This window comes from Haloferax sp. DFSO60, from assembly GCF_046557615.1.
GTDB lineage: Archaea > Halobacteriota > Halobacteria > Halobacteriales > Haloferacaceae > Haloferax.
The window spans coordinates 777,884-1,002,350 of the sequence record NZ_JBKIII010000001.1 but is presented as its reverse complement, the minus strand read 5'-3'; the positions used below and the strand labels follow the sequence as shown (position 1 = coordinate 1,002,350).

General features: G+C 60.6%; 231 protein-coding genes and 2 tRNA genes (2 of these 233 cut by a window edge). 127 read left to right on the top strand and 106 right to left on the bottom strand.

The window, feature by feature from the left end; genetic code table 11:
- The 3 genes in view from ACK509_RS05255 to ACK509_RS05245 are tightly spaced (at most 2 nt apart) and all read right to left on the bottom strand, a layout consistent with a single transcriptional unit that may run on beyond the window.
- On the bottom strand, positions 1-262 hold the 5' end (the start) of the coding sequence (locus tag ACK509_RS05255) for a GrpB family protein (protein WP_410765443.1). It extends 311 nt beyond the left edge of the window; the window shows 262 of its 573 coding nt (coding positions 1-262); the start codon lies at positions 260-262; the stop codon falls past the left edge of the window.
- A complete protein-coding gene (locus ACK509_RS05250; protein ID WP_410765442.1) occupies positions 259-930 on the bottom strand; it encodes a CPBP family intramembrane glutamic endopeptidase in 672 nt (223 codons plus the stop codon). The genes ACK509_RS05255 and ACK509_RS05250 overlap by 4 nt, the downstream gene beginning before the upstream one ends.
- A gap of 2 nt (positions 931-932) precedes the next feature.
- On the bottom strand, positions 933-1,214 hold the full coding sequence (locus ACK509_RS05245; protein WP_410765441.1) for a DUF5789 family protein: 282 nt from the start codon (positions 1,212-1,214) through the stop codon (positions 933-935).
- Positions 1,215-1,360: 146 nt separating this feature from the next.
- On the opposite strand from ACK509_RS05245, the gene ACK509_RS05240 reads away from it, so the two are divergent.
- Positions 1,361-2,308, top strand: a complete 948-nt coding sequence (locus tag ACK509_RS05240) for a ribonuclease BN (RefSeq protein WP_410765440.1) — start codon at positions 1,361-1,363, stop codon at positions 2,306-2,308.
- A gap of 3 nt (positions 2,309-2,311) precedes the next feature.
- On the opposite strand, the gene ACK509_RS05235 is transcribed toward ACK509_RS05240, so the two are convergent.
- Genes ACK509_RS05235 through ACK509_RS05225 form a run of 3 tightly spaced genes read right to left on the bottom strand, consistent with a single transcriptional unit; the run spans position 2,312 to position 5,042 of the window.
- Entirely contained in the window at positions 2,312-2,860 is a 549-nt protein-coding gene (locus ACK509_RS05235) for a Mut7-C RNAse domain-containing protein (RefSeq protein ID WP_410765439.1), read from the bottom strand.
- Positions 2,857-4,605, bottom strand: coding sequence for a DNA polymerase/3'-5' exonuclease PolX (gene polX, locus ACK509_RS05230; RefSeq protein WP_410765438.1), 1,749 nt, complete (start codon positions 4,603-4,605; stop codon positions 2,857-2,859). Before polX ends, ACK509_RS05235 begins: the two co-directional genes overlap by 4 nt.
- Positions 4,602-5,042 (bottom strand): DUF5788 family protein, encoded by a 441-nt coding sequence (locus ACK509_RS05225; RefSeq protein WP_410765437.1) that lies wholly within the window; start codon positions 5,040-5,042, stop codon positions 4,602-4,604. Before ACK509_RS05225 ends, polX begins: the two co-directional genes overlap by 4 nt.
- A gap of 151 nt (positions 5,043-5,193) precedes the next feature.
- Between ACK509_RS05225 and ACK509_RS05220 the strand changes: the two genes are divergently transcribed.
- Together ACK509_RS05220 and ACK509_RS05215 are read left to right on the top strand one after the other, a co-directional pair.
- A complete protein-coding gene (locus ACK509_RS05220; RefSeq protein ID WP_410765436.1) occupies positions 5,194-6,036 on the top strand; it encodes a hypothetical protein in 843 nt (280 codons plus the stop codon).
- Positions 6,037-6,190: 154 nt separating this feature from the next.
- Positions 6,191-7,540 (top strand): alkaline phosphatase family protein, encoded by a 1,350-nt coding sequence (locus ACK509_RS05215; RefSeq protein ID WP_410765435.1) that lies wholly within the window; start codon positions 6,191-6,193, stop codon positions 7,538-7,540.
- Between the two features lie 63 nt (positions 7,541-7,603).
- Here ACK509_RS05215 and ACK509_RS05210 read toward each other — a convergent pair whose 3' ends face one another.
- Positions 7,604-8,692, bottom strand: coding sequence for a tubulin/FtsZ family protein (locus ACK509_RS05210; RefSeq protein WP_410765434.1), 1,089 nt, complete (start codon positions 8,690-8,692; stop codon positions 7,604-7,606).
- Between the two features lie 120 nt (positions 8,693-8,812).
- Here ACK509_RS05210 and ACK509_RS05205 point away from each other — a divergent pair, with 120 nt between their 5' ends.
- The 12 genes from ACK509_RS05205 to ACK509_RS05150 all read left to right on the top strand — a co-directional run bounded on the left by ACK509_RS05205 (position 8,813) and on the right by ACK509_RS05150 (position 22,021).
- On the top strand, positions 8,813-9,292 hold the full coding sequence (locus ACK509_RS05205) for a hypothetical protein (RefSeq protein WP_410765433.1): 480 nt from the start codon (positions 8,813-8,815) through the stop codon (positions 9,290-9,292).
- Positions 9,289-9,729 carry a hypothetical protein gene (locus ACK509_RS05200; protein ID WP_410765432.1) on the top strand — a complete coding sequence of 147 codons (441 nt, stop codon included), beginning with the start codon at positions 9,289-9,291 and terminating at the stop codon, positions 9,727-9,729. Before ACK509_RS05205 ends, ACK509_RS05200 begins: the two co-directional genes overlap by 4 nt.
- A 32-nt stretch (positions 9,730-9,761) precedes the next feature.
- The gene (locus ACK509_RS05195) at positions 9,762-11,708 is read left to right on the top strand and encodes an ATPase, T2SS/T4P/T4SS family (RefSeq protein WP_410765431.1); all 1,947 of its coding nucleotides are present in this window, start codon (positions 9,762-9,764) and stop codon (positions 11,706-11,708) included.
- Entirely contained in the window at positions 11,705-13,423 is a 1,719-nt protein-coding gene (locus ACK509_RS05190; protein ID WP_410765430.1) for a pilus assembly protein, read from the top strand. Before ACK509_RS05195 ends, ACK509_RS05190 begins: the two co-directional genes overlap by 4 nt.
- A gap of 38 nt (positions 13,424-13,461) precedes the next feature.
- Positions 13,462-13,932 carry a hypothetical protein gene (locus tag ACK509_RS05185; RefSeq protein WP_410765429.1) on the top strand — a complete coding sequence of 157 codons (471 nt, stop codon included), beginning with the start codon at positions 13,462-13,464 and terminating at the stop codon, positions 13,930-13,932.
- The gene (locus ACK509_RS05180; protein WP_410765428.1) at positions 13,910-14,308 is read left to right on the top strand and encodes a hypothetical protein; all 399 of its coding nucleotides are present in this window, start codon (positions 13,910-13,912) and stop codon (positions 14,306-14,308) included. Before ACK509_RS05185 ends, ACK509_RS05180 begins: the two co-directional genes overlap by 23 nt.
- Complete coding sequence (locus ACK509_RS05175; protein WP_410765426.1) at positions 14,305-15,177, top strand: hypothetical protein; 873 nt, start codon at positions 14,305-14,307, stop codon at positions 15,175-15,177. Before ACK509_RS05180 ends, ACK509_RS05175 begins: the two co-directional genes overlap by 4 nt.
- Positions 15,165-18,212, top strand: coding sequence for a hypothetical protein (locus ACK509_RS05170; protein ID WP_410765425.1), 3,048 nt, complete (start codon positions 15,165-15,167; stop codon positions 18,210-18,212). The genes ACK509_RS05175 and ACK509_RS05170 overlap by 13 nt, the downstream gene beginning before the upstream one ends.
- Before the next feature lie 54 nt (positions 18,213-18,266).
- Positions 18,267-18,686: a DUF5791 family protein gene (locus tag ACK509_RS05165; protein WP_410765424.1), complete on the top strand. Its 420-nt coding sequence runs from the start codon at positions 18,267-18,269 to the stop codon at positions 18,684-18,686.
- Positions 18,683-19,579: an SDR family oxidoreductase gene (locus ACK509_RS05160; RefSeq protein ID WP_410765422.1), complete on the top strand. Its 897-nt coding sequence runs from the start codon at positions 18,683-18,685 to the stop codon at positions 19,577-19,579. The genes ACK509_RS05165 and ACK509_RS05160 overlap by 4 nt, the downstream gene beginning before the upstream one ends.
- A gap of 100 nt (positions 19,580-19,679) precedes the next feature.
- Positions 19,680-20,864, top strand: a complete 1,185-nt coding sequence (locus tag ACK509_RS05155) for a DHH family phosphoesterase (RefSeq protein WP_410765421.1) — start codon at positions 19,680-19,682, stop codon at positions 20,862-20,864.
- Positions 20,865-20,929: 65 nt separating this feature from the next.
- On the top strand, positions 20,930-22,021 hold the full coding sequence (locus ACK509_RS05150) for an aldo/keto reductase (protein ID WP_410765419.1): 1,092 nt from the start codon (positions 20,930-20,932) through the stop codon (positions 22,019-22,021).
- Here the strand turns inward: ACK509_RS05150 and ACK509_RS05145 are convergent, their stop codons facing one another.
- The gene (locus tag ACK509_RS05145; protein ID WP_410765418.1) at positions 22,022-22,192 is read right to left on the bottom strand and encodes an HVO_0758 family zinc finger protein; all 171 of its coding nucleotides are present in this window, start codon (positions 22,190-22,192) and stop codon (positions 22,022-22,024) included. It lies immediately after the preceding gene.
- A 136-nt stretch (positions 22,193-22,328) separates the two neighbouring features.
- On the opposite strand from ACK509_RS05145, the gene ACK509_RS05140 reads away from it, so the two are divergent.
- The 6 genes from ACK509_RS05140 (at position 22,329) to ACK509_RS05115 (ending at position 27,918) form a co-directional block, all read left to right on the top strand.
- The gene (locus ACK509_RS05140; RefSeq protein ID WP_410766254.1) at positions 22,329-23,486 is read left to right on the top strand and encodes an MFS transporter; all 1,158 of its coding nucleotides are present in this window, start codon (positions 22,329-22,331) and stop codon (positions 23,484-23,486) included.
- A 79-nt stretch (positions 23,487-23,565) separates the two neighbouring features.
- On the top strand, positions 23,566-24,666 hold the full coding sequence (locus ACK509_RS05135; protein ID WP_410765417.1) for a glycosyl transferase family 2: 1,101 nt from the start codon (positions 23,566-23,568) through the stop codon (positions 24,664-24,666).
- A 31-nt stretch (positions 24,667-24,697) separates the two neighbouring features.
- Positions 24,698-25,183, top strand: a complete 486-nt coding sequence (locus tag ACK509_RS05130; protein WP_410765416.1) for a hypothetical protein — start codon at positions 24,698-24,700, stop codon at positions 25,181-25,183.
- 36 nt (positions 25,184-25,219) lie between these two features.
- Positions 25,220-25,816, top strand: a complete 597-nt coding sequence (locus tag ACK509_RS05125; protein ID WP_410765415.1) for an NUDIX hydrolase — start codon at positions 25,220-25,222, stop codon at positions 25,814-25,816.
- Positions 25,817-25,959: 143 nt separating this feature from the next.
- Positions 25,960-26,742 carry a luciferase gene (locus ACK509_RS05120; RefSeq protein ID WP_410765414.1) on the top strand — a complete coding sequence of 261 codons (783 nt, stop codon included), beginning with the start codon at positions 25,960-25,962 and terminating at the stop codon, positions 26,740-26,742.
- A gap of 60 nt (positions 26,743-26,802) precedes the next feature.
- On the top strand, positions 26,803-27,918 hold the full coding sequence (locus ACK509_RS05115; RefSeq protein ID WP_410765413.1) for an NAD(P)/FAD-dependent oxidoreductase: 1,116 nt from the start codon (positions 26,803-26,805) through the stop codon (positions 27,916-27,918).
- Here the strand turns inward: ACK509_RS05115 and ACK509_RS05110 are convergent, their stop codons facing one another.
- Entirely contained in the window at positions 27,919-28,374 is a 456-nt protein-coding gene (locus ACK509_RS05110; protein WP_410765412.1) for an Hsp20/alpha crystallin family protein, read from the bottom strand.
- Positions 28,371-28,529 (bottom strand): hypothetical protein, encoded by a 159-nt coding sequence (locus tag ACK509_RS05105; protein ID WP_410765411.1) that lies wholly within the window; start codon positions 28,527-28,529, stop codon positions 28,371-28,373. Before ACK509_RS05105 ends, ACK509_RS05110 begins: the two co-directional genes overlap by 4 nt.
- A 157-nt stretch (positions 28,530-28,686) precedes the next feature.
- Between ACK509_RS05105 and ACK509_RS05100 the strand changes: the two genes are divergently transcribed.
- Positions 28,687-30,390, top strand: coding sequence for a radical SAM protein (locus ACK509_RS05100; protein ID WP_410765410.1), 1,704 nt, complete (start codon positions 28,687-28,689; stop codon positions 30,388-30,390).
- A gap of 147 nt (positions 30,391-30,537) precedes the next feature.
- On the opposite strand, the gene ACK509_RS05095 is transcribed toward ACK509_RS05100, so the two are convergent.
- From ACK509_RS05095 to ACK509_RS05080, 4 genes are all read right to left on the bottom strand, one after another.
- Complete coding sequence (locus ACK509_RS05095) at positions 30,538-30,942, bottom strand: TRAM domain-containing protein (RefSeq protein ID WP_410765409.1); 405 nt, start codon at positions 30,940-30,942, stop codon at positions 30,538-30,540.
- A gap of 65 nt (positions 30,943-31,007) precedes the next feature.
- Positions 31,008-31,724 carry a YkgJ family cysteine cluster protein gene (locus ACK509_RS05090; RefSeq protein ID WP_410765408.1) on the bottom strand — a complete coding sequence of 239 codons (717 nt, stop codon included), beginning with the start codon at positions 31,722-31,724 and terminating at the stop codon, positions 31,008-31,010.
- An 80-nt stretch (positions 31,725-31,804) separates the two neighbouring features.
- Positions 31,805-32,593, bottom strand: a complete 789-nt coding sequence (locus ACK509_RS05085; protein WP_410765407.1) for an MBL fold metallo-hydrolase — start codon at positions 32,591-32,593, stop codon at positions 31,805-31,807.
- A 77-nt stretch (positions 32,594-32,670) separates the two neighbouring features.
- A complete protein-coding gene (locus ACK509_RS05080; protein WP_390223976.1) occupies positions 32,671-32,943 on the bottom strand; it encodes a winged helix-turn-helix domain-containing protein in 273 nt (90 codons plus the stop codon).
- Between the two features lie 392 nt (positions 32,944-33,335).
- Between ACK509_RS05080 and ACK509_RS05075 the strand changes: the two genes are divergently transcribed.
- Positions 33,336-34,094 (top strand): class I SAM-dependent methyltransferase, encoded by a 759-nt coding sequence (locus tag ACK509_RS05075; RefSeq protein WP_410765406.1) that lies wholly within the window; start codon positions 33,336-33,338, stop codon positions 34,092-34,094.
- Between the two features lie 97 nt (positions 34,095-34,191).
- Positions 34,192-35,094 (top strand): glycosyltransferase family 2 protein, encoded by a 903-nt coding sequence (locus tag ACK509_RS05070; RefSeq protein ID WP_410765405.1) that lies wholly within the window; start codon positions 34,192-34,194, stop codon positions 35,092-35,094.
- A gap of 220 nt (positions 35,095-35,314) precedes the next feature.
- Here ACK509_RS05070 and ACK509_RS05065 read toward each other — a convergent pair whose 3' ends face one another.
- Positions 35,315-36,139 (bottom strand): amidohydrolase family protein, encoded by an 825-nt coding sequence (locus ACK509_RS05065; protein ID WP_410765404.1) that lies wholly within the window; start codon positions 36,137-36,139, stop codon positions 35,315-35,317.
- 173 nt (positions 36,140-36,312) lie between these two features.
- On the opposite strand from ACK509_RS05065, the gene ACK509_RS05060 reads away from it, so the two are divergent.
- From ACK509_RS05060 to ACK509_RS05045, 4 genes are all read left to right on the top strand, one after another.
- A complete protein-coding gene (locus ACK509_RS05060) occupies positions 36,313-36,975 on the top strand; it encodes a helix-turn-helix domain-containing protein (RefSeq protein WP_410765403.1) in 663 nt (220 codons plus the stop codon).
- A gap of 42 nt (positions 36,976-37,017) precedes the next feature.
- Complete coding sequence (locus ACK509_RS05055) at positions 37,018-37,299, top strand: HalOD1 output domain-containing protein (RefSeq protein WP_410765402.1); 282 nt, start codon at positions 37,018-37,020, stop codon at positions 37,297-37,299.
- Between the two features lie 154 nt (positions 37,300-37,453).
- Positions 37,454-39,013, top strand: coding sequence for a thermosome subunit alpha (gene thsA, locus ACK509_RS05050; RefSeq protein WP_410766253.1), 1,560 nt, complete (start codon positions 37,454-37,456; stop codon positions 39,011-39,013).
- Between the two features lie 123 nt (positions 39,014-39,136).
- Positions 39,137-40,459, top strand: coding sequence for an APC family permease (locus tag ACK509_RS05045; RefSeq protein WP_410765401.1), 1,323 nt, complete (start codon positions 39,137-39,139; stop codon positions 40,457-40,459).
- On the opposite strand, the gene ACK509_RS05040 is transcribed toward ACK509_RS05045, so the two are convergent.
- From ACK509_RS05040 to ACK509_RS05030, 3 genes are read right to left on the bottom strand one after another with little or no spacing between them, the layout of a single operon-like run.
- Positions 40,456-41,082, bottom strand: coding sequence for a trimeric intracellular cation channel family protein (locus tag ACK509_RS05040; protein ID WP_410765400.1), 627 nt, complete (start codon positions 41,080-41,082; stop codon positions 40,456-40,458). The genes ACK509_RS05045 and ACK509_RS05040 overlap by 4 nt on opposite strands.
- Positions 41,082-41,858: an S-adenosyl-l-methionine hydroxide adenosyltransferase family protein gene (locus ACK509_RS05035; protein WP_410765399.1), complete on the bottom strand. Its 777-nt coding sequence runs from the start codon at positions 41,856-41,858 to the stop codon at positions 41,082-41,084. Before ACK509_RS05035 ends, ACK509_RS05040 begins: the two co-directional genes overlap by 1 nt.
- 1 nt (position 41,859) lies before the next feature.
- The gene (locus tag ACK509_RS05030; protein WP_410765398.1) at positions 41,860-42,402 is read right to left on the bottom strand and encodes a nicotinamide-nucleotide adenylyltransferase; all 543 of its coding nucleotides are present in this window, start codon (positions 42,400-42,402) and stop codon (positions 41,860-41,862) included.
- 168 nt (positions 42,403-42,570) lie between these two features.
- Here ACK509_RS05030 and lonB point away from each other — a divergent pair, with 168 nt between their 5' ends.
- Genes lonB through ACK509_RS05015 form a run of 3 tightly spaced genes read left to right on the top strand, consistent with a single transcriptional unit; the run spans position 42,571 to position 45,948 of the window.
- Positions 42,571-44,649 carry an ATP-dependent protease LonB gene (gene lonB, locus ACK509_RS05025; protein ID WP_410765397.1) on the top strand — a complete coding sequence of 693 codons (2,079 nt, stop codon included), beginning with the start codon at positions 42,571-42,573 and terminating at the stop codon, positions 44,647-44,649.
- Positions 44,650-44,655: 6 nt separating this feature from the next.
- Complete coding sequence (locus tag ACK509_RS05020; protein ID WP_410765396.1) at positions 44,656-45,558, top strand: CPBP family intramembrane glutamic endopeptidase; 903 nt, start codon at positions 44,656-44,658, stop codon at positions 45,556-45,558.
- Between the two features lie 51 nt (positions 45,559-45,609).
- Entirely contained in the window at positions 45,610-45,948 is a 339-nt protein-coding gene (locus ACK509_RS05015; RefSeq protein ID WP_410765395.1) for a hypothetical protein, read from the top strand.
- An 8-nt stretch (positions 45,949-45,956) separates the two neighbouring features.
- Here ACK509_RS05015 and ACK509_RS05010 read toward each other — a convergent pair whose 3' ends face one another.
- On the bottom strand, positions 45,957-46,412 hold the full coding sequence (locus ACK509_RS05010; protein ID WP_410765394.1) for an MGMT family protein: 456 nt from the start codon (positions 46,410-46,412) through the stop codon (positions 45,957-45,959).
- A 111-nt stretch (positions 46,413-46,523) separates the two neighbouring features.
- On the opposite strand from ACK509_RS05010, the gene trpC reads away from it, so the two are divergent.
- The 6 genes from trpC (at position 46,524) to ACK509_RS04980 (ending at position 51,681) form a co-directional block, all read left to right on the top strand.
- Entirely contained in the window at positions 46,524-47,282 is a 759-nt protein-coding gene (gene trpC / locus ACK509_RS05005) for an indole-3-glycerol phosphate synthase (protein ID WP_410765393.1), read from the top strand.
- Positions 47,279-48,550, top strand: a complete 1,272-nt coding sequence (trpB, locus tag ACK509_RS05000; RefSeq protein WP_410765392.1) for a tryptophan synthase subunit beta — start codon at positions 47,279-47,281, stop codon at positions 48,548-48,550. Before trpC ends, trpB begins: the two co-directional genes overlap by 4 nt.
- Positions 48,550-49,383: a tryptophan synthase subunit alpha gene (gene trpA, locus ACK509_RS04995; RefSeq protein WP_410765391.1), complete on the top strand. Its 834-nt coding sequence runs from the start codon at positions 48,550-48,552 to the stop codon at positions 49,381-49,383. The genes trpB and trpA overlap by 1 nt, the downstream gene beginning before the upstream one ends.
- Before the next feature lie 24 nt (positions 49,384-49,407).
- Positions 49,408-50,208, top strand: a complete 801-nt coding sequence (locus tag ACK509_RS04990; RefSeq protein WP_410765390.1) for a 2-amino-3,7-dideoxy-D-threo-hept-6-ulosonate synthase — start codon at positions 49,408-49,410, stop codon at positions 50,206-50,208.
- Between the two features lie 133 nt (positions 50,209-50,341).
- Entirely contained in the window at positions 50,342-51,181 is an 840-nt protein-coding gene (locus tag ACK509_RS04985) for an ABC transporter permease subunit (RefSeq protein ID WP_410765389.1), read from the top strand.
- A 152-nt stretch (positions 51,182-51,333) separates the two neighbouring features.
- Positions 51,334-51,681, top strand: coding sequence for a hypothetical protein (locus ACK509_RS04980; RefSeq protein WP_410765388.1), 348 nt, complete (start codon positions 51,334-51,336; stop codon positions 51,679-51,681).
- A gap of 140 nt (positions 51,682-51,821) precedes the next feature.
- On the opposite strand, the gene ACK509_RS04975 is transcribed toward ACK509_RS04980, so the two are convergent.
- Positions 51,822-52,328: a hypothetical protein gene (locus tag ACK509_RS04975; protein ID WP_410765387.1), complete on the bottom strand. Its 507-nt coding sequence runs from the start codon at positions 52,326-52,328 to the stop codon at positions 51,822-51,824.
- A gap of 531 nt (positions 52,329-52,859) precedes the next feature.
- Here ACK509_RS04975 and ACK509_RS04970 point away from each other — a divergent pair.
- Positions 52,860-54,035, top strand: a complete 1,176-nt coding sequence (locus tag ACK509_RS04970; protein WP_410765386.1) for a 3-dehydroquinate synthase II — start codon at positions 52,860-52,862, stop codon at positions 54,033-54,035.
- Here ACK509_RS04970 and ACK509_RS04965 read toward each other — a convergent pair whose 3' ends face one another.
- The 4 genes from ACK509_RS04965 to ACK509_RS04950 form a co-directional block, all read right to left on the bottom strand.
- Positions 54,036-54,431, bottom strand: coding sequence for a zinc ribbon domain-containing protein (locus tag ACK509_RS04965; protein WP_410765385.1), 396 nt, complete (start codon positions 54,429-54,431; stop codon positions 54,036-54,038).
- Between the two features lie 27 nt (positions 54,432-54,458).
- Positions 54,459-55,154 (bottom strand): type I 3-dehydroquinate dehydratase, encoded by a 696-nt coding sequence (locus tag ACK509_RS04960; RefSeq protein WP_410765384.1) that lies wholly within the window; start codon positions 55,152-55,154, stop codon positions 54,459-54,461.
- A 77-nt stretch (positions 55,155-55,231) separates the two neighbouring features.
- Positions 55,232-56,329 (bottom strand): DNA-methyltransferase, encoded by a 1,098-nt coding sequence (locus ACK509_RS04955; protein ID WP_410765383.1) that lies wholly within the window; start codon positions 56,327-56,329, stop codon positions 55,232-55,234.
- Positions 56,330-56,470: 141 nt separating this feature from the next.
- Positions 56,471-57,472: a transcription initiation factor IIB gene (locus ACK509_RS04950; RefSeq protein WP_410765382.1), complete on the bottom strand. Its 1,002-nt coding sequence runs from the start codon at positions 57,470-57,472 to the stop codon at positions 56,471-56,473.
- A gap of 227 nt (positions 57,473-57,699) precedes the next feature.
- Between ACK509_RS04950 and ACK509_RS04945 the strand changes: the two genes are divergently transcribed.
- Positions 57,700-58,485 carry a cobalamin-binding protein gene (locus ACK509_RS04945; RefSeq protein WP_410765381.1) on the top strand — a complete coding sequence of 262 codons (786 nt, stop codon included), beginning with the start codon at positions 57,700-57,702 and terminating at the stop codon, positions 58,483-58,485.
- 20 nt (positions 58,486-58,505) lie between these two features.
- Entirely contained in the window at positions 58,506-59,024 is a 519-nt protein-coding gene (gene yjjX, locus ACK509_RS04940; RefSeq protein WP_410766252.1) for an inosine/xanthosine triphosphatase, read from the top strand.
- On the opposite strand, the gene aglD is transcribed toward yjjX, so the two are convergent.
- Entirely contained in the window at positions 59,021-60,898 is a 1,878-nt protein-coding gene (gene aglD / locus ACK509_RS04935; protein ID WP_410765380.1) for a flippase domain-containing glycosyltransferase AglD, read from the bottom strand. The genes yjjX and aglD overlap by 4 nt on opposite strands.
- 236 nt (positions 60,899-61,134) lie before the next feature.
- Between aglD and ACK509_RS04930 the strand changes: the two genes are divergently transcribed.
- A complete protein-coding gene (locus tag ACK509_RS04930; RefSeq protein ID WP_410765379.1) occupies positions 61,135-61,401 on the top strand; it encodes a hypothetical protein in 267 nt (88 codons plus the stop codon).
- 103 nt (positions 61,402-61,504) lie between these two features.
- On the opposite strand, the gene ACK509_RS04925 is transcribed toward ACK509_RS04930, so the two are convergent.
- The 9 genes from ACK509_RS04925 to pyk all read right to left on the bottom strand — a co-directional run bounded on the left by ACK509_RS04925 (position 61,505) and on the right by pyk (position 71,243).
- A complete protein-coding gene (locus ACK509_RS04925) occupies positions 61,505-62,443 on the bottom strand; it encodes a hypothetical protein (RefSeq protein ID WP_410765378.1) in 939 nt (312 codons plus the stop codon).
- 72 nt (positions 62,444-62,515) lie between these two features.
- Positions 62,516-63,058 (bottom strand): hypothetical protein, encoded by a 543-nt coding sequence (locus ACK509_RS04920; RefSeq protein ID WP_410765377.1) that lies wholly within the window; start codon positions 63,056-63,058, stop codon positions 62,516-62,518.
- Positions 63,059-63,385: 327 nt separating this feature from the next.
- A complete protein-coding gene (locus tag ACK509_RS04915) occupies positions 63,386-63,997 on the bottom strand; it encodes a winged helix-turn-helix transcriptional regulator (RefSeq protein WP_410765376.1) in 612 nt (203 codons plus the stop codon).
- A gap of 83 nt (positions 63,998-64,080) precedes the next feature.
- Positions 64,081-65,331: an SPFH domain-containing protein gene (locus ACK509_RS04910; RefSeq protein WP_410765375.1), complete on the bottom strand. Its 1,251-nt coding sequence runs from the start codon at positions 65,329-65,331 to the stop codon at positions 64,081-64,083.
- A gap of 73 nt (positions 65,332-65,404) precedes the next feature.
- Positions 65,405-65,992: an NfeD family protein gene (locus ACK509_RS04905; RefSeq protein ID WP_410765374.1), complete on the bottom strand. Its 588-nt coding sequence runs from the start codon at positions 65,990-65,992 to the stop codon at positions 65,405-65,407.
- 76 nt (positions 65,993-66,068) lie between these two features.
- Complete coding sequence (locus ACK509_RS04900; protein ID WP_410765373.1) at positions 66,069-67,166, bottom strand: restriction endonuclease; 1,098 nt, start codon at positions 67,164-67,166, stop codon at positions 66,069-66,071.
- Positions 67,167-67,278: 112 nt separating this feature from the next.
- Positions 67,279-69,021, bottom strand: a complete 1,743-nt coding sequence (locus ACK509_RS04895) for a BGTF surface domain-containing protein (protein ID WP_410765372.1) — start codon at positions 69,019-69,021, stop codon at positions 67,279-67,281.
- 207 nt (positions 69,022-69,228) lie between these two features.
- Entirely contained in the window at positions 69,229-69,438 is a 210-nt protein-coding gene (locus ACK509_RS04890) for a hypothetical protein (protein ID WP_410765371.1), read from the bottom strand.
- A gap of 44 nt (positions 69,439-69,482) precedes the next feature.
- Entirely contained in the window at positions 69,483-71,243 is a 1,761-nt protein-coding gene (pyk, locus tag ACK509_RS04885; protein WP_410765370.1) for a pyruvate kinase, read from the bottom strand.
- Between the two features lie 186 nt (positions 71,244-71,429).
- Between pyk and ACK509_RS04880 the strand changes: the two genes are divergently transcribed.
- Positions 71,430-72,242, top strand: coding sequence for a cytochrome bc complex cytochrome b subunit (locus ACK509_RS04880; protein ID WP_410765369.1), 813 nt, complete (start codon positions 71,430-71,432; stop codon positions 72,240-72,242).
- 50 nt (positions 72,243-72,292) lie between these two features.
- Complete coding sequence (locus ACK509_RS04875; protein ID WP_410765368.1) at positions 72,293-72,592, top strand: hypothetical protein; 300 nt, start codon at positions 72,293-72,295, stop codon at positions 72,590-72,592.
- A gap of 45 nt (positions 72,593-72,637) precedes the next feature.
- Here the strand turns inward: ACK509_RS04875 and metG are convergent, their stop codons facing one another.
- From metG to ACK509_RS04845, 6 genes are all read right to left on the bottom strand, one after another.
- Entirely contained in the window at positions 72,638-74,725 is a 2,088-nt protein-coding gene (gene metG, locus ACK509_RS04870) for a methionine--tRNA ligase (protein WP_410765367.1), read from the bottom strand.
- A gap of 262 nt (positions 74,726-74,987) precedes the next feature.
- A complete protein-coding gene (locus tag ACK509_RS04865) occupies positions 74,988-75,665 on the bottom strand; it encodes a LiaF transmembrane domain-containing protein (RefSeq protein ID WP_410765366.1) in 678 nt (225 codons plus the stop codon).
- 99 nt (positions 75,666-75,764) lie between these two features.
- Complete coding sequence (locus ACK509_RS04860; RefSeq protein WP_410765365.1) at positions 75,765-76,331, bottom strand: YqaA family protein; 567 nt, start codon at positions 76,329-76,331, stop codon at positions 75,765-75,767.
- Positions 76,332-76,375: 44 nt separating this feature from the next.
- Positions 76,376-77,443, bottom strand: a complete 1,068-nt coding sequence (gene mfnA, locus ACK509_RS04855) for a tyrosine decarboxylase MfnA (RefSeq protein ID WP_410765364.1) — start codon at positions 77,441-77,443, stop codon at positions 76,376-76,378.
- Between the two features lie 129 nt (positions 77,444-77,572).
- On the bottom strand, positions 77,573-79,834 hold the full coding sequence (gene ppsA, locus ACK509_RS04850; protein WP_410765363.1) for a phosphoenolpyruvate synthase: 2,262 nt from the start codon (positions 79,832-79,834) through the stop codon (positions 77,573-77,575).
- A gap of 118 nt (positions 79,835-79,952) precedes the next feature.
- The gene (locus tag ACK509_RS04845) at positions 79,953-80,201 is read right to left on the bottom strand and encodes a hypothetical protein (protein ID WP_410765362.1); all 249 of its coding nucleotides are present in this window, start codon (positions 80,199-80,201) and stop codon (positions 79,953-79,955) included.
- A 136-nt stretch (positions 80,202-80,337) separates the two neighbouring features.
- Between ACK509_RS04845 and ACK509_RS04840 the strand changes: the two genes are divergently transcribed.
- Entirely contained in the window at positions 80,338-80,943 is a 606-nt protein-coding gene (locus ACK509_RS04840; RefSeq protein ID WP_410765361.1) for a J domain-containing protein, read from the top strand.
- 29 nt (positions 80,944-80,972) lie between these two features.
- Here the strand turns inward: ACK509_RS04840 and ACK509_RS04835 are convergent, their stop codons facing one another.
- Positions 80,973-81,752: a winged helix-turn-helix transcriptional regulator gene (locus tag ACK509_RS04835; protein WP_410765360.1), complete on the bottom strand. Its 780-nt coding sequence runs from the start codon at positions 81,750-81,752 to the stop codon at positions 80,973-80,975.
- 89 nt (positions 81,753-81,841) lie between these two features.
- On the opposite strand from ACK509_RS04835, the gene ACK509_RS04830 reads away from it, so the two are divergent.
- The gene (locus ACK509_RS04830; protein ID WP_410765359.1) at positions 81,842-82,534 is read left to right on the top strand and encodes a metallophosphoesterase; all 693 of its coding nucleotides are present in this window, start codon (positions 81,842-81,844) and stop codon (positions 82,532-82,534) included.
- A gap of 212 nt (positions 82,535-82,746) precedes the next feature.
- On the opposite strand, the gene ACK509_RS04825 is transcribed toward ACK509_RS04830, so the two are convergent.
- Positions 82,747-84,024 (bottom strand): NAD(P)/FAD-dependent oxidoreductase, encoded by a 1,278-nt coding sequence (locus ACK509_RS04825; protein WP_410765358.1) that lies wholly within the window; start codon positions 84,022-84,024, stop codon positions 82,747-82,749.
- A 93-nt stretch (positions 84,025-84,117) separates the two neighbouring features.
- On the opposite strand from ACK509_RS04825, the gene ACK509_RS04820 reads away from it, so the two are divergent.
- From ACK509_RS04820 to ACK509_RS04790, 7 genes are all read left to right on the top strand, one after another.
- Positions 84,118-85,284 carry a threonine synthase gene (locus ACK509_RS04820; protein WP_410765357.1) on the top strand — a complete coding sequence of 389 codons (1,167 nt, stop codon included), beginning with the start codon at positions 84,118-84,120 and terminating at the stop codon, positions 85,282-85,284.
- Positions 85,285-85,377: 93 nt separating this feature from the next.
- The gene (locus ACK509_RS04815; RefSeq protein ID WP_410765356.1) at positions 85,378-86,079 is read left to right on the top strand and encodes a metal-dependent transcriptional regulator; all 702 of its coding nucleotides are present in this window, start codon (positions 85,378-85,380) and stop codon (positions 86,077-86,079) included.
- Complete coding sequence (locus ACK509_RS04810; protein WP_410765355.1) at positions 86,079-86,765, top strand: TMEM165/GDT1 family protein; 687 nt, start codon at positions 86,079-86,081, stop codon at positions 86,763-86,765. Before ACK509_RS04815 ends, ACK509_RS04810 begins: the two co-directional genes overlap by 1 nt.
- An 84-nt stretch (positions 86,766-86,849) precedes the next feature.
- Positions 86,850-87,500 (top strand): LysE family translocator, encoded by a 651-nt coding sequence (locus ACK509_RS04805; protein ID WP_410766251.1) that lies wholly within the window; start codon positions 86,850-86,852, stop codon positions 87,498-87,500.
- A 108-nt stretch (positions 87,501-87,608) separates the two neighbouring features.
- On the top strand, positions 87,609-88,655 hold the full coding sequence (locus ACK509_RS04800; protein WP_410766250.1) for an NAD(P)-dependent glycerol-1-phosphate dehydrogenase: 1,047 nt from the start codon (positions 87,609-87,611) through the stop codon (positions 88,653-88,655).
- 126 nt (positions 88,656-88,781) lie between these two features.
- On the top strand, positions 88,782-89,426 hold the full coding sequence (locus tag ACK509_RS04795; RefSeq protein ID WP_410765354.1) for a DUF420 domain-containing protein: 645 nt from the start codon (positions 88,782-88,784) through the stop codon (positions 89,424-89,426).
- A gap of 105 nt (positions 89,427-89,531) precedes the next feature.
- Positions 89,532-90,590, top strand: coding sequence for a glycosyltransferase (locus ACK509_RS04790; RefSeq protein ID WP_410765353.1), 1,059 nt, complete (start codon positions 89,532-89,534; stop codon positions 90,588-90,590).
- Positions 90,591-90,665: 75 nt separating this feature from the next.
- On the opposite strand, the gene ACK509_RS04785 is transcribed toward ACK509_RS04790, so the two are convergent.
- Both ACK509_RS04785 and ACK509_RS04780 read right to left on the bottom strand, forming a co-directional pair.
- On the bottom strand, positions 90,666-91,292 hold the full coding sequence (locus ACK509_RS04785) for a halocyanin domain-containing protein (protein WP_410765352.1): 627 nt from the start codon (positions 91,290-91,292) through the stop codon (positions 90,666-90,668).
- Positions 91,293-91,406: 114 nt separating this feature from the next.
- On the bottom strand, positions 91,407-92,453 hold the full coding sequence (locus ACK509_RS04780) for a M42 family metallopeptidase (protein WP_410765351.1): 1,047 nt from the start codon (positions 92,451-92,453) through the stop codon (positions 91,407-91,409).
- A 172-nt stretch (positions 92,454-92,625) separates the two neighbouring features.
- On the opposite strand from ACK509_RS04780, the gene ACK509_RS04775 reads away from it, so the two are divergent.
- From ACK509_RS04775 to ACK509_RS04745, 7 genes are all read left to right on the top strand, one after another.
- On the top strand, positions 92,626-92,883 hold the full coding sequence (locus ACK509_RS04775) for an MTH865 family protein (protein ID WP_410765350.1): 258 nt from the start codon (positions 92,626-92,628) through the stop codon (positions 92,881-92,883).
- 25 nt (positions 92,884-92,908) lie between these two features.
- Positions 92,909-93,631 carry a hypothetical protein gene (locus ACK509_RS04770; protein ID WP_410765349.1) on the top strand — a complete coding sequence of 241 codons (723 nt, stop codon included), beginning with the start codon at positions 92,909-92,911 and terminating at the stop codon, positions 93,629-93,631.
- Positions 93,632-93,671: 40 nt separating this feature from the next.
- On the top strand, positions 93,672-95,495 hold the full coding sequence (locus ACK509_RS04765) for a S9 family peptidase (protein WP_410765348.1): 1,824 nt from the start codon (positions 93,672-93,674) through the stop codon (positions 95,493-95,495).
- Between the two features lie 57 nt (positions 95,496-95,552).
- Positions 95,553-95,972 (top strand): cobalamin B12-binding domain-containing protein, encoded by a 420-nt coding sequence (locus tag ACK509_RS04760; RefSeq protein WP_410765347.1) that lies wholly within the window; start codon positions 95,553-95,555, stop codon positions 95,970-95,972.
- Positions 95,973-95,974: 2 nt separating this feature from the next.
- Positions 95,975-97,045, top strand: a complete 1,071-nt coding sequence (gene meaB, locus ACK509_RS04755) for a methylmalonyl Co-A mutase-associated GTPase MeaB (RefSeq protein ID WP_410765346.1) — start codon at positions 95,975-95,977, stop codon at positions 97,043-97,045.
- A gap of 63 nt (positions 97,046-97,108) precedes the next feature.
- Positions 97,109-98,035: an alpha/beta fold hydrolase gene (locus ACK509_RS04750; protein WP_410765345.1), complete on the top strand. Its 927-nt coding sequence runs from the start codon at positions 97,109-97,111 to the stop codon at positions 98,033-98,035.
- A 2-nt stretch (positions 98,036-98,037) separates the two neighbouring features.
- Positions 98,038-98,190 (top strand): hypothetical protein, encoded by a 153-nt coding sequence (locus ACK509_RS04745; RefSeq protein ID WP_410765344.1) that lies wholly within the window; start codon positions 98,038-98,040, stop codon positions 98,188-98,190.
- A gap of 22 nt (positions 98,191-98,212) precedes the next feature.
- On the opposite strand, the gene ACK509_RS04740 is transcribed toward ACK509_RS04745, so the two are convergent.
- Both ACK509_RS04740 and ACK509_RS04735 read right to left on the bottom strand, forming a co-directional pair.
- A complete protein-coding gene (locus ACK509_RS04740; RefSeq protein ID WP_410765343.1) occupies positions 98,213-98,593 on the bottom strand; it encodes a Zn-ribbon domain-containing OB-fold protein in 381 nt (126 codons plus the stop codon).
- Positions 98,593-99,759, bottom strand: coding sequence for a thiolase domain-containing protein (locus tag ACK509_RS04735; protein WP_410765342.1), 1,167 nt, complete (start codon positions 99,757-99,759; stop codon positions 98,593-98,595). Before ACK509_RS04735 ends, ACK509_RS04740 begins: the two co-directional genes overlap by 1 nt.
- Positions 99,760-99,897: 138 nt before the next feature.
- On the opposite strand from ACK509_RS04735, the gene ACK509_RS04730 reads away from it, so the two are divergent.
- Both ACK509_RS04730 and ACK509_RS04725 read left to right on the top strand, forming a co-directional pair.
- The gene (locus ACK509_RS04730; protein ID WP_410765341.1) at positions 99,898-101,205 is read left to right on the top strand and encodes a M28 family peptidase; all 1,308 of its coding nucleotides are present in this window, start codon (positions 99,898-99,900) and stop codon (positions 101,203-101,205) included.
- Positions 101,206-101,466: 261 nt separating this feature from the next.
- The gene (locus ACK509_RS04725) at positions 101,467-102,162 is read left to right on the top strand and encodes an ATP-NAD kinase (RefSeq protein WP_410765340.1); all 696 of its coding nucleotides are present in this window, start codon (positions 101,467-101,469) and stop codon (positions 102,160-102,162) included.
- A gap of 101 nt (positions 102,163-102,263) precedes the next feature.
- On the opposite strand, the gene ACK509_RS04720 is transcribed toward ACK509_RS04725, so the two are convergent.
- From ACK509_RS04720 to ACK509_RS04685, 8 genes are all read right to left on the bottom strand, one after another.
- Positions 102,264-102,704, bottom strand: coding sequence for a hypothetical protein (locus ACK509_RS04720; RefSeq protein ID WP_410765339.1), 441 nt, complete (start codon positions 102,702-102,704; stop codon positions 102,264-102,266).
- 110 nt (positions 102,705-102,814) lie between these two features.
- Complete coding sequence (locus ACK509_RS04715; protein WP_410765338.1) at positions 102,815-103,093, bottom strand: hypothetical protein; 279 nt, start codon at positions 103,091-103,093, stop codon at positions 102,815-102,817.
- The gene (locus ACK509_RS04710; RefSeq protein ID WP_410765337.1) at positions 103,086-103,472 is read right to left on the bottom strand and encodes a hypothetical protein; all 387 of its coding nucleotides are present in this window, start codon (positions 103,470-103,472) and stop codon (positions 103,086-103,088) included. Before ACK509_RS04710 ends, ACK509_RS04715 begins: the two co-directional genes overlap by 8 nt.
- Positions 103,473-103,512: 40 nt before the next feature.
- Positions 103,513-104,274: a cytochrome bc complex cytochrome b subunit gene (locus ACK509_RS04705; protein WP_410765336.1), complete on the bottom strand. Its 762-nt coding sequence runs from the start codon at positions 104,272-104,274 to the stop codon at positions 103,513-103,515.
- A 10-nt stretch (positions 104,275-104,284) separates the two neighbouring features.
- Complete coding sequence (locus ACK509_RS04700; protein WP_410765335.1) at positions 104,285-105,079, bottom strand: cytochrome b; 795 nt, start codon at positions 105,077-105,079, stop codon at positions 104,285-104,287.
- A 2-nt stretch (positions 105,080-105,081) separates the two neighbouring features.
- Positions 105,082-105,468, bottom strand: coding sequence for a hypothetical protein (locus ACK509_RS04695; protein ID WP_410765334.1), 387 nt, complete (start codon positions 105,466-105,468; stop codon positions 105,082-105,084).
- Positions 105,468-106,121 (bottom strand): halocyanin domain-containing protein, encoded by a 654-nt coding sequence (locus tag ACK509_RS04690; protein WP_410765332.1) that lies wholly within the window; start codon positions 106,119-106,121, stop codon positions 105,468-105,470. Before ACK509_RS04690 ends, ACK509_RS04695 begins: the two co-directional genes overlap by 1 nt.
- Positions 106,122-106,190: 69 nt before the next feature.
- On the bottom strand, positions 106,191-107,036 hold the full coding sequence (locus ACK509_RS04685) for a hypothetical protein (protein WP_410765331.1): 846 nt from the start codon (positions 107,034-107,036) through the stop codon (positions 106,191-106,193).
- Positions 107,037-107,217: 181 nt separating this feature from the next.
- On the opposite strand from ACK509_RS04685, the gene ACK509_RS04680 reads away from it, so the two are divergent.
- Complete coding sequence (locus tag ACK509_RS04680; protein WP_410765330.1) at positions 107,218-107,700, top strand: hypothetical protein; 483 nt, start codon at positions 107,218-107,220, stop codon at positions 107,698-107,700.
- A gap of 47 nt (positions 107,701-107,747) precedes the next feature.
- Here the strand turns inward: ACK509_RS04680 and nth are convergent, their stop codons facing one another.
- Positions 107,748-108,431 carry an endonuclease III gene (gene nth / locus ACK509_RS04675; protein WP_410765329.1) on the bottom strand — a complete coding sequence of 228 codons (684 nt, stop codon included), beginning with the start codon at positions 108,429-108,431 and terminating at the stop codon, positions 107,748-107,750.
- 134 nt (positions 108,432-108,565) lie between these two features.
- On the opposite strand from nth, the gene ACK509_RS04670 reads away from it, so the two are divergent.
- The gene (locus tag ACK509_RS04670) at positions 108,566-109,255 is read left to right on the top strand and encodes a DUF998 domain-containing protein (protein ID WP_410765328.1); all 690 of its coding nucleotides are present in this window, start codon (positions 108,566-108,568) and stop codon (positions 109,253-109,255) included.
- 41 nt (positions 109,256-109,296) lie between these two features.
- Positions 109,297-109,431, top strand: coding sequence for a hypothetical protein (locus ACK509_RS04665; RefSeq protein ID WP_410765327.1), 135 nt, complete (start codon positions 109,297-109,299; stop codon positions 109,429-109,431).
- Positions 109,432-109,526: 95 nt separating this feature from the next.
- Here ACK509_RS04665 and pan1 read toward each other — a convergent pair whose 3' ends face one another.
- A complete protein-coding gene (gene pan1, locus ACK509_RS04660; protein ID WP_410765326.1) occupies positions 109,527-110,744 on the bottom strand; it encodes a proteasome-activating nucleotidase Pan1 in 1,218 nt (405 codons plus the stop codon).
- A gap of 173 nt (positions 110,745-110,917) precedes the next feature.
- On the opposite strand from pan1, the gene ACK509_RS04655 reads away from it, so the two are divergent.
- From ACK509_RS04655 to rad50, 4 genes are read left to right on the top strand one after another with little or no spacing between them, the layout of a single operon-like run.
- Positions 110,918-111,187, top strand: coding sequence for a MarR family transcriptional regulator (locus ACK509_RS04655; protein ID WP_410765325.1), 270 nt, complete (start codon positions 110,918-110,920; stop codon positions 111,185-111,187).
- Between the two features lie 26 nt (positions 111,188-111,213).
- Positions 111,214-111,546: a hypothetical protein gene (locus ACK509_RS04650; RefSeq protein ID WP_410765324.1), complete on the top strand. Its 333-nt coding sequence runs from the start codon at positions 111,214-111,216 to the stop codon at positions 111,544-111,546.
- Positions 111,547-112,926, top strand: coding sequence for a DNA double-strand break repair protein Mre11 (gene mre11 / locus ACK509_RS04645; RefSeq protein WP_410765323.1), 1,380 nt, complete (start codon positions 111,547-111,549; stop codon positions 112,924-112,926). It begins immediately after the preceding gene.
- Complete coding sequence (gene rad50, locus ACK509_RS04640) at positions 112,923-115,601, top strand: DNA double-strand break repair ATPase Rad50 (RefSeq protein ID WP_410765322.1); 2,679 nt, start codon at positions 112,923-112,925, stop codon at positions 115,599-115,601. Before mre11 ends, rad50 begins: the two co-directional genes overlap by 4 nt.
- Positions 115,602-115,623: 22 nt before the next feature.
- On the opposite strand, the gene ACK509_RS04635 is transcribed toward rad50, so the two are convergent.
- The 3 genes from ACK509_RS04635 to ACK509_RS04625 are packed head-to-tail and all read right to left on the bottom strand — an operon-like array spanning position 115,624 to position 116,810.
- Positions 115,624-116,052, bottom strand: coding sequence for a hypothetical protein (locus ACK509_RS04635; protein ID WP_410765321.1), 429 nt, complete (start codon positions 116,050-116,052; stop codon positions 115,624-115,626).
- A 25-nt stretch (positions 116,053-116,077) separates the two neighbouring features.
- Positions 116,078-116,566, bottom strand: coding sequence for a hypothetical protein (locus ACK509_RS04630; RefSeq protein WP_410765320.1), 489 nt, complete (start codon positions 116,564-116,566; stop codon positions 116,078-116,080).
- 58 nt (positions 116,567-116,624) lie between these two features.
- Positions 116,625-116,810 carry a hypothetical protein gene (locus ACK509_RS04625; protein ID WP_410765319.1) on the bottom strand — a complete coding sequence of 62 codons (186 nt, stop codon included), beginning with the start codon at positions 116,808-116,810 and terminating at the stop codon, positions 116,625-116,627.
- A gap of 104 nt (positions 116,811-116,914) precedes the next feature.
- Here ACK509_RS04625 and ACK509_RS04620 point away from each other — a divergent pair, with 104 nt between their 5' ends.
- From ACK509_RS04620 to ACK509_RS04575, 10 genes are all read left to right on the top strand, one after another.
- The gene (locus ACK509_RS04620) at positions 116,915-119,614 is read left to right on the top strand and encodes a DNA-directed DNA polymerase (protein WP_410765318.1); all 2,700 of its coding nucleotides are present in this window, start codon (positions 116,915-116,917) and stop codon (positions 119,612-119,614) included.
- Positions 119,615-119,823: 209 nt separating this feature from the next.
- On the top strand, positions 119,824-120,729 hold the full coding sequence (locus ACK509_RS04615) for an ABC transporter ATP-binding protein (protein ID WP_410765317.1): 906 nt from the start codon (positions 119,824-119,826) through the stop codon (positions 120,727-120,729).
- 12 nt (positions 120,730-120,741) lie between these two features.
- On the top strand, positions 120,742-122,172 hold the full coding sequence (sufB, locus tag ACK509_RS04610; protein WP_410765316.1) for a Fe-S cluster assembly protein SufB: 1,431 nt from the start codon (positions 120,742-120,744) through the stop codon (positions 122,170-122,172).
- A gap of 3 nt (positions 122,173-122,175) precedes the next feature.
- Positions 122,176-123,384, top strand: a complete 1,209-nt coding sequence (gene sufD / locus ACK509_RS04605) for a Fe-S cluster assembly protein SufD (RefSeq protein ID WP_410765315.1) — start codon at positions 122,176-122,178, stop codon at positions 123,382-123,384.
- A gap of 176 nt (positions 123,385-123,560) precedes the next feature.
- Entirely contained in the window at positions 123,561-124,715 is a 1,155-nt protein-coding gene (locus ACK509_RS04600; RefSeq protein WP_410765314.1) for a succinylglutamate desuccinylase/aspartoacylase family protein, read from the top strand.
- A gap of 66 nt (positions 124,716-124,781) precedes the next feature.
- Positions 124,782-125,300 carry a ferritin-like domain-containing protein gene (locus ACK509_RS04595; protein WP_410765313.1) on the top strand — a complete coding sequence of 173 codons (519 nt, stop codon included), beginning with the start codon at positions 124,782-124,784 and terminating at the stop codon, positions 125,298-125,300.
- A 4-nt stretch (positions 125,301-125,304) separates the two neighbouring features.
- Positions 125,305-125,760 carry a metal-dependent transcriptional regulator gene (locus ACK509_RS04590; RefSeq protein ID WP_410765312.1) on the top strand — a complete coding sequence of 152 codons (456 nt, stop codon included), beginning with the start codon at positions 125,305-125,307 and terminating at the stop codon, positions 125,758-125,760.
- Between the two features lie 202 nt (positions 125,761-125,962).
- A complete protein-coding gene (locus tag ACK509_RS04585) occupies positions 125,963-126,565 on the top strand; it encodes an HNH endonuclease (protein WP_410765311.1) in 603 nt (200 codons plus the stop codon).
- Between the two features lie 96 nt (positions 126,566-126,661).
- A tRNA-Gln gene (locus ACK509_RS04580) sits at positions 126,662-126,764 on the top strand.
- A gap of 195 nt (positions 126,765-126,959) precedes the next feature.
- A complete protein-coding gene (locus ACK509_RS04575) occupies positions 126,960-127,715 on the top strand; it encodes an FkbM family methyltransferase (RefSeq protein WP_410765310.1) in 756 nt (251 codons plus the stop codon).
- 9 nt (positions 127,716-127,724) lie between these two features.
- On the opposite strand, the gene ACK509_RS04570 is transcribed toward ACK509_RS04575, so the two are convergent.
- On the bottom strand, positions 127,725-128,444 hold the full coding sequence (locus ACK509_RS04570; RefSeq protein WP_410765309.1) for an alanyl-tRNA editing protein: 720 nt from the start codon (positions 128,442-128,444) through the stop codon (positions 127,725-127,727).
- Between the two features lie 179 nt (positions 128,445-128,623).
- On the opposite strand from ACK509_RS04570, the gene ACK509_RS04565 reads away from it, so the two are divergent.
- Positions 128,624-129,316 carry an HD domain-containing protein gene (locus tag ACK509_RS04565; RefSeq protein WP_410765308.1) on the top strand — a complete coding sequence of 231 codons (693 nt, stop codon included), beginning with the start codon at positions 128,624-128,626 and terminating at the stop codon, positions 129,314-129,316.
- Positions 129,317-129,382: 66 nt separating this feature from the next.
- Here the strand turns inward: ACK509_RS04565 and ACK509_RS04560 are convergent, their stop codons facing one another.
- The 4 genes from ACK509_RS04560 to proS form a co-directional block, all read right to left on the bottom strand.
- Positions 129,383-130,372, bottom strand: a complete 990-nt coding sequence (locus ACK509_RS04560; protein WP_410765307.1) for an NAD-dependent epimerase/dehydratase family protein — start codon at positions 130,370-130,372, stop codon at positions 129,383-129,385.
- A 77-nt stretch (positions 130,373-130,449) separates the two neighbouring features.
- Positions 130,450-130,761: a hypothetical protein gene (locus tag ACK509_RS04555; RefSeq protein WP_410765306.1), complete on the bottom strand. Its 312-nt coding sequence runs from the start codon at positions 130,759-130,761 to the stop codon at positions 130,450-130,452.
- 40 nt (positions 130,762-130,801) lie between these two features.
- Complete coding sequence (gltB, locus tag ACK509_RS04550; protein ID WP_410765305.1) at positions 130,802-135,334, bottom strand: glutamate synthase large subunit; 4,533 nt, start codon at positions 135,332-135,334, stop codon at positions 130,802-130,804.
- Positions 135,335-135,506: 172 nt separating this feature from the next.
- Complete coding sequence (gene proS / locus ACK509_RS04545; protein ID WP_410765304.1) at positions 135,507-136,973, bottom strand: proline--tRNA ligase; 1,467 nt, start codon at positions 136,971-136,973, stop codon at positions 135,507-135,509.
- 193 nt (positions 136,974-137,166) lie between these two features.
- On the opposite strand from proS, the gene ACK509_RS04540 reads away from it, so the two are divergent.
- A complete protein-coding gene (locus ACK509_RS04540) occupies positions 137,167-137,646 on the top strand; it encodes an HTH domain-containing protein (RefSeq protein ID WP_410765303.1) in 480 nt (159 codons plus the stop codon).
- Here the strand turns inward: ACK509_RS04540 and ACK509_RS04535 are convergent.
- Positions 137,643-138,128 (bottom strand): hypothetical protein, encoded by a 486-nt coding sequence (locus tag ACK509_RS04535; protein ID WP_410765302.1) that lies wholly within the window; start codon positions 138,126-138,128, stop codon positions 137,643-137,645. The two genes, ACK509_RS04540 and ACK509_RS04535, sit on opposite strands and share 4 nt — an antisense overlap.
- Before the next feature lie 248 nt (positions 138,129-138,376).
- On the opposite strand from ACK509_RS04535, the gene ACK509_RS04530 reads away from it, so the two are divergent.
- The 4 genes from ACK509_RS04530 to ACK509_RS04515 all read left to right on the top strand — a co-directional run bounded on the left by ACK509_RS04530 (position 138,377) and on the right by ACK509_RS04515 (position 141,732).
- A complete protein-coding gene (locus ACK509_RS04530; RefSeq protein ID WP_410765301.1) occupies positions 138,377-140,299 on the top strand; it encodes a beta-CASP ribonuclease aCPSF1 in 1,923 nt (640 codons plus the stop codon).
- A 67-nt stretch (positions 140,300-140,366) separates the two neighbouring features.
- Positions 140,367-140,798, top strand: a complete 432-nt coding sequence (locus ACK509_RS04525) for a type IV pilin (RefSeq protein WP_410765300.1) — start codon at positions 140,367-140,369, stop codon at positions 140,796-140,798.
- A 61-nt stretch (positions 140,799-140,859) separates the two neighbouring features.
- A complete protein-coding gene (locus tag ACK509_RS04520; protein ID WP_410765299.1) occupies positions 140,860-141,243 on the top strand; it encodes a methylglyoxal synthase in 384 nt (127 codons plus the stop codon).
- Between the two features lie 63 nt (positions 141,244-141,306).
- Positions 141,307-141,732: a hypothetical protein gene (locus ACK509_RS04515; RefSeq protein ID WP_410765298.1), complete on the top strand. Its 426-nt coding sequence runs from the start codon at positions 141,307-141,309 to the stop codon at positions 141,730-141,732.
- Between the two features lies 1 nt (position 141,733).
- Here the strand turns inward: ACK509_RS04515 and ACK509_RS04510 are convergent, their stop codons facing one another.
- On the bottom strand, positions 141,734-142,588 hold the full coding sequence (locus ACK509_RS04510; RefSeq protein ID WP_410765297.1) for an endonuclease III domain-containing protein: 855 nt from the start codon (positions 142,586-142,588) through the stop codon (positions 141,734-141,736).
- Between the two features lie 42 nt (positions 142,589-142,630).
- On the bottom strand, positions 142,631-143,065 hold the full coding sequence (locus ACK509_RS04505) for a DUF371 domain-containing protein (RefSeq protein ID WP_410765296.1): 435 nt from the start codon (positions 143,063-143,065) through the stop codon (positions 142,631-142,633).
- Between the two features lie 299 nt (positions 143,066-143,364).
- Here ACK509_RS04505 and ACK509_RS04500 point away from each other — a divergent pair, with 299 nt between their 5' ends.
- From ACK509_RS04500 to ACK509_RS04490, 3 genes are all read left to right on the top strand, one after another.
- Positions 143,365-144,288 (top strand): coiled-coil protein, encoded by a 924-nt coding sequence (locus ACK509_RS04500; protein ID WP_410765295.1) that lies wholly within the window; start codon positions 143,365-143,367, stop codon positions 144,286-144,288.
- Between the two features lie 90 nt (positions 144,289-144,378).
- A complete protein-coding gene (gene sppA / locus ACK509_RS04495; protein WP_410765294.1) occupies positions 144,379-145,380 on the top strand; it encodes a signal peptide peptidase SppA in 1,002 nt (333 codons plus the stop codon).
- A gap of 56 nt (positions 145,381-145,436) precedes the next feature.
- The gene (locus ACK509_RS04490) at positions 145,437-146,561 is read left to right on the top strand and encodes a DUF373 family protein (RefSeq protein WP_410765293.1); all 1,125 of its coding nucleotides are present in this window, start codon (positions 145,437-145,439) and stop codon (positions 146,559-146,561) included.
- 7 nt (positions 146,562-146,568) lie between these two features.
- On the opposite strand, the gene ACK509_RS04485 is transcribed toward ACK509_RS04490, so the two are convergent.
- Together ACK509_RS04485 and ACK509_RS04480 are read right to left on the bottom strand one after the other, a co-directional pair.
- On the bottom strand, positions 146,569-146,760 hold the full coding sequence (locus ACK509_RS04485; protein WP_410765292.1) for a hypothetical protein: 192 nt from the start codon (positions 146,758-146,760) through the stop codon (positions 146,569-146,571).
- 104 nt (positions 146,761-146,864) lie between these two features.
- Positions 146,865-147,647, bottom strand: a complete 783-nt coding sequence (locus ACK509_RS04480; RefSeq protein ID WP_410766249.1) for an aldo/keto reductase — start codon at positions 147,645-147,647, stop codon at positions 146,865-146,867.
- A gap of 181 nt (positions 147,648-147,828) precedes the next feature.
- Between ACK509_RS04480 and ACK509_RS04475 the strand changes: the two genes are divergently transcribed.
- Entirely contained in the window at positions 147,829-148,515 is a 687-nt protein-coding gene (locus ACK509_RS04475) for a DUF6517 family protein (RefSeq protein WP_410765291.1), read from the top strand.
- A gap of 17 nt (positions 148,516-148,532) precedes the next feature.
- Here ACK509_RS04475 and ACK509_RS04470 read toward each other — a convergent pair whose 3' ends face one another.
- Both ACK509_RS04470 and ACK509_RS04465 read right to left on the bottom strand, forming a co-directional pair.
- Positions 148,533-149,396, bottom strand: a complete 864-nt coding sequence (locus tag ACK509_RS04470; protein WP_410765290.1) for a 2-oxoacid:ferredoxin oxidoreductase subunit beta — start codon at positions 149,394-149,396, stop codon at positions 148,533-148,535.
- Positions 149,393-151,150 carry a 2-oxoacid:acceptor oxidoreductase subunit alpha gene (locus tag ACK509_RS04465; RefSeq protein WP_410765289.1) on the bottom strand — a complete coding sequence of 586 codons (1,758 nt, stop codon included), beginning with the start codon at positions 151,148-151,150 and terminating at the stop codon, positions 149,393-149,395. Before ACK509_RS04465 ends, ACK509_RS04470 begins: the two co-directional genes overlap by 4 nt.
- A gap of 284 nt (positions 151,151-151,434) precedes the next feature.
- Here ACK509_RS04465 and ACK509_RS04460 point away from each other — a divergent pair, with 284 nt between their 5' ends.
- Complete coding sequence (locus tag ACK509_RS04460; RefSeq protein WP_410765288.1) at positions 151,435-152,079, top strand: ferredoxin--NADP reductase; 645 nt, start codon at positions 151,435-151,437, stop codon at positions 152,077-152,079.
- Between the two features lie 31 nt (positions 152,080-152,110).
- On the opposite strand, the gene ACK509_RS04455 is transcribed toward ACK509_RS04460, so the two are convergent.
- Genes ACK509_RS04455 through ACK509_RS04445 form a run of 3 tightly spaced genes read right to left on the bottom strand, consistent with a single transcriptional unit; the run spans position 152,111 to position 155,671 of the window.
- On the bottom strand, positions 152,111-152,911 hold the full coding sequence (locus tag ACK509_RS04455; protein WP_410765287.1) for an ABC transporter permease subunit: 801 nt from the start codon (positions 152,909-152,911) through the stop codon (positions 152,111-152,113).
- Complete coding sequence (locus tag ACK509_RS04450) at positions 152,908-153,732, bottom strand: ABC transporter ATP-binding protein (RefSeq protein ID WP_410765286.1); 825 nt, start codon at positions 153,730-153,732, stop codon at positions 152,908-152,910. Before ACK509_RS04450 ends, ACK509_RS04455 begins: the two co-directional genes overlap by 4 nt.
- Positions 153,725-155,671: a NosD domain-containing protein gene (locus tag ACK509_RS04445; RefSeq protein ID WP_410765285.1), complete on the bottom strand. Its 1,947-nt coding sequence runs from the start codon at positions 155,669-155,671 to the stop codon at positions 153,725-153,727. The genes ACK509_RS04450 and ACK509_RS04445 overlap by 8 nt, the downstream gene beginning before the upstream one ends.
- Positions 155,672-155,815: 144 nt before the next feature.
- Between ACK509_RS04445 and ACK509_RS04440 the strand changes: the two genes are divergently transcribed.
- Positions 155,816-157,516 (top strand): methylmalonyl-CoA mutase family protein, encoded by a 1,701-nt coding sequence (locus tag ACK509_RS04440; protein ID WP_410765284.1) that lies wholly within the window; start codon positions 155,816-155,818, stop codon positions 157,514-157,516.
- A gap of 141 nt (positions 157,517-157,657) precedes the next feature.
- Positions 157,658-159,646: an acetate--CoA ligase gene (acs, locus tag ACK509_RS04435; RefSeq protein ID WP_410765283.1), complete on the top strand. Its 1,989-nt coding sequence runs from the start codon at positions 157,658-157,660 to the stop codon at positions 159,644-159,646.
- 15 nt (positions 159,647-159,661) lie between these two features.
- Here acs and ACK509_RS04430 read toward each other — a convergent pair whose 3' ends face one another.
- The gene (locus tag ACK509_RS04430) at positions 159,662-159,916 is read right to left on the bottom strand and encodes a hypothetical protein (RefSeq protein ID WP_410765282.1); all 255 of its coding nucleotides are present in this window, start codon (positions 159,914-159,916) and stop codon (positions 159,662-159,664) included.
- Positions 159,917-160,093: 177 nt separating this feature from the next.
- Between ACK509_RS04430 and ACK509_RS04425 the strand changes: the two genes are divergently transcribed.
- The 7 genes from ACK509_RS04425 to ACK509_RS04395 all read left to right on the top strand — a co-directional run bounded on the left by ACK509_RS04425 (position 160,094) and on the right by ACK509_RS04395 (position 167,730).
- On the top strand, positions 160,094-161,704 hold the full coding sequence (locus tag ACK509_RS04425) for a long-chain-fatty-acid--CoA ligase (RefSeq protein WP_410765281.1): 1,611 nt from the start codon (positions 160,094-160,096) through the stop codon (positions 161,702-161,704).
- A gap of 233 nt (positions 161,705-161,937) precedes the next feature.
- Positions 161,938-163,326 (top strand): substrate-binding protein, encoded by a 1,389-nt coding sequence (locus tag ACK509_RS04420; RefSeq protein WP_410765280.1) that lies wholly within the window; start codon positions 161,938-161,940, stop codon positions 163,324-163,326.
- A 117-nt stretch (positions 163,327-163,443) separates the two neighbouring features.
- Complete coding sequence (locus tag ACK509_RS04415) at positions 163,444-164,412, top strand: branched-chain amino acid ABC transporter permease (protein WP_410765279.1); 969 nt, start codon at positions 163,444-163,446, stop codon at positions 164,410-164,412.
- The gene (locus tag ACK509_RS04410; protein WP_410765278.1) at positions 164,409-165,554 is read left to right on the top strand and encodes a branched-chain amino acid ABC transporter permease; all 1,146 of its coding nucleotides are present in this window, start codon (positions 164,409-164,411) and stop codon (positions 165,552-165,554) included. Before ACK509_RS04415 ends, ACK509_RS04410 begins: the two co-directional genes overlap by 4 nt.
- Positions 165,554-166,312: an ABC transporter ATP-binding protein gene (locus ACK509_RS04405; protein ID WP_410765277.1), complete on the top strand. Its 759-nt coding sequence runs from the start codon at positions 165,554-165,556 to the stop codon at positions 166,310-166,312. Before ACK509_RS04410 ends, ACK509_RS04405 begins: the two co-directional genes overlap by 1 nt.
- On the top strand, positions 166,309-167,052 hold the full coding sequence (locus tag ACK509_RS04400) for an ABC transporter ATP-binding protein (RefSeq protein WP_410765276.1): 744 nt from the start codon (positions 166,309-166,311) through the stop codon (positions 167,050-167,052). Before ACK509_RS04405 ends, ACK509_RS04400 begins: the two co-directional genes overlap by 4 nt.
- 3 nt (positions 167,053-167,055) lie before the next feature.
- Complete coding sequence (locus tag ACK509_RS04395; protein ID WP_410765275.1) at positions 167,056-167,730, top strand: thioredoxin family protein; 675 nt, start codon at positions 167,056-167,058, stop codon at positions 167,728-167,730.
- Between the two features lie 2 nt (positions 167,731-167,732).
- Here the strand turns inward: ACK509_RS04395 and ACK509_RS04390 are convergent, their stop codons facing one another.
- The 6 genes from ACK509_RS04390 to ACK509_RS04365 form a co-directional block, all read right to left on the bottom strand.
- Positions 167,733-168,134 (bottom strand): universal stress protein, encoded by a 402-nt coding sequence (locus ACK509_RS04390; protein ID WP_410765274.1) that lies wholly within the window; start codon positions 168,132-168,134, stop codon positions 167,733-167,735.
- Between the two features lie 81 nt (positions 168,135-168,215).
- Complete coding sequence (locus ACK509_RS04385) at positions 168,216-168,473, bottom strand: cox cluster protein (protein WP_410765273.1); 258 nt, start codon at positions 168,471-168,473, stop codon at positions 168,216-168,218.
- Between the two features lie 352 nt (positions 168,474-168,825).
- Positions 168,826-170,661: a cytochrome c oxidase subunit I gene (locus tag ACK509_RS04380; protein ID WP_410766248.1), complete on the bottom strand. Its 1,836-nt coding sequence runs from the start codon at positions 170,659-170,661 to the stop codon at positions 168,826-168,828.
- 99 nt (positions 170,662-170,760) lie between these two features.
- A complete protein-coding gene (locus tag ACK509_RS04375; protein ID WP_410765272.1) occupies positions 170,761-171,108 on the bottom strand; it encodes a DUF6684 family protein in 348 nt (115 codons plus the stop codon).
- Positions 171,109-171,228: 120 nt separating this feature from the next.
- On the bottom strand, positions 171,229-171,594 hold the full coding sequence (locus ACK509_RS04370; RefSeq protein WP_410765271.1) for a cox cluster protein: 366 nt from the start codon (positions 171,592-171,594) through the stop codon (positions 171,229-171,231).
- A 49-nt stretch (positions 171,595-171,643) separates the two neighbouring features.
- Entirely contained in the window at positions 171,644-171,847 is a 204-nt protein-coding gene (locus tag ACK509_RS04365) for a hypothetical protein (protein WP_410765270.1), read from the bottom strand.
- Between the two features lie 253 nt (positions 171,848-172,100).
- On the opposite strand from ACK509_RS04365, the gene ACK509_RS04360 reads away from it, so the two are divergent.
- Positions 172,101-173,210, top strand: coding sequence for an OBG GTPase family GTP-binding protein (locus ACK509_RS04360; protein WP_410765269.1), 1,110 nt, complete (start codon positions 172,101-172,103; stop codon positions 173,208-173,210).
- Between the two features lie 34 nt (positions 173,211-173,244).
- Positions 173,245-173,685: a TIGR04206 family protein gene (locus ACK509_RS04355; RefSeq protein WP_410765268.1), complete on the top strand. Its 441-nt coding sequence runs from the start codon at positions 173,245-173,247 to the stop codon at positions 173,683-173,685.
- A gap of 39 nt (positions 173,686-173,724) precedes the next feature.
- Here the strand turns inward: ACK509_RS04355 and ACK509_RS04350 are convergent, their stop codons facing one another.
- Positions 173,725-175,170: an MATE family efflux transporter gene (locus tag ACK509_RS04350; protein ID WP_410765267.1), complete on the bottom strand. Its 1,446-nt coding sequence runs from the start codon at positions 175,168-175,170 to the stop codon at positions 173,725-173,727.
- 146 nt (positions 175,171-175,316) lie between these two features.
- On the opposite strand from ACK509_RS04350, the gene ACK509_RS04345 reads away from it, so the two are divergent.
- The 3 genes from ACK509_RS04345 to artA all read left to right on the top strand — a co-directional run bounded on the left by ACK509_RS04345 (position 175,317) and on the right by artA (position 179,947).
- A complete protein-coding gene (locus tag ACK509_RS04345; protein ID WP_410765266.1) occupies positions 175,317-176,096 on the top strand; it encodes a VOC family protein in 780 nt (259 codons plus the stop codon).
- A gap of 220 nt (positions 176,097-176,316) precedes the next feature.
- Entirely contained in the window at positions 176,317-178,851 is a 2,535-nt protein-coding gene (locus ACK509_RS04340) for an ArtA-dependent S-layer glycoprotein (RefSeq protein WP_410765265.1), read from the top strand.
- 163 nt (positions 178,852-179,014) lie between these two features.
- Positions 179,015-179,947 carry an archaeosortase A gene (artA, locus tag ACK509_RS04335; RefSeq protein WP_410765264.1) on the top strand — a complete coding sequence of 311 codons (933 nt, stop codon included), beginning with the start codon at positions 179,015-179,017 and terminating at the stop codon, positions 179,945-179,947.
- 38 nt (positions 179,948-179,985) lie between these two features.
- Here artA and dph5 read toward each other — a convergent pair whose 3' ends face one another.
- Complete coding sequence (gene dph5, locus ACK509_RS04330; protein ID WP_410765263.1) at positions 179,986-180,792, bottom strand: diphthine synthase; 807 nt, start codon at positions 180,790-180,792, stop codon at positions 179,986-179,988.
- A gap of 157 nt (positions 180,793-180,949) precedes the next feature.
- Between dph5 and ACK509_RS04325 the strand changes: the two genes are divergently transcribed.
- Together ACK509_RS04325 and ACK509_RS04320 are read left to right on the top strand one after the other, a co-directional pair.
- Complete coding sequence (locus ACK509_RS04325) at positions 180,950-181,477, top strand: DoxX family protein (RefSeq protein ID WP_410766247.1); 528 nt, start codon at positions 180,950-180,952, stop codon at positions 181,475-181,477.
- A gap of 125 nt (positions 181,478-181,602) precedes the next feature.
- Entirely contained in the window at positions 181,603-181,809 is a 207-nt protein-coding gene (locus ACK509_RS04320; RefSeq protein WP_410765262.1) for a hypothetical protein, read from the top strand.
- 22 nt (positions 181,810-181,831) lie between these two features.
- On the opposite strand, the gene ACK509_RS04315 is transcribed toward ACK509_RS04320, so the two are convergent.
- The 5 genes from ACK509_RS04315 to ACK509_RS04295 form a co-directional block, all read right to left on the bottom strand.
- Positions 181,832-182,431 (bottom strand): hypothetical protein, encoded by a 600-nt coding sequence (locus ACK509_RS04315; RefSeq protein WP_410765261.1) that lies wholly within the window; start codon positions 182,429-182,431, stop codon positions 181,832-181,834.
- 1,172 nt (positions 182,432-183,603) lie between these two features.
- On the bottom strand, positions 183,604-184,083 hold the full coding sequence (locus ACK509_RS04310) for a hypothetical protein (RefSeq protein ID WP_410765260.1): 480 nt from the start codon (positions 184,081-184,083) through the stop codon (positions 183,604-183,606).
- A 57-nt stretch (positions 184,084-184,140) separates the two neighbouring features.
- Complete coding sequence (locus tag ACK509_RS04305; protein ID WP_410765259.1) at positions 184,141-184,515, bottom strand: hypothetical protein; 375 nt, start codon at positions 184,513-184,515, stop codon at positions 184,141-184,143.
- Positions 184,516-184,809: 294 nt separating this feature from the next.
- Positions 184,810-184,882, bottom strand: a tRNA-Thr gene (locus ACK509_RS04300).
- Positions 184,883-184,983: 101 nt separating this feature from the next.
- Positions 184,984-185,970 carry a class I SAM-dependent methyltransferase gene (locus tag ACK509_RS04295; RefSeq protein ID WP_410765258.1) on the bottom strand — a complete coding sequence of 329 codons (987 nt, stop codon included), beginning with the start codon at positions 185,968-185,970 and terminating at the stop codon, positions 184,984-184,986.
- 324 nt (positions 185,971-186,294) lie between these two features.
- Between ACK509_RS04295 and ACK509_RS04290 the strand changes: the two genes are divergently transcribed.
- Together ACK509_RS04290 and yqeC are read left to right on the top strand one after the other, a co-directional pair.
- Complete coding sequence (locus tag ACK509_RS04290) at positions 186,295-187,002, top strand: TVP38/TMEM64 family protein (protein WP_410765257.1); 708 nt, start codon at positions 186,295-186,297, stop codon at positions 187,000-187,002.
- Positions 187,003-187,169: 167 nt separating this feature from the next.
- On the top strand, positions 187,170-187,925 hold the full coding sequence (gene yqeC, locus ACK509_RS04285; protein ID WP_410765256.1) for a selenium cofactor biosynthesis protein YqeC: 756 nt from the start codon (positions 187,170-187,172) through the stop codon (positions 187,923-187,925).
- Positions 187,926-187,961: 36 nt separating this feature from the next.
- On the opposite strand, the gene ACK509_RS04280 is transcribed toward yqeC, so the two are convergent.
- Together ACK509_RS04280 and ACK509_RS04275 are read right to left on the bottom strand one after the other, a co-directional pair.
- Positions 187,962-188,402, bottom strand: a complete 441-nt coding sequence (locus ACK509_RS04280) for a pyridoxamine 5'-phosphate oxidase family protein (protein ID WP_410765255.1) — start codon at positions 188,400-188,402, stop codon at positions 187,962-187,964.
- A 56-nt stretch (positions 188,403-188,458) separates the two neighbouring features.
- Positions 188,459-189,490 (bottom strand): S1C family serine protease, encoded by a 1,032-nt coding sequence (locus tag ACK509_RS04275; RefSeq protein WP_410766246.1) that lies wholly within the window; start codon positions 189,488-189,490, stop codon positions 188,459-188,461.
- Positions 189,491-189,701: 211 nt separating this feature from the next.
- On the opposite strand from ACK509_RS04275, the gene ACK509_RS04270 reads away from it, so the two are divergent.
- Positions 189,702-190,358 carry a bifunctional 4-hydroxy-2-oxoglutarate aldolase/2-dehydro-3-deoxy-phosphogluconate aldolase gene (locus tag ACK509_RS04270; protein ID WP_410765254.1) on the top strand — a complete coding sequence of 219 codons (657 nt, stop codon included), beginning with the start codon at positions 189,702-189,704 and terminating at the stop codon, positions 190,356-190,358.
- Between the two features lie 18 nt (positions 190,359-190,376).
- Here ACK509_RS04270 and ACK509_RS04265 read toward each other — a convergent pair whose 3' ends face one another.
- The gene (locus ACK509_RS04265) at positions 190,377-190,850 is read right to left on the bottom strand and encodes an Lrp/AsnC family transcriptional regulator (RefSeq protein ID WP_410765253.1); all 474 of its coding nucleotides are present in this window, start codon (positions 190,848-190,850) and stop codon (positions 190,377-190,379) included.
- 162 nt (positions 190,851-191,012) lie between these two features.
- Here ACK509_RS04265 and ACK509_RS04260 point away from each other — a divergent pair, with 162 nt between their 5' ends.
- Entirely contained in the window at positions 191,013-192,101 is a 1,089-nt protein-coding gene (locus ACK509_RS04260) for a CNNM domain-containing protein (protein ID WP_410765252.1), read from the top strand.
- A 9-nt stretch (positions 192,102-192,110) separates the two neighbouring features.
- Here the strand turns inward: ACK509_RS04260 and ACK509_RS04255 are convergent, their stop codons facing one another.
- The 10 genes from ACK509_RS04255 to ACK509_RS04210 all read right to left on the bottom strand — a co-directional run bounded on the left by ACK509_RS04255 (position 192,111) and on the right by ACK509_RS04210 (position 202,274).
- Entirely contained in the window at positions 192,111-192,806 is a 696-nt protein-coding gene (locus ACK509_RS04255; RefSeq protein ID WP_410765251.1) for a carbonic anhydrase, read from the bottom strand.
- Between the two features lie 93 nt (positions 192,807-192,899).
- Positions 192,900-195,350, bottom strand: a complete 2,451-nt coding sequence (locus tag ACK509_RS04250) for a DUF2309 domain-containing protein (protein ID WP_410765250.1) — start codon at positions 195,348-195,350, stop codon at positions 192,900-192,902.
- Entirely contained in the window at positions 195,340-196,827 is a 1,488-nt protein-coding gene (locus ACK509_RS04245; RefSeq protein ID WP_410765249.1) for a proton-conducting transporter membrane subunit, read from the bottom strand. The genes ACK509_RS04250 and ACK509_RS04245 overlap by 11 nt, the downstream gene beginning before the upstream one ends.
- 292 nt (positions 196,828-197,119) lie before the next feature.
- Positions 197,120-197,602, bottom strand: coding sequence for an Lrp/AsnC family transcriptional regulator (locus tag ACK509_RS04240; RefSeq protein WP_410765248.1), 483 nt, complete (start codon positions 197,600-197,602; stop codon positions 197,120-197,122).
- A gap of 50 nt (positions 197,603-197,652) precedes the next feature.
- Entirely contained in the window at positions 197,653-199,542 is a 1,890-nt protein-coding gene (locus ACK509_RS04235; RefSeq protein WP_410765247.1) for a PH domain-containing protein, read from the bottom strand.
- Positions 199,539-200,012 carry a PH domain-containing protein gene (locus ACK509_RS04230; RefSeq protein WP_410765246.1) on the bottom strand — a complete coding sequence of 158 codons (474 nt, stop codon included), beginning with the start codon at positions 200,010-200,012 and terminating at the stop codon, positions 199,539-199,541. The genes ACK509_RS04235 and ACK509_RS04230 overlap by 4 nt, the downstream gene beginning before the upstream one ends.
- An 84-nt stretch (positions 200,013-200,096) precedes the next feature.
- Entirely contained in the window at positions 200,097-200,873 is a 777-nt protein-coding gene (locus tag ACK509_RS04225; RefSeq protein WP_410765245.1) for a hypothetical protein, read from the bottom strand.
- The gene (locus ACK509_RS04220; protein ID WP_410765244.1) at positions 200,870-200,998 is read right to left on the bottom strand and encodes a hypothetical protein; all 129 of its coding nucleotides are present in this window, start codon (positions 200,996-200,998) and stop codon (positions 200,870-200,872) included. The genes ACK509_RS04225 and ACK509_RS04220 overlap by 4 nt, the downstream gene beginning before the upstream one ends.
- A gap of 95 nt (positions 200,999-201,093) precedes the next feature.
- Positions 201,094-201,540 (bottom strand): transporter, encoded by a 447-nt coding sequence (locus ACK509_RS04215; RefSeq protein WP_410765243.1) that lies wholly within the window; start codon positions 201,538-201,540, stop codon positions 201,094-201,096.
- 47 nt (positions 201,541-201,587) lie between these two features.
- The gene (locus ACK509_RS04210) at positions 201,588-202,274 is read right to left on the bottom strand and encodes a YqjF family protein (RefSeq protein WP_410765242.1); all 687 of its coding nucleotides are present in this window, start codon (positions 202,272-202,274) and stop codon (positions 201,588-201,590) included.
- 161 nt (positions 202,275-202,435) lie between these two features.
- Between ACK509_RS04210 and ACK509_RS04205 the strand changes: the two genes are divergently transcribed.
- The 3 genes from ACK509_RS04205 to ACK509_RS04195 are packed head-to-tail and all read left to right on the top strand — an operon-like array spanning position 202,436 to position 203,803.
- Complete coding sequence (locus ACK509_RS04205) at positions 202,436-202,675, top strand: hypothetical protein (protein ID WP_410765241.1); 240 nt, start codon at positions 202,436-202,438, stop codon at positions 202,673-202,675.
- 59 nt (positions 202,676-202,734) lie between these two features.
- The gene (locus ACK509_RS04200; protein WP_410765240.1) at positions 202,735-203,583 is read left to right on the top strand and encodes an aldo/keto reductase; all 849 of its coding nucleotides are present in this window, start codon (positions 202,735-202,737) and stop codon (positions 203,581-203,583) included.
- Positions 203,576-203,803 (top strand): hypothetical protein, encoded by a 228-nt coding sequence (locus ACK509_RS04195; RefSeq protein WP_410765239.1) that lies wholly within the window; start codon positions 203,576-203,578, stop codon positions 203,801-203,803. Before ACK509_RS04200 ends, ACK509_RS04195 begins: the two co-directional genes overlap by 8 nt.
- A 1-nt stretch (position 203,804) precedes the next feature.
- Here the strand turns inward: ACK509_RS04195 and ACK509_RS04190 are convergent, their stop codons facing one another.
- Positions 203,805-204,833, bottom strand: a complete 1,029-nt coding sequence (locus ACK509_RS04190; RefSeq protein ID WP_410765238.1) for a succinylglutamate desuccinylase/aspartoacylase family protein — start codon at positions 204,831-204,833, stop codon at positions 203,805-203,807.
- A gap of 82 nt (positions 204,834-204,915) precedes the next feature.
- On the opposite strand from ACK509_RS04190, the gene ACK509_RS04185 reads away from it, so the two are divergent.
- The 6 genes from ACK509_RS04185 to ACK509_RS04160 all read left to right on the top strand — a co-directional run bounded on the left by ACK509_RS04185 (position 204,916) and on the right by ACK509_RS04160 (position 210,130).
- Positions 204,916-206,262, top strand: coding sequence for an NADH:flavin oxidoreductase (locus ACK509_RS04185; protein ID WP_410765237.1), 1,347 nt, complete (start codon positions 204,916-204,918; stop codon positions 206,260-206,262).
- Positions 206,263-206,289: 27 nt separating this feature from the next.
- Complete coding sequence (locus ACK509_RS04180) at positions 206,290-206,664, top strand: helix-turn-helix domain-containing protein (protein ID WP_410765236.1); 375 nt, start codon at positions 206,290-206,292, stop codon at positions 206,662-206,664.
- Entirely contained in the window at positions 206,665-206,958 is a 294-nt protein-coding gene (locus tag ACK509_RS04175; RefSeq protein WP_410765235.1) for a hypothetical protein, read from the top strand. It abuts the gene before it with no gap.
- Positions 206,959-207,143: 185 nt separating this feature from the next.
- Positions 207,144-207,566 carry a thioredoxin gene (gene trxA, locus ACK509_RS04170; protein WP_410765234.1) on the top strand — a complete coding sequence of 141 codons (423 nt, stop codon included), beginning with the start codon at positions 207,144-207,146 and terminating at the stop codon, positions 207,564-207,566.
- 71 nt (positions 207,567-207,637) lie between these two features.
- Positions 207,638-209,116: an AMP phosphorylase gene (locus ACK509_RS04165; protein WP_410765233.1), complete on the top strand. Its 1,479-nt coding sequence runs from the start codon at positions 207,638-207,640 to the stop codon at positions 209,114-209,116.
- Between the two features lie 60 nt (positions 209,117-209,176).
- Positions 209,177-210,130 (top strand): ribose 1,5-bisphosphate isomerase, encoded by a 954-nt coding sequence (locus ACK509_RS04160; RefSeq protein WP_410765232.1) that lies wholly within the window; start codon positions 209,177-209,179, stop codon positions 210,128-210,130.
- A 12-nt stretch (positions 210,131-210,142) separates the two neighbouring features.
- Here the strand turns inward: ACK509_RS04160 and rbcL are convergent, their stop codons facing one another.
- Both rbcL and ACK509_RS04150 read right to left on the bottom strand, forming a co-directional pair.
- A complete protein-coding gene (rbcL, locus tag ACK509_RS04155; RefSeq protein ID WP_410765231.1) occupies positions 210,143-211,387 on the bottom strand; it encodes a type III ribulose-bisphosphate carboxylase in 1,245 nt (414 codons plus the stop codon).
- An 84-nt stretch (positions 211,388-211,471) separates the two neighbouring features.
- Positions 211,472-213,397, bottom strand: coding sequence for a DEAD/DEAH box helicase (locus ACK509_RS04150; RefSeq protein WP_410765230.1), 1,926 nt, complete (start codon positions 213,395-213,397; stop codon positions 211,472-211,474).
- A gap of 140 nt (positions 213,398-213,537) precedes the next feature.
- Between ACK509_RS04150 and ACK509_RS04145 the strand changes: the two genes are divergently transcribed.
- Genes ACK509_RS04145 through ACK509_RS04130 form a run of 4 tightly spaced genes read left to right on the top strand, consistent with a single transcriptional unit; the run spans position 213,538 to position 218,146 of the window.
- A complete protein-coding gene (locus tag ACK509_RS04145; RefSeq protein WP_410765229.1) occupies positions 213,538-214,989 on the top strand; it encodes a hypothetical protein in 1,452 nt (483 codons plus the stop codon).
- A gap of 6 nt (positions 214,990-214,995) precedes the next feature.
- Positions 214,996-215,661, top strand: coding sequence for an ABC transporter ATP-binding protein (locus tag ACK509_RS04140; protein WP_410765228.1), 666 nt, complete (start codon positions 214,996-214,998; stop codon positions 215,659-215,661).
- Entirely contained in the window at positions 215,658-216,803 is a 1,146-nt protein-coding gene (locus ACK509_RS04135; protein WP_410765227.1) for an ABC transporter permease, read from the top strand. The genes ACK509_RS04140 and ACK509_RS04135 overlap by 4 nt, the downstream gene beginning before the upstream one ends.
- Positions 216,804-216,826: 23 nt before the next feature.
- Positions 216,827-218,146: a hypothetical protein gene (locus tag ACK509_RS04130; protein WP_410765226.1), complete on the top strand. Its 1,320-nt coding sequence runs from the start codon at positions 216,827-216,829 to the stop codon at positions 218,144-218,146.
- Positions 218,147-218,194: 48 nt separating this feature from the next.
- Here the strand turns inward: ACK509_RS04130 and ACK509_RS04125 are convergent, their stop codons facing one another.
- Positions 218,195-219,349 carry a pyridoxal phosphate-dependent aminotransferase gene (locus ACK509_RS04125; protein ID WP_410765225.1) on the bottom strand — a complete coding sequence of 385 codons (1,155 nt, stop codon included), beginning with the start codon at positions 219,347-219,349 and terminating at the stop codon, positions 218,195-218,197.
- A complete protein-coding gene (gene ribH / locus ACK509_RS04120) occupies positions 219,346-219,750 on the bottom strand; it encodes a 6,7-dimethyl-8-ribityllumazine synthase (RefSeq protein ID WP_410765224.1) in 405 nt (134 codons plus the stop codon). The genes ACK509_RS04125 and ribH overlap by 4 nt, the downstream gene beginning before the upstream one ends.
- Positions 219,751-219,879: 129 nt before the next feature.
- Here ribH and ACK509_RS04115 point away from each other — a divergent pair, with 129 nt between their 5' ends.
- From ACK509_RS04115 to ACK509_RS04095, 5 genes are all read left to right on the top strand, one after another.
- Positions 219,880-221,628 carry a flippase activity-associated protein Agl23 gene (locus ACK509_RS04115; RefSeq protein WP_410765223.1) on the top strand — a complete coding sequence of 583 codons (1,749 nt, stop codon included), beginning with the start codon at positions 219,880-219,882 and terminating at the stop codon, positions 221,626-221,628.
- A 104-nt stretch (positions 221,629-221,732) separates the two neighbouring features.
- Positions 221,733-222,881 (top strand): 5-(carboxyamino)imidazole ribonucleotide synthase, encoded by a 1,149-nt coding sequence (locus ACK509_RS04110; protein WP_410765222.1) that lies wholly within the window; start codon positions 221,733-221,735, stop codon positions 222,879-222,881.
- A complete protein-coding gene (gene purE / locus ACK509_RS04105) occupies positions 222,878-223,492 on the top strand; it encodes a 5-(carboxyamino)imidazole ribonucleotide mutase (protein WP_410765221.1) in 615 nt (204 codons plus the stop codon). Before ACK509_RS04110 ends, purE begins: the two co-directional genes overlap by 4 nt.
- Positions 223,493-223,644: 152 nt before the next feature.
- A complete protein-coding gene (locus tag ACK509_RS04100) occupies positions 223,645-224,061 on the top strand; it encodes an NADH-quinone oxidoreductase subunit A (RefSeq protein ID WP_410765220.1) in 417 nt (138 codons plus the stop codon).
- Positions 224,058-224,467 carry the 5' portion of an NADH-quinone oxidoreductase subunit B gene (locus ACK509_RS04095; protein WP_410765219.1) on the top strand. It continues 292 nt past the right edge of the window, so 410 of the gene's 702 nt are visible here — the first part of the coding sequence; it begins with the start codon at positions 224,058-224,060; its stop codon lies off the right edge, out of view. Before ACK509_RS04100 ends, ACK509_RS04095 begins: the two co-directional genes overlap by 4 nt.

Sequence of the window (224,467 nt, the reverse complement as noted above, 5' to 3'; positions counted from 1 at the left end):
CATGGGCAAGAGCGTCGGTCTCGTCGAGGTCGGAGACGAGAACGAGCATATCGAGAACCGGCTTGGCGGCGAGCCCCGGAATCGACGTACTGCCGACGTGTTCGAAGACGAGGGCGTACTCGCCAATGTGTGGTTCCAGACGAGCGACTTCTCGGTCGTAGGTGTCTCTCCATCGGGGGTCGTATGGAACGAGTTCGACGGTGCCGCGTGCGAGTCCGAGCGAGGGGTCGTCTCTACTCTCCTCACGATTCTCGTCGCTCATATCGGAATCGGGAGCCACTGAAGCGCCGCAATCACGTCTTCCGGTGGGAACAGCGGCGGGTGGAGTACCAACCAATCGAGGAGAATCAGGCCGAAGCCGTGGGCGACGATTGAGGGGAGAATCGAGTCACTCTCGTAATCGACCAGGCCGAATAGCACGTCCGTCGGGGCCGAGAGAACGATTTCAATCGGTGGCTTGCCGAAGTGGTGGAACGCGTAGAGAATCGGACTGATGAGCGCGCTTTTTCGCCCGATTTCGCGGACGCCAACGCACAGGAGTCCTCGATAGTACGTCTCGGCCGCGACGACGACCAGCAATTGCTGGGCGGCGTGGGGGAGAAAGTCCACGAGATTCGTCGAAGTGTGCCACATCGGATAGTACGCCCGAATCGTCGGGAGCGACGACCCGACGAGATAGAACGGGAGTACGAACAGTGCGAGAAGAACGGTGTTTCGGAGCGCGGCACGGTTGACGTTCCAGCCGAGGTTTCGGCCGTGAGAGACCGCAAGCGCTCCGGGGATGAGGATAAACAGCAGTGCGTCGTGGACCGCACGGTAGGTGAGACTGCCGCCGGGAATCGGCCAGAGACTCCACGCGGCCCCGACGACACCCCCGACGAGAAGGGCGCGATAGAGCCACGGAAGGTCAGAAATCCGACGGCGCAACACCGTTATTCCGTCTGGACTGGCTCGCGTCCGATGACGTCCAAGCAGTCGTTCATGAACGTCTGTCGGGTGTCGAAGTAGGTCTCGTCAACCGATTCGAGTACCGCTTCGAGCGTCTGCGGGCCAGCGGGCGTCCGAACGACTGCGTCGCCTTCCTTGTTCAGGATGCTGCTCTTTTCTTGGGGCCAGGTCAGTCGGGAGGCCACGCGTGCGAGAGGTGCGCCCTCGACGGACTCGCCCTCTCCGAGTTCAACTGCGGGTGCCTCGTCTGCTTCCTCGTCAGCCATGGGCGGGGGTTGGCTACCGCGGATGATAATCCCTTCGAGATTATCATCGGATACAGACACAACACGCTGGTTTATTGGCAAAATGTGTATACTTTCGGACAAATGTCTGACGCATCGTTTTAGGGACCCGTTTCGTAGGCAGGTCTATGACTAGTCTATCGGAGGCATATCACGGTGGCCGCGGCGGGCCAAGTCTCCGACGGCTGTCCCTGGGACTTGGTGTGTTCCTCGCCGGGGTACTGCTCGTCATCGCGGGCATTGTGGTCGCAACGACGGACCTCTACACGTCTGGTGGTGCGACACTCGGTGAGGCACGAGAACTCGGGGGCATCCTCGGAGGAATTGGTGTACCTGCGGTGTTCCTCGGTGTGTTCACTGTACTTCCCGCGAGCGCGCGAACCCGCGCCGCGGCAGTTATCGGTGCGAGTGTTGCGATTCTCGGTGTCGCGCTCTTCTCGCACGCCTACCCGTGCCAGTGGTCGGGGGCAACCTGCGGCGCAGGTCTGGCGGACCTGACGTTAGAGACGGTTGCCGTCTACTTCTTCGGCACACTCACCACCTTCTGGTGTCTGTTTGTCGGCGTTGCGAACTTCAAGACGCGCAACGACCCCGGCGGCACGGCCACGGTGCAGGTCACGAAGAAAGGCGAGACGCGTATCGTCGAAGTCGAAAAGACGGTTCGCGGCGGACTCGGCGGCATCGGTTTCCTCGGCGGCACGCCCGATGGGGAGGTCGAAACGCAGACCAACACACCCGCGGCGAACGCTACCGACGGCGGGACCGAAGCCGAACAAATCACCTCACCACTTGACGACCAACAGACGGCATCGGCACAGCCACAGTCTGTCGACCAAATCGGGTCGTCGCCTTCGGCCAGCCCAACCCAGCAAAACGGGACACGGCAGGCACAGTCCCAGACACAGCAGCAGTCCCGAGCACAACCCGAGGGAGTCGGTGACCGATACTGCGGCAACTGCACGTACTTCGAGTACGTCCGAACTTCCAGTGGTCTCCAGCCGTACTGTTCGGCCCACGACGAGATGATGCAGGACATGGAAGCCTGCGACTCGTGGATTCCTCGCGGTCGGCAGTAGGCCCTACTCGTCCGTTTCGCATCCGCTCGTTTCCAATTCGTCTATCGTCCGTTCGACGCTTTTCCAGTGACTCCCGCGCCAAAACACCTGTCCGCAGTCTCGACACCGCCACAATCGAACGTCGTCGGGGTCGGGTGCGTATTCGGGAATCGACTCGCCCGATTCGACTGGTCTGAGGTGACCATTACACGACCCGCATCGTGCAAGCTCTGTGGTCAGCGAGAGGTCAAAGCCGACTGAGTTCAGTTCCGAGAGTTGCGCAGTCGGTGTTCGCCCTGCGAGGAGAACGCTCTGTGGTGCGCGCGCTGCGAGCGTCACATCACGGGTGAGTAGCACACGAGTCTCTTCGGTTGCTCGCGCGAGGAGTGCGTCGTCGCCGGGGTCGCTCCCGTCTCCATCGAGTGCGTAGGCGGTGTCGTAGCCACACATTCGAAGGTAGATGGCGAGTTTGCCGAGCATCACGTCGAGGAGGAGTGCAGTGTTCGTCGGGGTGGCCGATTCGACGCCAGTGGCGACAGTCCCTGGGTGCCCGTCACCGATATCGTCGGTCACTGGATGAAGTCTTCGAGTTCGCCCACGGGACGCGTGTTCAACACGTCCGCAGTTTCGACCCATCCCCGTCGGGCGGTGTGAATCCCGTACCGAACGTCGTCGAGTTCTCCCGGGCGGTGGGCGTCGGTGTTGATGACGATGGTCGCCCCCGCCTCGATTGCGATTCGGAGGGCATCCGAATTGAGGTCGAGGCGGTACGGACTCGCGTTGAGTTCGAGCGCAACGTCGTTCTCGACGGCAGCCTCCGCCAGTCGCTCGTAATCGAGGGTGAGACCGGGTCGGCGGTTGATGAGGCGACCGGTCGGGTGACCGAGAATATCGACTGCTGGGTGTTCCATCGCGCGAACGAGTCGAGTCATCGCGGCCTCACCGTCTTGGTCCAGCGCGCTGTGGGGCGAGGCGATAACCACGTCGAGCTGGTCGAGTACGTCGTCTGCGACAGAGAGGTTTCCTTCTGCGTCGATGTTGGCCTCGACACCGTGGAAGACGGCGATTTCGGCGCTTTCGGCGACTTTCTGGACTTCCTCGGCCTGTTCGAGCAGTTCGTCGTCGTCGAGGCCGACGCCGCCGACCATTCCGGGGCCAGTCGCGTGGTCGGAGACGACGTGGTAGTCGTAGCCGCGTTCGGTGGCCGCTTCGACCATCTCTGCAATGGTGTTGTCGCCGTCGGACCACTCGGTGTGCGTGTGCAGGTCGCCGCGGATGTCGCCTTCCTCGATGAGGTCTGGAAGTGTTCCCTCGCTGGCGGCCTCGACTTCACCCGTGTCCTCGCGGAGTTCGGGAGTCATGAGCGGGAGGTCCAAGGCGGCGTACATCGACGCCTCAGTCTCGCCACCGACGCGAGTTCCCGCGCGCGGGTCGCTATCGGGTTCGTCCACGTCCGAGATGTCGAACATGCCGTACTCGTTCATCTTGAGGCCGCGGTCGATAGCGAGGTTCCGGAGGTGGACGTTGTGGTCTTTGCTCCCCGTGAAATATTGCAGGGCCGCGCCATACTCGTCGGGGGTGATGATGCGGAGGTCCACCCGCATGTCGTTCACGCGAACGCTCGCTTTCTGCGTGCCCGCTTCGATGGTGTCGCCGACCGGATCCCAGTTGACAAAGCGGTCGATGACTGCTTCGGCGTCGTCGCTCTCGACCAGTACGTCGATGTCGCCGACCGTCTCTCGCCAGCGACGGAGTGAGCCTGCGGGTTCGGCACGCGAGACCGACTCGCTCACTTCGAGGTAGGCAATCAGGTCGTCCGCAATCGGTCGCGCTTTGCCGAGTGTCTCGCGCTGGTGAGATTCGCGGGCGAAGTCGATACCGTCGAGGATGTTCTGTTCCGTCTTGGTTCCGAAGCCCTTCACTTCTTGAATTTCTCCGTCACGGGCGGCGGCTTCCAACTCGTCGAGCGTCGTAATCCCGAGTGCTTCGTACAGGGTTCCGACCGTCTTCGGGCCGACGCCTTCGACGCTCGTGAGTGCGGCCATATCGACGGGCAACTCCTCGCGGAGTTCGACTAACTCCTCGATTTGCCCGGTCTCGAAATATTCGACGACTTTGGAGGCGATTGCGTCGCCGACGCGGTCGATTTCCATCACGCTGTCTCTCCCCTCGTCGGCGAGCCGCTCGATTGCGTGGGGATGCTCGCGGATGTTCTCTGCGGCACGGCGATAGCTCGATGGCTTGTAGGCGACACCCTTCGCATCGAGCAAGTCTGCGAACTCGTCGAAGAGGGCGGCGACTTCGGCGTTTCGGCTCATCGTCCACCTCGCTTGCTCATACCGCTATCTCGCCCTAAGGCTTGCTTCAGGAAGTTCATCCAGCGTTTCTGGTCGGCCGCGTGCTGGAGTTTCGCCTCCTGTTCGAGGTCCACGGGACGGAGTTGTTCGAGCGCGTTGAGGGCTCGGTCGATGCCGATGATATCCTGTACGAGTTGTTTGCCCTCCTCGTAACTCACTTCGTTGTCCTCGATTGGTTGGAGGCGCTCGATTCGCTCTCGTCGGAGGTTGCGCTTTGCTTGGTTGACACGCTCTTTTTCGCCCGACGGAATTGTGTCGCGTCGCTTTATCTCGAAGACGAACTGCTGGAGGTCTACCTGCTCTCCTTGGACTTCGATGGTCTCTGGAATCTGTGCGCCCACCGTCGCCCCCTCGCGGTTGACGCGTTCCAAGAGTTGCTTTCGCTGGAACTCTTTCACACCGTGGTGTTATCCCGCGCGACACTTTGCTCCATCGCCCCGCCGCCAATGTGTGACAAAACCGTACACGTATCGGCCGATTTCGGTCGAATTGTCCAGTTTCGCTGAAAAACGATTATCGTCAAATCCTGCGTATTGTTAGCTTGTTCCTATGGCTCTTTCGGACCAACCAGATGTCGGAGAAACGTCTACAGAAAATCCAACCCTGTTCAAGCGCGCTCGGTTGTACGCGTTTTACCTCCTCGCACTGGTGACGCTCGCGATGGCCGCGGCGTTCGTCGCTGAGTTGTTGCTGTTCTCGATTACCGGGTGGGGTGAAGGCGGCGCACTACTCGCCGAGCATCGTCTCCATGTGATGGTCATCGCCTCGCTCATCTGGGTCATGGTTCTCGGCGTCGCCGCGCAACTCTACCGGCCACTCAAGCGGGCGGCGTTGCTTCAAGTCTCGTTCGGCGTCGTCACGCTCGTCCTCCTCGGGACGGTTCTCGGCGGCGGCCCAATCGAAGAGGTCATTCCCTTCTTCGTCTTGATCGGGCTGATGACGCTGTTGCACCCCGCTGGACTGAACGTCCTTTCGTCGGGCGACGATTACAGTCCGGTGTTACTCGGACTCGTCGGCGTCGCGGCGGTTCCCGTACTCGCATTTGCAGTCAATCAAGCACTCTTGCAGGGGTCTGGTGACGTACACGCTCTCGCAGGACACTACTCGGAGATGGTCGTCATGTCCATCTCGCTGTTGATGATGGGCCTTATCGCCTCTGCGGGTGCATCTGGCCACCGCCTCGTCGCGTGGTTAACCGGTGGACTTGCGGTGTACTTCGGGTCGCTCTCGATTGCCTTCCCGGCGCAGACGTCGGCCGTTGGTCTCGTCTGGGCGTCGTTGCTCATCATCTGGGGCGTCTCGTTCGTCACTGTGAGCGAACTCCGGACCGCTGGTCGGACGACGCTCGGACAGGAGCGCTCGCTCGACGTCGATAGGACGTTGCGCGTGTAGGCCGCGCGCAAGCTCTGAGTTCTCTTTTCCTCTGTTTGAAGAATGCCGGAATATATTGTCAGCGTCTCGGACGCCACCAAATTGGCGTCGTACATTGGTGCAAAGAGCCGTCAAGAGACGAACTTTCTTATGGCTATCTGGGATATCGTGGTGTATGGGTTTGTTCGACCGACTCCGCGGCAAAGACCACCCGCGTGTCGCCTTCATCGGCATCGATGGTGTGCCGTTTAGCCTCCTCTCTGAGCATCCTGAGGAATTTCCGAATGTCGCCGCACTCGCTTCTGCGGGTGCCGCAGGCGACATCGACAGCATCGTCCCTCCCGAGTCCAGCGCGTGCTGGCCCGCTTTGACCACCGGCGTCAACCCCGGCGAGACGGGTGTGTACGGGTTCCAAGACCGTGAAGTCGGTTCGTACGAAACGTACGTCCCGATGGGCCGTGACGTGCAGGCGACCCGCATCTGGGACCGAGTTACCGACGCCGGCCGCAAGGCAACCGTGATGAACGTCCCCGTGACGTTCCCGCCGCAGCGAAACGTCCAGCGTATGGTCTCCGGATTCCTCTCTCCCAGCGTCGAGAACGGGGCGTACCCCGACGACTTCCGTGACTACCTCGAATCTATCGACTACAAAATCGACGTGAACGCCAAACTCGGCCACGACGACGACAAGTCGGCGTTCATGGTGGATGCTCACGAGACGCTCGACAAGCGCTTCGAAGCCTTCCAACACTACATCGAAGCGGACGACTGGGACCTCTTTTTCGGCGTCTTCATGACGACCGACCGAGTCAACCACTTCCTCTTCAAGGACTACGAACACGACGGCGAGAACAAAGAGGCCTTCATGGAGTTCTACCGCAAGGTGGACGACTACCTCGGTCGCATCCGCGAGATGCTCCCCGAAGACGTGACGCTCGTCGTCGCCTCCGACCACGGCTTTACCACCCTCAACTACGAGGTCCACTGCAACACGTGGCTCGAACAAGAAGGCTGGCTCTCCTACGAGAGCGACGACCACGACTCGCTCGCGGATATCGCCAGCGACGCGAAAGCCTACTCGCTCATCCCCGGCCGGTTCTTCATCAACCTCGAAGGCCGCGAACCACGCGGGTCGGTCCCCGAAGACGAGTACGAGGCCGTGCGCAACGAACTGAAAGAACAGTTGGAAGCACTCGAAGGCCCCGACGGCAAGAAGGTCGCAGAGCGCGTCGTCGTCAAAGAAGAAGCCTTCCGCGGCGACCACGACGACATCGCACCCGACCTCGTCGTGATTCCGAACCACGGCTTCGACCTCAAGTCTGGGTTCAAAGGCCACGACGACGTGTTCGGCACTGGACCACGCAACGGCATGCACAGTTTCGACAACGCGACGCTCTACATCGACAATCCGGACGCCGATATCGAGGACGCAGACCTCTACGATATCGCGCCGACGATTCTCGACCTGATGGAAGTCGAGTACGCGCGTGCTGATTTCGACGGCGCGAGCCTCATCCAGCAGTAAGCGCGGAAAAAAGATTCTTAATTTTTCACCGAGGCGACTCCGACCGATTGCAGGGCGTATCGATTAGAGCAAACTGTCGAGGTCGTCGTTCTGCCACATATCTTTCGGGTCTTCGCGCGTCGCTTTCTCAGCCTCTGCTTCTTCGATTGCCATGCGTGCGCGCTCCATGAACGCCTCCACACGGTCGGAGCGTTGAACACCTGCGAGGAGGACCAAGACGGCGATTCGCCCGCTATCGAGTGGGAAGTCGCCACCGCGAACTTCGAGACTGCCAGTCTCATTTTCGACCCATCGCCGCGCTCGTTCGACACCCTTTCTGGGAATTACCTCTGGCTTGCCAGCGACGACGACGAGTGCGGAATCCGCGTCACTCGCGTCTTGGAGGCTGGTCCCCGTGAGGACCGCACGGCGTGTCGTACTCATGACGGCGTTGATGTTGTCTTCGGCTACGTCCGAGGCTTCCGCGCTCGCATAACCGAGTGCGGCGATGCCACCAGTGCGAAGCGTGTTGATGATTTCGGAGGAATCGACGACGCTCTCGCCGACGCCTTCGACGGCTTCACCGGACGCAAGGAGGAGGCCGACACGCTGAGCGATTGCTTGGTTGATGGCCTCGTAACCCGCGCTCATCGACTCGCCCGACGACCGGAAGGCGTCGTTGTCGACGAGGAGGACAGCGTCTGACTCGCGGGCGATGGTCTTGAGCGACCGACCCGCGTTGACCTGGTACATCGCCCCTTCGTTCTGGCCGGGAACGATACCGAGGACGTACACCGGAATATCGTGAATTCGCCTGAGTTCTTTTGCGAGGACGGGCGTGCCGCCGGACCCGGACCCACCACCGAGGCCAGAGACGAGGAATATCGACTCGGCTTCGGCCGTGATGCGACCATCGAGCGCCGAGAGGACTTCTGTCTTGTCGGCTTGCATGACCTCTGCGCCGAGTTCGTTGTCGCCGCCGACGCCGTGGCCATTGACTCTGTCTTGGCCGATGAGGACCGTCTCGAAGGGGAGTGGCTGGAGGTCGGCTTCCGCCGTGTTCACTCCGACTGCGCTGAGGACCGCTCCGAATCCCATCTGCTTGTCGAATTCGAGGAGGGCCTGCGTGAGCTTCCCACCGGCTTGTCCCACGCCTATGAGGACCGTTTTCATACCTTAGGTGACTCGGGGGCGCATCTTGAACGTTCCCCACACTGAACCCGAGTCGGAAGCGACAATTTGCCCGATTTCACCGCCTGAAGTTTATGACCGATAAGGGAACCACCCCGCTGTATGACCGACGACCCATCGCGCGACACTGACCACTCTCCCGCCGCCTCACCACAGCCTGAAACGCTCTCAGCACGACTCGATGCCGTCGAACGCACGCTGACCGGCGACGATGTTGCCATCTCCTCGCTCGAAGATGCGGCGGCAGTCGAATCTCGTCTCTCGAACCTCGAAACCACGGCGAACGAACTCTCCGAACGGATGGACGAAGTCGATGCCGCGACGCAGGCAGTCCGTGGGTATCTCGGCGGTATCCGCGCCGTCAACGAAGACGTAGAGCGACGAGCAAACGCCGCGCTCGCAAAAGCCGAGTCGCTCGAAACTGCACTCATCGACGAATCGGCATCCGGTATCGACGAGGCCGCGGTTGCCGAGGCTGTCGATGCTCGCAACGACCATGCGCCAGCGCACGTCGAAGCAGACGACGAACCGGTGCGTGACGACGGCCACGGATTGGCCAACCGACTCCGTAACGTGCTGTGATTCGAGTCGTCCTCTCGTGTCTTCTCGCCGTCGCCATCGCGGGCGTCGTGTTCCCGGCGGCCGACGCCGCACGTGCCGATGCAACCGCAGTCCACATCGAGACGGCGGCGGACGAGATTGCACACGCGGCAACCGAACTCGTCGCGGACGAAGACCCATCACCTGCCGGACTTGCGGGTCCAACCCGGCACGTCACCGTCTCGGTCCCGACTGGGTCGTGGAAACAGACACGCGTCTCGATGCTCACGCTCCGTGGCGGAACCGGCCTCGAACTCGCGACGACGACGGCGACCGGGACGAGGGCTATCCGGCGAGTCGCAACGCCCCGAATTCGAGTCTCTGGTGGGGAAGTAAAACTCAAACCGGGAGAACACTCGCTCAGACTCACGCTTCAGGGTGATTCGACCGCGCCGGTCGTCGTCATCGAGACGGCGTAGGTTCAAATACTCGGACGGGACCATCCCGCCGTATGACTCACACGCTCGGCCCGTCGTCACTGCTCGATGTCGGTCGCATCCGCGACACTGTTGCGACTGCGTTGGGTGTCGAATCACCGGATGATAACGGGTGTACCTGCGAGATGACGGTTGCATCGCCGACTGGCAATCCTGGCGACGAGCGTCGCTCACTCGTCGTCGATGCCGACTCCTGTTCCGGACGCGGGGCACTCGCAACCGACCCTGATTGTCGAGCCGCCGTGATTTCTGCGCTCGAATCGGCAGACGTAGATGCGATTGTCGTTCACACTGGTGGACTGGAACATCGGTACGACGGCGATGCATGCGCGTTGCTCGTCGCCGCAGGCCGGTTCGCCGAGCGCGTCGATTATCGAGACGAACGACTCGCAACCCGCGCTCGCCACGACCCACTTGCGGCCGCACACGAGGCACTCGGTCGAGCTGGTGCGATTCGCCGCACCGCCGTCGAATCTGGACTCGCCGAAGGTGTGTCGCGCGCTGCAGACTATTCGACGGCACTCCGCGCCCACATCGGTCCAAAAATCGCGCGTTTCAGAGCCGACACACAGCCACCGGTCGATGCTCGTCTCACCTGCCGCGAGACACTCGAAACGGGTGCGGTCGTCCGGCGATACGACACCGCTGAAGAGCCGGTCTACCATCTCGACCCACCGGAGTCGAATCTCGACCCTGCGGCTGCTCGAACGCTGGCCAAGGCGCACGACGTACTCGCACGTGGCGTCGTCTCCGGCGGTGAGCGCGCACCCGGTCGAGCAGTTCGTCACGTCGCCGACGCGGACGACTCAATTACGACGCTCACCTCGATTTTACGAAAGCACGTCCGCGGATTCGGCATTCTCGACGACTTCTTCGCCGACCCGTCTGTCTCCGACGTGTACCTCTCGCATCCAATCTGTGAGACGCCGATTCGCGTCGTGGTCGATGGCAGGACGATGCGGACGAACGTCCGTCTCGCGCCGGGCGGCGCGGAGTCGCTCGCGTCGCGTCTGCGCCGTGAGAGTGGGTCATCGTTCTCGCGTGCGGACCCGACGCTCGACGCCGTTATCGACGTTGGTTCTGGCCGTGTCCGCGTTGCGGGCGTGACCGCCCCGGCGAGCGACGGTCTCGGATTCGCCTTCCGCCGACACGACGAGTCGCCGCTGACACTCCCCTCGCTCGTCGCAAACGGCACGCTCAGTGCTGAGGCCGCCGCACTCTGTTCGCTCGCGGTCGAACGTGGCGCATCTGTCCTCGTCGCTGGCGCTCGCGGTGCCGGGAAGACGACGTTCCTCGGGTCGCTTCTGTGGGACCTCCCTCCAGACGTTCGGACGGTCCTCATCGAAGATGCCCCCGAACTTCCCGCTGGTGCCTTACAGGACGCTGGGCGCGACGTACAAGCACTCAAAACGGACCCCGCAGGCGGTCCTGCCCCGACGCCACAGGATGCACTGCACACTGCGCTCCGGCTCGGTGACGGCGCACTCGTCGTGGGTGAAGTTCGAGGCGACGAAGCCGCGGTGTTGTTCGAAGCGATGCGCGTCGGGTCGAATTCGAGTGCGGCACTCGGGACGATTCACGGAAACGGCGCTGCTGCGGTCAGAGAGCGTGTCGTCTCCGACCTCGGCGTCTCGCCCTCCTCTTTCGCGACGACGGACCTCGTAATCACGTGCGAACACGCTGGAAGCCATCGCGTGGCGACCATCGAGGAAGTCCGTTCGACTGGCAAGGATGCGACCTTCGAAACGCTGTTCACCCACGATGGCGAGCGGTTGGCCCCGACCGGCGCACTCTCACGTGGTGATTGCCACGTCGCCGAGTCGATTGCCGCGCCCGAAGAATCCTACACTGACGTTCTCGCCACACTCGACTGTCGGGAAGCGCACCTCTCGATGCTCGCCGAGACGGACCAGACGCGCCCTGCTGACCTGGTAGCGAACGCGGGAGGTGTGTCGCAATGACCACGCTCGCGCTCGATTCGGTGCTTCCCGCAGTCGCCCGCCTCGCCCCAATCTCCACCGACCCGAGCGACGAACTTCGTCGCTCGTTGGCGTTTCTCGGTGTGGATACCGACGCCGAAACGGTCGTTCAGGCAGGTTACGGTGTTGCGATTCCGACTGGCGCGCTCGCCGGACTCTGTTCGGTGTTCGTCGTCCCGACATTGAGTGCGTTGGTCGTCGCGCTCGCGGTGATGCTCGTGACGGCGCACACCGTTCACACTCTCCCGGTTTGGCTCGCCGCACTCGAGCGAACGCAGGCGCTCGGAAATGCACCCGCGCTGGTTGGTCGTCTGGTCCTTCGAATGCGTGTCGAACCCGCTGTCGAGCGCGCGACTATCTTCGCCGCACAGTCGGGTGATGACCCGCTTTCGGACTCGCTCGCTGCACACGTCGAACACGCACGTGGGTCGCCTCGGACCGGCCTCGGTGACTTTGCAGCAGCGTGGCGCTCGTGGTTCCCCGCACTCGACCGTGCCGCCGCGCTGGTCGAAACGGCCGCTGATGCCCCAGCGGGAGAACGCGACCGCGCCCTCGACAGAGCGCACGAACTCGTTCGAGAGGGGACGCGCAATCGGCTCGCATCCTTCACGAGTGAGGTTCGCGGACCGGTGACTGCCGTGTACGCGTTCGGTGTCTTACTCCCGCTCGCGCTCGTCGGCGCACTCCCCGCCGCCCGCATCGCTGGCATCCGACTCTCTGTGATGCACGTCGTCCTCCTGTACGACGTTCTCCTCCCCGTCGCGCTCGTGGGCGCTATCGGCTGGGTACTCGCACGTCGCCCGGTTGTATTCGCGTCTGTCTCGGTCGATACGTCGCACTCCGCAGTTGCGGACCACCGATTCGTCGCGCTCGCTACTTCAGTGGGGGCCGCTACGATAGGGTTCGTCTCGGTGAACCTCTTCGTTGCACCGTGGGCCGCTCCGCTCGCGGCACTCGGGCTTGGAATCGGCTTGGGATTGTTCGTCGTCACTCGCCCCGTTATCGAACTCCGCGAACGCGTTCGGGCGGCCGAGGACGGACTCTCCGACGTTCTCTACCTCGTTGGTCGCGCGATTAACGACGGTGAGGCCGTCGAATCGGCACTCGCGCGTGCCGCGACGTCTGTGCCCGGTGCGACCGGTGAGCTGTTCGAGGCCGCGGTTGGCGTCCAGAACCGCCTCCGCGTCGGCGTCGTCGCATCCTTCTGCGGCGAGTACGGCGTCCTCGACGACCTCCCGAGTCAGCGAGTTGCCAGCGTGGCGACGTTGCTCGGTCTCGCCGCCAGCGAGGGTCGCCCTGCTGGTCACGCAATCGTCTCGATGGCCGACCAACTCGCGGCATTGAGTCGGTTGGATACCGACGCTCGGCGCGAACTCGCTAGCATCACCGACACGCTGTCGAATACGGGTTCGGTGTTCGGTCCGCTCGTCGCGGGTGCGACCGTCGCACTGGCCGACGGGATGGGCCCCGCTCGGTCGCTCGATTCGGCGGGCGTCGCCGAACCGCTGGCGACCGCAGACCTTGGTCTCGCCGTCGGTGGGTACGTACTTCTCTCTGCGGTGATTCTCACCACTCTCTCGGTCGGTGTCGCAAACGGACTCGACCGCTCGCTCGTCGCCCACAACGTCGGGAAAGCACTCGTCTCGGCGACGTTGACCTTCGTTGCCGCGTTCGTCGCAGCCGGGACGCTCCTCTGAGCGGAGGTTTATATACTGAGACGGGGCCACCCCGGGCTATGTTCGATGCACCGGTTGAATCGCTGTCTCTCTGGACTGCCCTCGCCGTCGGTGGGGTCGTCCTCCTCGGCGTCGTCGCCGGGCTTTCGTCACATCCCGCACCCGACGCCGCCGGTGTCGCCGACGCTGTTGACCGCGTCGCTGTTGCGGAGTACGACGCGACTGCAACGGTCCGACTCCACGCCGATTCCGTTCGTCTCGGAACGCACCGAATCGCGCTCCGAAACGACGGTGGAACGTCGCACGCGACGTTCGCGTTTGGTCCAATCACGCCTGCGTCACCCGACACACCACTCGCCGCAGTTGCACAGGGTTCGTCACCGGAGGCGGTTTTCGATACTCGCACGGCGTTCGAAACCGCACTCGTCGACGCACGTACGGCCGACCCGTCGTGGCACGCCGCCGAAGAATCGCTCGTCGTTCGCCGTATCTCGTGGGAGGGGTCTGATGCACTCATCGTCGTCGCGTAGGGGACAACTCTCGCCGCTGTCGGCACTGACGGCGTTGTTCGTCGTGTGCGCGGCCATTTCGACCTACGCACTCGTTCTCGACGACTCGTCTCCGACTGCGGAGCGGAACCTCGGCGAGACGACGCTCTCGGCAGTCGAATCCGAACTCGAAGACGATACTGGCGTCGTTTCGCTTCCGGACCACTCGTCTCCTCTCGCGTCCTGTCCTGACGGCTACTCCTGCCGCGCCATCGTTGCCGCTGGCGACTCGCGTCGCGTTCTCGGCGCGACTGGCTCCGCTCCAGCCAGTGCTGACCGAGCAACGACGCGCGTCAGCATCCGTGTCGCGCCCGGCGACGTTCGCTTTGGCACGCTCCGCGTGGAGGTGTGGCAATGACCGACCTCGTACTCGACGTTGCGCTCTGTTTGTTGCTCGTCAGCGCCAGCATCGGCGTCGTTGCGACCGAAACTGAACCAGCACAATCCGACGCATCACTCGACCCTGACGGAATCGCCGACGCGCTCGCAACGAGTACGGCGACAGTCCACTACGACCTCGAACCCGGCGTTCGCGTCGCCGACCCGTCGCTTCTCGGACCGAACGGCGTCGATCCCCGCGAACTCGACCGGACGGCCCACGGCAGCCTCGCAGGGCTCCTCGCTCGGGCCACGCTCGGTGCGGTGACGATAGGCGGTGTTCGACTCGCGCACGCCCGCGACGACCTTCGCCGCGGAGTCGGCGAGCGCGTCGCCGCAGAACTCCCTGCACGCGGCATCCACGTCGGTATCCAGTGGACACCCTACCCCGGCGCACCGATTCGTGCAGTCGATGGATTGGGAGAGCGCCCACCCGCCGGTGCGACCGTCCACAGCGCAACGTTGCACGTTCCGAGTGGGTTTCCCGCTGCGCGTGATGATGCAATCGACGCCAGCGACGACGGATTCGATGCCGTTTCGCGCGTCGTCGCCGAGCGCACCATCGCGGGGTTGTTCCCACCCGAACGAGCCCGACTCGCACTCCACGGTGACGAGCCGGTTTCGACGCTGATGCAAACGCGATACGAACGCGCCGATGGACTGTTGAACGCCTCTGTCGGGCCAGATGTCGCACGCACCGACGTCGAAGCGGCAAATGCGGACCTCTCGGCAAGACTGGCAACTCGGTTTGAATCGGACATGCGCGAGCGATTCGAGTCGCCACGAGACGCAGCTGAAGCCGTCTCAGTTGGCAGAATCTCCATCGTCGTTCGGACGTGGCCGCGATGAGACTCGCAGACGACACGCGCGGCCGCGTCCCGTTCGCCCTGCTCGGCGTGCTACTCCTCGTTTCGAGCGCGACGTTCTCCGGGGCGCTCTCGGGTCAGTCGCTCGTCACGGACCAGCGGGTCGATGTGTCCATGGACCGCGCGACGGCACAAGTCGATGCAACCGTTCGCAGTGCAGTCCGTGACGCCGCCCGCGACGCCGCGGCCAACCCAGTGACGAAACCTGCAAACACGACTGTTGGACGCGTTCTCTCGGCGAACAACACCTTCCACGACTACCTTCGCTTACGAATCGCTCTGGAGACGAAATCGCGCTTGGAATCCATCTCGGCGGGTCGAAACGGCGTTCGAGCAGGCGCTTCGCTCCCGAACGTTTCGAACGAACCGAGCCTCCAGGCGTTACTCGCGCGGGTGTCTATCGAGAGTCGAGAGAATGGAACGCTCCTCGTTGCGACCGTCGAGAACATCTCAGTCGAAGCGACGCGCGAAGGCCGTGTCGTCGCCAGCGACCCCGTCACGAGTACGGTTAGCGTTCGAACACCGATTCTCGCCATCCACGAGAAGACAGAGACGTTCGAGCGCCGTCTCGACGCGAACGCCCTCGACGGCGGGACGTTGGATGCAACGGTGACGACGGCGCTCTGGACGAGTGCGTGGGCACGCGGATGGGGCCAGTACAGCGGCCTACCAATCGAGAACGTCGTCTCGAACGAACACGCCGCACTCGCAACGAACGCCGGTGTTCTGCTCACCGAACAACAGACCTTCGGCACCACCGACCGCGACGCCCGCGGAGCGATGGGCCGTGCGGCAGTCCAAGCAGGTGCGCGAGCGATGCTCTCGCGGAGCGGCATCCCGGTGGCGCCAGAGATGGCGAACGCGCTTCCTGACCCGAATCAGGCCGAAGCGCCCTCGCCGACAGTGCCAGCGAACCGAACGATAAGCGTCTCGGCAGGCACGGCGGCGGACGCGGCGTTCGTGTCGCTCCTCGACGGTAACGGCGGCCTGTCGATAGCAGACCTCTCCGAAGACGCCTACCGTGCTGACGTGGTCGTCGTCACGGACGTGATAACTGTCGCAGACACGGCAGGGACAAGCAGTTCACTGGGTCCGGAGTGGGAACTCGTGGAGACACACACTGAAAGCGAGTCGTCGGTGACGACGCTTCCAACCCACCTCCCCACCGGTACGGACGAGTCGTTCGTTGCCGACGCCGGGTCGCGTCTCGTCTCTGAGACGACGACGACGACGCGGACGTGGCGTATGGGCAACGAGACGCTGACGACCCAACAGCACTCGAACACGACGCATCGCGTCGATATCGCCGTCGTCGTCGAACCCCGAACGCTTCCGGGGCCAGCGCGCCCAATCAACCCGGTGTTCGAATCCGGTGGCGCCCTCAGGAGTGAGAACCTCGGTGAAGCCAAGGCCGAGAGCGACGATATCGTCTCGACTCACGGCGGATTCGACGGCCTCGCCCGCGACGCTCTTGAGTCCGACGTGGCACTCGAACGGTCGGTTTCGGCGACCCCTCCGACTGACATCGAACCGTGGATTCGCGCGGACCTGTACGCACTCCACCAGCGAGTCAAAAATCGGACGGTGACCGTTCCCGCACAGAAAATCGCCGCGGGCGAAGTCAACCCCGCGGGTAAACTCGCGGCGTCGATTCGCGCCGACCGCTCGGAACTCGTCGCCGCGCCAGATACCTACGACGGGGTTGCCGACCGTGCGCGTATCGCCGCTCGCGCGGCATACATCGACCGCTTGCTGTCCGCCCTCGATAATCGGGCTAACCAAACCGCTCGCGCGACGAACGCGACCGAATCGACCGCACAGGACGCCGGTATCGAGTCGCTTTCTGCCGCTGTCGAGGGGGCACGTGACGCGCGAAGCACGCTCGAATCTGCGCCCAACAACGACGTCCAGAAAGTCTCGTCTGAGATTCAGTACATACCCGACGCGGACCCGATGTACCTCTCTCTGAGCGGTCTCGATGGCTCGACTATGCCCGCCGTCGGCACAGATGCGACGTACCATCCGCTCGTCGCTCGCAACACCAACCTGTTCACGCTCCCCTACGGCGATGCGACCGACACGGTGTTGTCGCCCATCTTCGGGAGTAGTCGTCGCGTCCCGCTCCGTGTTGCCGCATCCGCCCTGCTCGCCGCCGATTCGACGCTCGCCGAAACCGGGCCGAACGAGACGCTCCAGACGCGACGCGACAACCTCGAAATCGCGCTCACTCGCGCGATGGCACCGACGAGAGAGGCCGCACGCGAGACGTTGAAATCGCACACCGACCTGACGCTCACCGAGCGTCGCGCGGCGCTCACAGATGGATTGGGTCGATGGCCGAACCGCGCCCACCGCGCGCTCGCCATCGCCAACGGGTCTGCGGCACGAGCCATCGCCATCGAAGTCGCGGGAGAAGGGACGACTGAAGCCGACATCCTCGAACTCCGCCTCACCAACGCATTCCGCGAAGCACGCCAAACCCCCGGCGCAACCGTCCCACAGCGACTCACCAATCGAACCGTCCAGACGACGCGCACCATGCGACAGGACGTACTCGCGGAGGCGGCGACCAACGTCGTCATGAACGCGACCGAAGACGCTGTCTCGAACAAACTGAACGAGACGCTCGAAAAACGACTCGGCAAATCGTTCAAGCGCGTCCCTGCCGGGATGCCCGTCGCGCCCGTTCCGGGCTACTGGTACGCGACGGTCAACGTCTGGGACGTCGAATTGAAAGGTGAGTTCGCGCAGTTCCGCGTCCACGCCCGCGGCGACACCGAATCGCTCACCTACGCCCGCGACGGGTCTGCTGTCGACCTCGATTGGGACAGCGATGGCGAGAGCGAACGAGTCGGCCACGGCGAGCGCATCGACTTCGAGACGCGCGTTCCAATCGTCGTCGCTGTCCCACCGACGGGTATCGGTGTCGGCGATATCGACGGCAACGCAGACGAACGCTCCGAAGGATGGGCCGGTGGACCGGGGTGCGAAATCCCCTCTGACTGCCGCATCGTCTGAGACTGCCCACACCGAGTGATAACCGTTTTGCCGCCCGACTTCCGAACACTGGGTATGTTATACGACGCCGTAGAGCAACCCGGCGCAGTCTCACTCGACGAACTTCGTGCCGCCTACGACGACGAACTCCGCTCGGCAATCGACTCGCTTGGAACTGATGCGGCGGCCGACGCTGCAGACGTTTCGGAAGAGACCGTTGCAAATGGCGTCCTCGATTTGACGCTCGAACAGGCCGCCTCGATTCTCGAACACGTCGATGGCAATCCCGACGCCGACGCCATCGTCTTCGAGTACCGCGACCACCTGCTCATGGGCATGACCTCGGGTATCCTCGACGTCGATACGCTCGCCGCAGAAGTGGATTACGACGCCTCCGGGCAGGAAGTCCAGCAGGCAATCGAAGGCCGAATCTCGTCGCCACTCTCCGAACTTGCGGCCATCCACCACGCGATTGCCGTCCGTAACGAGCGATGAGGGTCGCCATCCTCGGATGTGGCTACGTCGGCCTCGAACTCGCCCGACAACTCGTCGCCGAGGGGCACGACGTGTGGGGCGTTCGGCGCTCGGACGATGGTCTCGATTCCGTCGCTGAGACGGGTGCGACTCCCGTTCGTGCGGACGTAACTGACCCCGAAAGTCTCGAAGCAGTTCCCGACGTGGACCACGTCGTCTTCGCCGCGAGTTCCGGCGGCCGCGGCGCGGACGCCGCCCAGACCGTCTTTGTCGAGGGCCTTCGCAGTGCAATCGATCACTTCGCCGCCCGCGACGACGCCCCCGACCGACTCGTCTACACGTCGAGTACGGGCGTTTACGGCGACCACGACGGCGCATTCGTGGACGAATCGACACCACTCGACCCGACGACAGACAAGACGCGCGTCCTCGCCGAAGCAGAGCGCGTCGCCCGCGAGTACGCCGCCGAGCAGGGTCTCGAAGGGACTGTCGCCCGATTTGCCGGACTGTACGGTCCCGACCGCTATCGACTCTCTCGATACATCGAGGGGCCGGTCACCGCAGGGTATCTGAACATGGTCCACCGTGACGATGCCGCTGGTGCAGTTCGGTTCTTTTTGGAGACTGGTCGCGCTCGCGACGAAGTCGTCCTCGTCGTAGACGACGAACCCGTTTCGAAACACGACTTTGCGGATTATCTAGCCGACGCGTGCGGCGTTCGGCGTCCCGAAAAGCGGTCGAAACGAGAGCGACTTGAAGAAGGTGACCTCTCGGAAGCGGCAAAACGGCGTATTTTGACGAGTAAACGCTGTTCGAACGACCGAATTAGAGAACTCGGCTACGACTTTTTCTACCCCACGTATCGGGAAGGGTACCAGGACGCAATTAATGCGTATAGAGCGTCAAGTGAATGATACACTGGCGGTGAACACCTCACCAAGTCGTATGTTCTGTCGTTCGTGAAACATCGATTTGGGGGAATATTCATACCGCCGGGCTTAGACGTGATGGGTAATGGTAGGTTCAGTGGGTGGGATTGACATGCCTGGCGTCACTGGCGCGATACAGTCGTTCGTCAGCACCTACCCCGAAATCGTCGCCGCAATTATCGTCGGCATCGTCGCCGTCGGACTGGGAGTGTACGCTGCGCTCCGATTCAAGCGTCCGATGGGCGCGCGCTTTATCGACGCGCTGAGCGACGTTGACGAAATCGCGGTCCTCATGCACCCGAACCCCGACCCCGACGCGATGGCCGCCGCAATCGGCGTTGCGAACTTGGCCGAGCAGGTCGGCACAACATCCACCATCCAATTCGCAGGCCAAATCAGACATCAAGAAAACCGCGCGTTCCGAACCGTTCTCGACCTCGACCTCCATTCTATCGACCACGTCAGCGACCTTGCAGCCGAAGCAGTCGTCCTCGTCGACCACAACTCGCCGCGCGGATTCGCCGGTGCAGAGAGCGTCCTCCCCTACGCCGTCGTTGACCACCACCCCGGCGATGGCGGCGGAGAGGCGTTTACTGACGTTCGAACCGACTACGGCGCGTCTTCGAGCATCGTCGCCGAATACTTCCGTGACATCGGTGCGAAACCTGTCCCACCGGACATGCACGCGAGTGAGGTCAACTCCACGTACACTGTTCCGTCGCAGGTTTCGACTGGTCTCCTGTACGGCATCCTCACGGATACGAAGAACCTCACTTCCGGATGTTCTGCCCCCGACTTCGCGGCCGCAGGCTATCTCTTCCCGGGCGTCAACGAGGACCACCTCGACCGCATCGCCAACCCGGAGGTCTCCCGCGAAGTACTCGAAGCGAAAGCCCGCGCAATCGCCGGGCGCGACGTTCGCGGTCCATTCGCCGTCGCCGACATTGGGACGCTCTCGAACGTCGATGCCATCCCGCAGGCGGCAGACGAACTCATCCAACTCGAAGGCGTCACGGCGGCAGTCGTCTGCGGCGAACGTGACGGTAACGTCTATCTCTCGGGTCGCTCGCGCGATGACCGAGTCCACATGGGCCGTACTCTCGAAGTCGCCGTCAGCGAGTATCGTGGGTCGAGCGCGGGCGGCCACGCACGGATGGGTGGCGGACAGATTCTCCGTCCCGAAGTCTCCACCGACGGCGGCGACGGCCACGATATCTCGCGGCCTGACCTCGTCGAACGGATTTTCGATGCCCTCTCGGGCGAAGTGTGAGTTCTCGACCGGTGGCCTCCCGCCGGACCGGTGACCCTTAACCGTCACATCTCGTAGCCGCGTCCATGGCTTCAGGACGGGCGACGTGGTCCTATCGCGACGCATACGGCGACAGTTTTGGACGAACGTTCTTCCGGCGATTCGGTCCCGGCGTCACCTCCAGCATCGCACTCGGAACGTACCTCGGCGACCCGACAGACGAAGTCGATGCGGACTACCGCGAGGCAATCACGCTCGGACTCGAGAGTGGCATCAACTTCGTCGATACGGCGTCGAACTACCGAATGAGTCGCTCCGAGCGAGTCGTCGGCGACGCGCTCCGAGACGCTGAAACCGACCGGGATGCGGTGTTCGTCGCCTCGAAAGCGGGGTTCGTCCCGTTCGACCGCGAGCGACCTGAAAACCCCGGCCAGTACGTCCGTGAGACGGTTATCGACCCCGGCCTCGCCTCGACTGACGAACTCGCCTACGGAAGCCACACTATCGCCCCTGCCTTCATCGACGAGATGGTCGGCCGCTCGCTCGATTTGATGGACCTCGACCACATCGACTGCTACTACCTCCACAATCCCGAGACACAGTTAGAAATTGCCGACAGAGAGACCGTCTACGACCGAATCGAAGCGGCTTTCGAAGTCCTCGAAGCGCGCGTTGCGACAGGTGATATCGGACGCTACGGTGTCGCCACGTGGGATGCATTTCGCGTTCCCACCGACCACGACTCGTATCTCTCGCTCCCCGAAATCGTCCGCCGGGCCGAGCGCGCCGCCGAAACCGTCGGCAACGACGACCACGGACTCGAAGCGGTTCAACTCCCGTTCAACGTGTTGATGGCCGACGCCTTCACCGTCGAAGCCCACGTCGGCGACGATGGTGAGATGACGAGCGCGCTGTGGTATGCCCACGAACACGACTTGCACGTCTTTACGAGCGCGAGCATCGCACAGGGCGACCTCGCCCGCGAGATTCCCGAACAGGTCGATGCACAACTCTCGGGAGATACGCCCGCACAACGCGCACTCAACTTCGCTCGGAGCGCGCCGGGCGTCACGTCGGCACTGGTCGGCACGTCGTCGGTAGAACACGTCGCAGAAGATATCGCGGCTGGAACGTTCGACCCGCTCGGGGCGCGGGCATTCGACGCTGTCTTCGAGTAGTTAGCGCAGTTCTTTCCATTCGCGTTCGCACTCGGGACAGGTGCGAACCGAGAAAATCTCGTCCGGGTCGTTCTTTTTCTTCAGCGACTTTCCACAGTCGGCGCAGGTCAGTCGCTCGTACGTGTCTTTCTTCAATTCACCGTCACGAAGTCCCTTCCGCGTTGATTTCATGAATTGCCGTTTGTGCAACAAGCATAAAAAGACGCCGGGCGACCCGGCAACCGTGTCTCGGTTCGAAAGGGTTGTGACCCCGTAGTGCGCGAGTTCTACCGTGTCACGTGGCCGTCTCTTTGGAACCCTTTGTGGGATGATATTTCTCGTCAATCTCGCACGAGTCGTCTTCGCGCCGTTACTCGGCGAGTTCATCACGTTCTTCGAAGTCAACCGCGCGACGGTTGGCTTCGTGGCCACCCTCGTCTGGCTTGGTAGCGCCAGTCTGCGCGTGCCAACCGGGTGGGCGTTGACTCGATTTTCTCGCCACCGCGTCGTCCTCGGAACGGGTATCGTCCTCGTCCTCGCCTCGGCGCTCACCGCCAGCGCGACCTCTATCGAGATGCTGATGGTCGGCGCGGCGGCGATGGGTCTCGCCTCGGGGGCATACTTCGTCGCCGCCAATCCGCTCGTGAGCGAACTCTATCCTGAGCGCGTGGGCCGCGCGATGGGCATCCACGGTACTGCGAGCCAACTCGCGGCCGTCTTCGTGGCCCCATTCGTCACGCTCGTCCTCGCCGCAGGTCCTTCGGTGATTGCGCGCTACGGAATCGTCTCGGCGTCGTGGCAACTCGTCTTCGTCTGCATCGGCGTCGCGGCCGCCATCGTCACGCTCTTTCTCTACGTTGCGGCACGGTCCACGGACCTCCCCGATGCGGGTGCGTCCGACCGCGACCTCCTTGGTGCCGTTCGCAGGGAGTGGCGTATCATCCTCACGGGTGTCGTCATCCTCGGGGCGACCGGATTCGTCTGGCAAGGCCTATTCAACTTCTACGAGTTGTACATGGTCTCGAAAGGCCTCTCGGAGAGTACTGCGCGGAACATGCTCACTGTCGTCTTCGGCGCTGGCGTCCCCGCGTTCTTCCTCTCGGGTCGTCTCGCCGACCGACTTCCCCGAGTGCCGTACATCCTCGGCGTCCTCGTCGCGTTCGTCCTCTCGTTGCTCGTCCTTACGCAACTGTCGGGACTCGTCCCGCTCATCGCCATTACGGCGGTCGTTGGCTACGTCATCCACAGTCTGTTCCCCGCACTCGACACGTACTTGCTCGATACCCTGCCCGACGAGAGTCGTGGGAGTGCCTACTCGGTCTACTCGTTCGGGATGATGATTTTCCAAGCCAGCGGCGCGGGTGCAGTGGGATACCTAACCGAGTTCTTCTCGTTCAACCAAGTGTACATCGGCCTCGCACTCGGCCTCGCCGTCGTCGTGACTGGTCTCATCGGCTTCCAGCGACTCGGACGGATTCCGAATTAGAACCCAAACACCGAGTAGAAACCGGCAGACGACTCCCCGCACGTCGCACTTTTGACCACCGAGTCCTACCACCGACACGATGGAGTACGTACAAGAGCGGGTGACGACCCTCCACGACCTCTCGGGGGCGACTCCCGACGCGCCGACAGACCGCGCCGCAGTCGTCGTTCCCATGACGGAACGCGAGTACGCGAGTCTCGCCGCCGAGCGCGTCCTCTCGACGCTCGAATCGCTCTCGCCCGCCCGCGTGGTCATCCCGCTTCGCGCTTCCGCCGACCGAGTCGCGTCCTTCGCCGATTGGCTCTCGGGGTTCGACCTCTCGCTCGATATCGTCTGGTGTGACGGCCCGCGACTCAAATCCCTGCTCCACGAGGCCGACCTCAATGGCTCGCGTGGCAAGGGCCGCGACGTGTGGCTCGCACTCGGTGCGGCAGCCTCCGAAGAGTACGTCGTCGTCCACGATGCCGACACGAAGACCTACGACGACCACTACGTCCCTCGTCTCTTGTTCCCGCTCGCTCACGGCTACGACTTCTCGAAGGGCTACTACGCCCGCGTCGAGGACAACCGCCTCTACGGCCGTCTCTTTCGTCTCTTCTACACGCCGCTCGTTCGCGCACTCGCCGACGAACTCGACGCGCCAATCGTCGAGTATCTGGACTCGTTCCGCTACGCGCTCGCCGGTGAGTTCGGGATGACCGGCGAACTCGCCCGAAACATCCGGCCACCGCGGACGTGGGGCCTCGAAATCGGCACGCTCGGCGACGCCTACGACTACGCCGGATTCGACAGGAGCGCACAGGTCGATTTGGGTGCCTACGCGCACGACCACCGAACCGTCAGCGGGCCGACCGGCCTCTCGGATATGAGTACCTCTGTGGGCGAAACGCTCCTCCGAGTCGTCGTCGAACACGGCGGTACGCCCGACTTCGGCACTCTTCCAGAACGATACCGACAAGCGGGCTTGCACCTCATCGAACAGTACGCCACCGATGCGGCGTTTAACGGACTGGACTTCGACTACGAAGGTGAGAACGCACAGGTCGAGACGTACGCCGAAGCGGTGGTCGAACCGAGCGGTGACAACCGACTCCCGGCGTGGACCGACGCACCGATTTCCCCTGCGGATGTCATGGCCGAAACACAGTCGGACCTCGATGCCGCACGGAGAGATACATGAGTGAGATGACCGACGATGAAGATAACCGACGATGAGTGAGACCACTTACGACGACTTGGCGGGTATCGTGGACCTGTTCGGCGCCCTCTCGCGCGACGAACTCTCGGCCGCACTGGACGAACTGGCGTTCAAACAGGGCGAAGAGGCGAACTCCGAAGCGCTGGAATTGGCTATCGACGACGCCATCGAGGCGTACTATCTCGTCGAATACGAAGCCGACGAAGCGGGCGCAGTCGAGCGATTGTCTGTGGGGCCGATGGCGTTCCCAACGCTTCCGGCACGCGCCGAAGACTTACCCCATATTCTCGAATATCCGACGCGAGACGTCTCGCGCGATGAGTTGGCAGCACAGGTCGAAACGCGCCTCCGAGGAGATGCCGCGCGTGCAGTCGACGGCGACGACGAAGACGAGGTCGAGCGACTGCTGGATGTGACCTACGACTTCGAGGCGTGGGCGAACGTCGATGCCTCTGAGATTCGTGACCGTCTCGACGATGCCATTGCCGAAGAGGGGTAGGCCTAAGTTGTGACATGTCCTCAGGGATTTGTGACGATGGACCTCACGGGCGTTGGCACCCACGAGCCACAAACCGTCGAAGCAGGGCGCAGAGCGGCGGTTATCGCGCCTATCCTGTCACGAGACGACCGACCTCACGTGTTGTTTACGAAGCGTGCTGACCACCTCGGCGAACACCCCGGACAGATGAGTTTTCCCGGCGGTGGGGCCGAACCGAGCGACGAGAACTTGGAAGCGACCGCGCTCCGCGAAGTCAACGAAGAAATCGGTCTTCGTGCTGAGGAAGTGACGTTTCACGGACGACTCGACGACATCCTCACCATCACCGACTACGCTGTCACACCGTTCGTCGCGTCGGTTCCGGACCGCGAGTACGAACCCGACCATCGCGAAGTCGCCGAAATCGTTGCCCTCTCGGTCGACGACCTCACCGACCGCGCGAACTACGAATCAGAGCTTCGTGACCACCCGAAGTACGGCGAAATCCGCCTCCACTTCTTCCACGTCGATGGGTACACAGTGTGGGGTGCGACCGGGCGAATGGTCGTCCAACTGCTGGAACTGACGACCAGCTGGCGCATGCCCGAGAAGGTTGACCGCATAGTTGACCCAGACGCCGACTACCCGATTTGAATTCCGAACGTTCGTTCACTTCTGACCGTCACTCTCGCCGTCACCGATAGGGTTTTGAGCTTCTCAGAGCTATCCTTGGCCACATGGTCGCACAGACGATGGATCGCGTTCCGCGACGGTACTGAAATTTTTGTGGTGATAGCATGCTAACCGCCGAATATGCGGTGGTGAACGCCGGACTGGATGCAGTCGCACTCAAGCCCAAAGAGTGTGACGTGCGCCGGGCGCTCGATATCCCGCTCGATATCGTCGCCATCGACTACGAAGGCCGAGACCACCTCCCCGACCAGTCCGTACTCGCACGCCTCGCCGAGGAGAAAGACGTTCGACTGACGACACCAGTCCGCGCCGACGGGTTCGACCCACTGGGCGACGATTCGCGCTTCGAGTGGCTCCCAGAGGGCGTCGGACGAGTCCTCGTCGCCGGACACGGCGCGTATCTAACCGAGAAAGAGCAGAAGCGAGCAATCGCCCCCCGACTCCGCGAAGCGCGTGCAGTCGCGCCCGACGCGTGGGTCGGCACCGAAGGAATCGAGCGAATCGCGCTCGCCGCAGGTGGGACGCAGTACGAACTCCTCTCGCGGCGAACCAAGCGAGACGTTCGCGCCCTTCGCGCCGCCGGATTCGACGGCGAGATTGCTCTCTACGCTCCCACGGTTCTCTCCGACGACGACGACGAGATTCTCGATGCGGTCGGCGCGTACGTCTCGCGCCGTCGCCCCGTCGCTCGCGCGCTCCCCGACGAGTGCGAAACCGACTCGGATGCCCGTGGCCGCGCCCGCAAGATTCTGTTGAAGGCGTCTCGGGATTTCGCGCTCATTGGCTCTATCTCCGACGTTCGCAAGCGTGTCGATAGCCTGCGAGACGTTGGCGTCGATATCGTCGTCGGCTACCCTGCCCGCGGTATCGACGAATTCACCGAATAGCTGGAGTCACTGAACAACCGCACTCACTTCTTTCAAGTCCTCACCGCGCCAGCGATGCGTATGAACCCCGAGCGAGTCGCAGTCGTCGGCGCTGGTGCGGTCGGACTCACGACCGCCTTCGAACTCGCCACACGTGGTGTTCGGGTGACGCTCTTCGAGCGCGACGAACCCGGCGCGGGCATGTCTGGTCGCGCCGCAGGCATCTGCTACGACGCCTACGCCGAGGACATCGACGTTGCAGTCGCCGACCGCGCGATGGAGCGATTCCGCGAACTCGATGGCGAAGGCGACTTTCGATTCCACGAGACACCGTACGTCTTTCTCGCGCGTGAGGGTGACGACCCTGCCATCTCAGCGCTCGAAGAAGCGGTCGAACAGATGCAGCGCCACGACCGCAACGTGGCACTCGTCGATGCCGAAGCATTGGACTCGTACTCGATTCAGACCGACGACGTTGGTGTCGCTGGCGTCTGTTCGAATGCAGGATGGGCCGACCCGAAAGCGTACATCGACCTCCTCGTCGCGAAGTGCGAGCGCGCCAGTGTCGAATTCCGATTCGGGACCGAGGTTTCGATTCGTGCCGACCCACCGGGCGTCGCCATCGACGACGTGGTGACCGAACGGTACGATGTAGTCGTCGTCGCGGCGGGTGTGTTCTCCAGCCGCCTCCTCGAAAATGCAGGCTACCCAGTCGCGCTCAAGCCGTATCGCGTGCAGGCGCTCGTCGCCGACTGCGAGTATTCGGGGCCGATTGTCTACGATGCGACCGACGAATCGTATCTGCGACCCCATCCACGGGGTGTTCTCGCGGGCGATGGCGTCGAACTGGCCGAAGCGGACCTGAATGAGTGGGATTCGACTGCTGATGAGTGGTTCGTCAGCGATTCGCTCGATGCAGTCACTCACCGAACTGGAACCGCCCCAAAACTGGCTCGCGCGTGGGCCGGGCTCTGTGGGGCAACGCCCGATAGAAACCCGCTCGTGGGCGAAGTCACTTCGAATATCTATCTCGCCGCTGGATGGCACGGCCACGGCTTCATGTGGGCACCGGCAATCGGCGAGATGCTCGCCCAACAAGTGTGTGGAGAAAACGTGCTTCCTGTATCGTTCGACCCCGCTCGGTTCGAGGGAACCGAGTCGTTCGACGTCCTCGACGGGATGGTCCTCGACGAGTAGTTATTCGTCTGCTTCGTCCTCGATGGGGTCGGCTTCTGCCTCGTTTTCTTCTTCGGTGACGACGATGTCGCTCGACGATTCGTCCTTCGGGATTTGGACCTGGAGCGTGCCGTTCTTGGTCACGACGGCGGTCGAATCGGTCGCTTCGACCGATGCATCTGCGGGGAGTTTTGCGCGACCGGAGAGCGTGAGACCACGGCCTGGGAAGCGCATCTCGAAGCCTTCGTGGAAGTCGCGGAAGCGGTCGATTCGAACCTCGATTTCGCCGTCGAGGAAGCGGACGTGTACGTCTTCGCTGTGTGCGCCGGGGGCGTCGAAGACGACGAGGTAGGCGTCGTCGGATTCGAGCAGGTCGTGGGTCAGCGGCTTGCGCTCTTGCATCTGGCTGACACCACGGCCAACACGTTCGAGGACAGCACTTGCGGCCGACTCGCCGAGTTCTCGAAGGTCCGTCATAACACAATCTCCTCCAGCGATTCACCCTCTCCGCAGTACGGGCAACTGAAGTCAGCGACGGTTACGCTGTCGGGCATGTCGTAGGTGTAGTGCATCTCGAACATATCGAGTTCGCAGCTCGAGTTCGTACACTTGACTTCGAGGGTCGATGGCATACCCAATCGTTACGCTCCCACGCCCATAAACGCGCGGGAGTCGGAACCTTCTGGTGCGGTGGTTTTTCGGTCTTATTGGTGCGATAGTCTTTCAGCCCCGACCCCCGACGACCTGCGACCGGTTGCGTTTTCAGCGTCGAACTCGAATCGCGGTTCAATGACTGACCCCGCCAACCTGACTGCAACCATCGTCGATGGCTACGTCGACGAACCGGCCCACTTCGGGGTGCCACCGTACATCTCTACGTACCCCCGGTTTACAGCCGGTGCGTTGGTTGATGCGGGCGTCCCCGAGTCGAACGTCACCTACCACACTATCGACGAACTCCGTGAGGAGCGCGCGAAGTGGGCCGACGTGGCCGACGCCGACCTCATGATTTACATCGGCGGCATGACCGTCCCCGGCAAGTACGTCGGCGGGACGCCCGCCGAACCCGACGAAGTGCGCGAACTCGCGTGGGTCGCCGAAGGGACGACCCTCATGGGCGGACCGATTCGCTTCGGCGTCGGCGAGGAGAACGCTGGCGGCCAAGATATGCAACGCAAGAACCTCGACTACGATTTCGTTGCGAAAGGCGACGTCGAGGCCGCCGTCTACGACCTCGTGGACTCAGAACTCGAAGGGTTCGGCAATCGAATGCGCGACAACGCCGAACTCGACCGCTGGGCCGCAAAGGGCGCGTTCGTGGTCGAACAACACCCCAACCACCCCGAACACCTCATCTGCGAGATGGAGACCTCCCGCGGGTGTGCCTACCGGTGTTCGTTCTGTACCGAGCCCCTCTACGGGAACCCCGCGTTCCGAACCGCGGATTCTGTGGTCAAAGAGGTTGAGAACCTCTACAACCGCGGTGCGCGTCACTTCCGTCTCGGACGCCAAGCCGACATTCTCGCCTTCGGCGGCGACGGCGAGGCACCGAACCCGGATGCACTCCGGCGACTCTATGGTGGTATCCGCGAGGTTGCCCCCGACCTCGGGACGCTCCACCTCGACAATATGAACCCCATCACTGTCGTCAGGTGGCCCGAGAAATCCCGCGAGGCGATTCGAATCATCGCCGAACACAACACACCCGGCGACACCGCCGCGTTCGGTCTCGAATCTGCCGACCCCGTCGTCCAAGAAGAGAACAACCTCAACGTCTCGGCCGAAGAGTGTTTCGAGGCGGTCAAAATCGTCAACGAAGTCGCTGGCTGGCGACCCGGTGACGACCCCGCCGACGCGCCGACGTTCGGTGAGGGTGCATCGAATCGACTTCCCAAGCTTCTCCCCGGCATCAACCTCCTCCACGGTCTCATCGGCGAGCGCGAAGAGACGTTCGACCACAACAAGCAGTTCCTCCAGCGCGTCTACGACGAGGGCCTGATGGTCCGCCGTATCAACATCCGACAGGTGATGGCCTTCGACGGGACCGAGATGTCCGGCACCGGCGCGTCCATCGCCAACGACCACAAGCAACTCTTCAAGAAGTACAAACAGGAGATACGCGAGGAAATCGACCGCCCGATGCTTCGCCGCGTCACACCGGCGGGGACGGTCCTCCCGAACGTCCATCTGGAGTACCACCAAGACGGTCGAACCTTTGGCCGCCAACTCGGTACTTACCCGCTACTCGTCGGAATTCCGGGTGAACGCGAACTCGGCCAGACGATTGACGTTGCAGTCGTGGGCCACGGCTATCGCTCGGTGACGGGCATTCCGTACCCACTCGACTTCAACGAGGCGTCGATGGACGAACTGAGCGCGATTCCGGGCATCGGAAAATCCACCGCAGGAGACATCGTAGTCAATCGTCCCTACCAGACTCACGACGACCTCGGACTCGACCTCGACGCGGATATCGGAATGTACGTTCAGTAGTGAATTAGGGGTTCAAAGAGCTTTTTTCACCTGCAACAGTACTCTCTCTTCGAGCGACGATTCACTCGTGACAGTGGTGGGTCGCGTCGTCGCACAGTCGGTGAGCGGGCACTCACCGTCGAGACAGAGAACAAAACGAGTGTCGTCTTAGAAGTCGTCTTCGACCACTTCGCCGACTGCGAAGTTCGATTTGACTTCCGTAATTTCGACCTTGACACGTTCGCCGATGTCGGTGCCGGGGATGATGATGACGTAGCCGCGTTCGACGCGGGCGATACCGTCACCTTGCTTGCCGATATCTTCGATTTCGACGTAGCGAAGTTCGCCAACTTCGACCGGCGGTTGTGGCTCGGTCGAGGGGACGGCACTCGGTTCGGCGCTTGGTTCTTCGGCCGGTTTTGCTTCACGAGAGATAAGAGCGACGCGATACGTCTCGCCGGGTTCGATAGCGCCCGTCTCGACTTCGCGGCGAGGGACTTCGACCACGTAGCGGTCGTCCTCGGCACGAACGTCGGCATTGAACAGACACAAGAGTTTATCTGAGATTTCCACCGTAAGACCTCCAAATAAGTGTCACTCTGTATGGTTAAAGATGTACCGCAGTCGGGGAGATTCGGTCACTCGATGGGTGTTCCATCCATCCGCTTTGCCCCCTCTGAGTCGTGGACGACGACTTCACCCGGGCCGGTTTCGATTGGCTCGTAGATGTCGCTGACGGCGATTGCCTCTTCGACTTCTCGCACTGCTCGCTCCTTCAACGCCCGCGCCAACTCCTCGGCGTCGTCGCGCGAAATGTCTCTTCCAAGCCCTTCGCATTCGTGGGCGCGAACCATCCCTTCTTCGTCCACTGCCTCGCCCATCGGTTGACTCGTTCCGGCGAGCGCGACGCTGAAGGGGTACGTCTCGCAAATCAGTGGCCGGTCGTCGTGGACCTGACAGGCACCCATCCCCGACTCGTCTTCATCGTAAAACCGACAGTCACCGCAGGCGTTCGTCTGGAGCGCCCACTCGAACGTCTCGCCTTCGAGACCGCCCTCGCCCTCGGTGAGGCCGTAGGGCATTGGCCGGGCGATGTCGCGCCATTCCAGCGAGGCGTCCGAGGTGGAGTCAGCGGCACCTTCGGTGACGCCAGAATCGTACTCAGTCGCCTCCTGAATCGTCCGCACTTCGTCGGGGAAGATAGTCGCCGTGTGTGGCTCGGGGCCGTCGTCGGTCTCGTAGCCCTTACAGCAGGCCCCACAACGGGTACATTCGAAGCCGATAGACTCGATAGCGTCGGCCAGTTCGGACTCGTCGAGGCCCTGTGCGCGTTCGAGTTCGGCTTCGAGGCTCATGGAGAGACGTGTGGGCGCGAGATGCAAGAGGTGCGCGGTTCGGCGAGAGAAGCGGAGATGGTTCGGCGAGCGAGTGAACGTCAGTCATCGCGTGGCTCGACCAACTCCGATTCGGCTTCCCAGCGAACCCGGCGTTCGGCGGCCAGTTTTTCGATGTGCGCGACCACGGTTGCCCGCGCGAGGTCGTAGACGGCTGAGATGTCTTTGTCGTAGGCCGCGTCGGTCACCTCGTCTGGGGTTCGGGCACCGTTTCGAATCGCGGCTTCGACTTTCTCTTCGCGGGCACGACGGTGGTCGATGAGGCGTTCGAGTACGCGCCGAGAATCGTCGATGACGGGCCCGTGACCGGGGTGGAGTCGTCGCGGGTTCCGAGCGTAGAGGCGTCGAAGTGCGACCAGATACGCGCGCATGTCGCCAGCGGGGGCACCGACGACGACGCTTCCCTCGGCAACCGCGAGGTCGCCGCAGACGTACTCGTCGTCAGCGACGAACGTCACGTGGTCGCGCGCGTGGCCGGGCGTGTCGAGTACGTCGATACCTGGCCCGACGGGAATCGTCGTCCCTTCGATGAACGTCTCGGTGGCGGCGATGCCAGTCGCGGTTTGGAACATTCTTTCGCGCCCGCGACGACACCAGACTGTCGCGCCGGTCTCACGGGCATAGTCGGCGACTGCGCCGACGTGGTCCGGGTGAGTGTGCGTCACGGCGATGTGGTCCACACCTCGTTCTTCGACCAGTGAGTCGAGGTCGGCAGTCCGGGCCGCGGGGTCGAGAAGAAGACTCGTTCCGTCGGCCGAGATGAGATACGCGTTCGTCGCGCCAGTCGGGGCGCGCGTTTCGACAGGAACCGAGACGCGAGCGATATCCATACGACGGCTTCGCTCGGGGGTGAGTTAGTTGTATTTGGAAAAGTGCGGTGGCTTGGTCAGAGCCGCTTTTTCGAACGTTACGTGTTCAGGAAGTAAACCTGCTTGCGCGCGTCCTTGAACGAGTAGCGCGAGCCAACGAGGTCCGAGTCTTCGAGACGGTTGAGCGCGTAGCGGACGGTGCGGTCCGGCAGGAGCGACTCTTCGGCGAGTTGGCCCTGCGAAAGCGGCGCATCACTTTCGAGGACTTTTGCGACGAGCTTTGCGCTCGGTGGGAGTTCGCGGAGGCGCTCCCGGAACTCGGCTTCCGAAAGCAGCGCTTCAGCGTCTGGTTCTGCAGTGGTGGTGCTCATACACTCACTAGCCATTGTCTTCCGTGTTAAGAGTTAGCTACCAGTGTGACAAAACAATGCAGACACCTAATATAGATATTATTTCAGGCGCCACCATTGATATTGTTTGATTCCGAAGTTCGCTCCGTCTCCGAATTAGGTGGCGGACCGCTTCGTATCGACGTTTGGCGACCCGACGCGGTAACTTCCCATCGGTGCGTGGCAGTCAGGGCAGTGAACGATAAGAAATCCCTCGGTGACATGACGCTGTAACTCGCTTGCGTCGTGTGTTGACCCACAGATGCGACACGTTGGCATAGTACACGATTGGTGCCCGATGGGGGTAAGTACCACTCCAGACCGCACGACGCATCCAGTATCGTTTTACCGTCGCCCCCGCGATACTGCGTAGCGTGAAAGGAAAGGAGTGGTACCAAGCGGACGACATCGCTCGGGAGTACGACTCGAAGCGGTTTTCGCGGGGCGGTCAGCTTATCGACCAGCGGGAAAAGGCGGCAGTCCTCGATGCTCTCGGACCAGTCGAAGACAAGAATATCCTCGAAATCGCCTGCGGAACAGGGCGTTTCACCGTGATGCTCGCACAGCAGGGTGCGAACATCACCGGACTGGATATCTCTCGGGCAATGATGCAACAGGGACGGGAAAAAGCACGCAGGGCGGGCGTCGACGACCGAATCGAGTTCCTCCGCGCCGACGCCGCGCGCCTGCCGTTCCCGGACAATCACTTCGACGCCGTGTTTGCGATGCGGTTTTTCCACCTCGCAGACACGCCGACGAAGTTCCTCACGGAGATGGCACGCGTGTCGAAAAATCAGGTCTTCTTCGACACGTTCAACGACCAGAGCCTGCGCGTGGCGTACAACTGGTTGCTCCCGATGGGGTCGCATCTCTACTCCGCGAACGACGTGCATCGCCTCCTCGACAACGCTGGTCTCTCACTCGTCGAAGCGAACCACGACTTCGTCCTCCCGTTCGGATTCTACCGAAAGATTCCGAATGGCGTCGCCCAACCCTTCCGGTCGTTCGACCTCGCGGTCGGTGACTCACTCATCGGCGACGACGTCGCCTCGGTCTCGTACTGGAACGCCCGCGTGCCGTCGGCAACCGACGCCGACACCCTCGCGGCAGAACACGCCAGCGACGCCGAGTAATCCTATTCCTCTCATTCGACCGTCTCGCGTGGCCTACGGTAGATATTAACATGGATTTTCGATTCACATTTAAGTAGGTCCGTAGCAACTGTCGGGTATGGACCTCTCGGTTGTACTCCCGACACTCAACGGTCGGGACAGTCTCGTCACCAGCCTCGATGCGCTGGCCGAGTACGCCCCCGACGCCGAGGTAATCGTCGTCAACGGGCCGTCAGCCGACGGTACGACCGGGATGGTACGCGAGCGCGACGACGTCGACGTACTCATCGAGATTTCTGACCGCACGCTCAACGTCGCGCGCAACGCTGGACTCGAAGTCGCGACCGGCGACGTTGTTGCCTTCCTCCGATACGACCACGCAATCGAGTCCTCGTGGCTCGAGGCGCTCGAAGAAGGAATCGAAGACGCGGATGTCGTCACCGGGCCGATGCACCAAACACTGCGCAACGGAATGACCACCGAGTCGCTCGAACAACGGACGATTTCGGGGCGCACGGTCACCTACTTCAACGGGGGGAACGTCGCCTTCCGCCGCCGGGCAATCGACGACCTCGACGGCTTCGACGAATATCTCCACACCGGCGGCGCGCGCGATGCGGCTCACCGTCTCGCCACGTTCGACCGGTCCGTCGGGTGGGCACCGAAGATGTGCGTCCGACGCGAGTTCGAGGCCGACGGTGGCGTCGCAGAGCGTGACTGGGGATGGAAATATCGCTCACTCGCGTATCGACTCGTCAAGAACTACGGTGGCCGTCCGGCCATCATCAAACGAACTATCAAACACGCCGCGAGCGACGGATTCGACGCGGCCCGTGGCGTGCTTCGTGGTGAAGTCACGCCGTCTGGATGGGCAGGAACGGGCCGCGATGTCGTCCTCGGAATTTCGACCGGCGCATCTGACGGTCTCGTCGCACGCGCTCGTGACCGAAGCAGAGCGCGAAATCCACACGGGTGTTCGAAGCGTGCTGACCGTGCGGTCGCGCGCTACGACTGGCGATAAGTCGCGGATGCGCGGCCCGCTGAGTGTGTTGTTGAATACCCGACTGCTCGGGACAGTTCTCCGACTTCGTTTTGCGGCTTTTCTTGCAGTAACCTTGGCAGTCGCTGGTGTTCTCGTGGTCGAAATTGGCGGTGTTAGCGGATTGCTCGGACTGTTCGTACTCGTTGGACTCGTCTTGGTGTTGTTCGCAGTCGTACTGAGGGTCCGATAGTCGCGGACGCTATTCTTCGCCCGGTCCGAGCGCCGAAATCACGCGCGTCGCGTTCTTCGAGAACGCCTTGGCGAACGCGTCTTCCGACACGTCGAGGGTGAGAATCTCCATGACACCGACGTTAGGGTGAGTCTCGGGTGCGCCGCTCCCGAAGAGTACGCGGTCAGGGTGTTCGAGAAGCGCGCGTTCGAGGACGCTCCGGAAGCAGACGAAACTCGTGTCTAAGTAGAGGTCCTCGTGGTCGTCCAGTAAGTCGATAGACTCGTGCATCAAGTCCCGATTGAGAGGGTAGCCACCGAAACTCGACATGATGACGGGAAACCGGCCGAGGAGTGTTTCGGCGACAGTCTGCGGTTTGAACATCTCGCCAGCCTCCACGAACACGGGAAGGCCGACCGATTCGAGCATTTCGAGTGTCTCGTCGTCGGGGAGGCCATCGACCGCTGGAGCGAGACAGAAGCCGTGGAATCGGTCGTCGTAGGCGTACTGCTCGATATCTTCGGGGTCAGTATGGTGTGACGCGCGCGAGGCAGTGAGATTACGCAGTCGCCCCATCGTCTTGCTGCTCGGGTCGCGTGGGCCGTTGATGCGGGCGAACGCGAGAAACGGCCGGTCTACGCTCAGTCGCGCGACGGCGTTGTTCGGTCGAAGATAGCTCACGTCGTCGGGTTGTGCGCCCGGTGAGACGACAGCACGGACGACACCCGCTTGGTGTACCTCTCGTTCGAGTCGCTCGGGGCTGATTTCGCGTCCCCGCGTCGCAATCGACTGCTCGTCGGGGTCGAGTTGTGCGTTCACATCGACGACCCGAAACCCATGTTCCAACTCCAGCATTGTCCAACTCCACACGGTTGGGTCTGAAATAGATTACAGAATCTCGCGTGACACTTCGTCTCATTACTCGTCTTGCTCGGGACGTTCGTCATCTACTGATTTTCATGAAATCGGGACAGAGAGACGGTCTGAGTGTCGTATATGCTTTTGATGAACACCGTCGAAGCTAGGTTGTGTCTCTCATCGCGGAGGTCGAAGTACCGATTTCTGTACTTTGCCTCGGTCGCGTTTCCAATATCGACCACGTCGAATTGGAACTCGAACCAGTGATTCCGATAGCCGACACCCACGTTCGATTCGTCTGGGTGTGGGGTGAGGACGCGACCGAGTTCGGTTCGCACGCAGAAAGACTCCCAGAACTCACCGAAACCACGATGCTCGAAACCGTTCCGGACGGGGCGCTGTATCAAATCGTCTGGGAGCCACCGTCGAGTTCGCTGTTGGCGGCGCTCTCTGAGTTCGACGTTACGCTCTTGGCCTGTACCAGCAACTCGGATACGTGGAAACTTCGGTTGCGGTTCCGTTCTCACACCGCACTACGGAATTTTCGGGCCTACTGTGTCACAGAACAGATCGACCTCGAAACCACGCATCTGGTCTCGCTCGAAGAACACGAGGAACCGCTGGATAATCAACTAACGCCAAGTCAACGCGAAGCACTTCTTCTCGCACTCGAACGCGGCTACTTCGACGACCACCGACGGACTTCCCTCGCCGAACTTGGCACCGAGCTGGATATTTCGAGACAGGCGGTGGCCGCTCGACTGCGCCGTGCGTTCAGGTCTCTCGCGTCAACTGTCTCCGAAGAGACACCTAGGGATGAACGGATTACATAGTCAACCCACATTCATAGATACCAGATTCCCCTTACGGTGTGTATGGACGACGAACGTGAGACGGAAACATCATCTGCAGTGACAATCTCTGCGGACCGATACGACGATCTCGCAGTTGCTGTAACTTCGGCCGTCGCAACGGCAGAGGAACTCAGTCCACTCGAACTCCCGCCACTGGCAGACGTGGGCGTTGACCCAGAAGCACTCAATTCACTGTTTGGCACGTCACGGGACCCCTCACTCGAATTTACTTTCAGATATGCTGGCTACCTCGTTTCGTTATTTGGTGACGGCACGCTCCGTGTCGCACCACCAGATGTTTGAGACACGAACGGGCTGAAACCGCACTCTCTGGCGGCGCCGAATAACCGGGCAAATTCGTCTGCTGTCGTGCGATTTCATAGCGTACCGCTCGGAGAAATGTATTTATAGAACTGCAAACGTTGTACTCGCTTGAGGTTTCAACATGGCTTCACGAATGCAGCAACCACTCTACATCCTCGCAGAAGGCTCGAACCGCACACGCGGTCGCTCCGCACAGGACTCGAACATCCGCGCCGGAAAGGCCGTCGCTGAGGCTGTACGAACTACCCTCGGCCCCCGCGGCATGGACAAGATGCTCGTCGATTCGTCAGGCGAGGTCGTTATCACCAACGACGGTGCGACCATCCTCGAAAAGATGGACATCGAACACCCCGCCGCGCAGATGATTGTCGAAGTCTCCCAGACGCAGGAAGAAGAAGTCGGTGACGGCACGACCACCGCCGCCGTCCTCACCGGTGAACTCCTCGCCCACGCCGAGGACCTCCTCGACGACGACCTCCACCCGACGGTCATCGTCGAAGGCTACACCGAGGCCGCCCGCATCGCCCAAGAGGCTATCGACGACTTCGTCCTCGACGTCGAACTCGACGACGACCTGCTCGAACAGGTCGCCGAATCCTCGATGACCGGGAAGGGAACCGGCGACGTCACCGCCGACGTACTCGCAAAGCACGTCGTCAAAGCCGTCCGGATGGTCCACGAGAGCAACGACAAGTTCGACCGCGAAAACGTTCGTATCCTCACCCGCACGGGCGCATCTTCCTCGGCAACGGAACTCGTCGAAGGCGTCGTCCTCGACAAAGAACCCGTCAACGAGAACATGCCTCACTCCGTCGAAGATGCGACGGTCGCCGTCCTCGATATGAAACTCGACGTTCGCAAGAGCGAGGTCGACACCGAGTACAACATCACCTCGGTTGACCAACTCACCGCCGCAATCGACGCCGAAGACAAGGAACTCCGCGGCTACTCGGCGGCCCTCAAGGACGCAGGCGTCGATGTCGTGTTCTGTACGAAGTCCATCGACGACCGCGTCGCAGGTTACCTCGCCGACGCTGGCATCCTCGCGTTCAAGAGCGTCAAGAAGTCCGACGCCCGTGCCATCGCTCGTGCAACTGGCGCAAAACGCCTCGGTTCGCTCTCCGACCTCGACGAGTACGACCTCGGCCACGTCGATTCGGTCAGCATCAAGACGTTCGGCGACGACGAACTGACCTTCGTGGAAGGCGGTGTCGCGGCCAAGGCCGTGACGTTGTTCCTCCGCGGCGGCACCGAACACGTCGTGAACGAACTCGAACGCGCCATCAACGACTCTGTAGACGTGGTCGTCGCCGCCCTCGACAAGGGCGGTGTCGTCCCCGGTGCGGGCGCAACTGAAATCGCCATCGCCGACCGCATCCGCTCTGAAGCCGCGGGTATCGAAGGCCGCAAGCAACTCGCCGTCGAAGCCTACGCCGACGCCGTCGAAGCCCTTCCACGCACACTCGCCGAGAACACCGGCTTGGACCCCATCGACGCACTCGTCGACCTGCGCGCTCGCTACGAACACGAGGGTATCGCAGGCATCATCTCGACCGGTCGCTCCGGCGAAATTGGTGACCCCGTCGAACACGGGATTATCGACCCCGCCGCCGTCAAGCGCGAAGCAATCGAATCCGCAACCGAAGCCGCGACGATGATCGTCCGCATCGACGACGTCATCGCCGCAAACTAACCCCACCACAGACACCGCGCGATTCCTTCCACGCGCCGGTGTCACCACTCGCAATCGATTTTTCAGGTTCCAACGTTTCGACCAGCCACGGCTTTCAACTGCCTTGACCGTCTACTCGTCTCCATGTCCGATACGGTTGGACTTCCAGAAGCCGTGTCGATGGCTATCGGTGGCATGGTCGGTGGCGGCATCTTCGCCGTCCTCGGCGTCGTCGCCGGGGCCGCAGGAACACTCTCGTGGGCGGCGTTCGTCGTCGCTGGCCTGCTCGCTCTCGCCGCTGGATACTCGTTTCTCCGACTCAACAGTCTACTCTCGGAGCAGATGAGCCCCATCGGGTACGTCCAGCAGTTCACCGGGAACACCACGCTCTCGGGTATCGTCGGGTGGACGTTCGTCTTCGGCTACGTCGGTACGATGGCGATGTACGCCTACGCCTTCGGCGGGTACTTCACCGAACTCGTCGGGGTTACGTCGCTCGTGGGGTTCTCACTTCGGCCCGTCGTCTCGGCGCTGATGGTCGCCGGGTTCGTCGGCCTCAACGTCCTCGGTGCGCACGCCTCGGGTCGAACAGAAGACGTCCTCGTCGGCCTCAAAGTCGCCATCTTGCTCCTGTTCGGACTCGGGGGCATCTGGTACGGTACGACCCACGGCGGCATCAGCCTCGGCTTCGGGAACCTCGGTGCTGGACCCGTCATCGCCGCGGCCGTCTCCTTTGTCGCATTCGAAGGGTGGGAACTCCTCTTTTTCGACCAAGAGAGTATCGAAAACCCGAGTGAAACCCTTCCGCGTGCGGTGTACGTCTCAATCGTTGGTGCGACCGTTCTGTACATCCTCGTCGCGCTCGTGACGACGAACCTCGCCGGACTCGACGCCATCCAACAACACGCCGAAACCGCGCTCGCAATCGCCGCACGACCCTTCCTCGGACAGGTGGGCTTCGTCCTCATCTCGCTCGCTGCACTCTTCTCGACTGGCAGCGCCATCAACGCCACTCTGTTCAGTTCTGCACGTCTCTCGAATCGCCTCGTCACCAACGACCTTCTGCCGAGTCGATTACGCGACGAGAGTAGAGACGAACCAGTTCGCCCGCTTCTCGTCCTCGGTGCGCTCTCGGCAGGGTTCACGTTCCTCGGGAGTCTCGACGCCATCAGTTCGTTCGCGTCGCTCGCGTTCATCTCTATCTTCGGCGGACTCTGTCTGCTTGCCTTCCGACAGCGTGAAAACTTCCAAACTGCGGTGATTCCTGCTGTCGGCGCACTCGGGGCGGCCGCGTCGGTTGCCGCGCTCTTGTGGCATCTCTACACCGCCGAGCAAGGGACGTTCTGGACAGTGCTGGCACTCGCTGTCGCTGTCATCAGCGTCGAATTGCTCTACTTCGAACGCGACGAACTCGCCGAAGATGCACGCGCGCTCGAACACGAACTTCACGACGTAGAGAAGCACTAACTGTCCGCTCGGACCTGCGGGAGTCGCCACTCGTAGCGCACGGCGAACATCCGCAGGCCGAAGACGACTGCCGCACAGAGGCCTGCGGGAATTCCTGACGGCGCACCAAGCCCGCGCGCGATGAGGAATCCAACGCACCCGGCGACGGCTGGTGTCGCATAGAAGTCGTCGCGGAGGACGACCGGCACGCGCCCGATGAGGATGTCGGCAATCGACCCGCCGCCGACGCCCGTGATGGTTCCGAGAATGACGATACCGAACGGTGAGACGCCTGCCTGCACGCCCACGAGCGACCCGGTGGCAGCGAAGGCCGCGAGGCCGATGGCGTCCGAGGTCACGAATAGCGGGTGGTCGCGGACTCGGCCTTTGAGGCGTCGAATGAGGACGATGGCGAGAGCGACACCGACGAGCGCGACGCTCATGTCGTCGATAGTCGCTAACGATGCTGGGAGTCTGTCCACGAGAACGTCGCGTGTGGTCCCGCCGCCGAGTGCGGTGACGACGCCGAGGACGGCCACACCGAACGCATCGAGTCCGGCATCTGCGGCTTTGAGCGCCCCCGCGACGGCGAATGCAAGTAGGCCGACGATGTTCATCACCCAGAAGGGGTCTACCTCGACCATCAGTCGAAGTCGAGTCGAACTGTATCGCCCGCCGAGAGGCCGAATGCCTCGTCGCCGCGGCCGTGATTCACGTCGCATTCGACGTATCCATGACTGCCAACCGTGACGAGACGAGAGCCTCGGAGTACGGCTTCGAAGGTGTCGCCGACGGGTGTTGGCTCGCCGTTGACGGCAATCCGTTCGAACGGTCGAACGTCAGCCCCCGGAATGTTCGTGATGCAGTTTCCGAAGTCGTCTACGACGAGTACCTCGCCGGTGACGCTGTCGTCGTCGCGCTCGGGGTCGGGAAAGGAGTAGTCGGCCAGACTTGAACATTCGATGGGGACGAATCGCTCGATGGTGTCGAGCGCGTCCGCCCCGACCTCGTGGGCGTCGGCCGCCGCGGGCGCGAACACGTCCCGACCGTGGAACGTCGTCGAGTCGGGGTTCTCGACGTCGATTTTGTACGCTTCGAGCGAGGGCTCGTCGTCGTACTCGGCGGCGATTCGTCGCGCCGCTGGCTTGAGAACTCCATTATCGGGGCCGACGAGGACGTGGTCGCCGACGCGGAGGACGACTGCGCGACGGTCGGTTCCCACACCGGGGTCGATAACGGCGAGGTGGACGGCGGGCGGAAAGTAGGGTAGTGTCTCGCGGAGCCAAAACGCGGCCGCACGGACATCTTGGCGGGGGAAGTCGTGAGCCACGTCGATGAGGCGAGCGTCGCACTTCGAGAGGATGACGCCCTTCATCGCCGCGGGGTAGGCCGAGCCGAAATCAGACGCGAGTGTTATCATCTCAGGCCGTGTCGGGGTGGTTTTCTGCCACCTCGCCCGAGCCATCCGAGGCAGTGATGTTCTGTATGCGCTCGATGCCGCCGATTTCGTAGACGACTTCGGCGACTTCGGCGGGGACGAGCGACTCCCAGTCGCGGTCTTCGACCATTCGCGCGCGAACTTCGGTGCCTTCCAGCACTTCGCGGTTGAACATCGGCGATTGGCGAACTTCGACGCCCGCTTCTGTGAACAGTTGGATGACGAGGGGGTTGTTCGAGTAGGCGACGTCGAACGCTGGCGACATGGACTGGACGTGGCTGACCCACACCGAGTTCCGGTCCAAGTCCTCGATGGGAACCGCGTAGGTCGTGACGTCGAGGTCGGAGACGGCCTTCGTGACCATCATGATTCGCTCGCCCGCAGTGAACGGATTTCGCGGTGTGTGTGAATCGCCCGCAGAACCAATTCCGAGGACGAGTTCGTCGACCTCGGAGGCGATTTCCTGAACCATTCGGTGATGGCCGTTGTGATACGGCTGAAACCGGCCAATGTAGAACCCCCGCATGACTCGCGGTTGGGTTCGACTACTTATAAATACGGCGAGTTTCAAAAAATCCGGAATTCTGGTGGTAGGAGAGTCTAAACGACATTATACGGCAAGGTATGCAACACACAATCGGGGAGAAAGTATATCAAGCGCAGGACCCACGATAGAAGTAGCGACGACAGTTCTATGAGTAACGAAACGAATACTGACGATCGCCTCCACGAATCGGAGGAATCCGCCGACAAATCGCCCGATAGCGAGGGCGTTGACACCGGTTCGGAGCCTCTTGACGAGGAGGCCGAAGAGGTCGAACAACACACTATCGACGACCTCGGGAGCGACGTCGAACTAAAGGCCGACGTGGTCAACGACGTTGACGAAAACGACCTGCTCGGTGGATTACAAGTCGACTCCACCGAGGAAATCGAGGTCCCCGACCGACTGGTGGACCAAGTCATCGGGCAGGAGCACGCCCGCGACGTCATCATGAAAGCGGCCAAACAGCGCCGTCACGTCATGATGATTGGCTCTCCGGGGACGGGGAAGTCTATGCTCGCAAAGGCGATGTCCGAACTTCTCCCCCGCGAGGAACTCCAGGACGTTCTCGTCTATCACAACCCCGACGACGGTAACCGCCCGAAGGTCCGGACTGTACCTGCGGGAAAGGGTGACCAAATCGTCGAAGCACACAAAGAAGAGGCACGCAAGCGCAACCAGATGCGCTCGTTCTTGATGTGGATTATCATCGCCATCGTGTTGGGCTACTCGCTTATTATCGCCCAGCAGGTTCTCCTCGGCATCCTCGCCGCGGGTATCATCTACCTCGCGTTCCGCTACGGGTCGCGCGGCAGCGATGCGATGATTCCGAACCTCATCGTGAACAACGCGGACCAGAAGGCTGCGCCGTTCCAGGACGCAACGGGTGCCCACGCTGGTGCACTCCTCGGCGACGTTCGCCACGACCCATTCCAGTCCGGTGGCATGGAGACGCCGAGCCACGACCGCGTCGAACCCGGTGCAATCCACAAAGCGAACAAGGGTGTTCTGTTCATCGACGAAATCAACACCCTCGACGTTCGCAGCCAACAGCACCTGATGACGGCCATTCAGGAAGGCGAATTCGGTATCACTGGCCAGTCCGAGCGCTCCTCGGGTGCGATGGTCCAGACCGAACCCGTCCCGACGGACTTCATCATGATTGCCGCAGGGAACCTCGACGCGATGGAGAACATGCACCCCGCACTCCGGTCCCGTATCAAAGGGTACGGGTACGAGGTCTACATGGACGACACCATCGAGGACTCCCCGGAGATGCGCCGCAAGTACGCACGCTTCGTGGCACAGGAAGTCGCCAACGACGGGCGGCTGCCCCACTTCACCGAAGAGGCACTCGAAGAGGTCATCCTCGAAGCCCGCCGCCGTGCAGGCCGCAAGGGTCACCTGACGCTCGAATTCCGTAACCTCGGTGGCCTCGTTCGCGTCGCAGGCGACATCGCCCGCGGCGAGAACGCCGACTTCACCACCCGCAACCACGTGTTGCAGGCAAAGCGCCGCGCGCGCTCTATCGAGCAACAGATTGCGGACCAGTACATCGAGCGCCGCAAGGACTACGAACTCTCCGTCAACGACGGCTTCGTCACGGGCCGCGTGAACGGCCTCGCAGTCATGGGCCAAGACTCCGGTATCATGCTCCCCGTGATGGCCGAAGTCACGCCGTCACAGGGTCCGGGCCGAGTCATCGCTACCGGTCAACTCAAGGAGATGGCCGAAGAGTCCGTCCAGAACGTCTCGGCTATCATCAAGAAGTTCTCTAATCAGGACCTCTCCGAGATGGACGTACACGTGCAGTTCGTCCAGACCGGCCAGCAGGGTGTCGACGGTGACTCCGCGTCCATCACGGTCGCGACCGCCGTCATCTCTGCACTGGAAGACATCCCAATCGACCAATCGGTCGCGATGACCGGTTCGCTCTCGGTTCGCGGTGACGTGCTTCCGGTCGGCGGTGTCACCCACAAAATCGAAGCCGCCGCGAAGGCTGGCTGTACCACCGTCATCATCCCTGCCGCCAACGAGCAGGACGTGATGATCGAAGACGAGTACAAGGAGATGATCGACATCATCCCCGTCTCGCACATCAGCGAAGTCCTCGACGTCGCCCTCGAAGGCGAACCCGAGAAGGACTCGCTCGTGGACCGGCTCAAGAGCATCACTGGCTCTGCCCTCAAAGGCAAGGGCGTCGGGCCCTCCAGTCCGAGCCCACAGTAAGGCAGAATGACCGAGTGGGCGACGTTCGCAGGTTTCACCGGCGTCGTCCTCACGGTGCTTCTTTCTCTCGCACACCTCTCACGTGGAGTTCCAAGTGACATCGTTGACGCTCGGAACGACGCTTCATCGCACGCGCGCAATGACTTCGAAACGACTGACGTGACTGTTGACGGTTTCGAGACGTGGTCGGTTCCTCCTACTGAACACACGGATTTCATGCCAGTCAGCGTCAACGTCGCACAGCTACCGGAACACAGCGCGCATCTGTCCGAACAGTGCCTCGACGCAGACGCCCAGAGCCACACCTCTTCACCAGACCACGACGCCAGTATCCCTCCGTACGTCCTCCTGGCGAACGTCATCGTCGGGCAGGTACTCTTGGGTGCGTTGTTGGCGATGGGTGCGTGGTACTCCGGTGTCCCGCTCTCGGCACTCGGCATCTCGTTCGCGAATCTCCCGACGATGGTCGGACTCGGTGCCGCACTCGGTATCTCACTCTACGCCGCGAACAGAGTCGGTGCGACGGCGAGTCGGCAGTTCGGGTTCGCCCCCGACGAATCGCTCCGTTCGTCACTCACGCCGGAATCGACGCGTGGATGGTTCCTGTTGTTCTTCGTCGCACTCCCGCTCATCGCGGGCTTCGAAGAACTGCTGTTCCGTGGTGCGCTCATCGGCGCGGCGGCGGTCGGGTTCGGCCTCTCGCCGTGGCTCATGGCGGCGCTCTCGTCGGTTGCGTTCGGCATCGGCCACGGCGCACAGGGTCGTCTCGGTATCTTCGTGACTGGCTTGCTTGGGTTCGTTCTCGCCGCGGCGTTCGTCCTCACCGAGAGCCTCGTGGTCGTCGTGGTCGCCCACTACCTCGTCAACGCGTTGGAGTTCGTCGGCCACGAACTGTTCGACTGGGAGTGAGTGTGCCTCACGTGTGGGGTGTTCAAGTTCCCCGCGCACCGCGTAGTGAGTATGGACATCGACACGAGGACTCTCGCACAGGCAGGCCTTATCGGCTACATCGCACTCATCGTGGCGGCCTTTGTCACTAACAACCCGACGATTGCACTCCTCGCGGACGTCGCGTTCGGCATCGCCGTGATTCTGCTCGGTATCGTCACCTACCAGATACCCATCGAATCGCGCGTAAAATACATCGCCGCAGGCGGATTCATCGCCGCTGGCATCACACAGTTCGTCGAACTCCTGACGGGGATTCCGGAACTCGGTCTCGCGGGGACGCTCTTCTTGCTGGCAGGATTAGTCGGCTACATCGCGCTTCGCCGCGAGACGACCGCCGCGCCGTTTTAAAGTCCCACTCAGATTCCTTCTGCACGACGGAGTGCCGCGACGACTGAATCCGGTGCAGCACTCGGTCCGTCTGTCACTCTGTGGTCGGGGATGACGACCGGAATCGGATTCGACGCGAGTGTGCGCTCGACCGCCTGTACCGACGCGTCGTCTTCTGGGTCCAGTCCCGCCATTCGAACGAGCAAACTAACGTCGATTGGCTTGCCGCGTGGGACGTTGCGCAACGCTTCGAGGATTGCTCGCTGGTCCGTGGGGACGGTCAGACCGACTTCGACCGACGAAAAATCCACATCGTCACCGTCGATGGCGGCGACCACAGAATCGAGAATCGGGTGGTCGCTCTCGGTATCGTCGGGAAGTGACTCGGGAAACGAGACGCTGATGAGTTTTCCACTCACGACTCCGATTTGCACCGAACGACCGAGTGACGGCAGTTCGCGGGCGTAAATTCCGGCGACGTCCATGCATCTTTGTCTCCCCGCCGGACGTTTCACACTTGCGGGGACGCGAACCTTCCGGCGAACGCCCGCGACGACGCAAACCTTATGTACAAATCAGTCCGTCAGTGTACATCAATGAACGCTAGAGAAGGTGGATTAGCGCCACAAGTGCAGTCGATACTCTCGGCTGCGCGAGCGCGACCCGGCGGTGAGTCCCGTCTCGCGGTCGATGCACGGTCGTTTTCGGCGGCCATCGAGGCGACCGAGTCCGACGGTCGGGTACCACTCATCGCGGAAGTAAAGCCGACGAGCCCGACGACCGACGGCGTTCGAGAAGACGACCCGGTCGAACTCGCGCGCGAGATGGTTGCCGGTGGGGCGACTGCGCTCTCGGTACTCACCGAACCCGAACACTTCGGCGGTTCGACAGACTCGCTCGAACGCATCCGCGACGCCGTCGATGTCCCCGTCCTCCGCAAGGATTTCATCATGAACGAGGCCCAACTCGACGTGGTCGAGTCTGATTTGATTCTGCTCATCGCGCGCTTCTTGCAAGACGACCTCTCGGACCTCGTCGATGCGGCTACAGACCGCGGCTTTCAGCCACTCGTCGAAGTCCACACGAAAGCGGAACTCGACGCGGCGCTCGAAACAGATGCAAAAATCATCGGCATCAACAACCGCGACCTCGGCAAGTTGGAAGTTGACCTCGATACGTTCGAGAGTCTCGCTCCGGTGGTTCCCGACGACGTGCATCTCGTCGCAGAGAGCGGTGTGAAGACCCGAGACGACGTGCGACGAATGCGCGAGGCCGGTGCCGATGCCCTCCTCGTCGGGACGGCGATAATGGACGGCGACGTGCGACAGAACACACAGAATTTGAGTTCACTATGAGTGTAGACGGCAAGTTTGGAGAATTCGGCGGGCAGTACGTTCCCGAGGCGCTCATGCCCGCTATCGAGGAACTGAACGACGCGTACCAGCGATACGTCCTCGAAAACGAGGACGGTTTCATGGACGACTTTCGTGCGCGACTCCGCGATTTCGGTGGGCGTCCAACACCCCTCCAGCGGGCGGACCGACTCTCCGAGCGCTACGGGCGTGAAGTCTATCTGAAGCGCGAAGACCTCGTTCACGGCGGCGCGCACAAACTCAACAACGCGCTCGGACAGGTCTTGCTTGCGAAGTACATGGGCAAAGACCGCATCATCGCTGAGACCGGTGCAGGACAGCACGGGACCGCGACGGCGATGGCCTGCGCACACCTCGATATGCCCTGTGAGATTTACATGGGCGAGCGCGACATCAATCGCCAGCGACCCAACGTCTTTCGGATGCGACTCAACGGTGCGGACGTGAACGCCGTGACCGTGGGCCGTGGGACGCTCAAAGAGGCCATCTCCGAGACGATGCGCGACTGGGCGACCAACGTCGAGGACACCCACTACGTCATCGGGTCGGTCGTCGGCCCGCACCCCTTCCCGAGCATGGTTCGTGACTTCCAGTCGGTGATTTCGGAAGAGGCACGAACCCAAGCCCAAGAGAAGTTTGGACAACTTCCAGACTCCGTGCTCGCCTGCGCTGGTGGCGGGTCGAACACGATGGGGGCGTTCGCGGAGTTTGTTAAGGATGAATCGGTCGGCCTCTTCGCCGTCGAAGCGGGCGGTTCGACGCTCGATGTGGACGAAGAAGCGGGCGTCGCGCCCAACTCCGCCTCGCTGACGACCGGAAGCGAAGGCGTGCTTCACGGCGCGCGCACGCAATTGCTTCAGGACCGCGACGGCCAGATTATGGAGTCGCACTCCATCTCCTCGGGTCTCGACTACGCCGGTGTCGGCCCGGAACTCGCGTATCTGAACGACATCGGACGAATCACCGCCGTCAACGTGGACGACGACGAGGCGCTCACAGCATTCCACCGACTCTCGCAGTTAGAAGGTATCATCCCCGCGCTCGAAACCGCCCACGCGTTTGGCTACCTCGAACGTGTCCTCGGCCCTGACTCGGACGCCACGCAAGCAGAACGCGATGCACTCGGTGAGTACGTCGTCGTCAACGTCTCCGGGCGTGGCGACAAAGACCTCGAATCGGCCATCGAAGAGACCTACGAACGCGATATCGACATTGCACCTGATATGACCGAATTCACGGGGGGACTGTGATGTCTCTCGAAGACGCATTCGCCGACGGTCCGGCCTTTATCCCGTACCTCGCCGCTGGCGACCCGGACTACGAATCCTCACTGAAATACGTCGAAGCACTCGAACGCGGCGGCGCAGACGTTATCGAACTGGGCCTCCCATTTTCGGAACCTATCGCCGAGGGGCCGACGATTCAGAATGCAGTCGTCCGTTCGCTCGAAGGCGGCATGACGCCGACGCGGTTCTTCGAGTTCGTCGAGGACCTCGACGTGTCGGTGCCGCTGGTCTGTATGACCTACTACAACCTCATCTACCGCTACGGAGATGACCCTGGCCCGCGCCCATTCGTCGAGAAGGCGGCCGAGGTTGGCATCGAAGGCTTCGTCGTCCCCGACCTGCCTGCCGAAGAGGCTGACCCGCTTCGGGAGGCCTGCGACGAGTTCGGCCTCGATTTAGTCTTCATCGTCGCACCGACGACGACCGGCGACCGGCTCGACCGAATCATGCAGCAAGTCTCTGGCTACGTCTACGTCCAAGCGCGACTCGGCACGACGGGCGCGAAGGCAGACGTGTCCGACCAGACCGAATCGACGCTCGCGCGACTGACCGACTACGACGTGCCTAAGGCAGTCGGATTCGGAATCAGCACGGGAGACCACGCCGCTCGAATCGTTCGCGGTGGTGCAGACGGCATCATCGTCGGGAGCGCGCTCGTGGACATAATTGCCGAAGGACACGAGAACGACGACGACCCCGAGGTCGTCGCTGACCGCCTCGAAACGCTCGCCCACGAACTTGCTGACGGCGTTGCCACAGGTGCCTCGCAACGAACACCGCATCCGGAACGCACATAAATACCCTGACACTGAGTACCATACATGAACACTGACGTAGGAATCTCCGCTCGACTCGAACGCATCTCCACAGGAGGGCGATACCTCATCGTCCCCATGGACCACGGCGTAACACTTGGCCCGGTCAAGGGCCTCGTAGACATCGAATCCACCATCGACGGCATCACACGCGGCGGCGCTGATGCCGTCCTCACACACAAAGGAATCGCCCCGCGCGTCCACCCGAACAAAAACGGCAAAGGATACATCGTCCACGTCAATGGCTCGACGGTCATCGGCCCGGACGAAGCCGATAAACGAATGACTGCAACTGTCGAAGACGCCCTCCGAGTCGGCGCTGACGCTGTTTCTTTCCACATCAACGTCGGGTCACAGTACGAACCCGACCAGATGACCCAACTCTCTGAAGTCTGTTCTCGCGCCGCCGATTTCGGCGTCCCCGTTCTCGCCATGTCCTACGCCCGCGGCCCCGGTATCGACGAACACGACGCCGAGAGCCTCGCACACGCCGTTCGCCTCGCCGAAGAAGTCGGTGCGGACATCGTGAAGACGGCCTACAGCGGCGATGCTAAATCCTTCAGTCGAGTGGTCGAAGCCACGCGCCTCCCGGTCGTTATCGCCGGTGGCAGTCGCGGCACCGACCGCGAGACTGTCGAGATGGTTCGCGGAACGATGGACGCCGGTGCAGCAGGCGTCTCGATGGGACGCTCTATCTTCCAACACGACAAGCCCGAAGCAATTACTCGCGCCGTCAGCGCCGTCATCCACGACGACGCCGACGTTGACACCGCCCTCGACCGCGCTGGCCTGAGTCTCGAAGTCTAGGCATTCTCTTTCGTCCCTGTCTTTCTTCGTCTCGTTCAGTCGTCGCTTTCGACCAACTGTCGCGTTGCTTGTGATTTCACAGAATGAAATTTCAACCAGGAAACATAATCTATCAGCCATTTAATCTGGGGATATGTCCCTCCAGGCGGTGATGAAGAAGGATTTCCGCGACTCGGTGCGGTCCTACACGCTGTATCTGCTGATTGCACTGTTCACGCTCTTCGCTATATGGCTCGCGTCGCTCCAGTGGATTCCGCTCTCGTCTCAGGATAGCCCCGTGGAACCGAGTACGCTCGCGCTCTTGAACAGCATGCGACAGCCAGCGGTGATTTTCATCCCGCTAATTAGCCTCGCTGTCGGTTACGATACGATCGTGGGCGAGCGCGACAGCGGCACGATTCGACTCTTGCTTGCGCTCCCGCATTCGAGAGCCGAAGTCGTGTTCGGCAAACTCCTCGGTCGAATCTGCGTTATCGGCGTCTCGATTGCGGTTGGCTACGGTGTCATCGCACTCATCGCGCTGGCGACGTTCGACTCGTTCAACCTCGCTATTTTCGTCCTCTACACGTTGATGACGATGCTCTATGCAGGTGTCTACGCCGCACTCGCACTCGGGTTCTCGGCGGCGGTGAAAACCAAAGTCGAGGCGTTCGTCGGCGCGGGCATTTTGTACTCGCTGTTCATCCTCGGGTGGGACCTCTTGATGTACGTGATTCAGCTCATCGTCTGGGGACCGGAACCCCCGGAAGGCGGACTCCCGCCATGGATGTGGCTCGTTGGAATGCTCAACCCCTCGACGGCGTTCATGCACGCCGCACGGGTGCCCATCCCCGAGTACAAGGAGATCACGTTCTATCCCGCACCGGACCTGTTCTCTCTACAGGACTGGGTTGGCTTTGTCATCCTTGCGCTGTGGGCCGTGATTCCACTCACGTTCGGATACGTCCGGTTCACGCGGATGGATATCGAGTAGGACAGCGCCACGCAGGCGTTGGTAAGTTCTTGCCTACAAGCGATTTATCACCTCCAGAATGATAATTACTTGTCATGACCGCGCTGAACAGTCACACGAGCACAGACGAGCGCTCGCGGATTTCCTTTCCTTGGATTTCAGCACTCTTGGGGGTGGTAACGCTCGCCACGTTCGGGATTGAACGGTTCCTCCTCGAAACCGCTGGTCGGTCACTCGGAGACGCCCCAGCGTTTGTGATGGGTGGAGTCGTCATCGCAGTCTGTGCGAGTGCCTTCTATCTCTCGACACGAGGCCACAGCATCGATTCCGCCATCCTCATCGCACTCGGTCCGGTCGCTGGACTCTTCGTGTACCTACTCGGGTACCACCTCGTCTTTCCACCCAGCACTGACTCTCCGACGTGGCTCATCTTCCTCGCCTTTGCTGGTGGATTCGTCGCGTTCGGCATCGTCGCGTTCCTCCTCGGTCAACTCCGGCATTCGTTCATGAGCCCACGTTAGACGATTTTTCTGATGTACGAGCCATGCTCTCTTCGCACCAAGCGGTCAGCACTCAATTTCGGCCAGCGAGACCATTTTATATCGCACCATGCGATTTATGCCCTAGGCAAAGACGCCACTATCGGGCGTTTCAGGCAATTTCAGAAATCCCGTTCTCCGTCGATGAATCGCTGAATATCGGCCGCAACGGGGCCGTCTTGCTCTGGTGGAACGCTCTCAGACCACTGGACGCTGAGCGCTGTGCTACTTTCTCCATGTTCATCTGCAACTGGTCGCCCCTCCACAGGGGATGCTCGAAAGACGACGGTGTACATCGTTGTTTGCTCGTTCGTTGTGCGAAACGCGACGCGCCGAACGAGTTCTGGGTATTCGAGTTCGACGACAACGCCAGTTATCGACTCGACACCACGTTGCGCAACCGATACCCAGTCGTCACCAGCAGAAACTCGAAATGCAGGAAGGGTCCAGCCGTGTGACCCGTCATTTTGCAGGAGTACTTCACCGCGGTCGTTTACGAGGCCGACGACAGCGTGACTATCCAATGCTTCGTACTCGTCGAACTCGTCCGCGCCGATGGTGTGGGTCTCGTCGTGGAACTCAATTTCATCCCGTTGGCGTAGCTGTTCGGGTTCCTGTAGTTTGTCCATTGGTTGTCATTTCTCCACGTAGTACTTGAAAATTGACTGCGAGTCCCCAATCGTTGAGTGCGATACAGAATATGCGGTCGCTAAGATGGCCGTTCGAAGTGCCATTTAGACACCCATTCTCATTGCCTCACTCCGGGGGGTTCAGGTGGGTGAAACAGGGGTGCCTGGAACCGTGTGCATCCTTGAGTATGATTCTGGTTGCAGGAGGCTGACCACTGATGACAGTTCGAATCAGTCACTGGCGACTGGAAACGAGACGAATGAATCCGCCGAATTGCGCCGAAAGCAGTGACGACGACCCAGAACAGCCGATTCGACTGTTCGAACACTCTAATTTGCTGAATTTCTACGAATGGAGCGCTCTCCCCGGATTATTCTGTGTTCGCACGATTTGTTCGAAATGGGGGTCATAAACCCTATTATGCGATATAGAATTGCACCCTCGGCGAAAACCGGAGCGTGTCCAAAATCACCACGCCGTCAGTTGATTCATCCGCCACGTTCAAGCAGTACGACCGAGTGGAACCGATAATGACACGAAGCGTCTGGCTCAAGGCCGATGACACGGTCGGAGACTGGGAGACGCGGAAGCACCGCATCACCGCAGGTCTCGAAGCAGGTGTCGATTGGGTCCTCGTCGACGAGAGCGATATCGAAAACGTCCGTGAACTCGGTGACGTAAAGGTCGCCGCGTTCAGCACCGACGTCGATGTCCACGTCATGGAAGCCGAAGATGACGACTCGTCCGGTGCGGTCGCTGATGCCTACATCGTCGGCAAAGACGGCGAAGGCGACGGCACGGTCGAACTCCCTTCGGATTTCTCTGGTTCTGCCGATTTAACCACCCTTCGCCGAAACGACTCGCGCGCGAACGGCTCGTACGTCCGAATTCTGAGCAAGGAGTACGAGTCGCTCGCCGAGAAGGCCGCCCAAGACGGCGACTACACCATCGTCGTCGGTGAAGATTGGACTATCATCCCGCTCGAAAATCTCATCGCTCGCATCGGCGACGAGACCGACCTCATCGCGGGTGTCACGAGCGCCGACGAAGCGAAAGCGGCATTCGAGACGCTCGAAATCGGTGCCGATGGCGTCCTCCTCGACAGCGACGACCCCGACGAGATTCGGAAAACCGTCGAGATGCGCGACGAGGCCGAACGCGAGTCGCTCAACCTCGTGTACGCCGAGGTTCAGGAAGTCGAACGCACCGGCATGGCCGACCGCGTCTGTGTGGATACGGGCACGCTCATGGAACACGACGAAGGCATGCTCGTCGGGTCGATGTCTCGTGGCCTCTTTTTCGTCCACGCCGAGACGGCGGAGTCACCGTACGTCGCCTCTCGACCGTTTAGAGTCAATGCGGGTGCGGTCCACGCGTACGCGCGCACGCCGGATGGAAAGACCACGTATCTCTCGGAACTCCAGAGCGGCGACGAAGTGCAAGTCGTGGATACGAACGGACGCACGCGCGAAGCCATCGTCGGGCGCGTCAAAATCGAGAAGCGCCCGATGTTTCGCGTCGTCGCCGACTACGAGGGCGACCGAGTCGCCACGCTCCTCCAGAACGCAGAGACCATCAAAGTCCACACGAAAGAGGGTCGAACCGCCGTCACCGACCTCGAAGCCGGTGACGAAGTGCTGATGTACTACGAAGACACGGCTCGACACTTCGGCGAGGCCGTCGAAGAGAGCATCATCGAAAAGTAACTAGTACTCTTCGTACTGCCACTCGATTTCAGTGGCACACCACGGACAGAAGTCGAGTTCGTAGTCGAGACCACCGCCACACGCAGGACAGGCTACTGCTCCGTCAGCGCGTTGGCGTGCGCGATAGAAGGCAATCCGGTAGGCGTCGAGTGCGCTGAGAAATAGCAAGACGATGACGGGGACGGTCACCTCTGGAGGGAGCGAATCGAACGACGAAGGGGTCGGTGTCGCAAACGTCGAGAGGAGGACGAGTCCAACCCCCACGACGAAACTAAACCACGCGATTGCGCGTCGCCACTCGCGGAGATAGACGTGCCCTGCACCAGCGATTCCGAGGGATGCCCCGAGGACGCCAACGAGGGCCGCGACGAGTGCACGACGGCGAGCATCAGCCATTGTTCAACCCGGTCACGGCCAGTGTGCTTAAACGTCCGGATTACTGGATAAACCCCTGACGAGTGACCGGAGCGTTTCGAGGTCGTACTGTCCGGGTGCTGTCGCATCTTTCGGGTTCACGGGCGCGTAGCCGATTTTAGACCCGTACACTGGAGCGACGGCGCGCGTATGCCTCCCCGGTTCGCCCATCGCAATCGTGGCCACGCGGTCGCCCCACGTCGTCGCACGTTCTGTCACTTCCAGCAGTTTCAGCGCGTCGTGCTTCGTCTGTGCGGTGACGGCGAGCTTGCCAACGTCACCGTGGTGTGCGGCCTCGCGGAGGAGGCGGGTCAGTTCGGACCGCGCTGGTGTTCGCTCGAAGTCGTGGATCGACGCGACCACGGTCGCGTCTCGCTCTCGTACTCGGTCGGCGACTTCTGCACCGAGGTCGGTTTTCAGCGTCGCCAGTTCGATATCGATTGCTGCGACGGCGTCGTGGTCGGCGGCCGCGACGAGCGCCGCCAGACGGTCGCGCTCACTCTCGATCGACTCGCCGCCTTCCCACTCGGCGCGATTGGTCGCGAGAATTGGAAGTGCGCCCTCGTAGGCATCGAGTGCATCGAGTGCATCCGTCGCGAGGTCCATCCGAAATTCGAGTGCGTCGGCGGTGTCGCGGGCGGCAGGCTCGTCGGCGAGGTCGGCCGTACTCGCGGTCAGTACGAACGAGTCGAACGAGAGGTCCATACCTGAGATGAGAAAGCCATCACTAAAGGCGTGTCCGTGGTTGCGAATTCCGCCACCGAGAGAAGTCTGGACCCGGGTCAGTCGTCGTCGTCACTTGTCGCATCGGCGTTGTCGCTGGGCATCGGGTCTTGTGAGTTGGGAAGTGACGTGACCGGCGTGTGTTCGACGGTGTAGGTAGCCGTTTGCTCCCCTTCGTCGCCCGAAACGGACGCGACCCGGTACAGCTGAATCTGTTGTTCCTGTTTGGTGACGACGCGGAAATCGTAGGTGTCGGCGTCGTATCCCGGTCGAGTCGCCCGGTTCGTCGAAAACCTTCGATGGTCGGCGAGTCGCTGACTGACTTCGCGCTCAGACCGCGCAGAGATATCCGTCAATCGCTCGCCGAACGCCTCGACGAGACTCGATTCGAGTTCGTAGCCGACGGAGTTGCGTCCGGCGAGTATCGCGGCAATCGTCGTCGTTCCAGTGCCGAGGAAGGGGTCCAACACGGTGTCGCCGTAGACCGAGTACATCCGAATTAATCGAAGTGGGAGTTCGATAGGGAACGCCGCAGACCGAGTTCGAGACTCCGATTCGAGTCGTTGTGCAGTACCGGTGAACTCCCAGAGGTCCGAGAACCACTGGTTTCGCTCCTCCCAGAAGATTGCACTCTCGTATCGGGATTCGTCGCCCGGTGGGAACGAACGCGGGAGTCCCTTCCGGAGGATGAGGACGTACTCGTGTTCGAGTGTGACGTAGGCGTTCGGCGGCAGCGTCCCCGACCCCATGAATTTGGTTCGGCTATTCGTTGGCTTTCGCCAGATGATGTCCGGAAGCGGGTTGAGGCCGCGTTCGGTCAGGGCGCTGAGGACGCGAGCGTGATTCGGGTACTGGCGAAACGACCCGCCGAGACTTCGGGTGGCATCGCCGACGTTGATACACACGATTCCGCCGGGTCGAAGGACGCGGGCGACCTCGTCCCACACCGCATCGAGTTGGGCGTGCATCGCCTCGAAGGCGGCCTCGCCGTCCCCCTCGTCGAGTGCGTCGGCGACTGTGTCGTCGCGCGCAGAAAAGAGGTCGTCCCACATCTCGATCATCGGATACGGTGGTGAGGTGACGACCAGGTCCACGCTCTGGTCGGCGAGAGAAGTATCCGCAGCGTCGCCGACGTGCAGGGCGTGGGTTGTTCGCATCAGCGTAAATTGTTGTGCTGACGACAAAACACTTCCCCTCGAAACAGAGTGCTGTCGCTCAAAAACAGTGTACCTGGGCGACATCACGGGGACGAAAAACAAACTATCGACAGTGCTGATGCCGTCGCGAGTTGTTGACAGTTAGATGAGGCCGAGGTTGTCTTCGGCTTCGAGCAATTCGTGGTAGCGGTTGCGAATCGTCACTTCGGAGATGTCTGCAACGTCGCTGACGGCGGCCTGCGTCGTCTTCTCGTTGGTGAGCAGCGCGGCAGCGTAGACGGCCGCAGCGGCGAGGCCGACCGGCGACTTACCGGAGTGGACACCCTTTTCCTTCGCGTTCTTCAGGAGCTGGCGTGCGCGCATCTTCGACTCGTCGGAGAGGCCGAGTTCGGATGCGAATCGGGGAACGTACTGCTCGGGGTCGGCGGGCTTGACTTCGAGCGAGAGTTCGCGGGCGATGTAGCGGTAGGTGCGAGCGACTTCGCTCTTCTCGACGCGCGAAACTTCGGAAATCTCGTCGAGCGAGCGGGGAACGCCTGCCATTCGAGCGGCGGCGTAGGTACACGAGGTTGCGACACCCTCGATGGAGCGACCGGGGAGCAGGTCGTCGTCGAGCGCACGGCGGTAGATAACCGACGCCGTCTCGCGGACGTTCTCGGGAAGGCCGAGTGCCGAGGCCATGCGGTCGATTTCGCCGAGTGCCTGCTTCAGGTTGCGCTCTTTGGAGTCGCGGGTGCGGAAGCGCTCGTTCCACTTGCGAAGACGCTGCATCTTCTGGCGCTGGCGAGCGCCGAGGGAGTTCCCGTAGGCGTCGCGGTCACGCCAGTCGATGTTGGTCGAAAGTCCCTTGTCGTGCATCGTGTTGGTCGTGGGGGCACCGACGCGGGATTTCTCGTCCTTCTCGCGGGCGTCGAAGGCGCGCCACTCCGGGCCGCGGTCCACGGAGTCTGCGGTAACGACGAGACCACAGTCGTTACACACGGTTTCACCGTGTTCGTCGTCGGTGACGACGTGGCCACCGCATTCGGGGCACTTGAGGGTGTCACCCTTGGTGGATTCCTGTTGATTTTCGTCTTCTTGGGAATTTCGCTCTTGGTTTCGGTCCGATACGCCAGGTTTTCGGGTCCAGATTCGTTCGCTCATGGCTACGACGGCGGGTGCTCCGGGAGATGTGTATACGAGGCTAGAAGCCCGGTAGCTGTCCGTAACACGAACGACCGCAGACGAACGCATAAATGGTTTGGTATCGCCGTCGGGATTTGGCGTTTCAGCGGTGTGAAACACTCACATGGCCCGCTCGAAGAAAATAAACGAACGTGACAATTCACAGTGCGCGATAGCTATTTTTTGTGGCAACCTGTGGTCGAACTATGAACGAGACGGACGTCTCACGGGTGGTTTCGCTCGCCCCGAGTGCGACGGCGATTCTCGATTCGGCAGGGCTCGACTCCAAACTCGTCGGGGTCACTGCCCACTGCTCGCTCGATAGCCCAGTCGTCGGGGGCTGGTTGAACCCAGATTTCGACCGCATCGCCGCGCTCGACCCAGACGTCGTGTGTACCTGCGACGACCTGCAAGCGGATATCGTAGCAGAACTCCGAGAGCGCGGATACAGTGTCGCCCACGTCGCGCCCGCGACGCTCGACGACGTGTTCGACTCGTTCGTCGGAGTGTGTGCTGCTGCCGCGGCACGAGATGCGGGCGAGGAGCTCGTCTCGTCCTGTCGTGACCACCTTTCGGAACTCCGTGTCGCGCTTGCAGACCGCCCGCGACCGACCGTCTACTGTGAAGAGTGGGCCAACCCGCCGATGGTCGCTGGGAACTGGGTTCCCGACGTGGTTCGCGCCGCGGGTGGGTCGTATCCGTTTCTCGACGCCGGGGTCCGCTCTCGTGAGATTGCCACCGAAACAGTCGTCGATGCCAACCCGGACCACGTCGTCCTCCATCCGTGCGGGAAAGGCGAGCGTGGCGATATCGACGAGTTCGACGCGCGGGGGTGGAACCTCGGTGCATCGGTTCACGCCATCGACGACTCACTGCTCAATCAGCCGAGCCCGGCGCTCATCTCGGGTATCGACCACCTCGCGCGGTTATTCCATCCCAACGCCGATCACCCGGCACCGTGGGCCGCAACCAAATCCGACGAAGCGATATGAGCCGAGCGAGCGATTCAGGTATGGACATTGCAGTCGGCAGTGGGAACCCGGTCAAGCGCCGCGCAGTCGAACGAACCTGCCCGGATGCACAGGTCGTCGCCGTCGTGGTCGATTCGGGCGTCTCCGAGCAACCATTCGGACACGACGAGACGATTTCCGGGGCGGTCACACGCGCAGAGCGAGCGCGCGCATCCGGCGAGTTCGACCTCGGCGTCGGCGTCGAAGGCGGGGTCGCCCCGTTCCCGAACGGAGTGGGCGACGACTCCGACCTCTATCTCGTCATGTGGGCCGCCGTGACCGACGGCGAGCGCTACGGACGGGGCGCAGGGCCGAGTCTCGTACTCCCCGACCGCATCGCCGAACGAATCCACGCTGGTGAGGAACTGGGTCCAGTGATGGACGACGTACTCGGAACGAACGATATTGCGAAAAAAGAGGGTGCGGCAGGCGCGTTCACGGGGGGACGACTCACCCGAACTGGTGCGCTCGAATCGGCGGTGACGGCGGCGCTCGCGCCGTTCCGCTGTGACCTCTATTAGGTATCTGATTCCGCGAGTTCACGCTCGCGGTCGGTGATGTCCGCGCTCTCTTCGACTGCCGTCGTGAGCGAGACGTTGAGCAGCAGCATCGACGCGATACCGCCGATAACCGTCACTGCGTTCTTGACGGCGTGGTCTAAGACTGCCGCCGCGAGTGCCATCGCGGGCGAAATGGGGGCGAGTGCGGCCATGAATACCGTAAATGCGATTTCGTAGAGACCGATTCCGCCCGGCGACAGCGGGAGGACTTTGGCGAGGTTTCCGACGCTCACCGCGAAGAACGACACCCCAACGAGAACGACCGGGTTCATCTCGACGCCGAGTGCGAGCAAGACGATGACCGCGGTGACGACGTCGAGCGACCAAATCGCAACACTCGTCGTGCCGACGCGACCGAATGCGGCACGGTTGCCTGCGACTGCCTGTAGGTCGGAGACGAACTGTTCGATGATATCGACGACGTACTCGACGTACGAGTCAGAAGAGAACTGCCCAACGACTTTCCGAATGACGTTCCCGTCGGTACGCGCGGACAGCGCGATACCGAGTACGCCAGCGATAGCGACGAGACCGACGCCCGCGGCGACGTAGGCGACCGTGCGAACGTCTTCAGGTGAGACCGAGATGTCGCCACCGCTCACGCCAGTTGCGAGTACGGTTGCGATGTCGCTTAGCCCGCCCGTCGCGGCGAGGCCGACGAGGACGACACCCGCCATCCCGGCGATAGTGAGCAAGTCGAAGACGCGCTCGACGGCGAGCGACGCGAAGCCCGACGGATAGGGAATCCCGCGGCGTGCTTTGACGATGTAGGCCCGAACCGCGTCACCCGCCCGGGCGGGGAAGACGAGGTTCCCGGTTTGACTGATAAATATCGTCCCAGTCAGAAAGCCAGTCTTCTCGTGATACCCGAGTTCTGCGAGGATGTCGCGGTAACGGAGTCCGCGAAGCGGCCACGAGAGGACGTAGATGCCAGCGGCGACAGCGACGAGCGTGGGGTCTGTCTGTCCCAGCACCGCGAGGACTTCCGAGGGGTCGATATAGAGCGTCATCAGCGCGAGCGCGAAGACGGTCAAGAGCAACCCGGCGACCATCGTCACCCGGCGCGTGATGCGTGGGCGGACGGACAACTGCCACCACGTGCGGAGAATCTGACTGCCCATTCCAAGCACGTCGCGCACGAGGTCGACTTTGGTGTCGCCTTTCGGTTCCCAATCGACAGAAAATTCGCTAATTTTGAACCCAGAGCGTTGGCCGCGAACGAGCATCTCCGTATCCCAGAACCAGTGGTTGTCTTCGACGTCGTACCGGAGGGTTTCGAACGCCTCACGGCTGAATGCCTTGAACCCGCACTGGTGGTCGCGGAGATTCGACCGGAGGAAGAAGCGAACGAGTCCGTTGTAGACGCGACTCGGAACGCCGCGTTCTGCGGGTCGTCGAGCGACGTTCTCGGGCATCCACCGCGACCCAGTGGCGATGTCGTACTCACCGGAGCGAACGCGCTCGACGAGTTCTTCGAGGTGTCGCATATCCGTCGCGAGGTCCGTATCGAAGTAGACGAGCGTCTCGCCGTCGGCGGCCTCGAACGCGTGTTCTAACGCGCCGCCGCGACCCAGACGCTTGTCACTGTGGAAGTGTCGAACGCGACTGTCTTCGGCGGCCATCTCGTCGGCGATTTCGGGGGTGCGGTCGTCGCATCCGTCTTCGGCGATAATGACCTCGAAGGCGTCCGCTGGGAGGAATGATTCGAGTGTTTCGAGCGTCACCCGGACTGTATTCTCGATAGTCCGTTCCTCGTTGTACGCGGGGAGGACGACACTCACTTCGACGCCGGCCGAGGAGGTGGCGGCCGGTCGCCCTGCTATCGGGCGTTCCATTGTCATCTTATGGCCTCTTTCTGCGTATGAATTTTCTGTATTATCTCCCGGAGACTCCCCGGAGGCGACTCGTCAGTCGTTTTGAGTGTCTCGTTTAGGGTGTTGTTAGGCGACTGTACCTGCGGCGAACCACGAGGCCGCCTTCGCTCCCGCCCGAAGCTCGATAATCGCATGACAACGGCGTGTTAAGCTCCTGTACCAAACCCCTCATAGGCACCTACGACTTGTGTGTAGGTATGAGTACGACAACGACGACGATGGCGACTGCGGATTCCCTCGCAGCAGAAGACGACCTCTCGGACAAACAACGCCGGATTCTCGGCTACCTTCGCCAGAACGCCGACGACCAGATGTACTTCAAATCGCGCCTCATCGCCGACGATCTCGGCCTCTCGGCGAAGGAAGTCGGCGCGAACATGCGTGCAATCTTGGAAGGGAACTTCGACATCTCCGTCGAGAAGTGGGGCTACTCCTCGGGTACGACGTGGAAAGTCACCGCGTAATCGGTCTCCTACCCCGCTGACGCAGGCCCCTTGTCTCCCTCCACGCGGACCGGGTTCGGTTCGCGTTCGCCCTGTTTGACGTGTTTTTCTCCAGCTCTCGCACCTAACCGAGTAGCTCTCGCAACCGGTCGAACAGGCGAGAGAACGCGCCCGATTCTTGCGAGTCTCGTCGTGCTCGCGCTCGTTTCCGTTGCAGGCGTTCCTTCTCTGCTTTCCACTGTCGGTGTCGCTCCAGTAACGAGGCGTCGTCCTCCAGTTTGAACGTCGCGTCCGGTTCTGGAACGCCGAATTCGTCTTCGTGGGAACTCGCGTTCTCGGGGTCGTATAGCGCGAGTGCGTCGAGCGCCAAGTCTCGATTCATGAGTTCCTGCCCGAAGAGCGGACAGCCGTCGCCGTACTCCTCTTCCAGTTCGTCCAGTCGCTCCGTCTCCACGACGGCGAATTTCGTGTGGTCGCCGGGGTAGCCGACGAGTTCCACGATTTCGACATCACGGTTCTTCAGGAGCCTCTCGTTCATCGCGAACGCGGTTGCGTAGTGATTCATCACTGCATCGCGGTCGGTGATTGCCGGCGGTGGACGGAACGCAACTCGGTCGAGTTCGTCTCCGGTTGTCGCGTCTTTCAGCAGGACGTAGAACGCTTCTGGGTGTGCCGTACTGAGCGAGGGGTACTTGCTCGTCGCATTTTCTTCGGTTACGAATTCGACGTCCGTCGCGTATCCGTAGTGTTCCAGCCCGCGCTCGGCGAGCGTAGCGACTCTGAACGTGTGCCACTTCCAGTCGAGGGTGAACGCGGTGGGAAACAAATCGTAGGCCAACTGGGGAACCTTCTCCCACAACTCCTCAGCGGGGTACTCTTTTCCGGGATGGCCCCACACCTCGTCGAGATGCGCTCGAACGTACGCTTCGTCTGTTTCGTATGCTGCTCCATCTACTGTCGTATTCTCATCCGACGCGCGTATCGTCTCGTCGTCGTAACCAAACAGTCCGAATCCAGCCACGAGCGCTTCGAGTGGGTCGTCGTACTCCGCTCGCAATCTCATTGCGAGTTCTAGAATAATTATCACAATAAGTGTGACTCTGACAGCGAATTTGCCGTGACGTGCGTCTGGCGATTACCTCGCAGATTCGAGGTCGAGATGTTCCGCTATCGGGTCGCACTCTGTCAAAATACAGCCACCAAAGTAACGCGGACACGCCACCAGCAGTATCCCGTCACCAATCGTCTTGACTAGCTTCGCCGGTGCGGACAGGAGTTTGTCTCGGCCCAGATAGTCACACGCAGTCGGACCGAAGTACGTACACGGCGATATTCGTATCGGTGCCGTTTCGAGTTCGGTTTCAGTCACGTTCGGAATTTCGTACTCTATTCCTGCAAACACGACGAGTGGGTCGATATCTCGAATGAGCCTGACGGTTGTTTCGAGGAATTTCAGTAGCGCTTCTTCGGAGTTTCTCACAAATCTTGGGCAACTTACGTTGAGCGTTATCCGAAAAACCGACTCAGTAGTAGGTTCACGGTGGTCATTCAGTAGGTCTGATACTGAAAAGTGGATTATCATGTCCACCACTCTGCCTACAATTTCCTGTGACAGCGTCAACGCACCTGACCCGCGCTCCGCGACGATTTTCACTCCCTCTTCGAGGCTTCCTGCCACTGGATGACGTCCCGATTTAGTAAACGCCCAGTCGGGTACCGAGTTTATCGTGTATCCATTGTAGGTGATTTCGTCGTATGTCCACCCTTCGGACTGGAATGACTGAACAACTGACGATAGCATCGTGGTTGCATCTGTTGACTTGGCGAAACAACGGATTTCATTCTCAATAGACATCGACGCTACCTGCACCGATGCCAGATTCGTTCGAAGACAATCATTCGAGTACTAACTCGTTCTCGACGCCAAGATGTAACTGTACTGGTGGTTTCTAGCAATCAGAACGAACGACCGCTACGCGATTAATCTCCAAGAAATCCGACGCGCTCAGTTCGGGTCGAACCGAATCAACCCAGCGGCGTCGCCCGCGAACGACACCGCATCAGCCCCGAACGAGTCCGCATAGCGGATTAACAGCGTGATAATCGTCTCCGGTTGGGTGACCGAGTAGCCGTCAGCCCGTGAGAGGAGGCCGACCGCATCGAGTTTCTTCGCGTACGTACTCACCGTCGCGCGCGACACATCCAATTCTTCGGCGAGTTTGCTCCCCGTCATCTCGGGGTCGCGCAGGAGGTGGATGAGCATCCCCCGGGGCGTCTCACGGCGGAGGTAGCCGAGTGCCACCTGTTCGAACTCCGAGAAGCGTCCGCTCGGGAAGAAGCGTTTGTAGTCGCCGTCGCGGCGGACTTCGAGGGTGCCGTCTTCGACCAGCGTCCGAAGGTGGTGTTGTGTCTCTCCAGTGCCCAGTTGCAAATCGTCGCGTACTTTCGAGAAGTGTGCGCCGGGGGTGGCGACGAGATAGCCGACGATGGCATCTCGCGCGTCACTCGACCCGGTATCCTCGGCGCGGGCAAGGCCAGCGAGTGGCGTTGCGGCACCGAGTGCGGCAAACCGGCGAAGTGTCGCCCGTTTGTCTTCGTCTATCCGGCGATTCGACATCTACACAGTACAACAAGGGTCGTAGAAGAAAAACGCTTCGTCATGTCAACCACCGGATGTCCCTGACGGTCAGGAAATGAGACTTATTCGAGGTCTTTCTCGAATTCCATCTGCTCGTCGTCGTCGTCGGCCGGTTGCTCGCCGTTTTTGGTCGCAGTCTCGGTTTCCGATTCGGACGCGTCAGCAGCAGACTCCTCCTCGACGACTTCGTCGGCTGATTTCATCGTATCGTCGTCGTTGGCCTCTGCAATCACGTCGCTCGCGGATTTGATGCCCTCAACTTCCGCGCCCGATTTGATGGCTTGAGCCTCCTGTTCGAGCTGTTCGACGTTCATCTCGGCGGCTTCGTCGATTTGGCCGAGGATTTCTTCGATGTCGTCGAGGCCGATTAGTTCGCGGGTCTCCTCGTCGAAGGACATACTGGAGAGCCCCTCCATGTCCTGCACGTCAGAGCCGGTGAGTTGCTTGCCGTAGCGCCCGAGGAGCGAGGTGAGTTCTTGCGGGAGGACGAACGTCGTGGACTCGCCCTGTCCGATGCGTTCGAGCGTCTCCATGCCTTTGTCGATGATGGCGCGCTCGCCCATCGATTCGGCGGATTTCGCACGAAGGACGGTCGAGATTGCATCACCCTGTGCTTCGAGAATCTGGGATTGCTTTTCACCCTGTGCGCGGATGATGTTCGACTGCTTTTCACCCTCTGCCTTCTCGACGGCGGAGCGGCGTTCACCCTGTGCTTCGAGAATCATCGCACGGCGGCGACGTTCGGCGGAGGTCTGCTGCTCCATCGCCTGCTGGACGTCGGCACTGGGGTTGACTTCGCGGACTTCGACGGATTCGACGCGGACACCCCACTCGTCGGTCGGTTCGTCGAGTTCCATGCGGATGCGCGCGTTGATTTCTTGGCGCTTGTTCAGCGTGTCGTCGAGTTCCATGTCGCCGAGAACTGCACGGAGCGTCGTCTGGGCGAGGTTCGAGACGGCGCGCTTGTAGTCATCGACTTCGAGGAACGCCTTCTTCGCGTCCATGACTTTGATGTAGACGACGGCGTCGGCGGTCACCGGCGAGTTGTCGCGGGTGATTGCCTCTTGCCGTGGCACGTCGAGCGTCTGGGTACGCATGTCGAAGGCGTACGTCCGAGAGACGAACGGGGGGATGAAGTTGATACCCGGTTCGAGTAATCGTCGGTACTCACCGAAGACCGTGAGGGCCTTCTTCTCGTACGCATCGACGATTTCGACCATCTGATAGACTGTCACGATGGCGAGCCCGAGGACGAGAATCCCCGCGACGACACCACCAATGCCAAGTCCTGCTTGGAGGGCGATCAGGTCCATGTCCTCAACTTAGGTTGGCCGTGTGATAAGTATTCGTGTAAGAATGAAACCACGTCAGGCGATTTGGGGTGTTTCAGGCGCGTTCTGCGTCTTCTCGCTCCCGCTCGGCTTCGTCGTCATCAACGTTGTTTCGTGCGCGCTCGCGTGCAAGTTCGCGGTCGATTTCGTCTTCACCCGGACTGAACCCTTCGACGGTGATGACGTTGCCACCGCCGGGGTCGACGACGACGACTTCGGTCCCTTCAGGGAGTTCACCGTGTACCGAGCGAGCAGCGTAGTAAGGGTTGAACCCGCCTTCGTTGAGTTTGACTTGCCCGCTCGTCGGCGTGACACGTTTGGTGACGTGACCGGTTTTTCCTTTCAGTGCGGCTGAATCGCTCGTTTGGCCTTCGCCTTTGCCACCGTAGAAATCGAGTTCTCGATAGCCGTAGAGTGCGAGTGTCCCGAAGAGGAAGACCAAGACCCCGAGAACGAACGGCGTTGCGAACGGCCCGATGAGTAGTCCGACGAGTCCTGCGGCGAGAAGGGCGACACCGAGGACGACGAAGTGCGCACCAGGGGCTATCGCCTCGGCGATAGAGAGACCAAGCCCGGCGAGCACCAAGAGAAGCGGCAGTGTCTCGGGCCCGAAGAGGTCGAGTTGCAGCGGAAGCGGCACCATAGCTCAGTCTAGGAACGTCTGGTGATTAAGAGTTGAGGTGAACGGCGGGCGTCGGCTGTGAGAATATGGGTCGAATTCAGGAACTCGTCACGGTGGTTGGCTCGGTCGAAACGGACTCGTTGTAGACGAACACAACTTCGTCGTCTATCGGTTCGGCGACGACTATCGTGCCGGTGCTGACGTTCTCGGGGACCGAGTACACGGTCCAGACGACTTTCGACTCGTTTGGTGCGAACAATCCGCCGTGGAACAAGTCCCCCGATGCGGCCAGCGGTTGGTACCCGTAGCGAACCCCGTCGGATTCGAGTGCGAGCGCGGATTGCGAAATCGACACTGGCGACGAGCCTGTCGGTGTCACTTCGAGCGCGACGACGACGAACTGTTGGCCGTCAGGCGCGGCGTACGTGGAGTTCCCGACAGCGAGCGATTGTGTCGTTCGCGTGTTCCACATCGCAACCACGTCTGCTTGGTCTTGCGGCGCAACTGAGAGTGCAGAGACCGCAACACCAGATTGGCCAGCAGGTCCACCGAGACCATCGACCATCGGTCCGAGTGCCGCGACAGACCCGAGTGCGAGAACGAGCAAGAGAACTGCGACGACCACGACGCGCACGCTCGGTGGCGACCCGGATTTGAGTTCCTCTACGGTGGGTACTTTCTTCGGAATCGAAACGCCATCGAGTCGCTGACGAATCGAATCGAGAGGGAGCGATGCCAGCGCGCTTGCGATTGGCTCCGGAATGTCGAACGGTAGGCCGAATTCGACCTCTGCTTTTTCGTAGACATCGCCGTCGGTGTACTCTCTGACGAGTTCTTCGAGTCCCTCTTCTTCGACCGTCTCGCCGAGGCTGTCGAGGTCGAGGAGTTTCACGTCGTGATTCGTCGCAAACCCGCGAACCTCGTCGCTGAACTCACCTTGTGTGGCGACGACGATGACATCTATCGAACGCTTCTTCGCGTGCGCGACGAAGCCTCGGACGTGGTCTTTTTCGATGGTCTGCTCGCCGTCAGAGAGCGCCAAGAGCATTCCCTTGGTGCCATCGGCGCGGCGACCCTGAACGAGATACCGACCTTCTCCTCGTGGCTGGACGTTCGTCTGCCAGTTCCGTTGTGTCCATAGGTCCGAGAGGAATCTGACGAAGTTCGACGAACTAAGTTCGACCAGTCTCGTCATCGAGCCCCTCTTGCGTGCCTATCGCGCCCGTTGGGTTCCGTCATGTTGTGCGAAGTGTTGTCAGTTCGACGTTCCGGATGGCGATTAAACCTACCGCTGCGTTCGACTCCACTCATGGTTTCCGCCGTGCGATGAAGCCGAGACTGAGCAGTGCGATAACCACGAGCGCGGGCGAGAACGGAATTCCCGCGTTCGTCCCTTCTTTCGCCGGGTCGAGTGGCGTTCGAGACTGTACCGGGTACGGTGTCTCGGTCGCCGTCGTGGGCATCGTCGTCTCGGTCGTGTTCGTTTCGTTCGCCGGTGTCGCCGTCGGCGTCGGTGTTGGCGTCGGCGTCGTCGCATCCGGTGAGAGTTCGAGCAACGCGTCGTCCGCAACGATACTGCCGTTGGTCGAATCCAGGTCAATCGTGCCGTTGGTTCGGTACGGCGGGTCGTCGGCCATCGAGAAGTTCTGGTCGCGCTCTTTGTCCATGTAAACGACGGCGAGGGCTTCGTTACTGGTCAGGAGTCGCCGGTCAAACGTGACGACGACGTTCTCGTGACTGCCGGGTTCGAGGTAGTCGCTCGTTCCGAGCAGTTCTTCGTCGGCCGTTTCGATGCGGACGAATCCTCCCACCGAGACGTTCACTTGGTCGAGCGTCGCGTATGACCCGTTCGTCTCTTGGTCGACGAATTTCAAATTCGCAGTGGAGTCGTAGAGTCGCATGGTGTGTTCGGTCGAATCGCGGTACTGCCGAACCCACAGCGGGAAGACGAGGCCGCGGTCCTCTTCGTCGAACTCGACTGACTTGGCGAAGGTCCCGTTTTCGGTGACCGTGACCGGGATGAGTTTCAAGAATGGCTGGCCGGGTGCGCGAGCGCGGATTTCGAGTTGCGTCCCCGGTGCCAGCGTCGTCTCGCCCGTGACGTTCGTCGTCAGTGGCTCCCACGGGTAAATCGTCTCGTTGTCCACGTCGATATCGACGGTTGGCTGAACGACCGTGACTTTCGAGCGTGCGATAACGGTGTCGTCGTCCACGAGGTCGTTTTCGTCGCCGCGGAGTCGCACTTTCGCTTCGTACGCCTCGCTCTCGCCTTCGAACGGGAGTTCGCTGGTATCCCAGACGACGTACACCACGTCGTTTTCGAAGTCAGGGACGACCCACGTTCCGTTCTCGGAAGTGGCGAGGAACGTCTGTTCGTCCTCGTTCATCTTCTCTTCGAGTTGCGTCATCGAGACTTCGATGCCGTTCGAGGCGGCATCGCCGGTGACGTTCTCGGCGCTCAATGCCGATTCGAGACCGTGTTCGTCGAGGCGGATGACCGCAAGGTCGCCGCGGGCGACGGTCGTTCGCTTCGTTGGGATGCTTCGGACGTCTTCGAGCGTCACCTCGTCTTCGTCGGCCATATTCTCGGGGGCGACGTAGGTCGTTGCGGCCGAAGTCTGGCGAGGTGTCACTTTGAGTTGCGAAATCGCCCGTTCGACACCGCCGATGGTGACGTTCATGAGGTACGTGGATGGTTCGATTGGCTCTCGGAGCAGGCCGGTGTGGAGGGTCTTGTTGCCACCGCCAGAGACGTACGTCGAAGGCGACCCGGTCGAGTTGTAGGTGTCCATGGTCACCGTCGTCGAACCGGACCCGACGAGGTCGACCGTCAGATGATAGCCGTAGTCGTCGCCGCCGATGTGGAGGGTGCCGGACTCCGAGTGTGAGACCGTGATTTCGACGACATCGCCGCGCTCGACGGTGACGACTTGCTGGCTGAATGACGCCGATGGAGCGTTGGCAGCACCTGCCGGGGCTGGAACCCAAACGGTGGCGAGAATCACCGTCAGAGTGACCAACAGCGTGGGGACGCGGGGTGTAGAACTCATATTCAATCCAAATTTCCGTGTGCGCGATTCCGGACGGGGTTACATAAATCAAAAGGACCAATTATCAAGATGGAAATTCGGATTGCATCTTCGCTCGCCCACGAGCGGTTGTACAGTGTAACGAGAGCCGGACTGAGAGACCGTTAGATAGCCGTACTGAGGCAAGATAACGGGGGGTTGAGAAGACCGTAGAAACCAGAGCGGGACTTAGATACTGTTCGGGAATATCGTGACGAACAACAGGCCAACGGTGAGTAACACACCGACCAAGACGAACGCGATGTTCTCGGGGGTGGGAGAGCCGGGTTCGATTGGCGCTTCGACTGGTTCGGCCGGTTCTGCGTCGGGACCAACTTCGTCGATGCCGAATCGCCACTCGTCCTCTGTCGCCGAGTCGGAATTAGAAGGGCGGACCATTACAGAATAGTACGCGACCGAGGGTCAAAAGGGCTACCGACCGACTATTTGCTGTCTTCGGTCTCGTGACTAATCACGTCGCCTTCGTAGACGATGCCGCGCTCGGCGTGGAGCGTGACGACCGACCCTTTGGCGACGGTACTGGGAAGTGGCGCGCCGGAAATCATCGGGATATCGAGTTCGCGCGCGACGAGCGCCGGGTACCCGGTCATGCCGGGGCGGGCGTCGATGATGCCAGCGAGTTTCGCGGCGTCGCCGTCGAACTCGCCATCGAAGTTGGCCGACAGCGAGAGGATTGCACCCTCTGGAACGTCAGAGAGGTCACCGTCGCTGGTGCGGTAGAGTGGTCCGGCGACGCGCCCGCCGACTACTTTGCGCCCGTTGGCGACGTCTTCGGCCGCGACGTGGACTTTGAGCATGTTCGTCGTGTTCGTTCCCTCCAACTCGGTCATCATCCCGGAGAGGACGACGATGGTGTCTCCCGATTCGGTGACACCGGCGTCGAGGGCGGCGGTCACGGCATCTTCCATGACGGTTTCGACGCTGGTGCTGTAATCGGAGTATTCGGGGGAGACGCCCCACGAGAGAGCGAGTTGGCGGCGGGTCCGGTCACTCGGGGTGACCGCCACGACCGGGACACCGGGGCGGAACTTCGCCGTCTTGTGGGCGGTGTACCCGGATTCTGTGACGGCCACGATTGCCGCGGCGTTCACGTCGCGGGCGAGATACCGAGCGGAGCGAGCGAGTGCTTCGGTGCGGGAGTCGTCGGCCGCCGTCGGCACGCGCTGTTCTTGGCTTTCGAGGTACTCCGGACTCGATTCGACTTCGCTCACGATTCGAGACATCGTCTGGACGACGCGGACCGGGTGGTCGCCGACTGCGGTCTCGCCGGAGAGCATCACGGCGTCGGTGCCGTCGAGGACGGCGTTCGCAACGTCGGAGGCTTCCGCACGAGTTGGGCGGCGAGCGTGAACCATCGAATCGAGCATCTCCGTGGCGGTGATGACGGGGACGCCTGCGGCCTGCGCTTTGCGGATGGTGCGCTTCTGAATAATCGGGACTTCTTCGAGCGGGCACTCGACACCGAGGTCACCGCGGGCGACCATGACGCCGTAGGCGGCCTCGATAATCTGGTCGAGGTTGTCGACAGCGCCAGCACGCTCGATTTTGGCGATGATCGGGATATCGGCACCAAACTCTTCGAGTGTGTCGCTGATGGTGTACACGTCGTCGGCGTCGCGAATGAACGAGGCGGCGACGAAATCGACTTTCTTCTCCGCGGCGAGTTTGAGGTTCTCGTGATCCGAGTCGGTGATGAGGTCGATATCGAGGTCGACGCCGGGGACGTTCACACCTTTCCGAGCGCCGAGTTCTCCGCCGGATTTGATGGTCGCGTAGACCGACCCATCGTCGACGCGTTCGACAACTGCCTCGATTCGGCCGTCATCGAGGAGAATCGTGTCGTCGGGTTCGCATGCCGAAATCGAATAGGAGAGACCGACTGCCTCAGGGGTCGCCTCGTCGCCTTCGTAGAATCGGACTTCGGAGCCCGTTTCGAGGACGATATCTTCGTCGATGGGGGCGGTTCGGACTTCCGGGCCTTGCAGGTCGAGCATGGCCGCGAGCGGTTCGTCGGTCGCATCGTCGACAGCGCGGATGCTGTCGATGACCTCCGAGCGGTGTTCGACGGTTCCGTGGCTTGCGTTCATTCGCGCGACGCTCATCCCGGCGTCGGCGAGGCCACGAATCGTCTCTCGGTCAAAAGATGCCGGACCGAGGGTACAGACGATTTTCGCGTTTCTCATAGCCCGCCCTACGAGTGACGAATAAAAAAGCCCGATGATGAATTCGGATGTGAGTAACTCATTCGCATAGGTACTCTATAGAGTCCTCACTGGTATTTCCAGAACTCCTGTGTACCGTGAGTGTTCAAAATTAGGTCATATGTAATCTAACAAACACTATTTACTCACTCGGACCTACGTTCTCGTATGCACCCACCCGGTGAGTTTCCACTTCGAACAGATGGTGGTGAGACTGACGTGGACGCCGGTACAGAAGCAGACGGTGGCTACCCGACAGGACCGGTTCCCCCGGACGACGAGACGCCAACGTTCTACGAGCGAAAAGCACGGCGACAGGGACTCGCGCGACTGACCTACGAGTACTTCGAGCGTGCCCGCTACGAAGACCAGACGGTTCGCCAGTCGTCGGACTACATCGAGCGCGACGTCCTCGCGTTCCCGACGTGGCCCCACGAGACAGTCCGCAATCTCTCGATTGCGTCGTTCTTCGTCGGTATGATTCTGTTCCTCTCGGCGACGCTTCCGCCGCACATCGGCCCGCCCGCGAATCCGAGTGAGACACCCGCGATTATCCTGCCCGACTGGTATCTCTACTGGTCGTTCGGACTCCTCAAAATGGAGCCGTTGAACCCCGGACTCGCCATCCTCAGCGGGGATAAACTGATGGCCGACCGGACGTTCGGTGTACTCGCCAACGGTGTCGTCGTCGGCTTCATCGCACTCGTCCCCTTCCTCAACAAGGGTTCTGCTCGACGCCCAGTCGAAGAGCCGTTCTGGGCGGCCATTGGGGTCGGTGGGGTCATCTTCGCGCTCACTATCAGCACCCTCGCCATCAAGAACCTCGTCCCACTCGACCCGAACTTGCTGTTCGATATGACGTTTCTCCTGCCAATCGTCGGCGCGCTCATCTCTTATGCCGTACTCAAGACGATGCGTGAGGGATACATGTACAACCTCAACAGGAGATACTACCGGCTTCGTCCGCCGAAACGACCATGACTTGATTTCCCGACGACACGTATTTCTTCGGTGATTCTGTATCGTAGCCCATGGCTTCCCTCCTCTCGCCGACTGCGACGACACTCGGCGTTGGCCTGCTCATCGCAGTACTGATTCTCACGTTCGGGAAGACAATCTACGACGAGGTACGCGACGGCGCGGACTCACTTGCGCTCTTTTCGACCGTCCTGTTCGGGGCAGGTGGCCTAGTTTCGCTGAGTAATGCCCTTCTGAACTTCGGCGACCGACTGGCGTTCCATTTTGTTGGCTTGGTCACGTTCGCACTCGGCGTCGTCTTCCGGAGCATCGCATGGTACCGGAACGACCGAAACGCGGAGACTCCTGTCTAATCGGCCGAGCGTGGCTGAAAAATCAGTGTTCGTCTCGGAGAGCGTTTACTGAACCTTCGTGCCCGGCACGGCGTCGCCGTGGGTCGTCAGGATATCGGCTTCGTCACCCGCGGCAAGCAACATGCCGTTGGACTCGACGCCGAACAGTTCGGCCTTTTCGAGGTTGGCGACGATGATGACCTTCTGGCCCGCAAGCGAGTCGAGGTCGTGGAGTTGCTTGATGCCAGCGACGATTTGGCGCTCTTCGACGCCGATATCGACGGTGAGCTTTGCGAGTTTGTCAGCGCCGTCGATGCCTTCGGCGTCGAGAATCTCCCCGACGCGGAGGTCGAGTTCGAGGAAGTCGTCGAAGCTGATGCGGTCGTCTGCGAGCGGTTCGAGTTCAGTTTCTACGGATTCGGATTCGGTCATTGAGTCGTCGTCTTCTGTGTCTTCGTCGCTGTCGTCGTCGTCAGTTGCTTCAGCCACGCGCTCTGCAAGCTTTTCGTTGAGGTCTTCGACGCGCTCGTCTTCGATTTTCTCGAAGAGCGCTTCTGGTTCGTCGAAGTTCGCGGCGGGCGATTCGAGCGCGGCGTCGGTGCCAACGTCCGAAACATCGCCTTCTTCGCCGATTTGCGTCCAGAGTTCCTGCATCTTGCCGGGTGCGGTCGGCGCGAAGAGGACGGCCACGGCCTTGGCAATCTGCACGCAGTCGCGGATGACCTGTGCCGCCTGTTCTGGGTCTTCGTCGGTGAGTTTCCACGGTTCGTTCCGCTGGATGTACTCGTTACCGAACTGGGCGAGACGGACGGCGGCGTTACCCGATTTTCGGATGGAGTAGTCGTTGAGTCCGGCTTGGAACTCGTCGATGGCTTCTTCGATACGCTCGCGCACCTCGTCCGAGAGCGGCGCATCGGGCGTGCCCTCGAAGTTGCGGTAGGCGAAGAGAAGCGAGCGGTAGAGGAAGTTGCCCACCGTGCCGACGAGTTCGCTGTTCACGCGCTCTTGGAACTTCGACCACGAGAAGTCAACGTCCTGCTGGAACCCGCCGTTGGTGGCGAGGTAGTAGCGAAGCAGGTCGGGGTGGAAGCCTTCGTCGAGATATTCGTCGGCCCAGACGGCGCGGTCACGAGAGGTGGAAAAGCCCTTGCCGTTGAGCGTGATGAACCCGGACGCCATGACGGCGCGGGGTTCGACGTAGCCTGCGGCGTGGAGCATCGCTGGCCAAAAGACGGTGTGGTGCTGGATGATGTCACGACCGATGATGTGGACGATGTCGCCCGATTCTTTCCACGCCTCTTCCCAGTCGAAGACGTCGGCACCGACGTTCTCGGTGTACTGCTTGGTCGAAGCGATGTACTCGATTGGTGCGTCTACCCAGACGTAGAGGACGAGTTCGTCTGCTTCCTCTCCGGGGTAGTCGATACCCCAGTCCATATCTCTGGTAATACACCAGTCTTGGAGTTCGCCTTCGATCCAGTCACGCGGTTGGTTCTGCGCGTTGGAGGTTCCTTCGAGGCGGTTGATAAACTCCTGAAGGTAGTCTTGGAGGTCAGAGACGGCGAAGAACTTGTGCTGGCGCTCGCGGTACTCTGCCGGGTTGCCGGTGAGCGTCGAAGTCGGGTCTTCGATTTCGCCGGGTTCGAGGTGACGGCCACAGCCTTCGTCACACTCGTCACCGCGGGCGTGTGCGCCGCAGTACGGACAGGTGCCTTCGACGAAGCGGTCGGGAAGCCACTGGTCGGCGTCGGGGTCGTAGGCGACTGGAATCTCTTTCTCGTAGACGTAGCCCTCTTCTTCGAGCGTCCGGACGATTTCCTGTGTCAGTTCGGTGTTCGTCTCGTCGTGTGTCTGTCCGTAGTTGTCGAACTCGATTTCGAACTTCGGGAACGTCTCTTTGTACTTCTCATGGTGGCGCAGGGCGAACTCCTCGGGGGTGACACCTTCTTTCTCGGCGTTGACGGCGACGGGGGTGCCGTGCATGTCGGACCCGCAGACGAAGGCCGTCTGTTGGCCGAGTGTTCGCAGCGAGCGACTGTAGATGTCGCCGCCGACGTACGTTCGCAGGTGGCCGATGTGGAGGTCGCCGTTCGCATACGGCAACCCACACGTCACCACCGATGGGTTTTCGGTCGGGAAATCCTCGTGACTCATTCTATGTGGTGTGTCTCGCAAGCGGGCCAAAAGCCCGCCGGTACAGGTGTTTGCAAGGCAATACGGAAACAGCCCGGAGTTCGCCGGGTTCGGGCCCGCGCCGTGTTACCGACGCGGGGGCCGAAGACGGGTCCACCCGTGGCTAAAAGGGAGTACGCATACGCATCGAAGTCGAACCCGTCACGGTCACACACGGACAGAGACAGTGGATAGAAATAAAAGACGCGCCTCGAAGACGGCGAAAAAGCACCTCCAAGGTGCCTCAGTCTTTAACCGTCACGCCGCCGAAGGCCGAGAACCCAGTCACGACGAGGTCCACCGATTCGTGGGTCAGTTCGGTCCGCGGTCGCTCGTCTTCGGCCCCTGCGAAGAGCGGGAGGACGTCGATTTGGACGTTCCACTCTCTCGGGACGGAGATTTCGATGCCGCCGAAGAGCGAGGTGACGTTCAGTCGCGCGGGCATCGAGACATCGGTCACGTCGCGGAGGTCTAAGTCGATGCCGCCGAAGATGACCGTCGCGTCGCCGCCGTCGAAGCGCCCGGTCGTGACTCGGGCCTCTCTGCCGCCGAAGACGGCGATGAGGTCCACTCGGTCGCCAGTAATCGGTTCGACGCGCGAGCGAAGTCGCCCCAGTGCGACCGAGAGACCGAAGATGACGATGAGTACCGGCCAGTACGAGAGTATCTGCGAGGCCGTCACGATATCGAGCGCGACGACCTGCCACGCGGTCGCGAGGGTGATGAGGATGAGCGGGCCGCCAACGTTTCTGAATCCGCTGGCGACGAGCGCGTACAGGCCCGCGACGATGAACAGCGACGGGACGTATCGGAGTAACTGGCTCGTGTCGTAGAGACCAGTGGTGTTCGCGAGCAGTGCGAGTCCAAGGATGACGATAGCGCCACCGAGGACGACTTGGTTGGAAATGCGTCTGTAGGCCATACTAGAGCTACGCTGTCAGCGAAAATAATCAGCGAACGCGGTTCTCAGAATCGTGGGACCGTGACTCTCAGACTCTCTGTCTCGTTCGTGTCTGACGATTCAGACAGTGATGCCAATCGCCGCGAGGCCGACGACCGTCAAGACGAGACGGCCACACGACCCGATGAACGTTGCGGCGGCGAACTTCAAGTAGTCGTCTTCGAGAATCGAGAAGGCGTAAATCGAGAGCGTGTCGGGAAAACCCGGGACGCACAGTGCGACTGCAAGCCCGGCGTATCCCCATCGCTGGGCGATTTCGACGGTTTTGCGCTCCGACCAGCCCATCACATCGACGGGCAGTTTTTCTAACAACCCTTCGACGATACCCGATTCTTTCGTCTCGCGGCCGAGGTAGAACGCGAACACGCTTCCTGCGGCCTTTCCGACGCCGCTGACGAAGATGATGATTCCGACGACGGCCGCCCGAGGCAGGCCGAGGTTCAACGGGGCCGCGAGAACGATTTCGCTCACGCCGGGGAGTGCGAACGCGATGAGAAACGAGTATGCGAAAATAATCGCCAGACCGAACCACCCAGTCGCGGTCTTGACGAGTGCCGAGAGCCACGAGAAATCAGGGTAGATACTGAGTGGGAGAGTTCCAAACGTTGCACACGCAGCGAGCGTCACACTGGATGCTCACAAGTGTGGTATTGTAAGCTTTCAGGTTTTGGCTAGTTACGAACTGGCTGGAGACTATCGAGGTCTGATAGGAACGCGCGCAACGACTCTCGCGTCACGTGCGGCATACAGACGATACGGAGTTCACCCGATGCGGTCCGCGAGATACGCCAGCCGAGGTCGCGGAGCGATTCGAACTCTGACTCCGGCAACTCGGCGGCGACGAGCGGGAGTTCGGGTTCGACAGCGTCGTAGCCACGAGCAGTGAGTTGCTCGTACAACCACTCGGCGTTCGCCTGCTGTGTCTCGTACACCTCACGATAGCCAGTCGGCCACAACTCGCGCATGGCGGCGGCCGCAGACGCGACGCCAGCGCCGCTCCGCGTACCAGTCAGACTCGCCTGCGACGTGGATTCGAGATACGGCGTGTCGATGGCGAGCGCATCGAGTACCTCACGCTCGCGGAACAACAGGCCGCCAGCGGGGACGACTGCTTGGCCGTACTTGTGTGGGTCGATGGTCATCGAGTCGATGGGTGCGTGGGCGAACGACCACTCGTGGTCGGTAAAGGGGAGGATAAAGCCGCCCCACGCGGCATCGACGTGCATCAGCGCGCCCGCGTCGTGGGCGATTTCGGTGAGTTCGGGAATGGGGTCTACGCGTCCGAACTCGGTCGTTCCGGCGACGCCCGCGACGACAATCGTATTGTCATCGACAGCGGCGCGAACGGCCTCGGTGTCGGCGCGGTAGTCGTCGTCCACGGGGACGATTCTGAGCTCGACGCCGAGGACGTCGGCGGCTTTCTGGAAACTGAAGTGAATACTCTCGGGGGCGACGACGTTCGGGTCGTCGCGCGAGAGGTAGTTTCGCGCGGCACGCACTGCTTGGATGTTGGCTTCGGTCCCGCCGCTCGTGATGTAGCCGTGGGGAGTTTGAAGCCCAGTAATCTCGGACAGGTATGCGAGAGCGTCCTCTTCGAGTGCGGCCACAGCCTGATAGGTTGCAGGGTCACCCGGGTTCGTCGCCAAAAAACGCTCGGCGGCGCTACGGGCGGCAGGGTGTGGCTTCGTGCACATCGACGAGAGAACGCGGTCGAATGTTTGCGGTGCCGCGCGCTGCATGTCTCTTTCTAAAACAACACCCAGTATATCGGTTCCGCTCCTGTGCGAGCCAAAGACTCACCTGTGGGAGAGACTATCCAAATTTGAAGAAAAATTACGTTCCGGGGTCTGCGACGAATCTCGACTCGTTCAGCGAACCGAATCGAGGATGAGACGCTGTTCGACGCGCTTGACTTCGTGCTGGACGTCGCGGACGGCGTCGATGTTGGCTGAAATCGAGCTAATGCCCTTGTCCACGAGGAACTGGACCATCTTCGGCTTGGAACCTGCTTGCCCACAGATACTCGTCTTCACACCGAGTTCGCGGCACGTCTCGATGGTGTCGCCGATGAGTTTGAGGACCGCGGGGTGGAGTTCGTCGTAGATTGGCGCGACGTGTTCGTTGTTGCGGTCAACTGCGAGCGTGTACTGAGTGAGGTCGTTCGTCCCGAAGGAAGCGAACTTGATGCCTGCGTTGGCCATATCGCCGACAGAGAGCGCCGCGGCGGGCGTCTCAATCATCACACCCCACTCGCGCTTGTCTGGGTCGATACCGGCTTCGACCATGTACTGCTTGGCGCGAATCACGTCCTCTGCGTCGTTGACGAGCGGGAACATGATTTCGAGATTGTCGTACCCCAGCTCGTACAGGCGTCGGAACGCGGCGAGTTCGAGCTTGAAGATGTGTGGGTTGTCGAGGCCGCGTCGGATTCCACGGTAGCCGAGCATCGGATTGTGTTCGCGCGGTTCGTTCTCGCCACCTTGCAGTTGGCGGAACTCGTCGGTCGGGGCGTCGAGGGTGCGGACGCGAACCGGGCGCGGGTAGAACTCTTCGGCAACCTCGCGGACGCCCGAGATGATTTCGTCGACGAACTCCTGCTCGCTGTTGTCTTCGATGTAGCGTTCGGGTGTCTTGCCGAGCGTCAGCACCATGTGTTCGATTCGGAGCAATCCAACGCCATCTGCGCCGGTTGCGGCGGCGCGCTCTGCGGCTTCTGGGATGGAGACGTTGACTTTGACCTCCGTCGCCGTCATCGGCTTGACGGGCGTCTTCGGGCGGGCGTCTTCGACGGGTTGGCGCTGTTTCTCTTCGGGTTCTTCACCCTCGCGGATGGTTCCCTTGTCGCCGTCGATGGTGATGACGTCGCCGTCTTCGATGGTCGATGTCGCCGTACTCGTGCCGACGACTGCGGGGACACCGAGTTCGCGCGAGACGATTGCGGCGTGGGAGGTCATGCCACCCTCGTCGGTGACGATACCGGCGGCGCGTTTCATCGCGGGCACCATGTCGGGCATCGTCATCTTGGTGACGATGATGTCGCCGTCGGCGACTTGGTCGAGGTGGTCGAGTTTCGTGACGATGCGTGCGCGACCGGAGGCGATGCCGGGGCTTGCGCCGAGTCCACGGAGGAGCATATCGTTGTCTGAGGAGGTTTTAGATTCGCCGTTTTTGGCTTTCATGTCGTCTTCGGAGATGGTCGTAATGGGACGCGATTGGAGCATGTAGACTTCTCCATCGTAGACCGCCCATTCGACGTCTTGTGGCGTTTCGTAGTGGTCTTCGACCAGTTCGCCGAGTTCGACGAGACGGCCGACTTCGCTCTCGTCGAGGACGCGAGCGTGGCGCTTCTCGTTGGGAACTTCCATATCGACGGTCTGGCCCGAGTCGCTGTCGCGGATGCACATCGTCTTCTTGTCGGCGATAGTCGCGGTTTCGACCTCGCCGTTTGCGCGATTCACGACGTAGTTGTCGGGCGAAACCGTGCCGGAAACGACGGCCTCACCGAGTCCCCACGCCGCCTCGATGATGACCTGCTTTTCGCCAGTCGATGGGTGGCGCGTGAACATCACGCCGGACTTCTCGGCATCGACCATCTGCTGGACGACGACCGCGATATCGACCTTCTCGTGTGGGAAGCCCTTCCGGTTGCGATAGTAGATTGCACGCTCGGAGAAGAGCGAGGCCCAGCACGCTCTCACACGGTCCAGAAGCTCTTCCTCGGTGACGTTGAGGTACGTGTCCTGCTGTCCTGCGAAGGATGCATCGGGAAGGTCTTCGGCGGTTGCAGACGACCGCACTGCGACGAAGGCCTCACCGTCCCCAATCTGACGATAGGCCTCCAGAATCTCGGAGCGAACAGCCTCGGGCATCGGCGTGTTCGTGATGAGGTCGCGTGCCGTCTCGTGGGCCGCCTTGAGTTCGGCGGAGTCTTCGTGGTCGATATCCATCGCCGCGAAGAGTTCCTCGTCGATTTCCGCCTCTTCGATGAAAGAACGGTACGTGTTCGCTGTCACGACGAACCCCGGGGGGACGGGAAGCCCCGCGGTGGTGAGTTCGCCCAGCGACGCGCCTTTGCCGCCGACCAGTTCGAGGTCGTCGGCGCCTACGTCGTCCAGCCAGACTACAGCCATGTGGTACTCGTATTGTCTCTCAGTGCAAGTAAGAAGTTTGCGACTAACACAACCGTGAATAAAAACTCACTCAATCTTGAGTATGCAATTGATGTTTTAGTTCTCTGTGGCGCGAAATTCACTCACTGCGCCGCGTTCGACCGTGCTCTTCGCAGAGAATTTCACCCGTCTCTGGGTCGAGATAAAATGACGTGCCAGGCTCAATGGTCGCACTGCACACGGCACATCCGTCGTCGTGACGGAGGAAATATCTCCCTTCTGCGCGCCCGGTCTCTAACCGACCTGTGGTCACTGCAATCCGGGTTAGTCCCTCCCCAATCTGCGTTCGGGCAGGTGAATCTGCTTCCTCGAAACGAATTGGCCGCATGCAGACCAGTACGCGGACTGCGGCCAAGAGTGTGCCCGACGCGTCCGCGTTCTCGGACTGTCCGCGAACGCCGATATTCCGGTAAGCGACTCTGTCCAGCGAGGGGTTCTTTAGCGTTCGTACCCAGTAACGTCACGTGCTTCCGGAGTGGTTCTTCCTGCTCCCACCGTGGCTAATTGTGGGTCTCGTGATGGGGGCAATCGCCTCGGTTGTCGTCGCTGGCGTCTTCGTCGTTGGTGGTCGTCTCTTTCCCGAACCGCCGCACGTGGGCGGCCCCCGAGTCGACGGTTCGAACCGGCGGCGAATAGAGATACGCGAGTATCTCCGCGCTATCGGCGAGCAGTTCGTAGAGGACCACACGGTCTCCGGCGAAGAAGTGGCGTTCTTCCTCCCCATGCGAAACGTGGCAATCACCTTCGACGCACAGGCCTTCTTCCGCCTCGAACGACAGGGTATCTTCACCGTCTTGTGCGAATACGAGATGCCCGGACGCCACCTCGGACGACGACTCCCGTTCGAAGTTCCCGAACTCGAACCCGAATTAGACGACTTGGACGACCCCATCAGTGAGGCGTTCGACCGACTCGGCCTCGACCCCACGGCGACACCGACCGCGGTTCGAGACGCCTACCGGGCACGCGTCAAGACTGCACATCCCGACCACGGCGGCGACCAAGCGCGTTTCTCACGACTCCGTGAGGCCTACACCGTCGCACGTGAACACGCGGAAGCAGAAAACTAGGCGTCGGTTTTAGGCGTCGATTCGGTTACTTAGGCGTCGGTTACGTCGAACTGCACACCAGCATCGCGGAGCGTGTCTGCGACTCGCCCCGCAACATCGACGCTGGCGACGACGACGACATCGAGCCCGCGAGCGGCGGCATCGGCCGCGACCTCGCCCGGTGCGAACCACGTCGTCAGCGACACGTCGGCCTGTCGGCACGCGACGACCGCTTCGATGCCGCCCGCGACGACGATATCTGCGCCTCCACAGGTCGCTGTGAGTGCGCCACTATCGAGTTCGTCGCTCCCGCCGACGCGCGCAGACGGTACCTGGAGAATCTGGACGCGGCCCGGTTCCATCTCGATGATGCCCTCGAATCCCGTGACGCTCACGTCGTCGCCCGCGTCGCCGCCGGTGGTCGCGACGCCAATCGCTGGCCCGTCGCTTCCGGGTGTCGCGTGCAGGAGTCCCTCTTTGAGCGACAGCGTGACCGTCTCGCCCGACTCCACGCTATCGGTGAGGATAGCAGCGTCTTCGTTGACGCTTTCGAGGACGTCGTTGGTGACGTGTTCGGCGACCCGCTGGAGCGCGCGTGCTTCTTTGAAGAGCCAATCGACGCCTTCCTTGGTGACGCGATAGCGCGACCGGCCTTCTTTTTCGACCAGTCCATCGTCGATTAGGGCACGAATATACTCTGAGACTGCTTGGCTCGTGACGCCGACGGCCTCGGCGATTTCGCCTTGGCTCACCGCGGGTTGTCGGTCGGCGATTTCGGCGAGGATACGAAAGCGGGTTGCTGTGCGCTTGTCCTCGAGGGCACCGCTCATATCTGACCTGTAGACCGTATTTGTAAAAAGGCCGCCGCTCCCGTCGCTCGCTCGAAGCCGATTTATCACGTGCAACCGTGGTGTGTCTCGTGCGACGCCTCGTCTTCCGTGACCGCGCCGTCTACCTCCCCGACGCGGACGCACTCGTGGTTGCAGATATCCACCTCGGTCGCGCCGACGCCTCAGACGTGGATTTCCCACTTGGCGAGCGCGCCGACCTCACGGACCGACTCGCCGCCCTCTGCGAACGGTTCGACCCCACAGAAGTCGTCTTCGCGGGCGACGTCCTCCACCGATTCGAACGTGTGAGCGCCCGCGACGTAGAATCGCTTGACTCGGTTCTCGAAACGTGCCGCGGCGCAGATTCGACGCCGATACTCGTCGCCGGAAACCACGATACGATGCTCGACTCGGTGTGCGACGATTCCGTCCACGACTCCTACCGACTGTCGGACGAAACCCTCGTCGCGCACGGCCACGAGGAACCCGAGGAGCGCGCACCCCTCTACGTCGTCGGCCACGACCACCCGACGCTCGACATCGAAGGGCGAACTCGGCCCTGTGCGCTCTACGGCCCGAAATGCTACCGCGGCGGCGACGTACTCATGCTCCCCGCGTTCACGCGCCTCGCCGCTGGTGTCACCGTCAACGGGATGTCGGCGGCGGATTTTCAGTCGCCGTTCGTCTCCAATTCGGGTGTGCTTCGGCCATTCATCCGAGACGACGACGCCGACGAGACGCTGACGTTTCCGCCGCTCGAGAAATTGCGTCGGTATCTCTGAGTGGACGAGAGGAAAATACGTCCTGTTGTTTCGCCCGTAGTAAATTCAACCATTTTTGAATCAGTGCGACATCTGGTCTAGATGCCGGGTGACTCTGACAGTAACACTGGCGTCTTGCATAACCGAGATGCCCGCTCGGTTGGGACGTGGTGTGGGGATGCCCTCACCTTTGTACGAATCTGCTGATTGTTTCAACAGAACTACATCCCAAATTATGACAGGTCGTCTCGAATCGCGTCCGCCGCTTCTTTCCCGCTTCGCATCGCGCCGTGAATCGACGACCACGCGGTGTAATCTCCGGCGAGATACGCCCGGCCAACCGGGTCACGAGTGTCCGGCAGTGAGTCGTGGATGCCCGGTGGTTGGGCGAACTGGGCGAACTCGATTCGACTCGTGTGGAGGAGTTCGAGGTCCGAGACGTACCGGTCGGGGTACCACGCTTCGAGGGTTCGACGGGTCTGTTCGAACAACTCGTTGTCCGACTGCGAGAGCGCATCGTCGCCGAGGAACGTCGCGTTCAACAGTTGCATGTCGTCGGGAGCGTACTCGGGAGCGACCGTCGAAAGCGGGGCCACGGTGTTCGGTTCGGCACCCGCCGCGTTGAGCATGATTCGCTTGCCGGTGTCGAGTGCTTCCGACTTCGGGAGGGTGTAGTATTGGGTGACACACGAGCGCGCGTCGGTCGGAATCGTGTCGATTCCGGTCAACCTCTTTGCTTCCTTCGGGTCGGTGGCGACGACGAGCGCGTCGGCTTCGATGGTCTCCGATTCGGTTTGGACGATGACGCCCTCGTCGGTGCTGTCGATTGCTTCGACGTACTCGCCGAGACGAATCGTTGCACCCTCGTCGCGGGCGGTGTCGGCGAGTTGCTCCGGAATCGCCTGCATGCCTGCGGCGGGGACTGCGGTCGAACCCGCACCGAGCATCTTGAAGGTGTATTCGAAGACGCGCTTTGACGAAGAGAGCGAGCGGTCGAGCGTGATGCCGCCGTAGAAGGGCGCGACGAAGTGTTCGATGTAGTCGTCGGTAAAGCCCCACTCGCGGAGGTAGGACTCGATACTCCGGTCGGGCGACGCGAAGATTTGCGCTTCGCTTCGGGTACTCACATCCTGTCGGAGCGCGAGCGTTCGGAGTTTGTCCGTCGTCGTCACCTCGGGAGTGCGAAGTGAGTCGATGAGGCTTCCAGGTTCGCGAAGTGGGTCAGAGAGTACCGAGCGACTGCTCGGGCGGCAAATCGTGGCTCCGGGCGAGAATCGGCGGAGGTCGAGTGCATCGAGGTCCAACTCGCGCCGAACCGACGGATAGGCGGTAAAGAGTACCTGAAACCCGCGGTCGAGCGTGAAGCCGTTCTTCGTTTCGGTTCGAACACGGCCTCCAACCTCGTCGCGCGATTCCACGACGGTCACGTCCCCTCCGTCGGCGGCGAGGTTGCGGGCAGCCACGAGTCCTGCAAGGCCCGCTCCGGCGACCACGATGTGGCTATCGTCCATACGCTCTTCTGGGCCGGACGTGACAAAATCCCTGCGGGTTCGACCACATCGCCCGACGGGAAGGGCTTAGTTTCTCCCGTCAAAACACCGGGTATGCAACTCGCTGATGCGTTCTCTGGGCTGGTCTGTACCGAAACCGGAACCGACTACGACGCGTCTACGACCGGGCTGAGCGAGGCTGACGCACCGCTGGACCCACAGTACGACCTCGATTCGGTCGATTGGGACGCCGAAACGCTCGGCTCGCGGCGATTCGACACGATGTGGCGATACCGCGAACTGCTTCCATTTTCGGACCCCGTGACGGCCAACGAAGGTGCGACACCACTCGTCGCTGCGGACGAACTCGGCGACGAAGCGGGCGTCACACTGCTCATCAAAGACGAAGGCCGCAACCCGACTGGAACGTTCCTCGACCGCGGCTTTTCGCTCGCACTGACCGCGGCACGCGAATCCGACGCCGAAGTCGTCGCGCACGCCTCGCCCGGCAACGGCGCGCAGTCGGCGGCCTCTTACGCGGGCCTCATCGACGTTCGCTCCTACGGATTCGTTCCCTCACGCTCGCCGTTCCCGAACAAGGCGATGGTCAACGTCCACGGTGGGCAGATGAAGGTGGTCGGTGGGCGCTACCCGAATGCGCTCGCCGCCGTCGACGACAAACTCGCCGCCGACTGGTACACGCTCCAAGAGTTCGACAACCCCTTCCGCCACGACGGCGCGAAGACCATCGCCTACGAGATTGCCGAACAACTCGACTGGTCCGCCCCCGATTGGGTCGTCACCCCCGTCGCAACCGGCGAACTCCTCGTGGGCGTCCACAAAGGATTCCGTGACCTCGTCGCACTCGGCTTGCTCGACTCGATGCCTCGTCTCGTCGCCGCGCAACCTGCGGGCTGTGCCCCGGTTTCGACCGCGTGGGAGTCCGGTTCCGACGAACCCGAACCGTGGAACCAACCCGACACTATCGTCGGCGAGTTGGAGATTCCAGACCCCGAAGGTGGGGCGTTGGCGCTCGCAGCGCTCGAAGAGACAGACGGACTCGCGGCCGCCGTCAACGACGATGACGCGCTCGAATCGGCAGTCAAGGCCGCACAAACTGCGGGTGTCGAAGTCGGAACGGCCGGTGGTGTCGGTCTCGCCGCCGTCTGGGACCTCGCAGCCGAGTTCGACTCGGACGATACCGTGGTCGTCGTCAACACCGAATCTGGCACGAAGAACGCCGACATCTTGCGTAGTCACCTGATGGGACAGGGCGTCTGAGGAGGCGACACGGCTGGTAGTCCGCCGAGGTTGCTACCGATTCGCACGTTTTTCTCCACCAGATATTTGTTTTAGACGCCTCTAATTTCGACCATGTTGAGCGACGTGATGGAGGATTATCTCAAGGCCATCTACACGATTCAGATGGAACAGGGACCGCCGGTTTCGACCTCCGCCATCGCGGAGTACCTCGGAAAGACGCCACCGACGGTGACGAGTATGCTCGGGAAACTCGAAGAGCGTGGCCTCGTCGAACGGGAGAAGTACAAGGGGTCGGAGTTGACCGAGGAGGGCCAGACGGTCGCGCTCGAAGTGCTTCGTCACCATCGTCTGCTCGAAGCCTATCTCACCGAGCACCTGGATTACTCGTGGAGCGAAGTCCACGAAGAGGCCGACGCACTCGAACACCACATCAGCGAAGAGTTCGAACGCCGTGTCGCCGCCGCACTCGGCAACCCGACCGTAGACCCCCACGGCGACCCGATTCCGAGTGCCGACCTCACGCCGCCGGACTCAACGTCGGCGGCATTGCTCTCGGAGCATGCGGTGGGTGACAAGCTCGTCGTCACGCGCGTGAGCGACCGCGACCCCGAAGAACTCGAATATCTCTCCAATGCAGGGGTCACGCCCGGAACGACCATCGTCGTCACCGACGTTGCACCCTTCGGGATGGTGACGGTCCGCCCAGAGGGGACCGAGAAAGAACAGAGCCTTCCAGAGTCGGTTGCACGCCGGATTCGCGTCCGTGATGTCGAAGACGAACCCGAACCTGACGAGGAGGTGCCGCCCGCATAATGGCATGGGGCGACATCCTCGTGGTCGCCTTCATCTCGCAACTCGCCGTCCTCCCCGGCGAAAAAGTACAGTTTATCATCGCCGGACTCTCGACTCGCTACGACCCCAAAGTCGTCGTTCCGGCCGCTGGCTCGGCGTTTGCTGGGTGGACTGCGCTCGAAATCGCCTTCGGGTCTGCGCTCCAGACGGCACTTTCACCGGTCGCACTCGATGCGCTGACCGCCGCACTATTCCTCCTCTTTGCGGTGCTGTTAGCCCGGTCTGCGCCGTCGCCAGAAGCGGCGCAAACTGATGGCGGACTGGCCGCTCTCGATACGGAACCGACGGTCTTCGGCTACGAGCTATCGACACACGGTCTGGGTGGGTTCGTCCCGATTTTCACGATGATGGCCGCGGGCGAGTTCGGTGACAAGACACAACTCGTCACGATTGGACTCGCCGCGCAGTACGGTGCGTCCTCGGCGATTTGGGCGGGCGAGATGCTTGCTATCATTCCCGTGAGCATCGCTAACGCCTACTTCTTCCATCGCTTTTCGGACCGGTTCGACGTACGGAAAGCCTACCTCGGTGCGGCCGCCCTGTTCGCCTTCTTCGCGCTCGACACACTGCTCGCAATCGTAACCGGGTTCTCCGTCTGGGAGACGCTCGTCGGCACGCTCGCCGACGCACTCGTCGCTCTCGTCTGACTGCCCGTTTCGGGGTGCTTTTCAGGGTTTGTCGCTCACACACATCCAATGTCTACACTCTTCGGGTCGCTCGCCGCTGGCCTGGTGTTCGGCGTCGCACTCGCCGCTCCTCCGGGGCCGATGAACGCCGTTATCGCCGAGGAGAGCGTCGTTCGAGGGTGGTCAGCAGGTGCGCGCGCCGGGTTCGGCGCGATGTCTGCCGACGCCCTCTTTATGGTCCTCGCTTCTCTCGGCTTGGTTACCTTCGTCGAACAGTTCCCCACACTCCGGGCCGCGATGGTCGGCATCGGAGGACTTCTCATGCTCTATTTCGCCTACGGTGCGGCACAGGAGACGGGTTCGACCTTCCGAGAGGCCGCCGACCCCGACACCGACAGCGCCGGATTCACGAAGGCGTTCCTCCTCGCGCTGACGAACCCCTACCAGATTCTCTTTTGGCTCACTATCGGCGTCGGATTGCTCAAATCCGGAACCGTTGACGTGCTTTCGCACACGCCCTACCTTGGGTCGTCGCTGGCGAACCTCGTCGTGGTCGAAACTGGCAGTCCAGCACTCATCGTCGGTTTCTTCGGTGGGATTTCGCTCTGGGCGCTCGGGTTTCCGGCGACGCTCGTTGCTGCCGAGCGCCGTGTCGATTCGTTCGCTCCCGTCGTCGCAGGCGTGAGTGCTGTCGTCCTCGGTGGGTTCGGCGTCGTCTTTCTGTGGGACGCCGTACAGACGCTCGTTTTCGCCTGATACACCCACGTCGTCGCCTCCCTCTATTTGAACCTTCGTCGGCGAACGACGTCTGACAACTTCACGGAGAGGAGAAACACTATGAACGGTCCCGCGCCATTCTCGCTCATGTTCGACAAATCGACGTGGATCAAACTTCCACGGAACGTCCTCATGGGTCATGGCGTTCTCGACCAACTCGGTGAGGCCGTCGACGAACTCTATCTCTCTGGACGGCCGCTCTTGGTGACGAGTCCATCACCCGAGCGTATCGCAGGCGACCGAATCCGCCACCAGTTCGACGGTATCGACTCTATCTCGATGGAGCGCGCGAGCTTCGAAGCCGTCGAGAACGTGGTCGAATACGCCAAAGAAATCGATGCAGGCTACCTCATCGCCCTCGGCGGCGGCAAGCCAATCGACATCGCCAAGATGGCCTCTGACCACCTCAACTGCGGATTCGTCTCGGTCCCAACGGCGGCAAGTCACGACGGTATCGTCTCCGGGCGCTCGTCGATTCCAGAGGGTGACACTCGTCACTCTGTCGCCGCCGACCCGCCGCTGGCCGTCGTCGCCGACACGGAACTGCTCGCCGAAGCGCCGTGGGAACTCACCACCGCTGGCTGTGCAGACATCATCTCCAACTACACCGCAGTCAAAGACTGGCAACTCGCCCACCGCCTGCAAAATGTGGAGTACTCCGAGTACGCAGGCGCACTCGCACAGATGACCGCAGAGTTGCTCGTCGAGAGTGCGGATTCGATAAAGCCGGGTCTCGAAGAGTCGGCGTGGCTCGTGACGAAGGCGCTCGTCTCCTCTGGCGTCGCAATGTCTATCGCCGGGTCGTCGCGTCCGGCCTCCGGTGCCGAACACCTCTTCTCGCACCAACTCGACCGCCTCGCACCGGGGCGTGCCCTCCACGGCCACCAAGTCGGTGTCGGCGCGATTATGACGGAATACTTCCACAGCGGCGAGCGCGGCGACTGGCGGAACATCCGCGACGCGCTCTCGACGATGGGCGCGCCGACGACGGCGGACGAACTCGGCATCGACGACGAGACGATTATCGAGGCGCTCACCACCGCACACACGATTCGTGACCGCTACACGATTCTCGGCAACGGCGTAAGTGAGGCGGCGGCTATCGAGGCCGCGACGATTACGGGCGTTATCTAAACCCACCTTTTTCCGGTTCGGGTTCGCTCTGCTCGTTCGTCACGGTACGATAACGGGATGATTCTCCCAGCCCACTCACTGGCCGAAACCCGAAAAGGCAAGACGAATCCTTTCTAAGACCTGCCTATGGCAACTGTGAGTGCCGACAATCCAATCAAGGAACACCCCGCGGCGACGACGGCCATTCTCTCTGTCGTCGGCTATGCGCTCGTCGTTGGAACCTTCCTCGGATGGGTCCCCGGTACTGTCTTTCCCGACCTGACGCTCGAACAGGTGAACCTCTTTTCGGACGCAATCGCGGTGATAAACACGGTCAACGTCGTCGTCATCGCGCTCGGTTGGCGGTGGATTCGCCGCAACGAAGTCCGCAAACACGCCGCGGCGATGATTACGTCGTTCGCCCTTATCCTCGTCTTCCTCGTCCTCTACTTGACGAAGATTGGTGGCGGCGGAACCAAGGAGTTCGTCGGCCCGGCGTTCGCGTACTACCCGTACCTTGCGATGCTGGCGATTCACATCATCCTCTCTATCGTCTCGGTTCCGGTGGTCCTCTACGCACTCGTCCTCGGCCTCACACACACCGAACAGGAACTTCGAACGCAGACACCGCACCGAAAAGTTGGCCGTATCGCCGCGTCGGCGTGGTTGCTCTCGCTCGTCCTCGGCGTCGTCACCTACCTGCTTCTCAACCACGTCTACGGATGGGAGTATTCGGCTTCGGCGGCGAGTCAGGCGGCGATGACGCTCGTCGCGCCCGCGATTGGGTTCTAAGCGACTGCGACACTCCTTCGACTGACCGAGATTCGACTGTCAGCTTCGACGCCACACGGCCGCGAAAGACGTGGATTTTTATCGCCCGACGTAGTGGCGACGAATATGCGAGTCGCACTCGTCTCGATGTTGACGCTGAACCACGAGGAGACGGGAGCGACAGTTCGGACTCGGCGGACCGCCGAGCGACTTTCTGACCGCGGTCACGACGTCGTCGTTCTCTGTGCGCAGTGGTGGGACGGCGAGATTCACGAGTTCGACCACAACGACGTCACCTACCGCGCGGTGACGACTACACCGTCTTCTGGAACGTTCGCTTCGAAAGTCCCCTTCGCCCTCCGCGAGGTCAAACCCGACGTGATTCAGGTCGTCAACTGCCCGCCATCGCACGTGACGGCAGTCAAGACTGCGGCGCGATTCCTCCGGGTACCGGTCGTCGTGGACTGGTGGAGCAAGGACGACCGGGGGAGCGCGCGCGCCTATCGACGCGCAGCGAAATCTCCCGACGCGGTACTCGTTCCGAGCGAGATGATTCGCACCGAAGTCCGCGAACTCGGAACGAAGAGCGACGACGTCCACGTCGTTCCCGAACCAATCGACATGGACCTCGTTCGGGACTCGGATATCGACAATCGCGCGGACATCGTCTACGCCCGCGACTTGGACGAACACGCGAACGTCGAGAGTTTCCTGCTCGCACTCGCTGAACTCCGCGATAAGAACTGGCGCGCGGTCGTCATCGGCGACGGACCTGAGCGACATCGGGCCGAACAGACCGCCCGCGACTTGCGAATCGACGACCGCGTGTCGTTCCTCGGCGACCTCTCGGCACAGGAGACCGTCCCGATTCTGAAAGGCGCACAGGTGTTCGCCCAGACGGCGACGTTCGAACCGTTCGCCACGAATCTCCTGTGGGCACTCGCTTGTGGGTGTATCAGCATCGTGGAGTACCAAGCCCGTTCGTCGGCCCACGAACTCGTCGAGGGACGCAAACGCGGCGTCCTCGTGACGAGTCCGCAGGAACTCGCCGACGAGATTGTCACCGCCAGTGGGTTCGACCACTGGACGATAGACGGCGACTTTTCGAGCTACGATTACCGAAGCGTCATCGCCGAGTACGAACGCGTCTACAAAGAAGAAATCGACGACTACGGCTTTTTCTAGTCGGTCTCCCGCCGTCTCGAGTCGTCAGTGAGTGCTGTTGCTCATCGCGGAAAAACGAAAGAAGAAGACGAGTGGTTACTCGTCGATTTCGTAGTCGCCGCCGTACTTCATGAAGAAGTAGCCGAGGCCCAGCGTTGCAATCATCGCGAAGGTAGCCGCGATGCCCAGCGACTTTGCGCTGCCCGGAACTTGCGGGATGTCGGAGCCGCCGCCACCGCCGACTTCGACGGTTGCGACGTCGGGGCCGACTGCGACTGCGCCGTGCATACCGAGTGCCTTGTGCGGTTCACAGAAGTACTTCGTGATGCCAGCGTCGGCTTCTTCGAAGGTGTATTCGTAGGTCGTTCCTGCTTCGGCGACTGGTGCGCCAGAGTCGAGGCTTGCGGGGCCTTCTTCTGGTTTGACGTTGTGGCCGCCACCTTCGCCGGTCCATTCCCACGTCACGGTCGTTCCGGGGTCGACCCAGATGCCCGCGGGGGCGAATGCGAGTGCGCCGCCGTTGCCTTCTGCGCCCACTTGAACGGTCACTTCGCTCTGTCCGCGAAGGTCTTGGTAGCCACCGTCGATACCGTCGAGCCAGCCGCCAAAGTCGGGTTCTACGGTCTGCGCCGCGGCCGTACCGGAAGCGGCGGCAACCGCTGCACCGCCAGCGGCCGCCCCGAGGAACGCCCGCCGAGACATATCCACGTTGCCGTCGGTCATGTCCGGCGCTTAGTGTGGGCGTGTAGTGAATACTTTGGTTCGCGTCTGCCAGCAAAGTGTGACACTCTGTCCTCCCGCGAACGCTGAAAAATCCGAAAATCGAGAGAAAGTCGCTTACAGCGTGTAGTCGAATTCGCCCGTCTCGCTGGTTAAGAAGGCCGTCAGGAGGTCGATGTAGGCATCGACGTCCTCTTTGTGGACGCTCTCGGTCACCGTGTGGAGGTAGCGCGTCGGCATCGAGATGGCGCCGACCGGCTTCGCGCCGTAGGTGTTCTGGAAGCCACCCGTGTCCGTGCCGCCCGCGGGGAGCAGTTCCATCTGGTAGTTGATGTCGTTCTCCTCGGCGACGTTGCGGAGGCGACGGTGGACCTTCGGGTTGGCAATCGCGCTGGAGTCCTTGAGCTTGATTCCTGCACCTTCACCGAGCTGGGTGACGTAATCTGCGGGCTTGAACCCGGGCACGTCGTTGGCGACGGTGGTGTCGAGGCCGAGTGCGAGGTCCGGGTCGAGGTCCACGCCCAACGCTTGTGCGCCGCGGAGGCCGACCTCTTCTTGGACGGTCGCGGCGAAGTGAATCGTCACGTCGGGGTTCTCGATGCGCTCTGCGGCTTCGAGCATCGCAAAGAGACAGACGCGGTCATCGAGCGCCTTGCCCGTGATGTGGTCGCCCATCTCGACGGTGGTCTGTTCCATCGTCACGAGGTCGCCGACGGAGATGTTCTCTTCGACGGTCTCTCCGTCGAGACCGAGGTCCACGTGTACGTCCTCGACTTTCATCTCTTTCTTGCGCTGTTCTTCGGTGAGTGTGTGCGGCGGGACAGAGCCGATGACGCCGGTGTAGTCGCCATCCTCTGCGTGGACGGTGACACGCTGTGCCTTGAGGACGCTCGGGTCCCAGCCACCGAGGGCGTCGAGTTGGAGGAAGCCCTCTTCGCTGACGTGGCGGACCATAAATCCGATTTCGTCCATGTGGGCGGCGACGGCGACTTCGTAGTCCGAACTGCCTTCGATGGTGCCGACGACGTTGCCCATCGCGTCGATGCGAACACTGTCGGTCGATGCTTCGAGTTCGTCGCGGACGAGTGCGCGAATTCGGTCTTCGTAGCCGGGGACACCGCTCATCTCGGTGAGTTCTTTGAGACGATTGAAATCGAAGTCCATGATTATCCATGACGCGGGGGTGCTGATAAGTCCTCTAATCTCGGGTGAATCAGCCGGTTCGTTTTCGTCCCTCTGAATGCGTCAAAACAACGTGCGACAGCCGTGCTAGAACTAACCACACGTTGTTGGTTGTTCCGGAATATTTTTCCACCTTACTAGTATCGTACATGGTATGTCAGACGTTGAATCTCAACTCCGCGAGCAGTTCACCGACGCATTCTCCAACGCAAGCTACCCCGTGAAGAACCAGATGTCGCTCGTCCCCGCGCTCCCGCAGGGTCCAGGTACGAAGTTCAAAGCAGACGACGTGACCATCACCGCGATGGAACTCGCCGCCAAACTCGGCAAGCACCAGGACTTCCCGTACGAAGACGTCGAGAGTCTCGTCGATGACATCATCGTGGGACTCAAGAAAGAAGACATGATCTGAGGCGTCTCTCTCATCTACCCGCACTGTGACTGATACAAAAAACGTACTGTGGTCGCGGTGGGTCGACCGATTCGTCGACACCGACGACCCGATTCCGCTTTTCGAGACGGCGAGCGACGGCACTGTCGAGACCATCGAGTACGGGCGAGACGGGAGACGTATCCTCCGCCGTGGCGAGCGAATGGAGCGACGACTCCGTGACGCAGGTGCCCGCGTCGTGGCCGACCACGAGCGCCGAGGTCAAACGTACGAAGGACTCGTCTACATGATGTACACCCTCGACGGGGAGGAAGTCGTTCCACGCTATCTCGGCAAATGCGGCAAATTCGGTGCCTCCGGGACGGCTCTCAATAGTAACCTCAAAAGTATCGAGACCAACGACGGGAAACTCGCACGCTGGGGCTACGGGCGGTATTACCACTTTGGCGATTTGTCGGCGGCGATGTTCGACGAACAGGGAGTGAAGAAGTACGACCGGTGGATTACCGACCTCTTCGCCGCCACGGACCCACCACGACTCGACGAACAGGTGTACTTCTGGGTCGAACCGTGGGAAGTCGGAACCGAAGGTCCGTACCCGGACACCCATCCGTATCTCGAAGAACTGGAGTACCAACTCATCGGCATCGCGTTCGAGCAGTTCCCCAACCGGCTGTTGAACACCGAAGGCGTCCCTATCAACCCCGAGGCATACGCCGAAATGCGGGGGTGGACCGACAGCACCGACACGCGCCTCTCGGACTTCTGACACCCAAATGGATTTCTCTGTCTCCGCCCAATCAGTGGCAATGCGAGCCTACGATATCGAGCGCTATCTCCACATCAGAAGCGCCTACGGCGCGTCGTTCGCCCCCGGCGGCGAGCGCATCTCGTTTCTCATGGACACCACGGGTGTCCCGCAAGTCTGGACGCTCGACGAACCCGGTGCGTGGCCCGAACAGCAGACGTTCTACGACGAGCGCGTCACCTTCGCCTCGTGGTCTCCCGAGAACCCAGAACTCGTCTTCGGGATGGACGAAGGCGGCAACGAGCGCGCACAGTTGTTCCGCCTCGAACCCGACACGGGCGTCATCACGAACCTGACTGCAACGCCGGATGCGAAACACCGGTGGGGTGGGTGGAGCCACGACGGCGAGCGGTTCGCGTTCACCTCGAACCGCCGCGACAACGCCGTCTTCGACGTGTACGTCCAGGGCCGCGACGAAACGGGCGACGAGGCTGAACTCGTCCACGAGGGTGACGGGTGGCTCTCGCTCGGTGGCTGGTCGCCTGACGACTCGAAACTCATCGTCCAAGAGGCCTACTCGAACTTCGACCAGGACGTGTACGTCCTCGATATCGACTCCGGTGAACTCTCACACATCACGCCGCACGAGGGCACCGTGCGCTACCAGAGTCCCTCGTGGGGGCCAGACGGCGAGAGCATCTACATGGTCTCCGACCGAGAGAGCGACACGCTCGAACTCGTTCGCTGTGACCTCGCCACGGGAGAATTCTCGCTCGTCGAATCCGGCGGCGACTCCGAAGTCGAAGGCGTCGGTATCGACCACGAATCGCGGCGCATCGTCTACTCACGCAACGTCGAGGGCTACACCGAACTCACCTTCGGCGAACTCACCGCGCCCGACCGAATCGACACGTTCCCCGCCCCCGACATCCCGAAGGGCGTTTCGGGCGGGGCCTCGTTCTCACCGGACGGCAACCGTGCGGCCATCACCGTCACTGCGAGCGCGAACACGGCGAACGTCTACGTACTCGACGTGACGACCGGTGAGACGACGCGCTGGACGCACGCGGCGACCGCAGGCATTCCCGAGGACTCGTTCGTCGCGCCCGAACTCATCCACTACCCGACGTTCGACGGGCGCAAGATTCCGGCATTCTTCACGTTGCCCGAGGAGTCACCCACCGGTGAGACGCCGGTCATCGTGGACATCCACGGCGGGCCGGAAGCACAGCGAAGGCCGTCGTTCTCGTCTGTCAAGCAGTACTTCCTCTCGCGCGGGTACGCCTACTTCGAGCCCAATGTCCGCGGGTCAGCAGGCTACGGTAAGGCCTACGGCCACCTCGACGACGTTGAAAACCGAATGGACTCGGTCGCCGATATCGAGGCCGCTGTCGAGTGGCTCCACGACCACCCTGCCGTTGACCCCGACAAACTCATCGCCATGGGTGGGTCCTACGGCGGGTTCATGGTCCTCGCGTCGATGACCGAATATCCCGACCTCTGGGCCGCGGGCGTCGATATTGTCGGCATTGCGAGTTTCGTCACGTTCCTCGAAAACACGGGCGACTGGCGGCGCGAACTCAGAGAGGCCGAGTACGGGTCGCTCGAACACGATAGAGAGTTCCTCGAATCTATCTCACCGCTCAATAACATCGACAAGATTCGCGCGCCGTTGTTCGTCCTCCACGGCGCGAACGACCCGCGCGTGCCCGTCAGCGAAGCACACCAACTCGTGGAGAAAGCACGCGGCCACGTGGAGGTTCGAGAGCGTATCTTCGAGGACGAGGGCCACGGCTTCTCGAAGTTGGAGAACCGCATCACGGCGTACTCGGAGATTGCGGAGTTCTTGGACGAACACGTTGGGACGAATCAGTCAAGCGACTAGCAGTATTTGTCCTGATTTTCCGTTAGAGTCAAACCGGGCGACATCGAAGCACCGAGCATGAGCGCCGATTCTGAACAACGAACTATCCGGTGTCTCATCGCGAAGGTGGGACTCGACGGCCACGACCGTGGTGCACACGTTATCGCTCGCGCCTTCCGCGATGCAGGATTCGAAGTTATCTACTCTGGACTTCACCGAGCACCGGACGAAATCGTCCAAGCGACCGTCCAAGAGGACGTTGACGTGCTGGGAATCTCTATCCTCTCCGGCGCGCACAACACGCTCGTTCCCAAGGTTCTCGCCGGACTCGACGAGTACGGCGCGCTGGACGACACGCTCGTCATCGTCGGCGGCATCGTCCCCGACGAGGACCGAGAGAAACTCACCGAGGCTGGCGTCGATGCCATCTTCGGCCCCGGAACGCCGATGCAAGAGACCATCGAGTTCGTGAAGGAAAACGCACCTGAACGGGCGTGACGATGAGTCAGGCTGCGGAATCTGACCTCGTGGAGCGACTCCTCGATGGCGAACACAGAGCGCTCGCTCGGGTCATCACGAAAATCGAGTCGCGCGCACCGGGCTATCGAGACATCGTCTCCGAACTCTACGCCCACACCGGCGACGCATCAGTCGTCGGCATCACCGGCAGCCCCGGCGCGGGCAAGTCCACGCTCGTGGACAAACTGGCGAAATTCTACCGCGACCGTGGCGAGACGGTCGGTGTCATCGCCGTAGACCCCTCGTCACCCTTTACCGGCGGGGCCGTCCTCGGCGACCGAATCCGCATGGCGTCGAACATCGGCGATATGGACGTGTTCTTCCGGTCGATGAGCGCCCGCGGGCAACTCGGTGGGCTCTCGACTGCGACTGCCGACGCCGTCAAAGCCCTCGACGCCTTCGGCAAGGACCGAATCATCATCGAGACGGTCGGTGCCGGACAGAACGAAGTCGATATCGTCAAAACCGCCGATACGGTCGTCGTCCTCGTCCAACCCGGGAGCGGCGACGACGTGCAGATGCTCAAAGCGGGCATTCTCGAAATCGGTGACATGTTCGTCGTCAACAAAGCCGACATGAGCGGGGCTTCTCGCACTGTCGCCGAACTCAAAGAGATGATTCACCTCCGCGACGACCCGCGAGCGAACCTCGATATGGGCCATCACGGAATCGACGGGTTCGAAGCGGCGAACGGCACCGAAAGCGACGAAGCGGACGAAGCAACCGACGAAGAGACCTGGATGCCCCAAGTAGTCGAGACCATAGCGACGACTGGTGAGGGCATCGACACCTTCGTCGAGACGCTCGACGACCACTACGAATTCCTCGAACGGACGGGCGAACTCGACGAGAAAGCCAAGCAACGCGCCGCCGAAGAGATTCGACAACTGCTCCAAGGCGACATCGGCGCGTTGCTGGAGGCGGAACTCGAATCACAGGGCGGTATCGACTCCTTCGCCGAAGCCATCGCCGCCCGTGAGACGGACCCCTACGCCGTCACCGAAGAGATACTCGCCCCGTTGCGTGAGTGTCTGGACGAAACCGACGACTGAAGTCTTCGTCAACAACCCTTCTCCGGCGGGCGAATTAAGGCCCCAGACGTCCATCTCAATGACATGAATTTCAGACGAGCTATCAGTGTAGCGACCGCCGGTGTTGGTCTCACTGCTGCTGCGAACGCGGCGCTCTCGAAGCGCGCTGCTCCGCTCGAACCTCCGCTTTCGGGGACGGTCGGGACGTATCGCTGGCGCGGGATGGACATCTCCTACGTCGAAGCGGGAGACGACAGTGCGCCGACACTCGTTCTCCTTCACGGTATCAACGCCGCGGGGTCTTCGGGCGAGTTCCGCGCCGTGTTCGACGAACTCGCCGAAGACTTTCACGTAATCGCCCCCGACCTGCCCGGATTCGGGCTCTCGGACCGCCCGGCGCTCTACTACTCGGCGGTTCTCTATCAGGAGTTCGTCGGCGACTTCCTCTCGCGGTACGACTCGCCCGCGGTTCTCGCGTCGTCGCTCACGTCTGCCTACGCGGTTGCGGCCGCCGAACGCGACGACGTGTCTGTTTCGAACTTCGTCTTCGTCTGCCCGACCGCGCGCGGCGGCCCCGACCCGACCGAGTGGCTCCGCGAACTCATCCGCGCGCCAGTCGTCGGCGAAGGACTGTTCAATCTCATCGCCTCACACCCATCGATTCGCTACTTCAACGGCGACCACGGCTACTTCGACCCGTCTAAAGCAGGCGAGGAGTGGCAGGAGTACGAGTGGCAGACGGCACACCAACCGGGCGCACGATTCGCCCCCGCATCGTTCGTCTCCGGCTATCTCAACGCCGACATCGACCTCGGCGAGGCACTCTCTGAACTCGACATTCCGACCACGCTCATTTGGGGGCGCGAAAGCGACATCACGCCGCTCGCGGACGGTCGTGACCTCGCAGAGGAAGCCGACTGTACGCTCGTCGTCTTCGACGATGCGATGTTGCTCCCACACGTCGAGTTCCCGGCTGCGTTCGTCGAGACGGTGAGCGACGCGCTCTCGTAAGCATGGCTGGGTCGGTACTCGATATGTTTTCGCTCGCGCTCTACGGCGCGATTGCGGTCATCGCGCTCGGATTTTGGGCGCTCATTCTCGGCTCGTTCGTCCTCGACCGACCGGTGTTCGAGAACCTCCTCGAAGACGAATCTGACCGGAAATAATCGAGAAAAAGCGAGAGACGAGTTAGTGGTCGGCGGGTCGGAAGACCAACAGCGTATCGCCCGTCGTTTCTGACTCACCGACGTCTGGGACGACTTCCATGCCGAGGTCGATTGCCCCCGATTCGACGCCGCGGACGATACCGGTCAGTCGAACCGGGCCGAACGTTGCAATCGCCGTCACGTAGGGCGCGTCGTCGGCAAAGCGTGGGGCGGGGACGTGAACCTCAGAGAAGGTGGCGAGTTCGCCCGTCGCTGGGAGCGGTTCTTCGGTCAGTTCGGCCGCACCACAGTGCGGACACGAACGTCGCGGTGGAAGCGACCCGTGACCGTCGGGACACGCGAGATAGTAGCCTTCACCGTCACCAATTGCGGCGAGCCAGTCGTCGTATTCTGCATCGGCCATCAGTTCAACACCTCCAGGACGTGAACGACCGCGCTGGCGACCGTGCCACCCGCGTTGTGGGTCAGGCCGACTCGTGGGTCCGAGAGGGCGTCGCTGTTCGCGTGGTCCCCGCGCAGGAGTTTCGTCATCTCCACGATTTGGGCGGTTCCCGTCGCGCCGACCGGGTGACCCTTCGCTTTCAGGCCACCGGAGAGGTTGATTGGTCGGTCGCCGTCTCGCGTGGTCTCGCCGCGGGTGGCCGCGCCGATACCATCGCCGGGTTCGTAGAAGCCGAGCGATTCGAGCGCCATCACTTCGGCGATGGTAAAGCAGTCGTGGACTTCTGCGACATCGACGTCCTCGGGCGAGATTCCGGCGTCAGCGTAGGCCATGTCTGCGGCCTTCGTCGCCGCGGGCGTCCGAGCCATGTCGTCGCGGTCCTGAAGCGCTGCCTTGTCGGTTCCCTGTCCCGACCCAGTGACGGCGATGGGTGCGTCGATGCCGTGTTCGTCGGCGTAGTCGCCGCTGACGAGGACGACTGCGCTCGCGCCGTCCGTGATTGGACAGGCGTCGTAGAGGGTGAGCGGGTCTGCGACGATGGGGCTTTCGAGTACATCTTGCACCGTGATTTCGCGGTGGAACTGTGCGAAGTCGTTCGTCATCGCGTTGTCGTGGTTCTTCACCGCGATGTGGGCGAGGTCCACGTTGTCGCCGCCGAACTCGTCGAAGTAGGCCCGTGCCATGAGCGCGTACGCGCCGGGGAACGTGACGCCTGCCCGGACTTCGAACAGTTCGTCCGCCGCGATGGCGAGCGACTGCGTGACGTTCGAGGTATCGAGGTTGTTCATTCGTTCCATCCCGCCCGCGAGGACGACGTCAGCGCCGCCCGCGCGAATCGTCTGGACGGCCTGTCGGAAGGCGACGCCTGCGGAGGCACAGGCTTGCTCGTATCGCGTTGCGGGACACTCCAGACCTGCCGCTTCGGCCATTATCGGCCCTTGGTGACCCTGCCCCTCGGCGAGTTCGCCCATGAAGTTGCCGTAATGAAGCTCCTCGTAGTCGTCGCGGGAGATTCCAGCCTCCTCCCGCGCGGCGAGGGCCGCCTCCGCGAACAGGTCACGGCCAGTTCGCTCGGGGTAACTGCCGAACTTCGTCAGTCCGACCCCGGCGATTCGAACGTCGGTCATGGATGAAAGTACGTTACAGATGCGTCTTGAACCTGCCGGACCATATTGGCACCACTCTTACAACTCATCCCATTGATGGCTATCGATTCAGACCACTTTCATCGCAACCATTACCACCGCGTCGGCCGACGATTCGGTATGAGCGATTGGATTGGTGAGACCTTCACGAGCGAGGTTGGCTGGAATCATCTGGAGACACTCGTCGATATCGGCAATCGAATGGCCGGATCACCCGGCGAGCGCGAAGCCATGGAAGCAACACGCGACGCGCTCGAAGCCGTCGGCGCGAGAAACGCCCACGTAGACTCGTTCGAGATTCAAGGCTGGGAGCGCGGCGACAGCGCCATCTACGGCGACGACACGACCCAAGAGTGTATCGCACTCCCGCGAAGCCCCAGTGAGACGGCGACGGGCGAACTCGTAGACCTCGGCTACGGTCTCCCCGAAGACTTCGACCGCGACCTCTCTGGGAAGGTCGTCGTCGTCTCTTCGACCGTCCCCGACCACTACGACCGCTTCATCCACCGCCGCGAGAAGTATTATTACGCCGTCGAAGCGGGCGCAGAAGCCTTCATCTTCGCCAACCACGTCCCTGGCCAACTCCCACCCACGGGAAGCGTCGGCACCGAGGAAGCACCTGTCGGCGACATCCCCGCCGTCGGCGTGAGCAGCGAAGTCGGCGCACGACTCGGCCGCCGCTTCGAAGGAAGCGAGGTCACCGTCGAAGTCACGTGCGAGACGCCGATGGCCGAGAGCGGCAACGTCCACGCCGAACTCGGTCCAGACACCGACGACGAAGTGCTGGTCACCAGCCACCTCGACGCCCACGACATCGCCGAAGGTGCGATGGACAACGGCGCGGGCACGGCGATGGTCGTCGAACTCGCCCGCGCGCTCGCCACCCGCGAAGACGAACTCGAAACGCGCGTTCGATTCGTCTGCTTCGGTGCCGAAGAAGTCGGCCTCGTCGGCTCTGGACACGAAGCAGAACGATTGGGCGACGCCCGCGCCAACGTCAAGACCATCGTCAACAACGACGGCGTGGTCGGCGGGCGGACGCTCCAGTTCCACACCAGCGGCTTCGACGCGCTCGATGGCATCGTCAAGTCCGTCTCCGAGCGGTTCGACATCCCAATCTCGCTTCTCCCGCAACACCTGCCGCACAGCGACCACTGGCCCTTTGTCGCCCACGGCGTCCCCGCCTACATGATTGGCAGCGTCAGCGAGGACCGCGGCCGCGGCTGGGGTCACACTCACGCAGACACCATCGAAAAGCTCGAATCGCGCGTCCTGCGCGAGCAAGCGATTTTCCTCACGGAACTCGTCGTCGAAGTCGCCAAAGACGAACACGACGTGCCGCACGCCGACCCCGACGACATCGCCGCGGCCCTCGAAGCCGAGGACCAAGCCGCCGGGATGAAGGTTACTGGGGATTGGCCGTTCTGAGCGCTGTCTCTTCGGTTTCTCATCAGTTCGCTGGCGCGAACTGAAACTACGGTCGCAAATCAGAGATTCGTTCTCTTATTCGGGCTTGCCAACACGCTCACTGCGTCGCGTGAACCACGGTCGCAACTCGAAGAGTTGCTCCCTGATTCAAATCTGCCACCTCGCTCCGTTCGGTGACAGATTTGAACCGCCGGGTCTTTTATTGACGCCACCTTACATCGCGCTGATGGCAAGGGGTCGAACCGGAGGCGAGCGCCGACGATGAACGTTAGAGTCGTCGGCGATGCGTCGGTCGAAGCGACGATTCGCACTGCCGGTGGAACGACCACGGACGAGGGGGGCGACGTTGTCGTCGCCGTTGGCGAAGAGGCGCTCCGAACTGCGGCAATCGACGAGTCAACGGATACGCCGCTCATCCCTGTCGCGTGCGATGCCCCGTGGTCTGTCTCTCGGAACGACCTCCAGAGCGTTATCGAAGCCGTCCTCGCCGACGAACTCGCTTCGGTCGAACACCCCGTTCTCTCGGTGCGCGTGGGCGACGAACACGTCGGGCGCGCGCTCTTCGACGTGATGCTCGTAACCAGCGAACCCGCGCGCATCTCTGCGTACAGCGTCGCCGACACACGCGCGACGGCAACCTCGTCGGGCGACTGGCACGACCTCGACACGTTTCGCGCAGACGGGGTCGTCGTGGCAACGCCACTCGGCAGTACTGGCTACGCGCGCGCCGCTGGTGGTACTGTCGTCGGACCCGACGCGGGCCTCGCTGTGGTTCCCGTCTCTCCCTACGCGACGCAGACCGATTCGTGGGTCTTACAACCGCCGCTCAGGCTCCGCGTCGAACGTGAGGAAGCGCCGGTGTCGCTCGTTCTCGATACGGGCGTTGCGACCGAGGTCGAACCGTACGAACCGGTCGTCGTCGAGTTCGACCAGACGGTCTCGCTGATTTTCGACTAAGCGTCGCACTCGACTCGTCGTGGATGCTGACGAGCGCACCCGCTCACCAGTGTGAAAAATAGTCCCGCAACCGAACGCCGCGGGTGCGCTGTAGTTCGTCCTCAGATGATGGCGTTCCAGACGCCTTCGATAAGGAAGAACAGGCTCTGGTAGGCGGCGTACAGGAGTACGAAGACGGATGCCGTGAGCGCTCCCTTTGGCTGGTCGAGTGGTCGGCCGTTGCGGGCTTCGACTTCACGGGCTTCGAACTCGAAGAAGTCCGTGACGAACATCCCGACGACGAGGACGGTCAGAACCATGCCACCGTGAGGTTCGAGGAGCAAGAACAGGAACGACGTCACGACGAGCGCCCCCGAGGTGAGCGTGTGCGGCAGATACCGCGAGAGCTCTTCTGCTCCGTCATTCGCCTGTTGCACGTGGCTCCGGTGGGCAAGGAAACGCGTCAGCATGTTTGCCAGCACCAGAACGAGTGCGACGAATGGGATGGCCGGTTCGACCGCCGCCAGTTGGTCGAGCGGGACGAGGAACTGTAGCGGTTGCATACAGGCACCTCGGTGGGATACTCATTAGAGTTTTTCCAATCTAACGCGCGACCACCGCGGTGACCTGTCGCTCTCGGGAGGAGAGAAACAGAAAAACGTGGTTGGGCGGGTTACTGCGCGTTCCGGCGGTCGTCGAGTGCGCCCTTCAGTTGGCGTCCGGCGGGGATGAGCACCCAGAAGGTGAGTGCGCCGATGATTGCGAACCAGAGGAACGCGTCCATCATCGTGACCGCGAGGAGGTCGAAGAGTCCACCGGGCTCCGAGTGGAGCGGCTCGATGAGTTGTTTCGTACTCTCGAAACTGCTCGTCCGGTACCATCCCGCGAGGACCATCCAGGCGAGACCCGAGCCGGTCAGGATGCCCAATCCTTTGATGAATTCGTCAGCCATTGTTCGAATCTTCGCCGGAGTCCTCTTGAGACTTTCCCATTCCGTGAGCGCGGAATCTCGTTCCAATCGTGTACACAATCGAGCCGAACGCAATCACACCGAGCCCGATAATTGCGAGGACGGTACTGAGGATGCCGTCGGCAACGGTGAGGCCGACGAAGCCGAGTGTGGCGATAATCAGCGCACGAAGGGCGCTCACTTGGAGCGTCGCGGCGTCCAAGAACACGAACCCGAGGACGACGCTCGTGACGGCGATGAGCGTCGAAAACACCGTGACGGTCTTGTACAGCCGCATGGGCACGACGATGTCGCGGCGGCCGCGACGAGATGACCGCACTTCCGCGTCGGCGGTCGAGTTGGTTGCGTCGCTATCTGTCATCGTGGACTTCTAAGAAATGAGTCGTGGTAGGAGTTCCGCTCTACTTCGGCGGACGAAGCCGGTAGTAGCGCTGGTTGAGGTTGTACATGTAGCCCTCGCTCATCGTCTTGAGGACGGCGTAGGTGACCGTCCCGAAGACGACTGGCAGGAGGAACGTCAAGTCGAACAGCAGATCGACGTTCATCGGCATGAGGTTCTTGACTGCCAAGAGCGAGATGGTGAGCGCGAAGACGATGCCAAAGACACCGACTGCGGCCCAGAACGGCTCTTCGACGGGACGTCGCGCGGAGCCCTTGTTGAGGAAGGGCACCATCGCGATGAAGCCCACGACGACACCGTTGGCGAGTACACCGTACGTACGGTCTGCCATAATCTTCTGGCCGCCGAGGATGGCGAGTTCAGGGTTCAGCGGGTTGAGCTTGAGGAGCCCGAACGACCAGTAGAGGTACCAGTCGGGCAGGATAATCGCCGGGGTACTCGATGGGTTCGCGGGTGGGCCAATGTGCGGCGGCATGGTCGCCGAGAGGAACAGAATCATGCCGACGAAGAACGACGCAATCGAGAGATTGCGCACGGTCTCGTGGGGCCACGTCGGGAACGCGAGGACGTCGCGCTCGACGTAGTCGGACTCCGTCCGGAGGTCTTGGTCTTCGCGGCGAGCACGCTCGAAGTACTCGTAGGTGAGCCGAGAGAGGCCAGTCTTTCGGGCCTTGCGCTCACTCCACGTCGGCGTCTCGTTGTCGGGCGCGACGATGCCCGTGCCGTCGGTTCGGATTTCTTCGTTTGGTTGGTTGTCGCTCATTCTTTTCACCTTAGTGCGGCTCTGCGATGCCCTGCACCCACACGATACCGATGTGAATCGCGATGAGCGTCGTCACCACGAAGGGGAGCAGGAACACGTGGATGATGTACATACGTTGCAGCGTCGCCTGGCTCAGCGTGAACCCACCGAAGAGGAGTTGTGCAACCCACTCACCGGCGAGGGGAACAGACAGCGACATCTCGACGCCAATCTGACCGGCCCAGAACGCGAGCTGGTCCCACGGAAGCAGGTATCCGGTGTACCCGAACACCATCGTCAGACTGATGAGGACGATGCCGATGAGCCAGTTGAGTTCGCGCGGTTCCTTGTACGCGCCCGTGAAGTAGACACGGAGCATGTGCAGGAACACTGCGGCCACCATGACCTGTGCGGCCCAGCGGTGGACCGAACGGAGCATGAAGCCGAACTGCAGGTCGCGCATGATGAACTCGATACTGTTGTACGCCGTCGTCGGGTCACCCGTCGTTGCGGGCGAGTAGTAGAACCCGAGCAGTGCGCCACTGATGGCTGCGACGACGTATGCGAGCGTCGAGAACAGCCCCAGTGTGTAGAGCGGGTACCAGTACCAGAACTTGTTGTCGAGGTTGTACTGTTCGGTGTGACTCTTCGGCATCTGCAGGTTGACCCGGTAGTAGAGGCCCTCCAGCAGTTCGAGGTAGTCAACGATGCGAAGTCGCTTGTCAAGCCAGATGAGAACGGTGAGGAACGTCGTCTCCACCGGGGTGAGATTCTTCTCTCTCATCCAGGACTTGTGGTCGTATTCGTCTTTGCGTTCGAGACTCATTGTTATCGCTTGTAGTAGGGGTACACTGCGCGCTTGACTTGGTCCCACGCGCCGTCACCCAGTGAGTTTCCGTCGACGTCCTCTTCGCGGACGTAGAGGTCTTCCCACTTGCGACGTCGTTTCTTGACGATGATGACGTCCGGGAGGAACTCTTTGCGGTACAGTGCAAGGATGAACGCGAGGTCCACGAAGATGACGGCGAGGATGCCACCGAGGAACATGTTACCCGTGTCCGACAGCCCCCACCCGGAGACGAATCCGTAGGTGAAGAGGAAGACGAACACGACCTCGATAACCGTCAACAGGACGATTGCGATGGCCGCCGTCGTGCTTTCGCGTGCCGGTTCGTATCGGTGAATATCACCGTATGTGCTGCCACTCGAAGACATTATTCGCCACCTCCAGTGTTACCCGTGTTTGGCGACTCACCGTACTTCAGGATGAAGAACGAATAAATCATGGTGACGATGATGCCGAGAATCGTCGCTGCGCCGACCCAGTGGGCCTGAATCGGAACACCGAGTTCCTCGAGTTCCTTCTCGCCACCGCCACCGCCGACTTCGACGGTTGCGACGTCGCCACCGACTGCGATTGCACCGACCATGCCGAGTGCTTCGTGGGGTGCACAGTGGTATTTCGTGATACCTGCGTCACCCTCTTCGAAGGTGTACTCGTAGGTCGTGCCTGCTTCGGCGACTGGTGCGCCGGATTCCAGTGATGCACCTTCGCTAGCGACGACGTTGTGGCCGCCACCGTTGCCGGTCCACTCCCACGTAACAGTCGTTCCGGGGTCGATCCACATTCCTGCCGGGGCGAACGCTAGGTCGCCACCGTTGCCGGGTGCGCCAACTTCGACAGTGACCTCGCTCTGGCCACGATTGTCCTGGTAACCACCATCGACACCGTCGAGGTAGCCGCCAAAGTCGGGCTGAACCGTAGCGCCTCCACCGCCTTCGCCTTCCTGCGCGGCGGCGGTCCCGGCGGCAGCGGTCGCGGCGGCTGTTGTGCCACCGGCCATTCGGAGAAACTCCCGCCTTTTCATACGGTCGTTGGTCAGGATGCTTTGTGCTTAAACCCACCGACTATGCCTCCACAGCGGGGTGTTTGCGGGTTACTGTCTCTCGGAACTGAGCGCCCCGTTTTCGGGGATATCGACGAGCCGTTCGACCGTCTCGTCGTCGCCGTCGAACGAGGGAACAAAGTCGGGCCGTGTCCCGGTTTCGAGACCCAATGCCCGCAGTCGGTCGCGGTACTCTTCGGCGCGGAAGCGGTCGGAGAGTCGCGCGTTGGCGACGACCACGAAGAGAAACACACCGATGAGAATGAACGCGACACCGACGAGCGGGGCCACGATTGTATCCACGACCGGAACGAGAAGATACGCGACGATGAGTGCGATTCCGCCGAGGAGTTGGCCGAACGCAACGAGTTGGAGTACGCGATTACCGAAGTCTCCCGTCCCTTCGGCGACGCTTTCCGGCGTCGGCAACGAGACAGTTTCTGGTGCCTGATTCACGTCGAAGTCGTCCATCGAACAGAGCGCGACCGTCGGTTTCACGTCGCGGAGAACCGTCCCTTCGCCTTCGACGCTCCCGTCTGGGTAGACGACCGCGTAGCCCTCATCAGAGTAGGCGAGGATGCGTGGCTCGCCGTTTTCGGTGACGCGTTCGAGGACTGCGAAAATCTCTCGAATCGCAATCCGATAGCGAAGTTCCTCTTCGACTCGTTCGAGTAACTCGTCGCCCACTATCCACGACTCGGGGTCGAAGGCGGCCTCCCACTCTTCGACGCTCATCTTCGCCATATCCGCCGGACCGAAGTTTTCGAAATCGTACTTCTCATCGACGGCTTGGCGAAGCGCTTCGAGGTCGGCGTCGCCTTGCGACACGACCGCGTCGTCAGGTTCCGCGTCGGGCGACTCAGGCTCATCGGCCGGTGCGGAAGACGAATCTGCCATCGCCCGAGGTAGGGTCCACGCCGGTAAACGTGTTGCGACCCTGTGTAGCAACCAGCGCGTAGTTCGGCGCTCGAATCGGTGGGTGAGTGACTCGAACTCGAATCGTACAGAGTGGTCTAGCGCTCGAATGCATCGAACACGCACCGGTCGCTTTACACTACCCCAGTTCTAAGCGCGGCCAATGGCAGACGAGACGACCCTCGCCACCCTCGCCGCACTCACTGTCACGGTCAGTCTTCCGTTCTATCTGTACGGTGCGTGGATCATGATCGACGCCGAGACGGTGACGTGGGACGTACTCGTCTTTCACCTCAAAGTCATCCTCCCCGGGTTGGTGCTGAACACCATTCCGGTAGTTACGTGGATGATTCCTCGCCTCTTCGAGCAGTTGAACGGTCTGACAGCGATTCACGCCATCTTGGGCTTGCAAGCCTACGCGATGCTCGTGTTCGCACTCACCGGAATCGTTCGAATCTTCCAAGCGAAGTGGACGGCCAACCTGTATCACGACCCCGACCAAGACATCTCACTCGACGATCTGCACGAAAACATGGGTGCGTGGCGCGGGCGACTCCGTGTCGGCGTCTTCGGCTACGTACTCTTCTGGATTCTCGCGTGGTTCCTCGGTATGTATCGCTACGTCAGCGGGTACATCCTCGCCTGAAGTAATCTCCTCGCCTAAAATGTGAACACACGGACGACGACCCGACCTTACCAGGCTTCGTTCTTTGCGAGGTCAACGTCGTGTTGGAGTTTCGACGATGGACAGATATCTTCGAGTACGCACTCGTCGCAGGATGGGTTGCGCGCGTCGCACACGGCGCGCCCGTGACTAATGAGCAAGTGAGTGTACTGCTGCCAGTCGGTTTCGGGGACGACCGACATCAGGTCTTCTTCGATTTGTTCTGGATACTCTTCTTCGGTGAGTCCGAGTCGTCGTGAGATGCGCTGGACGTGGGTATCGACGACGATGCCCTCGACGATATCGTGACCGTGTTGGAGGACGACGTTCGCCGTCTTGCGGCCGACACCAGCGAGGTCGGTTAGTTCGGACATTGTGTCCGGAACCTCGCCGTCGTGTTTCTCGATGATGTCGCTACAGGCCGACCGAATGTACTTCGCCTTGTTGTTGTAGTACGTGATGGAGTTGATATCCTCGGCCAACGCCTCTTGCTCGGCGTTCGCGTAGTCTTCGGCCGAATCGTACTTTTCGAACAGGTCGGCACAGACCTTGTTGACGCGCTCGTCGGTACACTGGGCCGAGAGCATGACCGCGATGAGCAGTTCCAGTCGATTCGAGTAGTTCAGCGAAATCGTCGTGTCGGGGTACTCTTCGTAGAGTCGGTCGAGTACCTCTTCTGCTTGCGCCTCGCGGGTGTCGAGTGGCGTGCCCATACAGTGGGGTGCGACCCAGTTGCTTTCAGTCGTTCGGGTTCCGGCGAGGACTCTGCCGAAATCGATTCTCTGAATGTGAGACCCAGTGACCTGTGTTATTCGATTCTCTATCGATTATTCAGTTGGTGAACACGATGGCAAACACAACACAAACACGAACACGAACACGATATGCCACCGAAACGGTATCCTCGTACGAGTATGCCCGCGAGCGATTCCTCGCAGGGGCGATGCTATTCGTCTTCGGCTTCATCGCGCTGATGGGGATTATCACCGCCGAAGCGTTCTACCCCGGATACAACGCCGGTGTACAGGAGATAAGCGACCTCGGTGCGACGGTCCCACCGAACAGCATTATCCTCCAACCGTCGGCGACCATCTTCAACACGACCATGATTCTCTCGGGGCTACTCGTCCTGGGCGCGACGTACTTTGCTCACCAATCGCTTCGTGACCGCGTGGTGACCGTCGCACTCGGCCTGCTCGGCCTCGGCATCCTCGGTGTCGGCATCTTCGACGGAAGCGAAGTTCCGATGCACGGCCTGTTTGCGCTGCTCACGTTCTTCGCGGGCGGCATCTCGGCGGCCGTCACCTACCGAGTCATCGAGACCCCGTTCAGATACGTGTCGCTCGCAGTCGGTGGCTTCGTCCTCGCCCTCTTGCTGAGCATCATCGGCCTCGGCATCCTCGGTATCACCCACCCGCTCGCGTTCCTCGGCTTGGGTGGTCTCGAACGCTACGTCGCCTACCCAATCTTGCTGTGGGCGCTCGGCTTCGGTGGCTATCTCATGGCTCCCGTCGCGGACCGCGAGACGGCGGCGTAGAACACCAACGATTTATCATACACGACCGCGAGCAAACGAGCATGGCTACTCTCGATTTACCGGGCCGCCGTGAAGCGTGGCTCACCGCCGCCGCGACGCTCGTCGGCTACGGCCTGATTCTCACTGCGATGTTCGTCGCGCTGTTCGTCGTTCCGTACTTCGTGTTCCCGGCGTAAACGGGCCACTGTCTCTATTCTGGACGTACAACGTCGTCACTCGGCGAACGAGTAACGAGTCGTCAAAAACCGCGTCGGTCGGAAAAGGGGACGCCTTATGCGAAGGCGCGGGAGACGTCGGTGTCGTCTTCCGATTCTTGCTGAATCTTCTCCCACGCGCCGACGAAGTCTTCCATGAAGATTTCCGTGCGGTCGTCGCGGATGGCGAACATCCCGGCCTCCGTACAGATGGCCTTCACGTCGGCACCGGAGGCGTTCTCGGCCATCTCGGCGAGTTCTTCGAAGTCCACGTCGTCGGCGACGTTCATCTTGCGCGTGTGAATCTTGAAGATGATTTCGCGGCCGTCCTCGTTCGGCTTGGGCACTTCGATAAGGCGGTCGAAGCGGCCGGGTCGGAGGATTGCGGGGTCGAGCATGTCGAAGCGGTTGGTCGCCGCGATGAGGCGGATGTTTCCGCGCTCGTCGAAGCCGTCCATCTCGGCGAGCAGTTGCATCATCGTGCGCTGGACCTCGGCGTCGCCTGAGGTCTTCGAATCGGTGCGCTTCGACGCGATGGCGTCGATTTCGTCGATGAAGATGACGGCAGGCTCGTTCTCGCGGGCGACCTCGAACAGGTCGCGAACGAGCTTCGCACCCTCACCGATGAACTTGTGCACCAGTTCGGAGCCAGCCATCTTGATGAACGAAGCGTTCGTCTGGTTGGCGACGGCCTTGGCGAGCATGGTCTTCCCGGTGCCCGGTGGCCCGTAGAGGAGGACGCCCGCAGGTGGGTCGATTCCAACCTTCTCGAACATCTCGGGGCGGTCGAGGGGCATCTCGACGGTCTCCCGAACTTCTTGCATCTGCTCTTCGAGGCCACCGATGTCCTCGTAGGTGACATCGGGGCTGTGTTCGACTTGCATGACGCGTGCCCGCACGTCAGTCTCTTTGTCGAGTCGCTTGACGATAGAGAGCGAGTTGTTCACTGCGACGCGCGCGTCGGGTTCTAAGTCCTCGCGCATGTCTTCGGTCACTTCGGTGAGGGCCTCTTGGTTGTTACCGTGCTGCTTGATGATGACCCCCTCGTCGGTGATTTCCTGTACCGTCGCAACGAACAGCGGCGACTGCTTGAGCTTCTTGTTCTCGTGGGTCAGCCGCTCGAGTTTCTGTTGGTACTTGTTGTTCTCTGCATTCGCATCGAGAAGCTTGTCTCGCATCTCCTCGTTCTGCGATTCGAGAACGTTGAGCCGCTCTTGTAGAGCGGAGAGCTTCTCCTGCTGCGACGCCGTCTCCTCATCGTACGGAAGGTCGACGTCGTCCACAGTGTCGGTCATCAGGCGTGGTAGGGCACAGGCTCTTATGAGGCTTCGGGTGTGTGAGACTCTCACCGCCTCTCCTGTCCGTCTGCTGGCGTGTAGGTAGTCTGACGCGTGTCACACGAAATTACCGAGGCGCATGAAACAACATAGCAAATATTATCTAATAGCATTGCTTCGAATCATATACGATGAGCACCACGGAAGCGGTCGAACCGCAGACCGAAGCGAACACCGAAGACCGCTGGGCGGCCGTCCGAGACATGCCGCCGAGCGCGAAGTTAGTCGTGAAGATTCTCGACTACGAAGAGACGCTCACACAGAGCCAAATCGCTGAGGAGTCGCTGCTTCCACCGCGGACGGTCCGCTATGCGCTTTCCCGACTCGAAGAGGAGGGTGCGGTCGATTCGCGGTTCTCGTTCTCCGATGCGCGCAAGCGCCTCTACACGCTGAAACTTTAAATCCGAACACGCGGCCACGTCGGCCCATGACTGACCCCGAAACCGTTGGCCGCGCACTCTCTGCACTCACTGACGACACCGACACTCCCGCGACTGATTCTCCTCATCCCACCATCGCCGAGGCCCGTCGAGCGTTCTCGACGCTTCACACGGCGGCCATCTTTCTCGACGCTGACGGTGACGCCCGACTCAGAGAGGCAGTCACGTGCGCGGCTCACTCTGGTGACCACGCCCTCGCGCGCGAAGGACGCCGCTTGCTCTCTGACCTCGCCGACCTCCGTGCCGTACTCGACGGCGACCCGGTTCACTCTCGGTCCGCGCATAACGGTTTTCAGCGGGGGCGGCAAATCACCGGATAGATGACACGGGTGATACACACCGGCGACACCCACATTGGGTACCAACAGTACCACTCGCCCGCGCGCCGTCAAGACTTCCTCTCCGCGTTCGAGCAGGTGGTCGAAGACGCGCTCTCGGACGACGTAGACGCGGTCGTCCACGCGGGCGACCTGTACCACGACCGACGCCCCGAGTTGCCTGACCTCCTCGGCACGCTCGCGGCGCTTCGGCGACTCGACGATGCGGGTATTCCGTTTCTCGCAATCGTCGGGAACCACGAATCGACTCGTGGCGGGCAATGGCTCGACCTATTCGAACGCCTCGGGCTTGCGACCCGACTCGGTAGTTCGCCACACGTCGTCGGCGACGTGGCCTTCTACGGTCTCGACCACGTGCCGCGCTCTCGACGCGACGAACTCGAGTACCAGTTCGACCCGCACGACCAGTCCCACGCAGTACTCGTCGGCCACGGGCTGTTCACGCCGTTCGCACACGCCGACTGGGAGACAGAAACCGTCCTCAGCGAGTCGAACGTCGGCTTCGACGCGGTCCTCCTCGGCGATAACCACGTTCCCGGCGTCGCCGAACTCGACGACACGTGGGTGACCTACTGTGGTTCGACCGAGCGTGCGAGCGCGAGCGAGCGCGACCCGCGCGGCTACAACCTCGTCGAATTTTCTGAAACCATCGACATCCGCCGTCGAACTCTCGAAACCCGGCCATTCGAATTCATCTCGGTCGAACTTTCGGGCGACGAAGGAATCGAACGCGTCCGCCAGCGCGTCCGCGAGTTCGACCTCGAAGACGCCGTCGCAATCATCGAACTCACGGGCGAAGGCGAGACGGTCACGCCCGCTTCGGTCGAGACGTTCGCAACCGAACAGGGCGCACTCGTCGCGCGCGTCACCGACCGCCGCGAACTCGACCTCGATGCACCAGTCGCCACCGACGTTTCCTTCGCCGACCCGGACGATGCAGTGCGAGAGCGCGTCCACGAGATGGGCCTTTCGACCGCCGCCCTCGACGTCGAAGAGACGATTCGTGCGAGCAAAGTCGCCGACTCCAACGTCCGCGACGAGGTGAAGACGCGACTCGCCGACCGCATCGACGACGACCTCGGCGCGTTCACGACGGTTGACGTTCCGGCAGAAGCCACCAATGGCGAGACGCAAGCCGACCCAGACGAAACAACGGAGACGCCCGAAGCCGACGACGACGCCGAAGTCGTCGAAGAAGGTGCCAAAGAATCCACAGAGACGGTCGCAGCAGTCACCGATGCCACCGCTGATGGAGGTGGCGACGGTGACGTGGTTCGAGAGACGGAATCAAACACGACAGAGGAAGCGTCGGACTCGGGTTCGAACACCGACGACAATAGCTCGCTGGGTGATTTCGCATGAGATTCACCCGAATCGCGCTGCGTAATTTCAAGCCCTACGAAGACGCCGAACTCGACCTCCGAGACGGTGTGACCGTCATCCACGGCGTCAACGGCAGCGGAAAATCCTCTCTCCTCGAAGCGTGTTTCTTCGCGCTCTACGGGTCGAAAGCCCTCGATGGAACGCTCGAAGACATCGTCACGACCGGCGCAGACGACACCGAACTCGAACTGGAGTTCGTCCACGACGACGGCCAGTACCGAATCGAGCGCCGAGTGCGAAACACCGGCGAGAGAGCGACGACGGCCAAGTGTGTCCTCGAAGGCCCCTCTGGAACGGTCGAAGGCGCGCGAGACGTACGGAAGTTCGTCGCCTCACTCCTGCGCATGGACGCCGAGGCGTTCGTCAACTGCGCCTACGTCCAACAGGGCGAGGTCAACAAACTCATCAACGCCTCGCCGGGTCAGCGACAGGACATGATAGACGACCTGCTCCAACTCGGCAAACTCGAAGTCTACCGCGAGCGAGCAGGCAACGCTCGGTTGGGCGTCGAAGACGTGCTGACGAGCAAGAAGAGCGTCCTCGAAGACGTGGCTTCGCAAATCGGAGAGAAAGAACAGGCCGACTTGCACGCCACGCTCAACTCACTCGAATCGAAGCTTTCGAAGCGTGACGAGGCGATTTCCAAGGCTGAATCGAACCGCGACAAAGCGAAAGCTGTCCTCGAAGAAGTCGAATCGACACTCCAAGCCCACAAAGAAAAGCGCGAGCAACTCGCCGAGGTCGAATCTGCGGTCGAAGGCCTCTCGAAGAAAATCTCGGCCGACGAGTCAGAACGTGATTCGCTCTCCGAGCGTATTCGCGAACTCGACGCCGAAATCGAGGATATCGACGAGCAACTCGCCGAACTCGTCGCCGACACCGAACTCGCCGAGGCCAGCGAAGACGCACTCGACGAACGCCGCGACGAGTTGGCGGGCCGAGAATCTGACCTCCGTGACGAACTCACCGAAGCGAGAACGAAGGCGCAGGCGCTCACTGCACAGAAAGAGCGTCTCGAAGAACGCGCAGAAGACCTCGCCTCGCGCGCGACCGAGAAACGACAGGCGGCCGAAGAAGACGAGGAAGCTATCGAAGAAGCCCAATCCGACCTCGAAGAACTCACCGAGAAGCGCGAAGATATCGAGTCGTCGCTGGCAGAAATCGACGAACAGTTCGAAGATGCATCCGTCGCTCGCGGTGAGGCTACAACGCTTCTCGACGAACGCCGAACGGAACGCTCTGAGGCGCGCGAGTCGCTCGCGCAGACGAAGACCGAACTGAAGAACGCCCGTGAGCGACTGGCCGAAGCGAAGGAACTCCGCGATGCGGGGAAGTGCCCAGAGTGTGGTCAACCAGTCGAAGATTCGCCCCACGTGGATGCAATTGGCGAGCGTGAAGCCGAAGTCGAGGAACTCGCCGAAACGCGCGACGAACTCGAATCACGTGTCGATTCCCTCGACGAGTCCGTCGAAGACGCCGACGCGTTGGTGAACGCCGAATCTCGGGCGGAGTCGCTCGAAAACAGCCTTTCGCTCGTGGCCGAGCGTATCGAAGACCGAGAGTCACTCATCGAAACGCGTGAAGCCGAAGTCGAAGAGAAACGCTCCGAAGCGGACGAGTTGGCCGACGAAGCCGACGCGAAACGCGAGGCGGCAACCAGCCAAGCCGAGCGCGCAACCGACGCGAAAGAGACGGTCGAATCGCTCGAATCCGACCTCGAAAGGCTCGACTCGCGCCGAGCGACGCTCGACCGAATCGAAACCTTGCTCGACACGCAGGCGGACCACCGCGACGAGCAGGTACGCCTGCGCGAGAAGCGCCAGTCGCTCGCCGATATCAACAGCGAACGAAGAGAACACCTCCAAGAGCGTCGTGAACGCCGGGACGAACTCCGAGAGGCGGTCGATGATGCGGATGTCGAGACCGCGGAAGCGCGTAAAGAGAACGCACAGTCGTTCCTCGATGACGCCGCATCGAAACTCCCGAAGATGCGCGAGAAACGCGACAATATCCAAGGGCGCATCGGCGGGGTAAAAGCCGAACTGGAGCAACTCGCGTCGCTCCGAAAGCGTCACGAATCCCTCGCCGAACGGGTCGATGCGCTCGAATCGCTCCACGACGAGGTTTCGACGCTCGAATCGACCTACGGCGACTTGAGAGCCGAGTTGCGCCAGCGCAACGTCGAAGTACTCGAACGCATGCTCAACGAGACGTTCGACCTCGTCTACGGCAACGACGCTTACTCACGCATTCGCCTCGACGGCGACTACGAACTCACCGTGTTCCAGAAGGACGGAACGGCACTCAGCCCCGAGCAACTCTCCGGTGGGGAGCGCGCGCTGTTCAACCTCAGCCTCCGGTGTGCAATCTACCGACTACTCGCGGAGGGTATCGACGGTGCCGCACCGCTCCCACCGCTCATTCTCGACGAACCGACGGTGTTCCTCGACGACGGCCACGTCTCACGACTCATCGGACTGGTCGAAGACATGCAACAACGTGGCGTCAAGCAGATTCTCATCGTCAGCCACGACGACGAACTCGTCGGGGCGGCCGACGACCTCGTTCGCGTCGAAAAGAATCCGACGACGAATCGCTCCTCGGTCGAACACACCGATGTCGCGTCGCTGGCGGGCGTCCTCGCAGACGATTAGGACACGCTCAAGTCGGACGTACTCACTCGGACGCGCGCAGGCGTTCGATTCCGTCTTTTGCAACCGTCGTCGCCGCGTAGCCTCGCTCGCCGTAGACTTCGGTTTCTTCGATGAGTCCGGCGATTTTGAACTCCACGAGCAGTCCGTGCAGGTCGCTCTCGCAGAGGTCGTAGGAGTCGAGGAGGTCGAGAATCGGAACTTCGCCGCGGTCGACGAACTCGACGAGCAAGCCGAGTGCGCGCTCGTTCGGAACGGCGGTGAGAATCGTTCGGATAGACGAGTCGATGCCGCGGGCCGCGGTTTCGAGCGGTGACTCGCCGCTCACTCCTTCGAGTTCGTCGTTCGGAAGATACTGCTCGTCGCCGGTTTCCGGGTCGCGGACGCGACTCGAATCGCTCGATTGCTTGACGAGGAGATAGGTCCGACCGTCTGGACCGCGGACCGTTCGCATGGGTGGGAGAAAGTCGGGACGACTGTTAGGGGTTGCGCTCGCCGCCGTCTGCGCAAGCTTCGTCGGCTTGGTCGTCTGGTTCGTCAGCCGCGGTCGAATCATTGCCAGCTTCGTCGTCCTCGTTTTCTGCTTTCACGCGCTCCCAATCAGTGGATTTGTACTCTCTGTACATCGTGTAAACGCGGGCGAGCGAAGCGATACCGAGGACGAGCGCGCCACCGCCGATGAGCCACTGGTTTCGGAAGTAGATGAGCATCGGGCCGAGTGAGAGTCCGGCGAGCGCGACGTTTGCGAGGAAGACACTGCCCCAGAAGAGTTTCATCTGGTCTGGGTCCACGTCGGCGCTGAATTCGTTCTCTTCCGGGTCTGGTTCGGTCGAAGGGATGCGGACGCTCGGGACGTTGGGGAGGTCGTATTCGGGGTTCCCCCAGCGCGATTCGGCATTCTCCCAGCGAGATTCCGGGTCGATTCCGGAGATGAAATCGTCGTCGTCGCTCCGCTCTCCGTCAATCACAGTTTCGATGAATGGCCGAGTTAGCAAAAAGAAACCGCTTCGGCGGTTTTTGTGGTGGTTAGGCGCAGTCGTCGAGCAACATCGTGAGCGTCGTTTCGACCCACGCCAATGGGTTCTCTGCGTCATAGAACACCACGCCACCGTCGATGTCGTAGGATTCGACTGTCTCGGCGCCAGTAAGGCCATTTGGGCCATTGCCGTCAGTCGTACCGTCCCACCGATTTGAAGATGCGTGGTTGGTCATGTGACATGGTACTGAATGTCACACCAGGGTAAATGTCTTTCCGTGGGTTTCGGATGGTCTACAGAAACGCCGGGGTTTTTACCGCCGATACCGAAGCAACGACAATGACGCAGACGGGTTTGGCCGACTTTGGAGGGGCCGACGACGATGCCGCGGGCGAGGGTCGCCCCGACGAGGAGGCCGCCTTCGTCGCTGGCAACGGGAGTCAGTACGTTTCGGACGTGATTGATACGAACGATATCAAGTTCCCTGACGCCGACGGCACGGTCGAACTCGCCATCACCCAGGTCGATTACACCATCGAAGGGTCGGGTCGAAGCGAGTATCCCGTTCTCCACGTGTTTGGGCGCACGAGCGACGACACCGCCGAACACATTCGAGTACTCGGATTCGAGCCGTACTTCTACGCCCCTACGGACTCGCTCGACGACGAGGTTCTCGACAAGGAAGTCATCACGAAGACGGAAGATGGCTACACGAGTATCCGGGGCGAAGACCTGACGAAAATCTGTACCCGAACCCCGCGCGACGTTGGGCAGATTCGTGACGAGTTCGACCACTACGAAGCAGACATCCTCTTTCCGAATCGCCTGCTCATCGACAAGGACATCAAACGCGGCGTTCGCGTCCCAGCACGCCGCCTCGACGACGGGACGATTCAAATCCACCACGAAGAGGTCGAAGCAACGGACGTCGAAGCGAACCTTCGTGTCAACACCTTCGACATCGAGGTCAACGACAGAAACGGCTTCCCCGAAGACGGCGAAGAGCCGATTATCTGTCTGACCTCGCACGACTCGTACGACGACGAGTACATCGTGTGGCACGCCGTCGCGCCAAACGGCGACGGCAAGCGACCCGAAGAGTTCCCCGACTACGAGTACCTCCGCGACGACGCTTCGGTGGACATTCGGACCTTCGACACTGAGGACGCGATGCTCGACGCGTTCTTGACGTACATCGAAGAGACGGACCCCGACGTACTCACTGGCTGGAACTTCGACGACTTCGACGCGCCGTACTTCCTCGACCGATTGGACGAACTGAACCCCGCTTCCACGTACAACCTCGACTCGGACCGCATGTCTCGTCTGGGTGAAGTGTGGCGAAGTGGCTGGGGCGGCCCGGACATCAAAGGCCGCGTCGTCTTCGACCTTCTGTATGCCTACAAGCGAACCCAGTTCACCGAACTCGAATCGTACAGATTGGACGCGGTGGGCGAACTCGAACTCGACGTGGGCAAAGAGCGCTACTCGGGCGATATCGGCGATTTGTGGGAACAGGACCCGAAACGCCTGCTCGAATACAACCTGCGCGACGTGGAGTTGTGTGTCGAAATCGACCGCAAGCAGGGTATCATCGCCTTCTGGGACGAGGTGCGTTCCTTCGTCGGGTGTAAACTCGAAGACGCACCGACGCCGGGCGACACCGTGGACATCTACGTCCTGCACAAGGTCTACGACGAGTTCGCACTCCCATCGAAGGGCCAACAGGAGTCAGAAGATTACGAAGGCGGTGCCGTCTTCGACCCCATCACGGGCGTCAAAGAGAACGTCACGGTACTGGACCTGAAGTCGCTGTACCCGATGTGTATGGTGACCATCAACGCGTCGCCCGAGACGAAGGTGGACCCCGACGAGTACGACGGCGAGATGTTCCATGCACCCAATGGGACGCACTTCCGACAGGAGCCGGACGGTATCATCCGAGAGATGGTAGACGAACTCCTCGGCGAGCGTGAAGAGAAGAAAGGCCTGCGCAACGAACACGAACCCGGAAGCTCCGAATACGAGCAGTTCGACCGCCAGCAGGCCGCAGTGAAGGTCATCATGAACTCCCTGTATGGTGTTCTGGGATGGGACCGCTTCCGCCTCTACGACAAGGAGATGGGTGCGGCGGTGACCGCAACTGGGCGCGAGGTCATCAACTTCACCGAGCAGTCGGCCAACAACCTCGGCTACGAGGTTGCCTACGGTGACACCGACTCGGTGATGCTCGCACTCGGCCCCGACGTGAGTAAGGAGGAAGCTATCGAGCAAGCGTTCGACATCGAGAAACACATCAACGCCGCCTACGACGACTTCGCCCAGGACAAACTGGGCGCTGACGAACACCGCTTCCAAATCGAGTTCGAGAAACTCTACCGACGGTTCTTCCAGGCGGGAAAGAAGAAACGCTACGCCGGTCACATCATCTGGAAAGAGGGCAAAGATGTGGACGACATCGACATCACTGGCTTCGAGTACAAACGGTCTGATATCGCCCAAATCACGAAAGAAGTCCAAAAGACGGTCATCGACCAAATCGTCCACGGGGAAGACACAGAGGTCATCAAAGAGTACCTCCACGACATCATCACCGACTTCCAAGCCGGTGACCTGCCGCTCGACGAAATCGGGATTCCCGGCGGTATCGGAAAGCGGCTCACCGCCTACGAGACGGCCACCGCACACGTCCGCGGGGCGATGTACGCCAACGCGTTCTTGGGGACGAACTTCGGGCGAGGGTCGAAGCCGAAACGACTCTATCTCGCCAAGGTCCACCCGTCGTGGTTCCGAGCGTTGGAGGACGCGAACAAGTTCGACCCGATGCAAGACGACCTGTATCGCGAGTTCAAACGCGACCCCGACGTCATCTGTTTCGAGTACGACGACCAGGTGCCGAGCGAGTTCGAAGTCGCGTGGGACGTCATGCTCGAAAAGACACTCGAAGGACCGATTTCGCGTATCATCGAAGCCCTCGGAATGTCGTGGGACGAGGTCAAAAGCGGACAACAGCAGACGGGTCTCGGCAGTTTCATGTGAACATCCGACCGTAGGCGGACCAGATTACTGATTTTCGAAGAATCCGGTTTCGAACTAGCTTGTCAAGCAGTTCTATTTCTCTCGCGAGTTGTGCTGATTCTTTCTCGTTGTGAAAACAAATTTTTCTTCTCGAAAAAGGACCGGGGGTAAATGCGCAAGCATTATGGGTACAACTCCCCAGGCTTCGTGTACGAGGCAACGAACCAACGATGGCAACTCTCGAGATAAAAAACCTCCACGCACAAGTCGCGGAGGACGACGGTGAGCAGATTCTGCGAGGAGTCGATTTGGAAGTCCGTTCCGGTGAAATTCACGCCCTGATGGGTCCGAACGGGTCCGGCAAATCGACCACCTCCAAAGTAATCGCAGGCCACCCGGCCTACGAAGTGACCGACGGCGAGATTCTTCTCCGCCTCGACGAAGGTGACTTCGGCGATATCGACATTCCGGAAGACGCTCGCACGTGGAACCTTCTGGAACTGGAGCCGAACGAGCGCGCCGCGCTCGGTATCTTCCTCGGCTTCCAGTACCCCGCGGAAATCGAGGGCGTCACGATGACGAACTTCCTCCGCACTGCGCTCAACGCAAAGATTGACGAGCGCAACGAACTCCTCTTCGGCGAAGACGAAGAAGAAGAAGAGGAAGCAGACGAGGAAGTCCCATCGCCGATGGCTGGACCGGTCGACGACGGCGAAGTCGGCGTCGCCGAGTTCCAGAAACTCCTCAAATCGAAGATGGAACTGCTCGACATGGACGAGAAGTTCATGCAGCGCTACCTCAACGCCGGGTTCTCCGGCGGTGAGAAGAAGCAGAACGAAGTTCTGCAAGCCGCCATCCTCGAGCCGTCCATCGCCGTACTCGACGAGATCGACTCCGGTCTCGACATCGACCGCCTGCAGGACGTCTCGAAGGGTATCAACGCCCTCCGCGACGAGCAGGGCACTGGTATCCTCCAGATTACTCACTACCAGCGCATCCTCGAATACGTCGAACCGGACCACGTCCACATCATGCTCGACGGAAAAGTCGTCAAGAGCGGCGACGCAGGCCTCGCGGCCGAGCTCGAAGACAAGGGCTACGACTGGGTCCGCGAGGAAGTCTACGAGACCGCGTAATTACACAACACCATGAGTTCCGATCAAGACCACCTCAAAGAGACAGACACGGAAGCTCGCTTCGAGTTCAAGAAGGAGCAGAAGTCCGCATTCGCGGCCGACAAGGGTCTCACCGAAGAGACCATCCGCGTCATCTCTGAAGACAAAGACGAACCCGAATGGATGCTTCAGCGCCGCCTTCGCGCGCTCAAGCAGTTCCAGAAGATGCCGATGCCAACCGACTGGCCGGGCCAGCCCGACCTCTCGGAGGTTGACGTAAACGAAATCGTTCCGTACATCCGACCCGACGTGGACGTCCGCGGCGGCGTCGACGACTGGCGCGACCTGCCGGACGACATCAAGGACACGTTCGACAAACTGGGTATCCCGGAAGCCGAGAAGAACGCCCTCTCCGGCGTCGGTGCCCAGTACGAGTCCGAAGTCGTCTACCAGAACATGCAGGAGCGCTGGGAAGAGAAAGGCGTCGTCTTCATGAACATGGACCAAGCGGTCCAGGAACACGAAGACATCGTCAAGGAGTACTTCATGACGAAGTGCGTCCCCCCGAGCGACAACAAGTTCGCCGCACTCCACGGTGCTATCTGGTCCGGCGGGTCGTTCGTCTACGTCCCCGAAGACACGACGGTCGATATGCCGGTTCAGGCGTACTTCCGCATGAACTCCGAGGGCATGGGCCAGTTCGAACACACGCTCATCGTCGCCGAGAAGGGCTCCGAAGTCCACTACATCGAAGGTTGTTCCGCGCCGAAGTACTCGGCGTTCAACCTCCACTCCGGTGGCGTCGAAGTCTTCGTCGGCGAGGACGCACACGTGCAGTACTCGACCGTCCAGAACTGGTCGAAGAACACGTACAACCTCAACACGAAGCGCGCAATCGTCGAGAAGAACGGCCGTATGGAATGGATCTCCGGTTCCATGGGTTCGAAAGCGACGATGCTCTACCCGGCCTCGATTCTCAAGGGCCGTGGTGCATCCGACAACCACATCACCATCGCATTCGCGGGTGAAGGCCAGAACATCGACACCGGTGCGAAGGTCTACCACAACGCCCCCGAGACGAAATCGACCATCGAGTCGAAGTCCATCTCCAAGGACGGCGGCCGCACCAACTACCGCGGCCTCGTCCACATCGCAAACGGCGCGAAGAACTCCTCGACTGCTGTCGAGTGTGACGCGCTGATGTTCGACAACGAGTCCACCTCGGACACGATGCCGTACATGGAGATTAACGAGTCCCAAGTCGACGTTGCCCACGAGGCGACCGTCGGCAAGATTGGTGACGAAGACATCTTCTACCTCCAATCGCGCGGCCTCGACGACGACGACGCGAAGCAGATGATCGTCTCCGGGTTCATCGAACCCATCACCGAAGAACTGCCAATCGAGTACGCAGTCGAACTCAACCGACTGGTGGAACTCGAAATGGAGGGTAGCCTCGGATAACCAATGAGCGCACAAATTCCCGCAAACCTGTCTGAAGAGACAGTACGAGAGATTTCGGACGCACGAGACGAGCCTGAGTGGCTCCTCGAAGCACGTCTCGAAGCACTGTCGGCGCTCGACGACCTCGAGTTGCCTAACGTCATCCAGACGCCGGGTCGTCGCTGGACGAACCTCGAAGCGCTCGATTTCGAGACGCTCGTTGACCCGCTCAACCAGTCTGACGAGACGACCCGCGAAGCACCCGAAGACGTCGTCGTGCTTCCGTTCACGGAGGCTCTCGACGAGTACGGTGACCTCATCGAGGAGCACTTCGGCTCGGTCCTCGACCTCGAAACGAACTACCTGACGGCACTCTCTGCGGCGCTGTTCACCACGGGCACGTTCATCTACGTCCCCGAGGGTGTCAACGCCGAGGATGTGAAGATTCGCGCCGAGATGAACTCTCGGTCGCTCTTCAGCCACACGCTCGTCGTCACCGAAGAGTCCTCTTCGGTCACCATCCTCGAAGGCATCGAGTCCGGCGAGGAGACCGGCGAAGAACGGTACTTCTCGAACCTCGTCGAGGTCGCTGCGGGCGAGAACTCCTACGTCCAGTACGGGTCGCTCCAGAACCTCGCAGAGGACTCCTACACGTACTCGCTCAAGCGTGGCATCACCGCCAACCACTCGACTATCAACTGGATCGAGGGCAACCTCGGTTCGCGTCTCACCCGCTCCGACATCGAGACGGAACTCAACGGCGAGGGTTCGGAGACGAAAATCGTCGGTGCGTTCTTCGGTCACGGCGACCAGCACCTCGACGTGAACGCTCGTGTCTGGCACAACGCCGAGAACACGATGGCGGACCTCATCACCCGTGGCGTCCTCGACGACGAGGCACGCTCGGTCTACGAGGGTGTCCAGAACGTCGGCCGCGACGCCTGGCGCACCAACTCCTACCAGCGTGAGAACACGCTGATGCTCTCCGACGAGTCCGAGGCAGACGCGTCGCCGAAGCTCATCATCCACAACCACGACACCGAAGCGTCCCACGCCGCCTCGGTCGGTCAGGTGGACAAAGAAGACCTCTTCTACATGGTCTCTCGGTCCATCCCCGAACTCCAAGCACGCAACATGCTCGTGGAAGGCTTCTTCGTGCCCGTCCTCGACGAAATCGAAGTCGATGAGTTCCGCGACGACCTCGAAGAACTCATTGCTGCGCGCCTCTCGTAAGCGCGCTGGTACGCGGTTTTTACATCTTTTCTAAGGCCATCAGATAGTGAAACCGTTCGTCCGTGCCTTGCTCGCGCCTCTTCGTGAAAATCAAGAATTTCGGTTAGTCAGGAAACTGTCCTTCTACCAATCATTTTCTCCGTAGTCAACGTAGTAGTTGCAATCGGAGAATTACGATGTCCAACAACAACAATGGAGAGGCCTTCCGCTACGACGCCGAGGTCAGACCCGGCGAAAAACGACACATCATGTACGAGGTCGGCGAATCCTATCTCAGCGACCCGATAGAGCTTCCAGTGACTATCATCAACGGCGTCCATTCGGGACCCAAAGTGTTCGTCAGCGCGGCGATGCACGGTGACGAAGTCAACGGTGTGAAGTTGGTACAGGAAGTCGCCGACCGATACGACCCACAGGAACTCTCTGGAACCATCGTGTGTCTGCACGTGCTTAACGTGCCGGGATACCGTGCACACATGCGATACCTTCCAATCTACGACCGCGACCTGAACCGCGCGTTCCCGGGGAGAGAAGACGGCAACGAGGGCCAGCAGATGGCGAAAGTCATCTACGACCGCTTTATCTCCAAGTGCGATATGGGGGTGGACTTCCACACTTCGACGCGAGACAAGGTGACGATTTTCCACACGCGCGCAGACATGAGTGACCCCGCAGTGGCAGAAGTGGCCAATGCATTCCTCTCGAACGTCGTCCTCGACGGGGCGGGGTCGAAGGGGATGATGCGTCGAGTCGCCTCGGAAAACGGGACCCCGACCATCACTGTCGAGATGGGAGAGGCTCACCGCTACCAACCAGTGATGGTCGACAATGCCCTCGACCGATTGCACAATCTCTTCGCTTACTTTGGGATGATAGACGACGAGTTCGAGGCTGAACCGGTGTGGCAACGGATCGTCGGGTCGAAAGAAAAGAAGTGGATTCGCTCGACTGCGGGTGGATGGATAGACATGGAGTGGGGACCGTATCCAATTGTCGAGGAGGGGAAGGCCGTCTGTACCATCTCAGACCACTTCAAACGAGAAGAACACGTCGTCGACGCTCCATTTACGGGACTCATCATTGGGATGGCCGCAGACCCGATAACCGTCCCCGGACAGATTATCGCGCACGTCGTCTCTATCGACGAGGATGACCGAAAAGTAATCGAGAAAATCATCGACGAGCAGCAAGGATACGTCGCCATCGGGACCTACCACTGGATGGGCCGCCACGCGACCTCGAAAAGGGGAGCAAGACCATCCACCGAAGAAACGGAGACTCCTGCGGAACCGGAGACGGGCGACTCGGAACCCGAAAGGGGAACCGCTTAAGTTCGTTACAGACTCAGGTCTGAGTATGATTCAGTCGGTATCGTATTTGAACGAGGGGTGTCTCGCGTGAGTATGGGCTATCAGGTCACCTCAGACCACCAACTCGCACGCCTCCTGCAAATCGGAATCGTCCTCGAAGAGGTCGTCGAGGCACGCGCCTACCACCACCACGAAGAGATGGGCGACGATTCGCTCGACGAAGAGATGGGCGACGATTCGCTCGACGAAGAGATTCGAGACTTGCTTTCGCACGCCGCAGAGGAATCTGCCGAACACCGCGGCCGACTCGAAGATATCATCGACCGTCTGGATGTCGAGAGCATTCCATTCGAGGAGATTGAGGCATTGGTCGAAGCACAGTACGGCCAGACGAAGCCCGAGGACTTCGACGGCGTCCTGTACGACCAACTCTGTAACGAGGAGACGGCCTACAAGTTCTACGACGACGTTATCAAGGCCGTCGAAGCCAGTGACGCACAGTTCACCATCGACCGCGAAGAGTTGCTTGCGACGCTCTCCGAGATTCGCGACGAAGAGGCCGATGGGGTCGAAGAAGTGACGAAAATCATGGAAGAACGCGAGTAATACGATGAACACCGCAGACCAGTACGTCAAAGCGATTTACCTGCTGCAACAGATGGAAAATGGCCCGGCTGCGACCGGGGCGCTCGCAGACATGATGGACGTCAGTCCCGCCAGTGCCAACGAGATGATTGGCAAACTCGAATCTCGTGGCCTCGCCGAACACGAGAAGTACAAGGGTGTCACCCTCACTGACGACGGTATCGTCCGCGCTCGTGATGCGCTGCAAACTTACTGTATCATCGAACGGTTCCTCTCGAACGTCCTCGAAGTAGACGAATTCCGTGCAGAGGCCCGCGAACTCGAGCCCGTCATCGACGGCATGATTGCGGACCGGCTCGACACGATTATCGACCGCAACTCGGAGTGTCCGGACTGTTTCGACCCAGAGACGGACGCCTGCAAATACCTCGACGTGTGTGGCGGTGCTGAGGCGGAGACCGAAACTGAAGCAGCGGACTAATCGAGTTTTACTTTCACCCTACTTGGCTCGACACTAACTAGCTCCTGCCCTGTGGTTGTGTCTGGGGTGTCCGACTTGTTCTCGACAGCTCAGAACTAAACAAGGAGTTCGACAGCACCATACGAAGGTCCATGGCGAACCGCTTCCGAATCGGACATGCCAAGAGTGTGATGGCGAATTCTACGATCCAAAATCTCAGCGAGTGTACTGTGATGAGTGCTATTCCGAAAGTGGGGTAGCCAATGGAAATTGGAAAGGGGCCAAAGAAACAGCCCAATGTACGGTCTGTGGGTCTTCGTTCGAATACTATCCATCGAATAAGAAGGGAATCTACTGCTCCACGTGTGTTGACGAAGCAAATGGGCTTCTCCCAGAGAACCCGGCAGTACGACTTGAGCGTGTTGTAACCAGCTGTTCTCACTGCGAGGCTGAAATTCAGCGACTCGAATCACAGATTCAGTCGAACGAGTACGGCGTATTCTGTGATTCAGATTGTTACGGTGAGTGGCTCTCGGTGAACGTCGTTGGAGAGCAACATCACCAGTGGGAAGGTGGCTCATTCAACTACGGAGAGCGTTGGTGGCGAGTTCGCCGACTCGCACTCAAACGGGACGAATACAGCTGTCAAAGATGTGGTGCCGACCGGAATGAAACCGGCCAAAACCCCGACGTTCACCATCTAATGCGAGTTCGTGATTTCGAGCATCCGTCTGATGCCCACACCCTAGACAACGTTATTTCGCTTTGTCGTACGTGTCACCGACTTGTTGAAAGTGGAAATGCACGACTGCGGCGTAAAAAGTAACATTATTGTGCTACCGTCGCGCTACGATTATATGCACAGTCCCGTGGTGTCGAGCAATCCGGATGGATTGCGAGGTACATGGGACGAGCGAAGCGCAGTCCCATGGTGTAGTGGCCAATCATAGCGGCCTTTGGATTGGTACGGTTCATGCGTACCGAGAAGACAGCCGTTGACGGCGGTTCGAATCCGCCTGGGACTATTTTACGAACGTCAGTGAGTAAATAGTCACAACGAGGATCGAAGCGGGGAGCGACGAGTCGGAGCGACCGAGGTTCGAATCCGCCTGAGACTACTTTTCAACTGCATTGGTGATGAAATAATTCCCTCTTAGCTCTCAGTCTCGCACTTATCTCTCCGACCAATTTTTACCCACACCGTTTGACAACTACACAACGTGTTGTCGCGGCACCCGCTTTCGACCCTTCGCCATCTCTCCTACTCGCTCCATTACACACTGGTTCGCAGAAACTACCGTCACGAACTTCTCACGACGACGAAGCACGTCGATGGCGTGTCCTTCCGAAGCTACGAACTGTACAATCGACACGGTGAGGACGTCCTCCTCCACGCGCTCCTTTCCAACCTCGCTCCCGATGAGGTCGTCGTCGATGTCGGCGCGAACACGGGAACCTACACACTCGCCGCCGCGGCGAGTCACCCACGTATTCGAGTCGTCGCGGTCGAACCAAATGCCCACGTCTCCGAGCAACTCGCGGCGAATATTCGACTCAACGAGTTCGAAGAGCGAGTCACACTCCTCGACTGTGGCCTCGGAAACGCCGACGAGACGCGAACCTTCCATCAATCGAATTACGACGAATTGGGGTCGTTCTCGTCGGCCCACGCGAGCGCGTGGGAGGCAAGCATCGCCGAGCAGGTCGAGATTCAGATGCGCCGACTCGATTCGCTGGTCGAATCTGGTGAGGTTCCGCCACCGGACCACCTCAAAATAGACGTAGAAGGCTTCGGACTCGCCGTCTTGGAGGGGGCAGAATCAGTACTCCGTGAGCATCGCCCGACACTCTACTTCGAAGTCCACGATGCACGCGACGGTCACGACGAATCGATGGCGGCGGAGTTGCTTCGTGACCACGGCTATCGTCTCATCCCGGTTAGAGAGGGATGGGTGTGTGAACCACCAGAGTCGTAGTCTTCGTCCTTATTCGAGTTCGAAGCCGATTCGTTCGTGTTCCGACCCTTGTGTCGTCCGCCCGGTGACGGCCACGGTTCCAATCTCGCCGGTCGATTCGACGTGTGTTCCGGCGCAGGCAGTTTGGTCTAATGGAGTCTCTGTATCGCCGATTTCGACGATTCGAACCTCTCGAATCGAATCTGGCAACAAGTGCAGTCGAGTTCGCTCGGGGTCGAGTGTCGCCTCTGCTTCGTCGCGGTCGAGCGTGTACCATCGAACGGGCAGGTCGTCGGCGACGAGTTCGTTCATCCGGTCTTCGATGGTCTGGAGGTCCTCGTCGTCGAATCGCTCGTAGGCGCAATCGAGGTGTGCGTGGTCGTGGTACAGCTGATTGCCGGTCGTCTCGGCGTCGAACTCGGTGAGCAGAATCGACGAGAGGAGGTGTTGGGCGGTGTGATAGCGCATGTGGGCACGGCGTCGATCTTCGTCGATGGTTCCGGTGACAGTTGTGCCGACTTCGGGGACGGTTCCTTCGACGATGTGTTCGATACGATCTCGTTTTTTCACGTCTACGACGCGCCATTCTTCGCCCTTTGCCCGCAGTGTGCCCGTATCGTGTGGCTGGCCGCCACCAGTCGGATAGAAGCAGGTTTCGTTCAGAACCACGCGGTCATCGCCGCGGACTGCTTCGACCGTCGTCTCGAAGGTGAACAGCGTGGTCTCGTCGAGATAACGCGCTTCGCTCATGTGGTGTTCGACGCATGAGTGGTAGTTATGTTTGTCACTTCGGGTGGTCGCGAGTCGCGTGCAGGTGTAGCCAACCCCACCGAATCAAAAACTCAGGGTGTCGTAACGCCTAAGAGTAGAACGAACCTCAATCCGTGTAATGAAATCTGAGATTCGTTCACCCCCACGGAGGATTCATCGTGGGCGTTGAAATCAAAGACTCGTCGGTCTCTGACGCAGAGTTCGAGGACATGAAGCGGTTCGTCCTCGACTACCTGAGTGCGAGCGTCGAGAATGAAGACGATGGCGGGCGAATGCGGTGGTACCCGTGGCATTCTGCGGAGTACCGCTTCAATCACATTCTGAACGTCGTCGACCTTGCATCGCATATCGCGAAGCGCGAAGGCGCCGATGTTGACGTGGTTCGCGTCGCCGCCCTCTTCCACGACATCTCCAAACTCGAAGCCGAACAGGAGGTCCACGCCGAAGAAGGGGCACGCGTCGCCCGCGAGTTCTTGACGACCCACGGCGACTATCCCGAATCGTTCACCGAACAGGTGTGCCAAGTCGTCTCCGACCATTCGTATCAGGGCGACTTGATGGACATCTCGCTGGAGACACGGTGTCTCATCGAAGCCGACATCCTCGACAAGATTGGGGCCAACGGCACGGCGCTCATGCTCCTCCGGATGGGCTACGAGGCCCGAACTCACATGGACGCCGCCGAGATGGTCGAGCGCGTCTTCGAACGCGGCCGTGACGCCTCGCAGCGACTCGTCACCGACACCGCAGAGAGCCTCGCTTACCAACGTCTCAAGCGCGTCAAGTGGTTCCGCGAGTGGCTCGAAGAAGAGGTCCCCGAGATGGACCACACCGAGAACTTCGACATCTGAGTCGAAGCCCGATTTTTTAGCGTACAGTTCGCCGAGAGAGACCTTCGGGTCTCGACTGTCGGTTACTTACAGCGTATCGAGAATCGAGAGGACACGTTCTTCTGCGTCGCGTCCGGGGTCGTATTCACTCCCGTCGCGGTCGCTCTCACGATGGCTCTCGACAGAGCGTCGCATCGCCTCATCGAATGGCGTCGATTCCCACCCGAGGGCGGCGAGCTTGCTGGTCGAGAGGAGATGTGGGTATTCTCGATAGAGGATGAAATCAGTCGGTGAGAGTTCGCCAGCGGCCAGTTCACGTTCACCTGCGTGGACGACTTCGATTTCTGTGCCCGCCACGTCGGCGATGAGTTCGAGCATCTCTTGGAGCGTCACGAGTTGCTGGTCGCCCACGTTGTAGGCTTCTCCTGCCTCGCCTTCTTCGGCGATGATGCGCATCGCACTCGCCACGTCTTCGACGTAGGCACGGTGCCAGATGTTCGTCCCGTCGCCGGGGATGAGAACTCGGTCGTAGTTGAGTACCCTCTCAATCCAGTAGTCGAGGCGTTCGGTGTAGTCGTCCGGGCCGTAGACGATACAAGGGCGGATGGACATGGCGTCGATTCCTCGGGAAGCGGCCTCGAAGACCACACGGTCACCCTCCGCTTTTCGCGGGCCGTAAGTCTCGTCGGCGTCGGACTCGGCCTGTTCGTTCGTACACTTACAGAGTGGAGTCACGCCTTCGCGCTTCGGAATCTCTTCGCTTCCATAGGCCGCCCCGCTGGAGATGTAGACGTAGGCGTCCACGTCGGTGAAGATATCGACCGCCGAAACGACGTCGCCGGGGTGGTAGGCAACGCAGTCGAAGACGGCATCCGGTTCGACGGTGAGTTTAGCCGTGCGGAGGGCTTCGTCGTCTTTTCTGTCGCCTTGGACGTGCTGGACGCGCGGGTTGTCACTGAAGGGATTGTCGTGGTTCCCGCGATTGAAGATGGTCACGTCGTAGTCGTGGTCGAGCAAGTCCTCGACGAGGTGGCGGCCGATAAATCGAGTGCCGCCGATGACGAGCGCGTTGTTCATATTCACGACTGGAGATGCGTGGTGAAAAACGTGGGAGAACCGGCGGCGGATTCCGGTGGCAGGTCGTGACCGCGTGCTTACTCGACGCGTTCGAGGACGACGCCGTCTTCGAACCCACCACGCTCGGCGGCCTTTTCAGAGACGAGTTCTCGTAACGTCTCCCAGTCCACTTCTTCACGAACGAGAACCGCGTCGATGACCGCGACGATATCCGCGAGTTCCTCGATTCGGTGACTCGCTTCGAACTCCCGAGCTTCTTCGACCACTTTCTCTGCGAGTCGTCGGTCTAACTCTTCGCCTTCGGCAACGTGCGTGCGTGGGGATTCGCCCGACTCGCGGATTATATGCGGAATCTCGTCTCGGACAAGTTTGTCGTACTCGCGGGACACGTCTGGGGTTCGGCGCGCTCGAAAAAATATCGCGGGGTGTTCAGTCGTCGCTCGTCGTCGTCGCACCGATACGGTCCGACTCAGCTTCGGCAACGGCACCTGCGGCGACGGGGAGTTCGGAGCGAACGTCCTGTTCGGGCTTCTCGGCGATGACTTCGGCGTAGGCGTCGGGCATCACTTTCACGAAGTCCTTCAAACTCACCTCCCAGTCGTCGAGGAGTTCGGCGGCGCGCTCGGAGTCGGTGTAGGCGAGGTGGTTCTCGACGAGTCGAGTAAGCATCGCCTCGTCAGCACTGTCGAGGTCGGACTGGAGTTCGACCATCTCGGTGTTGGCGTTCGCCGCGAGGTCGTCGTCGGGGTCGTAGACGTAGGTGATGCCACCAGACATCCCTGCGGCGAAGTTGCGACCAGTGTTACCGAGGACGGCGACGACGCCGCCGGTCATGTACTCACAGCCGTGGTCGCCGACGCCTTCGACGACGGCCTTCACACCGGAGTTGCGGACGGCGAAACGCTCGCCCGCCATTCCGTTGATGTACGCCTCGCCCTGGGTCGCCCCGTAGAGCGCGACGTTGCCGATGAGGATGTTCTCCGTGGCGTCGTAGTTGGCTTCGGCGGGCGTCTCGACGATGATGCGGCCACCGGAGAGGCCCTTGCCGACGTAGTCGTTTGCGGCACCCGTCAGGCGCATCGTGACGCCGTGGGCGAGGAAGCCACCGAACGTCTGTCCTGCGGTTCCGGAGAACTCACAGCGAATCGTCCCTTCTGGGAGACCCTCGCCGCCGTAAGCGTTGGAGATGCGGTTCGAGAGCATCGCACCGACTGCGCGGTCCGAGTTCCGCAGGTCGCGGCGGATGACGACCGGCTGCTGGTCTTCCAGTGCGGGCGTCGCCTCCTTGATGAGTTTGCGGTCGATGTGCGTCTCGATATCGGCGTGGGCTTGTTCTTCGGTCTTCGTCCGCGCGTCGCCCGCGGGTTCGGCGATGACCGCCGAGAGGTCGAGGTGCTTGGCTTTCGGGTGGTCCGTCTCGCGCTGGCGCAAGAGCGATGGACGGCCAATCATCTCTTCGAGGGTGCGGAAGCCGAGTTCGGCCATGATTTCGCGGAGTTCCTGCGCGATGAACGTCATGTAGTTGATGACGTGGTCGGGTTGGCCGGGGAATCGCTGTCTGAGGTTCTCGTCCTGCGTGGCGACACCGACAGGACAGGTGTTCTCGTGGCACTGGCGCGCCATCACACAGCCTGCGGTGACGAGCGAGGCCGTCCCGAAGATGTACTCTTCTGCGCCGAGGAGTGCGGCGACTGCGACGTCGCGACCGGTCTTCATGCCGCCGTCGGCGGAAACGCGGATGCGCGAGCGGAGGCCGGTCGCACGGAGCATCTGGTTTGCTTCGGCGAGGCCGAGTTCCCACGGCAGACCGGCGTTCTTGATTGAGGTCTTGGGCGATGCGCCCGTCCCGCCGTCGTAGCCCGAGATATGTACTACGTCGGCTTCGGCCTTCGAGACACCTGCTGCGATGGTGCCGATACCCGCCTCGGAGACGAGCTTGACGTTGATGTCGGCGTCGGGGTTGGCGGACTTCAGGTCGAAGATGAGCTGTTTCAGGTCTTCGATGGAGTAGATGTCGTGCAGCGGTGGTGGCGAGATGAGGCCGACGCCCGGCGTCGCATAGCGGACGTGGGCAATCATCTCGTTGACCTTCTTGCCGGGAAGGTGGCCACCTTCACCGGGCTTCGAGCCCTGTGCCATCTTGATTTGGAGTTCGTCTGCAGACGAGAGGTAGTGCGAGGTGACGCCGAAGCGGCCGGATGCGACCTGCTTGACGTTGCACTCTTTCTCGGTGCCGAAGCGTTCCGGTGGTTCGCCACCTTCACCCGAATTCGACTTGCCGCCGATGCGGTTCATCGCAATCGAGTTGTTCTCGTGGGCTTCGGGTGAGAGACTGCCGAGCGACATCGCCGCGGTCGAGAACCGTTTGACGATATCTTCGACGGGTTCGACTTCGTCGATGTCGATGGATTCGCGGTCGGGGTCGAATTCGAGCAGACCGCGCAGTGCTTGGATGTGTTCAGACTGGTCGTTGACGAGTTCGGCGAACTCCTTGTAGCGGTCGTAGTCGCCAGCGCGGACTGCCTGCTGGAGCGTGCCGACCGTCTTCGGGTTCCAGCCGTGGTGGATGCCGTTCGAGCGGTTCTCGTACTCGCCTTGGCGTTCGAGCTTTGGGTCTGCGCCGAAGGCCGCGGCGTGGCGAGTCAAGAGGTCTTCTTCGATGACGTCGATGCCGATACCTTCGGTTCGAATCTCGGTTCCTTCGAAGTATTCGGCGATGAAGTCCGACGAGAGACCGATGGCTTCGAAGATTTGGGCACCGCGGTAACTCTCGACCGTGGAGATGCCCATCTTCGCCATCGTCTTCAGGATGCCATCTTCGACGGCGTGGATGTAGGAGTCGATGGCTTCGGCTTCGTCTGCACCGTCGGGTCCGGCGACGATGTCTTCGATAGTCTGGTAAGCGAGGTACGGGTTCACCGCGCCAGCGCCGTAGCCGATGAGCGTCGCGAAGTGGTGAACCTCGCGTGGGTCGCCGGACTCGACGACGAGTCCGGCGTGGTTGCGAAGGCCGTTTCGGACGAGACTGTGGTGGACTGCCCCCGTCGCAAGGAGGCTCGGAATCGCCACGCGGTCCGGGCCGACGTTGCGGTCCGAGAGGACGACGATATCTGCGCCCGCTTCGATTGCTTCCTTCGCTTCGTCACGTACTCCTTCGATTGCCGACTCGAGGTCGCCACCTTTCTCGTAGGTGGTGTCCACGACGGCGCTCTGCATGTCGTCATCGAGGTCTTTGATGGCACTCGTCTGCGCGTCGGTGAGAATCGGCGAGTCGAGGACGAGTTGCCGGGCGTGGTCCGGCGATTCGGACAAGAGGTTACGCTGGTAGCCGAGTCGAGATTCGAGACTCGTCACCAACTTCTCGCGGATGTAGTCGATAGGCGGGTTCGACACCTGCGCGAACAGCTGTTTGAAGTAGGTGAAAAGCGGCCGGTTGAGGTCCGAAAGAACCGACAACGGCGTGTCGTCACCCATCGAGCCGACGGGGTCCTTGCCGTCGCGGGCCATCGGCTCTATCATGTGGTTGAGTTGGTCGTGGGTGTAGCCGAAGGAGGCCTGTGCCGCGCGGAGTGCTTCGATACTGTCGATTGCGCGAACGCCGTCGTCGGCGATGTCGTCGAGGTGGCGCTGTTGTTCGCTGACCCACTCGCCGTACTTGTCGTCGGTGAGCGAGTCGAAGACTTCGCCGTCGGGGATGACACGACCCTCGTCGGGGTCGGCCATGAAGATTTCACCGGGGCGGAGACGACCGCGCTGTTCGATTTCTGCGGGGTCGGTGTCGAGCGCGCCGACTTCGCTGGCGAGGATGAGCCTCCCGTCAGTCGTCACTTCGTAGCGACACGGACGCAGGCCGTTGCGGTCGAGGACGGCTGCGATTCGGTCGCCATCGGTTGCGGCGACGAGCGCGGGGCCGTCCCACGGTTCGACCAGCGAGGCGTGGAAGTCGTACCAGTCGCGGCGTGCGTCGCTCATCTGGTGATCGCTGCGGTAGGATTCCGGGATGAGCATCCGGAGGACGTGGGGAAGTTCGCGGTCACTCTTCAGGAGGAGTTCGACCACGTTGTCCACGCTCGCGGTGTCGGACTGGTCGGCCTTCGTAATCGGCTTGAGCGTATCGAGGTCCGCGCCGAAGGCCTCGTGTTCGAGGTCGGTCTCGCGGGCACGCATCCAGTTGACGTTGCCACGGATGGTGTTGATTTCGCCGTTGTGGATGACGTGGCGGTACGGGTGGGCGAGGTGCCACGCGCCGAGCGTGTTGGTCGAGAAACGCGCGTGAACGAGCGTCAACTCGGACTCCATGCGCTCGTCAGAGAGGTCTGGGTAGTACTCGGGGAGTTGCTCGGCGGTGAGAAGGCCCTTGTAGACGAGCGTCTTGCGGTCGAGCGAACAGACGTAGAATCGCGCCGCGCCGGGGAGCGTCAGGTTCTCAGCGGCCTTTTCGGTGGCGCGTCGGGCGACGTAGAGTGCGCGGTCGAATTCATCTTCATCCATGTCGCCTGCGGGTTCGACGAAGACCTGCCATACGTCGGGTTCCGAGTCGAGTGCGGTCTTGCCGAGTCCGTCGTTGTTCGTCGGCACGTCGCGCCAGTGGAAGACAGAGAGGCCATGTGATTCGAGCGTCTCTTCGACGAGTTCAGCTACCTGTTCGCGTACCTCGTCGTCTACCGGCATGAAGACCGACCCGACGGCGTAGGTCTCGGGGAGGTCGGTTTCGACGATTGCTTCGATAAAGCGGTCGGGGCGCTGAATCAAGATGCCAGCGCCGTCTCCTGTGTTTTCCTCGGCACCGGTGGTGCCACGGTGTTCGAGGTTTTCGAGGAGTTCGAGACCATCGGCAACGACGCGGTGCGAAGCGCCGTGTTCGAGGTCTACAACGGCCCCAACACCGCAGTTGGAGCGCTCGTCCGACGGGTCGGCCAACCCGGGTCGAGACAGAGGAGTGTCTATGTGTGGCTTGGTCATACTTCGAAGAAGTAACTACCCGCATAAGCACCTTTTCCTGAAACCATAAGGGTGTTTTAATCACATATAAGGTACTATGCACTGTTAGTATCTAGCACGACTTCCCTTCGACGGGCAACGAAATAGATGAAAAATCGTGAATAACCGCCAGCGGGCGGTAGGTCGAACCGTCCTAGTACGACTTTGCGAAGTACGCCGTCTCTTCGGCGCCGTCGCCACAGATGGCGCAGTCTTCGCCGTCGTGAATCTCTGCGTCTTCGTCGTCGAGTGGGACCATGACGATTTCCGCCGAAATCTGTTCTTTAATCTCTTCTTCACAGGATTCGGCACCGCACCACGGCGCTTTCACGTAGCCACCGTGCTGGCCGATTGTGCCGAGAATCTCGTTGCGCGAGGACGCCTCGCGGACGTTGGATTCGAGGTTGTCTTCGGCGGCGGCGTAGAGTTTGGCGTACACTTCGTCGAACTGGTCGAAGACGGCCTCTGCGATGTCGTCGCGGGCGACTTCGACCGATTCGCCGTCGGGTCGGTGGACGACGGTGATAACCTCGTCATCGACTTCGTTGGGGCCGATTTCGAAGCGGACAGGAACGCCCTTGAGTTCCCACTCGTTGAACTTGAAGCCGGGGTTGCGCTCGTCGCGGTCGTCGAGTTCGACGCGGACGCCTGCCTCTTCGAGGTCTTCGGCGATTCCTTCGGCGTAGTCGAGGACTTTCTCCTGCGTATCTGCCTGCCAGATGGGGACGATGACGACCTGTTCGGGAGCGACCGTCGGGGGAAGCACGAGACCTTGGTCGTCAGAGTGAGTCATGATGAGTGCCCCGAGCGAGCGCCACGAGAGACCCCACGAGGTCGTGTGGGCTGGAATATCCTCTTCGTCCTCGTCGGTGTAGGTGATGTCGAACGCTTGGGCGAACGAAGTTCCAAGGTAGTGCGACGTCCCTGCCTGGACGGACTTGCCGTCTGGCATGAGTGCTTCGACCGTCGTCGTCGTGTCCGCGCCGGGGAACTTGTCGTGGTCGGGCTTTGCGCCGCGCAGGACCGGAATCGCCAGTACGTCTTCGTACAGCGATTGGTACTGCGAGAGGCGCGTCATCGTCTCGCTCCACGCGTCGTCGCGCGTCGCGTGGGCGGTGTGGCCTTCCTGCCAGAGGAACTCCTTCGTGCGGAAGAATGGCTTCGTCTCGGTGGCTTCCCATCGGACGACAGACGCCCACTGGTTGACGCGAAGCGGCAGGTCGCGGTGGCTGCGGACCCATTGCGCCATGTACGGTGCGATGATAGATTCAGAGGTTGGCCGGACTGCCAGTCGCTCTTCGAGTTCGTTATGCCCGCCGTGGGTGACCCACGCGACCTCGGGGTCGAACCCTTCGACGATGTCCTTCTCACGTTCGAGGTAGCTCTCGGGGATGAGAAGCGGGAAGTACGCGTTCTGGACGCCCGTCTTCTTGAACTCGCCGTCGAGGTAGTTCTGGACGGACTCCCACAGGGCATAGCCGCGCGGGCGCGTGACGATAAAGCCGCTCATGCCCTCGGGACCGTAGTTCGCGAGGCCTGCCTTTTGGACGACTTCGGCGTACCACTCACCCGTGTTGTACTCTTTCGACTCGGTGATGCCGAGTTCCTGCTCGTCGCTCATTGGAATTCGTTTGCCTCAGCGCACCCTTAAACACCCCGAAGGGACGGCCACCCCACTGCTTCGACTGTGCTGTTCGTGTCGGTGGTATTTGTTTTCGGTGGGGACTGTCGGTGAGGCTGATGAACGACTAGTTGATACTACGAGCTATCGTACTCTCGACCGGGTGATATGCGTGCTAGCAACTGACATAGGGGTGAGTGATGAACGCCCACGACAGACACGTCCCTCTCTTCGAATCCAACTGTGGATTCTCGACGGCGAACACAGCGAGTTCGAACCCGTATTGAACACACTCGACGAGTACGTGCACCGAGGGTTGATAGACCACTACTCGGTCGAAACGTGGAGCAGGTTCGTCGACCTCTCCGGAAATCTCTCGTACCGTGAGCAACGCATTCGAGAACATCTCGATGCGTACGCGCGTTGGGCCGTGATGCACGGCAAGCCACTTTCGGGGTTGGGCGACCTCGTCGTTCGTGGCGTCGGGCGGATGGGGCCCGAACGAATGACGCGCCGGGTTCCACGGGCCGTGATGGCCGAATACGAAGATGGGGTTCTCACGACGGTCACTGCGTGTGAGGAGGGGGTTGGCACGCTTCACGACCGACTGTGCGAACTCGACGACGAGTGTACTCGGCGGGAGGCGAGTACCACACTCTCTGTCGAATCCTAATTTTTTGGCGGACTATCGAACGGACATTCTCGTTCACGCCACGACCACCCGGGCAGTCGCGTTTGGAACCCTGCGGCGAGTGCGGCATCTAAATCGTCGAGTCCGGCAGGGCCGTCCGTGTGGACGGCGACATCTGCGAAGTGGAACGTCGCTTGCGCCAAGAGGCCGAGCGGGTCGCCACCGGCAATCGTCGAGGCGAGTTCGCGTCCAAGGACTTCATCGACGACGAACCCAGGGTAGTCGTCTTCGACGTCGAGGTCGCGGAGAATCCGAACGTAGGCGGCGACGTTGACGCCGACCTCGCCGCGAGCAAAGACCGTATCGGCCTCTGCTTTGACCATCGCCTCGTCCACGGGGTCCACAGTCGTATCGAACAGCTCGCCGAGTTTCGCCCGCGTCTCGTTGATGAGCAGGGCGATTCTGTCGGCACGGTCGGAGACCCACTGGTGTTCCTCGGAAACGGCCGCTGGCGTGAGCTTCATGCACCCTCTTGGAGACCGGAGTCCTTCGATTTTGCGAAGGGTTTTATAGTAAAGGTGTGGTAGAATCGAATAAGCGGGTTTTCCCCTGCCTCTTCCCGCGCAGAGATACCACTGTATTCAGTTCACTATGCTCTCTCCGCAGTTGACCGAAGTGGACACCATGCTGTTGGGTCCGACTATCGGTAGCACCTCTGAGGCAGCGGCCCCCGAGACTCGCGGGCATTTGACCGCGCGGGTCGCTCGTAACTATGAGCTCCGTAGATAAGCAACTCGAGAATTTGAAAGCAGAGATTACGACCGAACTCCCACGTGACATCTCCGTTTCCGATGTCAAGTACGAGGGTCCCGAACTCGTCGTTTATACACGTGACCCAAAGAAGTTCGCCAAGAACGGCGACCTGATTCGAAAACTGGCGAGTAAGCTCAGAAAGCGAATCACGGTTCGCCCCGACCCCGACGTACTTTCGGACCCGCGCGAAGCCGAACCTCAAATCATGGACGTCATCCCCGAGGAAGCGGGCGTGACGGACCTCGATTTCCACGCCGACACGGGAGAAGTCGTCATCGAAGCGTCGAAACCGGGTATGGTCATCGGCCGCCACGGTTCGACACTCCGCCAAATCACCCAAGAAGTCGGCTGGACGCCCGAAGTCGTCCGAACGCCGCCTATCGAATCGTCTACTGTTTCTAACGTCCGTAACTTCCTGAAGCAAGAACGCGAGGACCGACGCCGCATCCTCGAACGCACCGGTCGTCAGATTCACCGCGAATCGCTCTCGAACGACGAGTGGGTCCGAATCACGACGCTCGGATGCTGTCGTGAAGTCGGTCGCGCATCGTTCATTCTCTCGACGCCCGATACGCGAATTCTCATCGACTGTGGTGACAAGCCCGGTTCCGACGACGTGCCGTACCTCCAAGTCCCCGAAGCACTCGGTTCGGGTGCGAACTCGCTCGACGCAGTCGTTCTCACGCACGCTCACCTCGACCACTCCGCGCTCATCCCACTGCTGTTCAAGTACGGGTACGACGGTCCGATTTACACGACTGAGCCGACCCGCGACCTGATGGGACTGCTCACACTCGACTACCTCGACGTTGCCTCGAAAGAGGGCCGCGCACCGCCGTACGAGTCCGAGATGGTTCGTGAGGCGATCAAGCACACCATCCCGCTCGAATTCGGCGACGTGACCGACATCGCCCCCGACGTGAAACTCACGTTCCACAACGCAGGCCACATTCTCGGCTCTGCTGTCTCGCACTTCCACATCGGCGACGGTCTCTACAACGTCGCGTTCTCCGGCGACATTCACTACAAGGACACTCGCCTGTTCAACGGCGCGGTCAACGACTTCCCGCGCGTCGAAACGCTCGTCCTCGAATCGACCTACGGTGGCCGCAACGACTACCAGACCGACCAGGCGGACTCCGAAGAACGCCTGCTCGAAGTCATCAAAGAGACCTACAACAAGGGCGGCAAAATCGTCATTCCGGCGTTCGCAGTCGGTCGCTCGCAGGAGATTATGCTCGTCCTCGAAGAGGCCATGCGCTCGGGAAAGATTCCGGAGATGCCCGTCCACCTCGACGGGATGATTTGGGAAGCAACTGCGATTCACACGACCTACCCCGAGTACCTCCGCGACGACCTGCGTGACCGCATCTTCCACGACGACGAGAACCCCTTCCTCGCTGAGCAGTTCAACCACATCGACGGCGGCGAAGAAGAGCGCCAAGACGTCGCCGACGGCGACCAGTGTATCATCATCTCCACCTCAGGGATGGTCACCGGCGGCCCCATCATGTCGTGGCTTCGCCACATCGGCCCCGACCCGAAATCCCGTCTCGTCTTCGTCGGCTACCAGGCCCAGGGAACGCTCGGTCGCCGCATCCAGACTGGCTGGGACGAAATCCCCGTCAGCGACCCCAACGACGTTGGCCGCTCCAGCACGCTTCAGCTCAAGATGGACGTCGAGACGGTCGATGGCTTCTCCGGCCACGCCGACCGCGAAGGGCTCGAAAACTTCGTCAAGACGATGAACCCACGTCCCGAGAAGGTGCTGTGTGTCCACGGTGACGAACGCTCTGTGCAGGACCTCTCGTCGGCACTCTACCACAACTACAACATGCGGACGTTCGCGCCGAAGAACCTCGAAACGTTCCGGTTCAAGTAACGGGTTTCTCGCATCACCACCGATTCTGTCGTATTGTTTTAAATGACACCGTGCCGATAGGTGGCTGATGGATATTCTCTCTCGAAAGCCCGATGGTGCGTTCCTACTTGGCCTCGTTGCAATCGTCGTCGCAGGACTGGTCCTCGCCATCATTGGCACAGTTATCTTCGCCGGAATCCCCGGCACGTTCGTCCTCAGCTCTGGGGAACAAGTGAATCCTTCTGGGGAGCAGGTGAGTTCCGCCCCCGCCGTCTCGTTCCAGTTTGGCTCCGGCGACGGAACGGCGACGGTCGAACACGCTGGCGGTGACACGTTTGCGGCCGACGAGGTACTCGTCGTCGCTGGCGGTGCAGAACAGTCGTGGGGCTCACTATCCGGGGAAGACGGTGTCGTCGACCCGGGCGATTCGGTTTCGTTCGAGGTTGCGAGCGGTGAGACGGTCGAACTCGTTTACATCGGTGGCGGAGAGCGCGAACCGATTGGGCGCTTCACCGCATAACGCCTACCTAGTCTCTCGTCTTGGGCGAAGATTCATGGTAACTGTCGAATGACTCTCACCTATGCGTCTCGCACTCATCGCCCACGACGAGAAAAAGCCCGAACTCATCGAGTTCGCACAGGAGCGAAAAGCCGACCTCGAACGCTTCGAACTCATGGCCACCGGGACGACCGGACAGCGACTCATCGACGCGACGGGACTCGATATCGAACGCAAGCAGTCGGGCCCGCTCGGCGGCGACATGCAAATCGGCGCGGAGATTGCCGACGAGACCTGTGACGGCGTCATCTTCCTGCGCGACCCACTGACCGCCCAACCACACGAACCCGATATCTCGGCACTGCTTCGTCTGTGCGACGTTCATCAGACACCACTCGCGACCAACCTCGCCAGTGCCGATGCAGTTCTCGACGAACTCTGTGACCAACTCGACGTCGGGGAGTAGCCGGAACTCTCAATGTCGATAACTGTCACGGAATCTTAAGCAACTGTGCAGCGTAAGACACGTATGGACGTTGTGATGCGTGTCTCTGCGATACTCGTTATTATCATTCTCGTCGTTTCGAGCCCCGCCGCGGCTGCGACGCAGACTTCGCCGTGTTTCGCAGGTGAGGGCCACCAGTTCGATATCGGCGGCAACGGCGCGGGTATCGACCTCGTGGTGTTCCTCTCGCTGTTCGAAAACCTCGGCGGTGAGGGTGGTTTCGGCATGGAGGCCCACGGTACGATAGGGAACCAGTCTATCATCCAACTCCGCGCAGGCGTCTCGTTCGACGGTGTTGGCCCGCTCAGACACTTCCTCTCGAACCCCTTTGCTCGCTTTAGCATCGTCTCGAACTTTTCGATGGACCTGCCGATGTTCGCCGGGACTGGTGTCGAATCGAGTTACAGCGACGACTCGCCGGTTGGTGGCGTGCGGACGAAGCAGTGTTAGGTTAGTTGGCTTCAGCAGGGTCTACGACTGACTGAGATTCGATATCGACGCCGACTTTCTCACAGATATCCACCATCGGACACGCTTCTTCGTCATCCAAGCACACCGGCTTTCTCGCGGTGCAGAATTCACGCCCAAATTGTATCATCGCTGTATGCCCGAAGCCACACTTCTCAGCGGGAACATCACGCTCTAAGTATTCCCGAACTTCTTCGTGGTCGGCATCCGGGGGTGCAAGTCCGATACGGCGTGAAATTCGGTGGACGTGGGTATCGACGGGAAAGACACCATCGCGCCCGCCCGCGAAGAGAAGGACGCAATCGGCCGTCTTCGGGCCGACACCCTTCATCTCCAAGAGTCGGTCACGGACAGTCTCCGGGTCTTCTTCGCGCACGTACGTATCAAAGTCAGTCTCGCTCCCGAAGTCGGCCAGCACGTCCTCGGCGACTCCGATGATGAGCTTCGACTTCTGATTGTAGAGTCCGGCGCTTCGGATGGCGTCGATGAGTAATGCGCGGTCGGCGGCGGCGAGCGATTCGGCGAGGTCTTGTTCTCGCGGGCGATGCCCGCTCGAATTCTCTGCGGAACGATGTCCCGCACTTCCCGAAAACTGCGCCATCAACTCGTCGTGTGCGGGTTGACTCGCCTTGTCGCTCGTGTTCTGACTGAGAATCGTTCGGACGAGACATTCGAAGCCACCCTGTCCGCCGTAGGCTTTCCGCCAGTACATGTCCCCAAGGCGGTCAACGACGACGGCGGCGCGGGTTGCACTCATCTCGTCTTCAGGGTCGAAGACGACGTCGCGGCCGCCACCGCTGGGACCGCCGCTGATGTTCTCAGACGGCTCTTCGGGCATAGGCGGTCTTGTGACCGAAGAGAGAAAAACGTCGCCGTGAGCCTATTCGCCAGGTTCGACGCTGAGCGTGAACGTCACGTCGCCACCCCCAGTGAGCGCGGCCACGAGGTCGCGGTCGAAGCCGTCGGCGGCGTGTTCTGCGCCGACCATGCCGGTTCGGTCGTCGGTGTAGTCGCTCGTTCGGAGGACGATACTTCGGTCGCCTTCGAACGTCAGGTCGGGATGACCGCGGCCGACGACGGACTGCTCGTACGTTTCGTCGCCGTTCGAGACGGTAATCGTCGCTTCGAGCGTCGCCTCGTGGGACTGGCAGGCCTCGACGAACGCCTCGCCGAAGTCAGCAGGGGTTCGGTCTGCGTCGATAGCGAGGATACAATCGCCCGCGGGCGTGAGCCAGTCGTCGCTCGTCACCTCGAACGTACTCGCGTGCTTCGCGGAGACGTGTTCGTGACCGCGCGCGCGAATGACTTCTTGCATGCGACAAACTCAGCGTAGCGACCGTTTATCCCCCTCGGTTTCACGCTCGTTTAAATACAAATATGTTAATTGGTAACATGGCGTATATGGCTGTTAGGAGCGGCGTGGTAACGGTTTTCACCCGTTTTGGCACCGAAGTACTTATTACTGGGACGCTTGTATGCTAAAGTACCTGAACGCCTCCGGCGTTTCGGTGGCATCGCACGCAGAATGATCGGGAATTTCTTATCCACGGTCGGTTGCAATCATATAGCCGCCGCTACGCTTGGAGTGGTGATGGTATCGAGGCTTGATCACGAATGGTAACGAAGCAGGAAGTGCTAGAAGAATTCGACGTACAGAAACTCGACGATGACCGAAATGTTGACCTCCCAGACGAGAAGCTGGAAAGTGGCTCTAAGGGCGAACTAATCAAACTCGCAGGACAGCTCCGCGACCGCCGCAACGAGCTGAACCAGATGGCTTCTGAGCGCGCATCCAAGCGCGACGACCTCAACGCAGAGACACGCGAGAAGGTCGATGAAGCACAGAAGCACCGCGAGCAGCGCGACGAGATGAACTCGGCTGTGCAGGAACACAAGAACCTGCGCAACGAACTCAACGCGAAGGCCAACGAACTCTTTGACGAGGTCGATGCGATGAAGAGCGACCTCGAACTCGACGATGGCAAGGACATCGACGAACTCAAAGAGGAAATCGAGCAGCTCGAATTCCGTCAGCAAACTGAAGTTCTCTCGACCGAAGATGAGCGCGAACTCATCGAGAAAATCGAGAAAAAGCGCGACGAACTCCGCGGAAAAAAGGAGAAAGTCGAAGAAAGCGGTGACCTCGAAGAACTCATCGACGAGGCAGAAGAGGTCCGTTCCGAGGCGTCCCAGCACCACCAGAAGGTGACCGAGCTGGCAGACGAAGCCCAGGAACACCACAACCTCATGATCGAGGCATACCGCGAGGCCGACGACATCCGCGACAAGGCCGACGAGATGCACGAACTCTTCGTCGAAGCCCAAGAAGCCGCAGACCGTCACCACGAGGACTTCGTCCGCGTCCAGAAGCGCCTCCGCGAACTCGACAAGAAGGAAGAGCGCCAGCGCAAGGACTCCCGCGCAGAACAGCGCGAGGCCGCAAAGGCCGAAGCAGAGGAGATTTACCAGAAGTTCAAGGAAGGCGAGACGCTCGATACCGAGGACCTGATGAAGCTCCAGAAGGCGGGTCTTCTCTAAGTCCGAATCCGGTTTTCTCTCTTTGTCGCAGTTGCGACATTGTATTTTTATGCTGACTGCGCCCCGAGCGACGGCTATGAGTGAGTTACTATGACTAGTCAACTAACCAGAGCGCTCCGCATCGGCATCGTCCTCGTGGGTGCAGTCCTCGCTGCAGTCGTCGGCTGGATTCTGTTCTACAGCGTCCCCGACACGCTGGCCGACCTGCTCGGCATCCTCCTCGTCATCGTCACGATTATCATCGGCGTTCGACTCGCTGGACGAGTCGCCGGGTCAATCTATCCAGAATACGACGTTGCGGAAGTCGCCGTCGAAGGCCCAATCTCTCGCGATGGTGACGGCCCGCCGATTCCCGGGCGAGGCGGCGGTACGCCCTCCGATGACATCGTCGAGCAGATTCACGCCGCCACGGACGATTCGAACGCGGAGGCGCTCATCCTCAAACTCAACACACCGGGCGGAGAGGTTCTCCCGAGCGACGACATTCGCCGCGCGGCGATGGAGTTCGACGGCCCGACTGTCGCGTACGCAACCGACGTGTGCGCCTCCGGTGGCTACTGGATTGCCAGCGGGTGCGACGAACTCTGGGCACACGATACGAGCGTCGTCGGGTCGATTGGCGTCATTGGTTCGTCGGTTAACGCCGCTGGACTGGCCGAACGACTCGGAATCACCTACGAACGATTCGCCGCAGGGAAGTACAAAGACGCAGGCAACGTGCTGAAAGAGCCATCGAGCGACGAACGCGAGTACCTTCAGGGACTCATCGACGACTACTACGACCACTTCGTCGAGCGCGTCGCCGACGGCAGAGAGATGGACCCACAGGCTATTCGTGAGACGGAAGCCCGTGTGTATCTCGGCGTCGATGCGTACGACCTCGGCCTCGTGGACCACCTCGGGACCAGAGATGACGTGGAAGCCCGCGTCGCCGAACTCCTCGGCCGCGACGAAGTTCAGGTGCGCGAGTTCACCCCACACCGCCGACTCGCCGCACGACTGCGCGGCAGTGCGCAATACCTCACTTACGCGTTCGGTGCGGGTCTCTCTTCGTCGCTCGAGAACACCGATGGCCTGCGGTTTCGATTCTAAGACCAGAGTTCGACAACCGAGGGGGTTTTTACCTCACGCCTGCGTTTTGTCGCGTCGTGACAACGCTCGTTCTCTGTGTCGACCGGACGAACGACATCAGTCGGAAGACTGGCCTTTCGATGCCGGTCGTTGGCTGGGAGGCCGTCCGCTCGCTCGTCACCGAAGTCGGTCTGTCTGACCCAGAGGACTCGAGCGTCAACTGTTTACTCGAAGCCCTTCGCGTGACTCGTGAACTCCGCGACGAGCGCGAAGATGCGGAAGTCGCCGTCATCTCGGGGACGAGCGATACGACGGTCGGTCTCGACCGGTCGGTCGCGCTCCAACTCGACGACCTCGTTGCAACTTACGATGCCGAGGCGGCCGTCGTCGTCATCGACAGTGCAGAAGACGAGCGACTCGTCCCCGTCGTCGAAAGTCGTCTCCGCGTCGATGCCGTAGACCGAGTGGTCGTTCGACAAGCCCACGACATCGAATCGACGTACTACCTGCTCAAGCAGTTCTTGGCGGACGAAGAACTTCGTTCGACGGTTCTCGTTCCGCTCGGCGTCGGTTTGTTGCTCCTCCCGCTGTTACTCGTCCAGTTCACGCCTGCGGTTGCGTTGGCAGGCCTTGCAGCACTCGCCGGTGCCGTCTTTCTCTACAAGGGATTGGCTATCGACAAGTTCCTCTCGGAAACACAAGAGCAGATTCGAGACACCCTGTACTCTGGGCAGGTCTCGGTCGTTACCTACGCCGTCGCTGCCGGGCTTGCAATCGTCGGGATATTTCTCGGCGCACTCGAAATCCGCGGCCCGGCGATGGAGGGTGACGTGCTGGTTCCGTCGGTGCTGTTCGTCTACCACAGCGTTCCGTGGCTCGCACTCGCCGCACTCACCGCGAGCGCGGGTCGCCTCCTCGACGAACTCATCGGAAGCGAGGGAGTCCCCTCGTCGTACATGAACCTCCCGTTCGGTGTCATCGCTATCGGATTAGTCGTCCGCGGTTTTGCTGGCTACCTGCTCGAACGACAAGGCTTTCTCGACCACCTCGTGTTGCTTGGCCAGGTCGAACTCTCTCCTGTCCAGCGATTAGCGATGTTCATCACCGCCGGTATCATCATCAGCCTCGTCGGTGTTCGAATCTCGGCGAGCGTCTCGAACGAGACGTTCGAGGACGTAGTCGAACAGCGAAACGAGAGTTAGATTAGAATTAGTTGGCTGCGCGGTACTCACCGTGCTTGATGCCGAGCGCGAGACAAATCGCGCCGAAGACGAGCATCGCGGGCGTCACCATCATCAAGACCGTCGCCGTCGCCATGAATCCCATTCCGATGAGCGCGAGCGTTCCGAGCAGGACGAGTGCGACGAGCAGGGCGACTGTCCGTGTCAGGTCAAATTCCATACGCGTCTGTCGGGACGGCGTAAAGAAATCCGTTACGGCGAACGAATGCGGCGAACGCGAAAAATCAGCGTGTGGTGATGGTGAGGCTCGAGGGCGGCTTCTGCTTACCAGGGCGCAAAGCCGGGGTCGACACGGCGGTCCACCGTCTCGATGGTGTCGATGGCGTCGATATCTTCGTCATCGAGTTTGAGCGAGAGCGACTCCCAGTTGTCGCGGATGTGGCCTTCACTCGTCGCTTTCGGGATGGCGGTTACGCCTTTCTCACGGAGCCACGCGAGCGACACCTGTGCTTCGCTCACGTCGTGTTTCTCGGCGATTTCGGTGAGCGTCGGGACGTTGAACACTTCGCCACGGGCGAGTGGAGAGTAGGCGACGATTTCGACGTCTTCCTCGGCGCAGGCATCGCGGAGTTCTTCCTGCGGAAGCAGTGGGTGGAGTTCGATTTGGTTCGCAAAGATGGGTGCATCGGAGAGTTCGACCGCTTCACGAACTTGGTCGGGTTCGAAGTTCGAGATGCCGATGCGCTTCGTGAGGCCTTCTTCGACGAGTTCGTTGAACGCATCGAGCGTCTCTTCGGGTTCGTACTCGCGTGCTGGCCAGTGGATGTAGAGCAAGTCCACGTATTCGACGCCGAGTTTGTCGAGGCTCTCGCGGGTACTCTCGATAACGTCGTCGTAGGAGAGTTCGTCAATCCAGACCTTGGTTGCGAGGAAGATGTCGTCGCGGTCGACGTCGGCGGCGGCGAGACCTTCACCGACTTCTGCTTCGTTGCCGTAAATCTGGGCAGTGTCGATGTGGCGATAGCCCATCTCCAGTGCTGTCTTCACTGCATTTGCACAGTCTTCGGGGTCCGTATTCTCCCACGTGCCGAGACCGAGTACGGGCATCCCGTTCGCAGACGGTACGCTCTCTGCAGACAGCTGTTTCGTCATGTGCGACACGTGGGTTCCGAGTTGAAAAGGCGTGTCGAAAGAGGGGTGAATTTCCGCCTCTGCCGAATCTCGATTCGTTCTCAACTTCGAGTTTCTCACCGAACGTGTCATGTCGTCTGCGCGCGTTAGAGATGCCATGCGACCCACAGTACCGCTCGCTCTCGTCGTAATCGTCGTCCTCGCTGGCTGTCTCGGCGGAGCGACGACGCTCTCGGCAGAGCCTGCAACGATTCCGGCCACAGCATACGAATCACACGGTTACATCCACGGGAATACGACTGAAGTGCCGATATCGCAGGAAGTGAACGTTGGTCCTGCGTCACGTGACGTGCGGGCCAACGTCTGGATTTCGGGCTATTCGAGGCCGTCGAACGGGACGGAGTTGACGGCGGTAACGGTCATCTCGTCGCCGAACGTCGAAGTCGCCGGGCAGTCGGTGAACCCACTCGCCACGCTCGGAAGTCGCGAACTCGTCTCGACCGGTCTCTCGCTTTTCGCCCAAGCCCAGTCGACCGCGAACGCGCCGGAACTCAACAACATCCGCGAAGTCGGGTCACAAGACGTGACGATACTCGAACGCGAGACTGAACTCGTCACCTACGAGGGAACCGTCACCATCGAACCCGGTGAACGAACCGTCGATGGTGAGCAAGTCCAGTACGAAGGCGGCGAAGCGACTGTTCGAATCCACGTTGCGACCGTCGAACACGACGGTGACGTCATCGTCGTCTTCGCGCTCACGGGTACAGGTTCGGGTGAAGCCGAGACGATAGCAGCGCTAGCGAGTGCTGTCGAACATCCGGGAACGGTCGAAAACGAATAGAAAACCGAGGGTGCGAGTTAGTAGAACTCGCGGACGAGGTCCATCGCGTCGTCGGGCGCACCGGTGCCGATTTCGGACATGTTCTCGGTGACGCCGAACTTCTCTTCGTAGGAGGTCGAGCCTTCGTCTTTGTAGATGACGCCCTCGTACTCCTTCGAGGAGTCGAGAATCTTCGTCTTTGCGGCCTCGTAGTCCGTTGGGTCGTGGTCGGTGTCTGCGAGGTCCACGAGGTTGTCACGGAAGTAGTCGTAGGTGTCAACGTCGTTGAACGTGACACACGGACTGAAGACGTTCACGAAGCCGAAGCCGTCGTGTTCGATAGCCTGCTGGACGATTTCGGCGTGGCGCTTGTGGTCCGTTGCGAACGACTGCGCGATGAACGTCCCGCCTGCGGCGAGCGAGAGTGCCATCGGGTTGACCGGAGGCTGTTTGGGGCCTTCCGGCGTCGTCGAGGTTTCGAAGTCCTCGCGCGAGGTCGGCGACGCCTGACCCTTGGTCAGGCCGTAGATGCGGTTGTCCATGACGACGTACGCCATATCGACGTTGCGGCGGACGGCGTGGATGAAGTGACCAGCACCAATCGAGTACCCGTCACCGTCACCACCGGCGGCGACGACGGTCAGGTCGGGGTTCGCCAGTTTTGCACCGGCGGCGACGGGGAGCGAACGGCCGTGGACGCCGTGGATGGCGTACGCGTTCATGTACGTCCCAATCTTGCCGGAACAGCCGATACCGGCCACGAAGAACGTGTTGTCCGGGTCGGTGCCGGAGTTGGCGAGTGCTTTCATGATGCCGTTCATCGTCCCGAAGTCCCCACAGCCAGGACACCAGGTCGGTTGTTTGTCGGATTTGAAGTCGGTGAAGCGAACGTTTGAGCTCATGCGGAACCCTCCTCGGCGATAGTCGCCTTAATTTGTTTTGCGAGTTCGTCGGCCTTGAATCGAACGCCGTTGTACTTGTTGATGCGCTTGACGCGCGTCAGCGTGTCGTGTTCGACGATATCGGCGAACTGTCCCGTCGCGTTACACTCGACCACGACGACTTCGTCTGCCGATTCGATGGCATCCGAGAGGTCCGGACGTGGGAAGATGTAGGGGACAGAGAGGAAACGGACGTTGACGCCCTCTTCTTCGAGGAAGTCCATCGCCTCGATGATTGCGCCCTCGTTCGACCCCCACGAGATGACGAGTTTGTCGGAGTCACTGTCGCCGAATTCGCGCGGCGAGAAGTCCTCGGTGTCCTTTGCGGTCTGCACCTTGCGGTTGCGCTTGTCGACCTGCTCGATGCGCATTCCCTTGTCCTCGGAGCGACGACCGAGTTCGTCGTGTTCGAGGCCGGTGGACATGTGTGCGCCCTGTTCCGTGCCGGGGAAGGCGCGGGGGCTGACACCGTCGTCGGTGATTGCGTGTGGTTGGAAGCGACCCTTCTCGTCGAGCCATTCTTCGATGGAGTCGTCGTCGACGACCTTGCCGCGGTCGATTTCGACTTCGTCCATGTCGAACGCCTCAGGCGGGAACGTCTGTTCGGTGACTGCGAGTGCGAGGTCCGCACCGACGTACACCGGAACCTGGTACTTCTCGGCGAGGTTGAACGCCTCGACGGTCTTCCAGAAACATTCGGAGATGGTCGTCGGCGTGACGACGAAGCGTGGAATCTCGCCGTGGCCGCCGTAGAGCATCATGTTCAGGTCGCCCTGTTCTTGCTTCGTCGGCATCCCAGTCGATGGACCAGAACGCATGACGTCCACGATGACGAGCGGAGTTTCGGAGGTTGCGATGAGACCGAACGTCTCGGCCATCAGGTCGATACCCGGGCCGGAGGTTGCGGTCATCGAACGCGCACCGGCGCGTGCGGCACCGAGTGCGAGGTTGATCGCGGCGAGTTCGTCCTCTGCTTGGACGACGTGACCGCCGTAGCGCTCGATACGACCGGTGAGGTACTCCATCACGTTCGTCGCCGGGGTGATGGGGTAGCCAGCGTAGAACCGGCATCCGGCGGCGAGTGCGCCCATGCCGATTGCCTCGTCACCGTTGAGAAGAACGTAGTCGTTATCCGTGGTTTCGAGGTTGTAGTCCGGTTCGACTTCGAACTCCTCGTTCACGTAGTCCCGCCCAGCGCGAGCCGCTTTCTTGTTGTTCTCCACGATTGCTTCGCCCTTGCCGCCGAAGCGTTTCTGGAGTGCGCTGTCGAGGTTTTCGATGGGGAAGTCCGCGACTGCACACGCCGCGCCGAGTGCGACGACGTTGCGCATGATAGCCCCACCCGCTTCCTCTGCGAGCGCTTTGAGGGGAACGTCCAGCCCAATCATCCCCTCAGGGATTTCGACGTCCGCCATCGTAGAGCGGTCGCCGTCGTAGATGATTACCGAGCCCTCGTGGAGCTCGTCGAGGTTTTCCTCGATAGTACGTGGTGTGAGTGCGATGAGAACATCGAGACGGTCAACGACACTTTGCACGGGGTCGACAGCCGTCCGGACCTTGTACGCCGTGTAGCCGCCACGGATTCGCGATGCGAAATCCTTGGAGGTAAACACGTGTCGTCCAGCCCGAGACAGTGCCTGAGCGAAAATCTTCCCCGTGGAGTCAATGCCATCGCCAGCCTCGCCACCGATGGCCCAATTGAAGTCCGCAGGCATGCTGAGTGAATCGTACCCATAGCCGGGTGAAAAGCCTTCTGAAAATTTGTGTCATTTACTGATTCGAAACGTGAACGAAATCGGGTGATACGGCCTGTGTAACGGTATATTATGGTGTTGTGTGATTTTCGATTGCACACACAATATGTGCGAATTGGACAATCGTCCAGTTATTCATTCCGCGAGAGGGCTTGGGGAAATTATTGCTCCTTTTTCGAGATTCGGTGTCGGCATGAGAGTACGGGAAAGCAAGGCCCTTGTGAGGGTGCGACAAAGCCCACCGTATGGACGCATCTGTGACTGTTGCCGCAGTCCGCGACGTTGGACCCGATACGGTTGCCATCGAGTTCGAGACGCCCGACGGTTTCGAGGCCGAACCCGGTCAGTTCGTCAAACTCGGTGCCGAACTCGACGGCGAGTCCTACGCGCGCTTCTACACACTCTCGTCGCCCAGCGTCACCGAGACGTTCGAAGTGACCGTCGGTATCGACCCCGACGAGGCCGGACCGTTCAGCAAACACCTCGAATCGCTCGAAGCGGGTGACGAACTGACGCTCACCGGCCCCTTCGGAGATAGCTACTACGCCGCAGACGAGCGCGTCGTCGTCCTCGCCGGTGGACCCGGTGTCGGCCCCGCAGTCGGAATCGCCGAAGCCGCCATCGCAGACGCCAACGAGGCCGCAGTCGTCTATATCGACGACGCGCCCGCACACGAAGAGCGACTGAACGCACTCTCCGACAACGGCGCATCGGTCGTCATCGCTGACGACGACTCGGCGCTCACCGACGCCGTTTCCGACGCCCTGACCGGTGCAGACGGCGAGCAAGTGTTCGTCTACGGCTTCGCCTCCTTCGTCGAGGCGGCAATCGAAGCCCTCGAAGCCGCCGGTGGCGACGCCGACGCTGCAAAAGTCGAAAACTTCGGCTGAACACGACCACCCAATTTTCTGCGACGTCGGGTTATCGGTCCCACGCAGTCGCAACCGCGAGAAGCAGACTCCCACCGAGCCACGCGAACAACCCGACGAGCGCGAGCAGTGGCGACGCGGATGATCCGGAATCGACGGCGAGCGAGAAGACGAGCGTACGAAACGCCCCGTTCGGGCTGAGTGCGAGCAACGCGGGTGCAGTCTCTAATCCGAACGTCCCCGAGAGGACGCCCGCAATTGCCGTGGCGTCGATACCGACGACGAAGACGACGAGTAGACCAATTGCGACCGCGAGTGCCTGCCGCGTCGTTCGCGCCGCCGCCGAGATGGCGAGTGCAATCGCCGCAGTGGTGAGTGCGAACAGCACTGCGAGGACGCCGAACCTCACGAAGGCGAGCGGCGAGTCGGCGGCCGTGTTGAGCGCGAGAAACGTCGGCGCGGGCGGCGATAAGACCAGCACGGTCACTCCGGCGGCGACGAGCGACACGCCGACGACGGTGACGAGCGTGAGCCCACGCCCGAGGTAGATACCCCCGACGTAGGCCAACCGGGAGACGCCGAAGGTTCGAAGCACGTCTATCTCGCCGTGGTCGCGGTCAGCGAGGATGACGCGATAGCAGAGTGCGAACGCGAGCAGTGGCAAGAGGAGTTCGACGAAGGGAAGCAAGTCGAGGACGAGCGGAACGAACCCACCGCGCGCCCCCGACCCGGCGGCCGCGACGGCGACGATGGTGAGCGTGAACGCCCCCGAGAGCGCAATCATCGCAGGCGTTCGCGCCATCGTCTGCAACTCGCGGGCGGCCACCGCGAACAGGTCGTCCATCTCGCTCATTGTTCGACCACCTCGTCCGGGGTCGAGTTCGATTCGATAGTCGCCGGTTCGTCCCCGGAGACCAGCGACTTGAATGCCGTCTGGAGGTTCGGCGCGCCGCTCTGTTCGACCAACGCTTGCGGCGTTCCCTCCGCGACGATTCGGCCCTCCGAGAGGACGAGAACCCGGTCTGCGATTCGTTCGACCGGGTCGAGGTTGTGCGACGAGAGAACGACGGTCCGGCCATCCATTGCAATGTCCGAGACGATAGCGAAGAGACGCTCGACCATCTCGGGGTCGAGTCCGCTCGCGGGTTCGTCGAGGACGACGAGCGGTGGGTCGCCGAGGAGTGCTTGGCCGAGTCCGAGCAGGCGTGTTTGACCACCCGAGAGTGTCTCTGTGTGCTGGCCGCGAATCGCCGCGAGACCGATTCGTTCGAGCGTCGCGTCGATATCCGCGCCCTCGACGAATTTCGCGTAGAAGGCGAGTGTATCTCGAAGACAGAACCCGGCGCGGAACTCGGGTTGTTGGGGTAGGTACCCGACCCGCCGTCCACCCTGTCGTCCTTTTCCACCTTGTCGTCCTCCTCCACCTTGCCGCCCTTCAGTCGATTCGCGCGTGATGCTCCCCGAATTCGGGGTTCGGACACCGGCGAGGAATCGAAGGAGGGTGGACTTTCCAGAGCCGTTTGGACCGATGATAGCGACGATTTCACCGCGCTCGGCCGACAGCGAAACCGAATCGAGGACTTCTACGTCGCCGAACCGATGCGAGATGCTGTCGGCGACGAGTGTCGATGTCGAATCGGTCAGTCCGGTCTGGTGAAGTTCGTGGTTAGCCATCGGCACTCTCTGTGTTCGTCGTGTCAACGCGCGCCGACGTGTTGAGTAGTCTGTCCATATCGGTGTGAACTGGTGTCGTTCTCGGGGCAGTATCGACCACGCCAGACCCACGCAATCCGGCGATTTCGTCGCGCATCGTTCGCAGGGCGTCCATCACGGGCGACCGAGACAAGACGAGCGCCGAGGGGTCGCGGCCGAGGTTTGCATCGACCGGATTCGACGGCTCGAACGCCCGGTCGTATGTCCCGTCTCCGTTGGAGTCGGCGAGCGGGAGTTCGCCCCAGTAGTTGCCGTGGCCATTCGCGGTCCACGTCCGCATCGGGCCGAGTTCGGATTCGACGCGCACGTCGTTGCCGACGATATCGTTGTGGACGACGACGTTCGTGGGGAACGTCGAACTTCCTCGAATCCCGACTTCGTTGTCGGCGACGACGTTTCGGACGTACACTTGCCGGTCGCCGCTCACGTCCATGCCGTACTCGTTCTGAGCGAATACGTTGTCGGCCACGTAGGTGTCGCTTCCAGCGGGGATAAAGCCGAATCCGGAGTCCCGAACGTCGTTTCCAACGACGAGATTGCCGACCGGGCGGGTCATGATGATGACGCCGATTTCGTTCTCTCGAACCACGTTGTCGGCGACGAGCGTGTCCGAGGTGTACATCTCGTGGACGCCGTAGCGGCCACTCTCCATGTGGTTGTCGCGGATGACGCTCCCGTCGGCGCGGTGGGTGTAGACGCCATCGCGGCCATCGAGGAAGGTCGAGTTCTGGACCACCGATGGCTGGCCGATGAGGACGACGCCCATAAATCCATCCGAGGGTGTCTCTGCGCCCTGCACGGTGAGATTCGAGATACTCGTTCGGCTCTCGCGGACGATGATGCCGCTCGTGGGTGTGTCGATGCGAACGTCTCGAATCACGGAATCGTTCGCAGCGTCGAAGACGATTCCGGCGTCACCACGGCCGTAAGCGAGCGTGACTCGCGTGTCCCAATCCACCGATTCGTTGGTGGCTTGGACGCGACGGGTGCCGACGTCGCCGACGCCCGAAATCGAGAGGTTGCCGACGGCGGCCGATTCGGCACGGACGTGGACGACACTGCCGTTTCCGTCACCGACGAGTGTGGTTGCTGGTCCTGCGCCCAGGAGCGTAATCGAGCGATTCAGTTCGACCGTATCGACTTCGTAGGTTCCCGGCGGGACGTAGACAGTCGTGTTCGCGGGTGCGGATTCGACCGCCGATTCGATGGTCGGTGCGCCCTCTCCGACGACCACCGAGACGGGCCGGTCGAACAGCAGTTCACTCGCAGCGACGGTCTGGTCTGCCAGTGTGTGGTGGGATTCGACTGAAGACTCGAACGACGCAGTTCGTGCCGGGAGCGAACGCTCTGCCCGGTTTTTGACTGCGTTCCACCCAACGACTTCACCGCCGTACTCGCTTGCGAACTCGCGGGCGGAAGCGCGCTCCGAGAAGGGAACGACGATAGGCCCGGAAGCGACGCGTGCGCCGGAATCGACGACGAAAACGGCGTTCTCGGCTTTGACCCACCCAGTCGCTCGATTGTGTTCGGTTCGGAGATGACCATCGTCGCCGACGAGTGGTGTCACTGGTGCATAGTCGGTGACGAAGACGGCGAGCGGGTCGCCGAACTGCCGGGCGCTCTCGGGTGATTGGACATCTGCCGCGGCGGTCTGGATGTCGTAGTAGCCCATGACGTAGCGATATCGAGAGAAGTGGACCTGCGCGACGGGGACTTCGAAGCCGTCTGCGTCGGCCTGTTGGACGTCTACTGCGGTGCCGCCGGTCTTTATCGTGTCGTCGAATTCCACGGGCGACACCGACCCGGACGCGGGGACGACGAACGAGAGACTGGCGAGGACGACGAGGAGTCCGACGATGCCAGTTACCCACCGCGTCGCACGTTGCGTGAGAAGCGCCATCTGTTGCTATTCACGAGGTGTAGGAACCCACGGGGTGATATGTGCGATGGTATTCGTGTCGAATCCGGTCTTGGTGTCGATTCGATGAATCGATTAACGAGACAGACCCGAATCCTTAATCATTGTCCATCCGACTTGTGAACTATGTACGACGAGGAGGACCTCGAATCGATTCGTGAGGCGCGCGAGAAGTGGGAAGACGAAACCCGCGACCCACTTCTCGACCGATTCGGTGAGCGCAAAGAGCGCTTTGCGACCGTCTCGAATCACGAAGTTGACGACCTCTACACCCCCGACGACGTTGCGGACCTCGACTACGAGGAAGACCTCGGTTTCCCCGGCGAGGCACCCTACACCCGCGGCGTCTACCCGACGATGTATCGCGGCCGGACGTGGACGATGCGGCAGTTCGCAGGCTTCGGGACCGCCGAAGAGACGAACGAACGGTTCCACTACCTCATCGACAACGGCCAGATGGGCCTCTCGACGGCCTTCGACATGCCGTCGCTCATGGGAAAGGATAGTGACGACCCGCTCTCCGATGGCGAAGTCGGCAAAGAGGGCGTCGCGGTCGATACGCTCCGTGATATGGAGATTCTGTTCGAGGGCATCGACATCGGCGAAGTCACCACCTCCTTTACTATCAATCCGAGCGCGCCGGTCATCTACGCGATGTACGTCGCACTCGCCGACGAACGCGGCGTCTCCCGCGAGCAAATCGGTGGAACGTTCCAGAACGACATGCTCAAAGAGTTCATCGCGCAGAAAGAGTGGGTCATCCCGCCGGAACCCTCGCTGAAACTCGTCACCGACACGGTCGAGTTCGCGGCCCAAGAGACGCCGCGCATTCGGCCCATCTCCATCTCGGGATACCACATCCGCGAGGCCGGTTCGACCGCCGTGCAGGAACTCGCGTTCACGCTCGCAGACGGCTTTGCATACGTCGAAGACGCCATCGACCGCGGCCTCGACGTGGACGACTTCGCGCCGCAACTCTCGTTCTTCTTCAACTCGCACAACTCCATCTTCGAGGAAGTCGCCAAGTTCCGCGCCGCCCGCCGCATCTACTACAACGTCATGTCCGAGTGGTACGGCGCAGAGAAGGAGGGCTCGAAGCAACTCAAGTTCCACACGCAGACTGCGGGCCAGTCTTTGACTGCTCAACAGCCACTCATCAACATCGTTCGCGTGACGATTCAGGCGCTCGCTGGCGTCCTCGGCGGCACCCAGTCGCTCCACACCAACAGTTTCGACGAGGCGCTCGCGCTGCCCTCCGAAGAGGCAGTCACGGTCGCACTCCGCACGCAGCAGATTATCGCCGAGGAATCTGGTGCCGCGGACGTGATGGACCCGCTCGGTGGCAGTTACTTCATCGAGAAACTGACCAGCGAAGTCGAGGCCGAAGCGATGGCGTACATCGAGGAACTCAAAGAACTGGGCGATGGGTCGGTCCGCGACGGTATCCTCGAGGGCATCGACGAAGGGTACTTCCACCGCGAAATCAGCGACGCCTCCTACGAGTACCAATCGCGCGTCGAAACCGGCGAAGAGACTGTCGTCGGTGTGAACAAGTACGCGACCGACGAGGACACGCGACCCGACCTCCTCCACGTCGCGGACGAAGTGCAGACGCGACAACTCGCTCGCTTGGAGGAAGTCAAAGCCGAGCGCGACGACGAGGCCGTCGAGGCCGCCCTCGACGAACTCAGAGAAGCGACGAAGAACGGCGAGAACGTCATGCCCGTCCTCGTCGATGCGGTCAAGCAGTACGTGACGATGGGCGAAATCATGGACGTGTTCGCCCAAGAGTACGGCACGTACCGCGAGACGATTGGCGTGATGTAACGGCGAACGGCACCGTCAGACCGCGAGCAGAAACACCGGTTCGTCTGCTTTTTCGAGATGTTGTTTCAGGCCAAAATCGCCCGTCCGTACTGCGATACTACATACATTTATCATGCATGATTATACAAGTTAACACGTACTATGGCAGACGGTGACGGAGAACTCGAAGCACGGCTGGTAGAGCAAGAGGAGTTTGAACCCTCGGAGGAGTTCGTCGCGCAAGCGAACGTCTCCGACCCGGCCATCTACGACGAGTTCGAAGAAAACTGGCCCGGCTGTTGGGAACAGTCGGCCGACATGTTGGACTGGTATAGTGGGTATGACGAGGTTCTCGACGATTCGAACCCGCCGTTCTACAAGTGGTTCACCGAGGGCAAACTCAACGCATCGTACAACTGCGTTGACCGCCACGTCGAAAACGGCGACAAGAACCGCGTCGCAATCAAGTGGGAAGGCGAACACGGCGAGACGCGAACCTACACGTATCAAGACCTCTACCGCGAGGTCAACGAGTTTGCATCTGCGCTTTTGGACCTCGGCGTCGGCGAAGACGACATCGTGACGCTCTATATGCCGATGATTCCGGAGTTGCCGATTGCGATGCTGGCGTGTGCGCGCATCGGCGCGCCGCACTCGGTCGTCTTCGGTGGTTTCTCCGCCGACGCGCTGGCGACCCGCATGAATGCGGCCGACTCGAAATTCCTCGTCACCTGTGACGGCTACTACCGCCGCGGTGACCCCCTCGACCACCTGAAGAAAGCGAACGAAGGTCTCGACGGCGTGGACCACGGCGTCGAAGCGACTGTCGTCGTGGACCGATTGGGAGACGACGGCTTCGGCCACGACCTCCGCGGCAACCAGCACGACTGGGGCGACCTGATGGACGAACACACAGGCGAGCGCATCGACCCCGTCGAGCGCGACGCCGAAGACATGCTCTTCTTGATGTATACGTCCGGCACGACCGGTCAACCGAAGGGTGTCAAACACACCACTGGAGGCTATCTCGCGTACGCGACGTGGACTTCCCACTCCGTCCTCGACATCAAAAAGGAAGACACCTACTGGTGTTCGGCCGACATCGGCTGGATTACGGGTCACTCCTATATCGTCTATGGGCCGCTCTCGCTCGGAACGACGACGGTGATGTACGAGGGAACGCCGGACTTCCCACACCGCGCTCGGCTCTGGGAACTCATCGAGAAATACTCCGTAGACATCTTCTACACCGCCCCGACGGCGATTCGTGCGTTCATGAAGTGGGGTTCGCAGCACCCCGAAAAGCACGACCTGTCGAGTCTCCGCCTCATGGGGACGGTCGGCGAACCAATCAACCCACGCGCGTGGAAGTGGTACTACAAGCACATCGGCGGCGAGAAGTGTCCGGTCGTAGACACGTGGTGGCAGACCGAAACCGGTGGGATGATGATTTCGACACTCCCCGGAGTGAAGAAGATGAAACCCGGTTCTGCCGGGCCGCCGCTCCCCGGAATCGACGCCCAAATCGTCGATACGAAGGGCGAGCAAGTCGATGCCGGACGTGCTGGGTATCTGACGGTCCAGAAACCGTGGCCGGGGATGCTCCGGACGCTCTACAACAACGACGAGCGCTTCATCGACGAGTACTGGCGTGAATACTCTGATACGGACAGCGACGACCCCGAAGATTGGGTGTACTTCCCCGAAGACGGCGCGAAAATCGACGACGACGACTACATCACCATCCTCGGGCGCGTGGACGACGTTCTCAACGTCTCCGGCCACCGCCTCGGGACGATGGAAATCGAATCGGCCATCGTCGGCGTCGAAGGCGTCGCCGAGGCCGCCGTCGTCGGTGGCGACCACGAGGTGAAAGGTGAAGCAGTCTACGCCTACGTCATCACCGAAGAAGGGCAGACCGAAGACGACGAGATGCGCGACCGCATCGTCAAGGGTGTCGAGGACGCAATCGGCCCGATTGCCCGTCCAGAACAGGTCATTTTCACTCCTGAACTGCCGAAGACCCGGTCTGGAAAGATTATGCGCCGCCTCCTCGAAGAAATCGCAAACGGCGAGGAACTCGGCGACACGACGACGCTTCGGAACCCCGAAATCGTCGAAGAGATTCAGCAGAAAGTCACCAACGAGTAACTCTCCGGTCGCTTTTTATTGGTGCGCTTCGCTGTGTTCTTCGAGCCACGCGTTGAGTGACTCTCTGTCGCGGAAGTACAACCGCGAGCGGATGCCGTCTTTTTCGAGGACGACGAGGAGGTGTTTCTCCGACAGGACGAGTTCTTCGCCACTGTACGTACACGGTTCGACACGCTCTCCTTCCGGTCGCCACAGTCGATGTGGGGCGACCCGGACGATCGTTTCGCCGTTCCCACCGAGTGACTGACCGACGTAGTCCGAAAAGGACATGCGAGTACCCACAACACCCACCATTATGTTATTTTCGTGTATAGGGCAGGTAGTAATATAGTCTGATACACGCCGTTCACAACCGTATTGATTCTTTCATTGACAACAGTTCACATGGCTGCGTGATATGGCACCACCCTACACATTTATCCATAATGTTTGTGAACAACCTGACGTATGGAGAAGCCACTCCTCGTGACGGAATTCCTCGACCGAGCGCGTCGGTATTACGCCGACAAAGAAGCGGTCGTTGCAACGACGGGTGAACGATATACGTACGGTGAACTGGGTGACAGAGCAGACGGGTTCTCTGCTGCCTTACAAGCCCACGGTGTCGAGAAAGGAGACCGGGTGGCCGTGTTGGACCCGAATACACACTTCCACCTCGAAGCGGCTTATGGGTCGATGCAAATCGGTGCCATCCACATGCCGCTAAACTACCGCCTCGTCCCTGCTGATTTTGAGTACATGCTGAACGATGCGGAGGTGAACGCGATTTACGCCGACTACGCCTTCGCCGACAAAATTGAAGCGGTGCGAGACGACATCCCGACGGAGATTTTCGTCACCAACGACCCCGAAAAAGTCGATGGCGATTGGCTCGACTTCGACGAGTTCATCGCCGATTCCACTGACTACGACCGACCGGAGATGAGCGAAGACGAACTCATCACCATCAACTACACCTCAGGGACGACCGGCGACCCGAAGGGCGTCTGCCGAACCCACCGCGCCGAGACGATTCACGCGTATCTCATCTCGATGCACCAGCACATCACCGACGACGACGTGTATCTGTGGACGCTGCCGATGTTCCACGTCAATGGCTGGGGCCACATCTATGCAATCACTGGCCACGGTGCGAAGCACATCTGCACCCGCGGTGTCGATGCACAGGCAGTCGTCGATGCGATTCAGACCGAAGATGTGTCGTACCTCTGTGCCGCCCCGACGGTGCTGAACATGCTCCAGAAGCTGTATCGCGAGAAGGGCGGCCTCGAAATGACCGGCGCGAACCCGGTCCGTGCAGCGACTGCGGGTGCCGCACCGCCGGAAGCGACGATTCGAACGGTCGAAGACACGTTCGGATGGCACCTCATGCACGTCTACGGTGCGACTGAGACCGGGCCACTCATCACGACATCCGATGCGGCACGCTTCTTGGACGACGGTGACGGCCGCTTCGGGGTGATGAAAAAGCAGGGAATCGGCTATCTCGGAACCGACGTCCGGGTCGTCGACGACGACGGCAACGACGTGCCACGCGATGGGACCAGCATCGGCGAAATAGTCGTTTCCGGTAACCAGGTGATGGACCGTTACTGGAACAAGCCCGAAGACACCGACGAGGCGTTCAACGCGCGCTTGGAAGGCTACTACCACATGGGTGACCTCGCTACCATGGACGAGAACGGCTTTATCAGCATTCAAGACCGGAAGAAGGACATCATCATCTCCGGCGGCGAGAACATCTCCAGTATCGAACTCGAAGACACGCTGTTCGACCACGAGAAGGTGGCTGACGTGGCCGTCATTCCGGTCCCCTCTGACGAGTGGGGTGAATCACCCAAAGCGTTCATCGTCCCGACGAGCGGCGACCCAGACAGTCCGGGGACGACTGTCGAGGAACTCATCGACTTCTGCCGAGAGCGAATTGCGACATATAAGGTTCCGAAAGAAATCGAGTTCGTTACAGAACTTCCTAAAACTGCGACCGGAAAAATTCAGAAGTACGAGCTTCGAGAACAAGAGTGGGAAGGCGAAGATCGAATGGTCGGCCAAGGATAATCGTCTCCTGTCTAACGGTTTCTTCTGTCACTGTCGAACGCGTTTACTCTCGGCGTCGTGAACGTCTCTGAAGCTGGCTCAAAACGAGCCAATCAGTGGATAGATGGCTTATAAACTGCATTTACCCAACAATTGGGTCTCGAAGTATTGTTATGCACATCTCGCAAAATATGAATACTATATTAGGAAGTATATACATAACTATTATTAATAATGTATCCGCCGACTATCCTATGGCACGGGATAACAAGCCACTCAAGCGACGAGATGTGCTGAAGGCGACTGGTGCTGTGGGTGCGGCGGGCCTGGCTGGTCTGGCTGGCTGTACCGGCGGTGGCGGTGGAGATGGCGACGGCAACGGCGGCGGCGGCGGCGGTGGAGGCGGAGATGGTGAAGATTACCCCGCACTGGGTAACTTCCCAATCGAAGGTGACACGGCAACCTTCGGATTCAACGTTCCACAGTCTGGTCCGTATGCGTCAGAGGGTGAAGACGAACTTCGCGCGTACGAACTCGCAGTAAAGCACCTCAACGAAGGTGGCGGCTGGGTTGACACGCAGTTCGACGACCTCTCTGGAGACGGCGTCCTCGACTACACCATCGACCACGTTGACGGCGACACGGCGACCGACGCCGACCAGGCACGACAGTCTGCCTCCGGGATGGTGCAGCGTGACGGTGTAATCATGATCTCTGGCGGGTCGTCCTCGGCAACGGCAATCGCTGTCCAAGGGCTGTGTCAGAACGAGAAGGTCATGTTCATGGCCTGTCTGACGCACTCGAACGACACGACCGGCAAGGACTGCGTTCGCTACTCCTTCCGCGAGATGTTCAACGCGTACATGACTGGACAGGCGCTCGCGCCTGTTGTGCGCGACGCCTACGGTGAAGGACTGTCCTTCTACCAACTCTACGCGGACTACAGTTGGGGACAGACCCAGCAAGCGTCGATGAACCAATTCATGACCGACGTCGCGGGCTGGGAAGAAGTCGAGTCTGTCGCAACGCCGCTCGGGACGACCGACTACTCCACGTACCTCTCCGAAGCCCAAAACTCCGGTGCGGACGTACTCATTCTCAACCACTACGGCCTCGACGGTGCAAACTCCGTCCAGCAGGCCGTCGACGCTGGCATCAACGAGGACATGGAGATTATCGTTCCGCTGTACAACCGTCCGATGGCGGAAGCAGCAGGCGGCGCTATCGAGGGTATCTACGGAACGGTCGCGTGGGACTCCCAAATCGACAACACGCCGTCCGAAGAGTTCACCCAGGCGTTCATGGACGAGTACGACCGCTCGCCATCCGGACCCGCACAACTGGCGTACGCGCAGACGCTCCAGTACGCCGCGGCAGTCGAGCGTGCAGGGACGTTCTACCCGCCGGAAGTCATCAAGCAACTCGAAGACTTCGAATACGACAACATCGGCATGGGCGCAGAGACGATGCGCGGCTGCGACCACCAAGCACAGCGGGATGTCCCCGTCGTGCAAGGACTGCCGGGCTCTGAACAGTCCTCGGGGACCTACTTCGAGATTGTCAACATCACGAGTCGAGACGACCTCGGATACGCGTGCGACGCTGGTCCTGCAGCAGAGTGTGAACTCGGTCCGTACGAGTAACTCACTCTCGTCTCACGACATTACGATGGATATTTATCATGAACAAACTACTTGCGTGTAAATGAGTCAGTTTAACACACCCATGCCAAACGGTATCAAAACTAGGAGATCTCGAACATGAGCATTCTCGCAGACATTCTCACAGTACTACTCAACGGGCTTCAGCAGGGCGCCATCTACGTCTTGCTCGCAGTGGGGCTGTCGATTATCTTGGGGACGCTCAAGTTCGTCAACTTCGCCCACGGCGCGCTCTACCTCGTCGGGACGTACGCAGGCCTGCTCATCGCGTTGAACGTCCCGCTTTCAAACGGGAAACTCCAAGAGTGGGGCTTCTCGACGTTCGGGCTCGATTGGGGCTTTTTCGCCGCGCTGCTGTTGGTCCCGATTGTCGTCTTTATCGTCGGTCTCTTGATGGAGCGGTTCGTCGCACGACCGTTCTACGACCGCCCGGATACGGACCAGATTCTCGTCACCTTCGGGCTCGCAATCGTCGTCCAAGAACTATTCCGGGTACTCTTCGGGAGCAACAGTCTTCCGTTCGACCAACCAGACCGCATTCTCGCGTTCGGTTCGTTCGCTGGTCTCCCTGTCTCCGGGCCGATTGCACTCCCCGTTGTCGGTAACTTCCCACAATGGCGACTGTGGGTTATTGGCATCACTGCCGTCCTCGTCTTGCTCGTGTACGCCCTCGTCGAGTACACCGACTTCGGACTCGTCGTCCGCGCAGGCACGCGCGACGCGGAGATGGTTCGCCTGCTCGGTATCAAAATCACGCGTCCCTACATCGTCGTCTTCGGCATCGGTGCCGCACTCGCCGGTATTGCGGGTGTCGTTGGCGGCCCCCTCAACGTCGTCAACCCGACGATTGGGACCAACATCCTCGTGCCAGCGTTCCTCACCGTCGTCATCGGCGGTGTGGGTAGTATCGCCGGTGCAGTCCTCGGCGGAATCGTCTTCGGACTCACGACGGCGGCACTCGTGTCGCTCGCACCCGCGTGGTCACAGGTAGGACTCTACGCTATCGCGGCAATCGTCCTCCTGCTTCGACCACAAGGTCTTCTCGGTAACGAAGAGGTGGCACCATGAGCGAGGAAGAGACTACGGCCGGGGCGAAAGAACAGTCGGCAGTCGTCGATTCGACGCTCCTCGAACGCGTCCAACAGTTCCAAGAACGAGAGGGCGCTGTCGTCGGGTTGACCGCGATTGTCGTCGCACTCTTCCCGTGGATTTTCGCCCGCGCTCCGTTCATCTCCGACTTCTTGCAGGGTTACCAGAGCCTCGCAACGCTCATCCTCATCTGGGGAATCTTCGCCATCGGTTTCGACCTGTTGCTCGGGTACACCGGCCTGCTGTCGTTCGGTCACGCCGCCTTCTGGGGCGGTGCGGCCTACGCCGCAGGTGTCATCGCAAAGAACGTCTCTGGCGACCCAATCGTGATGGTCCTCTCGGGGACTGTCTTTGCGATTCTCCTCGCGTGGGTACTCGGATTCCTCTCGCTGCGTCGCGGTGGGATTTACTTCTCCATCCTGACGCTGGCGTTCGCACAGATGTTCTACTTCATGGCCGCATCACCACTCGCGTTCCTGACCGGCGGCGAAAACGGTCTGACGGGAGTCGATGTGGGCTCGCTCTTCGGGATGATTCATCTCGAAGCCGACTTGCCATCCGTTCTCGGGACGCTCCTTGGCACGGGACTGTACGCCTTCGTCGGTGTCTTCTTCGTCGGTGCCGTCGCACTCGCCTACCGCATTCTCAACTCGCCGTACGGGATGGTCTTTCGTGCAATCCGCGAGAACGAACAACGGGCGGAGTTCGTCGGACTCAACGTCTGGCGCTACAAGCTGATGGCGTTCATCATCTCGGGTGCGTTCGCAGGCGTCGCAGGGAGTCTGTTCACCATTCACGGGTCGTACGTGCCGCTCCAGTCGCTCTTCTGGACGGAGTCCGGTGACATCGTCGTGATGACGGTCCTCGGTGGTGCAGGGTCGATGTTCGGCCCAGTGCTCGGTGCCGCGTTGTACCTCTACATCGAGAACATCGTCAGCACCATCCAGGCACTCACGATTCCGTTTACGGGCATCGTACTCGTCAACGACTTCGGCTACTACTGGCACTTGCTCCTCGGCATCGTGTTCGTCGCAGTCGTGTGGATCGTCCCCGACGGCCTATGGGGTATGTTGCGAAAAGTCCGTGATATCGTCGTCGAATTTATCGGAGGTATGCGCTAATGGCACTTCTCGAAACTAACAATCTCGTCAAGGAATTCGGTGGTCTCGTCGCAACTGACGACGTGAATCTCACTGTCGAACAGGACGAACGCGTCTCGATTATCGGCCCGAACGGGGCCGGGAAATCGACGCTCATCAACCTCATCACCCGCCGTCTCGACCCGACGAGCGGCGATATCAAGTTCAAAGGTGAGTCTATCGTCGGCCTCGACCCACACGAAGTGGTCCAACGAGGCGTCTCGAAATCGTTCCAGACTGCCTCTATCTTTCCCGGACTCACTGTCCGTGAGAACGCAGAAATCGCGTCGCTTGCGGCAGAACGCGGTGCATTTGGGTTCGAGTTCTTGAAACACCGCGACAGCCTCACCGACGTTCACGAAGTCGCCCGCAACACGCTCGATTCGGTCGGGTTGCTCGGCCAAGCGAATACGGTCGCAGAAGACCTGCCGTACGGTGACAAGCGGCGTCTCGAAATCGGCATCGCACTCGCCAGTGAACCGGATTTGCTCTTGATGGACGAGCCAACCGCCGGGATGTCTCCCGAGGAGACGAAATCGACGGTCGAACTCATCGAGCGAGTCAAAGAAGAACACGGCCTGACGTTCGTCCTCGTCGAACACGACATGGAAATCGTCTTCAGTATCTCCGACCGCATCGTCGTTCTCAGTCGCGGTGGCATCATCGCGGAGGGAACACCAGACGAGATTCGAGGCAACGAGGCCGTTCAAGAGGCCTACCTCGGAGGTGTCGAACTATGAGTATCCTCGATATCGACGGCATCGACGCCTACTACGGCGAGAGTCACATCATCCGCGACCTCTCGATGAGCGTCGAAGAGGGAGAAATCTGTGCGCTTCTCGGCCGCAACGGTGCCGGGAAGACGACCACCCTTCGATGCATCTCGGGGGCGACGCCGCCAGACATCCGAAAAGGGAGTATCACCTTCAAAGGAGAGAACGTCACGAGCGTTCCCGCAGAGGACGTCTCTGTCAAGGGAATCTCGCTCGTTCCCGAAGAGCGCCGAATCTTCCCCAACCTCACGGTCGCAGAGAACCTTCATCTCGCGGAGGTCGTGAACAACAAATCCAACACGTGGGGCCGGTCGCTCTCGTTCGGCCACAAGGGGATGTCCACCGAAGAGGTGTACGCACAGTTCCCTCGTCTGGACGAACGGCAAGACCAGCGTGCAGGGACGCTCTCCGGTGGGGAACAACAGATGCTCGCTATCGCACGCGCCCTCAAGCAGAACACCGACTTGCTCTTGCTCGATGAACCGTACGAAGGGCTCGCACCGAAGATTATCGAGGACGTCGAAAACGCCGTCAAACGCATCAGCGACAACGGCACGACCATCCTCTTGGTCGAGCAGAACGCGGCGGCGGCTATCAAACTCGCCGACAGAGCGTACGTTATCGACCAAGGCCAGATCGTATTCAATGGGACCGCTGACGAATTGCGAGACGATGAAGAGACTCGGCAACGTTACCTCGGTGTATAACTCATGGCAACGGCACACACAGACCCAGAAACAGCACTCGACACGCTCATCGAAGCAGGCGCCGTCGACGAGTCCGACAGTGGCGAACTGACGGTCACCGACGAGTTCCAGAAAGTGCTGGCACTGTATCACGATATCTATGGTGCAGTCTCCAACGACGAGTTCTACAGCACCGTCGGAGACATCTTCAACCTGTCTCCCGACGAGGCCGAAGTCGAAGTCGATAAGCGAGGCATCTCGCGCGAAGACGTGATTGCCTACCTCGCAGCGAAGTCGTTCCTCGACATTCCGGTCGAACAGGAACTCCTCTCGGTCATGGCGTCGATTATTGTCGAACTCGAACCCTCGTCGTCGGTTCCAGAAGGCATGTTCGAACTCACAGACTCGACGTACGAGTCGTTCCTCGACGTGAACGACGAGGCTGTCGTCACGGTGTGGAAACGCTTCTGTGAACCCTGTGATGCGATGAAAGCCGAACTCGACGAGATACTCGACCGTCTCCCGTCGGACGTTGCGGTTGCTGCCGTCGATGGTGAGGCCCAAGACGACTTTTGCCAAGCCTTCGACATCACGGCCGCACCGACAGTCGCATGCTTCCGCGATGGCTCACTCGTCGAGCAAGAGTCCGGGCAGATGACTCCCGACGAAGTCGAAGAGTTCGTCGCCCGGTCGTTCTGATTTTAGGCTCGGTTCGCAACGCCCGTCACCATGACGGGCCGACCCGAGTTGAGAATAACCGTCTGCGTTACGCTCCCAAACAGTGCTTTTCCAGCTGGCGAACGCTTTCGCCCACCGATGAGGATGAGGTCTGCTTCTTCTTCTTCGGCGAAGTCGATGATGACGTCCGCGGGGTCACCCGAGGACTCGTTCACATCGTACTCGATACCCTGTTCGTCGAGATACTCTCCTGCTTCACGAATCGACCGGATCTGCGTCGCCGAGGCCCCACTCGGGTTGTCGGTGAAACTGTGGACGAGTGTCACCTGCTTTTCGGACGCATCGCCCGGCATTTTCGCGACTTCTTCAACGCACGCGAGTGCGTGTTCCGCATCGTCGTCGACGCCGATTACCACGTGGTACATACTCTCACGTCTCCGTGACCGCTCTTAGTAGTTGTGCCGAATAATCATCAAAAATTGCCGACTGCGCGCGATTCTGTCGCTTCAGACCGCTTCGTCGTCGATGCGTTCCGAGACGAAGATTACGAGGACGAGTGGGAGGCCGAGGACGAGTGCGAGTGTGAGCGCACCGTAGGCCGCAAACCCGAGCGGTGTCGGCGGAAATGGAATTAAAAACAGGAATCGCGGTGCTGAGAGGTCGGAGACGAACGTTCCCGTGAGAAAGCCAGCGACTCCTGCGACGGTGACGAGTGCAGCGTACAATCCAAGGACGAACCGCCGACCACCAAGGTTCGAGGGCACAGGTATCGGTCGGGAGCGAGTCTGGTTAGTGGTTATTATTCTCTGCGGGCCGACTCGCACCGATTAACCTTTTGCTCCACAGTGGTAAGCCTCGCGTATGTCTGATACGGACCTGCTCGGCATTATCCTCGGGGCCGTCGCGGTGCTGATGTTCGTGACCGGAATCCTGCTTGTCACCTGAATCGCGGTCGATTCAGGGTTCACGAGAACGACGGCCAGCGGAACCGTCCCTTATTTTTCTACCGTGAGCGGTGGGTGTGGCTCTCGCCTGCTGACGTTCGAGTAATTGCACAGCGAACTGAGCGCGTCCGCTCTCGGTTGTGGGTCTAAAAAACGAAGAGTGTGCAGTTGGTTACTCGTCCGATTCGGCGGCCAGAGTGCCGCTGTCGGATACATCATCCGACGAGGCTCCTCCTTCGGAGAAACCGCCGGTTGACGGAACGTCAACCGTGGATTGTGAATCTCCGATTCGCGCACCACCGTCAGTTGCGAGCGTCTCGTCTTCTTCGCCGCCGTCCGTCACAGCGGTTTCGAGTTTGCGGTCGAACCAGTCCCACTCGGAGGTGAGCAGACCGTCTTCTGCGAGTCCCCATGGGTCACCGTCTTGGATGACTGGGCCTTCCAGCCACGACTGGACGATGTTCCAGACGAAGATTATCTGACCGATGAGCAGGATGAACGCACCGACCGTCGCAACTTGGTGGAGCGTGGCGAACTGGGGCAGGTAGGTCGCATAGCGACGTGGCATCCCACCGTAGCCGAGCAGAATCATGGCGAAGAACGTCACGTTCGTGCCGACCATCGACAGCCAGAAGTGCCACTTACCGAGGGTCCGCTGGTACATCCGACCCGTGTAGATGGGGAACCAGTAGTACAGGCCAGCGAAGCCTGCGAACGCGATGGCACCCATGACGATGTAGTGGAAGTGACCGACGACGTAGTAGGTGTCGTGGAGTACGAGGTCCACCGGAATCGACGCGAGGAAGACGCCCGTCACGCCGCCGATGATGAAGTTCGAGACGAAACCGATACAGAAGAGCATCGGCGTCGTGAGTCGAATCTTCCCGTTCCACATCGTCGTAATCCAGTTGAACGTCTTGACTGCGCTCGGAATTGCGATAGCCAGCGAGACAGCCATGAACGACGCGCGAAGACGCGGGTCGATACCCGTCGCGAACATGTGGTGGGCCCAGACACCGAAGGAGAGCACACCAATCGCGAGCGTGGAGTACACGACGAACTTGAACCCGAAGAGGCGACGACCCGCAAAGCGGGGGAGTACGAGGCTCACGATACCCATCGGGGGCAACACGAGAATGTACACTTCGGGGTGACCGAAGAACCAGAACAGGTGTTGCCAGAGGATTGCACCGCCTTCAGCGGCGAAGAACATCGTGTTGAGGTTGCGGTCGAGCAGCAGCATCACGATGGCGCTGCCGAGCAGTGGGAATGCGAACAGAATGAGACCCGACTGCGTCAGAATCGTCCACGAGAAGATGTCGAGGTTCGCCCACGAGACCTTCTCGTTGCGCTCGGTGAAGATGGTCGCGATGAAGTTGATCGCACCCATCGTCGCCGAGACACCCGAGAGGTGCAGGCCGAGAAGCATCAGGTCGACACCAGCGTTTGCCTGGTTCCCGGAGCCAACACCCGCAGAGAGCGGGGTGTACATCGTCCATGCGGTCTGGGCGGGAATGAGGTCTGGGATGGGGAAGAACCCTGCCCAGATGAGAAGTGCTGCGGGTGGCAGCAGCCAGAACGCGATGGCGTTGATTCGCGGGAATGCCATGTCATCCGCGCCAATCAGAAGCGGGATGAAGTAGTTCGAGAACGCCGCGATAATCGGCGTCCCGAACAGGAAGAGCATGGTAATCCCGTGACTAGTGAGCAATGAGTTGTAGAACGTGTTCGAAATGACACTCGATGCTGGGTCCGCGAGTTCGACGCGCATCAACATGACCATCAGGCCACCCACGGCGAACGCAATCAGGCCGTATGTGCCGTAGAGTAAGCCGATGTCCTTGTGGTCGACAGTCGTCAACCAGCGGATGAGCCCAGCAGGCTTCTCCTTCGAGACGTACTGCTCTTTGGTACTTCCGACGGCCCCACCGCCCGCGAGTGGGGTGTATGACCGCCAGTCTTCTATCCGCGCGAGCCACGCGGCGACGGCGATGAGAAAGGCTCCCATCAACACCGTCAGTGCTAGCTGTCCGTTGACCTCCATAGAAGTGGCTGAGTAGTGCAGGGTAATGAAAGATTCGGGAACGCGCTGCGTTTCGAGGGGGGTTTACGCAGTCTCGCCTTCGACAGCAGCGGCGTCTTCGGCAGTCGATTCTTCGAGTTCGCTTTCCTCTTCGTGGAGTGGTTCAACACCGGGGACGGTCGCTGCTCCCGGTGGGTAGACCGTCCCGCTTTGTTCTGCACCAGCAATTGCCTTCCCCGACAAGTACGTGAGGATTGCCAGTGCCACGAACGGAACGATGAGGAGCGCGAACTGAAGCCCCGACGGCAGCGATTCGACCCCGAACGGGTTGACGACGGCGAAAGCCACCACGAAAAACAGGATGATGGCCAGCGGAACCATGTTGACCACCAGGTCAAGGATGGTGTCCTTGTCGAACGTCTTGTTTGCCATACTTGAACGCTCGGGGACGCCCGACAAATAGATTGTTGGTTTCGGCTCTCTTTTCGGGTACCAACCTCGCTGACGCTCACGGTGACTCGTCGATTCGCTGAAAACGAGTACGGCGCGAACTCAGATGTCCTGTTGTTGGTCACGAACGAAGAGTTCGAAGACGACACCGCCGAAGAGGAGTAAGGCTCCCGAGGCGATGACTGCGTATCCCCGCGTCACGAGCGTGCCGTCCATGAAGACGAACGCGCCGCCGATGATGAACAGCAGTACGGAAAAGACACCGAGTGATTTCCAGATTGATTCGACGTATCCAGACTCCTGAAGCATTCCTGCGATGCTCCCACAGAAGAGGAGTAAGCCACCGACTGCGAGGGGAAACAGGTCGAACAGGAGACCGAGTTCAGAGATTGGGATACCGAGTGCGACGAATACCGGCCACGGGCTGGCCATGCGGTACTGGTCCGAAAGTCCCGGTGCTTCGTCCATGCTCGAAGCTTGGACTGTACAGTAACAAGCGCTTCGGAATGAGCGTCCGTCAGGGAACAGAAATCCCGTGACGGGCGAGAAAGTCGTTGACCGCGCGAATTACGACCGGGCTTCCGATAATTCGACACATTCCATCTCCGTGCGGGAACACTGTCACGGTGAACTCTGCTTCGAGTTCCTCGCGAATCGGGTCGAGCATGTCGCAGGGAAGCACAATTTGTGTGCTGTCGCGAAGCATCGCAGGGTCCGGCATCGGTTTCCACCGGTGGGTCGTAGTGGTCCTGTATAATCGTGCCGGTATCGTGGCTAAATGTGTGCAGACATGTGCAAATTTGTAACCCTGGCTGATTTTCTTTTATCAGAGAATGTCTTCGGGGCGCAGTCTTTCTGCCGAATCTGTCGCGGTATCTGTGCGCTGACTCCCGATTACGGGGCAGTTTTCGCCGCCTTCTCCCCGCGCGCTCGAAGGAAAGGGTTTTTCGACAGACACGGCGGAAGTTGTGACGATGGGACTGGAGGAGGAGATCGAAGACATCCGCGAGGAGATATCCAGTACGCCCTACAACAAATCGACCGAAGGTCACATCGGTCGGCTAAAGGCGAAACTCGCGGAGTTGAAGGAAAAACTCGAAAACCAAAGCTCGGCCGGCGGTGGCCAAGGCTACGCAGTCGAGAAGACCGGCGATGCGACCGTTGCCTTGGTTGGCTTTCCCAGTGTCGGAAAGTCGACGCTCATCAACGCCCTCACCAACGCCGAAAGCGAGACGGGCGCGTACGAGTTCACCACGCTCAACGTGAATCCCGGGATGCTCAAATACAAGGGTGCGAACATCCAGATTCTCGACGTCCCCGGCCTCATCGAAGGGGCCGCAGGTGGTCGAGGTGGCGGCAGAGAAGTGCTGTCTGTCGTTCGCACGGCAGACCTCGTCGTGTTCATGCTTTCGGTGTTCGAAATCGACCGCTACGAGCGACTGCAAGAGGAGTTGTACGCCAACAAGATTCGACTCGATTCGACGCCGCCCAACCTTTCGATTACGAAGAAAGGCAAAGGCGGCATCCGCGTCACCAAGAGTGACAGCGTCGAGTTGGAAGAAGAGACCATCAAAGGTGTCCTTCGGGAACACGGCTTCGTCAACGCAGAAGTGACCCTTCGTGGCGAGACGACCATCGACGAACTCATCGACGGCATCATGAAAAACCGAGTCTACTTGCCGTCTATCGTCTCGGTCAACAAGGCCGACCTCATCGACGAGAACTACCTCCCCACGGTCAACGAGAACCTCCGCGAAGTCGGCTTGGACCCCGACGAAGTGACGTTCATCAGCGCAGAGGCGGAGAAGGGACTCGATGTGCTAAAAGAGAACATCTGGGAGGCGCTCGGCCTCATTCGTGTCTACATGGACAAACCGGGTCGCGGTGTCGATTACGACGAACCGCTCGTCCTGCGAGAAGGCGACACCATCGACGACGCGATTACCAAACTTGGCGCGAAACTCGAACAAGGATTCAGATTCGCGCGCGTGAGCGGCCCGAGCGCTAAACACGACGAGCAGCAGGTCGGCCGCGACCACGAACTCGCAGACGAAGACGTCCTTCGAGTCATCACGACCCGGTGACACCGCTTTGCGATTCTCCTCGCTGCTGTCGCGTGTGACGCCCGCAGGGAGGCGACTTCTCCTCGTCCTCGGTGCCGGTCTCGTGCCGTGGTCAGTTCAGACCTTTTCGACAGGTTCCCCAACGCTCCTGTTCGCGTGGGGACTGGTCAATCTGGTTCCGCTCAACGTGACCACGCTCTTCGACTTCCTGTTTCGATTTACGATGGGGCTTCCAGACTACATTCTCGCGTGGCCGGTGGGCGTCGTCTGCTACCTCGTCGCGCTCGCCAGTGCTGTCGTCGCCGCTCGATTTGGCCGCGAAGACGTTCGGGTGACGGTCGCTGGACTCGTCCTCGCTGGTATCACGCAGTTGGAAGTCGCTCGCGGATTTTCGATTCAGCCTGGGCGGACTGCGTGGCCCGTCGGGACAGTTTTCTTGTGGGCAGTCGCAGGGTACCTTTACTGGTCGCGCGCGCCTTCGAGTACGCGTGAGTGAAAATATAGCCGTAGGCCGAAGCCCAGACCGTAATCACGTTTAGTCGTCGTCCGCCGCTGTTCCGGGGCGATAGTTCCGACTGACCACCTTCCACGTTCCCGTTCTGAATCGGTAGTAGTTGAGTGCCGCAGGGATGGTCGTCTCGGCGAGGAATGCGAGATACAACCCGGTGAGACCGAGGCTCGTCGTCGCACCCAGATAGGCCAGCGGAATCGACCCGCAGAACATCCCGACGAACTGGCTTCCGAACGTCCAGCGAGTGTCACCACTCGCATCGAGTGGACCAGCAGACCCACCGGAGACGCCCTGTAAGATGACTGCAACGCAGGCGACGTAGACGAGTGTGACTGCGATTTGGACGACGCGGCCACCCGCATCATCGACGAAGAGAGCGACGATTTGGTCTGCAAAGATGGCAACGAGTACCGCCGAGACGAGATAGGTTGCCACGGCAAACGTGATGATTTCGTTGCCGTAGGCTTCGGCAGTCTCTTCGTCGTCTTCGCCGAGCGCCTGTCCGACAAGGCTCGACGATGCGAGACCGAAACCCCATCCTGGTGTGTTCATCAGACCCCAGATGCGCCGCGTGATGACGAACGCGGCGACGACATCCCGACCGAAGATGTTGAGGATAGCGAGCATCGGGAACTCTGCGACAGTCCAGACCAACCCGCGACCCATCACTGGAAGGCCGATTTCGACCAAGTCGCGGATGGTCTCCATATCGAAGTACGACCCGAAGAAGTCGATTTGAACGGGGAACTCACCGATGCCCGGAAGCGCCCCGCGGGAGAGACCGAGGATGAACCCAGAGGTGACGATGACGTTCGAGAGGACGGTCCCGAGTGCCGCCCCTTCGACACCCAAACCGAGGCCGAAGATGAGTACTGCGTTGATTGCGATGTTCAGCACCGCGCCAGTTGCTCTGAGTACCATCGCCGTGTAGGCGTCGTCGGTACCGACGAGGACGCGACTTCCGACGAGGTTCAAGCCAGCAAACGGGACACCGACCCCGACGATACGAAGGTATGCTGCGCCGAACTCGATTGCTTGCTGGTCACCAGTCAGCACCGACAGCAATTCCACAGGGAAGAGCCAGAAAATCGCCGCGATTGGAACCGTTGCGAGGACGACGAGTAGCCCACTCGACCGGACTGCGGTCCCCAACTGGTCGAACGCTTCTGCGCCGTATCGCTGCGAGACGAGTGCAATTGTCCCGCCCGCGATACCGCCTCCGATGGCGAACGCAAGTCCCCAAAACGGTCCTGCGAACCCGACACCAGTAATCGCAACCGGCCCCAACACGATGCCGACCATCGCCACGTCGACGGCGTTCTTCGACATCCGTGCGAGGCCCGTGATAATGCGTGGCCACGAGAGGTCGGCAATCCGGACGGCACGCTCACGGTCAATGAGTCCGAGTCGTGAGAGGATCAGACCGATGCCGCCGATGAGGGCACGAACGGGGTTGGGGACCGAAGGCACTACCGGTCGTTATAGCGGTCCCTATTTAGTGCGCACGCAATCGGCACGCCATTCCCCAATGAGGGGCCCTCACACGGTCGCGTGGGGCAACCACACGGTGTTCCGCGTCCGGTACGTTTTTCGACGCGGCGAGACTTGGTTGAACCATGTCAGGAACCCTCGACCACGTGATGATGCGCGTCGAAGATCTTGAGGAGTCGCTCGACTGGTACACGACGCACCTCAACTACGAAGAGAAAGGTCGGTGGGAAGCAGACACGTTCACGAACGTGTATCTCGGTCCCGAAGACCTCCACGAAGAAGGTGCAGTCCTCGAACTTACCTACAACCACGGCGACAACACCTACGAACTCGGCGATGCGTGGGGCCACATTGCAGTCCGCGTCCCCGAAGACGAACTCGAAGAGTCGTATCAACAGCTCATGGACGAAGGCGTCGAAGATTACCGAGACCCCGAATCCTGCGGCGGGCGCTATGCCTTCGTCAAGGACCCAGACGGTCATCAAGTTGAAATCGTCAAACGCGACTATGGCGCGAAGTGGAGCCTCGACCACACGATGATTCGTGTCGAAGACGCCGACAAAGCACTCGGCTACTGGACGCGGAAATTCGAGTACGAACACACCAAACGCTGGGAATCCGACACCTTCGCCAATTACTTCATGAAGCCCACAGACGCCGCCGAAGAGGCAATGGCTGTCGAACTCACCTACAACTACGATGGCCGAACCTACGAGATGGGCGACGCGTGGGGGCACCTCGCTGTCCGTACCGACGACCTCGGCGACTACTGGGAGGATTTGATGGTCCGCGAAGCAGAAGACTACCGCGACCCCGAATCGTGTGATAACCGCTACGCGTTCACCAAAGACTTCCAGGGTCACGAAATCGAAATCCTCCCGTCAGACTTCGAATCACCGGAGTAAAGCACCACAAACCCTGATTTTCGACGGTTTGCCGTTCACGAATAGAGGAGTCTCTACTTACCAAGAAATTGCGCTATTCCACAAAGTATTTACCGCGAACAAACTGTGTCCGAATTGTACCCCTACCCAAGGTGATCCAAGCGAGTAGCCCACTGTCCGATTCTACCCCGGACAGTTCCGGATGAAAGCTGTTTCGCCGCTTATAGATTCATCTATAACCATGAAAGGAAACAAACAAATCCGCGCAGTCCTGCTCGCTGTGCTGATGGTCATGTCGGTCTTCGCCGGCTCCATCGCATTCACAGGTACGGCTGCTGCGGCCGCGGCAGGAGTTTCTGTCGCAGACGATACGGTCGAAACAGGCTCCAATGCTTCTGTTTCGGTTACTGTCGACAACAGCTCCAACGCTGGTGGCGACTATACTGTATGGCTCGATGACGGCGACGGTCTCTTTGAGGCCGGCGAAGTCAACGAAACGTTCGAAGCTAACGGTGGGAATCCACAAGAGATTCTTGAAATCCCAGATGTCGCCACGGGCGACTACAATGTGTCCGCTTACGAGGGCGCAGCAAATGCAGGGACCACCGTTGCCGAAGCAAACACCTCACTGACCGTCACGGCAGCAGAGGGTCCTGAGCTCCTCTCGGCAATCCACTACCAGAACGGTACCTCGACGGCAGACGGCGAGGTTGAGGTTGCATTCGACGAGGACGTCTCGCTCGACTCCGCAAACCTCTCCGTTGACGGCAGTGAAGTCGCTGACGAAACCGACGCAACCGTGTCTAACGGTCGCGTCCTCTTCGAAGTCGGCTCTGTCGAGACCGGCGACGTTGAGTTCGAGTACACCGTCACCGACAACAGCGGAAACGAAGCGACCGACACGGTTGACGTCACGTTCGCACCTGTCTACGTCGCTGGTAACCAGAACGCAACGGGTAGCGACGCAGCCTACAAGGGCTCCACCGTTGCAGTTGTCTCGAACTCCACGAACGAAGACGTCGAAGTCACCGCAACTGACGAAGACAACGACTACCAGTTCTCCGGTTCCACCGGTACGAACAGCAAGGTCTTCCTCTTCAACACCGCAAACCGTGACCTCGGCACGTACGAGTTCGCCTTTGACGGTGGTGTCTCCTCGGTTGACGTTCGTGACCTCGGTCTCGACGTCACCGTTGACGAACTGAACACGACGGACGCAGACGACGTCACCGGTACGGTCACCGCTAACGCAGGCGGCCGCAACGTTGACGTTGTTGTCCTCGACGAAGACGGCGACGAAGTCGAATCCGCTAACTTTGACCTCGACGGTCAGGGTGAGGGCGACTTCAACGTCGGTCAGCTCGACGCTGGCGACTACACCGTCGAAGTGACGGACGTCCTCTCGGGCGTTACGGTCGAATCTGACACGGTCACGGTCACGGCGGCCGCTGACTCCAACGCAGACTTCGGAACCTCCGTTGTCTCCGAACAGGTCGGCGACATCGCAGAAATCACCATCACGATGACGGGTACGTCCACGGCTGATGTCACCATCGGCTCGGACGACGTTGGCTACACGGCAGACGTCACCGTTGAGGACGGCAACGACGACGGCGAAGTTGTCCTTCTCTTCAACACGTACCAGCCAAACACGACGGCTGCATTCGATGTTGACGACAGCGACGACTCCGTCTCTGACATCAACGTCACGACCGAAATCGGCGACTCGCTGCTCGACGCTGGCGACTACGACCTCGAAGTCGCAACTGGCGGCGACGCTGACAACGTCGGTACGCTCGTTCTCGAAGAACGCAGCACCGACGCCCAGGCTATCTGGACCGCACCAACCGGTGCAACCCTCGAAGACTCTGACGACGTCTACGCAGCCATCGAAGATGGCACCGTGACCGAGTCCTCTGAGGTCGCAAACGGCGACATCGTCGTCCACCAGATCTCCGCAACGGGTCTCGAAGGCGCATTCGACGCGAAGAACTTCAGCACGCTCGTCTCTGACGGCGAAATCGAAGTCACCGTCGAACAGACGAACCCTGGCCCGAACCGCGAGCCAAAGGAACTCGCTCTCAACAACCTCACGGTCATCGCTGACGGCGAGAACGACACGTACTTCCTCGCATACGACCTCAGCGACCAGGACGTTGCTGACGACGACGAGTTCAACGCGACGTTCACCGTCCTCGAGGACAGTGAGCTCGCAGAAGAGAACGAATCTGTCTCCGCTGAATTCGCTGTTGTCGAGGAAGAAATCTCCCTCGACAGCGACGAGATCACGGTCGAAGCCGCTGCTAACCAGTCCATCTCGGGCACGGCAACTGTCGCACCCGGTACCGAGCTGACGTACCGCGTCCGCTCCTCGGGCGACACCCAGCCACGCTTCCTCAAGACGGGCTCGGCAGTCGTTCAGGCTGACGGCACGTTCTCGGCTGACTTCGACTTCAGCGAACAGGTTGAGAACGACACGTTCGACGTGACTGTCTCTGTCGACTCCGGCACGGCTGCTGACGCAACCGCTGACGGTACGGTCGGTCAAGTCGCCGAAACCACGACGGCAACTGAGACCACGACCGAAGAACCGACTGAGACCACGACTGAAGCAACCACGACGACGGAAGAGCCAACCGAAGAGACGACCGAGGCTACGGAAGAGCCAACTGAGGAGACCACCGAGGAAACCTCCACCGGCACGCCCGGCTTCGGCATCGCAGTCGCTCTCGTCGCACTCGTCGCAGCTGCACTCCTCGCAGTCCGCCGCGACTAAACTTCAGTAACTAACCGGGAACCTCCCGGTCCCCACACTTTCTTTATACACTACACCCCACAGCGACAGCGTTCGTGATAGAACTCGTGTAGGGGCGTATCGGTCGCACAGCGTGAGCGCACGCAACGACAAGGGATTTATTCAGTGCATCTAATCAAAACGTATGCCCGGACTGTTCTCCGACGCCCTCGCGTGGGTGGCGATTGCCACCTTCGTGGCCGGTGTCGTCCTCGCCGGTCGAAACCGCGATCTCGGACGGCAAGTGACGACGCTCGGGTGGGTCTTATTTGCGGCATTTTGGCTCCAACTCATCCCACACTTCACGCTCGTCCACAAGAGCTACATCGAGGGATTGCTCACCATCGCGGCCGTTCCTGCGTGTCTCTACGCAGGATTGCTCCTCTACCGCGGTCGTGACTCACTGTTTATCCTCTCTCGTGCAGTCGCCGCCATGGGTGTCGTCTACTTACCCTTCGAGACGATTCCTGCATTCACACTTCTCGGAGCGACGATTCCAGCACCTCGCGGTGTGTTGATGGAAACGGTCGCCGCACAGACGAACTTCCTCATCGAACTCCTCGGTTACAATCCCGAGATGATTCTTGGTGATGAAGGCTACCTGAACACGTTCCTGTGGATGCAAGGGAGTCACCGCATCGAGGTTGCCGTCGTGCTTGCGTGTACTGGCCTTGGAAGTATCGCTATCTTCGCAGGGCTCATCGCCGCAGTCGATGCCCCGATGCGGCGCAAACTGCGTGGACTCGCCATCGCGGTGCCCATCATCTACGCGCTGAACCTGTTTCGGACGACGTTCATTATCACGTCGGTCGGCAAGCAGTACTTCCACTTCTTCGTCGATGAGATTCTCTTCCTCTTTGGGTCCTCAGATCCCTATCTGGTCTCGTTCTTTATCTCGGACCGCATCATCAGCCAAGTACTCGCCGTCGTGGCACTCATCGGGATTACGTACCTCGTCGTCCGCGAAGTGCCAGAACTCCTCACGGTCATCGAGGACGTACTATTCATGCTCACCGGCGAAGAGTACGACTTGCGCGCTGAGTTAGGAATCGAGATTCCTGACGATAGTAGGGCGTAGAGCGAACAGTCGTTTTTTCGAAAGTAGTCGTCGCTGAGTCAGTCGAAATCGAACATGTCCGCAGGCGCCCCACCGAGTGCCGTCAACGAATCGGCTTCGACGTGGTGGACTTCTCCCGGGATGATGAGCATGTGGAGTGGGTCGCCGAAATCACGCTCTGCGAGGTCTTTCAAGCGGTCTGCCTCGACGACTGGGTTCGGGCTTCCCGCCCGGCAGACGACGACACCGAGCGCATCTGGGTCCCAGTGTTCTGCAAACAGTTCTGCGGCGTAGTCCGCCGTCATGTATTCGTCTTCGTCGAGTTCGACACCGCGGCGACCCTCCCAGCCGACTTTGATATCTAGATAGACGAGGGTGTGTAGCCCGCGCTCTCGGTTCGCTTCGAGTGACTCGACGACACTCTTCGGAACTGGGTCGCCGCCGTGGACGTACGGGAATGGAAGCGTGACTGCCTTCCCGAACCGGTAGTTCTGGAGTCCGGTGAGGCCGCTCGCGGCAGACTGTGCGGTCACACCATGAACGAGATGCGTCTCGATACCACGCTCTTCTGCACGAAGCCGAAGATCGACGTGCGTCGTCGAAATCATCGTGTCGCCAGCAGTGAGAAAGACGACGTCTTCCGCTTCGGCCGCATCGAGAATCGGTTCGGGGTCCTGTTCGACGCCTGCGCGGTCGCGCACCTCGATATCGATGTCGTGGTACGCTTCGAGGTCTTCGACGGTCGCACCGACGAGATGGCTCGTGTAGAACTCTGCAAACGCACGGTCGGCAGAGGCGAGCGCCTCACGTCCTTCGACGGTGATAGAGCGCTCGTCGTACAGACCGAGTCCAACGAAAGTGAGCATAGGCGATTTCTATCGTGCGAGAGCATAAGCGGCGTGAACTACCGAGGCACGACTACGTGTGTGATACACAGTCAAACTCATAATGGCTGACAGCAAATAGTACCTCGCCATGGCAACGAGTAGTCGTGTCCTTGACACAGAAATCTTCGGTCAATCAGTGGAGTTCGAGTATTCGGAACGGTGGGTTGGGTACTCTCTGTTCCTACTCCGAATCGTGATGGGGTGGACGCTATTCCAGGGTGGGGTTACGAAACTCGTCACCTACCTCGATGCGGACCCGTCAAACAACTGGACCGCCGCAGGGTATCTCGCCAATGCGATTCCTCCAGGGAACCCGTTTGGGGGTCTCTTTGCGGCGATGGCCGGAAGCCCGCTCATCGACATCCTGAACATGTGGGGGCTCACCCTCGTCGGCTTGGGACTCATCGTCGGCGCGTTCGTTCGGTGGAACGCCTTCTGGGGCGCGGTCATGATGCTGTTCTACTGGGCAGCGGCGCTCCAAGGCGGCATCTTGGCTGGGTTCCCACTCGAACACGGATGGCTCGTCGACGACCACATCGTCTACGCCGTCCTCCTCTTTGGCCTCGGTGCCTTCGGGGCCGGACGGATTCTCGGTGTGGATGCCTACCTCGAGAACATGGAATTCGTCCGGAACAACCGCTGGATGAGTTACGTGATGGGCTGACCGCAACAACGTTCGAACTATTTTTTCAGACAGCACTTCCGTTGACCCACGGTTCGGCCACGCTCGCTTGCCACGTCGGCTCTGACCCGACGACGTTAATCTCTGTGGCCTGTTTGTGACGACTAATGACCGACAACCGAGCAACGGTTACCTGTCCAGCGTGTGGCCTCGAAGAGTCTTTCTCAAAACTGGCTCATGCTCGTCTCTTTATCGAAAAGCATCGAGACGAGACTGGCCACGACCCAGTGTGGGAGTTGGGTCGGTTTCCTTCGGGTGTCGAACAGATGGGCGACGAAGCGGGGGTGTGTGGGATTCCGGAGTCGTTTGAGTAGATTTGTTTGAGAACTTGGTGAGTCACGAAAGCGGGTGCGTATGGCGGACTTCGACGCGCTCGCTTCGGGATTTGAGTTTCTCTATTGCCGTTTTTGCGTCTGACCCCCGTGCAAGGTCGAAGTTCCCAAAGACCAAACAGTAGGTATCGACGTGGTTTGGAAGACCAACAAGGCGGTCAATATCATCAGCAATCAGGTCGAATCGCTTCGACTTTTCTCGAAGATACTTCGCGTTCTTGATAAACTTGAGTTCGACTGCCGTTGTCAGGTCTTCGACGTTAAATTTCTTGCTTCCACTTTCGAGTGATAGCGACACTTCGTCTTCGAAAAGAACCAAATCGAGCCGCTTCTGGCTGCTTGCCAACCCGAAATTAGCGCCGCTCACTTCGCAATGCGCTCGGTCGAACTGCTGATTTGACACGATTGCATCGGCGTATTCGCTATGGTCGAGAACTGCACCTCGTGCGTTTCCTGAGTCGTGTGTTCCAAACAGACGGGTCGGTGGAAGCTTGCTGTTGAGTATCCGCTTCAATTCGAACGCCAATTCGGCCTCGACGAGGTAGTTTGCAGGCCGCTCGACGAATTCGCGTTCGAGTTGGTGAATCGAGTCGGAGATGTCCATGTGTTGGGTGCTTTTTCGTGTTTGAAAAAGATGGTTGCAGAAGGGAGGGATTTGAACCTCACTCGCTCCTTGCAGTCGCTCGCTGGTTCAAATCCTCCAGTCGCATATTTATCCGCTCACGAGGGGTCGAGTACACGAGGTACTCGGGGCGTAGTTCGCGGAAAAAGTAAGCCGCCCGTTCGAGGAACACGATATACAACCACCTCGAAAAGCTGAAAGCCGGACAAGTCGTCGATTGTGTCCACGAGCCGACGCGTCTGTTCCGCCTTCTTCGTGATTCCCGTGAGGAGGATACAGGTGACTATACAAGCAACACCTGACCCACTTCACGTACTGTGTCTGGAAACCATCAATGAGTAGTCTCAACTGACCACTGAATTCCCCACGTACACCCAAACAAGACCGCTCACAGAACAAAAGCCTCGAATTGACGCTCATGAAGGCATTCAACGACCTAGAAACGACGCTCATTAGCTTTTTAGATGACATCGTGAGCTGGCATTTTCTTTTTGCGATATGATTTTCAAACAAGAAGGGAATAACAAGTCAACCTTTATATTATATGAATGTAAATTGACAATTGTGGTTGAACGCGTGTCAGTGAACCGAAGGAAAGGCGGGATATTTTTGATGATTGGTATTATATTGCTTTTATCAAGTATTGGGCAGCTCACCGGCTACATTTCTGTGTCTGTACCTCCAGTAGTATATGCCCTTGTGGCAGCTGCGCTATTGTTGTGGGGTACTTATGAGATATTTGTAAATGATTGAAATTCGCTTGGGATAAAAATGAAATAGCCGACTATTTACTGGGACGACGGCCGTGACTTCTGGCTTTCCAAATGGAGGCAGCCAATCAATCTCGACTTTCGATCGGGCAGGTCGTGTGTTCATATCATCACCTCCTTTGCAAAGAACAGAACCCGAACCCACTTGAAACGGCAAGAAGCACTTCTCACACATATTTATATGAGGTGTGTTTTCGAACTTCACAGGCCTTCTAGAGCCCATTGACAACTGAAAGAATCACCAAAATTGACGCGGAAGAAGTTGTTCGCTCACCGACGAAAGCCGTCGCTCAAAATTAATCGAACCGAACGACAGAAATTACGTTTCCTGCCTGCGCGGCGTCAACATCAGTAATGATTGAATAGTGAATAATACTCGGGATGCTACGCCGACAGCTCTTTCGCACGGTCCCCGGCGTGAAACATGATTGCCAACCCAACGAGAACCACGGATGAAACTAGCAATTTATACGTCGGTACGAAATTTGTCGTGATCCCGAGTAACTGATAGGACGCTACCGCGGTTCCAATCATCAACCCGGCCGTTGCTACGTAGATAATAGTCGCAAAGAGTAGTACAGCCACTCCGACGGAAAGTTGGTATGAGAGTTGAGTCATCAGTGGCGAACGAACTCTCTTTGCAGTAGCGAAGCCCACAGGTGCGAACAGTCTCTCGAAGAGCCTCTCAAACGTGCGTTGGTCTACGGTAGGATCGGGTTCTTCTACGCTCGCATACTGCGACAACCACTTCTTGATTCTGTGGACTACAAGACCAGTTGCCGATAGAATTAGTCCGAGTTGCATGATGCTCACGTCTGTAGCGATTACTGGAAGTAGATGATTTCCGGTGCTTCCAATCTCCATACATTATTTACTTTACAAAATCACAAAAGTATTCCCCCAGATTGAGAAAATCTATAGCTAATTTTGCTCAGAAAGCCCCTCTTCTTTGAACACTTCTCGAGCCTGCCGAACTCCCTCTTCCGCATCCCACGTCTCTTCGGTCGGGAAGTAGTGCCGCCATCCTGCCCGAAGCGCTGCGACCAATCCTTCGTCGAGGTCGCCGAGTGGCGACAGCTCATGATGAGCAGTATCGACGGCTCGACTGCCGGGGCCGGGATAGATTCGGATGTGCGTCTGCCACGTGCCAAACAGCCCCTTCTTTCGAAGCGGGTAACTCCCGATTTCACGACGGCCATCCCCCGATTCCAGACCAGCGAGGTTCACGGCAAACATGTGGGCGCGAGCTTTGAGCGCTGCACGAACCTCTTCGGGCGACGAGTCAGTCCGAGACACCCACAGCCGGGGTTTCGAGGTTGAACTGTGGCGTTGTCGAAGAATGAATTGAAGCCGGTGGAGGGGATTGTGAATTGCGGTCACTTTGCTCGCTCCACTCGCGTCGCTCCCTAGTTCAAATCCCTCACGGGGCTACGTTTGAAGCTCACAGACTCGTCGCTTCGCTCCTCGGTTAGTTCGCTTCAAAAAGAGCCGGTGGAGGGGATTGTGAACCACAGTCGCTCACTGTCGTTCGCTCCTTGATTCAAATCCCTCCACGCGAGGCTTCTCAACCTCACTGTGTTCGGTAGAAGAAGCCGGTGGAGGGATTTGAACCCTCGGCCTATTCCTTACGAAGGAATCGCTCTGCCAGCTGAGCTACACCGGCGTGGTGTGCTTCTGAGTGCATTATTTCGTACCCCGGTTACGTAATTAAGACTTGCGAATCGGGGCGGTGAGTGCCCGTCGTCACCACGCCTCGGTGGTCGATTATGGCCGTTTCGTCAGGCGAACGTCGGCACAGACGTTGACTTCTTTCGGGGAGTAGGACCGAACGACTCGCTCTGTGAGAACTTCGACATCGTACTCGGGTTCGGCGGCGGCACGAATCTGCTCCAAGCCCGGACCGAAGGGGTCGTCCACGTGTTGGATGTCGTAGAAGTGGATGATGCACTCGTCGCCAGCGAGTCGAACCGCGGTGTCGAGAAACTCGTTGGCACTGTGTGGAAGGTTCATGAGCAGTCGGTCGGCCCAGCCTTCGTAGTCGTCGGCAACCTCACGCACGTCGCCGTGAATCGCCGTAATTCGGTCGGCCACGTCGTTGCGCTCGGCGTTCGATTCGAGATAGTCGATTGCGGCTTCGTTGAGGTCACAAGCGACGACTGTCGCTCCAGCGGCGGCCGCCGGAATCGAATACGGGCCGACACCAGCGAACATGTCGAAGACCTGCTCTCCCGGCGAAATCTGCTCGATAATCCGGTGGCGCTCGGTGGCGAGACGAGGAGAGAAGTAGACGTTGGCGATGTCGAGGTGGAACTCGTGGCCGTACTCCTTGTGGACCGTCTCGGTGGAGTCGCCCACGAGAACGTCCCAGTCGCGGACGCGGAGTTCGCCTTTAATTTTCGAGGCGCGGTTAACCACACTGTCGGCTTTGAGGTCCGAGGCGACGATGGCGTCGGCAATCTCGCGTGCTTTTTCGGGGTCGTCTTCGTCGATGATGACGATATCACCCAGCCGTTCGAGAGACGGTTCGTAACCGAGAATGTCGGCGGGTGTCGTCTGCGTTTCGCGGCGCGGGGCGTCGTAGGTGACGACTTCTAAGTCGTCGGGGACACGCTCTGAGTCGGTCACGGGAATATAAAGCGCGCCTTCGACGGAGGTAATCCGGTGTGCGTGGTCCAACACACCTGCCTCGACGAGGCGCTGTCGCGTCGCTTCGCCATCTTCGCGGGCAACGCGGACACACGAGACGTTCATACCAACTCCACTTCCTACGTCCGAGTAAGGGTGACGTTTCAAATCTGCCTTATATCCTCCTGAGTGATACGGGAGTAGCTATACGGCATTTCCTCTGCTAATTAATACGCCCGCACTACTGTACCGTAATTGGCCGAGTCTGTGGGCAGCCTCTGACTGGACTGTCGGGTCAGACCCGACTCGACGTGTCCCCTTTGAATCGTGTTAGTTCAGTTCTCAGAGAGGAGTATCGCGTGCAGCGCGAACGTCTCAAATCTCGTCGCTAACTCGCCGTTGACGCGGGTGCCGACTGTCTTTTTCCCGTCTGCGCGAGAATCGATACTCGTGAGTCGTGTCCCCCACATCTTCCAGTCGGAACGCGACCGGCGAAGAGCAATCGTCGTCGCCGTCGCCGTGCTGGTCACAATGTTGGTCGGTGGCGCACTGCTCGTCAGATGGCTACCACTGCTCTCTAATTCGGCCGCACTCCGCGAGTGGGTCCAATCGTTCGGTCCGTTCGCTCCGCTTGCGTTCATCGCCGTCCAGGTGTTCCAAGTGCTGGTCGCACCTATCCCGGGACAGGCACTTGGATTCGCCAGCGGGTATCTCTTCGGCGCGTTTTGGGGGACTGTGTACAGTCTCGTCGGTATCGTTTCGGGCACTGCTCTTGCGGTGTTCATCGCCCGGTATTTCGGCCGCCCGTACGTCGAACGCGTCATCGACCCCGCAGTTCTCACGCGCTTCGACGACCTGACCGCGACACACGGGCTTTCGGTCCTCTTTCTCATCTTTTTGATACCGGGTCTTCCCGACGATGCACTCTGCTTTGCCGCCGGTCTAACGGATATTCCGGTGCGCCGTATCGTCGTCGTGGCAGCGATTGGACGACTCCCCGGATTCCTCCTCGTGAACTACGCGGGGTCGGCGGCGGCCAACAACAATGGCTTTCAAGCAGTCCTTGCGGTAACCGTCCTGTTGGCCGTCTCGGTCCTCGGGTATCTCTACCGCGAGCCATTGCTCTCTCGACTGAGCGAGAAGATTCCGAGTCGCTGAGAGTCTCGATTCGGCGGTAGCATGAATATCGAGGACGTCACAGTTTCTGCTATGTGTGGGGGCATACACCGGGAAACAGAGCAGTATGGCGTTCGTCGCGTGTCAGTAAACACGCCCGTGCCGGACGAACCTGGCCGACCACCGCAGCGACACGAGAGGTGGAACCGATGACGACGAACTCTCCAACGGAGACACCGAACTCTGCACTCGCAGATGCAATCGGCATCGGACAGGGCGAAGTCGTCAGTGTCGTCGGCGCTGGCGGCATCAAACCACTCTTGTATCGACTCACGAACGAACTCGGCGGCGTTCTGACGAGTACGGTGGGAATTCCGATATTCGACGAGTACGTGGCGACGCTCTCAGTTACCGAAGACCCCGTTTCGGCACTGCAACGCGAATCGACTCGCCCACTTGGACTCGTTCCGTCGCGCCAATCGGAGGAACGATATCACGGCTACGAGACCGAGATAGTCGACCAAATCGGGAACGCCACCGACGACGCGGTCATCGTCAAATCAGACGGCGCTCGCTCACGATGGCTCAAAGCCCCCGATGTCCACGAGCCCCAACTCCCCGCAACGACGGATATCGTCTGCCCGCTAGTCAGCGTGAAAATCGTCGGCCAATCACTCACCGAGCGCCACGTCCACCGCCCAGAGCGCGTTGCCTCGGTCACTGGGTGTTCGCCGGGCGAGTCGCTCTCTGCGTGGGACGTTGCGGCGACCGTCACCAGTCACGATGGTGGATTAAAACGAGTTCCACCGACCGCTCGCGTCGTCCCGGTGCTGACGATGGCCGAGTCGCCCACAGAAGAGAAAACTGCTGAACGAATCGCAGAATGGGTACGCGAACACCCCCAAGTCGAGCGCGTCGTCGCCGCCCAACTCACCGAATCGAATCCAGTTGTCAGTGTGTACTAATCTGTTCTCCCCACACCTTGCGTCTTCACCAACCACTCAGCGAGCGGTCTTCCGCCCCGTCAACTTCTCGGGGACGAGTTCGAGCGGAACGAGCTTCAGGTCGGCGATATCCTCGTCGAAGACGCGGAGTGAACGATACACAGTGTTCAGTGTCGTCTCGTCAGGGAGTTCGTCGTCGGGCAATCTTCGAATCGCTCCGCGAGCGATGATACTCCACGAGTCTTCGCCTTCGTCGCCGTAACAGATGAACGTGGCTTCCTCTGTCGAATCGATGAACTCGAACTTCTCGCTTCGCCCGTCGTCAGAGAGTCGAAAGAGAAGTCTCTCACTTTCGTCGTCGTAGTGGACGTGTACGGGAATCGCGTAGGCACGGTTGTCGGCCGCCAGCGAGAGGACACCAGAGTCGGCGTCTTGCAGTCGCATCGCAACCTCCTCGTCGTCCATCCCCACCGTGTAGACGTATCTGACGTTTTCCATGCATGCACTTCGCGCCGATGACACATGAACCGGTGACCCGATTCTCCGAAACAGACTTACTCGATGGGGATTTGGCTCCCACCGTTTCGGTTGTCACTCCCGACGAAGGGTCGTTCGTCGAGGACGAGACAGAGACTGAGCGGTTCGCCATCGCGGAGTACATCGACGGCAACCGGTTCGCTTGGCCGTGTCTCGGTGATGAGATAGCGCATCAACTCCTCGTGGGTCCGAATCGGGCGGCCTTCGATTGCGACGATAACGTCGCCGCCGACGGGGACGCGCATGCCGCGAACTTCGACTGCACTCGAACAGCCACGTAAGCCATCGTCTTCGGTATCGTTTGTCCCGCCGAAATCGACGACGAGGACGCCGCTGGGTATCACAACGTCGTTGACATCTGCAATCGTCGGCGTCACGTCGAGGGTGCGCGCCCGGAGATACGAGTGCCGGTAGCGTCCATCTTCGACGAGACTCGGGAGGATGTGCTGGGCGATGATTGGCGAGACCGCGAAACCGATGTTGTCACCCGACTTCGCTCGGTTGACGCCGACGACTTCGTACGCAGGGCTATCGCTCTCACTTGCGGCGACGACGCCGACGAGCGGGCCACCCGAGTTACCGGGGTTGATTGGTGCGTCGGTCTGGACCACGTCGGGGATTGCAAACCCGTTCGACGTCGGAAGCGAACGATTCGAACCGGAGACGATGCCTGCCGAGATAGACCCGTCGAGACCGAGTGGATTCCCCAGTGCCGCGACGTGGCGACCAGGCGCAGGGTTGTCGATAGCGAGTGCTAGCGGTGATGCGTCGTCGGGGAGTTCGGGAACCGAAATGACGGCCAAGTCAGTATAGGCGTCTGAGCCGACGACGTCGCCGACTCGCCACGACCCGTCGGCGAACCGAAGTTCGACGCGGTCGTCGTCGGTTGCGAGTCGCGCGACGTGTTCGTTCGTGACGAGGTGTTGGTCGTCGTAGACGAACGCACTCCCCGCACCGCCTGTGCTTCGTCGTCGTCCGTTGACGTAGACGGAGACGACTGATGGAATCACCTCACGGTACAATCGTTCGAGGTCGATGTCTGTCATGATACGGCGGCGGCAACGCAGTACAGACCGCACTCGCCGTCGCTTACCTCACGTTAGTGCCGAGCGAATTTGAGCATGTCGCGTGGTGGCACAGGACAATCACGTTGCACTGATACGAAACCCATCCAGTAAACCTACCATCCAGTACCTTCACCGCGAATGGTGTAGAGAAGACTGCCTTTTATTAACTAATGTAGTAAATACCGTACTGACAATGGGAGTATTCGACGTACACGAGGATATGCAGCGACTCATCGACAGCGGCGTCGTCGCGGTGATGCGCGGTGCCGACGCGGACACCATCATCGAAGTCGCTGACGCCCTCAACGACGGCGGTGTGACGGCCTACGAAATCACCGCGGACAACCCGAACGCGATGGACCTCATCAGCGAGGTGTCGGCGTCGTTCTCCGACGACGAAGCAATCGTCGGCGCGGGAACCGTCCTCGACGAACCGACTGCAACGTCGGCGATTCAGGCGGGCGCAGAGTTCGTCGTCGGCCCGAACTTCGACGAAGGCGTCGTCGAAGCGTGCAACCGCTACGGAACGCTCGTCGCACCGGGTATCGTCACGCCCACCGAAGCGGTCAACGCCTACAGTGCTGGTGCTGACTTCGTGAAAGTGTTCCCGGCCTCTTCGTTCGGACCCGGCCACCTCAAGAGCATTCGTGGTCCGCTGCCACAGATTCCGATGATGCCGACCGGCGGTATCGGTCTCGACAACGTGGCTGACTACATCGAGGCGGGTGCCATCGTCGTCGGCGCAGGCGGTGCTATCATGGACGACGAGGCGATTGCGAACGGCGACTTCGAGACGATTACCGAGACCGCACGCGAGTTCTCGAAGATCATCGAAGACGCCCGAGCGTAACGTTCGACAGAACGAGGGCTACGTTTCTTCGCCGTCGCCGAACGCCGTGTAGGGCCGCCGGTGCGTATTCCGAATCAAATCCTCGTCCGAGACTTGCAGACCGAGTTCGTCTAACTCCTCGCCGATTCGACTCAGGTCGTCGCCGTCGATACCGATAGCCTGGACGAGTACGTTTGCCTTGCCTGTCATCACTTCTTGAACTTCGACGACGCCCGGAACCTCAGCGGCCGCCGCGGCGAGTTCTTCACGCTCCGGAATCGGTGCTGTACAGACGATGAGCGTGAAGAGCTGGTACCCGGCCGTCTCGTAATCGACGTCGGCGTGATAGCCGCGAATGACGCCGTCGGCTTCGAGTTGTTGCAGACGGTTTCGAACCGTACTCGCCGAGACGCCGTGTGACGCCGCGATATCGCTCGAAGACGTCTGTCGCGCTTCGGTCTGAAGTGCATAGAGAATGTGTCTATCCAGGTCGTCCAACTCTCGGGTCGTCATTTGACTCTGCGTTCTGGAGCCATCGCATTAACAGTGTTCACACCCTGTTATCGAAACGAGAATTTCACCAGACAATATTGCTCATTCAGCAATGGGGTATATCAAGGAACGGACAACCACCGAGTTTTAGCGTCTGGAGACGCAATCGTCGGGCACAGCTAAATGACCCCTCTCGAGATCGGTCTTCGCCTCGTTGCCGGTGTGCTGCTCATCCTCGCTAACGGCTTTTTCGTCGCCATCGAGTTTGCACTCACCCGTGCTCGCCAGTTCACCGAAGACGAGTTCATCGACGGTGATTCCAGACTCGAACGCGCGTGGGAGATGACACAGGACCTCGAACTGTACCTGACGACCTGCCAGGTCGGGATTACGGCGTCGAGCATCGCCGTCGGTATCGTCGCCGAACCCGCACTCGCCGCACTGTTCGAGCCGCTGTTCGCCGGGTCGGCACTCGCGACTATCGGTGCGGGTGCCGTCATCGCCTACCTCATCATCAACCTCGTCCACTTGACCCACGGCGAGCAGACGCCGACCTACCTCGGTGTCGAGCGGTCCCGAATGGTCTGTCGGTACGGTGCAGCGCCGCTGTACTGGTTCTACGTCGTCATCTCGCCGCTCATCAAACTCGGCGACTGGGTGGCGAAGTGGACGCTTCGACTGTTCGGTATCGAGATGAGCGGAGCGTGGCTCGAAGCCGAAGAAGATGTTATCGAGTCACGGGCGCAACTGCGTACCCGACTGAGTTCGCTCTTGGAGCGCGGTGAAGTCTCCGGCGAGCGCCACGACGAAGTGCTGAACGCACTGGAGGCCGGGACTACCCCGGTGAGCGACGTGATGGTCTCCGAATCCAACATCGTCGCGCTCTCGACTTCCTGCTCGGTCGAAGAGAACCTTCGCCGGGTCTCGGAGACGCCGCACACTCGCTATCCGCTCTTCGGCGCGGATTCTGAGGAGTTCGAGGGTATCGTCTACGTTCCGAGTGTCGTGGACGAGATTGACGAGTTGAAAGAGGGAACGGCGGACTTCGCGTCTATCGCTGCCCCGCCGATGACCGTCTCGGCGGACACCTCTGTCAGCGACGCTATCGACCAGTTCCAAGCAGAGCGGCAGGAACTTGCACTCGTGATGTCGGACGGAGAGGTCGTCGGTCTGGTCACCGTCACCGACGCGCTCGAAACCGTCATGGGTGAACTCGAAGACCCACTGGACAGACCGGCGAGTTCGACGCGCTCGACGGGGAGTCACGCCTAACTTCGGTCGCTATCGAAGCGATTTCACACGAGAGGCGAACCGTTCGGGAACCAGTTCGGTGAGTGTCTCGGCGTCTGATTCTCCGTTCGCGGCGACGAGATACACGGCACCATCTTCCGCGCCGTACGCGTGCTGGAAGTCGTAGACGAAACCCCAACAGTTGGTCGCTTCGGGAACTTCTCGGCTCTCGCTCAGGAACTCGACTTGCCGGACGACGGCGTACTCCACGAGTCGATTGACGGCATCGTCTGCCGGTGTCGTCTCGTCGAAGAGACCCAACTCGCGTGCTTCCTCGACCAGGGGCACGAGACGAGAGAAAGACGCCTCGACGGCGGGCGGGACGTCGCTGAACTCGTCACCAGAGACCAAGTTGTATGCGGCTGTAACCGCCCCGCATCCCGTGTGTCCGAGGACGACGACGTCGGAGACGCCCAACGACGAGACGGCGTACCCAACAGCGTCGTTGACGACGAGTTCGTCGTCCACGTGTGTCCACACCTGGTTCCCCACGTTGACGGACTTGAAGAGTTCGCTGGCCTTATCGACATTCCAGACGGCCTCGACTGCCACACGTGAGTCCGAGCATCCGACAGAGACGATAAGTGGATGCTGTGCGCCTCGATGGCCTTCGAAGTGGTCCACAGCGAGTTGTTCGACGTGGCGCTCGTTGCCGGCTAAGAGTGATGCCAGTATCGAATTTGTCATTGTTTGGAGAACTCACTCTGTGGTAGTAAATGCCAAGGATGGAGTGGGTTCTCGACAGTTGCCGGGAGAACGAGTGGACACTCGGCCAACGAGTCAGTCGTCGGCGGCGATTGGTGCCACTGTGGGTTTCTCGCTCGCTTCGACCTGTGCGGCCTCCTCGGGCTTTTCAGGAGTCGTCCACGACAGGTCACCGTCGTAGTGGAAAGCCGTGCCGTCGCGTGTCGGGTCCACGACGGTCAACGAGAGCCATCCGTTGTCGAGCAAGTCGGTCACGTCGGCGTTCACTTCGAGGATGTCGGTCACGCGCTCGACTGGTGCGTGAATCACCGTCGAGAGGCGGAGCGGTTGGTGGTACGGCACGTCGTCGGACGCCATGAGTGATTGCAGTGGGAGACCGGTCATCAGGTCGCCGCCGTTGCCCTGGTAGACGCCGACGTTTCCGACGGGGTTCTGGGTGACCTTCGAACCGCTGCCGTACACCGCGTTGTCTACCGTCGAGAAGTAGTACTGGCTGTTTATCCACTGGGTGACGACGAGTGGCCCACCGACGATAGCGGCCAGCGCATCGCCCGACTCGTCTTTCTGCCAGTCGTACGAGTGGAGGAACGAGCGGCCATCGAGATTCACGTCCTCTGTGAGTGAACGCGGGCCGACGACGAAACCAGCGTTCCCGGCAAGGCCCCACTCTGGCCGAGTCTCTGCCCAATCGGCAGCGCGGCGTTCTGCTTCACGAGTCCCCGGCGACGACGCGCCCATCGACGCGGTGCGTTCGGCGGTCGAATCTGCGCGAGCAGTCTCGAGGTCGCGACGGAGTTGTTCGACGTCGGCCTCGTGACTCGCCGGAATATCGGCGGTGAAGAGGCTCACTTCGTCGGTCGTGGTGTTGTGTTCACCGGCGACGAAGACGGTGTCGGTGGGAATGTCGAATCCGCGGTCACGAAGTGCGGATTTGACTTCCTCGTCGTTGCATATCGTGGCGAGGACGCGTGCGCTCGGGCCGCCGGGGTTGCCAGCGCAGGCACCGCAGTCGAGACTGGATTCGAACGGATTGTTCGAGGTCTGACTGGCGTGGCCGACGAAGGCGACGACCCGAGCGAACTCGTCCCATCCCATCAGTTCGAACGCCGTCGTGGCGTACTCGACTTTCTCTTCCGTGGACAGGCCGTGTGGGAGACTTCCCTCGCCGTGCGGGTCGTGGTCGAGTCCCGGTTCACAGAAGTCGGCGTGTGCCGGAACGCGCTCTTCGGTGGCGGTGAGGATGTCGTACACCTGCGCCGGAAGGAGTGTCCGGGCAGTGAGCGCGGCACCGTAGGCACTTCCAGTACTCTCGACGAAGCTGAAGACGGTCGCAGCGTTCGACGTGAGCGACTTGAGGGTCTTCTTCGCAGTACGCTTGGTCTCCACCCACGTGTCGTACCGGTCGTGGTCGTGGTCGTGACTGGCGACTGGTTGGTCGGCGACGAAGTGTTGTGCGTCGAGAATCGGTGGGCAGGCGTCTGTCGTCACCTCGGAGTCGTAGGCCTGATAGCGCATCGGGATACCGAAGAACCCGGCGTAACCGTAGGTTTCGTAGGCCCCCGTCGATTCGATGTGGCGACGAATAATCTCCGAGCGCGTGTCGATACAGAAGACCAGTTGTGCATCCGGGCGTCCACCGTCTCCGGGCGTCTGGGGCGACTGACTCGTCTCGGTCACGGCATCGACGAGTTGCCCGCGGTACGTGGCTTCCCACGCACGCAACCAGCACTCGGCGAGTGGAACGTCGTCGCTGGGGTGCTGTTCCTGAGTCGATGCCGCTGTCCACTCAGCAGGTGGAGTCAGTTGTCCATCGAGGTGGTCCGTGAGGACGACCCGAGCGGCGAGATACTCCGTGAGAGTAATCGGCGAAGCGGCGTTCCAGTCGCTTTCGCTGGCCTCGCGTTGCTTGATGAGACCCGTCCAGCCGGGGAGCCTGCTGAGGTGGTACTCGAAGAGCGAGGCCCAGTCTTCCTCGGGAACGGTCGAGAGTACCGTCTCGAGTGCAGCTATGGGGTCGTCCGGATAGGTTGTGATGGCACTCCGGTTCGGGAGCGACTGGTCGTGACGAGCAACAGAGCGAAACGCGGCGTAGAATCCCTGCTCGCGGTTCGGCATCGACCACGAAGCGTGCCCCTCGTCGAGGAAGGCCGCGAGCCACTTCGTCAAGGTTTCGTCGATGGCTTCCTGCCCCGTCGTTTCGTCGTCTCCCTGCGGAGTCGTTTCGGATGCGGACTCCATCTGCGCCAGGAGCGTCTCCGGGTCTTCGTCGTATCCGTGTTCTGCTAACTCGTTCTGGAGTGTCTCGAGGTCGATTTGCCCTGCTTCGAACGCAGCGCGGAACACGTCGGCACTCGGGTACCCATCTCCACCGAACAGCGACTCAGCCTGTTCGACGGCTTCGTGGAAAGGCCGGTCTTCGAACCCGCTGAGTGGGTTCGCCGTCACGAACGAGTGGAGCGGCCAGACCCGTCCGACGGTGGTTGCAGCCTGTTCGATGGCGTCGAGTATCGTGTCGTTAGTGTTCATTGTACTCCTCTCTGGTAGTCGTAATCGTTCCTGGTGCGGGTGTCGTCGCGTTCACGAGAGTCACGTACAGGCGGTGACTCCGCTGGTAGACGCCACTCTCGATGGCGAGGTACGCGAAGACGAACGCCGCGGCGACGGCGAGGTGAACGACCGTCAATTCGGTCGGAGCCGTCACGAGCGGGACGCCGACCAGCGCGTGTTCGATGAGTGTGTACACCCACGCGTAGACGGCGATTGCCGGGAGGAAGACCAGCGCGACACCCCCGTATCGAAGGGCCGCTGGCAACGACGAGTTCCGGACGACCCCACGGGCGGCGTGCATCGTCGTCAAGACGACCAACCCCGCGAGAAGCAGGCCACTGTCGAACGCCGTCCCTTCGCCGGTGAGCGTGGCGAAGACGACCCCGCCTGCGAGTGCGGTCACCAGTATCGCGGCGATTCCGGCAAGGCCCAGCGATTGTGGTTCGGCGTTCGGTGCGCGTGGATTCTGCTGTTCGACGTTGTTCCCTGCCGAGAGGAACTGGTAGGCTTTGTAGAACCCGTGGAGGATGAGGTGGGTGATAGCCGCGCCGAAGAAGCCTAGTCCCGCTTGCATGAACATGAACCCCATCTGTCCGATAGTAGAACAGCCGAGTTTGCCTTTGACGTCGGTTTGGACGGTCTTCAGAAGCTTTCCGAGGAGGGCACTCACCGCGCCCGCGACCACGATGACGAGCATGAATCCATCGTCGACGGTGACGACCGGCGCGAACCGAAGTAAGAGGATGCCGCCAGCGTTGACGAAGCCAGCGTGCATCAACGCGGACGCGGGCGTGGGTGCGGTCATCGACGACAGAAGCCACGTGTGGAACGGGAGCAGCGCCGATTGAACCATCGCTGCCAACAGAAGTGTCGCCGCCGCGGTGAGTACTATCACCGAGGGTGCCACTGCCGACGCGGTGACCGCGGAGATGGTCGTCGCACCGGTTTCCCACCACACCAGTCCGAGGGCGACAGCGAGCAATCCACTACTCGCGACGAAGTACCGGCGGGAAGTGGCGGCAGCACGGCGGGCCTGTGGCCACGTATCGACGTGTCCGATGAGGCTGCTCATCACTAATCCCATGGTCAGCCAGAGGACCGCAAAGACGACGAACGAGTTCGAAGCGACCAGCGCCATCACGACGAGCGTGAACGAGAACACGCGGGCGAAGAACGCCGAGAGTGCGCTGTCACCGGCCATGTACCGGCGAGAGTAGCTGTGGACGATTCCGCTGAAGAACGTCACGACGACCCACATCACCACGGTCAGCCCATCGACGGCGAAGAGACCCCACAGTGACCACGTCTCGGTACTCGACAGTCGGACGGCAGTCACGACGACGCTCACGAACCACAGTGCCCACACGACTCGCGTGAGAGTCGCAGGCAGCCGTGACGTCGAGATAGCTGGTCTCGGAAGCGGTCCGATTTGTGGTTGTCTCGTCTTCTCTGTCATCGTTCGTGGATTGTGGCCCGTCCGTGGACGACCTCTCACGACGAGAGCGACGAACACGGAATGTCCTTATCTCGACGTATACACGAACACATTGGGTAATAAAATCTCCTATTGGAACATTATGTTCGGAGAGATGGGGTGTAGGAACGCATTGGTAATCGTTAACATACTACTGTCTGTTCCGCGCGAGCGTGTAGGAGAGTCCGGTTGAAGACGTTCGACAGTCTCACTGAGCGACTCGATGGAAAAGCGAGAGAATGAGGGCTGCCGTCGTCGCAGCACGGCGATTTCGTCAGTCGCCTTCGTCTGAGAGAGTGCGGGTGAACCCACCGAACGGTGTCGTCTTGTGGGTTCGGACGAGTACTTCGTCGGCGACAGTCAACCCGAGGTCGAGGAGTTCCTGTGCGACCGGCGTGATGTCGTCGTCGTTCTCGCCGACGACGGTGACGAGGAGGTTCTTCTCACCGGTGACCAACTCTTGGACGGAGACGACGCCGTCGATAGCCAACACGTCTTCTATCTTTTTCCCTCGTTCGGGAATCGGCGCGGTACAGAACAGGAGCATCTGGAGCGGATAGCCGGATTTCTGGTAGTCGATGGCCGCGTGGTAGCCTTTGATAATCTGACGTTCTTCGAGGCGCTTGATTCGCTTTCGGACGGTGCTGTCTGATGTCCCAGACCGTTTTGCGATTTCGCTCGACGACAGATTTCGCGCGTCTTCCTGTAGCGCGTAGAGGACCGCTCGGTCAACGTCGTCGATATCGTCGGTAGCCATACCAGTACGTATCAACGGCCTGAGAAAGATATTTTGTTCTCGAAGGTCGGTTAGCGACGGTCCGAACTAGTTCCACCATCGTAGCCGGAATCGTCGCTTTCGTCGGGTTTCGATGTCGATTTGTCGGCATCGCCCGTCTCGGTGTCTTGGTCTTCCTCCGAATCGACTGTGTCGCCATCCTCGTCGCTGTCCTCGTCGTCGATTCCGTCGCTCGCGCCGCCGTTCTCCCCGTTTTCGACCCCATCCTGCTCGTCCGACCGAGTAATTGGACCAGAGTAGACGAACGGGTCCGCTGGTTCGTTGGTAGTGCGGTCGGCGTCGGCGTTGTGGTTAACGTTGGCAGTGTCGTCAACGTCGGAATTGGTGTCTGCGTCGGCAGTGTCGTCAGCGTCGGTCACATCTGACTCCACGTGGTTGCCACCAGTCGAGATACCGAGTGCTGCTTGTCGAGCGCGCTGCCGCTGTTCGCGGCGTTTGACGAGTGCGTCACCGAGACGCTCGTTGAGTCGATTCTGGAGGACAGTCGCGTCTCCGGCGTCGATATCGACTGCCGCCGCGTCGCCACCGACCAGCGAGAGCGTCCCCGCAGTGTCGGCGGTGACTGTCGAAACCCGCCAGCGACGTTGGAACGGCGTTCGCCGTTGGATAATCGTCTGAATTCGGTAGTACGGAACGAAGCGCGTCGTCCGTTTCCAGAACCCGTTTCGCGTCACGAAGTGGTTCTCGGTGAGCCCGTGGCCCCGATGTCGCCACTGGTAGACGCCTGCCATGACCGCACCGGGAATCAAGATAAGCGGTGCGTACCACGGAATCGCCTGTGGAAGTACCCAGTTCATCGCGAACAATCCGAGCGTAATCGCAACCAGCACGAGCGAGTTCCGGACCGCGTAGCGTCGGCGGATTCGCGTGGGGGGACGTTCGAATTCCGGCGGCGAGACGCCTTCGAGGTCTTCGATCAATTGGACGACGCGCTCGCGCCGCGAGAGTGGAATCGCGGCCTCTGACCCACGTCGCGCACGGCCCGACCCCGAACTATCGCCGCCGGGCGTGTATCCCGCCGTCTCGACGTAGAGCGTCGCGTAGCCGAAGTGGCGCTTCAGTGGATTGTCCTCGATGGTGAGCGTCTGGAGTTTGTCGAGCGGAATCGACCCGTTGTATCGTTGGAGCAAGCCACGTTCGTATTGGAGTTCGTCGCCGACGCGAGTCAATCGGAAGCCGTAGTAGTTGAGGACGGCCGAGACGAATCCCGTCGCCCACGCGATGAACGCGACGAGGAGTACCAGCAGGCTGATACCGAAGAGTAACGCGGCGATTCCGGTGAGTGGAATCGGAATGTCGGCGAACGATGCGAGAACGGGGAAGATACTCGACCCGAAGACGAGTACTGCACCGGGCAAACGCAGGTCGAACGATAGCGCGCCGACGATGGCGAGTTCGCGCGGCTCTAACTCGAAGAGTACGTCGCGGTCGGGTTCGGGTGCCGCTTCGTCTGCTTCGCCGCGTTTCAGTCGGGCGACTTCGCGCTGGATGCGGAGTGCCTCGTCGTAGCTGACGAAGTGCAGACTGCCTTCGGTATCGTCGCCACCGGCGGTTTCGAGGTCCACCGCGGCGATGTCAAAGAGGCGCTGCGCGATGTTACGCGAGATATCGACGTTCTGGATTCGTCGGTACGGAATCTCGCGGTTCCGACGCGAGAAGACACCCGAGCGGATATCGAACGTATCGGGGGTGAGTTCGTACTCGAATCGCTGGTAGCGGGCGAACTCGAAGCCAACGATGGCGAGGATGACAAGGCCCGCCAAGAGGATGCCGCCGAGTGCGCCGAGGAAGCCACCGAGTGCGGCCCCACCGGAGAAGGCGAAAAACGCGAGCGCGAAGACGATGCTGATGCTCCGCTGGGCGGCCCGATATGGCACCGAGAGGAGCGACAGTTGCGTCATACCGCGTCTTCGCCCTCGGCGCGGATAGCGAGGCGCTTGAGTTGGTCTTGCAAGTCGTCGGCGCTGTCGAGTGCAAGTCCGGGAACTGAGACGTCAGCGCCGCGAGACCCTGCCGTGTAGACGATAGTCGATGCGAGACCGATGAGGCGCTCGATGGGGCTTCGTTTCGTGTCTACGTGTTGAATCCGGACGAACGGAACGACAGTTTTCACCTTGGTGAGTACGCCGCGTTCGAGGTACAGCGAGTCGTCGCGAATTTCGTACTGCCACGCCCGGTATCGGAGTAGCGCGCTGGCCACCCCGACGACGAGTACTATCCCGCCCAGACCGACCGACGCAACTGCCCAACTCACTGGAAGTGGTATCGTCGCAAACCGTAGTGCGAGTCCGACGCCCACACCGACGATGAGCGCGAGAACGACCGCACGGAGAAGCCAAAGAAGCCGGATACGAGGGTGCAGTCGAGTCACTGCACAGCCTCCGTTCGCAGAATCATATGCACACCACTCAGTGAATCGCTAAAAATGTGTGGCTGACGAAGAACTCAAACCGAGTCACGGCGTCGCGGCGAGATGGCGTTCGACACGCCGACTCGCCGTTTCGATAACTTCACCGAGTTCGGCCAGCGTCGCAAGCGTCGGATACCGAGCGTCGAGCTTCTGGTAGAGAAACTCCGTCACGTCGGCGTGCAGTGGGGACAGCGACTGTCGGTGGGCGACAATCGTCGCCAGCCGGGTCTCGAGGACCGTATCGAGTCGTTCGTGGAGGTCGCCGACTGATTCGTACAGTGCCCAAAGCGCATCGAATCCTCGGTCAGGAAGCGGGACCCTATCGAGTTCGCACAAGCGTGCGTGGATTTGGACTGCTTCGTCGCGGACTGCTTCGAGTGACGACGCTTCGGCATCGACGACTTCGATAAAATCGACGCGTTCGACGTACGAGGCGGTCGCCGCGGAGACCATCCGTTGTCGAAGCGTCTCGGAAAGTCCGTTCGAGGACTGGAACACCGCCGCAACGTCGGGTCCGAACTCCTCGCGCAGACTAGTTTCGAACGAATCACCGTACTCGGATTCGTAGTGTGGAACCGACATGACGGTCCGTTCGTACGACCGCTGCACCCGTTCGAGCGAGTTGTCCGTCTGCTGTCGGGCGCTCAAGAGCGGCGGTGTCTTCGTCGGCACGGATGTTTTCTGATTGACGATGTCGGCGTGGAACGAGCGGAAGGCTTCGCGCTCGTCAACACAGCGGCGGCGCTCGGTCCGAAGGGCGTGTTGGGCGGCGTCCAGTCGGGGCAAATCCACCCCTGATTCGGGAGATGATGCGTTCATCATCGCTCGATTGTCCGACTGTAGGTTCCGAGTTCGGTCGCCCGGTAGACGCGGATGTCGCCGGAATCTCGACACAGCTCGATGTGAAGTGATGTCTCGGTGACGGCAGCCTCATCGTCCCGTTGCATACACGACTACCGACTCGGTGGGGGAAATTAAACATGTCGTATAAAATATATATTTTAGAATAGAGTTATGCATACTCTCCGTACGGCTCCGGAGTTCAATTGAGAAGCAGGCCAGCGTCGATGAGGAGGAACACCGCGACGACGGCAGCACCGAGGTAGAACGGCGCGGCGTTCTCGGCGGGTGTTCTGACCTTCTTCTGTGCGAGACCGTCTTTCGCTCGGCTACTGCCGATTTCGACGAGCGCCGTCAGGACGAACCACAGTGCGAGCATCGTGAGTACGAGGTGGCCGCGACCAGACCCGAAGAGCGACCCAACGGTGTAGCGAGTTCCGGCGAGGTGGCCACCGGTAACGAACATCAACAACGCGGCGATACGCGAGCCCATGGTGAGACGAGAGATGATGACTTCGAACGCGGCGGCGCGGATGTTACCTGCGCGAGCAGTCGGAAGCACAGCGGCGGCGAAAAAGAGGACGCTCCCAGTCCACAGACCTCCGACGAGCAGATGCACTGTTGCCATCACAGTATCGATAAGTGTCATAGGTGGTGCTTCGTTCCTCGATGCTTGAACGTTTCACTTCCCTACCGTTAGCGAAGTATCGATGGCAGTTCGGCAGTCACGGCCACACCCTCCGAATAGTGGACGAGCGGCTTTCCCTCGGGATGTTCGAATCCGCAGGCCTCGAACAGCGTGTTCGCTCGAACTTCGAGCGTCGCCGCTTCGAGCGGCCACGGTTCGTGGTCGATTTTCCCGATGACGATGGGCCACTCGTCGGTGTAGAAGCGGTAGTTTTCGACCAGAAACTCGTCCAGTGACCCCCGTTCTGCGGTAACTGGGTCGCTCGTTGGTCGACAGGTCGCATCGATGTGAGACGCAGGATTTCCGGAGATTCCGGGCCGATAGCTCTGGATAGTCACCGAATCGTCGTGCCGTCGAAGCGACATCGTCGCCCGGTGATACGGGAGCCGGACAGTCGCTCGTGCGACGACCACGGCGAGCAAGTCAGCTGCATCGAGGGTGAAAAAGTAGACACCACGCTGGCCGCCGGACGTTGGTTCGACGTAGGTTCGGAGATTCACTTCTGGAAACGACAGACTGAACGGCACGCCTCGTGGCCTGATATCGTCCATCTGGAACGTGACGACACTGAGCCACGCCTGCCCGTCGTAGGTTGCAACCGAGAGGTCATCCGGTAGTCGCGATTCTACGACCGCCGGGGCGACAGGCCAGTGGGCGAACATCGTGTCTCGCCACTGCATCGAGAGCGCGTCCATAGCGGAGAGAGGAAGGCCAGGGGTGAGTGGGTTTCGGCAGAACACAGAGAGGTTCGAATGACGCTTTGCACGTGCAGTCGCACGCCTCAGTGTGAGGTAAATTCGGGTTTTGCCCCCGGCGACCCCCGAATTTATGTCACACCATGTGAATGTGTGTCGATATGGACGACGAGACGGACGACGCCGAACGTGCTTTCCGTCGTCGCATCCGGCGTCGAAAGGTCCTGAGAGGTATCCTCTTCGTACTCATTCCGCTGAGCGCCGCCTGTGGATACGTGCTTCTCTGGGGGAGTGCCTTTGGACACTCACTCTCTGAAGCGCTCCCGTTTCTCGGGATTATCGTCGCAGCCGCCGTGTTTTGCGCGTTGCTGACGGTCGGCATCACCGCGTTGACTTCCTGACTGACGGCGACACAGGCACGCGCCGAAACGGCCACCTTTCTGGCGGTCGAATGAGAGGTATGGTCCTGAACAACGCGAGCGACACGTTCGACATCGGCGGCGAGATGACCGTCCACCGACTTGGCTTTGGCGCGATGCGAATCACGGGCGAGAACATCATCGGCGAACCCGACGACGTGGCCAATGCGAAGAAAGTCCTCCACGAGTCCATCGCTCGTGGCGTGGACCTCATCGACACCGCCGACTCCTACGGCCCGGCCGTCTCTGAGCGACTCATCGGTGAGGCGCTCGCACCCTATCCCGACGACCTCGTGGTCGCGACGAAAGGTGGCCTCCTCCGAAATATGGCTGGTGAGTGGAAACCGAACGGCGACCCCGACTACCTCAGAAACGCCCTTTTGAGCAGTCTCGACCGCCTTCGAGTCGATACCATCGACCTGTATCAACTCCACCGACCCGACCCGCACACACCCTTCGAAGACTCCGTTCACGCCCTCGCAGAGATGAAAGACGACGGGCTAATTCGGCACGTCGGTCTGTCGAACGTCTCGGTCGACCAACTCGAAACCGCCCGCGATATCGTCGAAATTGCCACCGTACAGAATCGCTACAACGTCGGCGACAGAGACTTCGAAGCCGTCCTCGACGCCTGCGAAGATGCGAACATCGGGTTCATCCCATGGTTCCCACTCGGCGCGGGTGATTTCGAAGCGAAAGAAAACGACGTGTCCGCTGTCGCCACGAAACACGACGCGACACCACAACAAGTCGCCCTCGCGTGGTTGCTCCAGAAGTCCGAGGTGATGCTTCCGATTCCGGGTACCTCCAGTGTGTCGCACCTCCGCGACAACATCGCCGCCTCGCACCTCACGCTCGACGAGGAGGATATGACCAGACTCGGTGAGTAACGTGGACTGCCCGGTCTGTGAGACGCCATCAGATTCCGTCTCGGTCCACGACCACGGGGTGATGGTAAACCTGCTCCATAACGCTCGCTACCGGCGAGTCTGCTTCGAACCCTTCGAAAAAGACGGTCGCCCGCACATTCGGTTCTATCATCACACGCACGAGCAGGTGGGCACTGACGACGTGACGCATAACCAGCGCGACGCAGGCGCAGGCGGCTAAATTAGCTCCACGGACGCTCGGTGAACTCTCCGGCCTCGATTTCGCGTTCGATTTCACGGAGCGTCTGGTCGTCCACGCTCACGAGGTGGCAGAGTGGGTGGCCGGGGGCGGCGACAGGATTCTGGAGGACGCCAACGACGAGTCCGGTAAACGGCACGGCGACCTGGCGCTCACGCGTCTTGAAGTGGTCCGAGATGGTGCAGATAGTGTCGCCTTCGTAGACCAACGGAACGTCGCCGTACTGCATTTCGACGAGTCCACCAACGTCTGCTCGGAGCCACGTCTTGTCCTTTGCGGAGTCGATGATTCGCGTCCAACCGGGCCAGTGAACCGCCTCGCCGGGGAGGACGCCGTACTCGGCGAGAACGCTCTCGACACCATCGAGTGCCCGGTCCACGAGCGCGAGTTGGAACCGGTGAGCGCGACCCATCTCGACGGTAATCATCGGAATGCCGTCGTTGGTTGCGACGGTGCGGAGCGACCCTGCTTCGGCCTCTCCCGAGAGGATGAGGTTGGCACCGAACGCCCGAGCGAGTCGCGCGACTTCTGGGCGGTTCATGTCGGCACGAACGTGGTACATCGTCGTCCGATTCCGCGTCGAGGTGTGGAAGTCGATACCGATGTCGCAGGGTTCGACGAATCGCCGGTAGATTTGATTCGCCATCCGCTCGGCGGTGTTCGCGCCGTCACGCCCCGGAAACGACCGATTGAGGTCGAGGTCGTAAATCGGAATGTAGCGCTGTTGGGCGAGATAGCCGGGAACGTTGGCGACGTGAATGCAGACGAGCGTACCGTGGATATCCGCTGGTGAGTAGGTGTCTGCGACTTCCTGCATCACCTTTACGCCGTTGAGTTCGTCGCCGTGCAGTGCGGCGTTCATGAACACCTTCGGGCCGGGATGCTCGCCGTTGATAATCGTCACCGGAATCTCGACGGGGTCGCCCAGATACGTCTCGCTGATTTCGTAGCGGACGTGTCGGGTTTCACCCGGTGGGACTTCCGCGTCGTATCGGAACGGTTCGGGTTCCATTACCCGGCAATCGGGCGGACGTGGCAAAAAGTGTGAGTTCCACGGCGCGCCGATTTTTATCTGAGGCAACCAACTGGATGTCATGACTCACCCGCGTCTCGACGACCCACTCGATATCGGGAGTGTGACACTCCCGAATCGGTTGTATCGGGCACCCCTCTTGGAGTGTGCCGGAACCGGACCGGAGGCTGTTGAGACGCTCATCTCCGAACTCGAACCCGCTGCACGGGCAGGCGCGGGACTCGTCTGTCAGGGTGCGACAATCGTCGCCGACGAAGGCGGGTGTGCGGCACCCGAGATGACTCGCGTCACCGATCCAGAATTTGTTGCCAACCTCCGCGAACTCACCGACCGAATCCACGAACACGGGGCGAAGATTGCCATTCAGTTAGAACACGGCGGCCTTCGGAGCATGGAGACGTGGCACACCGAGTACCGAGATGCCAACTCGGGACTCCGACAACTCGCCGTCTCACCGGTCCCGAAACCGCTTCGACTGCTGGACCGACTCGGCTTTCTCGACTACGACGCACACGTCCTCGACACCGACGAAGTGTACGAACTCGCACGCAATTTCGGCCGGTCGGCGGGGATGGCAGTCGATGCCGGATACGACATCATCCATATCGCGGGTGCGAACATGGGAATCGTCCACCAGTTTCTCTCGCCGTTCTACAACCGCAGAGCCGACGAGTTCGGCGATGGCCCTCGATTCCTCGAAGTCGTCTACGACGAGATTCGCGCGCAGGCGGGCGACGTGCCAGTGATGACGAAAGTGCCCGCCGAGACGGCTGCACCGCCCGGAATTGGCCCGCACCTCACCGAAGACGACGCACGTTCCATCTGTCGCCGACTGGCCGAGTACGGATACGATGCGGTCGTTCCGGTCTCGGGGTCTGTCGTCTGGGATGCGAGCATCGTTCGCGGGTCGTATCCGGCACGAGCGTGGGAGGACGAACGCTATCAATCCGGCTACGAGTCGGCGTTTGGTGGGAAAGTTCGGTCACGGCTCGTCGCACTCGGCAACCGAATCGAGGCGTGGTGGTACGACTTCGACCCCGCGTGGAACGGCGAGTTGTGTCGTCGCGTCCGCGACGAGGTTTCCGTACCCGTTCTCTGTGAAGGCGGCATCCGCGAACGGGGCGAAATAGACCGATTACTCGGGTCGGCGTGTGATGCGGTTGGGATGGCGCGGCCGTTCTACGCCGAACCAGAACTTCCGGCGCGCTTGCTTGGCCGCGATGTGACACCGGAGACGCGGGCCGTCTGCGAGAGTTGTAACAACTGTGCAGTTCCGCAGGTCACCGGTGCGCCGGGTGTGTGCCGAACACCGTCTGTGCTTCGTGCTGCTGGCGAACTTCGAACCGTGGGTGCCTACGACCGACCTGCGAAATCGGTCGATGACGTGCCGACCGACCCGGAGGGTTAATAAGATGTTCCTCAGTCAATTGATGTAATGGCGCGCGACCGGTCTGCGATGGAGTCAGCCCAATTGGCGGCGGTACTCGACGCGCTAGACGACACGGACGCACGAGCCATCATCACAGGACTCGAAGAACCAATGACGGCGAGTGAAATTTCTGACGTGTGTGGTATCCCGCTCTCGACGACCTACCGGAAGTTAGACCTGCTAACTGATGCGGCGTTGTTGCGAGAGGGCACACAGATTCGTGCGGACGGCCATCACGCGACCACCTACGAGATCGCGTTCGACCAAGTGAGAATCGCACTCACCGAAGACCGAAGTTTCGTGGTGGATATCGAACGACCCGAGCGCGCACCCGAAGAGCGCCTCGCGGATATCTGGTCTGCAGTTCGGAGGGAAACGTAAATGGGACACCTCAGTGGCTCACCGACGGTTGCAACGCTCATCATCATCGTCAAGACGGGGATTCTCATCCTCGGTGGCTTGATTACTTACTTCAGTCTCAAGGCGTATCGCCGAACCGGCTCTTCGGCGCTTCGAGCCTTGGCGCTCGGATTCGGTATCGTCACCTTCGGCGCACTCCTCGCAGGTGCGTTCGACATGCTGTTGTCTATCGACTTTGCCACCGGTGTTCTCGTCGACGCGGTGTTGACGTTCGTCGGCTTTGCGGTCATCACGTATTCACTCTACGTCGAGTGATGCGTGTGCTGAGCGGGCACGACACCTCGACCCATCCCTGACTCTCACTGAGACTTCTTTGCCTTCGATACCACACTCACCCGACCAATCGTAGATTCACACTGAGGGTTGTTCGCACACACCGCGACATTGTATTGTCTCAAATGTGCAAAACTCTTATTTCGATTCGGCCTGTACCGTGTTGTATGTCCGACGAAGAACTCGAAGCAATTCGCCAGCAGAAACGTGACGACCTCTCGGAAAAGGTTGAACGAGGAGCGTCTGAAAACGGAGAATCTGCCGGTGTGCCCAGCGAACCAGTCTACGTAAACGGCGCGACTGAATTCGAAGATGTCATCTCATCGTACGACGTCGTCCTCGTCGATTTCTATGCAGACTGGTGCGGACCGTGCAAGATGCTCGAACCAACCGTGAAAAAACTCGCCGCCGACACTGACGCGGCTATCGTGAAAGTCGATATCGACCAGAACCAGCAACTCGCCATGCAGTATCAGGTTCGTGGCGTCCCCACCGTGATGGTCTTCGCCAACGGCCAACCCGCCGAGCGCCTCGTCGGCGTTCGTGGATACGAGGATTACGAGAGAGTTATCGACTCGCTTCTCGCCTAATCCGGTTTCTCGCCTGGTTCGGTCTCGTTTTCTGGGTGACAGTTTATCGCACTCTCGCGCCAAGATGAGGCATGGAACTCGACGTGGAACCCATCGACATCGGGTCACGCGCACCGACGGTTCTGTTGAACGAGGCCGATGCCGCTGACCTCGGCGTCCACGCCGTCGAGCGCGTCCAACTCCGTCACGCGAACGGTACTTCGGTCGCTATCGTCGAACTCACGGACAAACTCGTCCCCTCCGGCGTCCTCGGTGTGACGCGCCGCCTCGGACACATCGAAGGTCCGGTGACCGTCTCTATCGCCCCGCAACCAGCCTCCGTCTCGGCGATTCGCAAGAAACTCGACGATATCGAACTCGAGCACCACGAACTCCACCAACTCGTGCGCGACATCTACGAAGAACGCCTCTCAGACGTCGAACTCGGTGCGTACGTCTCTGCGGTCTATACGAACGGACTGTCGCTCACTGAGACGCTTCACCTCACCGAGTGCATGGCCGCTATCGGCGAGCAAATCCAGTGGGACGAACCAATCATCGCCGACAAACACTCTATCGGCGGCGTCGCAGGCAATCGCGTCACGCCGATTCTCGTCCCAATCGTCGCCTCTGCAGGTGTGAAAATCCCGAAAACATCGTCGCGCGCGGTCACGTCCGCCGCAGGGACTGCCGATACGATGGAAGTGTTGTGTGATGTCGATTTCTCAATCGAAGAGATACGACACATCGTCGAAGACGTTGGTGGATGTCTCGTCTGGGGCGGCGCGGTGAATCTCTCGCCAGTAGACGACCGCATCATCCGAGCCGAGACACCGTTGTCTATCGACCCACGTGGGCAACTCATCGCCTCCGTACTCTCGAAAAAAAAGAGCGCAGGTTCGACCCACGTCGTCATCGATATCCCCTACGGCGAAGGCGCGAAAGTCCTCTCACTCGCCGACGCTCAGGAGTTGGCGACCGATTTCAAGCGTGTCGGTGAACATCTCGCGATGAATATCGAATGTGCGATTACAAATGGCGCTGCACCGGTCGGCCGCGGCGTCGGACCGCTACTCGAAGCGCGCGACATCCTCGAAACGCTCGCCGGAGAAGGACCGTCGGACCTCCGAATCAAGGCGATTCGACTCGCAGACCTGTTGTTCGAATTGGTCGGCGTCGATGCCGATGCCGCACAGATATTGGACTCGGGTCGCGCAGAAGCGACCTTCCGCGCGATTCTCGAAGCCCAGCGCGGCGACCCAGATATCCGGGCCGACGACCTCGTTCCCGGCGAGCATACGCATCGCGTGTACGCCGACCGACCCGGCGTTATCACCCACATCAACAACATCCACATCAACGAAATCGCCCGCCGTGCAGGCGCGCCAAAGGACCTCGCCGCAGGACTCAAACTCGGCCACCGCCTCGGTGATACCGTCGTCGAAGGCGACTTGCTCTTTACGGTCTACGCCGAGTCGCCCGACAAACTCGCTGATGCGAGAAAACTCACGACGCGCGTCGAAGCCGTTCGGGTTCGGCACCCCGACGAAGCACTCATCGACCGCGTGTGAACTGCGTCCAAGCGGTCAATTGCTGCTATCATTTTTCCCGCTGACGAGCGTAATACGAGCATGACCGACCGCGTCCATCCAGAGGTCCGACGAATCGCGGACGATATCGACACGATGGAGATTCGCGGTGCCGCGACGATTGCGGATGCGGCCGCCCGCGCCCTCCGCGTGCAGGCTATCGAGAGCGATGCGACAGACCCCGACGTACTCCGTGCTGACCTCCGTGCGGCCGCTCGAACTCTCCTCGAGACCAGACCGACCGCAGTGAGCCTGCCGAACGCACTTCGCTACGTCCTTCGCGGCACGAACGCCCAGACCGTCGAGGGAATTCGGGAGAATGTCGAGGCGGCGGCGACGGAGTTCTGTGCCCGACTCGACCGCGCCCAAGCCGACCTCGGACAGGTCGGTGCGAACCGCCTCCGCGACGGCGACGTCATCATGACTCACTGCCACTCGACCGACGCGCTCGCCTGCGTCGAAGCGGCGGTCGAACAGGGCAAACACATCGAAGCAATCGTCAAGGAGACACGCCCCCGCAATCAGGGTCACATCACCGCGAAAGCACTCAACGAGATGGGCGTGCCGGTCACGCTCATCGTCGACTCGGCGGCCCGGCGCTATCTGAACGACGTGGACCACGTACTCGTCGGTGCGGACGCAGTTGCGGCAGACGGCAGTGTCATCAACAAAATCGGAACGAGCGGTCTCGCGGTCAACGCCCGCGACAGAGGCACGCCAATCATGGTCGCCGCGCAGACGCTCAAACTCCACCCCGGCACGATGACCGGCCACACGGTCGATATCGAGATGCGTGAAACTGAGGAAATCATCGACGACGAGACGCTCGCCGAACTCGGCAATCCGACGGTCAAAAACCCTGCATTCGACGTGACGCCGCCGCGCTACGTCGATGCAATCGTTACCGAACGTGGGCAGTTCCCGCCCGAGAGCATCGTCATGCTGATGCGCGAACTGTTTGGCGAACACACGACCGAACCGTGGGCCGAACCCTGATTTCGATGCTCGTTAGCGCGGTGTCTCGGTGCCCCACTTGTCGAGGGCGACAGCGAGTTCGGGCGTCTCCTCGGCGGCTTCACTGATTGGTTTTCCGTCCACGTAGGCGTCGATAGCGGCGCGAAGGGCGATTGCTCCTGCGCGGGTGCCATCGGGGTGGCCGTGGATACCGCCACCGAGTTGGACACAGACGTTGGTTCCCGTTGCATCGAGGAGGTCTGGAACGAGGCCGGGGTGCAGGCCGCCGGAGGCGACCGGAAGCACGTCGGTCATGCCGTACAGGTCGCCCGCAAGCCACTCGTTGATACCGACGGTGTCCTCGTTAGCGAGTTTGCCGAGTCCCGCCGTCCCGGTGTGGAGTTGGTCCACGCCGCAGAGACGAGAGACCTGTGCGAGTACACGCATCGAGACGCCGTGATTCGGCATGCGGTCGAAGGCGGCGTGCATGGCCCGATGGGCGTGAATCGCCATGCCGTGTTTCTCGGTTCGCTCGCGGACGGTCTGGAGGCCCGCCCAGCCTGCGGTGATGATATCGACCATGACGTACTCGCCACCTTGGGCGGCGACTTCGTCTACTCGGTCGAGCATCGTGTTCGTGTCTGCGGTGACGTTGATGAGGTACGATTTCACCTCGCCCGTCTCGTCTTGGGCGTCGTCGCGGAGCGCGAGCGACTCAGTGAGCCTATCTGAGAAGGGATTGAACGCCTGGTCCGTGAGGTTCTCGTCGTCCTTCAGGAGGTCCACACCGCCGACCCACGCCTCGTACCCGATTTCGGCGTGTGCGGCGGTCGAAAGGCCGACCTTCGGTTTCGGAACGGTAGCCGTGATTGGCCGGTCAGTGACGCCGAAAATCTCTTTTCGTACACTGGACCCGAAGTGCGGGCCGGGGTAGGTAGAGACGACTGCTTCGGGCCACTCGCAGTCCACGAGGCGAATCGTATCGACTGCTTTCATGCCCATGATGTTGCCTGCGATGCAGGAGAGTACCTGCGGCATGTTTCCGGGTTCGAACAGCCCAGCGGGGTAGGCCACTTTGATGATGTCGCCGTCTATCGAAAAGGCGGTCGCACCCATGTCGGTGAAGTCCGCGCCCGTTCGGAGGGCGGCCCACGTCCCGTTGGAGGATTCGGATGCCACCCGACTTGCCGCCGCTTCGGTACTCATTCCGGTCGCGGGGTCGATGCGGAACGTACAGACCAAGTCTTCGCTCGATGGTTCGTAGCCGAGGTCGAGGAAGTCTTCGTAGGTGATACCCATAACCCGCTTCTACGCGACGCGGGAGCATAAAACGGCATCCCGAGGTGACTCTCGTCCCCTGATTGGAAACAATTCGGTCGGTAGCTATGGCGACAACAACGCCCGAACCTCTCTGAACTGCGGCACGTCCACCTCAAGAACGCCGCAAAGTGCATCCGCCGCACCGAGCAACCACTCGGCGCGCTCGATGCGCGATTCGAGGTCACCCGGCCCGATGCGGTACTGGTCCACGAGGTCGTCGATACTGACGCCTTGGGACCACTCGTGGAGGATTCTCGCAGTTTTGACTGCCGTCAACCACTGCTCGAAGGATTCGGCTTCGCCCATCGCAGTCGTGAACTCTGCGGCGTGGGTGCGGGCGTACTGGTACATCACCGCGCGTTCACGATTCCCAAGATAGGTATCGAGCATGTCGTGCGTGTCGCAGATGACCTCCAGCGCGGTTCGCGCCGTTACGTTCTTCTCGTCCATCGTCTGAATCGTTCGGATACCATCGACGATGCTCGCCCCAGTGGTTGGCGAGATGTACTGCCGCGAGGTTTGGAGGCCGAGCGGTGTGGCCGACAGCGACTCGCCACCACCCTCGATTTCGAGCATCTCCAACTCTGAGAGTTCGAACACGACATCTCGTACGAGGTCGGTCAGGTCGCCGTCTGGATTCTGGTGGGCGTAGTAGGTCGCCGAGAACACGTCCGCAACGCCATCCAAGGAGTCTGCGAAGTCGGAGGCGACGACCGAGAGGACGTGCGTCCGGAGGGCTTCGGGGTCGGCGAACTGCGAGTGAATGGCTTCGGCGTCGGCCTCGACGTAGCGTACTCGGAGGTCGTCTTTCGTCGTCTCGTCGCCGACGAGGACGGCTTCGCCGTATGGGTCGAGATGCGGGCGTCCGGCCCGACCACACATCTGGTGAACATCCAAAACGGGAATCCACGCCATCTCCTCGCCCGTGTAGCGTTTCTGGTCACGGATGACGACGCGACGGGCAGGGACGTTCACGCCTGCGGCGAGCGTGGGTGTGGCGCAGATGACGGCCAATCGCTTCTCTCGAAATGCGTTTTCGACGGCCATTCGGTGTGTGCTTCGAAGACCGGCGTGATGGAATCCGACGCCGGTTCGCGCGCAGTCGGTGAGTCGCCGACCGGTCATCGTTCCGCCCAGTTCTTGGAGTTCGTCAGCGAGGTTGGGGGCCGAACCGAGTTCTTCTTCGGCGAGTCGCTCGGCGAGTGCTTCGGCCTCTCGTCGGGAGCGAACGAACGCGAGACACTGGCCGCCGTTGTCGATGGCGTCGGCGACGAGTGAGACGGTCGCCTCGGTATCGCCATCGTCGTTCGGGTCGAGTGGTGGAATATCGACTGCGAGCATCGACCCGTCGTCGAATTCGACTTCCCTCTCGCAGTAGACGCCGGTTCGGAGCGAGACGGGTCGCCACGTACTCTGGACGAGTTCGGCATCCAGCCACGACGCGATATCTTCGGGATTATCGACGGTCGCAGAGAGTGCGACGATTTGGAGACCGGGAACCCGGCGCTGGAGGGTAGCGAGCGTCACTTCGAGCGTCGGGCCGCGACCCGGTGCGCCGAGCAAGTGGACTTCATCGACGACGACACAGGCGAGGTTTTCGACCCACGACGCGCCGTTTCGAATTGCAGAATCGACTTTCTCGCTGGTGGCGACGACGATGTCGTACTCGCCGAGGTCTTCGTCTGGTGCGTCGAAGTCACCGGTCGAAATCCCTGCGTTGACGCCCGGCAACGAATCGAACGTCTCGTACTTCTCGCGGGCGAGTGCGCGAAGCGGGACGATGTAGAGACCCGGCCCGTCGGCGGTGAGCATCGCCAGCTCGGCGATGAAGGTCTTGCCACTGGCGGTGGGGATTGCGGCGACGACACGGTCACCGTTTGCGACCCCCGCTTCGACGGCGGCGGTCTGTGGTGGATACAATTCCTCGATGCCTGCGTCTTCGTAGTGGGCGACGAGGGCCGACGAGAGTGGAAGGTCGCGCACGTGCATCTGTCGGATTCTCGGTGCGGACTGACTTAACTATCTTCGCCCACTGGAAGCGCCATGTCTCCTCTGTGAGAATATAGCAAGGTTCAGACAGTCTTCCCCGGCAACTATTTTTCTCACCTCGGCGATATATTAGATGAACAATGTTTCGTCGTGCCCTCTCACTCGTTCTTCTCCTCACCGTCGTCTTGGCAGGGATTCCCGTCCAACCAGTCGTCGCGCAGGCGTCTGTCTCTATTACTGATGTGACGGTTACGCCCAGCCAGCCATCACCGGACGAGCGATTTACCATCACGGCCACGATTCAGAACGCACAGGGGAGCGCCGAAGACTTCGAGGTGACCGACGTATTCGTTCGCCAAGCAGGAAAGACGAACGACATCGCCCGGGCAGAAGACCTCGGGACGGTTCCGGTCGGGAGTTCGCTGCAAGCACCAGTGACGGTTCAGCTTACGGAGACGGGAACCTACGACCTTCGTCTCACCGTCGTCGGTCGAACGAGTAGCGGCACCCAACGGCTCGAATACCCACTTATCGTCCGCGTTCGTGAGGGTGGCCCGCAAGTCGCCATAGAGACGGCGGACAGCGTCGTCGGCACCGAATCACCAGTTCGCGTCACCGTCTCCAACGGCGAGGACCAAGCGATTCGAAACCTCCGCCTCTCGCTCGAAGCGAATCCGGGGACCGTAGAGAACGACACTCGCGTCCTCCCGACGCTCGCCGCCGGGCAAGCACAGACCTTCGAGTTCGCAACCACGCCCGACACGACCGACAGCGAAGTGACCGCGACCCTCCAGTACACGACGGTCGATGGGTCGAGTAAGACTGTCGTCGTCACCGAATCTGTAGCGGCCGAACCGCTCCGCGAGTCGGTTCGAATCGACGCGAGCGTTGGCTCTGGAGCGCGCCCGGCAGTGATTGCGGACGTGACGAACCTCGGAAACGCCCCGCTCGAAGACATCGTACTCCGGGTTTCTGACGGCGACCGAACGATTATCGAACGACCAGTTGCTTCGGTTCCGGCCGAGTCGGCACAAGCGTACCAACTGAACGTCTCGTCTATCGACCGCGCGACGCTCGATGTGACCGCGACCTACCGAACCGGTGGGCAACCGGGTGAGGCACAGACGTCGCTCGAGTACGCCGCCTCGCCCGGTCGTATCCAACTCACCGGCATCGACGTCGAACAGGAAGACGATCGAATCCACATCTCGGGCAGTGCGAGTAACGTCGGCCTCAACGACGTACAGGGTGTCGTTGTTCGCGTCGTTCCCGCCGATGGCGTCGAACCTGCCCGACCCTACGAAGAGTACTTCGTGGGCACCGTCCCCGCCAGTGACTTCGTCTCGTTCGACCTCTACGCGAGAGTCGATTCGGGGGTCACCTCGGTCCCCGTCGAAGTGACGTACCTCACCGATAACGGTGAACAGACGATGCAGGCCGATATCGACGTCTCCGGATTCTCCGAGGACCAAGAAGAGCCATCCGCCGGAGGACTTGGAGGAGGCCTTGGTTCGATACTCCTCGTCGTTGGTGGCGTCGTCGCCCTCCTGGTCGTGATTGGTGTGGGTATCTTCGCGTACCGTCGGCGCTAACCACTGATGACGCATCTCCTCGAACTCCAGAACGTCTGGAAACGGTACGATACCGGCGGCGAAATCGTCGAAGCACTGCGAGACGTGGACTTCCACGCCGACCCCGGTGAGTTCGTCGCCGTCATGGGGCCATCCGGAAGCGGGAAGTCTACGATGCTCAACGTCCTCGGGTTACTCGATACGCCCACCGAAGGGACGGTCCTCCTGGAAGGAAACGACGTGACCGACCTCTCGGACCAAGAGATGACGGTCCAACGCAAGCAGTTTATCGGCTTCATCTTCCAGAGTTTCTACCTCATTCCGACGCTGACCGCACTCGAAAACGTCGAAGTGCCGACACTCTTCGGGAACGACCCCGAGGCCCGTGACAGGGCGCAATCGTTGCTCGAACGCGTCGGCCTCGGTGACAGACTCGACCACCGGCCCGACCAACTCTCGGGTGGGCAGAAACAGCGCGTCGCCATCGCTCGTGCGCTCATCAACAACCCACGCATCTTGCTCGCAGACGAACCGACGGGGAATCTCGACCGCAAGACGGGTCGGAGCGTCCTCGACCTCTTCGACGAGATTCGGAAGGAAGACGACGTGGCGGTCATCGCCGTGACGCACGACCCGCAACTCGCGGAGTTCGCCGACCGGACGGTGAACCTCATCGACGGGAGGGTACAGTGAGCTTTCTCGACGACCTCTCGCGTCGCGTTCCCGCCATCCTCATGGCTCGGCGCAACCTCTCGCGGAACCGCATTCGCTCGGGACTCGCCGTCCTCGGTATCATCATCGGCGTCCTCGCTATCGCCTCGCTCGGCATGTTCGGGACGACGCTCAGAACCGGTGCGAGTGAGCAACTCGGCGATATCGGCAACGAAGTCAGCATCTCGCCGAATCTCCAAGAGGGGGTCGAAGAACTCACCGAGCGCGACGTAGACGAGATACGTCGCGTCGTCGACGACGGAACTGTCGTCCCCATCCGTCGCGGAACGGGGGTGGTCGCCCGCGGGCAACAAGAGACGGTTGTCAGCATCTTGGGGATGGAGAATCCGGGGGCGCTCTACACCGCCAGCGACGGGCGTATCCCCGACCGCCTTCGCCAAGGCGCACTCGTCGGGTCTTCGGTCGCCGAAACGCTCGACGTAGAGGCCGGAAACACCATCGAAGTTCGGGGTCGAACGTACCGCATTGCCGCCGTCCTCGAACAAGAACAGGGAATCTCGCTCGTCAGTCCGAACAACGCAGTCGTCGTCCCAATCGACGACGTGGATGGGCCGGGCTACTCCGAAGTCGTCGTCAGCGCCGACTCGGGACAGGCGGCCAACGAATCGGCAATCGCTATTCGCGAGGCACTCAACGAACGCGAACAGCGCGTGACGGTGTTCGAACTCGCGGTGATTACCGAGAGTATCAACCAGTTCTTCGGGATTTTGAACACGTTCCTCATCGGTATCGGGTCGATTTCGCTCGTCGTCGCGGGTGTGAGCATCCTCAACGTGATGCTGATGAGTACCATCGAACGACGGCAGGAAATCGGCGTGCTTCGCGCGGTCGGTGTCCAACGCGGCGACGTGATTCGGATGATTCTCGCCGAAGCAGGACTGTTAGGAATCGCAGGCGGCGTCATCGGCGCGATGCTGTCGCTCGCGGCGGGCATGGCGCTCAACTTCTACGTCCTCAACGACGCACTGGCGACGTTCCAACCGATAAACATCCTCTACATCCTCCTCGCCGTCGGCTTCGGCGTGGCGACGAGTCTCCTCTCGGGACTGTATCCCGCGTGGAAGGCCGCCAACGAGCGTCCGGTCGAGGCGTTACGTAAATGATGGCTCACTGAGTGGGGTGGGCTATGCGCCCTCCACGTCTCGATTTCTCACGACGGTCGTTTCTTCGCAGGATTGGCGTCGGCGCGTCGGTCGGTCTCGCTGGATGTGTCGATTCTCTTCTTCGGCGTGACCCGCCTGCAACGCCCACTGAGAGCGAGATTCCGCGACCGGATGACGCGGGATACACCTACACCCACGTGACCGGTAATCGATATCTCGATGGACGCGGCGACCTCGATGTGGTCGAACCGGTCGATGTCGAAGTGCCCGGAACGCCGGTCTGGGTTGCAGGCACTCGTCCCTACTTCGGCACGGCAGAAGCCGATACACAGTGGGCCGTCGTCCTCGACGATGGGAGCGTCCACGGGTTCTTTGCCGCCGCTGACGGCGACGTCACATCGGCTTCGATTGGTCCCGACCGCATCGACGGCCCACCCGTCATCTCTTCCGAAGCGCCGCGAGTCCTCACTCACCCCGAATCGTCGCCCGACACGCATCCATTTCCACTGGGCGACCGACTCGTCACGATTGACGAAGCGGGGACCGTGACCGTCCATCCGAATCCCGAAGACGAGACCCACGAGCGCCGAACGTTCGAGATAGACGCACTTCCAGACGCCCGTATCGTCGCAAAAGGACGTTCGCTGTACGTCTTCGCCGATGCGACAACTGAGTACGACCACGACGTCCTCGGCGACTCGCTCGAAGCGGGCAGTATCGCCGTCATCGACACGGACGATTGGTCGGTCTCACGACTCTCTCCTCCCGAAGGGACTGTCTTCGAAGGTATCGCGCCGATAGTCACGTCCCTCGAACGTACTGACTCGACGCACGCCATCGCCACCGCCAGCGACGCCCAAGTCGGCGCTCGCGTGGTCGCTATCGACGTTGAAACGGGCGAAACCCTGTCGGGGGCGCCAATCGGAAGCGGGTTCCGGTGGCGACATCCGATTGCAGTCGAGGACTTCGGCCCGGGCGATACGCAGGAGATTGCGGCGGTTCGAACGCCACACATCGGTGGTGTCGCGGAGTTCTACCGACCGACCGAAGGCAGGTTAGAACTCGTTGCAACCGACGAAGGTGACTACAGCAGCCACGTCCTCGGCAGTCGGAACCTCGATGGCGGCCTCGCCGGGAAGTTCGCGGGTTTCAACCAGGAGGTGCTGGCGCTTCCAACCAGCGACCGCACGGAAATCGCACTTCTACGTCGGGTCGAAGACGGAGTGAGACAGAACGCGACGCTCGCCGTCGGTGGCGAGTTGACGACGAACCTCGCGGGAGCGAACAAGAGCTACACAGTCGCCGCCGGGCGCGACGGAAGCGTCCGCTTCTGGATTGGCTGAGCGTGTAAAGAACGGAGAGAAATCGAGAACGGAGCGAAGAGAGGGTGTTTAGATGTAGTCGTGTTCGGCGAGGCGTTCGACTGCCTCGCGGAGACGCTCTTCGCTGGCGGCGTAGGAGATACGGGCGTAGCCCGGTGCGTTGAACGCGCTGCCGGGGACGGTTGCGACTTTCGCGTCCTGAATCGCACCTTCACACCACGCTTGGTCGTCGTCATCGACGGGGAGCATCATGTAGAATGCGCCCTTCGGGACGGCGACTTCGACGTCGTGTTCGGCGAGCAGGTCAACGAGCATGTCACGGCGCTCTTCGAACGCCTGTCGCATCTCTTCGACGGTGTCGTCGGTGCGCTCGGAGAGTGCCTCGACGCCCGCGTGCTGGACGAAGTTGACCGCACAGGAGACAGAGTGCGAGTGAAGCTTGCCAGCCTGCCCGATGAAGTCGGATGGGGCGTGGAGGTAGCCGAGACGCCAGCCAGTCATGGAGAAGGCCTTCGAGAAGCCGTTGATGGTAATCGTGCGGTCTGCCATGCCGTCGAGCGAACCGAGCGAGGTGTGTTCGAAGCCGTCGTAGGTGATGCGCTCGTAGATTTCGTCGGAGATGACTGCGAAGTCGTGTTCGACCGCGAGGTCACGAACGCCTTCGAGTGCCGCATCGGAGAAGACGCCACCCGTCGGGTTCGACGGCGTGTTGACGACGAGCAGTTTCGTCTCGTCGGAGACCGTCTCGGCGAGTTCGTCGAGCGCGGGTTCGAGTTTGAAGTCGTGTTCGGCGAGGCTGAGGCGCTTGAGCGACCCACCGGCGAGTTTGACCATCGCCTCGTAGGAGACCCACGCGGGGTCGAGGAGGACGACTTCGTCGCCGTCGCCGATGAGCGTCTGGAAGGTCTCGTAGAGTGCCTGCTTGCCGCCGGGCGTGACGATAATCTCGTCGGCCTCGGCATCGACGCCGTTACCGCGGAGTTTTGCGGCGATAGCCTCCTTCAGTTCCGGAATCCCGTTCGAGGAGGTGTAGCTCGTGTGGCCAGCGTCGAGTGCGTCCTTTGCGGCCTGTACGATGTTCTCGGGCGTCGGGAAGTCAGGTGCGCCTACCGACAGGTCAACGACGTCTTCGCCCTCTGCTTCCAGTTCGCTTGCGAGGTTCGAGATGGCGAGCGTCGCGCTCGGTTCGACGCGTCCAACTCGGTCGCTAAAGTCGAAGTTCATGCCAACGCCTCCACCATCTCGGTCGCAGCGTAAACCGCTTCCGCACCTTTGTCGATACGCTCGCGGGCTTCGGCACCGCTCATTCCGGGGCCGGAGACGCCGAAGACGACGGGCTTGTCGCGGTCGAGCGAGATTTCGGTGAGCGATTTTGCGGTGGCGTCCGCAATCACGCGGTCGTGTTCGGTGTCGCCGGTGACGATTGCGCCGACGACTGCGACGGCGTCGATGTCGTCGCGTCGGGCGAGGCGGTCAGCGGCGAGTGGCGAGTCATACGCACCCGGGACGTGAATCGTCTCGACCACGTCCGCGTCGCGTTCGCTGGCGGCGTCGCGGGCCGCCGCTTCCATCTGTTCAGTGACCGACGAGTTGAATCGGGCCACTACGAGTCCCAAAGAGACCATAGCCGACCCTACCCGTGGCGGCTAAAAGAACTACCGACACCTGCCGATTTTGTCCGCCTGCGAGTGATAGGACAAAATCCCGTGGTTGTAAACAAAAACGTTGTATTCACGCAGTTGGCATGATGAGGCATGCAAACCGACTCTGAGGGTGGGGTGGTGTCCCGCTCTACTGTCGCTCTGTCCCTCCTCGGCGTGGCGGCGGTCGCCCTCCTCGTCCGCCTCGTTGACCTCGGCGGCCGCATCTTCCACTGGGACGAAGGTCGCGTCGGCTACTGGATTCTCCGCTATCACGAGACCGGCGAATTCGCGTATCGGCCGATTATCCACGGCCCGTTCTTGCCCGTCGTCAACGACTACGTGTTCGCACTTCTCCCTGCAACCGATTTCACAGCGCGACTCCCCGTCGCGTTCGTCGGCGCACTCCTCCCGCTTTCAGCCTGGCTCTTCCGAAAGCATCTGCGCCGTGACGAAGTTGTTGCACTCGCACTCTTCCTCGCGTTCAACCCACTTCTCGTCTACTACTCGCGTTTCATGCGCAACGACGTACTCGTCGCGGCCTTCTCGTTTATCGCGCTGGGACTCGTCGTCCGCGCCTACGACACCGGACGCCTCGGCTACCTGATTCCCGCAGGCGTCTCGTTTGCAACCGGCGCGGCGACGAAAGAGAACTACATCGTCTACCTCGCCTGTTTCCTCGGCGCGGGGGCGCTCGTCCTCGACCACCGACTCTTGGCGCGCACGTCTGCGGGAGAATCTGCCCGCGACATCGTTTTCTCGGAGTGGCCGCGGGCACTCGTTGAACGTGTCCGAAACTACGGCGCTGGCAGTCTCTCGGCAGGCGGAGTCAGACTCGGAGCTGGAATCCTCGGCGGTCTTGCGGCGTTCTTCGTCGTCTTCGTGTTCTTCTACGCGCCGCGTCCAGACCTCTGGAACGCTATCGGCAACCCATCGCAACTTCCGGCCGTCATCGACGCCGGGTCGGCAGGTGCGTTCTCCGAGATGCTCGATAGTTGGCTCGGCGGCGGCCACCAGTCGCACGACTATCTCCCCTACCTCGAAGACTTCCTCGAGACGTTCGTCTACGGCGCACCGGTTCTCATCGCGTTCGCCCTTCTCGGTATCATCGTGGACCGATACGGTGTCGTCGCCGGGCGGATTCGCTGGTTGGTCACCTTTGCGACCTACTGGGGCATCGTGAGCATCTTCGGCTACCCGATTGCGACCGACATCCAAGCGCCGTGGGTCGTCGTCCACGCCGTCGTCCCGCTGGCGATTCCCGCCGCCGTCGGTGCTGCGTACGTCTTTCGGTCGGCGTGGACCGCGTTCGACACCAAAGATACGGTCGGACTCGGACTCGCGGCCATCGTTCTGCTCGCGTCTGTCGGCGGCGTCGTGGCCGCGAACGCCGATTACTGGAATGCTTCGACGGAGGAAGACAAAGAAGTCCTCCAGTGGGCACAACCCGCAAACGACCTCCAGACGACACTCGACGATATCGACCGCATCGCCGCGAACAACGACGGAACCGACGTCATCCTCTACGGGACGCACCCACCGAACAGCGACGAGACGCACTTCTACGTCTCAAACGAGTCGAACCCACTCGGAGGCCCGTCGTGGCACAGTCGCCTCCCACTCCCGTGGTACTTCGAGAAAGCGGGCGTCGAACACATCAGCACGCCGCCAGAGGCTGAACCCGGCGACGTCTCCGCCCGTGGCGCGCCGGTCGTCATCGCCTACGAGTGGGACCGCGAAGAACTCGAATCCGAACTCGATGGCTACGTCGTCCGCCAGCACGCGTTCAAACTCTGGAGCGAGGATATCGTCGTGTTCATCGACGCGGACGCGCTCGAAACGGCCAACGAAACGGCAGTCTGACGACACCCCGATTTTCTCCCCCATCCCGATTTCTATACACGTTCGTGACCAATTTGGCGTCTTTTTCGGCAAGTTTTATGCACTGACGTACTGAACCCGCGACTGTGACCGTCACCGTACCCGGACCAACGCTTGGCGTCGTCGGCGGGGGCCAACTCGGGCGGATGCTCGCCGAGGCCGCTTCACCGCTGGGCGTCGATGTCGTCGTCCTCGACCCGACACCGAACTGTCCTGCTTCCCGTGTCGCCGACCAAATCGTCGGCGCGTTCGACGACCCTGATGCGATGGCGGAACTCGCCGCACGCGCAGATGCGCTGACGTTCGAAATCGAACTCGCGGACCCGGACCTCCTCGACGAACTCGCAGCGAAAGAAGACATCCAGGTCCATCCCTCGCCCGATGCCCTCCGAACTATCGAAGACAAACTGATTCAGAAAGACACCTTCGGCAAGGCGGGCATTCCGATTCCGCCGTTCCACCGCGTGGACGAGGCCGACGACCTCCACGCCGCCCTCGACGAATTCGGCGCAGTCATGCTGAAAGCTCGAACCGGCGGCTACGACGGACGCGGCAACGTCCCCGTCACCAGCCCCGACGAAGTCGAAGACGCACTCGATGCTGTCGGTGGCCCCGCAATGGCCGAATCCTTCGTCGAGTTCGAGCGCGAACTCTCCGTTATCGGTATCCGCGGCACCGACGACATTCGCACTTTCCCCGTCGGCGAGAACGTCCACGAAGACGAGATTCTCTACGAGACTATCGTTCCCGCCCGAACCTCGGATGCCGTCACCGAAGAAGCAGACCGTGTCGCGCGCGAAGTTCTCTCGCACCTCCCCGGCCGCGGCGTCTTCGGTATCGAGCTCTTCGAGACGAGCGACGGAGACGTCCTCGTCAACGAAGTCGCCCCACGTCCACACAACTCCGGCCACTGGACTATCGAGGGCGCACTCTCCTCGCAGTTCGAACAGCACGTTCGGGCCGTTCTCGGGTGGCCGCTCGGTGCGACCGACCGTCGCTCGCCGACCGTGATGGCGAACATCTTAGGGACTGTTGATTCGTCGCGCGAAGCCCACTTGGGCGGTCTCGATGCGCCACTGTCCGAGTCTGGCGTCTCGCTCCACTGGTACGGCAAGGACGAGGTTCGCCCGCTTCGAAAGATGGGTCATCTCACCGCCGTCAGCGAAGATGACGCCGACATCGAATCACTCCTCGAACGCGCACGCACACTCCGTGATGGAGTCGAATTTCAATGACCTCTGAACAGAACCTCATCGACGAACTGTACGCACAGGCAGACGACGACCGCGACCCAGAGACGACGCCCGACGTGGGTATCATCATGGGGTCGGACTCGGACCTCGACGTGATGTCCGGCGCACACGAGGCGCTCGACATGCTCGGATTCGGCGAGCAAACGGAGTACGGAAAAGCACCGCACGAGCGGTTTACCTACGAGACCTACGTCGTCTCTGCGCACCGGACGCCGGACCTCATGTACGCCTACGGTGACACCGCCGCCGACCGCGGTATCGACGTCATCATCGCGGGCGCGGGCGGCAAGTCTGCCGACCTGCCAAACATGACCGCGTCGATTGCCTATCCAATTCCCGTAATTGGTGTTCCTGTGCAGGAGAAATCGGTCGATTCGGTCATCGGGATGCCCACCGGCGCACCCATCGTCGCCGTCGATGCTGGCAAGTCGTTCAACGCCGCGCTGTCGGCTGTTCAGGCCCTCTCGCGCGCGTACCCTGAACTCCAAGACCGCCTCGTCGAATACCACGAAGACCTCGTCGCGGACGTGGCCGAAACGTCGGCGAGACTACACAATCTCGGCGTGGAAAAATTCCGCGACACGAGCCAGTAATTTCGGCCTATTTTTGCCGAAACGCCCCCGGCGCACGGTTCGGGGCTTCTCTCCACGTATCTTTGGGATAGACGGCTTCTCGCCCCCGAAAGACACAAATCAACGCTTATAGGGGAGCGCTTCTAACCGCCGCACGTCAGGGAGACTACGGCATGAGTGAATGGATTGCAATCGGTGCGATGGGCCTCGTCGCTGTCGGCATCCCAATCGGGATGATGTTGGCATCGGCGCTCCTGCGCCCAAGCGTACCGGAACAAGGAAAGAGTGCCACCTACGAGAGTGGTGAGGTGCCGACCGGCACGGCACGCGTCCAGTTTAACATACAATACTACATGGTCGCGCTGCTGTTCGTCGTGTTCGACATCGAGACTGTCCTCATTTTCCCGTGGACAGTCATCTACCGCTCCGCCCTCGAACAGGGCGCAAGTCTCGGGACGATTCTGGCACCGATGCTCGTTTTCATCGGTGTACTCGTCATCGGACTTGTCTGGGCGTGGCGCAACGGCGCCGTCAAGTGGGTCAAAAGCCCGCAGGCGAGTCGTCGTAAGACAGAGAGGCAAGACGCATGAGTAGCGAACAGAAACCATTCGTCACAGACGATAGACAGGTACAGACCGATACCCGCGACGCCCGCATGACTGGCGCGGACGACCGGTTCAACTCTAAGCTTCGTGAAGCGTTCGGCTCGTCGCCGTTCATCCTCACGAAGTTTGACAAGTTCATGAACTGGGTTCGTGGGTCTTCGATGTTCATGCTGCAGTTCGGTATCGCATGCTGCAGTATCGAGATGATGCACACCTACGCTATCAAGCACGACTTGGACCGCTTCGCGGCAGGTGTGCCCCGCGCGTCGCCACGACAGGCAGACGTGATTATCGTGCCGGGGACCATCGTCTCGAAATTCGCCCCGCGCATGAAGCGCGTCTACGACCAGATGCCCGAACCGAAGTTCGTCGTGGGCATGGGTTCGTGTAC

Excerpts from the sequence above, each read along its gene's own strand:
- ACK509_RS05245 (WP_410765441.1), bottom strand. The coding sequence starts at position 1,214 with ATGGCTGACGAGGAAGCAGACGAGGCACCCGCAGTTGAACTCGGAGAG.
- ACK509_RS05240 (WP_410765440.1), top strand. The coding sequence starts at position 1,361 with ATGACTAGTCTATCGGAGGCATATCACGGTGGCCGCGGCGGGCCAAGT.
- polX (WP_410765438.1), bottom strand. The coding sequence starts at position 4,605 with ATGAGCCGAAACGCCGAAGTCGCCGCCCTCTTCGACGAGTTCGCAGAC.
- ACK509_RS05220 (WP_410765436.1), top strand. The coding sequence starts at position 5,194 with ATGGCTCTTTCGGACCAACCAGATGTCGGAGAAACGTCTACAGAAAAT.
- ACK509_RS05215 (WP_410765435.1), top strand. The coding sequence starts at position 6,191 with ATGGGTTTGTTCGACCGACTCCGCGGCAAAGACCACCCGCGTGTCGCC.
- ACK509_RS05210 (WP_410765434.1), bottom strand. The coding sequence starts at position 8,692 with ATGAAAACGGTCCTCATAGGCGTGGGACAAGCCGGTGGGAAGCTCACG.
- ACK509_RS05205 (WP_410765433.1), top strand. The coding sequence starts at position 8,813 with ATGACCGACGACCCATCGCGCGACACTGACCACTCTCCCGCCGCCTCA.
- ACK509_RS05195 (WP_410765431.1), top strand. The coding sequence starts at position 9,762 with ATGACTCACACGCTCGGCCCGTCGTCACTGCTCGATGTCGGTCGCATC.
- ACK509_RS05190 (WP_410765430.1), top strand. The coding sequence starts at position 11,705 with ATGACCACGCTCGCGCTCGATTCGGTGCTTCCCGCAGTCGCCCGCCTC.
- ACK509_RS05185 (WP_410765429.1), top strand. The coding sequence starts at position 13,462 with ATGTTCGATGCACCGGTTGAATCGCTGTCTCTCTGGACTGCCCTCGCC.
- ACK509_RS05180 (WP_410765428.1), top strand. The coding sequence starts at position 13,910 with ATGCACTCATCGTCGTCGCGTAGGGGACAACTCTCGCCGCTGTCGGCA.
- ACK509_RS05175 (WP_410765426.1), top strand. The coding sequence starts at position 14,305 with ATGACCGACCTCGTACTCGACGTTGCGCTCTGTTTGTTGCTCGTCAGC.
- ACK509_RS05165 (WP_410765424.1), top strand. The coding sequence starts at position 18,267 with ATGTTATACGACGCCGTAGAGCAACCCGGCGCAGTCTCACTCGACGAA.
- ACK509_RS05160 (WP_410765422.1), top strand. The coding sequence starts at position 18,683 with ATGAGGGTCGCCATCCTCGGATGTGGCTACGTCGGCCTCGAACTCGCC.
- ACK509_RS05155 (WP_410765421.1), top strand. The coding sequence starts at position 19,680 with ATGGTAGGTTCAGTGGGTGGGATTGACATGCCTGGCGTCACTGGCGCG.
- ACK509_RS05150 (WP_410765419.1), top strand. The coding sequence starts at position 20,930 with ATGGCTTCAGGACGGGCGACGTGGTCCTATCGCGACGCATACGGCGAC.
- ACK509_RS05145 (WP_410765418.1), bottom strand. The coding sequence starts at position 22,192 with ATGAAATCAACGCGGAAGGGACTTCGTGACGGTGAATTGAAGAAAGAC.
- ACK509_RS05140 (WP_410766254.1), top strand. The coding sequence starts at position 22,329 with ATGATATTTCTCGTCAATCTCGCACGAGTCGTCTTCGCGCCGTTACTC.
- ACK509_RS05135 (WP_410765417.1), top strand. The coding sequence starts at position 23,566 with ATGGAGTACGTACAAGAGCGGGTGACGACCCTCCACGACCTCTCGGGG.
- ACK509_RS05130 (WP_410765416.1), top strand. The coding sequence starts at position 24,698 with ATGAGTGAGACCACTTACGACGACTTGGCGGGTATCGTGGACCTGTTC.
- ACK509_RS05125 (WP_410765415.1), top strand. The coding sequence starts at position 25,220 with ATGGACCTCACGGGCGTTGGCACCCACGAGCCACAAACCGTCGAAGCA.
- ACK509_RS05120 (WP_410765414.1), top strand. The coding sequence starts at position 25,960 with ATGCTAACCGCCGAATATGCGGTGGTGAACGCCGGACTGGATGCAGTC.
- ACK509_RS05115 (WP_410765413.1), top strand. The coding sequence starts at position 26,803 with ATGAACCCCGAGCGAGTCGCAGTCGTCGGCGCTGGTGCGGTCGGACTC.
- ACK509_RS05110 (WP_410765412.1), bottom strand. The coding sequence starts at position 28,374 with ATGACGGACCTTCGAGAACTCGGCGAGTCGGCCGCAAGTGCTGTCCTC.
- ACK509_RS05105 (WP_410765411.1), bottom strand. The coding sequence starts at position 28,529 with ATGCCATCGACCCTCGAAGTCAAGTGTACGAACTCGAGCTGCGAACTC.
- ACK509_RS05100 (WP_410765410.1), top strand. The coding sequence starts at position 28,687 with ATGACTGACCCCGCCAACCTGACTGCAACCATCGTCGATGGCTACGTC.
- ACK509_RS05090 (WP_410765408.1), bottom strand. The coding sequence starts at position 31,724 with ATGAGCCTCGAAGCCGAACTCGAACGCGCACAGGGCCTCGACGAGTCC.
- ACK509_RS05085 (WP_410765407.1), bottom strand. The coding sequence starts at position 32,593 with ATGGATATCGCTCGCGTCTCGGTTCCTGTCGAAACGCGCGCCCCGACT.
- ACK509_RS05080 (WP_390223976.1), bottom strand. The coding sequence starts at position 32,943 with ATGAGCACCACCACTGCAGAACCAGACGCTGAAGCGCTGCTTTCGGAA.
- ACK509_RS05070 (WP_410765405.1), top strand. The coding sequence starts at position 34,192 with ATGGACCTCTCGGTTGTACTCCCGACACTCAACGGTCGGGACAGTCTC.
- ACK509_RS05065 (WP_410765404.1), bottom strand. The coding sequence starts at position 36,139 with ATGCTGGAGTTGGAACATGGGTTTCGGGTCGTCGATGTGAACGCACAA.
- ACK509_RS05055 (WP_410765402.1), top strand. The coding sequence starts at position 37,018 with ATGGACGACGAACGTGAGACGGAAACATCATCTGCAGTGACAATCTCT.
- thsA (WP_410766253.1), top strand. The coding sequence starts at position 37,454 with ATGCAGCAACCACTCTACATCCTCGCAGAAGGCTCGAACCGCACACGC.
- ACK509_RS05045 (WP_410765401.1), top strand. The coding sequence starts at position 39,137 with ATGTCCGATACGGTTGGACTTCCAGAAGCCGTGTCGATGGCTATCGGT.
- ACK509_RS05040 (WP_410765400.1), bottom strand. The coding sequence starts at position 41,082 with ATGGTCGAGGTAGACCCCTTCTGGGTGATGAACATCGTCGGCCTACTT.
- ACK509_RS05035 (WP_410765399.1), bottom strand. The coding sequence starts at position 41,858 with ATGATAACACTCGCGTCTGATTTCGGCTCGGCCTACCCCGCGGCGATG.
- ACK509_RS05030 (WP_410765398.1), bottom strand. The coding sequence starts at position 42,402 with ATGCGGGGGTTCTACATTGGCCGGTTTCAGCCGTATCACAACGGCCAT.
- lonB (WP_410765397.1), top strand. The coding sequence starts at position 42,571 with ATGAGTAACGAAACGAATACTGACGATCGCCTCCACGAATCGGAGGAA.
- ACK509_RS05020 (WP_410765396.1), top strand. The coding sequence starts at position 44,656 with ATGACCGAGTGGGCGACGTTCGCAGGTTTCACCGGCGTCGTCCTCACG.
- ACK509_RS05015 (WP_410765395.1), top strand. The coding sequence starts at position 45,610 with ATGGACATCGACACGAGGACTCTCGCACAGGCAGGCCTTATCGGCTAC.
- ACK509_RS05010 (WP_410765394.1), bottom strand. The coding sequence starts at position 46,412 with ATGGACGTCGCCGGAATTTACGCCCGCGAACTGCCGTCACTCGGTCGT.
- trpC (WP_410765393.1), top strand. The coding sequence starts at position 46,524 with ATGAACGCTAGAGAAGGTGGATTAGCGCCACAAGTGCAGTCGATACTC.
- trpB (WP_410765392.1), top strand. The coding sequence starts at position 47,279 with ATGAGTGTAGACGGCAAGTTTGGAGAATTCGGCGGGCAGTACGTTCCC.
- trpA (WP_410765391.1), top strand. The coding sequence starts at position 48,550 with ATGTCTCTCGAAGACGCATTCGCCGACGGTCCGGCCTTTATCCCGTAC.
- ACK509_RS04990 (WP_410765390.1), top strand. The coding sequence starts at position 49,408 with ATGAACACTGACGTAGGAATCTCCGCTCGACTCGAACGCATCTCCACA.
- ACK509_RS04985 (WP_410765389.1), top strand. The coding sequence starts at position 50,342 with ATGTCCCTCCAGGCGGTGATGAAGAAGGATTTCCGCGACTCGGTGCGG.
- ACK509_RS04975 (WP_410765387.1), bottom strand. The coding sequence starts at position 52,328 with ATGGACAAACTACAGGAACCCGAACAGCTACGCCAACGGGATGAAATT.
- ACK509_RS04970 (WP_410765386.1), top strand. The coding sequence starts at position 52,860 with ATGACACGAAGCGTCTGGCTCAAGGCCGATGACACGGTCGGAGACTGG.
- ACK509_RS04965 (WP_410765385.1), bottom strand. The coding sequence starts at position 54,431 with ATGGCTGATGCTCGCCGTCGTGCACTCGTCGCGGCCCTCGTTGGCGTC.
- ACK509_RS04960 (WP_410765384.1), bottom strand. The coding sequence starts at position 55,154 with ATGGACCTCTCGTTCGACTCGTTCGTACTGACCGCGAGTACGGCCGAC.
- ACK509_RS04955 (WP_410765383.1), bottom strand. The coding sequence starts at position 56,329 with ATGCGAACAACCCACGCCCTGCACGTCGGCGACGCTGCGGATACTTCT.
- ACK509_RS04950 (WP_410765382.1), bottom strand. The coding sequence starts at position 57,472 with ATGAGCGAACGAATCTGGACCCGAAAACCTGGCGTATCGGACCGAAAC.
- ACK509_RS04945 (WP_410765381.1), top strand. The coding sequence starts at position 57,700 with ATGAACGAGACGGACGTCTCACGGGTGGTTTCGCTCGCCCCGAGTGCG.
- yjjX (WP_410766252.1), top strand. The coding sequence starts at position 58,506 with ATGGACATTGCAGTCGGCAGTGGGAACCCGGTCAAGCGCCGCGCAGTC.
- aglD (WP_410765380.1), bottom strand. The coding sequence starts at position 60,898 with ATGGAACGCCCGATAGCAGGGCGACCGGCCGCCACCTCCTCGGCCGGC.
- ACK509_RS04930 (WP_410765379.1), top strand. The coding sequence starts at position 61,135 with ATGAGTACGACAACGACGACGATGGCGACTGCGGATTCCCTCGCAGCA.
- ACK509_RS04925 (WP_410765378.1), bottom strand. The coding sequence starts at position 62,443 with ATGAGATTGCGAGCGGAGTACGACGACCCACTCGAAGCGCTCGTGGCT.
- ACK509_RS04915 (WP_410765376.1), bottom strand. The coding sequence starts at position 63,997 with ATGTCGAATCGCCGGATAGACGAAGACAAACGGGCGACACTTCGCCGG.
- ACK509_RS04910 (WP_410765375.1), bottom strand. The coding sequence starts at position 65,331 with ATGGACCTGATCGCCCTCCAAGCAGGACTTGGCATTGGTGGTGTCGTC.
- ACK509_RS04905 (WP_410765374.1), bottom strand. The coding sequence starts at position 65,992 with ATGGTGCCGCTTCCGCTGCAACTCGACCTCTTCGGGCCCGAGACACTG.
- ACK509_RS04900 (WP_410765373.1), bottom strand. The coding sequence starts at position 67,166 with ATGACGAGACTGGTCGAACTTAGTTCGTCGAACTTCGTCAGATTCCTC.
- ACK509_RS04895 (WP_410765372.1), bottom strand. The coding sequence starts at position 69,021 with ATGAGTTCTACACCCCGCGTCCCCACGCTGTTGGTCACTCTGACGGTG.
- ACK509_RS04890 (WP_410765371.1), bottom strand. The coding sequence starts at position 69,438 with ATGGTCCGCCCTTCTAATTCCGACTCGGCGACAGAGGACGAGTGGCGA.
- pyk (WP_410765370.1), bottom strand. The coding sequence starts at position 71,243 with ATGAGAAACGCGAAAATCGTCTGTACCCTCGGTCCGGCATCTTTTGAC.
- ACK509_RS04880 (WP_410765369.1), top strand. The coding sequence starts at position 71,430 with ATGCACCCACCCGGTGAGTTTCCACTTCGAACAGATGGTGGTGAGACT.
- ACK509_RS04875 (WP_410765368.1), top strand. The coding sequence starts at position 72,293 with ATGGCTTCCCTCCTCTCGCCGACTGCGACGACACTCGGCGTTGGCCTG.
- metG (WP_410765367.1), bottom strand. The coding sequence starts at position 74,725 with ATGAGTCACGAGGATTTCCCGACCGAAAACCCATCGGTGGTGACGTGT.
- ACK509_RS04865 (WP_410765366.1), bottom strand. The coding sequence starts at position 75,665 with ATGGCCTACAGACGCATTTCCAACCAAGTCGTCCTCGGTGGCGCTATC.
- mfnA (WP_410765364.1), bottom strand. The coding sequence starts at position 77,443 with ATGCAGCGCGCGGCACCGCAAACATTCGACCGCGTTCTCTCGTCGATG.
- ppsA (WP_410765363.1), bottom strand. The coding sequence starts at position 79,834 with ATGGCTGTAGTCTGGCTGGACGACGTAGGCGCCGACGACCTCGAACTG.
- ACK509_RS04845 (WP_410765362.1), bottom strand. The coding sequence starts at position 80,201 with ATGCGGCCAATTCGTTTCGAGGAAGCAGATTCACCTGCCCGAACGCAG.
- ACK509_RS04835 (WP_410765360.1), bottom strand. The coding sequence starts at position 81,752 with ATGAGCGGTGCCCTCGAGGACAAGCGCACAGCAACCCGCTTTCGTATC.
- ACK509_RS04825 (WP_410765358.1), bottom strand. The coding sequence starts at position 84,024 with ATGGACGATAGCCACATCGTGGTCGCCGGAGCGGGCCTTGCAGGACTC.
- ACK509_RS04820 (WP_410765357.1), top strand. The coding sequence starts at position 84,118 with ATGCAACTCGCTGATGCGTTCTCTGGGCTGGTCTGTACCGAAACCGGA.
- ACK509_RS04815 (WP_410765356.1), top strand. The coding sequence starts at position 85,378 with ATGTTGAGCGACGTGATGGAGGATTATCTCAAGGCCATCTACACGATT.
- ACK509_RS04810 (WP_410765355.1), top strand. The coding sequence starts at position 86,079 with ATGGCATGGGGCGACATCCTCGTGGTCGCCTTCATCTCGCAACTCGCC.
- ACK509_RS04800 (WP_410766250.1), top strand. The coding sequence starts at position 87,609 with ATGTTCGACAAATCGACGTGGATCAAACTTCCACGGAACGTCCTCATG.
- ACK509_RS04795 (WP_410765354.1), top strand. The coding sequence starts at position 88,782 with ATGGCAACTGTGAGTGCCGACAATCCAATCAAGGAACACCCCGCGGCG.
- ACK509_RS04790 (WP_410765353.1), top strand. The coding sequence starts at position 89,532 with ATGCGAGTCGCACTCGTCTCGATGTTGACGCTGAACCACGAGGAGACG.
- ACK509_RS04785 (WP_410765352.1), bottom strand. The coding sequence starts at position 91,292 with ATGACCGACGGCAACGTGGATATGTCTCGGCGGGCGTTCCTCGGGGCG.
- ACK509_RS04780 (WP_410765351.1), bottom strand. The coding sequence starts at position 92,453 with ATGGACTTCGATTTCAATCGTCTCAAAGAACTCACCGAGATGAGCGGT.
- ACK509_RS04775 (WP_410765350.1), top strand. The coding sequence starts at position 92,626 with ATGTCAGACGTTGAATCTCAACTCCGCGAGCAGTTCACCGACGCATTC.
- ACK509_RS04765 (WP_410765348.1), top strand. The coding sequence starts at position 93,672 with ATGCGAGCCTACGATATCGAGCGCTATCTCCACATCAGAAGCGCCTAC.
- ACK509_RS04760 (WP_410765347.1), top strand. The coding sequence starts at position 95,553 with ATGAGCGCCGATTCTGAACAACGAACTATCCGGTGTCTCATCGCGAAG.
- meaB (WP_410765346.1), top strand. The coding sequence starts at position 95,975 with ATGAGTCAGGCTGCGGAATCTGACCTCGTGGAGCGACTCCTCGATGGC.
- ACK509_RS04750 (WP_410765345.1), top strand. The coding sequence starts at position 97,109 with ATGAATTTCAGACGAGCTATCAGTGTAGCGACCGCCGGTGTTGGTCTC.
- ACK509_RS04745 (WP_410765344.1), top strand. The coding sequence starts at position 98,038 with ATGGCTGGGTCGGTACTCGATATGTTTTCGCTCGCGCTCTACGGCGCG.
- ACK509_RS04740 (WP_410765343.1), bottom strand. The coding sequence starts at position 98,593 with ATGGCCGATGCAGAATACGACGACTGGCTCGCCGCAATTGGTGACGGT.
- ACK509_RS04735 (WP_410765342.1), bottom strand. The coding sequence starts at position 99,759 with ATGACCGACGTTCGAATCGCCGGGGTCGGACTGACGAAGTTCGGCAGT.
- ACK509_RS04730 (WP_410765341.1), top strand. The coding sequence starts at position 99,898 with ATGAGCGATTGGATTGGTGAGACCTTCACGAGCGAGGTTGGCTGGAAT.
- ACK509_RS04725 (WP_410765340.1), top strand. The coding sequence starts at position 101,467 with ATGAACGTTAGAGTCGTCGGCGATGCGTCGGTCGAAGCGACGATTCGC.
- ACK509_RS04720 (WP_410765339.1), bottom strand. The coding sequence starts at position 102,704 with ATGCAACCGCTACAGTTCCTCGTCCCGCTCGACCAACTGGCGGCGGTC.
- ACK509_RS04715 (WP_410765338.1), bottom strand. The coding sequence starts at position 103,093 with ATGGCTGACGAATTCATCAAAGGATTGGGCATCCTGACCGGCTCGGGT.
- ACK509_RS04710 (WP_410765337.1), bottom strand. The coding sequence starts at position 103,472 with ATGACAGATAGCGACGCAACCAACTCGACCGCCGACGCGGAAGTGCGG.
- ACK509_RS04705 (WP_410765336.1), bottom strand. The coding sequence starts at position 104,274 with ATGAGCGACAACCAACCAAACGAAGAAATCCGAACCGACGGCACGGGC.
- ACK509_RS04700 (WP_410765335.1), bottom strand. The coding sequence starts at position 105,079 with ATGAGTCTCGAACGCAAAGACGAATACGACCACAAGTCCTGGATGAGA.
- ACK509_RS04695 (WP_410765334.1), bottom strand. The coding sequence starts at position 105,468 with ATGTCTTCGAGTGGCAGCACATACGGTGATATTCACCGATACGAACCG.
- ACK509_RS04690 (WP_410765332.1), bottom strand. The coding sequence starts at position 106,121 with ATGAAAAGGCGGGAGTTTCTCCGAATGGCCGGTGGCACAACAGCCGCC.
- ACK509_RS04685 (WP_410765331.1), bottom strand. The coding sequence starts at position 107,036 with ATGGCAGATTCGTCTTCCGCACCGGCCGATGAGCCTGAGTCGCCCGAC.
- ACK509_RS04680 (WP_410765330.1), top strand. The coding sequence starts at position 107,218 with ATGGCAGACGAGACGACCCTCGCCACCCTCGCCGCACTCACTGTCACG.
- nth (WP_410765329.1), bottom strand. The coding sequence starts at position 108,431 with ATGGGCACGCCACTCGACACCCGCGAGGCGCAAGCAGAAGAGGTACTC.
- ACK509_RS04670 (WP_410765328.1), top strand. The coding sequence starts at position 108,566 with ATGGCAAACACAACACAAACACGAACACGAACACGATATGCCACCGAA.
- ACK509_RS04665 (WP_410765327.1), top strand. The coding sequence starts at position 109,297 with ATGGCTACTCTCGATTTACCGGGCCGCCGTGAAGCGTGGCTCACCGCC.
- pan1 (WP_410765326.1), bottom strand. The coding sequence starts at position 110,744 with ATGACCGACACTGTGGACGACGTCGACCTTCCGTACGATGAGGAGACG.
- ACK509_RS04655 (WP_410765325.1), top strand. The coding sequence starts at position 110,918 with ATGAGCACCACGGAAGCGGTCGAACCGCAGACCGAAGCGAACACCGAA.
- ACK509_RS04650 (WP_410765324.1), top strand. The coding sequence starts at position 111,214 with ATGACTGACCCCGAAACCGTTGGCCGCGCACTCTCTGCACTCACTGAC.
- mre11 (WP_410765323.1), top strand. The coding sequence starts at position 111,547 with ATGACACGGGTGATACACACCGGCGACACCCACATTGGGTACCAACAG.
- rad50 (WP_410765322.1), top strand. The coding sequence starts at position 112,923 with ATGAGATTCACCCGAATCGCGCTGCGTAATTTCAAGCCCTACGAAGAC.
- ACK509_RS04635 (WP_410765321.1), bottom strand. The coding sequence starts at position 116,052 with ATGCGAACGGTCCGCGGTCCAGACGGTCGGACCTATCTCCTCGTCAAG.
- ACK509_RS04625 (WP_410765319.1), bottom strand. The coding sequence starts at position 116,810 with ATGACCAACCACGCATCTTCAAATCGGTGGGACGGTACGACTGACGGC.
- ACK509_RS04620 (WP_410765318.1), top strand. The coding sequence starts at position 116,915 with ATGACGCAGACGGGTTTGGCCGACTTTGGAGGGGCCGACGACGATGCC.
- ACK509_RS04615 (WP_410765317.1), top strand. The coding sequence starts at position 119,824 with ATGGCAACTCTCGAGATAAAAAACCTCCACGCACAAGTCGCGGAGGAC.
- sufB (WP_410765316.1), top strand. The coding sequence starts at position 120,742 with ATGAGTTCCGATCAAGACCACCTCAAAGAGACAGACACGGAAGCTCGC.
- sufD (WP_410765315.1), top strand. The coding sequence starts at position 122,176 with ATGAGCGCACAAATTCCCGCAAACCTGTCTGAAGAGACAGTACGAGAG.
- ACK509_RS04600 (WP_410765314.1), top strand. The coding sequence starts at position 123,561 with ATGTCCAACAACAACAATGGAGAGGCCTTCCGCTACGACGCCGAGGTC.
- ACK509_RS04590 (WP_410765312.1), top strand. The coding sequence starts at position 125,305 with ATGAACACCGCAGACCAGTACGTCAAAGCGATTTACCTGCTGCAACAG.
- ACK509_RS04570 (WP_410765309.1), bottom strand. The coding sequence starts at position 128,444 with ATGAGCGAAGCGCGTTATCTCGACGAGACCACGCTGTTCACCTTCGAG.
- ACK509_RS04560 (WP_410765307.1), bottom strand. The coding sequence starts at position 130,372 with ATGAACAACGCGCTCGTCATCGGCGGCACTCGATTTATCGGCCGCCAC.
- gltB (WP_410765305.1), bottom strand. The coding sequence starts at position 135,334 with ATGACCAAGCCACACATAGACACTCCTCTGTCTCGACCCGGGTTGGCC.
- proS (WP_410765304.1), bottom strand. The coding sequence starts at position 136,973 with ATGAGCGACGAGCAGGAACTCGGCATCACCGAGTCGAAAGAGTACAAC.
- ACK509_RS04535 (WP_410765302.1), bottom strand. The coding sequence starts at position 138,128 with ATGAAGCTCACGCCAGCGGCCGTTTCCGAGGAACACCAGTGGGTCTCC.
- ACK509_RS04530 (WP_410765301.1), top strand. The coding sequence starts at position 138,377 with ATGAGCTCCGTAGATAAGCAACTCGAGAATTTGAAAGCAGAGATTACG.
- ACK509_RS04525 (WP_410765300.1), top strand. The coding sequence starts at position 140,367 with ATGGATATTCTCTCTCGAAAGCCCGATGGTGCGTTCCTACTTGGCCTC.
- ACK509_RS04520 (WP_410765299.1), top strand. The coding sequence starts at position 140,860 with ATGCGTCTCGCACTCATCGCCCACGACGAGAAAAAGCCCGAACTCATC.
- ACK509_RS04515 (WP_410765298.1), top strand. The coding sequence starts at position 141,307 with ATGGACGTTGTGATGCGTGTCTCTGCGATACTCGTTATTATCATTCTC.
- ACK509_RS04510 (WP_410765297.1), bottom strand. The coding sequence starts at position 142,588 with ATGCCCGAAGAGCCGTCTGAGAACATCAGCGGCGGTCCCAGCGGTGGC.
- ACK509_RS04505 (WP_410765296.1), bottom strand. The coding sequence starts at position 143,065 with ATGCAAGAAGTCATTCGCGCGCGCGGTCACGAACACGTCTCCGCGAAG.
- ACK509_RS04500 (WP_410765295.1), top strand. The coding sequence starts at position 143,365 with ATGGTAACGAAGCAGGAAGTGCTAGAAGAATTCGACGTACAGAAACTC.
- sppA (WP_410765294.1), top strand. The coding sequence starts at position 144,379 with ATGACTAGTCAACTAACCAGAGCGCTCCGCATCGGCATCGTCCTCGTG.
- ACK509_RS04485 (WP_410765292.1), bottom strand. The coding sequence starts at position 146,760 with ATGGAATTTGACCTGACACGGACAGTCGCCCTGCTCGTCGCACTCGTC.
- ACK509_RS04480 (WP_410766249.1), bottom strand. The coding sequence starts at position 147,647 with ATGCCCGTACTCGGTCTCGGCACGTGGGAGAATACGGACCCCGAAGAC.
- ACK509_RS04475 (WP_410765291.1), top strand. The coding sequence starts at position 147,829 with ATGCGACCCACAGTACCGCTCGCTCTCGTCGTAATCGTCGTCCTCGCT.
- ACK509_RS04470 (WP_410765290.1), bottom strand. The coding sequence starts at position 149,396 with ATGAGCTCAAACGTTCGCTTCACCGACTTCAAATCCGACAAACAACCG.
- ACK509_RS04465 (WP_410765289.1), bottom strand. The coding sequence starts at position 151,150 with ATGCCTGCGGACTTCAATTGGGCCATCGGTGGCGAGGCTGGCGATGGC.
- ACK509_RS04460 (WP_410765288.1), top strand. The coding sequence starts at position 151,435 with ATGGACGCATCTGTGACTGTTGCCGCAGTCCGCGACGTTGGACCCGAT.
- ACK509_RS04455 (WP_410765287.1), bottom strand. The coding sequence starts at position 152,911 with ATGAGCGAGATGGACGACCTGTTCGCGGTGGCCGCCCGCGAGTTGCAG.
- ACK509_RS04450 (WP_410765286.1), bottom strand. The coding sequence starts at position 153,732 with ATGGCTAACCACGAACTTCACCAGACCGGACTGACCGATTCGACATCG.
- ACK509_RS04445 (WP_410765285.1), bottom strand. The coding sequence starts at position 155,671 with ATGGCGCTTCTCACGCAACGTGCGACGCGGTGGGTAACTGGCATCGTC.
- ACK509_RS04440 (WP_410765284.1), top strand. The coding sequence starts at position 155,816 with ATGTACGACGAGGAGGACCTCGAATCGATTCGTGAGGCGCGCGAGAAG.
- acs (WP_410765283.1), top strand. The coding sequence starts at position 157,658 with ATGGCAGACGGTGACGGAGAACTCGAAGCACGGCTGGTAGAGCAAGAG.
- ACK509_RS04430 (WP_410765282.1), bottom strand. The coding sequence starts at position 159,916 with ATGTCCTTTTCGGACTACGTCGGTCAGTCACTCGGTGGGAACGGCGAA.
- ACK509_RS04425 (WP_410765281.1), top strand. The coding sequence starts at position 160,094 with ATGGAGAAGCCACTCCTCGTGACGGAATTCCTCGACCGAGCGCGTCGG.
- ACK509_RS04420 (WP_410765280.1), top strand. The coding sequence starts at position 161,938 with ATGGCACGGGATAACAAGCCACTCAAGCGACGAGATGTGCTGAAGGCG.
- ACK509_RS04415 (WP_410765279.1), top strand. The coding sequence starts at position 163,444 with ATGAGCATTCTCGCAGACATTCTCACAGTACTACTCAACGGGCTTCAG.
- ACK509_RS04410 (WP_410765278.1), top strand. The coding sequence starts at position 164,409 with ATGAGCGAGGAAGAGACTACGGCCGGGGCGAAAGAACAGTCGGCAGTC.
- ACK509_RS04405 (WP_410765277.1), top strand. The coding sequence starts at position 165,554 with ATGGCACTTCTCGAAACTAACAATCTCGTCAAGGAATTCGGTGGTCTC.
- ACK509_RS04400 (WP_410765276.1), top strand. The coding sequence starts at position 166,309 with ATGAGTATCCTCGATATCGACGGCATCGACGCCTACTACGGCGAGAGT.
- ACK509_RS04395 (WP_410765275.1), top strand. The coding sequence starts at position 167,056 with ATGGCAACGGCACACACAGACCCAGAAACAGCACTCGACACGCTCATC.
- ACK509_RS04390 (WP_410765274.1), bottom strand. The coding sequence starts at position 168,134 with ATGTACCACGTGGTAATCGGCGTCGACGACGATGCGGAACACGCACTC.
- ACK509_RS04380 (WP_410766248.1), bottom strand. The coding sequence starts at position 170,661 with ATGGGAGCCTTTCTCATCGCCGTCGCCGCGTGGCTCGCGCGGATAGAA.
- ACK509_RS04375 (WP_410765272.1), bottom strand. The coding sequence starts at position 171,108 with ATGGCAAACAAGACGTTCGACAAGGACACCATCCTTGACCTGGTGGTC.
- ACK509_RS04370 (WP_410765271.1), bottom strand. The coding sequence starts at position 171,594 with ATGGACGAAGCACCGGGACTTTCGGACCAGTACCGCATGGCCAGCCCG.
- ACK509_RS04365 (WP_410765270.1), bottom strand. The coding sequence starts at position 171,847 with ATGCCGGACCCTGCGATGCTTCGCGACAGCACACAAATTGTGCTTCCC.
- ACK509_RS04360 (WP_410765269.1), top strand. The coding sequence starts at position 172,101 with ATGGGACTGGAGGAGGAGATCGAAGACATCCGCGAGGAGATATCCAGT.
- ACK509_RS04345 (WP_410765266.1), top strand. The coding sequence starts at position 175,317 with ATGTCAGGAACCCTCGACCACGTGATGATGCGCGTCGAAGATCTTGAG.
- ACK509_RS04340 (WP_410765265.1), top strand. The coding sequence starts at position 176,317 with ATGAAAGGAAACAAACAAATCCGCGCAGTCCTGCTCGCTGTGCTGATG.
- artA (WP_410765264.1), top strand. The coding sequence starts at position 179,015 with ATGCCCGGACTGTTCTCCGACGCCCTCGCGTGGGTGGCGATTGCCACC.
- dph5 (WP_410765263.1), bottom strand. The coding sequence starts at position 180,792 with ATGCTCACTTTCGTTGGACTCGGTCTGTACGACGAGCGCTCTATCACC.
- ACK509_RS04320 (WP_410765262.1), top strand. The coding sequence starts at position 181,603 with ATGACCGACAACCGAGCAACGGTTACCTGTCCAGCGTGTGGCCTCGAA.
- ACK509_RS04315 (WP_410765261.1), bottom strand. The coding sequence starts at position 182,431 with ATGGACATCTCCGACTCGATTCACCAACTCGAACGCGAATTCGTCGAG.
- ACK509_RS04310 (WP_410765260.1), bottom strand. The coding sequence starts at position 184,083 with ATGGAGATTGGAAGCACCGGAAATCATCTACTTCCAGTAATCGCTACA.
- ACK509_RS04295 (WP_410765258.1), bottom strand. The coding sequence starts at position 185,970 with ATGAACGTCTCGTGTGTCCGCGTTGCCCGCGAAGATGGCGAAGCGACG.
- yqeC (WP_410765256.1), top strand. The coding sequence starts at position 187,170 with ATGACGACGAACTCTCCAACGGAGACACCGAACTCTGCACTCGCAGAT.
- ACK509_RS04280 (WP_410765255.1), bottom strand. The coding sequence starts at position 188,402 with ATGGAAAACGTCAGATACGTCTACACGGTGGGGATGGACGACGAGGAG.
- ACK509_RS04270 (WP_410765254.1), top strand. The coding sequence starts at position 189,702 with ATGGGAGTATTCGACGTACACGAGGATATGCAGCGACTCATCGACAGC.
- ACK509_RS04265 (WP_410765253.1), bottom strand. The coding sequence starts at position 190,850 with ATGACGACCCGAGAGTTGGACGACCTGGATAGACACATTCTCTATGCA.
- ACK509_RS04260 (WP_410765252.1), top strand. The coding sequence starts at position 191,013 with ATGACCCCTCTCGAGATCGGTCTTCGCCTCGTTGCCGGTGTGCTGCTC.
- ACK509_RS04255 (WP_410765251.1), bottom strand. The coding sequence starts at position 192,806 with ATGACAAATTCGATACTGGCATCACTCTTAGCCGGCAACGAGCGCCAC.
- ACK509_RS04250 (WP_410765250.1), bottom strand. The coding sequence starts at position 195,350 with ATGAACACTAACGACACGATACTCGACGCCATCGAACAGGCTGCAACC.
- ACK509_RS04245 (WP_410765249.1), bottom strand. The coding sequence starts at position 196,827 with ATGACAGAGAAGACGAGACAACCACAAATCGGACCGCTTCCGAGACCA.
- ACK509_RS04240 (WP_410765248.1), bottom strand. The coding sequence starts at position 197,602 with ATGGCTACCGACGATATCGACGACGTTGACCGAGCGGTCCTCTACGCG.
- ACK509_RS04235 (WP_410765247.1), bottom strand. The coding sequence starts at position 199,542 with ATGACGCAACTGTCGCTCCTCTCGGTGCCATATCGGGCCGCCCAGCGG.
- ACK509_RS04225 (WP_410765245.1), bottom strand. The coding sequence starts at position 200,873 with ATGATGAACGCATCATCTCCCGAATCAGGGGTGGATTTGCCCCGACTG.
- ACK509_RS04220 (WP_410765244.1), bottom strand. The coding sequence starts at position 200,998 with ATGCAACGGGACGATGAGGCTGCCGTCACCGAGACATCACTTCACATC.
- ACK509_RS04215 (WP_410765243.1), bottom strand. The coding sequence starts at position 201,540 with ATGACACTTATCGATACTGTGATGGCAACAGTGCATCTGCTCGTCGGA.
- ACK509_RS04210 (WP_410765242.1), bottom strand. The coding sequence starts at position 202,274 with ATGGACGCGCTCTCGATGCAGTGGCGAGACACGATGTTCGCCCACTGG.
- ACK509_RS04205 (WP_410765241.1), top strand. The coding sequence starts at position 202,436 with ATGGACGACGAGACGGACGACGCCGAACGTGCTTTCCGTCGTCGCATC.
- ACK509_RS04200 (WP_410765240.1), top strand. The coding sequence starts at position 202,735 with ATGGTCCTGAACAACGCGAGCGACACGTTCGACATCGGCGGCGAGATG.
- ACK509_RS04190 (WP_410765238.1), bottom strand. The coding sequence starts at position 204,833 with ATGGAACCCGAACCGTTCCGATACGACGCGGAAGTCCCACCGGGTGAA.
- ACK509_RS04185 (WP_410765237.1), top strand. The coding sequence starts at position 204,916 with ATGACTCACCCGCGTCTCGACGACCCACTCGATATCGGGAGTGTGACA.
- ACK509_RS04180 (WP_410765236.1), top strand. The coding sequence starts at position 206,290 with ATGGCGCGCGACCGGTCTGCGATGGAGTCAGCCCAATTGGCGGCGGTA.
- ACK509_RS04175 (WP_410765235.1), top strand. The coding sequence starts at position 206,665 with ATGGGACACCTCAGTGGCTCACCGACGGTTGCAACGCTCATCATCATC.
- trxA (WP_410765234.1), top strand. The coding sequence starts at position 207,144 with ATGTCCGACGAAGAACTCGAAGCAATTCGCCAGCAGAAACGTGACGAC.
- ACK509_RS04165 (WP_410765233.1), top strand. The coding sequence starts at position 207,638 with ATGGAACTCGACGTGGAACCCATCGACATCGGGTCACGCGCACCGACG.
- ACK509_RS04160 (WP_410765232.1), top strand. The coding sequence starts at position 209,177 with ATGACCGACCGCGTCCATCCAGAGGTCCGACGAATCGCGGACGATATC.
- rbcL (WP_410765231.1), bottom strand. The coding sequence starts at position 211,387 with ATGGGTATCACCTACGAAGACTTCCTCGACCTCGGCTACGAACCATCG.
- ACK509_RS04150 (WP_410765230.1), bottom strand. The coding sequence starts at position 213,397 with ATGCACGTGCGCGACCTTCCACTCTCGTCGGCCCTCGTCGCCCACTAC.
- ACK509_RS04145 (WP_410765229.1), top strand. The coding sequence starts at position 213,538 with ATGTTTCGTCGTGCCCTCTCACTCGTTCTTCTCCTCACCGTCGTCTTG.
- ACK509_RS04140 (WP_410765228.1), top strand. The coding sequence starts at position 214,996 with ATGACGCATCTCCTCGAACTCCAGAACGTCTGGAAACGGTACGATACC.
- ACK509_RS04130 (WP_410765226.1), top strand. The coding sequence starts at position 216,827 with ATGCGCCCTCCACGTCTCGATTTCTCACGACGGTCGTTTCTTCGCAGG.
- ACK509_RS04125 (WP_410765225.1), bottom strand. The coding sequence starts at position 219,349 with ATGAACTTCGACTTTAGCGACCGAGTTGGACGCGTCGAACCGAGCGCG.
- ribH (WP_410765224.1), bottom strand. The coding sequence starts at position 219,750 with ATGGTCTCTTTGGGACTCGTAGTGGCCCGATTCAACTCGTCGGTCACT.
- ACK509_RS04115 (WP_410765223.1), top strand. The coding sequence starts at position 219,880 with ATGCAAACCGACTCTGAGGGTGGGGTGGTGTCCCGCTCTACTGTCGCT.
- purE (WP_410765221.1), top strand. The coding sequence starts at position 222,878 with ATGACCTCTGAACAGAACCTCATCGACGAACTGTACGCACAGGCAGAC.
- ACK509_RS04100 (WP_410765220.1), top strand. The coding sequence starts at position 223,645 with ATGAGTGAATGGATTGCAATCGGTGCGATGGGCCTCGTCGCTGTCGGC.